Source organism: Christiangramia sediminicola (assembly GCF_031344135.1).
In the GTDB taxonomy this organism is placed as follows: domain Bacteria; phylum Bacteroidota; class Bacteroidia; order Flavobacteriales; family Flavobacteriaceae; genus Christiangramia; species Christiangramia sediminicola.
The window spans coordinates 346,029-576,714 of record NZ_JAVJIU010000003.1 but is presented as its reverse complement, the minus strand read 5'-3'; the positions used below and the strand labels follow the sequence as shown (position 1 = coordinate 576,714).

Genomic DNA, 230,686 nt, shown 5'->3' with positions numbered 1-230,686 from the left:
TGCTTCCTGGCCTCAAAGTGAGTTTTATCATGATCACGAATTATATATTCCAAAACAGTTTCCTCAACTTCACCTTTAATACTGCTTAAGTGAAAGAATCCCTGTCTATCTTCAGTATGCTCCGGAGTTTCCATTCTGGGTAGAGAATTAATAAAATCCTGGGCGATATACATGCTGTTGATCATCTTGTCTTTTGCATAACCCGGATGAACACTTTTTCCGAAGACTTTTACAACCGCACTGGCTGCATTAAAGTTTTCGTACTCCAGTTCACCTATCTGGCTACCATCCATAGTATAAGCCCATTCAGCTCCAAATTTTGCAACATCAAACTTGTGAGCACCACGGCCTATTTCTTCATCTGGAGTAAAACAGATCCTGATCTTTCCATGAGGAATTTCCGGATTGTCAACCAGGTATTCCATAGCTGTCATGATCTCAGTGATTCCTGCCTTATCATCTGCTCCTAAAAGAGTCGTACCATCGGTAGTAATAATCGTCTGACCTTTATATTGCTGAAGATCTTCAAAATAATCGGGAGAGAGAATGATATCTTTTTCAGAATTCAGCACGATATCTTTACCATCATAGTTTTCAATGATCTGCGGATTAACGTTAGTGCCTGAAAAATCTGGGGTGGTATCAAAATGTGAAACGAATCCTATAACGGGAACCTGGTGAGGCACATTCGCTGGTAGTGTGGCCATTACGTATGCATTCTCATCTATGCTTACATCCTGAAGGCCTATTTCCTTAAGTTCTTCTACTAATTTCCTGGCAAGATCCCATTGCTTCTCTGTACTTGGGGTGGAGCTGCTATTCGGGTCACTTTGTGTATCGATCTTTACATAACTGATGAACCTATCAATTATATGTTGTTTATTGGTCATGGGGTTAGGTTTGAGCCAAAAATACATATATACAATGCTGCTTCAAAACCTTTTAAGTTTTCATATAGTTTTTTCCATATTCATTCTATTTTTGCAGAAACCTCACAACAATGTATAAATCGCTTATTAGACCTACGCTCTTCAAATTTGATCCTGAAGAGATTCATTATTTTACTTTTAATTTTTTAAGAAAGTTTTGTAAGATACCGGGTGCGACTTCCTACCTGAGATCAAAATTTCAAGTAGAAGATCCAAGATTAGAGCGAGAGGTTTTCGGGCTGAAATTTAAGAATCCTGTAGGACTTGCTGCAGGTTTTGACAAGGATGCGAAATTGTATAATGAATTATCTTCTCTCGGTTTCGGTTTTATTGAGGTTGGAACAGTTACGCCAAAGCCTCAACCCGGAAATGACAAAAAGCGATTATTCAGGTTAAAGGAAGATTCTGCCATCATCAATAGAATGGGTTTTAATAACCATGGAGTAGAGGAGATGGTAGAGCGATTAAAGAAAAATACGAATGTACTTATAGGCGGAAACATTGGGAAGAATAAAGTGACGCCAAATGAAAAAGCGAAAGATGATTACCTGATCAGTTTCGAGGCTTTATTTGATCACGTAAATTATTTCGTGGTAAATGTAAGTTCACCCAATACTCCAAACCTTCGGGAACTTCAGGATAAAGAACCATTAAAGGATCTTTTGAATACACTTCAGAAGAAGAATGAACAGAAACCAGATCCTAAACCGATATTATTAAAAATTGCTCCAGATCTTACTGACGATCAATTAATGGATATCATCGAGATCGTTCAGGAAACGAAGATCGCCGGTGTTATTGCCACAAATACTACTATTAGCAGGGAAGGTTTAAAGTCTAAAAACAAAAATGAAATGGGCGGACTTAGCGGAAAGCCGCTTACTAAAAGGTCAACAGAGGTTATTAGGTTCCTGTCAGAAAAGAGTGGGAAAGCATTTCCTATTATTGGTGTTGGAGGAATTCATACTGCTGAAGACGCGATCGAAAAACTGGAAGCCGGTGCAAGTCTTGTTCAGCTTTATACTGGTTTTATATATGAAGGTCCGGCCTTGATAAAAGCCATCAATAAAAAAATATTAGAGAAAGGTCTTTAATATGCTGGACCAGATCATTCCATTTTTAACCGCTTCAATCCTGCTTTCATTTTCACCAGGGCCAGATATAGTGTATGTTCTGGTAAGGTCGATGGCATACGGTTATAAACAGGGAATTATTACGGCGCTAGGCCTGGTTAGCGGAATTTTGATTCATACGAGTCTTGTAGCTTTTGGAGTTTCAGCCATTATCCAACAGTCTGAAAACATTTTTCTTTTTATAAAGATCCTGGGTGCATTATACCTTTTGTACCTCGCCTACCAGGTTTATAAAAGCGATCCTGAAATTGCTTTTTCTTCGGAAGGTATTCAGAATAAAAGCATGTTCAGTTTATTCAAACAGGGTTTTATAATGAATGTGCTGAATCCAAAAGTTGGAATCTTCTTTCTGGCTTTTTTTCCGGGATTTCTTTGGGAGCCTTCAGGAAATATACTGATGCAATTCTATATTCTTGGCGCATTTTTCATGCTTCAGGCATTGATCATTTTTAGCGGAGTTGCAGTATTGGCAGATAAAATCTCTGTTTATATAAAGTCTCATCCAAAATCTGGTGTCTTTTTAAAATGGATGCAAGTGGTGATTTTTATTCTTATCGCGATTCTGATTCTGCTGTAATCGGTTAAGGATTCGATAGTCAATTTTATGAAATTGCCTGTTGAAATTTAATATTATCAATAAAACTATATTCTTTTTCAATTTTCACTAAAATGCTATCTTTGGGCGTATGGGTAAAGTGAAGCTTATTGAATGTCCCAGGGATGCGATGCAGGGAATCCGGGAATTTATTCCAACGGAAAAAAAAGTACAGTATATTCAATCTCTACTACGTTGCGGATTTGATACTATAGATTTTGGGAGTTTTGTTTCTCCAAAGGCTATTCCTCAAATGAAGGATACTGCTGAAGTGCTTTCAAAACTTGACCTTTCAAAAACTTCAAGTAAGCTTCTCGCCATTGTTGCAAATACTCGCGGGGCTTTAGATGCTTCGAAACATGAGCAGATAGATTACCTGGGTTATCCATTTTCGATCTCAGAGAACTTCCAGATGCGTAATACTCATAAGACCATTGCCGAATCTGTTGAAGTTTTACAGGAGATTCTGAATATAGCAGATGCTTCAGGGAAAGAAGTAGTTGCATATTTAAGTATGGGATTTGGTAATCCTTACGGAGATCCATGGAATGTAGAAATTGTAGGGGAGTGGACCGAAAAACTTTCAGCCATGGGAGTAAAGATCCTTTCATTGTCTGATACCGTTGGAACATCCACACCAGAAATCATAGATTATTTATTTTCAAACCTGATTCCCAAATATCCGAATATCGAATTTGGAGCACACCTTCATACTACGCCTTCTAAATGGCATGAAAAAGTGGATGCTGCCTACAAAGCAGGTTGTTATAGATTTGATGGCGCCATCCAGGGATTTGGCGGTTGCCCTATGGCAAAAGACGAGCTAACAGGTAATATGCCTTCAGAAAAAATGCTTTCCTATTTTAACGCTTCCAAGGCCGATACGAATATTAAAATGACCAGTTTTGAATCTTCATATAATGAAGCTTCAAAGATCTTCAACGCCTATCATTAATAGAATTTATTGTTTTAATACTCGCTATTAAAAAAGTTTATTTAAAATTAATCTAAATAAACTTGTGGTAGCGAGAACGGGTTTTTATATTTGCCGCCGAATATTATTTTAAACCAGTCTAAATAAAGCAATATGAAGAAGCTGTTATTTTCAGCAGTAATCGCAGGTCTAACTTTGGTTTCCTGTTCATCAGATGATTCACTAGGTCCGGAGGGAGAAAACAATAATGAAATTCCTGAAACATATAATTTTGAAAGAGACGGTATGTCTACAGTTGACTATAACGGTCAAACTACCAGACTTCAAATGACAGCGGAAATTCTTTCGAACTTCAATGACTTTGACAACGCCTCTGAAGAACTTCTACTTAATATGTTTGCCAATGAGAACTCTCCATTTGTCAATGCAAGTTTAAATGAATCTTCTAAAAGTGTAAAGTCTAAAGTTGCGGCCTCTTCACTTTATTTCTCTACTAATACCGTTGAAAGTGCCGAGATTAAAAATGATTTTGAATCATTTATTATCGGGCAAATGACTACGGTTAAAGAAAATAAAGACCAGTTGGCAGAAGCAGGTATTGCAGGTCAGATTGCCGATGGAGAAAGAGTAAGATATGTAAATGAAAAAGGACTGGAATACAACCAGGCCTTTGCAAAAGGATTGATCGGAGCTCTATTACTTGACCAGATCGCTAATAATTATCTTTCTCAGGCAGTTCTTGATGAAGGTGATAACCGAGCTAATAACGATGCAGGGATCACTGAAGAAGGAAAGTCTTATACTACTATGGAACATAAATGGGATGAAGCGTATGGCTATCTTTATGGTGATCCATCTATCCCAACGGCTGATCCTAACTCAGTATTAAATGAAAGTGATGATCATCTATTATTCAGTTACCTTGGACAGGTAGATGAAGATGAAGACTTCACCGGTATTGCTGAAGAAACTTTCCAGGCTTTTAAGGCAGGTAGAGCGGCGATAGTTGCTGGTGATTATGTTGAGAGAGATGAGCAAGTTGCTATTATTCGTGAAAATCTTTCAACAGTTATCGCGGTAAGAGCCGTTCATTATTTAATGGGTGGGAAGGATGCTATTGAAGCAGGTAATTATGGTAAAGCTTTTCATGAATTATCTGAGGCTTACGGATTTGTGTATAGTCTTAGATTTACCAATAATCCTGTAATAAACGAACCTTATTTGCTAGCTGAAGATCAGGCAAGAATCGAAGAGCAGTTATTAGCTGGCCAGGGATTTTGGGATGTTTCTCCCTTAACTTTATATTCAATTTCAGGCGAGATCGATAGCAGATTTGAATTTTCTAGAGAAGAAGCAGCAGAATAAAAATAATTAGCCGGAGAATGAATTCAATTTCATCTCCGGTTTTTAAAATTTTACAATATGAAGATTACAAGAATTTTAATTATAGCCTGCCTTGTTTTGGCAGCCTGTTCAACTGAAGAGGATGGAAGTGGAACTACCGGTGGAGGTAATTCTGAAGAGAATTTTGATCGTGGAGCAATGTTAGTTAACTGGGCAGACAATATCATTCTGCCTTCATATGAAAACTTCAATTCTGAAACTCAGAAACTTGAAGAGCTTACGCAGGCTTTCGTGCAGAATCCAGGGGATTCTGAAATGACATCCCTAAAAGCACAGTTTAGATCTACCTATGTGGCATTCCAGACAGTTTCTATGTTTGATATAGGGCAGGCTGAACAATTGAATTTTAGAAGTTTTCTTAACACGTATCCTTTAGATGCAGATGCGGTAGATTCTAAAATCGCTTCAGGAACTTATGACCTCGCACTTCCATCAAGTTATGATGAACAGGGATTTCCAGCTATGGATTACCTGCTGTATGGTTTGGGTTCATCTAAAGAAGAGAATTTAGCTAAATATGCTTCAGGAGAAAATGCTGAAGATTATAAAGCTTACCTCCTGGATGTAGCAGAACGAATCAATTCACTAACTGCGGAAGTTACCGCTTCATGGAAAGGAGATTATAGAAATACATTTGTTGAGAATACAGGTTCCTCAAGCAATGGTTCTGTAGATCGTCTTTCAAATAAATATGTGATGTATTTTGAGAAATTTCTACGTTCCGGGAAAATAGGTTTTCCTTCAGGTGCTATCACAGGAACTCCTTCTCCAATCAATGTTGAAGCATATTATGCAGAAGATCTTTCTAAAGAATTATACCTTCAGGCCTTGAGAAGCAGCGAAGACTTTTTTACAGGTGCGCATTTTGGAAATACAAATTCGGGAAAAAGCTATAAGGCATATCTTGAAGCTCTGGATAGAGGAGATCTTGCAAATGATATTTTAGCACAATTTGATGCTATAAGTTCTGTATCAACAAACCTTGACGCAAGTCTTAGAGATCAGGTTGAAACAAATAATACACTAATGCTAGAAGCACACGATGAACTTCAAAAAGAGGTGGTATTATTAAAACTTGATATGCTTCAGGCACTTTCTATAAGTGTTGATTATGTAGATTCAGACGGTGATTAGTCTGTGTTGAATGAATTTTTCGATCTCAAAATATCTTAATTCTTATACCGAGGCGGCACCTTTAGCTGTTTTTAGGATCTGTTTTGGAATTATGATGTTTGCCAGTATCGTCCGCTTCTGGATGAACGGCTGGATCGAAAAACTATATATAGCTCCAGATTTTCATTTTAGTTATTACGGATTTGAATGGGTGAAACCGCTTGGCGATTTCACCTATTTGCTTTTTATAATATGTGGTGTTGCGGCACTTTTTGTCGCTGCAGGCTATAAGTATCGTATTGCTATTATTACTTTTTTTCTAAGCTTTACTTATATAGAATTGATGGATAAGACCACGTACCTTAACCACTATTACTTTATAAGTATTCTAAGCTTTCTATTGATCTTTCTTCCTGCGAATGCTTATTTTTCCCTGGACGCCTGGAAGGACCCACAAAAAGCTTTTCAAAAGATACCACGCTGGTGCATAGATTCCATCAAACTTCTCCTTGGAATTGTTTATTTCTATGCTGGGCTGGCAAAACTGAATTCAGACTGGTTGTTGAAAGCAATGCCTTTAAAGATCTGGCTACCATCAAAATATGATCTCCCATTATTAGGTGATCTTATGCAGCAGGATTGGCTGCATTATGCATTTAGCTGGAGTGGAATGTTGTATGATCTTTTAATTCCATTCTTTCTCTTGTATAAAAGAACACGTCTGGTTGCATTTCTTGCAGTTATTGTATTTCATGTAATGACAAGGGTTTTATTTCCAATCGGGATGTTTCCTTATATCATGATCGTGAGTGCACTCATATTTTTTAGTCCGGCTGTTCATCATAAGATACTCAGTAAATTATCTTCCATTCTTAAAATAACTAAATCGAGATTTGATAATAACAGGTTATTGTTCCGAAAACCAGCGGAAAGAAAATTCGTGACCAGCGTGGTTGTAGTATTTTTCGTTATTCAGTTATTATTTCCATGGAGATATTTATTCTATCCTGGAGAACTTTTCTGGACCGAAGAGGGTTTTCGGTTTTCCTGGAGAGTAATGCTTATGGAAAAAGCAGGTTATGCCGAATTTAAAGTGGTAGATGCTGAAACCGGAAAACGTTTTTATGTAGATAATTCAGATTTTCTTACTCCTTTTCAGGAAAAACAAATGTCTTTTCAACCTGACTTTATTCTGGAATACGCACATTTTCTAGCTGAACATTTTAGGAAAGATGGTCATGAGAATATAGAGATCTATGTAGATAGTTATGTAGGCTTAAATGGCAGAAAAAGTGCTCCTTACATTAACCCCGAAGTTAATTTGCTTAATTTCGCGGACTCTTTTGAACACAAAACATTTATTTTACCCTTCGAAGATGAAATTAAAGGTCTTTAGTATATTTTTCTTTTTCTCTCTTTATATGAATGCTCAATACTCATTGAGTGGTAATATTACTTCTACTGAAACTGGTGAGCCTGTTGCTAATGCTGAGGTATGGAATAAAACTACCGGGAAACTTACCATTGCAGATGAAAATGGATATTATGAAGTTGAAAATTTGAAAGAAGGCTCTTATGTTTTTGCGGTTTTCAGTTATGAATTCGAGATCGTTGAAAGAGAGATCTCCATTCAGCAAAATACAACTTCAAACTTTAAATTATCTCCTCTTGCTGAAAGCTTGAACGAAGTGATGATCACCAATCAGCGTGAGCAATTATTCGCTTTGAGAAAATTGCGAAAGGTTGAGGGAACTGCAATCTACGCCGGTAAAAAAAGTGAAGTAGTACTGCTGGATAAAGTTTCCGGAAATCTTGCGGCTAATAATGCCAGGCAGATCTATAGTCAGGTGGTAGGCCTTAATATTTACGATAATGGAGATGCAGGATTGCAATTAAATATTGGTGGTCGCGGACTTGACCCCAACAGAACACAGAATTTCAATACCAGGCAAAATGGTTATGATATTTCAGCAGATGTTCTGGGATATCCTGAAAGCTATTACACGCCGCCGCCGGAAGCACTTAGAGAAATTCAGGTAGTTCGTGGTGCAGCTTCTTTGCAATATGGAACTCAGTTTGGGGGACTTATTAATTTCAGATTTAAAGAGCCGGTAAAGGATAAAGAAATTGAATTGGTTTCAAGGCAGACTCTAGGATCTTACGATTTGTTCACGAGTTTTAATAGTTTAAGTGGGACGGTTGGTAAATTCAGCTACTACACGTATTACAATTATAAAGGCGGAAAAGGATTCAGGCCAAATTCAGAATACGACTCGCATAATGCTTTTGCTCATCTAGGCTGGCAATTCAGTGACAGGACCAATATCAGTTTTGAATATACCTATCTGGATTATTTAGCGCAGCAGCCGGGCGGTTTAACTGATAGCCAATTTTACGAAGATCCTGAATTTAGTAATCGCGCCAGGAACTGGTTTGATGTGAACTGGAATTTATATGCCTTAAAATTTGAACATAAGTTCTCAGACAAAACAGATTTCAGTCTGAATGTTTTCGGTTTAAATGCATCCAGGAAAGCATTAGGCTTCAGGCAGAATAGAGTTGCTTTGCTAGATGATCCTGAAGAGCCAAGAGAATTACTGGTTGATGATTTTTCAAATTGGGGAACTGAAGCCAGATTTCTAACGCGATATAATTTATTTAATGAGGAATCTGTTTTGCTGCTAGGAAGTAAATATTACAAAGCATCTAATCAGCAGGAGCAGGGTGTAGGTAGTGCAGCTGCAGGTCCCGATTTTAGTTTTGCAGGAGATCAATTTGAAAATTACGAGAGGCAATCTAAATTTAATTTTCCTAACCGAAATCTTGCCTTCTTTGGTGAAAACATTTTTAATATCACCAATAATTTTTCTGTGACGCCGGGATTCAGATTTGAATATATCATTACCGAAGCTGACGGGTATTACAAAAATATCATCAAAGATAATGCTCAGAATACTTTATTGAATGAGACCATTCAGGATGATCAGAAGTTTGAAAGGAGCTTTCTTTTACTTGGAGTAGGAAGCAGTTATAATCTGAATGCCTCGAACGAATTATACGCGAACTTTTCGCAGAATTACCGATCGGTAACTTTCAATGATATCCGGGTGGTGAATCCAAGTTTTCAGGTAGATCCAGATATTAATGATGAGGAAGGTTTTACTTCAGATTTTGGAGTGAGAGGACGATTAAAAGATTTTCTATCCTATGATGCCAGTATTTTTGCCTTGAGGTATAATGACAGAATTGGAGAAACTTTGAGGGATGAAGAGCGTGTAAATGCTGCAGGTGAATTAGAAAAAACCGGTAGGCTTGTTCGATTTAGAAGTAATATTGGTGATGCTTTAATTTATGGTCTAGAAACATTTGCTGAATGGAATTTGAGAAATACCTTTTTTCCTTCAGCACAAGATCATAAACTAAACTTTTTTGTGAACACAGCTTTCACAAAATCAGAATATATTAATTCTGAAGAAGTAAATGTTAAAGGCAAAGAAGTCGAGTTTATCCCAGCGGTGAATCTTAAGACAGGCCTGAATTTTGGTTACAAGAACTTCCTCGCAGGATTGCAGTATACTTATTTAAGTAAGCAGTATACCGATGCTACGAATGCGCCTCAATTGAAAAATGAAAATAACCGCGGAATAGAAGGAGCTGTTCCGGCTTATGGAATATTAGATTTTTCAGCATCTTACAGTCTTGGAAAATTCAGGCTGGAAGCGGGAATCAATAACTTGCTTGATAATTCATATTTTACTAGAAGAGCAACAGGTTATCCCGGTCCAGGGATCATTCCGGCACAGCCAATAACCTGGTATACTACCTTACAGGTTAAATTATAGATCTAAGCCGAAGCCTGCGGAGCCCAATGATTGCACAACATTCCTGGTGCCGCCTTTTGCGGATTCGCACAGGTTGGAGAATGATATCTGCTGCAATTCAGGCAGTTCGGCTCATTTTTAATAGCAGCTTTCATTTTAAAGCTGTCGCAGGTATGCTGGTAGCCTACGTTGGTTTCATGCTTAGTGCAGAAATCATTTTTGAATCGGTCGCAATTCACACAGCTGTTTCCTAATCTAATACTCATAATGTCAATTTATAGATTCAATTAAATTTACGACCGAAGGATTTAAGAAACAATATAAATTATTAAATATCAGGCTTCTATTTCTATAAGTGCCTTTTGGAGAGAGAGGAATTTATAATATTCGCTTTGGCATTTTTTGTTCATCTTCTCTTAACACATAATTGCCTCGTTTTCTCACATATTAGCCTTACATTTGCATGCAATTAAATCCTTAATTGCAATGACAGCACACGACTCAAAGATTCTAGGCGACGGATTAACTTATGACGATGTACTTTTAGTACCGGCATATTCTGAAGTTCTCCCTAGAGAAGTAAGTATACAGACAAAATTTACCCGAAATATTTCAATAAATGTTCCTATCGTTTCCGCAGCGATGGATACAGTAACCGAATCTCGTATGGCTATTGCCATGGCGCGTGAAGGAGGAATTGGTGTTCTTCATAAGAATATGAGTATAGAACAGCAAGCCTTGAAAGTTAGAAAAGTAAAGCGTGCTGAGAGCGGGATGATCATAGATCCTGTAACCTTACCAATTTCTGCGAGAGTGCGCGATGCTAAAGAATCTATGAAAGAGCACAGCATTGGTGGAATTCCAATTGTTGATGAGGCAGGGAAATTATTAGGAATTGTAACGAACAGGGATCTTAGGTTCGAGAAAAATCTAAATCGTCCTATCGCTGAAGTGATGACTTCAGAAAATCTTGTGACTGTAGCGGAAGGAACTTCCCTTGATGATGCTGAGGATATACTTCAAGAAAATAAGATCGAAAAACTCCCGGTAGTTAATGATAACGATAAACTGGTTGGATTGATCACTTTTAGGGATATTACTAAACTTACTCAGAAGCCAATGGCCAACAAGGATGGTTATGGTAGATTAAGAGTGGCAGCTGCAGTTGGTGTTACCGGAGATGCGGTAGATCGTGCTGAAGCTTTAGTAAATGCCGGTGTAGATGCAATAATTATTGATACAGCGCATGGACATACCAAAGGAGTGGTGCATGTTTTAAAAGAAGTAAAGAAAAAATTCCCTGATTTAGAGGTGGTAGTAGGGAATATAGCAACTGGAGATGCCGCTAAATATCTTGTTGAAGCTGGAGCTGATGCGGTTAAGGTAGGAATAGGACCTGGTTCTATTTGTACTACGCGTGTAGTTGCCGGAGTTGGATTCCCTCAATTCTCAGCAGTGCTGGAAGTTGCAGCAGCCATTAAAGGTTCTGGTGTACCGGTAATTGCAGATGGTGGAATTAGATATACAGGGGATATTCCGAAAGCTATAGCTGCTGGAGCAGACTGTGTAATGTTAGGATCTCTGCTTGCAGGAACTAAAGAATCTCCGGGTGAAACCATCATTTACGAAGGAAGAAAATTCAAATCTTATCGAGGGATGGGTTCTGTTGAAGCCATGGAAAAAGGTTCAAAAGACAGGTATTTTCAGGATGTAGAAGATGATATCAAAAAACTAGTTCCGGAAGGTATCGTTGGTCGTGTGCCTTATAAAGGAGATCTGGAAGAAAGTATTCATCAATTCATTGGAGGGCTTAAAGCCGGGATGGGTTATTGCGGAGCCAAAGATGTTGAAACGCTAAAAGAGACCGGGAAATTTGTGAGAATCACCGCTGCAGGTGTACATGAAAGTCACCCACATGATGTTACAATCACCAAGGAATCTCCTAACTACAGTAGATAAATTGATATTTATAAATAAAAAAAAAGCCCTGAATTTTCAGGGCTTTTTTTATAGTTTCTGGTAGAACTTAGTTTTCAACTGTATTCTCTGCAGCTGGCTTTGGTTCTTTAGGTTCAATTCCTAATTTGTCCATTACTCTTAAAGTAATATCATCTTCAGCTCTTGAAAAAGCCAATCCGGTAGCTCCTGCGTGAAAGATCTGAGTAAATCCTTCTTCAGCGATCACAGTTTTCATTGCCTCATCGATCTTTTCGTATAAAGGACCTGTAAGTTCATTTCGCTTCATCTGCATCATTACTGAAGCTTTCTGGCGGAAACCTTTTATGTCGTTTTCAAGTTCGATGATCTTGGCTTCTTTTTCTTTTCTTGTTTCTTCTTCAAGACCTTCATTAGTTTCCTGGTAATCTTTTACCAGTGTTTCATACTCCTGGATATTCTCTTTAAGGTCGCCTTGAAGTTCGGTATTATATGCCTCCAGGTTCTTAGTCACTTCCGTGTTCTGTGGCATCTGGGAAAGAATATACTCGGCGTCGATGGTCCCGATCTTGGTTTGTGCATTTGATGTAAATGCGATAAATAGTAATAAAATTCCTAAAAATATTCGTTTCATTTTGTCTTATTTTTTCGCAAATATAACAGCCTGAGTAAAATATAACTAGATTTTAATTTAAAAATGGAATTATTCGTTCTTAACGCTCTTTTCATCTTCCACAAAAGCCTTGAAATCTTCCATGTATTTCCATGATTGTTTCTTAAAGGCGCCAGGCATGAACCAGCCAAACAATTTCATAAATCCGCTAAAACGAAATTCATTTTCTGTGATCCATAAAGTATCATTTTCCAGGGTGTTGCTAAACCTGTTGACCTGATAATTATATACACCCTTAGCTTCATAAGTAGCGCTGAATTCATTTGGGAGATTATTTTTTATGATCGTTTCGGTCATTTCAATTTCTCTTTTTCCGATTTTAAATTTCAAGAGATTCTGAGATCCTTCGGCTCCAAGTTCACCATTGATCGGTTTCATAAAAATAAAACCTCGCTGCCAGTGTTCTATATTATCGGGATTAGAAAACTTGGCAATAACCTCTTTTCGTGGCCTTTTAATAGTGATTTCCTGCTGATATTTCATAAGTAACTGGTTTGATGCTTACTAAAGATAGGATAGAATTAAATATTTGAAAAATTTATAATTTAAAATGCCGTTTTTCGTTATGGCTTTAGCTTGCAGAACCTTAACTAATTCTTATTTTTGCGCGAATGAAGACTTTAGAAGTTGAACTAGGCTCTTCCGGCATTCAAATGGAGAGATGCTAAAAAAATTGATTTTGAAGAAATATTTTCCTGGAATTGTTTTTGGTCTTTTAGCGCTACTGGTAACAGGTTGTGGTTACTTTGAACAATCTGATGATCGTAAGGTTATTGTAAGGGTTAATGATTCATACCTTTATGAAGAGGATATTGCTGCCTTGATCAATGAAGACACTTCGCCCGAAGATAGTTCTATCATTGTTTCAAGTTATATTACCCGCTGGGCTACTCAGCAACTTTTGATAGACCGCGCTGAATTGAATTTACCTGAAGCGCAGCAAAACGATTTTAACGGGTTGGTAGATAATTACAGGAATGAGCTATATACAAATGCTTATACCGAAGCGGTAGTTTCCAGGGATCTGGATACTTCTTTGAACAAATCTGAAGTGGAAGAATATTACGAGCAGAACAAGGAAAATTTTATTCTAAACGAAGATCTTGTAAAGTTGCGCTATATCAACCTGGCTAAGAACAGCAATAATTTGGATGAGCTTGAAACGAAATTCAGAAGGTTCAATGAAAAGGATCAACAGGAACTTATTGATATGGCGCTTCAGTTTAAAAATTATTCATTGAATGATTCAGTTTGGGTGAAGACCAAATCGGTTTATAATAAAATTGGCCCGCTTTCTGCGGACGATAGGTCAAGCTTGCTTAAGAAATCAAATTTTATGGAATTGCAGGATTCACTAAATGTGTATCTTGTATACGTAAATGACGTTCTAAGCCGAAATGAGCAGGCTCCTCTTGAATACGCTTCGGCAACCATTCGCGAGATTTTGCTGAACAAGCGAAAGCAAGCGTTAATTAAGGAATTAGAAAAAGATATTACAAAAGATGCAATTAAGAATAATGAATTTGAAATCTACAATTAAATCTGTTTTAGCTGCAGGATGTATTTTAATGTCCACGTACGCCGGAGCACAGGAAGTGATCGTAACAGACAGTACTTCCATTCAGCCAGATGCCGAGTTGAAAAAGGAAACGGTGACCAAGCAAGGTTCCCAGAGAATGAAAGTAGATGGCATTGCCGCGGTAATTGGTGAATATATCATCCTGGACAGTGATGTAGATCTTATGTATAAAGATATGCAGAGCCAGGGAATGACCACTGCAGATGTTACCGATTGCCAGCTTGCAGGTTCTTTAATGGAAGATAAATTATATGCTCACCATGCGATCCAGGATAGTATCATTATTCCAGATTCCCAGATCAACGGCATCGTAGATCAGCAAATCCAGGGGCTTTCTCAACAGGCAGGTTCTATGGAAAAAGTGCTTGAGTTCTATAAAAAAGAAAGTGAAGCTGAATTGAGAGATGAGATCTTTCAGTTAACAAAGCAAAGACAGTTGGCTCAAAGAATGCGTCAAAAGATCATTGAAGAGATCGAAGTAACTCCGGAAGAAGTTAGACAATATTATGTTGGAATGGAAGAGAAGCCAATGTTTGGAACAGAGGTAGAGCTTTCTCAGATCGTGATTGAGCCTGAAATTCCTGAATCTGAAAAGCAAAAGGTTATTGATAGGTTAAATGAATTCAAAGCTGATATTGAGGAGAACGGGGCAAGTTTTGCAACCAAAGCCGTTCTCTACTCTCAGGATCCAGGTAACGCATCAGATGGAGGTAGAATAACGTTATCTAGAAAGGATGCATTCGTAAAGGAATTTAAAGATGTGGCTTTCAGTCTTCAGGAGGGCGAAATTAGTGATCCTTTTGAAACAGAATTTGGGTATCATATCATTCAGGTAGATAAAATTAGAGGTCAGACGGTTGAATTAAGACACATTATTCTTATACCTGACGTTACCAATGCTTCCGTAGAAGAAGCTAAAAAGGAAATCGATACCATCAGAAGTAAAATCGTTTCAGGGAAACTTGATTTTGCTGAAGCTGCTAAGGCTGCTTCCGATGAGGAGGAAACTAAGAATGACGGTGGTAAATTGATCAACCCGAGAACAGGTGATACAAGATTCGAATTAACTAAAATCGATCCTGAACTATTCAAGCAGGTGGAAAGTCTGGAAGAAGGTGAAGTATCTTTGGTACAGACTCAAAAAGACAGGACTGGAAGACCTCAGTTTAAGATCATGAAAGTGACTAAGAAGATTGAAGAGCACGAAGCTGATTATGCTACAGATTATCTTAAGATCAAAGAGCTTGCACTAAGAGATAAGCAACTTGAAGCTATTGATGAGTGGCAAAAAGAAAAGATCAACGACACCTATATTAAAGTGAACGGAAAATACCGTGAATGTGATTTTAATGGTGACTGGGTGAAAAATTAAATTGATATATGTCTGACGTTGCACTGGTAGAAAAATTAGTAGATAAACACAGGGATCTTAAAAAAGAGATCTCGAAAGTGATCGTAGGTCAGGATGAGGTGGTGAACCAGATCCTGATCTCTATTTTTTCCGGTGGTCACTCATTATTAATTGGAGTTCCGGGTTTGGCAAAAACACTAATGGTTAATACCATTGCCCAGGCGCTTGGATTGGATTTTAAACGTATCCAGTTTACTCCAGATCTCATGCCTAGTGACATTCTTGGGTCTGAGATCCTTGATGAGAACAGAAAGTTCAAATTTATAAAAGGGCCAATTTTCACCAATATACTTTTGGCCGACGAAATTAACAGGACTCCTCCTAAAACTCAAGCAGCTCTTTTAGAGGCTATGCAGGAAAGAGCGGTAACGGTCGCAGGACATCACTATAAATTAGATCTGCCTTACTTCGTACTGGCAACTCAAAACCCGATAGAGCAGGAGGGAACCTATCCGCTTCCTGAAGCGCAATTAGACCGTTTTATGTTTGCGATCAATCTGGATTATCCAAGTTTTCAGGAAGAAGTTGATGTGGTAAAATCTACTACTTCAGATGAACCGAAGCAGGTAAATGCCTTATTTTCTGCTCAGGAGATATCTGAAATTCAGCACGTGATTAGAAGAATCCCTGTGCCTGATAATGTTGTAGAATATGCCGTTAGATTGGTAGGAAAGACCAGGCCTTTAAATGGAGCGCCAGATCTTATCAAGAATTATGTAGATTGGGGTGCTGGTCCAAGAGCATCACAGAATCTAATTATGGCGGCTAAAACTCATGCCGCCGTAAACGGTAAGTTTTCTCCCGATATTGAAGATGTTCAGGCCGTTGCCTTCGGAATTCTTCGACACAGGATCATTAAGAACTATAAAGCAGAGGCTGAAGGCATTACCGAAGAGGAGATTATTCGTAAACTCTTCTAAATTTTATAATTTCTTTAGCTAATTCATAATCAGTCTAAAAAGCTAATCTCCTCCATTATCTGCTTCAATTTTGATAAATTCTCAATTTATCATCAAAATATTGGTTTTTATTGAATTTTTAGCGGTTAAAATTATAATTTCAGAAATTATTTATACTAAATTCTGACTATCGCTTCTAATTTTCAAAATCCCTTGAAAATCCCTATTTTTGCAAGACTTTTTTAGAACATAAATTAAACAGAATATGGCATACGATATTGATATGATTAAGAAGGTGTATAGCCAAATGGCTGAACGTGTGAATACAGCACGTGAAGTTGTAGGTAAACCTTTGACACTTTCAGAAAAGATCCTTTATTCTCACTTATGGGATGGTAAGGCCAACGAAGCTTACACCAGAGGGAAGGATTATGTTGAATTTTCACCAGATAGAATTGCCTGTCAGGATGCGACGGCACAAATGGCATTGTTGCAATTTATGCAGGCTGGGAAGAAGCAGGTAGCAGTTCCAACTACGGTACACTGTGACCACCTTATCCAGGCGAAAATGGGAGCGGCGATAGATTTACAGTCAGCTAACAAGAGTAGTAGTGAGGTTTTTGATTTTCTGGAATCAGTATCAAATAAATATGGAATTGGATTCTGGAAGCCGGGTGCAGGTATTATTCACCAGGTTGTTCTTGAAAACTACGCTTTCCCAGGTGGAATGATGATTGGTACCGATTCTCACACAGTGAACGCTGGTGGATTAGGAATGGTAGCGATTGGTGTTGGTGGAGCAGATGCTGTTGATGTGATGGCAGGGATGCCATGGGAGCTTAAATTCCCGAAACTTATTGGAGTTAAATTAACCGGAAAACTTTCTGGTTGGACTTCTTCTAAGGATGTAATTCTTAAAGTAGCCGGTATCCTAACTGTAAAAGGTGGGACAGGCGCTATAATCGAATATTTTGGTGAAGGTGCACGTAATCTTTCATGTACAGGTAAAGGAACTATCTGTAATATGGGGGCTGAAGTTGGTGCAACTACTTCAACTTTTGGTTATGACGACTCTATGGAGCGTTATTTAAGAGCTACAAATCGTGCAGATGTTGCCGATGCAGCAAATGAAGTACGTGAGCACTTAACTGGTGATGATGAGGTTTATGCAAATCCAGAGCAATATTTTGATGAATTGATCGAGATCAATTTAGATGAATTGAAGCCTCACCTAAATGGACCGTTCACTCCAGATCTTGCTACTCCAATTTCTGAAATGGGAGCAAAAGCTAAGGAGCATGACTGGCCAATTAATGTAGATTGGGGTCTTATAGGTTCATGTACGAACTCTTCTTATGAAGATCTTACCAGAGCAGCTTCTATCGCTAAACAAGCCGTAGATAAAAAAGTAAAAGCAAAATCTGATTTCGGTATCAACCCGGGATCTGAACAAATTAGATTTACTGCTGAAAGAGACGGATTGCTTCAGATCTTTGAAGATCTTGATGCAACGATCTTTACGAATGCCTGTGGACCATGTATTGGTCAGTGGGATCGTTCAGATAGAAAAGGTGAAGAAAAGAACACTATCGTTCACTCTTTTAACCGAAACTTCTCTAAGCGTGCCGATGGTAACCCGAATACACATGCATTCGTAGGTTCTCCGGAAATGGTTGCAGCAATTGCAATTTCAGGACGTCTTGATTTTGATCCAACTCGTGATAAGCTTATGAACGAGGATGGTGAAGAAGTAATGTTGGACGAACCACAAGGGATTGAATTGCCAACTAAAGGATTTGCAGTAGAAGATGCAGGATATGTTGCTCCAAAAGAAGATGGAAGCAGTGTTGAGGTAAAAGTAGCCGAAGATTCTGAAAGACTTCAGTTATTAACTCCTTTTGAGCCATGGGATGGTAAGAATCTTACCGGAGCTAAGCTTTTGATCAAAGCCTGGGGTAAATGTACAACAGACCATATTTCTATGGCAGGACCATGGTTACGTTACAGAGGTCACCTTGATAATATTTCTAATAACTGTTTGATTGGAGCTATTAATGCTTACAATAAAAAATCAAATTTTGTTAAGAATCAACTTACAGGTGAGTACGATGGTGTACCGGCAGTTCAGAGAGAATACAAGAAAGAAGGAATTCCAACAGTAGTTGTGGGAGATCATAACTATGGTGAAGGTTCTTCCAGAGAGCACGCAGCAATGGAACCAAGACATTTAGGTGTAAAGGTTGTATTGGTGAAGTCTTTCGCTCGTATTCACGAAACGAATCTTAAGAAACAAGGGATGTTAGGTCTTACTTTCGCGAATGAAAGCGATTATGATCTAATCCAGGAAGATGATACTTTCAACTTTGTAGATCTTGAGAACTTTGCTCCAGATACGCCATTAACAATCGAGATCGTTCATGCAGATGGTAGCAGGGATACCATTAAGGCTAATCATACTTACAATGCTCCTCAGATCGAGTGGTATAAGCATGGTTCTGCGCTTAACCTTATCAAGAAGCAAAACGCGGCTTAATTAAAGCTGAAATTATAAAAAGAAAACTCCCTTTTCAGGGAGTTTTTTTATGTCTTAACTTTGCAGAAATTTTGTCTCCAGAATTATGAAGCTATTCAAAAATCAGTGGTCTAATATTATAATTATCGTGATCGTTCTGGCAATGGTAATTCCGCAAACCAGAAAGCCTATCCAGATCTTTGTAAATAAGCTCATCTCTTTTGCACCTTCAGTAAATGATGAAGATGATCGTAAGAAAATAGCTGATTATAACTGGGTGTTGGAAAATGTACGAGGAAAACGAACGGAATTTTCAGAATTTGAAGGAGAGGTTGTTATTGTAAATTTCTGGGCCACCTGGTGCCCACCCTGTATTGCAGAAATGCCTAGCTTTCAGGAACTATATGAAGATTATGGAAATAAAGCGACTTTTCTTTTTGTTTCAGGAGAACAGCATGAAACTGTTGATGGTTATATGAAAAGAAAACGTTTTACGCTGCCTTCCTATAAAATGCTGACCAAAGCTCCAGAGCCGATGGATGGACGAACCCTGCCAACAACTTATGTGATCTCAAAAGATGGAAGTATCGTGGTAGATAAAGTAGGTTCTGCCGATTGGAATAGTGATAGCTTCAGGCAGACACTGGATAAGTTGATCGCAGAATAGATCAGATCTTTTTGAAAAAGGATTTCAGGAATTGAGGATGATAAAGTGACATCATAATCTTTAATTCTTCAGAAAAACTTGTTTCTTCATCCAGAAACCTGAAAATATCCTGAATGGAATTCTTCGTATAGAATTTCGTGAAAAGGGATTCTCCAAGATCATTACGTTTTTCTAATACATCTAGAAAAATAGCATCGTACCGCTGAAATTTTTTATTCATGAGATTGGCTGAAGGTCTTAATCCACTTTTGATATTATCGATTAGTTGCTCCACCTTAGTTTCAGTATTTTTAAATGAATAACCAGAAGATGCTTTCACCCAGCCACCAGCAGTGCCAATTCTGGTAAGATAATCTGTATTGAATTTATGGAATGGATAATCGGTCATTGGAATTACTCCTTTTTCTGACTCTATAATTTCGTAATTTTTAATATTTAATATATCACGGATGTATTCTTCCAGCTTATTATCGTAAACCGCTTCTTCAGTAAGATAAGGAGTGAAAAAAGTGAATTCTACCAGCGCTTCGTTTTTGGAGGTAGGAAGAATGTAGGTAAAGCAAGTGCTTTCTTTATATTTAATCCGGTAATCCATCATTGTAAAGACTTCAGGATCAAAATGGGCATTTTCGGTTTTGATCTTAATTCCTTTGAAATGTTGATAGATGACCGCGCATTTTTCATCGTTTTCAAATTCCGACGGAGGTCTGCTATCAAAAAAATGAGTAGCCGTGTACTTCGCATTTTCACCGAGGGCAGTTCTTGTTACCTGGTCAATTCGTGTGATCTTATCCTGAATAAAAAATATATCGTCTGAAGATTCCAGCTCGGCTTTTACATGATCGTAAAAATCAAGGGAATTCAGCATTTTATAAGAGTATGGTTTTAAATCCAGATCTTCGGAAACTTCGGAAGAAATAAATTTTCCTCTTTTCCATTCCCTGGAGATTAAATGATCCCAGTTGCCGCGGCCTTCTTCCCAGAAACACCAGGTCTTATCATTTTCAGATTTATCTGAAGGTTCAATAATCGCGATCTTCTTACCCTTAAAAAATAGATCTCTATTTATTCTTAAGGCAAGTTGAAGTCCGGCCAGACCACCACCAACAATGACGTAGTAATAATCTGGAGTTATCATTTTGTAGGGAATTTGATTATTTCTTGAAGTATTTAAAAGGTACGAAAAGCATTCCGAAGCATTCACCATCATCCTTTCCCAGATGTTTGTGATGCATTTTGTGTGCTCTTCTTATTCCTTTGGCGTATTTATTATTTGCATTTCTAAACAACTTAAAACGCTGATGGATGAAAATATCATGCACGGTAAAGTAAGTGATCCCATAAGCAAGAATCCCCAGACCAATTGGTAAACCAATCCATACATCTTCATATCTCCAAAGCAGGAAACACCCAATACTTACCAGTGCATAAAAAACGAAGAAAAGGTCGTTTCGTTCCCACCAGCTGCTATGATCTTTTCTATGGTGATCTTTGTGCAACTTCCAAAGAAAACCATGCATTACATATTTGTGTGTAAACCAGGCCATCCCTTCCATCATCATGAAGGTTCCCAGAAATACCACAATCCATAAAATAACATTCATCACTCTATTCTTTTAAATAAGATTCAATCTGTATGAAATATAAGACTTACAAAGAAGTCCGGCTTTTTCATAATTCGGAACCCTGACTCTTCGCTTTCTAATTTCCAGCGAAGGTATTCTCTTCAATTTTTGTAACAGCTTTCTATAATAAATATATGCTGTATAAACTCCAAATTTAGCTTCTACAGGTAAATGGGCAATACCTTTAAGGCCTTTATGAAAATCATCTTCAATCTCTTTGATGATCTGCTCTTTATTCACCTCATTCAATTCTGAAAGATCTACGTTTGGAAAATAACTTCTACTCAGATCTTCATAATCTGCTTTTAGATCACGCAAGAAATTCACTTTTTGAAAAGCAGAACCAAGACTCATCGCAGATTCCTTTAGTTCATCATATTTTTTCTGATCTCCTTTTACAAAAACTTTCAGACACATAAGACCAACAACATCGGCACTTCCGTAAATATACTGTTTGTATTCTTCCATGGTTAGATATTCAGACTTATGAAGGTCTAATCGCATGCTATCCATAAATGAATCATACAATTCTTTATCTATAGAATATTTATGTACTGTTTCCTGAAATGAATTCAGAATAGGATTCAAAGAAATTTTGGAATCTATTGCCTTGTATAGATCGCCTTCGAAATCCTGAAAAAGTTTTTCTTTATCGTAATCGTGGAATGTATCAACGATCTCGTCTGCAAACCGAACGAAACCATAAATGTTGTAAATATCCTGCCTTATAGAAGGGGCAAGCATTTTAGTAGCCAGGGAAAAGGATGTGCTGTAAGAATTGGTTACGGTCTTACTGCACTCTCTGGAAACTAGGTCAAAGATAGCTTTCATATTAATTTTTTTCATATTTCTCAATCAGTCCCGCAGCAAGCTTCCCTGAAATTAGGGAAGGTGGTACACCCGGACCTGGAACGGTTAATTGTCCCGTAAAATAGAGTTGGTCAACTTTTTTACTTCTTAATTTAGGTCTTAAAAATGCCGTCTGGAAAAGCGTATTAGCCATTCCATATGCGTTACCTTTGTAGGAATTATAGGCTTCTTTAAAATCTTTCACGCAGAAGGATTCTTTAAATATAATATTTGTTTTTAATTCCTGACCGGTAAGTTTTTCAAAACGGTCTAGGATAATATTAAAATAATGTTCTCTTAGCTCCTCGGTATCCTCAAGATCTGGTGCCAGTGGAATCAAAAAAATTCCAGCTTCCTTACCTTCTGGAGCACAGGTATTATCTGTTATTGAAGGGAAACTTGCATAGAATAATGGATTTTCCGGCCATTTTGGATCATCATAAATATTCTTAGCATGCTCTTCAAAACTTGAATCGAAAAAGAGGGTGTGGTGTGAAACATTTTTGATCTTTTTATCAAATCCAACATAGAAGAGGAGCGAAGAAGGGGCGAAGGTCTTATTTTTCCAGTATTTCTCTGAGTATTGTCTAAGTTCAGGTTTTAAAAGTTGTTCCGAATGATGATAATCGGCTCCTGAAAGCACAATATCTGCATCATAAGTATTTCCATTAATCGAAATTCCTTTAGCCTTTCCTTTTTCAGTAACGATCTTATCTACTGCTGAATTAAGGTGGAATTTAACACCTAATGATTCCGCCAGATCCCTAATACCTTCAATTACTTTATACATGCCACCAACCGGATGCCAGGTTCCAAGACCAAAATCGGCATAATTCATAAAGCTGTAAAAGGCTGGTGTATCGCTTGGTTTTGCGCCCAGGAATAAAACCGGGAATTCCAGGATCTGTCTTAATTTATTATTAGAGAATTCACTTCTTACATCACTGCTAATATTTGTAAAAAATCTACCCAGCCGTTTCGCTGTTTCAGGAGTTATTAATTCCATAGGCGATACACCTGGTCTATATACAAGATCTTTAATAGCAATATCATAATTATCCTTAGCCTTCGATATGAACTTTCTTAGACTTTTGGAACTACCTGCTTCTTCCTGTTCAAAACTGTCATAGATCTCCTCTAATGAGCCTGGAATAGTTACAGATTCATCTTTACCAAAGTAGACCTGATATGCAGGATCTAATTTTTCCAGAGCATAGTAATCTGATGGTTTTTTTCCGAAGTCTGAAAAGAATCTTTCAAAGACATCTGGCATCCAGTACCAGGTTGGCCCGATATCAAATGTAAAACCATCTTTTTTTAATTGCCGCGCTCTCCCTCCAACGCTGCTATTTTTTTCAAAAACTTCTACCTGGTATCCTGACTTTGCCAGATAACATGACGCAGCAAGAGCAGAGAAACCAGATCCTATTATAATTATTTTTTGGGGCATTGGGGCGGCTTATAGTTGATTGATGAATTCAGAAATTGAATGTTGTACTTTAATATTGGCTGATAATTTATCTTTATTTATCTCTTTGGTTCTCTGTCCGAATAAATGAAATTCATGATTTTTTTCCTGACATACTTTTTCCTGAAAATCTTCAATGAATTCCTGAATATCGGTATTTACAGGGGATATGGTAAGATAACTTACGAAAATAAGGTTGTCATGGATTTTCATCAGGTAATCCATATTATCTAAAGGTAAACTTGGACCCAAATAAATTGCATTCTTTCCAGCGTTCAATAATTCATAATTTAAGTAAAGAATTCCTACATCATGAATCTCATTGTCTGGCAGAAAGAGAACATATAGTTTTTCATCCTGGTTATTGAGAACTTCAGATTTTAATTCAGCAATATTAATATAGATCTTTTGTTTGATCAGCTCTACAATGTAGTGTTCGTGTATGGGTTTTATAGTGTCAGTTTGCCAAAGCATACCTATTTCCTCTAATAGAGGCAGAAATACATCATGGAAAACCTCGCTGAAATCTTTTTTCTCTCTAAGCTTATTATAGGTTCGCTGGAATAACCGATCATCAAAATTCATCATGGCGAGCTTAAATGAATTCCTAGCCCTGTTTTCTTCGCTGGAGGAAGCAGAAATTCTTTTCACCAGGTTAGTGATCTCGGTCTCCTCCATTTTTGAAATTCGAGAAATCTTATAGCCATGACTATTTAAAAATGCGATGTTTAATAGCTTCTGAAGATTGTCTCCGTTATAAGTTCTAATATTGGTATCAGTTCGTTCTGGCGTGAGAATATCATATCTTTTTTCCCAGATTCTAATGGTGTGAGCCTTAATACCACTAAGGTGTTCCAGATCTTTAATACTGAAATTTTGCTTTATATGTTCCATGATTAATTATAGGAGTTAAACAAATCTAAACAATTATAGATCTTAACCTAATTATTGAAATGTTAAATTGTTTAATGTAATGGTTAAATAATTAAACAAATTAAGTTTGGAACAAAAAAATCTCCTTGCATTGGAGAGTAAATTAACTTGAAAAATATAATACTTTGAGAAAGTAGTACCCGGAGCGGGACTTGAACCCGCACGCCCTAAGGACACATGGCCCTCAACCATGCCTGTCTACCAATTCCAGCACCCGGGTGAGTCATGGATTAGAGCTCCATAAGCTGGTAATAAAAAACCGGAATAAATCCGGTGTAGAACTTAGTAGTGATCTGGCTGGGGCTCGAACCCAGGACCCTCTCCTTAAAAGGGAGATGCTCTACCAACTGAGCTACCAGATCTAGAACAAAATCAATTTTTGAACTTGTTTAGTGATCTGGCTGGGGCTCGAACCCAGGACCCTCTCCTTAAAAGGGAGATGCTCTACCAACTGAGCTACCAGATCAATAAAAAGCATCCGTCGTTTTGCGAATGCGGGTGCAAATATACATTCATTAATTTATATTTCAAGCCTAAATTGGTATAATTTTATCATAGTTTTGCCTTTATCTCATTTTAAGCAGATTACACAATGAAAATATTTCTACTGGGATATATGGGTTCCGGAAAATCTTATATAGGAAAGCGATTAGCAGAAAGAATTGAGCAAGATTTTATAGATTTTGATGAAGAAATCGAAAAAAGAGAAAATTCTAAAATTTCTGAAATTTTTGAAAAAAAAGGAGAGATCTATTTTCGAAAACTGGAACGAAAGGTTCTGGAAGAAATGACTTCATCTCCAGAAAATCTAGTTATTTCTTTAGGTGGCGGTACTCCGTGCTATGGCAATAATATGGATCTTATCAAAAATGCTAAGGATTCGACTTCTGTGTATTTAAAGCTAAATATCGAGAATTTAACGAACAGGCTGGAACAGGAAAAATCACACAGACCAATGATCTCTCACCTTGAGGATCGTGAAAAACTGGAAGAATTCATACGAAAGCATCTTTTTGAACGCGGCTTCTATTACAACCAAAGTGAATATATCCTTGATTGCAATACGAAATCGGCAGATGAAATAATTACCGAGATACAGGAAAAATTAGGATAGTTCTACTCGCTCTTTATTTTTCTCAAAAATAACTTTTACAGTTTCACTAAGGGAAGTAGATAATGAAATCCCTTTAAAATCAGCTTTTACGGGATATTTCTTATGATTCCGGTCTACGAGAACAGCGGTTTTGAATTGTTTTAATGGGACTTCAAGAAAATGTCTAACTCCATAGATCAATGTGGTTCCAGAATTTAATACATCATCTACGAGGATGATAGATTTATCCTGGTAATCCTCGGCCGAAAGTGAGGTTTCAATAGGACCAAGCGGATTTTTTTTATCGATCTCGACCTTACAAATCGTGGTTTTTAAAGGTGAAATATCATTTAGTTCCTTTACCAGCTTTTCAGCAAGAACGTAACCATTCTTCGCAATACCAGCTATAATGATCTCGGTTTCGTCAACATTACTTTCATAAATCTGATAAGCAATTCGGCGTATCTTATGCTTGATTTGCTGCTGGTCTAAAATTGGGTGATGATCTTTCATCTTTTATTTTTTGCTGAATTTAAAAAACAATTCATTACCCTGTCTGGGTTTTATGGAATTGTAACAAGCCTCTAAAATATCAATTTTGAAGTACGGGCTAAAATACTTTAAATATTCTTCTTTGCTTCCGCCAAATGGAGGTCCATCCGGTTTCAATTCGAAGTTGAAAAGAACTCCACATAGCTTTCCTGGATCATGAAGTAGTTCTGAAGTTTTTTTTGCGTATTCCGGTCTTAATTCAACTGGTAAGGCACAGAAAAATGTTTGCTCCAGGATGAGATCAAACTTTTCAGTAATGTCAAAAAAGTCTCCCTGGATTATATTTTCATCGGGGAATTCTGGAAGTCTTTTTTTAAGGTTTTTGATTGGTTCCTGAGCAATATCACAGATCCAGATATTTTTAAAACCTTCTTTGAAAAGATATTCAGCCTCGTATGAATTCCCTGCTCCGGGAATGAGAATTTTTAAGTCTTTATTTTCTAATTGATCTATATACTCCTTGATAGGGGTAGAGATGTGGCCAATATCCCAGCCAGTATTACCTTCTTTGTATCTAGATGACCAGAAATCTTTATTCATCCTTCTTTTCAGGTTTATCGGTTACATCATCACTGGCATTCTCAAACCAGTCATCAATATCACGTCTGTCTTTTTTGGTGGGTCTTCCGGTACCTTTTTTACGATAATAATCCTTTGAATATTTCAGCAGGTCTAGTTTTTCAAATGCCTCCTTTGGAGTTATATCATGAACATAGAGATTTACCAGTTTTGCACCAACGCGACTTTTGGGAAGATCAAGGATCTCTATCTCGTAATTGATCTGGTTCTTTCGCACTCTCAATTTATCGCCCGGAAATACATCTTTTGAAGGTTTCAGGATTTCCTCTTCAAGCCTCACTTTTCCTTGCTTACATGCATTCGTTGCAATACTTCGGGTCTTAAAATATCTAATACACCATAAAAACTTATCAACTCTCATAATTTGACCTCCAATTCAGCGTTCAATATTGAGCAAAAATACAAGATTATTGTATCTTGCGGCTCCAAAATAGAATTCTGATGAGAATAAACAAACTTTTACTGATTTGCCTTACGGCTTTTCTTGTTTTTTCATGTGATAAGGATGATGACGATATCCTTCCTGTAACTTTAAGAGATAGGGGAGAACAGGCTATCGAGGATGATCAGGACCTTGTGGAATATCTTTCCACACACTTTTATAATTACGAAGAATTTGAGAATCCATCTGAAGACTTCGATTACGTTATTAGATTTGATACAATCGCAGGTGATAATGCAGACAAAACTCCGATTATAGATTCAGATGGACTTATAACGAAAACTGTAAATTCTGAAGGTGTAGATCAACAACTTTATGTTCTTAAGGTTCGCGAAGGAGTAGGTGCGAAACCAACTTTCGCCGATTCCACTTTTGTAACTTATTCTGGAGAGCTATTAAATGGGAATAATTTTGATAGCAGACTTAAAACTCCAACCTGGTTAAATTTGTCTCCTTATTTTTCCAGAAGTCAGGGAGGTGTAGCGCCTGGTGTGATTAAAGGATATCAAGCTGCACTTCTAGAATTTGGTGGGGCGAGTGGTTATTCGGTAAATTCAGACAATACAATCAACTGGAATAATGATTATGGTATTGGAGCAGTTTTTGTTCCTTCAGGGCTTGGTTATTTCAACCAGGCTAGACCAGGTATACCTTCTTATTCCCCAATCCTGTTTCAGTTTAGTTTGTATATAGCTAGAGAGGCAGATCATGATAATGATGGGGTTCCATCTTATATGGAAGACCTTGACGGAGATAAAGATGTTTTAAATGACGATTCAGATGAAAACGGTTTGCCAAATGTTTCAGATCCAGATGACGATGGTGACGGAACACCAACCAGAGATGAGATCATTATAAATGAAGATGGAACTATTAGTTTTCCAGATGCGAATGATAATGGAATACCAGATTATTTAGATCCAGATACATTTCAATAGTTTTAGAACTATTCAATAAATTAAAAAAGCCGGCAATTACGCCGGCTTTTTTATTAATATTTCTTGTTGATTATTTTCCACCTACCGATTGAAGATCTTCAATACAGGCATCATCAAGGTTAGGAACTCCGCTACCGTCAATTAAATTAATCACTCCGCTTCCAAATTCAATTGACGCTCTCATAAGACAACCTTCAGTTACACAGTGGCCTTCATTATCTGGATCCTCATGATTTGAAACTGGTGTAGTTCCAAGATCAACGAGTCCGAATAAATGGCCAAATTCGTGATTTAAAGTTGCTGCTTCTATCGTAGCTCTATTAGGAGCTCCCGGTCTGCTGGCAAATTCTCTTATAGTTTTTTCGTAGATCACCATAGATGTATTTCTATAGGCAGAACCAAGTACAAACTTCTCATTAGTGTCTTTTTCGTTACTACCATCAGCAAAATAGATGTAAACAGCGATTTCATCTCCCACGTTATAAGCTGTACGCTCATCTTTCTCAATTTCTACGATCTCTTCAACAGCAAATGGAGCCTTTCCAGATGAGTTTACAGATCTAATATTAATTTGAATACCGTCTGGCTTATAAATTCTTGATTCCAGGAAACTTTGAAATTTTGCTATTCCTTCATCTGTTGGTTTGTTTCCCTCAACGTATACCATCTCTATATTTAAAGAGGTAAAAGTCATATCGCTTAACAGATCTGAGGCTGATGTACCAAGACTTTTAAGGTTGGCAGTACGGTCTATAGAACCGCCTCCACCTGAATTTGGATCATCCTTCGTACAGGATGCTATAAGCGTAACAGAAAAAATAAAAACTAATAATCTCTTCAATTTAATCATGATGAATTTTGTGGATTGTGGCAAAAATAGGAAAAATAGTGGTTGTGAGTTGTTTAAGCTTTGTTAGAAAACCTAAAGACCTAATTATTATGACTGTAAAGTTAGTTTCGCCAGGTAATCATGATTTTCACCCTTTTCAATGATCTCAAATTGAAAACCATTTTGTTCTGCCGATATTTTTAACCTTTCAGGATCTATATATAACCAGTCAAATTCGTCTGATTCTAATCCTTTATAACTAATTCTAAATTGAAGTTCACCATAATAATTATCATCTGGGATATCTTCATCATCGAAAAGATAAATGAGATCTGAAGAATCCATAAGAACTTGTCCATTCTCTTTTAGCAGAGTCCTGCAATGCGTAAAAAAAGCATCGAGGTTTTCCAGTTTACCTATAATACCACTCCCATTCATCAGCAAAAGAATAGTATCATATTCTTCATTCTTAATCTGGAAAAAATCTTTCGTTTCTGCGTTAGAAACTCCTCGCATCTTTGCAATTTCAATGGCACCTTCAGAAGTATCAATAGCATGAATTTCCAAATCCCGATTTTTCTGAAGTTCCAGGGCATGGCTTCCGGCACCGCAACCAACATCAAGAACTTTTCCGGAGCTTGATTTTATGGCTGTTCTTTCTATCAAGGGCATTTCTTCCAGACTTCTGAAAAGGTAATCAACAGGAATTATATCATCATCAAAATCTGGTGAATGAACAGAAATATCTGTATTATCATTTTCGTTGTAATAAGCTTTAATCGCCGTGCCGAATATATCCTTACTTTTGTCCAATGGAAGAAATTCTTAAGAGTTTACCTGAAAAGGCCAAAGATAAGAAGAAGGAGAATAGAAAGTTCTTTTCCAAGCTAAAGAAAAGACCGCCAAAAGACCTTGATTCATTAATGGTGGAATTGCATGAGGATGAATTCTCCAGAACCGATTGTTTAACCTGTGCCAATTGCTGCAAAACCACAGGACCTCTTTTTACCCAAAAAGATATTGAACGGATCGCCAAGCATTTCAGAATGAAACCAGGTGAATTTATAGATCAGTATTTAAGAATGGATGAGGAGAACGATTATGTTCTGCAGCAGGTTCCCTGTCCGTTTTTAGGAGCAGATAATTATTGTTCTGTTTATGATAAAAGGCCAAAAGCCTGCAGAGAATATCCACATACAGATCGAAAGGATTTTCATAAGATTTCTACTATAACTATCCGAAATACCGCTGTATGTCCCGCCGCTTTTAATATTGTGGAAGAGATGAAACGACGGATAAAACATTAATATTTACCGTGATCTGAAATATAATATAGCGTAGCTCCAAGAAGTGGAGCCAGAAACATTCCTGTGATCCATAAAATTTTGGCGGTCGGACTCATATCACTTTTGTAGGCATGAATAGCCATTAACACGGTAAACGTAAGTACGAGTAATTTGAAAAGAGTAAGAAAGAATTCCTGCATTAGTTTTTATTGGTAAATCAAATATTTGCTTCTTATTGTTTTAAATTTTTCCAGATCTGAGGCCCATGTAGCTTTTATTTCCTTTTCGCTCATACCTTTTTCAATCTTTTCCTGAAGTTTTTTCGTACCCGCCAAATTGGTGAAAAAAGGAATGAAGAACTCGGATTTATCAGAAGTATTCTGATAGGCTTTTATTAGCCATTCTAAATTAAGTTGATCAAGGGTATCTGAATTTGTCAAATTTTCCCCATAACATATTTTCCCGGAATGCTTTGGATATTTAGCACCATCCATAGGTTCTGGTGTGTAAGAATAGCTATAATATTCCTTATTTAAAAAAGGTGATCCAAATACCTGAAACTGATCATTAGTTCCCCGGCCTGCATTAACATTAGTCCCTTCAAAGAAGCACAGGCTTGGATACAGATTTATAGATCGGTCATTAGGCAAATTCGGAGAAGGTTTTATTGGTAAAGAATACGATCTATTATGATTGTAATTAGACATTACAATTATTTTTAACTCACATTGAATCCCATTTTTTAACCATTTCTCTCCATTGATCATTTTTGCATATTCACCAATTGTCATTCCGTGAACCACGGGCACTGGATGCATACCCACGAAACTTTGATTTTCCAGTTCGAGGATGGGTCCGTCAATGTAATATCCGTTAGGATTTGGTCTGTCCAGGATCAATAATGGGATATTATTTTCTGCACAGGCTTCCATTATATAATGCAGCGACGAAATATAAGTATAGAATCTAGCGCCTACATCCTGAATATCAAACACCATTATATCTATGTTTTTCAATGATTCTGCAGACGGCTTTTTCTGATCACCATAAAGTGAAATTACGGGTAATCCGGTTTTTGTGTCAAGTCCATTCTTAACAACTTCTCCAGCATCAGCAGTACCGCGAAAACCATGTTCCGGAGCAAAAACCTTCTTAATATTTATCTCGAGCTGCAGTAAAGAATCAACAAGATGTGTAAACTTTCTATTTTCAGTTTTAATCACTGAAGTCTGATTCCCTACGATTCCAACTTTTTTATTTTTCAGTAAGGGCAGGTATTTTTCAGTAAGATTGGCTCCGGTAATGATTTCTCCAATTTCGGGCTGTTCCTGTTTTTCTACCGCAACCTCTTCAGTTTGAATTTCAGATTGCTTATTGGTGTTTCCGCAGGAAAGAATTCCAATAAGAAAGAATAAAAATGTACTTTTGAGCAATCTCTTAATCATAGGATATTGAATTTCGAGTATTTCGTTGTAAAGCGCTTAATCAGCACTAAAAAATATAAAAGTAGCATATCTGCACCTATAATAAAAATAGCGATCACGGCGATCGCCATTGGTGTTATTATGATGCTTGTTTCTTTTGCAACCGGTCTGGGTTTGCAGGAAAAGATTCGTGATAAGATCGCTGCTTTCAACGGACACATTAATATATCCAGTTACGACAATAATAGCTCCAAGGTTTCCCTGATTCCGGTGTCCAAAGACCAGGATTTTTATCCTGAATTTATTTCGGTTGAAGGGATCAAACACGTTCAGGCGGTTGCCACTAAATTTGCCGTTATTAGAACTGAAGATGATTTCGAAGGAATTATAGTAAAAGGAGTTGGTGATGATTATAACTGGGAATATTTCGCTGAATTTTTGATAGATGGAAAACTTCCTGATTTCTCTAGTGATTTAAACGACCAGATCCTTATTTCTCAATATCTCGCCAATCGCCTGCAATTAAAGGTTGGAGATCGTGTGCCAACCTACTTTTTGCGTGAAGACAGCGAACGGCCTATTGCCCGGGGATTTGAAATCACCGGTATTTATGAATCCGGTTTTCAGGAATTTGATGAGTTATATCTGGTTGCCGATTTAAGACACATTCAACGAATCAATAAATGGGAAGATGACCAGGTTGGAAATTTTGAGGTATTCGTAGAAAATTTTGATGAGCTTGACCAAAAAGGGAATGAGGTTTATGAGAACACAGGATCTTTTCTTGACACTCAAACTATAAGTCAGAAATACTATTCCATTTTCGAATGGCTTTCGCTATTCGATTTTAATATTGCTTTAATTATCGGGATCATGATCCTTGTTTCAGGTATCAATATGATCACCGCTTTGTTGGTTCTTATATTGGAACGAACACAAATGATTGGTATTTTAAAAGGTCTTGGTGCTGCCGATTGGAGCATACGTAAGATCTTTTTATATAATGCTGGTTACCTAATTATCCTAGGGCTTTTCTGGGGAAATTTGATTGGTATCGGCATTCTCGCGCTTCAAAAATACTTCAAATTAATACCACTCGATCCACGGACGTATTATGTAACCGAAGTCCCTATCTACCTCAATTGGGACTTTATTCTAGCCGTAAATGTTGGCACATTGATCCTATGTATGATGATGTTATTGATTCCATCTGTGATCATTTCAAAAATATCTCCAGTAAAAGCGATTAAGTTCGAGTAAATTTTCCAACCAGAATATAAGCAACTCCATTCCTTGGTTTAAGGCTTCAGGATTTTTTACCTTTGCAGTCTTAAAATTTGAAAATGGAATACGCTGAAAATATATTAGGTACGATTGGAAATACTCCTTTGGTGAAGATGAATAAGATCGTTGAGGAGATCGATGCGCTCGTACTGGCAAAATATGAAACCTTTAATCCTGGTAATTCTGTGAAAGATAGAATGGCCGTGAAGATGGTGGAAGATGCTGAAAATAAAGGTCTTTTAAAACCGGGAGGAACTATTATTGAAGGAACTTCAGGAAATACAGGGATGGGCCTTGCTCTTGTGGCAATTGTAAAAGGTTACAAGATGATCTGTGTACTCAGCGACAAGCAGAGTAAAGAAAAAATGGATATTTTAAGGGCTGTTGGCAGTGAAGTGATTGTATGTCCTACCGATGTGGAACCTGAAGATCCACGTTCTTATTATTCTACTTCAAAAAGACTTGCTGAAGAAACCCCGAATTCATGGTATGTGAACCAGTACGATAATCTTGCTAATCGCCAGGCACATTACGAAACCACAGGACCTGAGATCTGGAAACAAACCGATGGGAAAGTTACCCATTTTGTAGTGGGAGTAGGAACTGGAGGAACGATCTCTGGCGTTGGAAAATATTTAAAGGAGCAGAATCCGAATATTAAAGTTTGGGGAATTGATACGTATGGTTCAGTCTTCAAAAAATATCACGAGACTGGAATTTTCGACGAAAAAGAGATCTATCCATACGTAACTGAAGGAATTGGCGAAGATATCCTGCCAAAAAATGTAGATTTTGATGTCATAGATGGATTCACAAAAGTGACCGACAAGGATGCGGCTGTTTATACACAAAAACTTTCTAAGGAAGAAGGATTCTTTTTAGGCAATAGTGCGGGAGCTGCTGCAAAGGGCTTACTTCAGCTAAAGGAACATTTCAAAAAAGATGATGTGGTAGTAGTGTTATTCCATGACCACGGAAGCAGGTATGTTGGAAAAATGTACAATGATGACTGGATGAGGAAGATGGGTTATATTGAGTAAATACCCTAATTGATCTGGTCCTTATAGTTTAATTAAATTCAAATTATATGGTAAAGAACTATTGGTTATTCACCAGCTTATTTTTTTTAATGACGTTTTGTGTAAATGCACAAAACGAGAAAAAGGAATCTTCAGACCTGGAGGTTTCTTTAAAACTTATTAATCCTACCCGTGAGATCAATGATGGCGAGACCCGCGTTCAGGTTAAAGGAGGTGAACCACCTTACGATTACAAATGGAGTAAGCAAAGTGTTGCTCTGGATTCAAATAAGGCAAAAGGCCTAATAGAAGGCCTCGATTACTCTGTTACAGTTACAGATTCTAAAGGAGCATCAGTTAAAAAGGATTTCAATATTACGGCGAAATCCATCACCGAAATCTTTAATAGTAAAGTTCAGCCTGCGGTAGATTTCTTAGGAGGAATTCTTTTCTGGGATCCTTTTGCAGCCGTAGGTATTTACGACCCGGTAGTTTATACAGAGCAAAAAGAAATTCCTGTTCCTAGCTGGGATGCTACTACCAAGGATATATATAGTCTTAAAAAATGGCTGGTAAAGGAAGGAGCTTCGGTTAAAGAAGGTGATAAAATAGCCATTGTTCAAACAGATAAAGGTGAAGAAACCGAGGTTTTTTCAGATGCCTCCGGAAAAGTAACTTACCTGGTTCCGGAAGGAGGAGAGATTTTTAATCCCAACGATAAAGAAGATGTTATTGAGCAAAATGCTCATATGATTGCAAAGGTTAAATATGATGATCCTCAACCTTTACATCATCCAAATGGGGAGGTTAGGGAAAATTCAATTCCATTTATTGTAATATGGTTAATACTGGGGAGTATCTTCTTTACTCTTCGGTTAGGATTTGTAAATATTCGTGGTTTCAAACATTCATTAGAGCTTGCAAAGGGAAAATTTGATAATCCTGATGCTCCCGGAACCATTACGCACTTCCAGGCAATGGCCACGGCTGTTTCTGCAACTGTTGGCCTGGGTAATATTGCCGGAGTTGCAGTTGCGATTTCCCTGGGAGGAGCAGGCGCAACCTTCTGGATGTTCACTGCTGGATTCTTCGCGATGTCTCTTAAGTTTACAGAATGTACGCTAGGGGTTAAGTATCGTAAGATCCATGAAGACGGACGAATTTTCGGTGGACCAATGAACTACCTTCGTTATGGTCTTGAGAAAAGGAATATGAAAGGCCTGGGTAAATTTCTTGCCGGCTTATTTGCGGTTTTAGGAATCGGGGCTTCTTTTGGAGGAGGAAATATGATACAGTCTAACCAGGCTTTTAAAATTGTATCTGAACAGCTTCCGTTTTTACAGGGTTATGGTTTCTGGTTTGGTATTGGTTTCGCACTTCTTGTTGGAGTGGTTATTCTTGGAGGTATCAATAGTATAGCCAGAGTGACAAGTAAGGTGGTGCCAGTTATGGCGATTATTTATATACTTGGTTGTGCAGTGGTTATTGGAGTAAATTTTGAAAATATTGGGGGCGCTTTTTCTGCAATTTTCAATGGTGCTTTATCTGCCAGTGCCATGAAAGGTGGATTTATCGGTGTCCTTATCATTGGTTTGCAAAGGGCTGCCTTCTCAAGTGAAGCCGGAGTTGGTTCTGCCGCGATCGCCCATAGTGCAACCAAAACTGAAAATCCAATCGCAGATGGATTTACCTCCCTGGTTGAGCCGTTTATTGATACTATGGTGGTTTGTACGATGACTGCATTGGTATTAATATTCACTGGGATGCATGAAGTTGAAGGTGGTATGCAAGGAGTAGAACTAACAGCAGATGCCTTTGGAAGTGTGATCTCCTGGTTTCCTGCTATACTCGCATTAGCCGTATTTCTATTTGCATTTTCCACGATGGTCTCCTGGTCGTACTATGGAATGAGATCCTGGACCTACCTGTTTGGACAAAGCAAAAAGTCTGAGATCATTTACAAGGTATTGTTTCTACTATTTGTAGTTGTAGGTGCCTCGGTAAGCCTTGGTGCTGTTTTAAGTTTTTCAGATATGATGATCCTGGCAATGTCTTTCCCTAATATTATAGGGCTTTATATAATGTCTTCTGAAGTAAGGGGAGATATGAAAACTTACTGGAGCAAATTGAAGAACGGGGAACTGTTTATTAATCCAAAATTCAGAAAAGAAGAAGCTTAGATAATAAATATAAATCAAAATAAGAGAGCTCTGCCATTGTTTGGTGGAGCTTTTTTATGCTAAGAAAAGGCTAAACTCAAAGCTTTTATTTCAGAATAACTTCAAATATTCTATTTTCAGGGCTCAAATGATAATTATGAAAAAAATCTACTTTCTCTTTTTAAGCTTAATTCTATTCTCCTGTAGTTCAACTTTAGACGTTCAGGACAATCAGGAACCGGAAGATCCTAAATTTTCTTATCTCGCATTAGGTGATTCCTACACTATTGGTGAAAGTGTCATGGAGACAGAACGCTGGCCGGTTCAACTTGCTGAACAATTACGTGAAAGAGGTTATAAGATGGCAGCTCCAAAGATCATTGCCAAAACGGGATGGACCACGGAAGATCTTTTAAGAGGTATGGAAAGCGAATTGAATATTCAGAGAGATTTTGATATTGTCTCCATTCTTATTGGAGTGAATAATCAATATCAGGGAAAGCCGATAACTGAATATGAAGATGACCTTAGAACTATCTTCAATAAAGCGGTGAATCATTCTAAAACCATGGAAAAAGGAGTTTTTGCAGTAAGCATTCCAGATTATGGATACACTCCGTTTGGCTCTGCAAACCAGGAAAGGATTAGTGCAGAGATCGATAGATTTAACGAGGTTTTCAAAAGGGTAGCAGATGAATTCAATGTTCCTTTTTATAATATTACTCCAATCTCCAGAGACGCGAAAAACAATCCTGATCTGGTAGCGAGTGATGGCCTGCATCCTAGTGGTTTAATGTATCAATACTGGGTAGACCAGATCGTGAATCAGGTGGCCGAAAAATTACCATAATTTATTTTTTATCGTCTAATTTTCAATTGGTTAAATTGATACATTAGATGAGTGAAAGAAGAATTTTTATATCATCTCTGGAAGTTTCAGAAATTTGAATCGGAGTTAATTTTAACCACCGGAAATGAACCTTTAAAAATCCTGAATCCAGGATCGCAGAATGATCTGTCGGGTCCAGATTTCTTCAATGCTAAAATTCAAATAGGCGATCAATTATGGGCTGGAAATGTGGAAATGCATTTGAAGTCTTCGGACTGGTATTTTCATAATCACGAAACAGATTCTTCTTATGATAATGTAATTCTCCACGTAGTTTGGGAACATGATGTTGAAGTGTATCGAAAGGATAATTCTGAAATTCCCTGCCTTGAACTAAAAAATAGGGTGCCGGAGGAATTGTTGAACCAGTATAAAAATCTACTCGAAAAAGATCATTTAAAGATAAATTGTGAGAATGATTTTGCTCTATTTTCAACTTTCCAGGTAGATCATTGGCTTGAAAGATTATATTTTGAAAGACTTGAGAGAAAATCTGATGAGATATTTCAGTTACTAAAGAAAACCGGGAATAATTGGGATGCGGTTCTTTTTATCATGCTGGCTAAAAGCTTTGGCTCAAAGATAAATGCTGAGTCGTTTGCCAACATGGCAACGAATATCGATTTTAAAATAATTCAGAAATTATCTCATGATCAATTTGCTCTCGAAGCTTTGCTTTTAGGGCAAGCAGGATTAATAAAGGCTACTGATAAATATGGAGCTGAACTGCAAACAGCATATGACTTCTTACGACATAAATATTCACTTGAAAAAAGTTTCATTGATCAACCTAGATTCTTCAGATTACGTCCTGATAATTTCCCTACGATAAGATTAGCTCAGTTAGCTGCTCTATTTTCTACACGAAAACAATTGTTTTCAGATCTTATGCAGGCTTCTTATCTGGAAGAAATAAGAGAAATTTTAGTAGTGAATATGTCAGATTACTGGAAGACTCATTATAATTTCAGTAAAAGTCATAAAGCAAGACCAAAGTGTCTAAGCAAATCATTTATAGATCTGCTGGTAATCAATTGTATAGTTCCCATTAAGCATTGCTATTATAAATTTATCGGTGAAGATAATGAGGAGGAGATCTTCCAGCTTATAAGTTCTGTTAGGCCTGAAAAGAATTCGATAGTAAATTTGTTTGAAGAACTTAAGCCCGAAATAGCTTCAAACGCAATGGATTCACAAGCCTTATTGCAGTTGAAAAATGAATATTGTAATTTGAATAAATGTTTACAATGTGAATTGGGAGCATCTTTATTGAGGAAGTCTCCCAAATACATTTAAATTTGCTGCATGACTACGCTTGTTTCTAACATTAGGTATCACCTGGAAAAGCATGGATTTTATGTTTCCACCCGTCTTGCTGATAAGCTGGGGATGCGTGCAAAGAATGTAAGGCTATTCTTCATTTATGCTTCATTCTTTACGATGGGAGCAGGTTTTGTAGTATATCTTACGCTGGCTTTCTGGCTGAAATTAAAAGACCTTATTTATACTAAGAGAACATCGGTATTCGATCTATGAGAAAACTGCTGGATTCAAGAATAAAACTGGCTGTTGCCTTAATTATCCTGGTCTTTTTCACCGGTGTGGTTGGTTTCCGTTTCCTTTATGATTATACCTGGGTAGATGCTTTGTATATGACCATCATTACGGTGAGTACTGTGGGATATGGTGAAGTTCAGCCTATGGGACCTTATGGAAAGCTCTTTACTTCAGTATTTATTATTTCGGGACTTTTTATATTTGGTTTCGGACTTTCTACGATCACAGAACACATTTTGAATAAAAATAATATTGGTAATCTAAAGCGGAATAAAATGAGAAAAAGAATTGATTCCTTGAAGGATCATGTCATCGTTTGCGGTTATGGTCAGAATGGAAAAATGGCTGTTCAGAAACTGGTAGATTACCGAAAGAACTTTGTGATCATAGACGAGAATGAAGAAGTATTTCAGGGAATCGAAAATGATGATAATCTCAATTATATTGTTGGGAACGCTACGGAAGATGAGATCCTGGAATCTGCCGGAGTAGATAAAGCTTCTACATTGATCTGTGCTTTGCCGAGAGATGCTGATAATTTGTTCATAGTTCTTTCTGCAAGACAATTGAAGAAGGATCTGAAGATCATTAGCAGGGCAACCGAAGAAAATAGCTACAAAAAGTTAAAATTAGCTGGCGCAGATAATGTGATTATGCCAGATAGAATTGGGGGTAGTCATATGGCTTCTCTAGTGGTCGTACCAGACCTCGTTGAGTTCCTCGATAATTTGTCAGTTTCTGGAGAGCAGGACAGTATAAATGTAGAGCAAATTTCCTTTTCAAAGATATGCTCAGATGGGATTGAAAAAACGATCGCAGAGACCGATATTCGTAAGAAAACGGGTTGTTCAATAATTGGATATAAATCACCTTCAGGAGCTTACGTGGTAAATCCTGAACCTTCCCTGAAATTGGAGAAGGAATCAAAACTTATAATGATTGGAAGACCGGAGCAAATTGAAAGCCTAAAAAAGTATTATTCCGTCTGAAAATTTCTGCTATAAACCCGGTCTGAGGATTTATATTTTTTTTAACAAGAAATTCACAATTTAACGGGTAAAAGTTTGAAATAGACTAATTTTTTAGCATATTCACCCGCTGAAAATTTAACTTCAAATAAATAACAGAAATTCTATATGAGAAAGTACTTACTTTCAATGTTCTTTTTATTTTCAATTTTTGGATTGTCTGCACAAGAACTAGACGTTAAGGCCAAAGTCGGTAATCCTTCAAAAGTGATTAATAATGGGTTCATCGAACTGGATGTAACGGGAGGAACACCTCCTTACCAATACAAATGGTCTAACCAGGCAACTAGCCTAGAATCCAACAGAACAGAAGGTCTAACAGAAGGAATTCCATACAGCGTTGTTGTTACAGATAGCGAAGGGAATTCGGTAGAAAAAGAGTTTCAGGTAGACGCCGAAGCGATCACTGAGCACTTTAACGGGACATTCGCTCCTATAGTTGAAAGCATGGGTAATGTTCTATTCTGGGATCCATTTTCAGCAATAGGAATTTACGATCCAGTAGTTTACGCAGATCTTAAGAGAGTGGAAGCTCCGGAATGGGATCCACAGGAAACATCAAAGTTCATTTTAAAAGATTGGAAAGTAGCAGAAGGAGATCACGTGAATACGGGAGATCCAATTGCAACTGTTTCAAAGAACGGTCAGGATATCACGGCATATGCGAATGCTGATGGTAACTTAAAACACTTTCTTGATGAAGGAGAAGTTATTTATAACTCAGAAAATAAGCAACATGTAATTGAGCAGGGAGCGCAATATTTTGCGAGCATCACTTATGATGAGCCAATCGCTCTTTTACATCCAAACGGAGATCCTCAACAAAAGAATATTCCATTTATCGTAGTGTGGCTTGTGTTAGGAGCATTATTCTTTACTATCCGTTTAGGATTTATCAATATTAGAGGTTTCAAGCATTCTCTTGAACTTGCAAAAGGTAAGTATGATGATCCAAATGCACCAGGTCAGGTAACTCACTTCCAGGCGCTGGCTACAGCAGTTTCAGGAACAGTTGGTCTTGGTAACATTGCCGGGGTTGCAGTAGCGATCTCTCTAGGTGGTGCCGGAGCAACCATGTGGATGATCCTTGCTGGTCTTCTAGGGATGTCTTCTAAATTCGTGGAATGTACACTTGGTGTAAAATATAGATTTATAAATTCTGAAGGTCGTGTATTCGGTGGTCCAATGAACTACCTTAGATATGGTCTTGAAAAAAGAAATAAAAGAGGTCTAGGTAAATTCCTTGCAGCCTTTTTCGCTATCCTGGCGATTGGTGCTTCCTTTGGTGGAGGTAACATGTTTCAGGCTAACCAATCTTTCTCTATTCTAGCTGGAGAGTTCCCAATGCTTGCCGGAAATGGTTTCTGGTTTGGAATTGTGGTGGCTGTTCTAGTTGGTATCGTGATTATTGGTGGAATTAGCAGTATTGCGAAAGTAACCGGAAAGATCGTTCCTATCATGGCAGCGGTTTATGTTCTTGGGGCTCTTATCGTAATTGGTGTGAATATCGAAAATATTGGACCTGCATTTTCAGCGATCTGGGATGGAGCGTTTAGTCCTAGTGCACTTAAAGGTGGAGTTATTGGAGTATTGATTGTTGGATTCCAGCGTGCCGCCTTCTCTAATGAGGCCGGTGTTGGATCTGCTGCAATTGCTCACTCTGCGGCTAAAACTAATCACCCGCCATCTGAAGGATTTGTTGCGCTTCTTGAGCCTTTCATCGATACCGTAGTAGTTTGTACTCTTACTGCATTGGTATTGATCTTTACAGGTATGCACGAAGTTGAAGGTGTTGGTGGTGTTGAACTTACATCTACTGCTTTTGGTAGTGTAATCTCATGGTTCCCATATGTACTTGCAACAGCAGTATTCTTATTCGCATTCTCAACTATGATCTCCTGGTCATACTACGGAATGAGAGCATGGACTTACCTATTTGGTAAGAGCAAGAAGAATGAGATAATCTACAAATGCTTGTTCCTTGTATTCGTAGTAGTGGGAGCATCTGTAAGTTTAGGCGCTGTACTGGACTTTTCAGATATGATGATTCTCGCGATGTCTTTCCCTAACATTATTGGGTTGTACTTTATGATCGGAGAAGTTAGTGATGACCTGAAAGAATACACACACAGGCTTAAAGCAGGTGAATTATTTCACAAACCTGAAAAAGGTAAAAAAGCTGAAGCGGCCTCTTAGGTCACTCTAAATAATGAAATTTTTAAAATCCCATTTTGCGCTTTCCCGAAGTCAGCAAAATGGGATTTTTATTTTATTGCTTCTCATCATTATTCTTCAGTTGTTCATTTTTATAGATTTCACTCCGGAATCTGATTCTGAAAAGATCGATGAGACCGAAATCAATAATTTCAGAAAGCAACTGGATTCGATCAATCAGCTTGCTGAGGTTAGAAAGGATACTATCTATCCTTTCAATCCAAACTACCTTACCGATTTTAAAGCTTACCAGATTGGAATGTCCACATCTGAAATTGACCGTCTTATCGTATATCGCAAGTCTGGCAAATGGATCAATTCCATCGAAGATTTTAAATCTGTCACAAAAGTTCATGATAGCCTTCTGAAAAAGATATCTCCATCTTTCAGATTTCCTGAATGGACTCAGAAAACTAAAAATAAACCTACAGAATTTAAAAAATCAGCTGAAACCGGTTTTATCATATCAGATCTGAATGCGGCTAATTCAGAAGATCTAAAAAAGGTGAATGGTGTAGGGGATGTGCTTTCTGAACGGATCGTGAAATATAGAAATAGTATTGGTGGTTTCAGATCATCCATTCAATTGAAGGATGTTTATGGGCTATCTCCAGAAGTTATTGAAAGAATTGATGAGCAATTCAAGATCATTTCAAAGCCTACAACCTCTTTATTGAATATCAATGACATCAGTGAACAACAGCTTTCAGAAATTCCTTATTTTAACGCAAGAATTGCGAAGGAGATCATTAGTTACCGAAAGCTTCATGAGGGTATTTCGTCTTTTGAAGAATTATCAAAAATCAACCTATTTCCTTACGATAAAATCGATAGAATTAAATTATATTTGGCCGTAGAGTAATTTTTGCGAAAAAATCAACTCGAAATTCATAATAAGATAATCAAGAAATGCCATTTCAGTTTCATGAAAATGGCTAAATACAATATAACATGAGCAGATATTTTACAGAAGAACATGAATTGTTCAGGAAAAGTTTTCAGGAATTTTTGCAGAAAGAGGTTGTGCCGCATATTGATAAATGGGAGGAGACTGGTACTATAGAGCGTTTTATCTGGAAGAAGTTTGGTGAAATGGGATATTTTGGCTTGAACCAGCCAGAGGAATATGGAGGAATGGGAGTGGATCTTTTCTATACAGTGATCTTTCTGGAAGAGCTTCAGAAGATAAATTCAGGGGGATTTGCCGCAGCAATGTGGGCTCATGCTTACCTGGCCATGACTCACTTAAAAGTTGAGGCAAGTCATGATTTAAAAGAAAAATATCTTACCCCAGCGATTGACGGTGATAAGATAGGCTGTCTTTGTATTTCTGAACCCTTTGGAGGTTCAGATGTTGCTGGGATGAAAACAACAGCAATTAAGAAAGGAGATAAGTTCATTATTAATGGCTCCAAAACTTTTATCACCAATGGTGTTTATGCCGACTTTTATGTAGTTGCAGCTAAGACCGATCCTGAAAAAGGAAATAAGGGAATGAGCATGTTTCTGGTTGATAAAGATTTTAAAGGGATCTCTGCAACGAAATTGAATAAATTGGGTTGGAGAGCGTCAGATACTGCAGAGCTTGCGTTTGATAATGTAGAAGTACCAGAAGAATATCTATTAGGTGAAGAAGGTAAAGGCTTTAATTACATAATGCAGCATTTCGCCATGGAAAGATTGATCATGGGTATCAATGCTCATGCAAGATCTGAATTCGCCCTGGAATATGTGATGGGTTATATGAGCGAAAGAGAGGCATTCGGTAAAACTCTCGATAGATTTCAGGCGCTAAGACATTCGCTTGCTGAAATGGTGAGTGAAGTGGAAGTGATCAAGGAATTCAACTATGCTACCTCGCAGAGACTAAATGATGGAGAGTATGTGGTAAAAGAAGCTAGTATGTCCAAACTTCTTGCTACTAAGATCGCCGATGATGTCATGTACAAATGTCTTCAGATGCTTGGAGGTTATGGTTATATGGAAGATTATCCTATGGCCAGAATGTTTAGAGATAGTAGGTTAGGGCCAATTGGTGGTGGAACTTCTGAAATCTTAAAAGAGATCATCGCCAAAATGGTGATCGATAAGAAAGAATATAAGCCTGCAGCTAAGTAAATAGCTGTAGTAATTTATAATTTGAAGCCTCGGAGAAATTCGAGGCTTTATTTTTTCAAACTATTATAGAAAGTGGTCCTGATCTTTGGTCCGTTAATATAGGCTTCTGAAGCAGCCTCATCTGTAATGAATTCACTGGTAAGATTTTCGTCATTGATGATCTCTTTTTCAGATTTTCCTTCTTCGATCGCTTTCATAACATTTGACCTGATCCCTTCCAGCATTTTCGCATATTGTTGATAGTCATCATATGTAGCAAGGTTTCCGTGACCAGGAATAATTTTAGTGTTCTTATTTATAATCGAAAGGCCTGTTTTAGCAGCCGCGATATCTCCGTCAACGCTTCCGCCATTATTAAGATCTATAAATGGAAAGCTACCGTTAAAAAATGTATCTCCGGTGTGTAGAACATTACTTTGAGGCAGGTAGATAAGAGCATCACCGTTTGTATGTGCATTATCAACATGAATCACCATGATATCGTTGCCGTTGATGTGTAAGTTTAAATTTTCGGAAAAAGTAACAACGGGCAAACCACTTACTCGGCTGGTGTCAGACTTCAATTTTTTTCTAACGTTCTCATGCGCAAGTATCATCGCCCCATGTTCCTGGAAATTTTCATTCCCACCAGTATGATCACCGTGATGATGTGTATTCACAAGATACTTGACTGGCTTATTACTAAGGTTACTTATTGCATTCATGATCTTTTCGCTTAATCCGGCAAACTGATCATCTATCATAAATACTCCGTCTTCGCCTGTTAGAATACCTATATTGCCACCTGCTCCTTTCAACATTGATACGCTATCACTAACCGGAACAATTTCAATTTCAACCTCACTAAAATCCTGGAATGCAAAAAGTGAAGTAGTTGAAAATAGCAGCAATATGATGGCGGTAATTGAATTTTTCATGTGTTGTAGATTTTTGCTTCAAGTTACACAAAATTAGAGCTGTAAGTCAAAATTTAATAATTTAGTAAATAAATAATAAAAAGATTGGGTGTTATTAGAAATGCATTATCTTTGCAGCCGATTCCAAAAGAAGGGAGGTGATGACACTATGTTAATTATACCAGTTAAAGACGGAGAAAATATAGATAGAGCTCTTAAGCGTTTTAAGCGTAAGTTCGACAAAACAGGAACTATGCGTCAGCTAAGAGATCGTCAGCATTTTACAAAACCTTCTGTAGAGCGTAGAGCTCAAATTCAGAAAGCTGAATATATCCAGCACCTGAGAGACGCAGAAGATATCTAGTAAATTGTTACATATCTTATAAAGAAAACCACCGATTTGTTCGGTGGTTTTAAATTTATATCCGTGAAAATTAAATACTTGTTAACACGAAAACGTTTTCGTCTATGTGATTCTTTTTTTAAGCTTCGAAATATTTCAATTTTTCATAATTTGAACGAAACCCCTTAATATTTAATTATGAAAAAACTTAACCTTTGCGCTGTTCTAGCGATTTCTATGCTTTTCTTCAATTCCTGTCAACAGGAAGAAATTAATTCTGAAGATATTCGGCCGCAAAAAAAATCAAATCAAAATTCAAAATCTGCTAATCCAACTAAGGCCCAGGTAGGGAGCAAGGTGATGATGCAAGCTTTTTACTGGGATGTGCCCGCTGGCGGAACTTGGTGGGAAACAATCGAAGACAAGATCCCGGCATGGAGTAATTCTGGGATCGATGCTATCTGGATTCCACCTGCTTCAAAGGCTCAGAATGGACCTTTCTCTATGGGTTATGATCCCTTTGATTATTATGACTTCGGAAACTATAATCAGATGGGTTCTACGGAAACAAGGTTTGGTTCAAAAAGCGAATTGCAGTCCATGATCTCTACTGCACATAATAATAATATTAGTGTTATAGCTGACATTGTAATCAATCATAATAGTGGTGGAGCTCTGGAAACCAATCCATATTCTGGAACTTCAACCTATACAGATTATGACCCGGCTTCTGGTCTCTTTTTGAGATCGGCGACGGATTTTCACCCAAATGATTATCATAGTAGTGATTCTGGAGCTTTTGGAGGATTTGCTGATCTATGTCACGATAAAAGCTATGTTCAGGACTGGCTATGGAATAAATCTAATTCCGTAGCAAAGTACTACAAGAATAACATGGGATTTGATGGTTGGAGATTTGATTATGTAAAAGGATTCTCTCCATGGGTAGTAGATAGTTGGACAAATGCTGTTGGTGGGTTTGCCGTAGGTGAATACTGGGATGGCAATGCTGCAACCCTAGAATGGTGGGTGAATGAATCTGGAGCATCAGCTTTCGATTTTGCTTGTTATTATAGAATGAAAGATGCTTTTGAAGGAAATGATCTAACAAAACTTCAGGGTGATATGCTTTGGAAACGTAAGCCGATGAAAGCTGTGACCTTTGTAACAAATCATGATACCGATGAGATATATAGCGGTAAAATGTTAGCATACGCTTATATCATGACACATGAAGGTTATCCAACTGTTTTCTATCAAGATTATGAAGAATGGTTAGATAAGGATAAAATGAATAATCTAATTTGGATACATAATAATAAGGCAGGTGGATCTACAAATATCCTGCACGCAGATCAGGATGAATATGTTGCCAGAAGAAATGGAGCGCCAGGTCTTATTGTTTATTTAAATGATAGCAATAACAGATTGGAGAGATGGGTGTCAACGAACTGGTATAACCAGACTATTAAAGATTATACTGGGAATTCTAACTGGCAACCAACAACTCAGGGAGATGGTTGGGTTAAAATAGAGGTGCCTGCTAATTCCTATTCCATCTGGTCTACCTTATAGATTTGATTTTAAATTTTATCGAACTGTTGATAGATTTAAGTTTAGTAACTTTGTCTATCAACAGTTTTTTTATGCCCTTTTCTGCCTTCTTGGACTATTTGCAACTTGAGAAAAAATACTCGGTTCATACCACTACCGCTTACGAGGCAGACCTTAAAGTTTTTCAGGAATTTATAAGTTCTACTTTTAATCAGGAAACGATAGCCAATGTCAATTATCAGCAGGTGAGGAGCTGGATCGTTGAACTGTCTGAATCCGGAATCGCGAATAGAACCATCAATAGAAAAATTTCTTCATTAAAAGCTTATTACCGTTTCTTATTGAAAACAGAGCAAATCGAGTATTCGCCTCTTACCAAACATAAAGCCTTAAAGACGCCTAAGAAGATTCAAATTCCATTTTCGGAGCAGGAGATAGTGAATGTTCTTGAACGAATAGATGATTCCAATTTCGAAGGTTTAAGGGATAGGTTTATTGTTGAGTTGTTTTATTCTACCGGAATACGAAGAATCGAATTGATTAATATAAAGACGACAGATCTTGACCTTGATGGGGGAGTTTTGAAGGTTTTAGGGAAAAGAAATAAGGAGCGATATATCCCTTTGATTTCCTCAGTAAAGGAAACGGCTAAGAAATACCTGAAAGAACGAGATGCAAATGGTTTATTTAGTGTTTCAGATCAACTTTTTTTGACTTCACGAGGAGATAAAATCTATGAAAGTTTTGTTTATAGAATTATAAATAATTATTTTAGTGAGGTGTCTGGCAAATTAAAGAAGAGTCCGCATATTTTGCGACATTCGTTTGCCACTCATTTATTGAACCAGGGCGCTAATCTAAATGCGGTAAAAGAATTATTGGGTCACTCCAGTTTGGCAGCGACTCAAGTCTACACTCACAACAGCATTGCAGAATTGAGCAAAATACACAAGAACGCTCATCCCCGGAACAATAAGAATTAACTTAACCTTATTTGTTTAATTAAATTCTACTGGATATGAAAATGAATCTGCAGTCTGTGAACTTCAATGCCGATCAAAAATTAATTGACTTCACTCAGAAAAAACTTGACAAACTGGATACCTATTTCGATAAGATTATTCATGCTGACGTCTATTTCAAAGTTCAGAATACAAGTGGGAAGGAAAATAAGATCACAGAAATTCTACTTAGTGTTCCTGGTGATGATATTATGGTCAAGAAGACCTGCAATAAGTTTGAAGCCTGTGTAGATGAATGTGTTAGTTCATTGCAAAGACAGCTCATCAAGAAGAAGGAAAAAATGAGTGCTCATGTTTAGCTAATTTTTTTCAAAATTATTTTTTGATAAAGGAATAATTTATATACATTTGCAGTCCGTTAGAAATAGCGGACTTTTTTATGCTGAAAAAGCAGCGTAAAATGCCGATGTAGCTCAGCTGGCTAGAGCAGCTGATTTGTAATCAGCAGGTCGTGGGTTCGAGTCCCTCCATCGGCTCTTGAAATACTGGAATTACCGAAGTTTCGAAGAAATTTTAAAATGTAAATCATTAGGATTTAAAAGCTTATAATTTTTCTTTAGAAATTTTAAAAAAATGCTTTGGATGGTGCTTCAAATTTGCTTTAATTTGCAGCCGTTTTAAAAACCATCAGAAGCTTAGCTGTTTCAGCTACGGTTCTATGAAATAGTGGTAAAATTGGGGAGATACTCAAGCGGCCAACGAGGGCAGACTGTAAATCTGCTGACTACGTCTTCGCAGGTTCGAATCCTGCTCTCCCCACAAAGATTTTAAATTAAGTTGATGTCAAAAACTTGCTTTTGTGAATCAATAAATTTAAAATGTGTGTTCGGGGCCACCCGAACGAATCATCGAGCAAAGCGAGATAATTCAAAGATTTTGATCTGAAATGGTAATGCGGGAGTAGCTCAGTTGGTAGAGCGTCAGCCTTCCAAGCTGAATGTCGCCGGTTCGAACCCGGTCTCCCGCTCTAAATTAATTGAATCAGGATATCCCCCGGTTATCAAAATAGATTAGAAATTAAAGGTTTTCGTGCCTTTCGATTTCTTTTTCTGTTCTGTAAAATATCCAAAATGGGTTATATCGGCAATGTTACCTCAATCCTGATCTTATCCATAAACCCCTTGTAGGTTTATGGTTATTGCTGTTTAAAACAGTCAATTGTCTGGCCGACGTAGCTCAGGGGTAGAGCGTTTCCTTGGTAAGGAAGAGGTCACGGGTTCAATTCCCGTCGTTGGCTCTAGTTTTGTATAAAATTGAACACTAATATATAACTAAGATTAAATAAGTATTAATTATGGCAAAGGAAACTTATGATCGTTCCAAACCGCACCTAAATATTGGTACAATTGGACACGTAGATCACGGAAAAACTACTTTAACAGCAGCAATTACTAAGGTAATGGCTGATGCTGGATATTCTGAAGCAAGAGCATTTGATCAAATTGACAACGCTCCTGAAGAAAAAGACAGAGGTATTACAATTAACTCTTCTCACGTTGAGTATTCAACAGAAAAGCGTCACTATGCACACGTTGACTGTCCAGGTCACGCCGATTATGTAAAGAACATGGTAACTGGTGCTGCTCAGATGGACGGTGCTATTCTTGTTGTTGCTGCGACTGATGGTCCTATGCCTCAAACTCGTGAGCACATCCTTCTTGGACGTCAGGTTGGTATTCCAAGAATCGTTGTATTCTTAAACAAAGTTGACCTTGTTGATGATGAGGAGCTTCTTGAGCTAGTTGAAATGGAAGTAAGAGATCTTCTTTCTTTCTACGAGTATGATGGTGATAACGGTCCTGTAATTTCAGGTTCTGCACTTGGAGCTTTAGAAGGAGATGAGAAATGGTCTAAGACTGTTCTTGATCTTATGGAAGCAGTAGATAGTTGGATTGAACTTCCTCAGCGTGATGTTGATAAGCCTTTCTTGATGCCTATCGAAGACGTATTCTCTATTACTGGTCGTGGTACTGTTGCAACTGGACGTATCGAAACTGGTGTTGCTAACACTGGAGATCCAGTAGAGATTATCGGTATGGGAGCTGGAAAACTTACTTCTACTATTACTGGAGTTGAGATGTTCCGTAAAATCCTTGATAGAGGTGAAGCTGGTGATAACGTTGGTATCCTTCTAAGAGGTATTGAAAAGACTCAGATCTCTAGAGGTATGGTAATTACTAAGCCTGGATCTGTAACTCCTCACGCTAAATTTAAAGCAGAGGTTTATATCCTTAAGAAAGAAGAAGGTGGACGTCACACTCCATTTCATAACAATTACCGTCCTCAGTTTTACGTACGTACAACTGACGTAACAGGAACAATTAACCTTCCTGATGGTGTAGAAATGGTAATGCCTGGTGATAACCTTACTATTACAGTAGAGCTTATCCAGCCAATTGCAATGAATGTTGGTCTACGTTTCGCTATCCGTGAAGGTGGTAGAACTGTAGGTGCTGGTCAGGTAACTGAAATTCTAGACTAAGAATTATCTTAATATAAAAAGGTATCCCGTGACAAGCGGGATACCTTCACTTATATTTACGGGTTTAGCTCAGTTGGTAGAGCACTGGTCTCCAAAACCAGGTGTCGGGAGTTCGAGCCTCTCAACCCGTGCAAATATCTTTTTATAAAATGGCAGGAATTGTTAATTACATATCAGAATCATATAACGAGTTAAAAAACCACGTTACCTGGACAAGCTGGTCTGAAGCTCAAAGGCTAACAGTGATTGTTGCGGCATTCTCGATTATTTTTTCATTAGCGATTTGGGGTATTGATACGCTTTTTAGTGGAGCTATTGAGCAGTACTTCGAATGGGTTAAATCATAATTAAGATAGCTATGGCAGAAGCAAAAGAGAAAAAGTGGTATGTGGTTCGTGCCGTAAGCGGACAGGAAAATAAAGTAAAGGACTACATAGAGAAAGAGATTTCTCATTTAGGACTTGAAGATTCTGTAGATCAGGTTCTTGTTCCTACTGAAAAAGTAATTCAGATACGTAACGGAAAAAAAGTCAACAAAGAACGAGTTTACTTTCCAGGTTATGTAATGATTCAGGCTAATATTGGAGGAGAAATTCCTCACATTATAAAAGGGATTAATGGAGTTATTGGATTTCTAGGTGAAACTAAAGGAGGAGATCCTGTGCCACTTAGAAAGTCTGAAGTGAACAGAATGCTAGGGAAGGTTGATGAACTTTCTGTTAAAGCAGATAATGTGGCAATTCCATTTACGATAGGAGAGACTATTAAAGTTATTGACGGACCGTTCAATGGATTTAATGGTACTGTAGAAAAGATTAATGAAGAAAAGCGTAAGCTGGAAGTAATGGTAAAGATTTTCGGAAGAAAGACACCATTAGAGCTAAGCTACATGCAAGTAGAAAAAGTATAAAAATAACTGTTACATATTTTTTGATTGTTTTTTAAGCTTCCACTCAACAAACGATCATTTAAAAATTTGAAAAATGGCAAAAGAAGTAAGTAAAGTTGTAAAACTACAAGTTCGCGGAGGTGCTGCTAACCCATCACCACCAGTTGGACCTGCTTTAGGTGCTGCCGGAGTTAACATCATGGAATTCTGTAAGCAATTCAATGGTCGTACTCAGGATAAGCAAGGAAAGGTACTTCCAGTTGCAATTACTGTATATTCAGACAAGTCTTTTGATTTTGTAATCAAGACTCCACCTGCAGCAGTACAATTGATGGAAGCGGCTAAGACTAAAAAAGGTTCTGGTGAGCCGAACAGAAAAAAAGTAGCTAGTGTTTCTTGGGATCAGGTTAAAGCGATTGCAGAAGACAAGATGCAGGATCTTAATGCATTTACTGTAGAGTCTGCAATGAAAATGGTTGCCGGAACAGCTCGTTCGATGGGAATAACTGTAAAAGGTGATGCACCGTTTTAATCCAAAAAGAAATTAAGAAATGGCAAAATTAACTAAAAAGCAAAAAGAAGCTCAGTCTAAGATTGAGAACGGCAAAACTTATACAGTTGCCGAAGCTTCAGCTTTGATAAAAGAAGTTACCAACGCAAATTTTGATGCTTCTGTGGATTTAGCGGTTCGTTTGAACGTAGATCCTAGAAAAGCAAATCAAATGGTAAGAGGAGTTGTAACACTTCCTCATGGAACTGGTAAAGACGTTAAAGTTTTGGCTCTTGTTACTCCAGATAAGGAAGAAGAAGCTAAAGAAGCCGGTGCCGATTACGTTGGATTAGATGAATACCTTGATAAAATCAAAGGCGGATGGACAGATGTTGATGTGATCATCACTATGCCTAGCGTTATGGGTAAACTTGGACCACTAGGACGTGTTCTAGGACCAAGAGGTTTAATGCCTAACCCTAAAACCGGTACAGTAACTATGGATATCGCTAAAGCGGTTTCTGATGTGAAAGCTGGTAAAATTGACTTTAAGGTAGATAAGCACGGAATTGTGCACGCTGGAGTTGGAAAAGCATCTTTCGATGCTGAGAAAATTGCAGGTAACGCAAGAGAATTATTAACTACGCTGGTAAAATTGAAGCCTCAGGCAGCAAAAGGTGTTTACATTAAGAGTATTTACATGTCAAGCACAATGAGCCCGAGTGTAGCAATAGATACTAAAAGGTTTACTGAGCAATAATTTAAGATTATGACAAGAGAAGAAAAATCAAAAGTTATAGAAGATTTAACTGCCCAGTTAGCCGATACTCAAACTATCTATCTAGCTGATATTTCTGGCCTTGACGCTGGAAGCACTTCTAACTTACGTAGAGCTTGTTTTAAAGCAAACGTAAAGTTATCGGTAGTTAAAAATACATTGCTTGCAAAAGCTATGGAAGCAGCTGAAAAAGATTTCGGTGAACTTCCAACAGTTTTAAAAGGCAATACCTCAATCATGCTTTCTGAAACCGGAAATGCTCCGGCGAAAGTAATTAAGGAATTTAGAAAGAAATCTGAGAAACCTCTACTTAAAGGAGCTTTTGTAGAAGAAGCTATTTATGTAGGTGATGACTATCTTGAAACGCTTGTTAACATCAAGTCTAAAGAAGAAGTTATCGGGGATATCGTTGGATTACTTCAATCTCCTGCTAAGAATGTTGTTTCTGCACTTAAATCAGGTGGCGGAAAACTTGCAGGAATCCTTAAAACCCTTTCAGAAAAAGAGGGATAATATAGTACGCACTTTTTAACAATTATAAATTAAAGAACTTTTTAAAAACGATAGAAAATGGCAGATTTAAAAGATTTCGCAGAACAATTAGTTAATCTTACTGTAAAAGAAGTAAACGAATTAGCTGATATTTTAAAAGAAGAATATGGTATAGAACCTGCTGCTGCTGCAGTAGCTGTTGCTGGCGGTGCTGCTGGTGGTGGTGAAGAAGCTGAAGAGCAAACTGAATTCGACGTAATTCTTACTGCTCCAGGTGGATCTAAGTTAGCTGTAGTTAAACTTGTAAAAGAACTTACAGGACTAGGTCTTAAAGATGCTAAAGAATTAGTTGATGGTGCTCCAAAACCAGTAAAAGAAGGAGTAGCAAAAGACGAAGCAGAAGCTCTTAAAAAGCAATTAGAAGAAGCAGGAGCTGAGGTTGAGCTTAAATAAGCTTAACACAAGCAATATTATTTAGGTTTAGACCTCAGGAATTACTCCTGGAGGTCTAAACCATTTTGCGTATATAGAACCGAACGTTTAAAAAGCGCAGTTTTTTTTATATAAATTATAATCCCGTCCATTGATGTTAGCAAAGCAAACTGAAAGATTGAGTTTCTCTTCTGTTAAGAATAAGCCTGCTTATCCGGACTTTCTGGATCTGCAGATTAAGTCTTTTCAGGACTTCTTTCAATTAGAGACAAAATCAGAAGAGCGGGGAAATGAAGGTCTTTACAACACCTTCCTAGAAAACTTCCCCATTACGGACACCCGTAATCAATTTGTACTAGAATTCTTAGATTATTTTGTGGACCCACCGAGATACTCCATCCAGGAATGTATCGAACGTGGATTGACCTACAGTGTACCTCTTAAGGCTAGACTTAAGTTATACTGTACCGACCCTGAACACGAAGATTTTGAAACCATCGTACAGGACGTATACTTGGGAACTATCCCTTATATGACACCTAGCGGAACTTTCTGCATCAACGGTGCCGAGCGAGTAGTAGTTTCTCAGCTACACCGTTCACCTGGGGTTTTCTTTGGACAGTCTTTCCATGCAAATGGAACAAAATTATATTCTGCCCGTGTAATTCCTTTCAAAGGATCATGGATTGAATTTGCTACCGATATTAACAGCGTAATGTACGCTTATATCGATCGTAAGAAAAAATTACCTGTTACTACTCTTTTCCGTGCTATCGGTTTTGAGCGTGATAAGGATATCCTGGAGATCTTTGACCTTGCTGAAGAGGTTAAAGTTTCTAAGACAGGACTAAAAAAGTACCTAGGTCGTAAACTTGCGGCAAGAGTGCTTAATACATGGTATGAAGATTTCGTAGATGAAGATACTGGAGAAGTTGTTTCTATCGAGCGTAACGAGATCGTTCTAGACCGTGATACTGAACTTGAAAAAGATCATATAGAAGAGATCCTTGAAACGGGAAGTAAAACTATCCTTCTTCATAAGGAAGATAACCAGACCGGTGACTACGCGATCATTCATAATACACTTCAAAAAGATCCTACCAACTCTGAAAAAGAAGCGGTAGAACATATTTACCGTCAGCTTCGTAATGCTGAACCGCCAGATGAGGAAACAGCTCGTGGAATTATAGACAAGCTTTTCTTCTCAGATCAGCGTTACAGCCTTGGAGAAGTTGGTAGATATAGAATGAACAAAAAACTTGGTCTTGATGTAGAGATGGATAAGCAAGTGCTTACCAAGCTTGATATCATTACCATTGTTAAATATTTAATTGAGCTTATTAACTCTAAAGCTGAGATCGATGATATTGATCACTTATCTAACCGTCGTGTTAGAACTGTAGGTGAGCAGTTGTCTCAGCAATTCGGTGTTGGTCTTGCACGTATGGCAAGAACAATCCGTGAGAGAATGAACGTTCGTGATAACGAAGTGTTTACTCCTATCGACTTGATCAACGCGAAGACATTATCTTCTGTGATCAATTCTTTCTTTGGAACAAACCAGTTATCTCAGTTCATGGACCAGACCAACCCTCTTGCAGAGATTACGCATAAGCGTAGACTTTCAGCATTAGGACCAGGTGGTTTATCAAGAGAAAGAGCAGGTTTCGAGGTACGTGATGTTCACTATACTCACTACGGAAGACTTTGTCCTATTGAAACTCCTGAAGGTCCGAACATTGGTCTTATTTCTTCACTTTCTGTTTATGCTAAAGTAAACGGAATGGGATTCATCGAGACTCCATACCGTAGCGTTTCTGAAGGGAAAATAAACATTTCTGAAGAGCCTATTTACTTAAGTGCTGAAGAGGAAGAAGGTAAGAAAATCGCTCAGGCGAACATTCCATTAAAAGACGATGGAACTATAGATACAGATCGTGTTATTGCACGTATGGAAGGTGACTTCCCGGTAGTTGATCCTAAAGAGGTTCATTATACCGACGTTGCTCCGAACCAGATCTCATCTATTTCGGCTTCATTAATTCCTTTCCTGGAACATGATGATGCCAACCGTGCACTGATGGGATCAAACATGATGCGTCAGGCAGTACCACTTTTAAGAACAGATTCTCCTATCGTTGGAACTGGTCTTGAAAGACAGGTAGCTACAGATTCTAGAGTATTGATCAATGCTGAAGGAGAAGGTGAAGTAGAATATGTAGATGCTAATAAGATCATCATTAAGTATGATCGTACAGATGAGGAAAGAATGGTAAGTTTTGATGATGATTCAAAATCTTATGACCTTATCAAATTCCGTAAAACTAACCAGGGAACCTGTATCAACCTGAAGCCAATCGTTAGTGTTGGTGACAGAGTTACTAAAGGACAGGTACTTTGCCAGGGTTATGCTACTGAAGCTGGGGAACTTGCTTTAGGTAGAAACATGAAGGTTGCCTTCATGCCTTGGAAAGGTTACAACTTTGAGGATGCGATCGTGATTTCAGAAAAAGTGGTAAGAGATGATATTTTCACCTCTATCCATATAGATGAATACTCTCTTGAAGTTAGAGATACAAAACTAGGTAACGAAGAATTGACTAATGATATTCCAAACGTTTCAGAAGAGGCTACTAAAGACCTTGATGAGCACGGAATGATTAGAGTTGGTGCTGAAGTAAAACCTGGTGATATTCTTATCGGTAAGATCACTCCTAAAGGAGAAAGTGATCCAACTCCGGAAGAAAAACTTCTACGTGCGATCTTTGGTGACAAAGCTGGTGATGTGAAAGATGCTTCTCTAAAAGCTTCTCCATCATTAAGTGGTGTGGTTATCAATAAGAAGTTGTTCGCTAGAGCAATTAAAGATAAGCGTAAGAGAGCTCAGGATAAAGAAGATGTTGCAGCATTAGAGAAGAAGTACGATGCTAAATTCGCTAATCTTAAGTCTGAACTTGTTGAGAAACTTTTCGCTATCATTGGTGGAAAAACTGCTCAGGGAGTACAGAACGATCTTGGTGAGGAAGTAATGCCAAAAGGTAAGAAGTACACGCTTAAGATGTTAAACGCTGTAGATGATTATACTCACTTAACTAGTGGTACATGGACTACAGATGATCACCTTAACGAACTTGTTGCAGATCTAATACATAATTATAAAATCAAGGAAAACGATCTTCAGGGTAATCTAAGAAGAGAGAAATTCACCATTTCTGTTGGAGATGAACTTCCATCAGGAATTCTTAAACTGGCTAAAGTTTACATCGCTAAGAAACGTAAACTGAAAGTAGGGGATAAGATGGCAGGACGTCACGGTAACAAAGGTATTGTTGCAAGAATCGTTCGTCAGGAGGATATGCCATTCCTTGAAGACGGAACTCCGGTTGATATCGTGTTGAACCCACTTGGGGTACCATCACGTATGAACATCGGTCAGATCTACGAAACTGTGCTAGGTTGGGCTGGACAAAAGAATGGTAAGAAATATGCCACTCCTATTTTTGACGGTGCAACTATCGATGAGATCAATGATCTTACAGATAAAGCAGGTATTCCAAGATACGGTCATACATATCTTTATGACGGTGGAACAGGACAGAGATTTGACCAACGTGCAACTGTTGGTGTGATCTACATGCTGAAACTTGGTCACATGATCGATGATAAGATGCACGCACGTTCTATTGGACCATACTCACTTATTACTCAGCAGCCGCTTGGTGGTAAGGCACAATTTGGTGGTCAGAGATTTGGAGAGATGGAGGTTTGGGCTCTTGAAGCTTACGGAGCATCTAGTACTCTAAGGGAAATCTTAACTGTGAAGTCAGATGACGTGATCGGTAGAGCTAAGACCTATGAGGCTATTGTTAAAGGTGAGCCAATGCCAGAACCTGGATTACCAGAATCTTTCAACGTACTTATGCACGAATTGAAAGGTCTAGGATTGGATATAAAACTTGAAGAATAACATTCTGTTGATCGGGGCTGTGAATGCAGCCCCAATTAAACGGAATATTCACAATAATTAGCAGCATTTATTATGGCTAGAAATAATGATAAAAATACAGTACAGAGGTTCAACCAGATCTCTATAGGTTTAGCTTCTCCAGAGTCTATCCTCGCGGAATCTCGTGGTGAAGTTCTTAAGCCTGAAACGATCAATTACCGTACGCACAAACCAGAGCGTGACGGATTGTTCTGTGAGCGTATTTTTGGTCCTGTAAAGGATTATGAGTGTGCCTGCGGAAAATATAAGAGAATTCGATACAAAGGGATCGTTTGTGACCGTTGTGGTGTAGAAGTTACTGAGAAGAAGGTACGTAGAGACCGTGTTGGTCACATCAACCTTGTTGTTCCTGTGGCTCATATCTGGTATTTCCGTTCTTTGCCTAACAAAATTGGTTATTTGCTAGGTCTTCCTTCTAAGAAACTTGACATGATCATCTACTATGAAAGATATGTAGTGATCCAGCCAGGTAACGCGAAGGATGAAGAAGGGAACCCATTAAAGAAAATGGATTTCTTAACTGAAGAAGAGTATCTGAACATCTTAGATGAACTTCCTCAGGAAAATCAATATTTAGAAGACAGTGACCCAAATAAGTTTATCGCTAAGATGGGCGCTGAGTGTCTTATCGAAATTCTTAAGAGAATAGATCTTGATGATCTTTCTTACGAATTAAGACATAAGGCAAATAACGAAACTTCAAAACAACGTAAAACCGAAGCTCTTAAGAGACTTCAGGTTGTAGAAGCTCTTCGTGATGCAAACAAAAATCGTGAAAACAACCCAGAGTGGATGATCATGAAGGTAGTACCGGTTATTCCACCGGAACTTAGACCTCTTGTGCCTCTTGATGGTGGTCGTTTCGCGACTTCAGATTTGAACGATCTTTACCGTCGTGTTATTATTCGTAACAACCGTCTGAAGAGATTAATGGAGATCAAAGCTCCTGAAGTGATCTTACGTAATGAAAAACGTATGCTTCAGGAATCTGTAGATTCATTATTCGATAATACAAGAAAATCATCAGCAGTAAAAACTGATTCGAACCGTCCGCTTAAATCACTTTCAGATTCATTGAAAGGTAAGCAGGGTCGTTTCCGTCAGAATTTACTTGGTAAACGTGTGGATTATTCAGCACGTTCGGTAATCGTTGTGGGACCAGAACTTAAGATGTTCGAATGTGGTCTTCCAAAAAACATGGCAGCTGAACTTTACAAGCCTTTTATCATCAGAAAACTGATAGAAAGAGGTATTGTAAAAACAGTGAAGTCTGCTAAGAAGATTATCGATAAGAAAGAACCTGTAGTTTGGGATATACTGGAGAATGTGCTTAAAGGACATCCGGTATTATTGAACCGTGCTCCTACGCTTCACCGTCTGGGTATCCAGGCTTTCCAGCCTAAACTAATTGAAGGTAAGGCAATTCAGCTTCACCCACTTGCGTGTACTGCATTCAACGCCGATTTCGATGGTGACCAGATGGCAGTTCACTTACCGCTTGGGCCAGAGGCTATTCTAGAGGCACAGTTACTAATGCTTGCTTCTCATAACATTTTGAACCCTGCGAACGGTTCTCCAATTACAGTACCATCTCAGGATATGGTTCTTGGTCTTTACTATATGACCAAGCACAAGAAATCTACTCCTGAAGAGAAAGTAGAAGGAGAAGGACTTACTTTTTATTCTGCGGAAGAGCTTGTAATAGCTTACAACCAGAAGAGAGTAGACCTTAACGCAGGAATCAAGATTAGAACTAAAGATTACAACGAAGAAGGTGAATTGGTTTATATGATCAAGGATACCACAGTTGGTAGAGTTTTATTTAATGAAGCAGTGCCAGAAAAGGCAGGTTACATTAACGAAGTTCTTACTAAGAAATCACTTCGTGAGATCATTGGTAAAATTCTTAAAATTACCAGTGTACCAGAAACTTCTGAATTCCTTGACAGTATTAAGGAACTTGGTTACGGATTCGCATTCCGTGGTGGACTTTCTTTCAGCTTGGGTGATATTATTATCCCTGAAGAAAAACAAACCATGATTGATGAAGCTAACGAGCAGGTTGAAGGTATTATTGGTAACTATAACATGGGTCTTATTACCAATAACGAACGTTATAACCAGGTAATTGACATCTGGACTTCAACTAACGCAGGTCTAACTGAATTGGCTATGAAGCGAATTCGCGAAGACAAGCAAGGATTCAACTCGGTATATATGATGCTTGATTCTGGTGCGCGTGGTTCGAAAGAGCAGATTCGTCAGCTTACCGGTATGCGTGGTCTTATGGCTAAGCCGAAAAAATCTAACTCTGGTGGAGGTGAAATTATCGAAAACCCGATTCTTTCTAACTTTAAGGAAGGTCTTTCGATTCTTGAATACTTTATCTCTACTCACGGTGCTCGTAAAGGTCTTGCCGATACTGCACTTAAAACTGCCGATGCTGGTTACCTAACCCGTCGTCTGGTAGATGTTTCCCAGGATGTTATTGTAAATGAAGATGACTGTGGAACATTAAGAGGAGTAGAAGTTAAGCCACTTAAGAAAAACGAAGAAATCGTAGAATCATTAGGAGAAAGAATCCTTGGACGTATTTCCCTTAATGATGTTGTAAATCCATCAACAGATGAACTTCTTGTTGGTGCGAACGAAGAAATAACTGAAGAAATAGTTGAGAAGATCGAAGCTGCGCCTATCGAGAGTGTTGAAGTACGTTCACCACTTACTTGTGAAGCGAAGAAAGGTATCTGTATCAAGTGTTACGGTAGAAACCTTGCAACTAACAAGATCGTTCAAACTGGTGAAGCTGTTGGTGTTGTTGCTGCACAGTCTATTGGTGAACCAGGTACACAGCTTACATTACGTACGTTCCACGTGGGTGGTATTGCTGGAAACATTTCTGAAGACAATAAACTTGAAGCTAAGTTTGACGGTATCGCTGAGATCGAAGATCTTAAAGTTGTTAAAGGTGAAGCCCCTGATGGCGGAACTGCAGACATCGTGATCTCACGTACTGCTGAACTTAAGATAAAAGATAAGAAAACAGGAGTTGTATTAAGTAACAACAACATTCCTTACGGTGCTCAGATCAATATCAATGATGGAGCAACTGTAAAGAAAGGAGACGTGATCTGTACTTGGGATCCATATAACGGTGTAATTATTTCTGAATTTGCCGGTAAGATCAAGTACGAAAATGTTGAACAAGGTGTTACTTATCAGGTTGAGATCGATGAGCAGACAGGATTCCAGGAAAAAGTAATTTCTGAATCTCGTAACAAGAAATTGATCCCGACACTTCATATTCTTGGTAAGAAAGACGAAGTAATTCGTTCTTATAACCTTCCGGTTGGTGCTCACCTTATGGTAGACAACGAAGAGAAGATCGGAGTTGGTAAGATTCTGGTTAAGATTCCACGTAAATCTTCTAAAGCAGGGGATATTACGGGTGGTCTTCCAAGGGTAACCGAGCTTTTCGAAGCACGTAACCCATCTAACCCTGCGGTTGTATCTGAGATTGATGGTGTTGTTTCTTTTGGTAAGATCAAAAGAGGTAACCGTGAGATCATCGTTGAGTCTAAACTAGGAGAGGTTAAGAAGTATCTAGTGAAACTTTCTAACCAGATCCTTGTTCAGGAGAATGACTACGTAAGAGCTGGTATGCCACTTTCTGATGGTTCTATCACTCCGGAGGATATCCTGAATATCAAAGGACCAAACGCTGTACAGCAGTATCTTGTGAACGAAGTTCAGGAGGTATATAGATTACAGGGTGTGAAGATTAACGATAAGCACTTCGAGGTTGTTGTAAGACAGATGATGCGTAAAGTAAGAATCGTTGATCCGGGGGATACTATCTTCTTAGAGAATCAACTTGTTCATAAAGATGATTTCATCGATGAGAACAACAAGTTATTCGGAATGAAAGTGATCGAAGACGCAGGTGATTCTGAAAAGCTGAAAGCTGGACAGATCATTACTCCAAGAGATCTTAGAGACGAAAACTCCATTCTTAGAAGAGAAGATAAGAATCTTGCAACAGCAAGAGACGTGATCACAGCAACTGCTAATCCTGTACTTCAGGGTATTACGAGAGCTTCACTTCAGACTAAGTCATTCATCTCTGCTGCTTCCTTCCAGGAAACAACTAAGGTGTTGAACGAAGCTGCGGTAAGTGGTAAGATCGATGAACTAGAAGGATTGAAGGAAAATGTAATTGTAGGACATAGAATTCCTGCAGGTACAGGTATGAGAAAGTACGATAGCATTATCGTTGGTTCTAAAGAAGAATTCGACGAAATGCTTGAGAAAAAACAGGAAGTTAACTATAACTAATTCCTGATATTATTTCGAAAAAAGGCTCGCTATTGCGGGCCTTTTTTTATTTATGACGATATTTGAGCTATGAAGGATTACTTTAAAGAATTACTGGAATATTCACATTATTACAACCTGGAGATCATTAAAAAGATAAATGATGGGGATCTGCACTTTATGATACCAGATAGAGCCATACAGCTTTTATCTCATACATTGAACGCACAAAAGATCTGGAACAACAGGATAGAAGGTAAGGAAGACCAGGTACAGGTTTGGAAAAATCTGGAAATTGATGAATTAGAATCTATTGAGAATGGTAATTTCAGAGAAAGCCTTACCATTCTTAAAAATGAAGATTTAGACAGAATAGTTCAATTTAGAAATTCAAAAGGGGAGAGCTACCAGAATTCAGTAAAAGACATCATTTTTCACGTGATAAATCATTCAACTTATCATCGCGGACAGATCGCAACTGAATTCAGAAAACAGGGAATAGACCCGATAGTATCTGACTTTGTATATTATAAGCTGAATAAGTAGGCCAGAACATTAAAATATTAATCGAATAAAAATTAAATCATGGAAGACGATAAAAAGAATAAAAACCAGAAAGGAAAGATCAATATAGAATTAGATGAAGCTGTGGCTGAAGGAACCTATTCCAATCTTGCTATTATAAATCATTCGGTTTCAGAATTTGTGGTTGATTTTGTAAATATCATGCCAGGAAGACCTAAGAGTAAAGTGAAGTCAAGAATCATTCTTACACCACAACACGCAAAACGATTATTGAAAGCCCTCGGAGATAATATCAATAAATTTGAGCAGGCGCATGGCGAGATTAGAGATTATGATAAAGCGCCATTACCATTGAATTTTGGTCCAACCGGGCAGGCGTAAATTTGGTTCAAACTTATATCCTTCAATTATTTTTATCAGTTTTATTTCTATTTTTTCGATTGAAAAAATTCAGATATTTAAATAAAAATTTTAAATGAAAGTTGATATTTATAATTGGAGGATAATATGTCACGAGATCAGAAATTAAAGATCTTACAGGCAGGTCTCATCGCTTTTATTTCAGTGACTACTGGTTTTAGTAACCTGAATAATCATTTTCAAATAGGATTATCAAATATTGTTCTGGGTTTAATTTTACTCGGATTTATAATGATATCTCTTAAAAAGCCTGGACTTAATCTTCATCTCGTGCTATTGGCATTTGAGGTTCTAAGTTTGGCCTCTGTAGCATATTTGTATTATGAAAATGGTTACAAATACCTGCAATATCTTTTTGCCCTAGCTTCTTTAGGCTGTGTAATTGCAATTATCCTTAAAATTAGAAAGCAGCGAAATATTAGACAGAATAATTTTTGAAATAGATCTTAGCAGCTTTCATTACCCTTGGCGCAAGAATAAGGGTGGATATCATTGTTGGAATTGCCATTAAAGCGAAGAATCCATCAATTAGATTCAGTATAAAACTCAAGGATGTGGTAGCACCAATGATTATACTAAGTATGTATACGTAGTTGTAATATTTCTTATTGTGTGCTCCTAGTAAAAATGACAGGCATTTGGTGCCGTAGTATGAATAAGAGAAAAGCGAAGAAATACTAAAAGCCAGAATGCACAATAATAACAAATAATTTCCAACATAAGGAATCGCCTGATCAAATGCTGCAGCGGTAAGGCTAACTCCATTCACATCTTCAGTCTGCCAGACACCTGTAACTAAAATTGCCATTGCAGTGAGCGTACAGACCACCAAAGTATCTATTGCAGGTCCTAACATAGCGATAAGTCCTTCACGAATAGGTTCAGAAGTCTTACTTGCTCCGTGAGCCATTGTTGCAGTTCCTATACCAGCTTCATTGGAAAAAGCCCCTCTACGAATACCTAATAATATTAAACCTCCCAGGACACCTCCCAGAAGTGGTTCGCCCTTATAATTGTCAGCAGCGAAAGCATCGGTAAATATCATTCCGAAATATTGAAAAACCACATCGTAATTCACGAATAGAATTACCAAAACTGATACAAAATATAAAGCTACCATTGCTGGTACTAGCTTTGAAACTGTTTTACTGATTCTGTCAAGTCCGCCAATAATTACAACAGTTGTAATTAAAGTTAAGGCAATACCGATGATCAGACTACTGGTAAAACCAGTTTCAATATTGTTAGGTTCCAGCAGAATATAATTAATCGCTTGTGTTAACTGGTTTACATTAAAAACCGGTAATGCACCTACTAATCCCGCTATGGCAAAAAAAGTAGCTAAAGGTTTCCATTTCTTACCCAAACCTTCTACGATAAAATACATGACGCCACCTTGAATATTTCCTTCGGTATCCCTTCCTCTATACATCACGGCAAGGCTATTTGTGAAGAATTTCGTAGCCATACCAACTATAGCACTTATCCATAACCAAAAAATTGCACCCGGACCACCAACTGCTATAGCAACTGCCACTCCGGCAATATTTCCCATCCCAACCGTTGAAGATAATGCTGTTGACAATGCCTGAAAATGGTTAATATCTCCTGGATCATCCGGATTATTATACTTACCGCGTAAGACTTCAATAGAATGCCCTAGATATCTAAATGGTAAAAATCTTGAATATATAAGTAGAAAGATCCCACCTCCAATTAGAAGTACAACAAGTGGAATTCCCCATACTGCGGAAGCAAAATCTGCAATGAATTGATCGATTTGGGACATAAAATTACTTTGTCACCGAAAATAGTAAATTTTACGGGTGTATCTATCGAATAAAATAGGGCATTTCACCTTTTTCTAAGAAAACAGTAACGCTGAACTTGGTTCAGCCTTTGTGAAATGACCCTGAAACGAGTTCGGGGTGATGTATTTTTAAAATTCTGAAGTGTAGTGGAATTTAATCGATGGATATTTTTGCTGGGTCATTTGCAATGAAAATTGAGAATCAGCAAGAAAAACTAACTGTCCAGATTTGTCTTTCGCCAGGAATTTCGATTTTAATCTTTTGAAATCCTTAAATTCTTCGCTCTTTTCATCTTCAGCCTCTACCCAGGTTGCTTTATGCACATTTAAATTCTCATAAGTACATTTAGCCCCGTATTCATGTTCCAAACGATACTGGATCACTTCAAATTGGAGAGCCCCAACAGTACCAATGATCTTTCGACCGTTCATGTCTAGAGTAAATAACTGTGCAACTCCTTCATCCATCAACTGGTCGATTCCTTTTTCCAGCTGCTTGGATTTCATTGGATCTGCATTATTGATATATCTGAAATGTTCTGGTGAGAAACTCGGTATCCCTTTATACATAAGGTTTTCGCCTTCGGTAAGTGTATCTCCAATTTTGAAATTTCCAGTATCATGAAGACCAACAATATCTCCCGGGTAAGAAACATCCACAATCTCTTTCTTTTCAGCAAAAAATGCATTTGGAGAAGAGAATTTCATGTTCTTGTTATTTCGAACGTGAAGGTAATTCTTGTTTCTTTCAAATTTTCCGGACACAATCTTAATAAAGGCTAGCCTGTCACGGTGTTTAGGATCCATATTCGCATGGATCTTGAATACAAACCCGGTAAATTCTTTTTCATCTGGTTTTACAAGTCGGGTGTCGCTTTCCTTTGGTCGCGGTGGTGGAGCGATCTTGATAAAGCAATCAAGCAATTCCCTAACACCAAAGTTGTTCAAGGCAGAACCGAAAAACACCGGTTGAAGTTTTCCTTCAAGATATTCTTCTCTTTCAAATTCTGGATAAACTCCTTGTGCGAGTTCTAATTCTTCTCTCAATGTATCAGCTGCAGCATCACCAATTAGTTCATCAAGTTCTTCAGACTTAAGATCACTAATTTTCACAGTTTCCTCGATATCTTTTCTAGGATCTCCAGTAAAAAGGTTTACGTTCTTTTCCCAGATGTTGTAAATACCTTTAAAATCATAACCCATTCCAATAGGAAAACTTAAAGGAGTTACAGTAAGATTCAATTTCTGCTCAATTTCATCAAGTAGTTCAAAAGCATCTTTACCTTCACGGTCAAGCTTATTGATGAAAACGATCATCGGGATGTTACGCATTCTACAAACTTCAACAAGTTTTTCCGTTTGCTCCTCTACACCCTTTGCAACATCAATGACAACAATAACGCTATCTACAGCAGTAAGAGTTCTAAAGGTGTCTTCTGCAAAATCCTTGTGACCAGGAGTATCAAGAATGTTGATCTTGATATCCCTATATTCAAAAGCAAGTACAGAAGTTGCAACAGAGATTCCTCTCTGGCGCTCTATTTCCATAAAGTCACTGGTAGCACCTTTCTTAATCTTGTTAGATTTAACCGCTCCCGCTTCCTGAATCGCACCACCAAAAAGAAGTAGTTTTTCAGTAAGCGTTGTTTTACCGGCATCGGGGTGAGAAATGATACCAAATGTTCTTCTCTTATTAATCTCTTTCTGATAATGCTTCATACCTGCTGATCTTGAAGCGGCAAAAATACTATTATTTTCACGAAATTCTATAAGCAATTCAGGCTTTGAAGATTATTTATAAGCCCGAGGGATAAGAAAAAAAGAGATAGGATGTCCCCAGCATCCTATCTGCTTTTTTCATAGCAATAATCCCCAGATTATTACTCGAAAATATATACGTAATTACTCTGGTGCTGGTTTTCTACATATAGATAAAACATTATATGATTGATTTTTCAGGCTTTTTATACGATCTTTAGAAAAATTCCCTCTATAAGGTCATGGTTTTAACCCCACAAAACCTGAGATTTTTGCTAATTCTTTTTGCTGTTAATTTTCTTTTCAGCAAGAATCTATATTCACAAAATTCTTCTGAAGTTCTGGCCAAAGGTTCCTATGCCGTAAATATGGGTATCACTCCTCAAACACATGCGAATGCACTCAAACCTTACGGATTCATTTATGAATTACTAACCAGATATCCAGTAGAGGTAAAATGGGTAATCAGCCCTGATAAGCAAAAAGACGGTATAGATTTTTCACTTGGTGAAGAGGATTTTAGATCTGGATCTTTTGTGATTCCTGTTTCCTACATCAGCGAGGATGTGAAAAATACAATACAGAGCTGGGAAGATAGGGGTGTTATTGGGAGTTTTTTGGAAGAAGATTTGAATCTACCGGTTTTTACAAATATTTCTGTAGCACCAAAATGGACTCTGGACAAACAGAATGGAAGTATTGCCCTGGCTTATTTTAAGGCTGCCGGAATTCCAGGAGATGCTCATGGCGGTTATAGTTCCAAAAACTGGAAATTGCCTACAGAGTTGGGAGTTTGCGATGACATATTCGTTATGCCACATGCTGAACCAAAATTTGAAACACATAAGAATCTTTATTACTGGAATACAAAATTTAAGGGCGCGATCTGGGCAGGATGCCATGCGGGAAGCGAGTTAGAAAACTTATATGGGAATATTAATGGAGAGGATGAAAAAGAGGAAATCATTCAGCTTAATTTTCTTTCGGCTGGAGCTGCAGGGGCCAGAACAACTGGCTTGATCCCATTCTATGAACATAGATTCGCCACTCCGCCTTATACTCATCAATTACCGGCAGATCCTATTTCTCAGTACCTGGGTAAAAGTGATAAAGCCTTGATTAACGGTTCTGAAAGAATTCTATATCCAAAACGGGCAAACGTATGGCGTAAGGGAACCAAACAAATTATTATCGATCCGTCTGCTCCTGATGTTCCATCGCTATCTAATGGTCCCGGTTGCGTGATTATTTATGGAAACGGTTTTGATGATCGGAAAAACGGATTGGTGATGTACCAGGTTTCACATGATTTTTCGGGAAATAAGCCAGAAAATATTGCGGCCATGCGTGCATTTTTTAATTGGAGCTTTTATGCTGCTGAGGTGAAAAGAAAAGAGAATATTATTCAATTTCAGAATACGGAAGGAGATAAGATCTTTGCCGCCAGAGTAGGGGATGATCTAGCCAAAATGCTGAATCTTGATCCGATACTTTTTGATCTTGACAAAGCTGAAATTAAACCGAAGGCTGCAAAACAATTGGATGAGATCGCAGCATATATGATCGCATATCCTGAATTGCTGATAGATATCAGATCGCATACAGATAGCAGGGCAGATGATAACTATAATCTAAAACTATCCCAGAGCAGAGTAAAAGTGACAATTGATTACCTGGTAAATATGGGTGTGGAAGATAGCAGGATTTCTGGCAGAGGCTATGGTGAAACAGAACTTGTGAATAAATGTCGTAATGGCATTCTTTGTACGGAAACTGCACATGAAATGAATCGAAGATCTGAATTCATACTTTCCATCAACTGCGATATTTATACCGGTAAGCTGAAACTTTAGGAATTGCTTAATCACCTTCTTTGTGATAGAAATTCCCGTTTTTGTACATTTGAGCTTCAAATAAAAAAATGGCAGAAGAAAAAGTAATCTTAGTTAACGAAAAGGATGAACAAATTGGTCTTATGGAAAAGATCGAAGCTCATGAAAAGGCATTGCTACACAGGGCTTTTTCAGTATTCGTTTTCAATGAGAACAATGAGTTGATGATACAACAAAGAGCTCTTTCCAAATATCATTCTCCTGGGTTATGGACTAATACCTGTTGCAGTCATCAGCGGGAAGGAGAATCTAATATTGCCGCCGGAAAGCGACGCTTACAGGAAGAAATGGGATTTTCTACAGAGTTGAAAGACACTATTTCCTTCATTTATAAAGCACCATTCGATAATGGATTGACCGAGCATGAATTTGATCATATTTTGGTTGGGAATTTTGAAGGTAAGCCAGATTTGAATCCTGATGAGGTTGCGGCCTGGAAATGGGTTTCTTTAGAAGATCTTCAGGCAGATATGAAGAAAAATCCTCATATTTATACTGAATGGTTTAAGATCATTTTCGATAAATATTACGCACATATTCAGCAATGAGAATAACGGTACATAGAAAAGCCCATTTTAATGCAGCACATCGTCTGTTCAGAAAAGACTGGGATGATGATCGCAATTTTAAGGTCTTTGGTAAATGCAGTAACCCGAACTATCATGGTCATAATTATGAGCTGGTAGTTTCAGTGACTGGAGAGCCAGATGCTGAAACAGGCTTTGTAATGGACCTTAAAATTTTAAAGGAGCTTATTTTGAATGAAGTGGAAGAGCCTTTTGATCATAAGAATCTGAACATCGAAGTTCCTGACTTTAAGGATTTGATCCCAACTGCTGAGAATATCGCCGTAGTCATCTGGAATAAGCTGAGAAGTAAAATTCAAAAAGATCATGATCTTGAAGTGACTCTTTATGAAACTCCACGAAACTTTGTAACCTATAAAGGAGAATAATATGGAAATTGGAGAAAAGGTGCCGCAGCTAGAATTGAAAGATCAGAACAATGATATTTTTCGATTTTCAGACCTTATTGGCAAAGAAGCCTTCGTGGTTTATTTTTATCCTAAAGATTTTACGCCAGGTTGCACTAAGGAGGCATGCAGTTTTCGTGACAGCTATGAAGATTTTAAGGAGCTTGGTGCAGAAGTGATCGGGATTAGTGCAGATTCTTCCAAATCTCATTCAAAATTCATCAATAAATACAATTTGCCTTATGTTTTTCTTTCAGATGAAGATAAGCAAGCAAGAAAAGCATTTGGCGTAAAACCTAACTTACTTGGTTTATTACCAGGCAGAGAAACCTTCGTTTTTAGCAAGGATGGAAAGCTCCTGCATAAGTTCAATAGTATGAACGCTGGAAGGCATATGCCAGAGGCTTTAACCGTATTGAAAAAAAATCAGAATTAATTTTCATCAATTCTATTTCCATTTCGAAAAATAGTTTAAATTCGCAGCCGAAATTTATTGATAATGGCGAGTAAAAGATTGCTTAAGAAAGATGTGAATTATGTAATGGGAGACATCATTGATGCTGCCTATATTCACCAAATGGCTAACCCAAAGGAAGACCCGGCGAAATCTGAGGCGATCGTAGATGAGGCTATTAAAGATTACGATGAATTGATCACTAAGATCAATCGTCGTGATGTAGAGAACAAACAAAAGCATTTTAAGGAAGTTCAGGCAGATCTTGAGAAAAAAGCGAAAGCTTTGATCGAAAAACTGAACGCTCTTTAATAAGTTGCCGATGTAGCTCAGCTGGCTAGAGCAGCTGATTTGTAATCAGCAGGTCGTGGGTTCGAGTCCCTCCATCGGCTCTAAAAAAACTCCTCTTTTTAAGAGGAGTTTTTTGCTTTATATAAGATCGCTTAATGCGAAACTTCTAGTTGTAAGGATTCAGAATTTGATTTTTGCACTTCCTTAAACTTTTCTTCATCCTCTCGCACATCCTTATTCCAGAAGGGAATCATTTTGTCTAATTTCGCTTTTACCTCTTGTTTTTTCAGTTTTTCAGGAAATGCAAGTTCTATAACTTCAAGCATTATATGTACGGCGGTAGAAGCTCCTGGCGAAGCTCCTAAAAGCGCGGTAATTTTTCCATCGTTGCTATGAACAACATCGGTCCCGAATTCCAAAACTCCTCCTTCCTTTTCATCCTTTTTAATGATCTGAACCCGTTGCCCGGCAACTTTTAATTCCCAGTCTTCAGCTCTCGCATCTTTAATAAATACCTTCAAATCATTTATTCTATCCTGGTGATCCATTCTAACCTGGTTAATAAGATAACTGGTAAGCGGCAGGTTATGCCAGAAAACTCCCCACATAGATGGCAGGTTATCAAACTTCAAAGATTTAGGCAGATCCAGAATGGATCCCTGTTTTAAAAATTTTGTACTGAAACCTGCAAAAGGCCCAAATAACAATTCTTTTTTACCATTTATAAACCGCGCATCCATATGAGGTACAGACATGGGAGGTGCATCTACTCCAGCTTTACTGTATACTTTCGCGTGATGCTTTTCAATGATCTCACGGTTCTTGCAGAAAAGCCACTGCCCGCTTACCGGGAACCCGCCATAGCCATCCTTTTCTTTGATCTCAACTTTCTGAAGTAAGGGTAAAGCTCCTCCACCAGCACCTATGAAAATATGCTCGGCATCATAATAGGTTTTTTCTCCTGTTATTCTGTCTTCTACTTCTGCTGACCATTCTTCCGGACCGTCCGGATCAATATCCAGAACTTCTTTATTTCGTAATACCGGAACATTAAATTGTTCCTCCAGGATCTTGAAATATTGTTCGGTGAGCGAACCGAAATTAACTCCGGTACCAAGCTCCATTCTTGTAGCCGCCATAATTTCTGAAGGACTTCTGTGTTCCATAATGAGCGGAAACCATTTTTCCAATTGTTCAAAATCATCAGAAAACTTCATATTTTCGAACATGGACTGAGACTTCATAGCCTCAAATCTTTTCTTTAAAAATTTTACATCATCTTCTCCTCGAACCCAGGCATGATGAGGTATCGAATGAATAAAACTTTTAGGATCTCTAATTAATTTTTGATCTACGAGATATGACCAGAATTGCTTGGATCTTTCAAATTGCTGAAAAATCTCAATAGCTTTTGAAATGTCTACATTTCCATCTTCATCTTGTGGAGTGTAGTTCAATTCACAAAATGCTGAGTGTCCCGTACCAGCATTATTCCATGCTTTGGTGCTTTCTTCTGCAACTTTATCAAGCCTTTCTAGTATTAAAATTTTGGTAGTCGGGTCTGAGAGCTTAAGAATTAGAGCAAGAGTAGCACTCATTATTCCTCCGCCAACACAAATGAGATCGTAATCTCTATTGGTACTTATCATATTTTCGGGTTTGCTCTAATTTAGGTAATCCAGAACCTAAATTCACCCAATAAAATATTAAGAACTTGTTATAAAAGAAAAAAGGAGCTTAGGGGCTCCTCTTTTAATAGTTCGTGTGCAGGAAAAATTATGAATTCTCTACTTCTGACTGAGCTTCTACTTTTTCTTCCAGCTTTTCTTCTTTGCGTCTTTCTTTCAGGAACTTTTTTAATTCAGATCCGTATTTAGATTTTTTCACCTTAGGTGCTAAAGAATTGTATATAGTATCCAAATATTTAATGTTAGCGTCAAAAACTTCTGATAGCGCTAAGTAAGGAGCTATTTCGTGTTCTTTATTATTAATAGCGAAATTCACTGTGTATAGATATTTTCTTTTTAGAAGTTTATCATACTTCTGATCTATATCCATTAGTTTTTCTTCATCCTGAGCTTTTTCAGCCTCAAAACTAGCTTTGATAAGTTCAAGGTTCTGATCATTGAACCTGTCAATCATTTTTCGGTATTCCATTAATTTTTCCTGGTTCACAGACCCAACTACTTCTGCGCTCGTTTCAAATTTCTCCAGTTTTGTATTAATAGTTACCTGTCCCTGATCTGCGAAAAAATCGATACGGTCATCATATCTATTATTGTCAACTTTTTCAAGATATAAATACATGATCTGTGGACTTTCAATATAAGTTTCCATACTGAACATTGGATCGCCATTTACCATGACAGAGTCTACATTCACTAATATCGTATCTTCAATTTTCTGAAGATATAAAGTTCCTTTTTTGAGACCTTTAATTTCACCGGTTACAGTAAGATTGCTTTCTTTTTCGGAACAGGAGATGATACTGATCAGGATGGCTAAAAGAAGAGCTAATTTTTTCATTTTTTGTATTCAGATTTTAAGGAGCGCAAATATCTTATAATTTTCTGTTTATTACTAACTGCCGGCGGCTATTTGCATTAAAATTGTACACAATATCGCACCGTAAGTCCCCACTACATAACCAAACACTGCAAGAAGTACGCCTACCGTTGCCAAAGATGGGTGAAATGCAGCTGCAACTACCGGAGCAGATGCTGCTCCACCTACATTGGCCTGACTTCCTACTGCTAGAAAGAAGTATGGTGCTTTGATCACTTTTGCCGTTACAATTAGAACGATCACGTGAATAAGGATCCAAACAAGACCAATAGCTATTAATCCTGGATTATCAAGAATCATGGTAAGATCCATTTTCATACCAATGGTTGCGACAAGTATATAAATAAAGATGCTACCGATCTTACTCGCACCGGCACCTTCATATTTTTTGAATTGAGTAAATGATAATAATATTCCAATTGCGGTGGCGATAGTAATCATCCAGAAGAACTGAGATGAAAATGATGATAATGCACTTTTGGAGTCATTAAACACATCAAAGGTAGCAAGAAGGTATTCAGAAATGTTATCTGCACCCCAATGGGCTATACCAACTGCTCCAAAAGCGAGTGCCAGCATGATCATAAAATCTGATAATTCAGGAACACGGGTCACACTCTTGGCGTAATCACTCACTTTGACTTTTAAATCTTCAATGGCTGAATTATCTGCTTTTAACCAGTTATCAATACGGTCATTTTTACCGATTCCCATCAGGATTATAGCCATCCACAAATTGGCAACAACGATATCTACCAATACCATTCCTCCATACAAATCTGGATTGTATTCATAAATTTCAAGCATGGCCGCCTGGTTGGCACCTCCACCAATCCAGCTTCCTGCAATGGTAGAAAGTCCTCTCCAGATAGCATCTGGACCAACGCCGCCAACGGTTTCAGGAGAAATCGCCGAAACTATAAGAATTGCGATTGGCCCTCCAAGCACGATACCAATAGTACCCGCAAAGAACATGATCAATGCTTTTGGCCCCAGGTTGAATACAGCTTTTAAATCTATACTTAGAGTCATTAGAACCAACGCTGCCGGTAATAAATATCTACTTGCTACAAAATACAATTGGGATGTCTCATCATCTATCCAGCCTAAAGAATTGAAAATGGCAGGGATGAGGTAGCACATTAAAAGTGCCGGTACAACTTTGTAGAATTTGCTCCAGAAACCTTCTTTTTTCGAAGAGGTGTAAAATACGAATCCAAGAGCAATCATTAGTAAACCAAAGACAATAGCGTCATTAGTGAACACAGTAGTAGTTTCCATATAGTTTTGAATAGGTTGGCCGGCAAAATACAATTTTTATTGTATCTGGCTGTAGGAGATTTTCAACTTATATTTTCAGTAATTCGTTGATGCTTTTCGCGACACCATCTTCCTTTCCCGGAGTAGTTACCATATGTGCTACTTCAAGAACATCTGGCTTTGCATTTCCAACTGCGATACCCATTCCAACGCCTTTAATCATTTCTACATCATTATAATTATCACCAAAAGCCATGCTTTGAGACAAGGGGAGTTGAAAATGATTGTCCAGAAGATGTTGTACAGCCGTTAGTTTTGAAATTTTCTTTGGCGCAATTTCCAGGTAAGTTGGTTTTGAACGATAGAGGTGAAGATCATCAGAAAAATTATCTGTCAGGAAATTTTTGACTGCGTCTATTTTTTCTTGTTCTCCCATGGCCATGATCTTGTGAGCCCCTTTATTTTCAGCCTTCCATTTTTCAAGGATGGTTTTATTGTCTTTCAATTCAGGTTGAACTTTGGTATTGTTGATCTCTCTCTGAGTCCAGAAGTCATCCCTTGGCGCATACCACTCGTCATTGTGAAAAAGACTTAAGTGTACATCATGATCTAAATTGAAGTTGTGCAGGTCCGAAAGTATATTTAATGGAATTTCTGTTGAACTGACTGGTTTTCCATCCACAATGATCAATCCGCCGTTATAGCTGATTAGCGGAAGATGTTCAATATTCATTTTTTGCTGAAGATGTCTCATAGCAGCAGGCATTCTCGAGGAAATCAGAATAAATGGAATATTAGCTCTGGATAATTTTTTTATAGTGTTGATTGTATATTCTGAAAGGTCTCTTTCGGCATTCAGTAAGGTTCCATCTATATCGGAGAAAATAATCTTAAACATTAATCTTCCTGTTTTTTGGGTTTTGGGTTTCTTTTAGCTTCTTTCAAGACTTTGTTAAGCATCCACTCAATCTGTCCATTAGTACTTCTGAATTCGTCAGAAGCCCATTTCTCGATAGCTTTCAGCATATCTTCATCAACTCTTAATGCAAAGGCTTTCTTTTTGCCCATAATTTACTCAAGTTCTTTGATAAAACTGGTGATCGTTGGAATCAATTCAGGATGTAATGGCCTGTTAGGTTCGTTATATGATTTTGTATTCACCAATCTATCTTTACTTTCTACTTTTCTGAAAATATGATTCATATTTTCAAGAAGAACCATTCTGGAATCTTTATTTGCTGCGTGCAATAATTCAGCTTCCATCGGTTCAGTTTGTATATCAAACGTTCCATTTATGATAAGAATAGGGACTTCGATTTTTTTGATCTCTTCTGCAGGATCATACTGAATCCAACTTTTGATAAATGGCTGCACGTAAGGCGCGAATATGCTAGCCAGCATTGGATTGTCATTTTCTGTACTGCCGTTTTCTCTCAATTCATCAAACTTCACTCTCGTACTTTGACCAAATTCCGGCGCCATTTTTGAAAACTGGTCCACGATAATATCATCTATTGGTCTTCCTGGTCCTGCAAGTGAAATAAAGCCATCTACATCATCATTTATAGCGAGAATACCTATCAATGATCCCTGGCTATGGCCTGCTATAACTATATTTTCAAATTCATCTTTTTCCTTAAAGTGTGCTAAGATATTTTCAACATCTCCAACCAGGTCTGAAAATTTCAGTTCCTCGAGTTTCATCTCAAGTTTCTGCATTTTAAATATTCGCTTATCAAATCTGAAAGAAGCAATACCATTTTCAGCAAGCTCTCGAGCCATCTTTTTCATACCATCATTATTCATCATGGCCTGATTTCCGTTTCTGTCTGTTGGTCCGGAGCCCTGAATGAAAATGATGAGACTTTCTGCTTCTTCATTGGCAGGTTTTGTTAAAGTGCCTTCTGTAAGTTCATTGATCTCTAATTCTTCTTCGATAAATTTCTCATCTTGCGCAAAACCTAACTGTATAAAAAGCAGGAGAGTGGCCAGGAAAATTTTCTTCATGATCTAATATTTTGTTTGATTCGGAATTATATTCCAGTTTAAAAATTTTAATGATTTAATGTTCCGGCGTTTACCACAGGAGATGCATCTTTATCTCCACAAAGAACCACCATTAGATTACTAACCATTGCAGCTCTTCTTTCACCATCGAGTTCCACCAGTTCTTTTCTACTCAACTCATGCAAAGCCATTTCTACCATACTTACAGCTCCTTCAACAATTTTATGTCTGGCCGCCACTATAGCCGTTGCCTGTTGTCTTTTTAACATGGCGCTGGCAATCTCATTCGCGTAGGCCAGGTAGCCGATTCTAGCTTCAAGAACCTCAATTCCAGCAATGTTAAGCCGTTCTTCCAGTTCTTTTTCTAAAGCATCACTAACTTCATTCATGCTGGAGCGTAAGGTAATATCCTCGTCTAGGCCTTCATCTGCAAAGTTATCATAAGGATAAAGGCTGGCAAGCTTTCTTACAGCTGCATCTGTTTGTACAACAACAAAATTCTCGAAGTTATCTACATCAAATGAAGCTTTGAAAGTATCCATCACTCTCCATACCAAAATTGTGCTGATCATTACCGGATTACCTAGTTTGTCATTCACTTTTAATCTTTCACTATCAAAGTTCCTTGCCCTTAATGAGATCTTTTTCTTAGTGTAAAATGGATTCACCCAAAAAAGTCCGTTCCGTTTCACCGTGCCTTTATAATCTCCAAATAATAGAAGAACTCTTGATTCATTAGGGTTTACAAGGATTAGTCCCGGTAGGATTAATAAAGCGATAAATAATGTGATCGCCCAGATTGGATTTCCTGTAGTCATAAAACCTATGATGCTCCCGATTAAAAATACGAGGAAGACGATTAGCATTAAGTAGCCGTTAAAAGCCTTTATTGATTTTTCCTGTGTCATGATTGAAATATTAAGTGATATTAAAATGATATCATAAATATATTATATTAAAATTTAATCTTCTGTATTCTTAACATTAATTTTTTATGAGCTTGTTTATATTTGCTCGAAATATCTAGAAGAATGAAAAAATTATTATTGTCCCTGCTAACTCTGATTGTTGCGAGTGTAAGTTTTGCAAATGATTCAGATTGGGGTAAAACCGGTCATCGAGCTACCGCCGAGATCGCAGAAAGCCATTTAAATAAAAAGGCAAAGCAAGCAATTGATGAATTGTTGAATGGTCATGGGCTTGCGTTTGTCGCAAATTATGCCGATGATATTAAAAGTGATCCTGAATATAGAAAATTCGGGCCATGGCATTATGTGAATATTGCACCTGATGCAGAAGAATACAAATTAGAAGAGGCGAGTGAAAGTGGAGATCTAGTGCAGGCTATAAGAAAGTGTGTTGAAGTGTTGAAAAGCAAAGACTCTTCAAGAGAAGATAAACAATTCTATCTTAAAATGCTTGTTCATTTTGTTGGAGACTTGCATCAGCCTTTTCATACTGGTCATTCCGAAGATAAAGGTGGTAATGACATTCAGGTAAGATGGTTTAATGACGGTTCAAATATTCATAGAGTATGGGATAGTGAAATGATCAACTTTTACCAAATGAGCTATACTGAACTGGCTATTAATACTAAAGACCTTAATAAATCTCAGCTAAAGGATATTAGAAAAGGTGAATTGCTGGATTGGGTTTACGAGTCTAGAGCGATGGCCGAGGATCTATATGCAGGTGTTGAAAACGGTGAAAAATTAGGATATACATATATGTATGAGCATATGCCAACCGTATTAGACCAATTGCAGAAAGGTGGAATTCGCCTGGCCAAAATTCTGAATGATATCTATTCTTAATAGATATTTCTAAAAGTTAGATTGACTCTGGGAGAATCGACTTTTTTGGACTTTGGTAACTGATGTTTCCAGAATTCCTGGGTTGTTCCCTTCATAATTAAAAGGCTGCCATGTTGCAGCCTTATTTTTTGTCTTGCCGTTTGAATTTTCTTGTGTTTTAAATGGAAAACCCTTTCAGCTCCAAGGCTTATAGATGCAATTATGGGATTTATTCCTAATTCTTTTTCATCATCCGCATGCCATCCCATACTATCACTTCCATCTCTATATAAATTGGCGAGACAAACATTAAATTCTGTATTTAAAGGAGAAGACTGACATTTTTCCTTGATTTCCTTAAGTTCTTCAGGAAATGGAATTGGGTGCATTTCCAGGCCTGAATATTTATAGCTTTTTCCAACCTCTCCAAATAATACGGTCAACCTTGGTTGAAGAATTTCTTTTCCAAACATTTTTATTTTGTCCTGTCTCCAGACTTCAGCATTCATTAAGAAATTAAATGCCTTATCTGCCTGTGAGAGGCTTAGAAAATCGGGATAGTATTCCAGATTACCATCCGGGATTTCAAAATCCACTTTTTTCATTTCTTAAAATTGTAGATAGAACCATGCCCACCATATCAGTAAAAATTGTAAGGGTAGTCTTACAATCAAAATCCATGTGGGAATTCCAGCTCCGGCTTTTTTTGAAGATAACATATAGAAATGCACTAACAGGAACACTAGAAGCATAATTATGATTCCATATATGGAGAAATCCTTTGTAGATGGGAAGCACAGGCCAATTCCCAATGCTATTTCTGCCAGTCCGCTTAAGTACACCAGTAATTTATGGGCTGGTAAATATCTTGGCATAATACGCATATACATTTTAGGTTTTATAAAATGGAAAATACCTGCAATAATGTACATAGAAGACATTAAATATAAATGCCAGGGATAGATCATAGTCATCAATTTTTTTTCAATATAAGTTAATTATAGCTTTGCATAAATTGAAACAGGCATAAATATGTTTTGAAATAAAAGTTGTGTAAGTACTTTAAATAGAGTAATTTCAGCGCCCGAAATCTAACTTATAACCTAACCGTTACTTTTGATAAAAAACTATTCAGTCTTTTTTCTGGTTCTTTTTTTATGCTGGAACGTTAGTTCTGCGCAAACTCCCCATTCTAGCGGTCACGATTCGATGGAAGAAATTCTAATGGAGATTGAATCACATATCTCTAAGTATCGTTATGAGTTGGCTATTGAAGATTCCCGTAATCTTTTAGATAAGGCAAAAGATGAGAGTGACGATTACTATACGGCCCAGGCTTACAACAACTTAGGTCACGTTTATTTAGATCAAAATGATAGTGCACGTGCTCGAAAAAATTATACACTTGGTCTGGAATACGCTCAAAAGGTAAATAACGATACGCTCCTCATGAGCTCCTATAATAATCTGGGAAATATTTATTCTGAAATTCCTGAAACGACTAACAAGGGGATCGATTATTATAATAAGGTAATTTCACTGGCCAATAAAATGGGTGATTCTACAGAGCTTATCATTCCGAAGATCAATATTGGCTGGACACATTTGGATAATGGAAGATATAATAAAGCTTATCCTTATTTGAAAGAATCTCTGGATATACTGGATTCTTTAGGTTCTCCTAATGCCGCGCGTAGTATCTATATTTACACGCAATTATATATGCTTCATGGTAGGTATTATGCTCACAATAAACAATATGACACGGCTTCCTATTTTTTCGACAAATCTATTGAATTAGCAATCAAAGATACGCTGGTTATTCAGGCTGCTGAATCCTATAGTGCTTATGCAGAAATGCTAAGCCAGAAAGGAGATTATGAGGCAGCATATAACGCCCAGGTAAAATATAACGAATATAACTCCCAGGTTTTTGAGGCTGAAAAGCTGAAGCAAATGGAGATCGCCAATGCGCGTTTTAAAAATAAGGAATATCGAGAATATCTTGATATCGCTGAACGAGAACAGAAATATCAGGATGATATCATTGAAAAATCTAAGGAGAAAGTTGCTATCATGGTTGTTTCTTCTGTGGTCCTTGTGGCAATTCTGGTCTTTTTATATAAAATAAACAGAGACAGGCGTAATCTTATTAGTGAACTAAAAAATAAGAACAAGCAGTATAAAGAGGCTAAAGTGGAGGCAGAAAATCTCTCTCTTCTTAAAACACGTTTTTTTAGTACCGTGAGTCACGAGATACGTACTCCATTATATGGTGTAATTGGATTAACTTCCTTATTACTTGAAGAGAAAAGTCTTGGTAAACATAAATCGGATCTGAAATCATTGAAGTTTTCAGCAGATTACCTGCTTGCACTTATTAATGACGTACTTCAGATGAACAAAATGGAGTCCAACGAGGTGAAACTGGAAAGCGTTTCCTTCAATTTACGTGATCAGGTGAATAGTATTTTGAATAGTTTCGAGTTTACACGCGTTCAAAATAAGAATCAACTTCACCTGGATTTTGATGAGAATATTCCGGCATATTTAATGGGTGATTCCATCAGGCTTTCACAGATCTTAATGAACCTGGTTGGTAACGCGATGAAATTTACAGAACGTGGGAATATATATTTCACGGTGAAACAATTGGAAGGAGATCACGATACTTCTAAGATCTATTTTGAAGTTCGTGATGATGGTCCTGGAATTCCGGAAAGTAAAAAGAAGGTGATTTTTGAGGAATTCTCTCAGCTGGATAATTCCAACTATAATTACCAGGGAACCGGTCTTGGTTTGCCAATTGTAAAAAGACTTTTGAAGTTATTTGACTCTAAGATCAAATTAGCAAGTAAAGAAGGTGAAGGCTCCACTTTTAGTTTCTCCATTCTTTTTGATATAGATACAGCCAAGACAGAAAATATCGAGGTGATCGAAGACTCTGTTATTACGAATTATTCAGATCAAAAAAGTATCCTTATCGTTGATGATAACCGAATCAACCAGGTTGTAACGCGACGAATTCTGGAGAAAAAGGATTTTATCTGCGAAGTTGCCGGTGATGGTGTAACAGCAATCGAGCATGTGAAGAATGGTAATTTCGATCTGGTTTTAATGGACGTAAACATGCCTGGAATTTCAGGTCTTGAGGCTTCCAAAAGAATCAGGGAATTCAATAAAGAGATTCCAATTCTGGCGCTAACAGCTGTTGAGGTTGAAGAGATCCGTGAAGAGATCCACTCAGCAGGAATGACCGGAATTATCATAAAGCCATACGATGTTCAGAAATTCTACCAGATCATCTACAAGAATCTAAGTATTCAACGAACTCCCGAAGAGGTTTAATTATCTTTTTATTATTTCTGAATTTTTGGGTGCCTGGAAGAATTCATCTTCTGGTGAGAAGAACTTTATATTTGTAATTGTAGCTTCTCCTAATTTATCTCCAAAACCATTCTCAGCATTCCAGTTATGGAAGCTCCACTTTGTGGCCATATCTACATCGTTAAAACTTTTAAAATCTGAATAAACGATAGCATGTGGGTTTTCTTCTGCTTTCTCCTGTTCAGCAGTAAAAGTTACTATGTATGCAGCTGCTTTCAGTCTGCTTGTTTCAGGTTCTTTATAGATCACATACCAGTCATCTGGAGAATCACCAACGTTTGATCTAAAACTCAATCTTGAAGTTTGATATTCTATACTATCAAGTTTTTTGATCCCCAGATCTTCCCAAACTGTTCCTGGATCTGTAAGTTTAAAAGGCATAGCGAAGAAATACTGCCATGTAAAAATATCAAATCTAGCCCCGTCTTTTTTGGCGCTTTGTGGTGAAATATATACCTGATCTCCGTCATAGATAAGGGAAGTGCCATCCTTTTTATCTACTCTAACTTTTGAAGAATTAGTGGTCATGCTTACCTTGCCTTCCAGCCTGGTATTTCCTCCGAATTTAAGATTTATATCAAATGAAACAGCTTCCTGCATCATGAACGCAGCTTTATTATGAGCTTCTTCTATATTTTCAGAAAAGCTGAGGGCTTTTGGAGGCGTAGCTCCATTGCCAATTCCGTTGTCTGGTTCTACGGGAATTCTCTCTTCAGAAGTGTTTTCCTTACAGCTTAAAATACTCAGGATAACCAATAGGAAAGTCAGTTTTTTCATTGCAGGGATTTTTTTTAAAAGTACAAAAGAAAATATAGTTCCATAAAAAAACCGCTTCCCTATGGAAAGCGGCTTATTTCAATTATGAAAAAAACTAATTTATTTCACCATTTCAAAACTTCTCTTGATGAAGCTGGTAAGCTCTTCTCCCTTTAGAAGGTTTTGAGATAGTCTAGCAAGGTCTAAAGATTGTTTGATTAGACGTTGCTGTTTTTTCTCAGTTTTCGTGTTAAGAATTGTATTGATAAGCTCGTGGTTGGTATTTACAACGAGATTATACATCTCAGGCATATTTCCCATTCCAAACATTCCACCGCCACCGGTTTGCTGCATTTCTTTCATTCTACGCATGAATTCCGGTTGAGTAATGATTAATGGAGCGGCATTACTGTCCATCGCTTCCATCTGGATCGTATATTTTTCAGAAGGGATCACTTTCTCAAAATCTGTTTTCAGTTTCTCTTTTTCCTCATCTGAAAGTTTTGAAATTTTCTCGTCATTTTTCTTTATAAGATTATCTACGTGATCTGAATCTACTCTTACGAAAGAGATCTTTTCTTTAGAAGTCTCAAGTTTCTGAAGTAAATGAGAAACGATAGGGGAGTCAAGTAGTAAAACTTTATAACCTTTGTCTTTAGCTGCTTCAATATAGCTATGCTGTTCGTTTTCATTAGAAGCATAAAGCACAACCATATTACCATCCTTATCGGTTTGGTTTTCTTTTATATTTTCTTCTAATTCTTCAAAAGTATAATAGTCACCTTCAGTTGTAGGATAAAGAGCGAATTTCTCAGCTTTTTCAAAGAATTTATCTTCTGAAAGCATTCCATATTCAATAACGATCTTAATATCGTTCCATTTCTTCTCGAAATCTTCGCGGTTATTATTAAATAGGCTTTTCAATTTATCTGCTACCTTTCTTGTGATGTAGCTAGAAATTTTCTTTACTGCTCCATCAGCCTGTAAATATGATCTGGAAACATTCAACGGAATGTCTGGAGAATCTATCACTCCTCGAAGCATTGTAAGGAATTCCGGTACAATGCCTTCTACATTATCAGTTACAAAAACCTGATTTTGGTAAAGTTGAATTTTATCCTTCTGAATGTTCATATCTGAAGTCATTCTAGGGAAATACAGAATTCCGGTAAGGTTGAATGGGTAATCTACATTCAGGTGAATATGAAATAGAGGTTCTTCAAATTGCATTGGATACAATTCTCTGTAGAACTCATTATAATCTTTCTCCTCCAGATCTGTAGGCTGTTTTGTCCACGCTGGATTCGGATTGTTAATGATATTATCTACAGTCTCCGTCTCTGGCTTTGCATCTTCTTTAGCGTCTTCAGGCAGCGGTAAAGTTTCTTCCTTAGTTCCGAATTTGATCGGGATAGGCATAAACTTATTATACTTCACCAATAATTCCTGAATTCTGTTCTCTTCAAGAAATTCTTTATCCTCGTCATTTATATGAAGAATGATCTCAGTACCATGCTCTTTTTTATCGGCATCTTCCAGAGTGAATTCGGTTGTTCCTTCACAGATCCAGTGTGCTGCTGGTTCATCTTTATGGGATTTTGTAATGATCTCCACTTTGTTCGCTACCATAAAAGCCGAATAGAAACCAAGTCCAAAATGACCAATAATGCCGCTGTCTTTAGCAGAGTCTTTATACTTATTTAAAAATTCTTCAGCTCCAGAGAATGCTACTTCATTGATGTATTTTTCAACCTCTTCCTTGGTCATCCCAATTCCCTGGTCAATTACATGAAGCGTATTATTTTCCTTATTAACCTTAACTTCAATTACAGGATTTCCATAATGTACATTTGCCTCTCCAAGGCTGCTAAGGTGTTTAAGTTTTAAAGTTGCATCGGTTGCATTTGATATAAGCTCCCTCAAAAAGATTTCATGATCACTGTATAAAAACTTCTTGATGAGCGGAAAAATGTTTTCAACAGATACATTTATTTTTCCGGTTGCCATATGTGTAATTTTTTATTTTGATTCATCAACTTTTATTCAAAAAAAATACCATTCCCATTTCGCTGTCAAACTGGCACGATGTAATTATTTCTGATGGCATACGTCTAAACTGCCTGTAGAATGGTAAGGATAATATTTAACAAAGTTTTGTTTAAAGTTTTATATTAAAAATTAAACAAAGTTGTATTTTTGAATTGAAAGTAAAAATTATGGCAAAGACGACAGGAAATAGTAAGGTAAAGAAAAAACCGAATGCAGATAAGATCATAGCTATTTATATGGACTATGTTCTGGAAAATGAAAAGACTCCTAAAAGTGTCTATAAGTTTGCAAAAGACAACGAAATGACCGAGCAGGATTTCTATCAATATTTTGGAAGTTTTGACGGTCTGCGTAAAACTATCTGGGATAAGTTCTTTGAAAATAGCCTGCAGGTAATGCAAAAGTCTAAAGAGTATGCGGGTTTTTCAAATAGAGAAAAGTTGCTAACCTTTTTCTATACTTTTTTCGAGGTGTTAACAGCAAATAGAAGTTATGTGCTTTACACGCTAAAGGAACATGAAATGCCGATCAAAAATCTGGAACAACTAAAGACATTGCGTAAACGAATGAAGAATTACGCAAAAGATCTTATTCAGGAAGGAAATAAGGATAAGAATTTAAAATTATTCAAACAGAACGAAATGGTATTTTCAGAAGGTGTTTGGGTTCAATTTTTATTCTTGCTAAAATTCTGGATGGATGACAACTCTGCAGCCTTTGAAAGTACAGATGTTGCAATAGAGAAATCGGTTAACACAGTATTTGACCTATTTGACAATACTCCATTGGAAAGAGTAGTAGATTTCGGAAAGTTTTTGTGGAAAGAAAGAATGGCGTAGGCCGGGAGGAAGAGATAGATGAAAACCATAGATAACATACCTACTGGAAAGATTGGAAGAACTGGAAAACTGGTACAAACCGGTGTGAAGATTGGCGGTAACTACCTTAAGTATTATAGTAAAAAAGCCTTTAATTCAGAACTAACCCGTGACGAACTGGATGAAGATAATGCCAGTGATATTTATGACGGTTTAAAAAGCCTTAAAGGGAGTGCATTAAAGGTTGCACAGATGCTTTCAATGGAAAAGAATCTACTACCTGGTGCTTATGTGGAGAAATTCAGTCTGGCCCAGTTTAGCGTTCCACCGCTTTCTGCACCCTTAGTTAGAAAGACATTTAAGAAATATCATGGGGAATACCCAGAAGATCTATATGATACGTTTGCAACCCAATCGGTAAATGCCGCCAGCATCGGACAGGTGCATAAGGCTACAAAAGATGGGAAAAAACTTGCTGTGAAAATCCAATATCCGGGGGTTGCAGACAGTATCAGTTCAGATCTTGCGATGGTAAAGCCGATTGCATTGAGAATGTTCAATATGCAGGCTAAAGACTCAGAAAAGTACTTTAAGGAAGTTGAAGGAAAATTACTGGAAGAAACAGATTATATCCTTGAAGTGAAACAGAGTAAAGAAATTTCAAAGGCTTGTTCTCATATACCAAATCTTAGATTTCCCGAATACTACGAAGATCTTTCCAGCGAACGTATTATTACAATGGATTGGATGGATGGTATTCATCTAAGTGAGTTTGCAAAAATAAATGAAGATCAGGAACTGGCTGATAAAATTGGTCAGGCATTATGGGATTTCTACATGTTTCAAATACATAGTCTTAAACAAGTTCATGCAGACCCACATCCAGGGAATTTTTTAGTAGATAAGGATAACAACCTTATTGCTATTGACTTTGGATGCATTAAGCAAATTCCACAGGATTTTTATGATCCATATTTTTCTCTGGTGAATAGAGAAAATTTAAATGATCAGGAATTTTTCTATGAGAAATTACTGGAACTTGAAATTCTAACGAAGAAAGATTCTGAAAAGGAAAAGGATTTCTTTTCAGAAATGTTTCACGAAATGTTTACGATGTTTTCTACGCCTTTCCAGTCTGAGAAATTTGATTTCACAGATGAGGACTTCTGGAAGCATTTAACTGAACTAAGTGAAAAATATTCAAAGGACCCTGAACTGCGAAGAATGAATGGTAATAGAGGAAGCAGACACTTTCTGTATATGAGTAGGACCTTTTTTGGCCTTTATAATCTATTACATGATCTTAAAGCAAATGTTGAAATTAATAAGTTTAGAGTGTATCTCTAACAGTTGATTTATTGGTTAGGTTGTTAGGAAGCGTAATTGATCACTATCGGTTGCGCTTCCTTGTTTAAATTAAAAAGCCCGGCGAAAATGCCGGGCTTTTTAATTCCTTGACATATGGCTTAATTTCCTGAAGTTTCTTCATTCATGTTCGCCTCATCTTCATTTTCGTTTTCCTCGGTCTTCCTATTTTTTACATATTTCTCCAGCCATTGATCCTGTTCCCATAATACGTGCAGTACAGATTCCTTAGCGCTATATCCATGACTTTCCTTTGGAAGCATTACCAGTCTGGCAGTTGCTCCAAGTCCTTTTAAAGCATTGAAATATCTCTCGCTTTGCATAGGATAGGTTCCTGAATTATTATCAGCCTCACCATGAATAAGTAGGAGAGGAGTTTTCATTTTATCGGTATGCATAAATGGCGACATAGTGTTATAAACATCTGGTGCTTCCCAGTAACTTCTCTCTTCACTCTGGAATCCAAAGGGAGTTAGGGTTCTATTATAAGCACCACTTCTGGCAATTCCTGCAGCAAATAAATCTGAGTGAGAAAGAAGGTTCGCAGTCATAAACGCTCCGTAACTATGACCGCCTACTGCAACTCTATCACGATCTACAAAGCCCATTTCATCTACCGCATCGATGGCTGCTTTCGCATTTGCCACCAATTGCTTTCTAAAGGTATCGTTTGGTTCTTCATCACCTTCACCAACAATTGGGAAGGAAGCATCGTCAAGAACTACATAACCACGATTCACCCAATAGATTGGGGAACCATAATAAGGATATGTGAAGTCATTTGCATTTGAAGTGTTCTGTGAAGCCGAATTTTTATCCTTAAATTCTCTTGGATATGCCCACATGAACATAGGTAGTTCTTCTGGGTTTTCCTTGTCATATCCTGCAGGAAGATATAAGGTAGCATTGAGTTCAAGTCCGTCATCGCGTTTGTAGGTGATCACTTCTTTACTTACTTCTTCAAGGCTTTTAAACGGATTTTCGAATGCTGTGATCTGTGTAAGGTCGTCATCAGAATTTATGTCCCTGATATAGTAATTTGGGTATTCAGTAGAAGCTTCAATACTAACCAGTATCTTACCGTTTTCTATATCCAGAGCCTCAACAAGACTTTCCTTTCTATCGGTGAATTTAGATTGGTATAATCTCTCAGTTTCACCATTTTCAAGATCTATTTTGTCTACAAATGGGAACTGACCTTCTTCAGTATAGCCTCTTCCTAAAAGAAATGCTTCTTCACCGTCAAGTTTTAACACGCTTCTTCCATAATCATTTTTAGTAGTTACAAAATTTCCAGGTTCGCTATATACATCCTGATAATTTCTGTCAAAAATGATTTCCGGTTTTTCCGAAGCATCTGAAGGATTAAATACATAGGTTTTAGTATTCCTGTCATTCCACCAGTAGTCCATGGCAATGGCCATTTTCTTATTTCCCCAAATAATTCCGCTACCACGATTTTTAACTTTTAGCAAGGATTTACCTTCTCCTTTGAATGGAGCGTCAAGTTGAAAAAATTCATCTCGATAATCTACTTCATTTTCAGGATCGCCACCATCAAGCGCTGTGACATAGACCAAAGTTGCAGGTTTATCGCTTCTCCACTGGAAATTACGTTTACCCTCACGTTCAGCCATAAAACCTTTAGGAAGATCTTCGATCAACGGTACATCATTGATCATATTCACTAATTTTCCATTAGCGTCGTAAATGTTAGTTTCTGAAGGAAATCTGTAATAAGGTACCAGGTAAGAAAATGGTTTTTTAATATTCTCTACCATAACATATTTTCCATCTGGAGAAAATGAAATATCGCTGTACATTTTTGCAGACATCCATTTTGAAGATGTTCCGTCCAAATTAACCTTTACTAATTCTGATCTTGCCAGTTGCTCAAAATTATATTCATCATTCGGATTCTTTAAAAGATCCTGGTAGGTTCTGTTCTGAGCTTCTTTTCCATCACTTACAGAAACTGTTGGTCCTGTTGGTACTGAAGTTTCAGTATCAATCAATTCTTTCCTGTCTGTTGGTAACATGGTTACCAGCAAAGCAGAATTATCGCGGAACCAGTTTACAGTGCTACGCATATTCGCATTAAGCCTGGCCTCTGTCAGTTTTTTTGCCGTTGCTTCTTTAATATCTAATACCCATAATTCCACGCCTTTATTTGTTGTATGAGTAAAGGCGATCATGGATTCGTCTGGAGACCAGTTGAAATTGGTTAATCTCGGCGCTTCAGGTAAACCTTTTACATTCATAGGTTCGTCGCCTTCAACCGACTTCACCTTCATATCGTTGTAATACCTGGCGCGGCTGTTAATATTGGTCACAGGATTGATTCTTAGACCTCCAAGTCGCAATTCCTCTTCACTTAATTCAGCAATACTTTTAAACTGATCCCTGTAGAGGAAGATCATCATTTCAGCATCGCTATCCAGAATGGTGGCAGGTGCAAGTGGAACGTCAATAAGATCAAGGATCTCTTTCGGGGGCTTTTGGTATTCTAAATTTTCCTGAGCAATGGCTCCGGAAACAAATAGAAGCATCGCCGAAAGGCACATAAAAATTCGGTTCATAGATTAAATTTTAGTTGAAATTTTAATGGAGGCAAGGATAGAATGAATGTTAATGTTTCTTATATTGCGCGTCCGTTTTTTTACAATTTGCTTAAATTTAATAAGAATAATTTTTAAAATCATAAAAAACCGTCCATGTATCAAACAAAAATTGCAGGATTAGGAAAATATGTTCCGGAAAATGTTGTGACAAACGACGATCTATCTAAAATGATGGATACAAATGATGAATGGATAACCGAGCGTACAGGAATTAAGGAGCGCAGACATATTAAAAAAGGCGATGGCAATACTACCGCCACCATGGGTGTGAAAGCCGCAAAGATCGCTATTGAGCGTGCAGGGATTTCTAAAGATGATATAGATCTTATCGTTTTCGCCACATTAAGTCCAGATTACTATTTTCCTGGATGTGGTGTACAGGTACAGGAAATGCTTGAAATTGATACCTGTCCTGCGCTGGATGTTCGAAACCAATGTAGCGGATTTGTGTACGCGATCTCAGTTGCAGATCAATTCATCAAGACCGGGATGTATAAGAACGTACTGGTAATTGGTAGTGAAAACCATAGTGGAGGTCTTGATTTTACTACCAGAGGTCGTTCAGTTTCGGTAATCTTTGGTGATGGTGCAGGAGCTGCGATACTTACCAGAAGTGATCATAATGGACAGGGAATCCTATCAACACATTTACATTCTGAAGGGAAACATGCTTTAGAACTTTCCTTAAAAGGACCGAGCACCAATCACTGGGTTCCTGAAATTATAGCTGAAAATCCTCAAGGAGATGATATTCCTTATTATCCATATATGAATGGTCAGTTCGTATTCAAAAATGCTATCCAGCGCTTTTCTGAAGTTATCAATGAAGGATTGAAAGAAAACGGTCTTGAAATATCTGATATAGATATGCTGATCCCGCATCAGGCGAACCTTAGAATATCTCAATTTGTTCAGCAAAAGTTCAAACTTTCAAATGATCAGGTTTATAATAATATCCAGAGATACGGAAATACTACGGCTGCGTCTATTCCTATTGCTTTAACTGAAGCCTGGGAAGAAGGTAAAGTGAAAGATGAAGATATTGTAGTACTGGCTGCCTTTGGTAGTGGATTTACCTGGGGTAGTGCTATAATAAAATGGTAAAATAGAAAAGGCCGGTATAACCGGCCTTTTTTTATACTCCTTTAAAATATTTGTAAAGATCATAAATTCCGAAAGCGATAAAACCTACCGCGATAATAACACCAAAGGTTTCGGGATCTTCAATTTGTGATTTCTGATATAATCTGAAACTTCCATATAACAGGAAAATAATTCCTAAGACAAGATTCCAAATGTTTCTTTGCGGTCTAGATTCTCCAGAATTCAATTCCTGATCACTCATCTGTAAAATCTTTAGAGAAGGTTGTTTTGGCGATTTTCACAGCCTCTTCAAAATCTTTTTGAAATACAAATAGAAGTACCTGTCCTGGTGTTGCGCCAAAACCTGCTCTTATACTCGATTCAAAATCATTTCTAACTCTGGAATGAATTCCCGATTTTTCAAACAACTCCTGAAGATATTGAACATTGGTATCAGGACCCGTATAGACTCTTTTATAGCTCTCGTCGTCGCTCATAGTGTAAAGTTTATCAAACTAAATTACAAATAAGCGCCAGTCTATGGTAACTTTTTTGTCTGAAATTAACTTATGCGTTGTAGAATTTACTGTTCCAGATCTCAGTACTGAAATTTTTACCCATTTTAAATCCGTAAAAAATAGATAATCCGGCGAACCATTTAAAAATGAAGAAAAAAACCATAAAGAATTGCGTGGTAGACTGCTGAGGTGAAAATAAACCATCAGGGACGAGCAATGCGGTTAAGAAACTTGTCGCTAAAAGTAGAAGTACAAAGTTCTCCAGAGTTTTGAAAGGCCACATGATCATTTTTCTGAAAGGATGAAGATCGTTACCCCATTTATGGATAAGATAATAATATTGATTTCCTATAGGCGCAAATAGAAGTGGATCATCTGCATTCTCCAGTTTAAAAAGTTTTGATGGAGCAATAATTTTAAAGCCTTTTAACTCTGTCTGGTGTATTCTTTCCAGTTTTTTGATCTCCATAAGAGCCTCGTAAGGAATTTCGGCTTTGAAAAATCTGGAATCCAGAAATCTCAGACGGTAATTCACACAAATATGATAAATGTCATCAATGTGGAAGACGCGTCCAGTTTCCAATTCGTCAGGATCAAAATTGTTTTGCATTACCGACCCGCCGTTACATAGTTCAGTTTTTATGAAATCGTCTTTTTTATCAGTTTCCGAAAAAATGGAAAACACTTTTTCCATGATCTCATCTTCAGAGATCTTTTTATTACGCGATTTTAGTAATTGTTGTTTGATATCGGTGCGGGGAATTCTCAACTTCATTTTCTTTTTCTTTAGCGTCACTAAATTAGATAATTAGCTTTGAAATAGCAATTTGTTTGATGTCAAAAACTGACTGTTTCCTGAATTATTTTAGCTCTTACAATTGTTAATTCTATACTAAAAAGTGGTTTATGGAAAACTGTATGCACTCCATACACGTATTTTTCTATATAAATAATCAAACTTTAAATTATGAAAAATCTTAGATTTTTAACTGTATTAAGCATGTTCCTATTAGTTGGAACGGTAGCAATTGGTCAAAATGGAAAAGCTGAAACCAAAATGGTTGGTGGAGCTGAAATGTATCCTACGAAAAACATCGTGGAGAACGCGGTAAACTCTAAAGACCATACAACTCTTGTTGCTGCGGTTAAAGCTGCTGAACTTGTAGATATTCTTAAAAGCGATGGACCATTTACAGTTTTTGCACCTACCAATACTGCATTTGAAGCTCTTTCTGCAGGAACAGTTGAAACTTTACTGAAAGCAGAAAATCAGAAGAAATTACAGGCAGTTCTTACTTATCACGTACTTGCTGGTGATTACAAAGCTGCCGATATCGTTGCTGCTATTAAAAAAGGGAATGGGAAGGCAACATTTACAACGGTGAATGGAGCAAATCTTTCAGCTATGTTAGACGGAGATATGGTGAAGCTTAAAGATGCTGCTGGAAATGTAGCTACTGTGAGCATTGCAGATGTTAATCAATCTAACGGAGTAATCCACGTGATCGATACTGTGTTACTTCCTTCTAAGTAGTAACAATTGTGAATGAATATTTAGAAAAAGCGGCTAAAAGCCGCTTTTTCCGTTAAATAAAAGTCAAATACCCGTTTTGCTTTTTGTAGTTGGACGCGATGCGGTTATTTTGAGGAAAACAGAAATTTTGAATGCTATGAAATTTTTAAAAGTAAATCTATTAATAGTTGTTACCATAATAATGGCGTCTTGCGGTTCCAGCGGACCAACGGTAAAAGATGATGTAAAGAAACTTAAATCTTATGATTCTTATGCTTATCTACCAAACAAGGATACGATCATTAGCAGGGATTATGATAATGATGCTATTAATTCAACCATTATTGAAACCATAAATGCGAATATGCGCGAGAATGGTTTCAGACTTGATAAATTACAACCAGACGTTCTTGTGTATGTTCACCCGATGTTTGATGAGCAGGTAGCTGTAAATGCTAACCCTGTTTATACTAATTATCCCTATTATCGTCCGGGATTATATGTAGGTCCATACTACAGAGATTTTATGTACGATAATTATTTTACGATCCAGCGAATTAACGGGCCAAGAGTAAAGCAGGTGCCTTATAGAGAAAGAACTATCGTGATCGATTTTATTGACAGGAGAACTAACGAGATCCTATGGAGAGGTACAACCGATGAAACTATTGCAACTAGAAGAATAGAAAGGGAAACCAGAGAATATGTTGATGAAATCTTTAAAGCACTTTACTAAAGTTCATTGTACTAACATCAACAAAAAAGCCGGGTGAATTTCGCCCGGCTTTTTTTATTTATCTAAGTTCAGCCTTGAGCTCTTTTTCGAACCTGTACTGAAGTTTACTCATCATTTTATCTACCTGCTTATCGGTAAGAGTTCTATTCTCATCCTGGAATACAAAACTCACAGCATAACTCTTTTTGCCTTCTGGAAGATTCTTGCCTTCGTATACATCAAAAAGATTTACATCAGTAAGCATTTTCTTTTCAGTTTGTCTGGCGATCTGTTCGATCTCATCATAGGTAACAGCATTGTCTAAAAGTAGCGCAAAGTCTCTACGAACGCTTGGGTATTTTGGAATTGAAGTAAAACTCTTCGTCTGTTGTTTCGCCATTTCAATTACTTCATCCCAGTTAAAATCTGCATAGATCACTTCCTGGTCTATATCGAATTTTTTCAGAATTGATTTTTTCACGACTCCAAATTCAACCAGCTTAGCTTTCTTGCCGCTTAACTGAAGACCTTCGGAGAAAATATCACTTTTTACAGCCTTGCTCTTAAGGTTTTTAATTCCCAGTTTTTCGAAAATGGAATTGATCGCGCCTTTCAAATAGAAGAAATTACCCTTTCCGGCAACACTATTCCAGCTTTCTGAAGTTCTTTCTCCTGAAATGAATAAAGAAAGATGTTTGTTCTCTTCTCTTCCGCTTACGTAGGAATGATATGTCTTACCAAATTCGAAGATCTTGATATTGTGTCTTCTTCGGTTAATGTTGTAGCTAATGGCTTCCAGACCTGAAAACAGCATACTCTGTCTAAGCACAGAAAGATCCTGACTTAACGGATTCAGCATTTCAACCTGATATTCGTCTTTCAGCTCTTCGCTTAATTTATTGTAATTCGCTGTAGTTAGTGAATTTGCCATGGTTTCATAGAATCCCTGACCAATTAACTGACCTGCAATTAAATTCTGAATTTTATAATCTTCAAATTTTGAAGAGTTTGCTACAGAAAGACTAAGCTTGTCTCCAAATTTGATATTGTTATAACCGTAAACTCGAAGGATCTCTTCAATTACATCAGATTCACGTTGAACGTCAACCCTATAAGACGGAATGGTAAGTCCCATTCCAGTTTCAGTTACATTGTTAACCCTGATCTCTAAAGAAGCAAGGATAGATTTGATTGTTTCCTCTTCAAGGTTTTCACCTATAAGTTTATTTACTTTTTCAAAAGTTAGGAATACCTGGAAATCTTCAATTTTTTTGAAATAAAGATCATCGATGTCGCTTGTGATCTCACCTCCGGCAATCTCCTTGATAAGAAGAGCAGCACGTTTTAAGGCAAATTCTACTGAATTGATATCTATACCTCTTTCAAATCTAAAAGAAGCATCGGTGTTTATAGCATGTCTTTTTGCCGTCTTTCTAACGCTCACCGGGTTGAAGTAAGCGCTCTCTAAAAATACCTGAGTGGTACCTTCAGTAACTCCACTGCCAATTCCACCAAATACACCGGCGATGCATAAAGGTTTTTCAGCATCACAGATCATAAGATCTTCTTCATGCAATTCTCTCTCTATATCATCCAGCGTAGTGAATTTTGTGCCTGATTTTAATGTTTTTACGTTAATCTCGTTTCCGGCGATCTTCCCTGCATCAAATGCATGAAGTGGTTGACCTAATTCGTGCATTACGTAATTAGTAGCATCTACCACGTTATTCTTAGGAGTGAGGCCAATAGCTTTTAGCCTATTTTGTAACCATTTTGGAGACTCTCCAACTTTAAGATCTGATAAAGTAACACCGCAATATCTTGGTGCTAAATTAGAATCATCAACTTTGATCTGAATTTTAAGACTTCTACTGTCTACATGAAAACTGCTAACGGAAGGAGTAATAAGTTCCAAATGTTTACCCATTTGCTGGTAACCTGCTTTTAAATCTCTGGCAACTCCCCAATGGCTCATCGCATCAGCTCTGTTTGGAGTTAAACCGATCTCAAAAACTTCATCATTTTCAACTTCAAAAATATCAGCTACCTTAGTTCCCGGAACAAGCTCATTATCCATCACCATGATACCCTCATGACTCTGTCCCAGACCCAATTCTTTTTCAGAACAGATCATCCCATAACTTACTTCTCCACGAATTTTGCCTTTCTTGATCTCCCAGGATTCTCCCTTTTCGTCATATAATAATGTTCCAATTGTCGCAACCGGAACTTTCTGGCCGGCACCAATATTTGGAGCGCCGCAAACGATCTGAACCTCTTCACCATTTCCAATATTGATTTTGGTAAGTTGTAACCTGTCGGCATTCGGGTGAGGATCGCAGCTTAATACGTGGCCTACAACCACACCTTCAAGCCCGCCTTTTACGCTCTGGAAATTAGAAATTCCTTCTACTTCCAGACCAAGGTCGGTTAATAATTCTCCTGTTTTCTCAGCTTCTTCAGGTAGTTTGATGAACTGTTTCAGCCAGTTATATGAAATCTTCATGGATAATCTTTTTCAGGCAGCAAAGATAGTATTACGAATGGTTTTGTCATAATCTGAAAAATAATTTTGTTATCTGTTTTTTACATAAAAAAAGAGGTGCGAACACCTCTTTAAATTTTGAATGGTTAATAATATTTCAACCTTTCTTTTTTAGATTCATAGTTCGAACTTTTTCCCAACCAGAATCGTTGGAGTTGTAAGTGATCCATTCTACTTCATTAGATTTTTTCTTAATGTCATGTTTTACTTCAACTTCTTCATCGTTTTCATCGGTATATTTCTCAATCATTTCATAATGATCTGGTGAGATCTCCTTCAGTTGCATTTTAGAGCTATAGATACCATTTGGCTGATTTCTTCTCATGTAAGCCACGTCAAACTCATCTTTAACAGGATCATAAACCATCACTCTTTTGCAACATGGCTTATTATTTTCCATATCGTGATCTACGATCATAATAGAACCGCTGTTATCAAATGATATATTGTTAGTGCTTTTTGCGCTATTTACCTCTTCACCTTTTTGAAAAACCTTTGTTTCGTTATCCCAGTTTCCAACAAGAAAATTCATTTGTTTATCCTTATTGTCAAGAATGGCAAGTTTTGCTTTTCCGGCTTCTATGATCAGATCATTTTGTACATGATCTTTTTTATTAGCGATGGCGAGAGATTTTTCAATATTTTTTCTTGCTTCATCCTTACGATCCATTTCCAGAAGCAAATCTGAATATGAATCGTATGGATTTGCCTCATCCGGATACTCCTTGATCTGAGCTTTTAGTAGAACCTCAGCACCTTTAAGATCTTCCTCGTCTTGCATGAGACGATAAGCCAGAACGTTCAAAGGTTCTGCCATTCCCTCGTAATCTTTGTTTGAATTGTTCTTTTCATAAACCTTTAAAACTTCCTGAACTCCTTTTTCTTTATAGGTGTCATAAAGTTTAGAACCCATGTCGTTTTCAGATCCGTTTTGAGCGACTATTGATGTTGTAAAACATACAAATAGAAAGCTTACAAGCATTTTGAATTTAGTGATTGCACTCATAATTTTAGAATTTATAGATTGTTATTGAATTGATCCAGATCAATCTTTGAGGCAATGTGTAGGAGTGAAAATTTGAAGCTAATCTGAAGGATCTGTAGGATGATCCTTTTCCGGGGGAAGTGGTTTAAAGATAATTAATTTGCGGTTATAATTCTGATAATCAGCCTTTAAAATAATTTAAAATTTGAAAGAGGAAGAAACCTTGGTTATCTTCCTCTTTACTGGTTGGAATTTAATTCTTCTTTTTCATTTCATTTACCGCTACCATATTTTCCTTATTCTCGTCTCCCATCTCATGAATTTCCCATTTTAGCTCACCGTTACTTTTGGTAAATACATGTTTAGACTTTTTCATTTCACCATTTTCTTCTGAAGTTTCAATCACGACTGTCTTATTACTGGTATTCTCTTTTATTTTAAAAGTTGAAGTATGAAAACCGTTTAACTGATTGTTATCTACCCTTACAATATCGTATTCATCATCAATGGCATCATAGGTTATTAATTGAGTTCCCTCGAACTGATCTTCCTCATTAAAGAATCTGGTAATAATAACAGAGTTGAATTTGCTAGGTTCAAAGCTTACATCATCTGTGAACCGTAGTGTTTTTTCTCCATCTTTAACTCCGTAACTTTTTACTTCCCAATTCCCGGCAAGAAAATTCAAGCCTTTGTGTTTGTCTTCTAGTCTTGCCAGTTTAGATTTAGAAGCGATCATTAAATTTTTGCTAGCCTCTTTATCTTTCCAGTTATCCATCATACTGATGGCTTTTTTTAGATGTTTTTTTGCTTCTTCCTTATCTCCTTTTTTCATCATTGCATCGGCATAGGAATCATATGGATTTGGTTGCTCAGGGTATTCATCTATTTGAGCCAGGAAAACCTTTTGTGCGGCATCCACATCCTTTTCCTGATTTAGTAACCTGTAACCAAGTTGATTCAATGGTTCCTGCAAACCTTCATATTCCTTGTTTGGGTTTGATTTATTATAGGCTACGATCGCAGCCTCAATTCCTTCGTCCTGATATACCTTAAACAGTTTATCAACCGATTCTGAGGAGGCGTTCTGTGCTACCGCTCCCGAGATAAAACAAACAAGCATAAAGCTTATTATCCATTTTAAATTAATTTCAGATCTCATAATTTTTGGTTTTTAATGGTTATAACTTGTATAAAAAATTATTGTTCAAAACCTGCAATAGGATCTGGGGAATTCAAAACAATTTGGGGAATAATAAACTAACCTTAGGGCCTTTTGGGATAGCCAGGTTTAAATATTGCGTAAGATCTTTTTTCGGATTTTTAAAGATACATAAATTATTCAATGGTCTGTAAATCAGTCAATAAAAAAAGGGCCGAAGCCCTTTTTAAATTTTTTGTTTCGTAATATTAATCACAAGATTGGGTTAGATTAGGTGTATTATTATTCTTTTTTGAAACATCATTCACTTTAAAGTCTGTCCATACATTACTATTTTGACTATTTCCACTGCAATTCTTTTCTAAAGTAACTGTCCATTCATAATTAGTACAGCTAACTAAATCCATTGTTTTTTGCATAGTTTGACCAGATGCATACCATCCATCAATTTCTTCCAAACCGGAAATAGCTGTAGATTGAGCAAAGGTGAAAACAACAGCAGCATCCATCATATCTTCCGCTGGAGTATAATAGAAAGTATAGGAGTTGTCACCGTGATCTGTATAGGAGAAGCTCTCCTCACAATCTGAACAATCTTCTACAACAATCTCTTCTTCAATCCAGGCGCCGGTAGTTTTATATCTTACCTGATAGGTTTGAGCCATATCAAATGTGTGATCAAAACATGCCTGAGTATTCTCCTGAGCATGTAACAATTCTTCGTAATATTCTTCTTCTACCTCTTCAGTAGCCGGATCATCACCTTCAACTAGTAATTCAAATTTTACCAGGCTTGTTTTTGTTTCACCATTACCTTTATAATCTTGTGGGAAATTAACACAGAATTCAGCAGAATCACCTGCACATAAAGCTCCATAACTAAGACTTGCAGGAACTTCATCCTCTAGAGCAGGTTTCGCATCAGCAATAACAAATTCTTCATTTGAATCTAAAGATTCCACGCTACAGCCAGCAAAGGCGATCGCGAACATAAATAAGTAAATTATTTTTTTCATAATTAGTTAGTATTTAGAAAATTAGGAAGATGAATTTACTCAAATGGGGGATATCCCGTTATTTTTGTATCAACTTTTCGATGTAAGAATAGAAATAAACGTTGTAGGACTTATATTACTGAAAAACAGTTACTTGTTAGCTAATATAATTCCAGATAGTTTTATTTTTTACCAACCTGGAATAGGCATTTTTAACCATGATATTTTCCTCCCTGGAGAGATTCGGATCCTCTTTGAGAAGTTTGGAAGCATAGTATCTGGCCGATTTCAATATTGAATTATCCTTGACTATATCAGCGATCTTTAAATTAAGAACTCCACTTTGTTGAGTTCCCATGAGATCACCGGGGCCGCGAAGTTTAAGATCTACTTCAGCGATCTCAAAGCCATCATTGGTTGAGGTCATGGTTTCCAGTCGCGTTTTGCTGTCGTTAGATAATTTATGCCCGGTCATAAGTATACAGAAACTTTGTTCGGCTCCCCGACCAACTCTGCCTCGCAGCTGATGTAGCTGTGATAATCCAAATCTTTCTGCACTTTCAATGATCATTACACTGGCATTTGGAACGTTCACACCAACCTCAATAACCGTTGTTGCTACCATGATTTGGGTTTCAGCCCTAACGAACCTGTCCATTTCATAATCTTTATCTGCAGGCTTCATTTGACCGTGGACAATCGATATCTGGAATTCCGGAAATTCACGGGCTATACTTTCGTAACCGTCCATCAGGTCTTTGTAATCCATTTTTTCAGACTCCTGAATAAGCGGATATACCACATAAACCTGTCTTCCCTTTTGAATTTCTTCTTTGATAAACCTGAAAACTTTCAATCGGTTACTGTCAAATCTATGAACGGTTTTTACCGGCTTTCGTCCTGGAGGCAATTCGTCTATCACTGAAATATCAAGATCTCCATAAAGACTCATCGCAAGCGTACGCGGAATAGGAGTCGCGGTCATCACCAGAATATGCGGAGGGATATGATTTTTCTTCCACAACTTCGCGCGTTGAGCAACGCCAAATCGATGTTGCTCATCAATTACTGCGAGTCCGAGATTGTGAAATTTTACTTTATCTTCAAGTAAAGCGTGAGTTCCAATTAAAATATCTATTTCGCCATTTTCCAGCTTTTCATGAATTTCTCTTCTCTTGGCGGTTTTAGTAGATCCCGTTAGAAGATAAATTTCCACTTCAAGATCTTTACAAAGATCTATGAGACCGTTGTAATGTTGTATAGATAATATTTCAGTAGGGGCCATGAGGCAAGTCTGGAATCCATTATCCAGGGCAATGAGCATGGACATTAAAGCGACGATGGTTTTTCCTGAACCCACGTCCCCCTGAAGTAACCGGTTCATCTGAGCACCGCTACCCATATCTGCCCGTATTTCCTTGATCACCCTCTTCTGAGCTCCGGTAAGATCAAAGGGTAAATGCTCCTGGTAGAAATCATTAAAATAATTTCCTATCTGGTCAAAATTAAAGCCTTTTATCTTTTGCTTGTGCAGCATGTTCTTTCGAAGCAATTGCAGCTGAATAAAGAATAACTCTTCAAATTTTAGCCGAAACTGGGCTTTAGCCAGTAACTCCTGGTTTTTCGGGAAGTGAATATTAAAGAGCGCTTCGGCTTTCGAAATCAGTTTTAACTCGTTAATCAAATCCTGGTTCAGACTTTCAGAAAATTTTAATCCTGTTTGCTGCAAGACTTCCTGCATCAGCTTCATGATCACCCTGTTGGTAATTCCTTTTTTTACCAGTAATTCCGTGGAAGGATACACCGGTTGCATAGCTGTTCGCAGATTCTTTTTATAATCTGCTACCAGTTCCATTTCCGGGTGAGGCATACTGAAGCTTCCATTATACCAATTCGTTTTTCCGAAAATGACGTAAGGAGTATTCAGTTTTAAATTTTCCCGAATCCATTTATGTCCGCGAAACCAGATGAGTTCCATTTTACCGGTATCATCTATGAATTCTGCTACCAGCCTTTTTCCTCGTTTTTGCTCAACCGTTTTTAGGTGCACAATTTTACCCACTATCTGCACTTCTGAAGAATTTCTCTGCAGTTGATTGATCTTGTAAAATCCAGTCTTGTCTATGTAGCGATTAGGAAAGAAATTAATTAGATCTCTGTAATACTGAATATTGAGTTCTTTTTTCAAGGTTTCAGCCCTGTTGGGACCAACTCCTTTTAAATACTCAATAGGGGTTTGCAGAAGATTCTGGATCATAAAAACGAAGATATTAAAACAGTTTGATTTTTGAAGCGCCACTCCCGTTAGAAGACGTTTAAACCTTATTTTTTATGTATTGAAGGGCCATTTTCGTATTTTGCAGGTGTTATTCTTCAATCATACATGCGAAATATACTTGCTCTCCTGCTTACTTTCTGTTCAATTGTCTTAACGGCTCAGGAAACTGGAGTTTCTAAAACCGAAACTTTTGATTTTAATAAACTTGAAGCGATGGTAAAAATTTCACCGGAATCTGGTGAGGTAAGAGGTGATGTAAATTTCAGTTTTGAAGTTCTGGCTCAGGAGGATACTTTATTCATAGATGGAAAAAAAATGCAATTCACCGATGTATGGCTGGATGAAAATCCTGTTAATTTTTATTCGGATGAAAATGGTATTTATGTAATAGAAGAATTTCTACCTTCAAAAGAGCGAAAATTAACTTTCCGTTATTCTGCTCAGCCAACTTCAGGAATGTATTTCATTAATTGGGATTTGCCGGAAGCTGAAAACTCAAAGAAACAGGTCTGGACTCAGGGACAGGGTAAATACACATCTAATTGGTTGCCTAGTATCGATAACATGACTGAGAAGCTGGAATTTGATATTAGCTATGAATTTCCAAAAGGATACCAATTAATTGCCAATGGAGTATTGCTGAATTCAGAATTAGCCATTGACAGTATCCAGAGATGGAGCTATGATATGAAAAACCCAATGAGTAGCTATCTCGTTGGTTTTGCAGCCGGGAAATTTGATTCTAAAATTTTGCAATCTTCATCGGGAGATGAGATTCAACTTCATTACAGGCCAGAGGATTCTCTTTTTGCAGATGCAACCTACAGGTATAGCGTAGAAATGTTCGATTTCCTTGAAAATGAGATCGGAGTTCCTTATCCATGGCAGAATTATAAACAGATTCCTGTTCTTGATTTCCTATATGGAGGTATGGAGAACACTGGGACGACAATCTTTTCGGCATCTTTTCTAACAGATTCCATCGGTTTTAAAGACCGGAATTACGTAAACGTAAATGCGCATGAGCTGGCTCATCAATGGTTTGGCGACTTGGTAACTGAAAAAGAAGGAAAGCATCACTGGCTGCACGAAGGCTTTGCAACTTATTACGCCTTATTAGTAGAAAAAGAGATCTTTGGAGAAGATTATTATTACTGGAAATTATATGAAACGGCTGAAACACTGAAGAAATTAAGCGATTCTGGCAAAGGCCAGGCTTTGTTAAATTCTAAAGCAAGTTCAACCACATTTTACCAGAAAGGAGCCTGGGCATTACATATTTTAAGAGAAAGGGTAGGAGATGAGGCCTTTAAAGATGGCGTGAAGAATTATCTGGAACTTTATAAATTTCAGAATGTAGAGACTGATAATTTTATAGCGGAAATTGAAGCTGCTTCGGGAATGGACCTTTCCCAATTCGTAAAAGACTGGCTTCAGCAATCTGCTTTTAAGGCAAATCAGTCTCTGGAATCATTAAAGCGTTCTGAGTTTATTGTCAATTATTTGAATATTGCTGCTTTGCGTGAAACTCCATTAGACCAGAAAATAGAGTTTCTGGAAAGTGCTTTAAAATTTCCGGTTAATGATTATATAGGTCAGGAGGCTGTAAATCAATTAGCAGGAATTCAATCGCCTGAAACAAATAGACTTTACAAACTAGCTTTCGACACTAATAATATTTTCGTGAGACAGGCAATCGCCAGTAGCATGGAAGATATTCCTGAAAGTTTAAAAAGTGATTTTGAATCTCTGCTGGATGATGAGTCGTATTTGACCAAGGAAGCAGCGTTATTCAAACTTTGGGAGCAATTTCCTGATGAGAGAGAGAAATACCTGCAAAAGATGAAAGGTGTGGATGGCTTCTATAATAAGAATGTAGAAATGCTTTGGCTTACCCTTAACCTGGTTACACCAGAATTTGACCCAGAACTTACCCAGGATCACTACGAAAAACTTGCAGGATATACTTATCCCTCAGAACCTTTTCAAATAAGGGAAAATGCTTTTAGTTACTTATTTCAGTTGGGAGCATTTAATGAGAAAAGCCTCGAAAGTTTAATTAAGGGTACTCAACATCATGCATATAGGTTCAGAGATTATTGCAGACAATTGCTTACTGAACTGCTTGACAACTATGAGTATAGGTTGAAGCTGGAAGAGGTTTCAGCAGAAATGGCTGAAAAAGAGACTGCTTATCTAAGATCAAAAATCAACGGGTAATATGCGCGCGCTTGTAATTTCAGGAGGAGGCAGTAAGGGTGCATTTGCGGGTGGAGTAGCCCAGTATCTTACCGAAGAGCTTAAGAAAGATTACGACATGTTCATTGGGACTTCTACGGGAAGTTTGCTTATCGCACATATGGCTTTAGGGAAAGCGGAGAAAGTAAAAAAGGTTTTTACATCAGTAAATCAATCCAGCATCTTTAGTAATAGACCATTCCTTATCAAAAAGAAACATGGGTACGAGAACATCACTATCAATCATTTTAATGTTTTGCTCAATTTTCTAAAGGGTAAGAAAACATTTGGGGAAAGTCTGAATCTCAAAAAACTTCTAAAGGAAACCTTTACCAAGGAAGAATTTGAAGAGTTAAAAGCGGGCCCAAAAGATATCGTAGTTACAGTATCAAACCTTTCCCTGAATGAGGTTGAATATAAGTCCATTAAAGATTATGAATATGAGGATTTTATAGAATGGATCTGGATCTCCTGTAATTATACCCCTTTTATGAGCCTGGTTAAAAAAAATGGATGTGAATATGCAGACGGCGGCCTTGGTTCCATGGTTCCAATTGAAGAAGCCATCAAGAGAGGAGCCACTGAAGTTGACGCCATTATTTTACAGACCGAAGTGACCTATTTTAACAGGATGCCTTCAAAGAATGTGTTTTCTCTTATCACTAATTTGTTCGCTTTTATGTTAGATCGCATCGAAACGCAGAATATCAGGATTGGTAAATTTTCAGCAGCTAATAAGGATGCAGTGCTTAATTTTTATTATACCCCAAGTATTTTGACCACTAATTCTCTTATTTTTGATGAAGAGAAGATGAAGGCCTGGTGGGAAAGCGGCTATGAATTCGCAAAACATAGAAATAAAGAGTTGAACCAAATTGAACCTTAATGCGAGCATTAGTAATATCTGGAGGAGGAAGCAAAGGCGCTTTTGCCGGCGGAGTTGCTCAATATCTTATCCAGGAGAAAAAACGTAATTACGATCTTTACCTGGGAACATCTACCGGAAGTCTTCTTATTCCTCATCTTGCTGCAGGCAATATTCAGAAGGTCTACGACATTTATACCAATGTAAATCAACGGAAGATTTTCAGCATTAATCCGTTTATCGTTAAGAAAAAGGACGGTAGGGAATATGTGACTATTAATTACCTGAATACCATTTGGCAGTTCATTCGCCAGCGTAGAACCTTTGGAGAAAGTAAAGCTCTGAGAAGAAATATCAGGAGAAATTTTTCGCACCAGGATTTTACCGAATTGAAGAATAAGGTGAAAGATGTTGTAGTGACCGTTTCAAATCTTTCCAAGAACAGGGTAGAGTACAAATCAATTCATGAATTTGAATATGATGACTTTTGCGACTGGATCTGGATTAGTTGTAATTACATTCCATTTATGAGTCTCGCGCAAAAAGATGGATTTGAGTATGCCGATGGAGGTCTGGGATGCGTGGTGCCTATTAGAGAAGCTATTAAAAGGGGCGCTACAGAAGTTGACGCGATCATCCTTGAAGCTGAAAATATGGAATACAATAAGATCCTTGGAAAAAATCCATTTTCTCTGATGGTAAATCTTTTCGGGTTTTTACTGGATCAGGTGGAATATCATGACATTGTGGAAGGTAAACTTGCTGCGATGAACAAAAAGGTTAAGCTGAACATCTATTATACACCTACAAAACTTACAGAAAACTCTTTAGTTTTTAATAAGAAAGCCATGACCGAATGGTGGCAGCAAGGTTATGAATATGCCGAGAAAAAGGAAATGGAGAAAAAGGCGGCTAAATCTTCCTGGTTTAAGCTAGGTTTTTAACCTCTTTCTTGATGTAAGAAAGGGCTGCATCTGTGGGAGGCTGTTTGTCCATAAGCGACTTTAAAATTACTTCTCTTAGCTGGTCTGAAGTACTTACATCTTCCGTAGCGACTGCTTTTCTAATCATCGTAATTGTAGCATTTTTGGCTGTTTTGATATAGTCCCAGCATTCATTGGTAACATAGATCTGTTGTGCAAGGTTATGTTCAAATTCCTGCTCTATATTCGCAATAAGTAAAGTGGCATAAGATTCAGCATCTTCTGAAGTTGGCTGCACTCTGAACAATATTTTTCCCGGTGACACTCTTTCCAGCAAAAGCGCCAGTCTTTCATAAGCCTGTAACCTGATAGGTAAAGCTGTTTTTTGCTTTTCTCGCAGCAATAAAAATCGTCTTCTATTTTCTTCATTCTTGGAATAGGAATTAAAAAAATAGAATGAGATCAGTCCAACGATAATCGCAGGTAGAAGAGCGTAGAGTAGATCAAGAATATCAGATTCGTTCATCGGGAAATAATGTTTAGTCTATTGCTTTTTCTGTTTTCTGTAGATGTTCCAGATTCAGGTTTCCGCCTAAATGCGCACACTCTACAAGTTCTTTTACAGAGCCGAAATTTACTTCATCTTTATGGTAAGAAAAAGTAGTGGCCAGAGTTTTTGCCAGATTCTTGTCGCTGAGGTTGATGTCTACATCGTCTGTGGTGAACTGGCATGGATGTTCATATCCGCAGGCGTGGCTAATCTGCAATAGTTCTTTTCTAAATTTCACGAAATAGAAATTAGTCCGCATGGCTTTATCATTAACGTTTATCCCAGACTGAAGCCATTTGTTCTGCGTGGCAACTCCAGTTGGACAGGTGTTGGTATGGCAACTTTGTGCCTGGATACAGCCAATGCTCATCATTGCTTCCCGGGCAACGTTGATGCAATCTGCACCTAAAGCGAAAGCCATGGCAGCCTTTGCCGGAAAACCAAGTTTTCCTGAGGCTACAAATACAATTCTGTCTGTCAATTCATATTTTTGAAAGATTTTATAGACATCAGTAAATGCATAGATCCAGGGTAGCGAAACATGATCTGCAAAACTTGGAGGCGCAGCGCCGGTACCGCCTTCACCGCCGTCAATACTTATAAAATCAGGGCCATGATCTTTTTCCTGCATGATCTTAGCCAGTTTTTTCCAATCCTTCAACTGTCCTACTGCCGATTTAATTCCAACAGGAAGCCCGGTAGCTGCAGCGATCTTCTCTACGAACTCAACCATTTCTTCTACAGAATTAAATGCAGAATGATAAGCCGGTGAGATCACATCCTTATCCATTGGTACACCTCGAATTTCAGAGATTTCTTTGGATATCTTAGCGGCAGGAAGAACACCTCCTTTTCCAGGTTTAGCTCCCTGAGATAATTTTAATTCGATTGCTCGAACCTGAGGATTTTCCTTAACCAGTTGAACCATTTTTTCCATGGAGAAGTTTCCATCTTCATCACGTACGCCGAAATATCCTGTACCGATCTGGAATACCACGTCAGCTCCTTTTTTATGATATGAAGAAAGTCCGCCTTCACCCGTATTATGGTAGGCTCCTGAAAGTTTACAGCCTTCGTTCAGAGATTCAATAGCTTTTGCTGAAAGTGATCCATAGCTCATCGCGGAGACATTGATTATGGAAGCAGGTCTGAAAGGCCTTTTTCTCTTATTCCAACCACCCATAACCTTTGCACAGGGGATCAAGCCTGAATTTTTCTGATTAGGGTGATCCTCCGGAAGCTTCAATGGCAGAAGCGCATTATTGATAAAAATATAATGTGTGGAGAAAATATCCTGATCGGTTCCAAAACCTTCGTAATTGTTCACATTTTTAGCTGAAGCATAGATCCAGCCACGTTCCCGCCGATTAAATGGTAATTCTTCCCTGTTATTGGCGACGATATATTGCCTTAATTCGGGCCCTATACCTTCGAGAAAATAACGCAAATGGCCAACTACTGGAAAATTATGCTTTATAGTATGTTTCCTGTTGAAGAAAACATCAGAAATTCCAATTAATAACAATACGAACAACAGCCAGCCCCACCACGGGATCTGCCCGATGAACTCCAAAACTTCACTCATTATTTCTGATTTAGATAGTCTAGCGTTAACTGTGTCATAGTCTCTACTCCAAGCAACAAACCGCTTTCGTCGATAAAGAAATCGGGGGTGTGGTGTCTCGTAGGTTCAGCGCCCTCTGGCATCCCTCCTAGAAAAAAATAGAATCCCGGAACTTTCTCCTGAAAGAAAGAGAAATCCTCTCCACCGGTTGTGGCTTTCATTAAATTCACATTTTCTTCTCCGGCTACAGCTTTCAGGCTTGGAAGCATTTGCTGTGTTAACTCCGGATCATTAAAGGTGATCGCTGTATTATTCTGAATTTCGATTGTGGCTTCACCGCCGTATGCGGCTGCGATTGCAGGCACCATTTCTCTCATTCTCGAAAGGATCAGTTTTTTGTTATTAGGGTCTAAAGTTCTTACTGTACCTATCATTTCAGCAGTTTCAGGAATAATATTAAAACGTACTCCGCTCGTGATCTTCCCAACCGTAATAACAGCAGCCGATTCAGTTAATTCAGCATTTCTACTAATGATGGTTTGTAAGCCATCAATAATCTTGGCTGAGATCAAAATAGGATCAACACCACTCCATGGAGCAGAACCATGAGCCTGTTTACCTTTTACGTTGATCACAAATCTTTCAACCGCTGCCATAGTTCCTTCAGGCTTATATTTGATCGTACCTACAGGTGTTGCCGCGTTGATGTGAAGACCGAAAATCGCATCTACATCCGGATTTTGAAGAACTCCCTCTTTGATCATCAAGGCTGCGCCTCCTTCTTCACCTGGTGGAGGACCTTCCTCGGCAGGTTGAAATATGAATTTCACCGTTCCATTGATCTTATCCTTATTTTCTGAAAGTATTTCAGCAACTCCCATTAAGATAGCAGTATGAGTATCATGTCCGCAGGCATGCATTACACCGGTTTTTGCTCCTAGAAATTCTGTTTTCACTTCAGATTTGAATGGAAGGTCATTATTCTCGGTTACCGGTAAGGCATCAATATCGGCTCTTAATGCGATCGTTTTTCCAAGGTTATTACCTTTGAGAATACCTACCACACCAGTTTTTCCAACACCAGTTTTGGTTTCGATTCCCAGAGAATTTAAATGTTTGGCTATTTTTTCAGCGGTTTTGAATTCCCTGTTAGAAAGTTCAGGGGTTTGATGAAAATCTCTACGCCATTCTATTACCTTATCTTCAATATTGTCAAAAGCTTCAGTAGGAATATTATTCTGTGCCTGTGCAAAACAGGAAATAAATATTCCGGCGAAAATCAAATAATTTCTCATAGTTTTTTAAAATTTTATTAGCTGGTAACCATCATTCTGAAGCTGCACCAGGGCGGTCATTGCAGACAAAGAATATTTCACTTCATCCATTGCTTTCTCTCTGGTCACTTTGTAAAATGCAGCACTCTGTCCGCATAGAATTATTTCAACTCCATTATTGGCTAGTTCTTTAATTAAACCTGAATTAGGATTAGAAGTTTCTTCAGTATAAGTATCCTGATAATATTCATCTTTTAAAACATCCTTAACTGCTTTTCCGTGAATCACCAAAGCGACTTTCATATTTCGAGGATTAACTCCCGCTTTTTCGTGCATATTCAGAAATCTTGCTGCTGTTTCTATCAAGGCATTTGGTTCTGAAGCTTTAAATGGTCTGTCAACATCAAAAACAACTTTCAGAACAGAGGTAGTATCGGTTTTGAATTCTGGAGATTTTACGTCGAAAGTTTTACCGTAACTGGTAATTACATTTCCTGGCTCAGCTTCCTGAGAATTAACCTGACAGGTAAGCATGATAAGGAAAGCGAAAATCATTTTTTTCATAGATACTTCGGGAATCTTTTGATTTAGGATTTTAAAGATATTAAATTATAATCCTTTGAACTTAGCATTAATCTTAATTGTTTAAAAAACGCCTGCCGTCAGGTTTCCTTTTTTGACCATTTTGGTTACCTTTCAGCTTTTAAAAAACGGAGAAAATTTGGAAGCTTATTTAGCTGAATTGAATGATGCACAGAGGGCTCCGGTGCTGCAAAAAGATGGGCCCATGATCGTAATTGCCGGAGCAGGCTCTGGTAAAACTCGTGTGCTTACCTACAGGATCGCTTATCTTATGAATCAGGGTGTCGATGCTTTTAATATTCTTTCGCTAACCTTTACCAATAAGGCCGCGAGAGAGATGAAGCAACGTATCTCTAAGATCGTTGGAAGCAGTGAAGCAAAGAACCTCTGGATGGGAACATTTCACTCGGTTTTTGCCAAGATCTTAAGATTTGAAGCAGACAAACTTGGTTATCCCTCTAACTTCACCATTTACGATACCCAGGACTCTCACAGTGTCATAAGGGCCATCATAAAGGAAATGAGGCTGGATAAAGATGTCTATAAATACAAACAGGTATATAATCGAATTTCCTCCTATAAGAACAGTCTTATAACTGTAAAGGCTTATTTTCAGAATGGGGAACTTCAGGAGGCTGATGCCATGTCTAAAAAACCTCGTTTAGGTGAGATCTATAAAGCTTATGTAGATAGATGTTTCAAGGCCGGGGCGATGGATTTTGACGATCTTCTGCTAAAGACCAATGAACTTTTAAACCGTTTTCCAGAAGTATTACATAAATATCAAAGTAGATTTAAATACATCCTGGTGGATGAGTATCAGGATACGAACCACTCACAGTATCTTATCGTAAGAGCATTATCAGATAAGTTTCAGAATATATGTGTTGTTGGGGATGATGCACAAAGTATCTATGCATTTAGAGGGGCGAACATTAACAACATTTTAAATTTCCAGAAAGATTATGATAATGTCCAGATGTATCGCCTGGAGCAGAATTACAGGTCTTCCAAGAATATTGTAAATGCTGCAAACTCAATAATCGACAAAAATAAAACCAAGCTGGATAAGATCGTTTGGACAGCGAATGATGACGGACCAAAGATCATTGTGAACAGGTTGCTTACCGATGGTGAAGAGGGAAGATATGTGGCCAGTTCTATTTTTGAGAATAAGATGCAGAACCAGATGGATAATGGAGATTTTGCGATCTTATATAGAACCAATGCTCAGAGTAGGGCAATGGAAGATGCTTTAAGGAAAAAAGACATTCCTTACAGAATCTACGGAGGTCTTTCATTTTATCAGCGTAAGGAGATCAAGGACGTTCTTTCTTATTTAAGACTTATCCTGAATCCTAAAGATGAGGAAGCTCTAAAAAGAGTCATAAATTATCCTTCTCGCGGGATCGGGCAAACTACCATGGATAGGCTTGCCATCGCAGCAAATCAACACAACCGATCTATTTTTGAAGTTATTCAGAACCTCGATAAATTAGATCTGAAGATCAATCGAGGAACCCAGACAAAACTGGAGAATTTCGTTAATATGATCCGTAGTTTCGGGATCATGAACGAAACCAGTGACGCTTTCCAAATCGCTGAAACTGTTACCAAAAAAACTGGATTAGTTCAGGAATTAAAAAAGGATGGAACTCCGGAAGGTATCGCGAGAATTGAAAATATTGAAGAACTTTTAAACGGTATTCGTGATTTTGTGGAAGGTCAGAAAGAACTGGCTGATGCAACCGGATCACTTTCAGAATTCCTGGAAGATGTTGCCCTGGCCACAGATCTGGATAAGGATACCGGTGATGAAGACAGGGTGGCTCTAATGACCATTCACCTGGCCAAAGGTCTGGAATTCCCATATGTATATATCGTGGGAATGGAAGAAGATCTTTTCCCATCAGCGATGAGTATGAATACCAGGAGCGAACTTGAAGAAGAACGTAGATTGTTCTATGTGGCGCTTACGCGTGCAGAAAAGCAGGCATATCTAACCTATACGCTATCCAGGTATCGATGGGGAAAATTAGTAGATGCGGAACCAAGTAGATTTATTGAGGAAATAGATGATCAGTATCTTGATCTTATGGTACCTCAGGATGATTATAAATACAAACCATTAATAGATACCGATATATTCGGGGATGAGGTGGATAAAAGTAAACTTAGGCAGAATAAGCCAAAAAGTGGAACTCCACCGCCCGCTCATAAACCTTCAGAAGAGCAATTACGTAAACTGAGAAAATTAAAACCAGCGGCGACAGAACCTACAAAAGCCAGGAATAATTTAGACCTTTCAGAAGGAACCGAAGTTGAGCACATGCGTTTTGGAAAAGGTAAAGTTCTGAAGTTAGAAGGAGCAGGGCAGGATAAAAAAGCCGAGATAGATTTTGATCAGGGTGGCATTAAAAAATTATTGCTTCGTTTCGCTAAGCTGAAAATACTTTCATAGTCAGATATTTGCAAGAATGTATTTTTTACATATATTAGCTCAGAGAAAAAATTAGAGCCCTACCTTTAATATAACTCAAGAACCAAACAAAAACACAGTTTTTTAGAGATCCTTATTAAGGATCTCTTTTTTTGTCCCAAATCTAAATGCTGCCAAAAATTCCCAATTGTTAAAAATCCTGTAAATTCAATGGCTTCAACGTATTTCTGGATGAAAATATGACTTATATTTTTTATCTTGAAGAGAAAAAAGATGATACGAGAAGGAAGTACAGTAAAATGGAAATGGGGAAACGGAACTGCTAAAGGAAAAGTGATTTCCAGTTACACGAAAAAGGTTACCAAACAAATTGATGGAAGTGATATTACCAGGGAAGGTGAAGAAGGTAATAAGGCATTATATATTGAACAGGAAGATGGAGCAAAAGTCCTGAAACTTGAAAGTGAGGTTGAGAATGTAAAATAGGTCTTGCTGAAAATTCAGAAAGATTATTATCAATAAGAGTTAAATATTCGATTATGGCTGAATTACTGCGCATTTACGACGAGAACCCGGCTCCAAAACACATTAAAAAAGTAGTTGACACCTTAAGAAACGGAGGTCTCATCATTTATCCTACCGATACTATTTATGGATTGGGTTGTGATATTACCAATGTTTCTGCATTAGAAAAGATCGCACAGATAAAAAAGGTGAAACTGGAAAAAGCTAATTTCTCTTTTGTTTGTGAAGACTTAAGCAATCTTTCAGATTATGTGAAGCAAATTGATACGGCGACTTTCAAGATTCTTAAAAGAACCTTGCCGGGGCCTTATACTTTTATTCTTCCAGGCGGGAATAATCTTCCAAATGTTTTTAAAAAGAAGAAAACTGTAGGGATCAGGATCCCAGATAATAATATTTGTAAAGCGATTGTGAGCGGTCTCGGAAATCCTATTGTATCTACTTCCATTCGTGATGACGACGAGGTATTGGAATACGGTACAGATCCTGAGCTTATTAAGGAGAAATGGGATAATCTGGTTGATATTGTCATCGATGGCGGTTATGGAGATAACATTCCTTCAACGGTAATAGACCTCACCACTCCCGAACCTGAAGTTATTCGAGAAGGCAAGGGGACTATTGATATAATGTAAAAGGATTCTGAAAATTTCATTATTCCCCGTTAATTACGTACTAAAGTTATACTCATATTTTCTAATGACCTGTAACATTCATACTTTAAATAAAAAATGAATGTTATGAGTTATATTGAAACTTCCAGTAAGGAAAAAGGAAAGAATATTAATCTATTTTATGAAGATTACGGTGAAGGAAAGCCTGTGATTTTAATTCACGGTTGGCCTTTAAGTCATCGTATGTGGGAATATCAGGTCAACGAGATCGTAGAAGCCGGTTTTAGATGTATTGCTTATGACCGAAGAGGTTTTGGAGATAGCGACAAACCCTGGACAAACTATGATTACGATAGTTTAGCACAGGATCTTAATGACATTATTACCAATCTCGGGCTTTCTGAAGTTACCATTGTTGGTTTTTCTATGGGTGGTGGAGAAGTGGCCAGATATATTGGTAAATATGGAACGGCTAATCTATCAAAAGCTGCACTGATTTCTGCAGTACCCCCTTTAATGCTCAAGACAGACGATAACCCGGAAGGTCTGGAGCAGGAAGTTTTTGATGGATTTAAAAAGGAGATCAGAAAAGATCGACCGGCGTTCTTGCAAGGATTTGGTAAGCAATTTGTCAATTTTGAAAAGGTTGGAGACAGGATTAGTCAGGAAATGGCAGATTATTATTGGTCTATAGCCTGTAAAGCCTCTCCAAATGCAACTTTGGAGTGTATAGATTCCTTCGGACAGACAGATTTTAGAGAAGACTTGAAGAAATTCGATATTCCTACTCTGGTTGTGCATGGTGATGCAGATCAAATTGTACCCATTGAAATTTCAGGAAAGAAAAGTGCGGATATCATTGCAAATAGCGATTATCACGTGATCGAAGAAGCACCACATGGATTAATACTAACCCATACTGCTGAATTCAATAAGATTCTACTCGACTTTTTAAAGTCATAGATTCATATAAATAATAATAGAAGCCCTCTTTTTGAGGGCTTTTTTTTATTTGATGATATCGTAGTAATCTTCCAAAAAGGCATAATGAACTTGAGATGGCTCCAGAATAGCACCTTTTTTATGAGCGGTATCTGCCAGTTCGTAACCTAACTGTGCAGCAAGTAACCTTTGAGTTGGAGTGCCATGATGATCCATGCTTTCAGTTAAACAGTCGCCAACATTGAAGGAGAGTTTAAAATATTCTTCTATTCTTTTCCAGTTAAATGTCGCTCCTCTTTTATGGGTTAAGTAATAAGCAGCAGCATAATCAGCTTCTAGTTCTGAATATCTTGAGAATTCAGCTGGACCTGCCAGCTGATCTGAAAAATCCCAGCTTTCTGCATATTCAAATTGTGCCTGGTGCCACCACTCATGAGATAAAATCGCGGTAAAGGCCAGGTCTCCATCAATTCCAGTTTCGATGATACTTTGCAATAGTCCGTCTCCGATAACCAGTAAGCCACTGGATCTTGTAAAACCATCAAAGGCGAAGTATGGGTTTTCAGGAAAATTAGATGAAGTTTCATTCAGCTCCAACAATAGGTCAGCTTTTTGATAAGCTTCGGTTCGATTTCTAACCGTCCTGTCAAAACTTTCTATCATATCTGCCAGGATCTCACGATCATTCAATAAAGATGTATGTTGACCATTCAGGTAAATATCACGGTCTATATTCCAAAATTTTTCTAATTCCCGAATTCTTTTTGCGGCCAACTGGTTGTATTCGCCATTCTCTCCATAATAATTGTCGCCCATGTAAAAGGTGACATATTTTCTATTGAGTTCCAGGTAATAGTTAAGCAGGTCGAAATCGAAAACCGGGTCGTTCATAATGCTTTCAAAATAGCCTGATAGAACGATTCCGAAGTCAGTGGTTTCACAAGGCTCAGCAACCAACGCTTCATTCTGAAATCGTTCACTTAAAGAAAATGTGACTGGCTCAGGTTTTGAGAAATATTCGTTCGCTTGTTTGTTTTTGGTCTTTTGTTCCGCAGGAAATTGGTGATTTTGATTTTCAGGCATGGCTTCTTCCCTGGAGCAGGATTGCAATACAAAGGAAAATAGTAGCATACCACAACACCAGATGTATACATCTGTCTTCTTCATAGCATCAAAAATTAGGTGGTTGGTATGCTAAAATTAATATAAAATACTGATTATTAGAATTTTAAGTGTTAAAAATAAAAAAGCCCCGCTAATTGCGAGGCTTTTCTGATAATATAAAATCGATTGCTTATTCTTCGCCAGAAGTAGCTTTTTCCATTCCTTCTTCGATCATACTGTAGAACTGATCTAGCTTAGGAAGAACAACGATTCTTGTTCTTCTGTTCTTAGCACGTCCTTCAGCAGTTTCGTTAGAAGCAACAGGGATGTAATAACTTCTACCTGCAGCAGTCATACGAGCTGGTTCCACTCCAAATTCGTCTTGAAGTACTCTTACTACAGAAGTAGCTCTTTTCACACTTAGATCCCAGTTATCTTCGAACATTGAAGTGCTAATTGGCTTGTTGTCTGTATGACCTTCAACCATAAATTCGATATTTGGTTTGTTTTTTACAACAGTAGCAACTTTACCTAGAACTTCTTTAGCACGTGAAGTAATGTTATAACGACCACTATCAAATAATAATTTATCTGAAATAGAAACGTAAACAACACCTTTTTCTACATTAATTTCAATATCCTCATCGCTAAGATCTCCTAGAGCTCCTTTTAAACTTGTTACAAGAGCAAGAGTTACAGAATCCTTTTTGTTCATAGCATCCTGCATAGAACGGATCGCAAGATCTTTTTCTTTGATGCTCTCTAGAGAACGTTCCATATTTTCAGCCTCTTTCTTAGAAAGTGTAGCAAGATCTCCCACATTATTCAATAGGGCTGCGTTGGTATTATTTAGATTGGAAATTTGACCGTTTAGACGCTCTTTCTCATCAAGACAAGAATTCAATTTTACTGTTGCAGTATTTAATTGATCTTGTGTTTCTCTTTGCTTGGCTTCCAGTTCGTTGTATTTTTTCTGTGAAACACAAGAAGATAGCAGAATGGCAGCTGTTGCCGACAAAAGCATGATTTTTCTCATAACTCGTTTCTTAAATTTTAAATTGTTAGATGAGCCAAAAATATCAAAAAAAATATAAGGTGGAAAGCTATTTTAACATTTCCTTCTTTAATTATTTTTAAAGCTCACTGAACTTGTTTTTTTTCTGAATAAAATGTGCATAGACAACGGAAGAAATTAAATAGTATTTCCTGAAAATGAATTCTTTCGGTCTTTTTTTTCTCATTCTTCCGAAGTGCCTGTAGAAGCTGGCATGTGCTTTTAAAATAGCAAAAAAGTGATTGAATTTTCCATCAAAAATGAACTTGAATGCAGCAATTCCATCCAATATCATTCTGATAAAAAGGATGTAAAAAAGCTTAGCCGGTTCTACATTTTTCAGAAGTAAAAAAAGTCCGTTTCTAAAATTGAAATAGGTTTTTTTAGGATTTAGATGCTCTAAAGTTGCACCGCCAACATGAAATACCCTTGAAGCACTCACATATTTTATTTTATAACCTTTATTTAAAAGTCGCCAGCAAAGATCAATTTCCTCCTGGTGCGCAAAAAAGTCTTCATCTAACCCACCAACTTCTGCAAAGGCATTTTTTCTAATTGCCAGGCAAGCTCCACTTGCCCAGAAGATATATTCATCCTCATTATACTGTCCATGATCTTCTTCCAATTCCTGGAAAATTCGACCTCTACAAAACGGGTATCCATATTTATCAATATATCCGCCGGCTGCACCAGCGTATTCAAAATGATCTTTCTTTTTATAATCAAGGATCTTTGGTTGAATGGCAGCTGTTTCAGGCTCCTTCGAAAAAGTTTCGGCAATAGGTTTTAACCAGTTCTCTGTAACTTCAACATCACTGTTTAATAAGATGTGGATGTCTTCAGGTACATTTTTCAGCGCTAGATTATATCCGCCGGCATAACCAGCATTCACTTTATTGTCTATAATGGTGACTTCAGGAAATTCAGTTTCAAGAAATTTTAAAGAACCATCGCTCGAATCATTATCTGCGACATAGATTTTGGCTTCTTTAGAATGCTGAATTACCGATGGAAGAAATTGCTTTAGGAGTTCCTTACCGTTCCAGTTTAATATGACTACCGCTATTTTCATGCTCTGGAATATTCAGGAATATCTTTCAGGAAAAGATAGTTTTCATTTTCATAATCCATTTTACAAAAATAATGTTCTAGCCCATTGGTAACCATAAGGTAATTTGCCTTTAGCGTCAGGTTATATCTCGCGATCTGGTCAAAAGTATCCTGATTGATCTTTATTTTAGGTGCCTTACATTCCACAATTAGCTGAATATTTCCGTCGGGCTCAAAAACCACAATATCATATCTTTTGGTCAATCCGGCGATCTTTAATTGCTTCTCCACATTGATAAGACTTAGCGGATAATTTTTTTCAATTTGCAAAAAGCGAACGCAATTCTGGCGTACCCATTCTTCCGGGGTAAGGATCACGAATTTTTTCCTGAGATCATCAAAAACAGCTATTTTATTTTGATTATTTTTGAACCGAAATGAATATTGAGGGAAATTCAATTTTTGCATGTTTCAAAAGTAATAAACAATATTACAGGCTTGCAATTTACTTTTTTAGAATTCTTTCAGCATAAACCGCCGCAAAATTCCGCATGGACGAAGCCAAACAGATTGTAAACGATATTCAGAAAGGAAATATTAAGCCAATTTATTTCCTCATGGGCGAAGAGCCTTATTACATAGACAGAATCTCAGATTTTATTGAAGAAAATGTTTTATCTGAAGAAGAGCGTGGCTTTAACCAAATGCTTATCTACGGAAGAGATACCAGTATAGATGATATTGTGAGCAATGCCAAGCGTTACCCGATGATGGCTGAAAGGCAGGTGGTGATCGTCAAGGAAGCCCAGGATCTTTCCAGATCCATTGAAAAACTAGTTGATTATGCCGAAAACCCTCAGCCAACCACGGTTTTGGTTGTATGCTATAAATACAAGAAAATAGATAAGCGTAAAAAGCTTTATAAGGCGGTTAATAAATCTGGAGTTCTGTTTGAAGGCAAAAGATTATATGAAAACCAGGTGGGAAGCTGGATCACTGGAAATTTAAAAAGCAGAGGTTATTCAATTTCTCCAAAAGCTTCTCAAATGCTTGTAGAATTCCTGGGAACCGATCTTGGGAAAATAGACAACGAACTGGATAAATTAAGCCTGATCTGTCCGCAGGGAACTACGATAAGCCCGGAAATAATTGAGGAGAATATCGGGATTAGTAAGGATTTCAACAATTTCGAGCTTCGTAAGGCGATTGGGGAAAAAGATTCATTGAAGGCACATAGAATTATTAATTATTTCTCTCAAAATCCAAAAGACAACCCGATGGTTGTTACCATTTCGCTCTTGTTCTCTTATTTTTCACAGATACTGCAATATCATGGCTTGAATGATAAGTCAAAAGGAGTTGTTGCTAAACAATTGAAAATAAGCCCATATTTTGTTAGTGATTACGCTGTGGCTGCCAGAAATTATCCGATGAAAAAGGTGAGCCAGGCTATCAGTCTGCTTCAGGAAACAGATGTAAAAAGTAAAGGAGTAGGGGCGACTAATGTTTCTCAGGGCGACCTTTTAAAGGAACTTCTAGTAAAAATAATGAATTAAGAATGAGTAGAATTTCATCATGGATAAACGCCGCTAGGCTAAGAACCCTACCTCTTTCAATATCCGGAATTCTAGTTGGAAGCAGTATTGCCGCTTTTGAAGGTTATTTTGATATTGCCATCTTTAGCCTGGCTTTAGGAACTACACTCGGACTTCAAATTTTATCCAATTTCGCCAATGATTATGGTGACGGGGTAAAAGGTACAGATAACGAAGATAGAATAGGGCCGGCAAGAGCGATTCAGAGTGGATTGATCACTCATAAGGATATGAAATTGGCCATGGTGATCACCGCATCAGCTACATTATTGCTGGCGGTGCTTTTGATCTATGCCTCTTTCGGAAGTGAGAAATTACTATCGGCCTTAGTATTCTTTCTTTTAGGTGTTGGAGCGATTATCGCAGCCATTAAGTATACCGTTGGAAATACGGCCTATGGTTATAAAGGCTTTGGCGATATTTTCGTCTTCGTGTTTTTCGGACTTGTCTCGGTATACGGATCTTATTACCTGTACAGCCATGATCACGAATTAATCAGCATATTTCCAGCAATTGCTATTGGTTTTTTAAGTGTGGCTGTGCTTAATTTAAACAATCTTCGTGATCGTATTTCAGATGAAAAAGCAGGGAAAATAACTCTGATCGTAAAAATGGGTGATAAAAAAGGAAAGGATTATCATTATTTCTTAATTCTTGGAGCCTTATTCTTTTTACTGGTTTATTCAGTAATCAATTCTTCTGAATTGAACGATCTTATTTATTTATTCGCTTTCATTCCGTTATTTCTTCATCTAAAAAGAGTGGTTACCAATAAAGATTCAAGAAAACTGGATCCTGAATTAAAAGTAGTCGCACTTTCTACATTTGCCATTTCCCTGTTATTTGCATTGGGCCTCATCTGGTAAGTTTCCGATTAAGTTTAACAAAATTATATATTCACGCTTTCAGAGATTTTTGCGTGAATCCTTATTTTTATTGAAAACCGAAAAATAAGATTATGGAAATTACCTTTTACGGTCAGAATACACTGGCACTGAAAATTGGAGAAATCAATGTTCTTGTAGATCCTTTTATTACAGGAAACGATCTTTCAAAAGATAAAGTAGATATAAAAGATCTCAAAGCAGATTATATTTTGCTTACTCATGCTCACCAGGATCATATTCTGGATGCTGAAGCAATAGCCAAGAATACCGGCGCAGTGATCGTAAGCAATTTTGAGATTGCAAATCATTATGAAGAGAAAGGTTTTGAGGTGCATCCTATGAATCACGGCGGAAGCTGGGACTTTGAATTTGGGAAAGTTAAGTACGTTAATGCTATCCATACCAGTTCATTTCCAGACGGAAGTTATGGAGGACAGCCTGGAGGCTTTGTGATTGAAGGTGAACATAAGAATATTTATATTGCCGGAGATACGGCCTTGACAATGGATATGAAATTAATTCCGTTACATACCAAACTAGACATAGCTGTACTTCCAATCGGTGACAATTTTACAATGGGCGTGGATGATGCCATTATCGCCAGTGATTTTATTGAATGCGATAAAATTATAGGTTGTCATTATGATACCTTTGGTTATATTGAAATTGATCATGAAGAAGCTAAAAAGAAATTTTACGAGAAAGGGAAAGATCTAATGTTACTGGACATTGGAGAATCTATAGAACTATAAATGACGGCATCTTACAAAAAGTATATTTTAAATTTTAAACGCCCTAGCGGAACATCGCGGGGCGTTCTTACTGAAAAAGAAACCTGGTTTCTAAAAATTTCTGAGGGTGATAATTTCGGAATAGGAGAATGCGGAATTTTGAGAAGTCTTAGTTATGATGATCGCCCCGATTATGAAGAGAAACTAAAATGGGTTTGCAATAATATCAATATCGGTAAAGAAATGCTCTGGGAAGAACTCAGAGAATTTCCAAGTATTCAATTTGGTGTGGAAATGGCCTTCAAAAGTCTTGAAGCTGAAGATCCCTTTGAATTATTCCCTTCAGATTTTACCACGGGGAAAGATGCGATCCCAATAAACGGACTTATCTGGATGGGAGATAAAAGCTTCATGAAAGAGCAGATTTCAGAAAGGATCGAAGCTGGTTTTAATTGCATTAAACTGAAGATTGGAGCTATCGATTTTGAAACGGAGGTCGATCTTATTCGTTCGATCCGGGACAACTTTTCAGAAGATGAAATTGAATTAAGAGTTGATGCTAATGGTGCATTTAGTACAGAAGAAGCACTAAGCAAACTTGAAATACTTTCCAGGTTTAAACTTCACAGCATAGAACAGCCAATAAAGCAGGGTCAGATTGAATCCATGGCAGAACTATGTAAAAAAACACCCTTGCCAATTGCACTGGATGAAGAGCTAATTGGGGTTACTTCTGTAACAGATAAGGAAGAACTCATACAAACAATAAAGCCTCAATATGCTATTTATAAGCCTAGTTTAATTGGAGGTTTTAAAGGAACTGAGGAGTGGATAGAGGTTTGCGTTGCAAATAATGTAGATTGGTGGATCACCAGTGCGCTGGAAAGTAATATTGGATTAAACGCTATCTCCCAATTCACCTACACCTTAGATTCCAATTTACCGCAAGGACTTGGGACTGGAAGTTTATATACCAATAATATTGAAAGTCCTCTGGAAGTCGAAAATGGAAAGATATGTTACAACCCTACAAAGAAGTGGGAAATAAATTATTGATATAAAATGTTTATAGCTCAAGCTTTCAAATTTAAACACGACCTCTGGAGATATATTATTGGCGTGATCATAGTTATTGCAGGTGTGTTTATTGGTCAGATCCCGCTAACTGTTGCGCTTTTCATGGAAATAGGGGTTGAAGAAGCAGTGACGCTTACAGAAGGTCAGATGATGACTGCACTAGATTCCAATTACTTTTTGTTCCTCATGCTTTTGTCTTTTGCAGTAGCTCTTGTTTTTCTATTTGTTGCTGTAAAGAATGTGCATAAGCAAACATTGGTATCTCTAACTACTTCACGGGAAAAAATAGATTGGGGAAGATTCTGGTTTGCCTTTGGACTGGTAAGTATTTTTATAGTACTTACCACGATAGGAGATTATTACTCAAACCCGCAGGATTATCAATGGAATTTTGACCTGATACCATTTCTCATTTTATTTGTAATTGCAGTTGTCATGGTGCCTTTACAAACCAGTTTTGAAGAGTATTTCTTCCGGGCTTATTTAATGCAGGGGATTGGAGTTTTAAGCCGAAATCGCTGGTTACCATTGATCATTACTTCAGTCGTTTTTGGGGGGTTACACTTTTTCAATCCTGAAGTAACCAAACTGGGAAATATTATCATGATCTATTATATAGGAACTGGTTTCATGCTGGGAATTATGGCATTGATGGATGAAGGGATAGAGCTGTCTCTTGGATTTCATGCCGCCAATAACCTTTTAACAGCATTACTGGTTACTGCAGACTGGACTGCTTTTCAAACCAATTCTATCTTCAAGGACATTTCAGAACCATCTGCAGGATGGGATGTACTTATTCCTGTTTTGATAATTTATCCGTTATTCTTATTTATAATGGCGAAAAAATATAAATGGACAGACTGGAAAGGGAAATTATTCGGAAAGGTAGAAAAACCTGAGCCTGTTCATAATGATGATTTTATCTATTAGGTTGATTTTAAATAGGTAACACGCAACCAATCTGGTTTTTCTGTATCTTATTTAAAACTAACCATATCATGAGGAAAATTCTGCTCCTGTTTTTTTTAAGTCTTATACTTCAGTCTTGCTTGTATAGAAATAATGAGGGACGTTGGACTACAGATCCTGCTGAAAGTGCTTTTGAACCCGTTACGGTAGATAGAGAAACATTTGAAAGTACGATCGCTATTAGTGGACCCAGAGAAATAGAGAGAGCAGGGAAGATTTATGTGAACGGTGATATGGTTTATATCAACGAAGTGAATATAGGATTTCATGTTCTGGATAACCGTGATCCCGAGAACCCTGAAAATATTTCCTTTATAGAAATTCCTTTAGCCACAGATCTCGCCATAAGAAATAATACCATCTATGTACATCATGCAGTAGACCTGGTTGCGATGCATTACAATTTAGGTTCTATTGAAATCGTTCATCGCGAACGGAATGTTTTTCCAAGGCTGAATTCTCCAGACGGATTTCTCGCCGAAGATTTTGACCTGGAAGAAGATCAAATAATAATCGGTTATCAAACCAGAAATTAAGAGATATGAAAAAGTTAGCTGTTCTTTTGTTTTTTGGATTTTTGATGTCTTGTAGTACAGATAATGCTACGGGTCCCAATGGCGATGCTAAAGGCGACGGAACTGGTGGTTCCCTGGCAAGATTTACCCTGGCTGGAGATTATCTATATACGGTAGACGATCAGTCTTTAAGAATTTTTGATATTAGTAATCGTGATAAGCCCGAATTCGTCAATGAAAAATATATAGGTTTTGATATCGAGACACTTTATAGTCTTGGAGAAAATCTTTTTGTTGGTAGCAGGCTGGGAATGTTTATCTATGATATTTCAGATCCTGAATTTCCTTTACAACTTTCGGAGGTGCAACATGTGAGAAGTTGCGATCCTGTGGTTTCTGACGGTTCTTATGCCTATGTAACTTTGCATACGAATGTTACCTGTGAAGGAATCGTGAATCAGCTGGAAATTTATGATGTAGAAAACCCGATGGATCCAACATTGCTGAATACCATTCAAATGGATCGGCCTATTGGTTTAGGACTCTACGGTGATAATTTATTAGTGACAGATGAAGGTGTGGTTCGTATTTTCGATGTGACAATTCCTGCCGTGCCAGATTTGATTGGCGGAATTCCAGTAGATGGATTCGATTTAATTATCAAACAAGATCATCTTTACGTTATAGGTCCGGAAGCCCTTTACCAGTACCGCTTAAACTCCGAGAATGTTGAAGATTTCGAAAACCTGAGTAAATTCACTTTCTAAGTTTTCAACACATTTCAGTTCTATCTTAGCACCTGATATCCTAAATGTTTCAGAAGTTATTTAAGAATTTCATTGCAATTTGTTAACTTTCAGTATTAAGTTATTTATCAACTTAGTTTGAAGTATGACAGGCAAATACAAAATACCTGAAACTCATCCTGATTTTAGGCTTAATAAGCAGCATTTTAATAATGCTGAGCTTAGACATATCGCTTACAGTTATATTAAAGAAGGAGAGCCATTTGAACAGCAAATCGGTAGTTTTTTATTGGATTGGCTAAAACCGGTTTCTTATATAGAAGTTAGTACATCAGGTTCTACAGGAACCCCGAAAAAAATAAGGTTAGAAAAGCAGCATATGATAAATTCTGCCCTGGCCACATCTAAATTTTTTAAACTTCCGGCTCATACTACGGCATTAATGTGTTTGCCTGCAGAATATATTGCAGGTAAAATGATGCTTGTTCGAGCTATGTTTTTGGGCTGGCATTTAGATACCGTCCCACCTTCATCCAATCCTTTAGACCAGGTCTTTAAAGTTTATGACTTTTCTGCCATGACGCCTTTTCAGTTAGATAATTCTATTGCACGCTTACATCTGGTAAAGAAGATGATCATTGGTGGTGGCGTGGTTTCAACGAGGATTGCAAAAATGCTGACTGATGTAGATTCCAAGATTTATGAGACTTACGGGATGACCGAAACCTGCAGTCATATTGCTGCCAGGAGATTGAATCCGACCAAGAAGAGAAAATCTGCAAGGTCTTTCAAGTTATTACCCAATGTGAGTATTTCGCAAGATGATCGTGGTTGTCTTATCATAAAAGCACCAAATATTTTGGATGAAGAGATTGTCACTAATGATGTTGTTGAGATCATTACTTATAAAAAGTTTATCTGGAAAGGTAGATTTGATAACGTCATCAATTCTGGAGGTATAAAATTATATCCCGAAGAAATTGAAAGAAAACTGAATAAAGTTCTGGATCACAGGTTTTTTGTGACTTCTATGCCAGATGATTCCTTGGGAGAAAAGTTAGTTCTTTTCGTAGAAGATGATTTTTCGGAAGAAACCCTGGATGACCTGCAAAAATCTCTTGGTGGACTAAAATCTCTTGACAAATACGAGAAACCTAAAAAGATCTATTTGATCGAAAAATTTGAAGAAACTCCTAACGGAAAAATTCACCGTGAAAATACACTAAAAAGTAAGGTGAGTTAAACCCCAGATACATGAAAAAAATATTAATGCTTTTGGTGCTAATATCTACCACTATAGCCCAAAGCCAGATACTTGCCGAACGCGAACGCTCAAAAGTAATAGATCAGATTTTAGCTGAAAGATTTAATCAGGTTCTTCCCGAATTGATGGATAGAACCGAAATTGATATGTGGATAGTCATCGCGCGGGAGTATAACGAAGATCCGGTGCTAAGAACTATGCTGCCTTCTACCTGGCTAAACGCCCGAAGAAGGACAATTTTAGTTTTTAATCGCAGCAATGCTGAAGATACGATAGAAAAATTAGCCATCGCGAGGTATAATATAGGCGATAATATAGAGTCTGCATGGAATAAGGAAGAGCAGCCCGATCAATGGAAAGCCTTGATAGATATAATCAAGGAGAGAGATCCGGAAAGCATTGGATTGAACATTTCAGAAAATTTTGGAATAGCCGATGGACTTGTCAAAACAGATTATGATGAATTCATGCAAGTTCTGCCGGAAGATTTTCAGGATAGGATTGTTTCGGCGGAAGACCTTGCCGTGGGATGGATAGAGACCAGGACATTAAGGGAAATGGTGATCTATAGTTCACTGGTAGAAACCACTCATTCAATAATCGAGGAAGCATTCAGTAAGAACGTGATCGAGCCGGGTATTACCACTACAGATGATGTAGTTTGGTGGATGAGACAGAAAGTTACAGAACTTGGACTTGAAACATGGTTTCATCCAACTGTAGATATCCAGCGTACCAATGAAGAGCTGATAGATCATATTACTGCGTTTTCAGACGAGAATGGAAGCGATGTGATCTTACATGGAGATCTTTTGCATTGCGATTTCGGAATAACTTATTTAAGGTTAAATACAGATTGCCAGCAAATGGCTTACGTTCTAAAGGCTGAAGAGACCAAGGCTCCTGATTTTCTGGTGGAGGCTTTTCAAAAGGGAAATCAATTGCAGGATATCCTGACCTCTAATTTTGAAACTTCTCAAACCGGAAATGAGATATTAAGTAAAAGTCTGGCGGAAGCAAAAGATCAGGGTTTGAAAGCATCCATATATACTCATCCGTTAGGATTATACGGTCACTCTGCGGGACCAACTATAGGGATGTGGGATCAACAAGGTGGTGTACCGGGAACGGGCGATTATCCGCTATATGAAAATACGGTTTATGCCATCGAGCTAAATACAGAAGTTGAGCTGGACGAATGGGGTAAAAGTATCAGGATCATGCTGGAAGAGGCAGGTTTCTGGGGAGAGGACGGGTTTAGATATGTAAATCAAAGACAAAGAGATCTTATGCTCATCCCTTCGGAAAAAGCTAGCAATTAAAATTTACAGGCCTAATATCCCATTTTCATCATATAATCTGCGGAATGTTTTCCGGAGCCATAGAAAATGAAAAAAATGGTAAATGCAGATACTACAAGTGCTAGAATAAGATTTGATGCTTGCATAACTCCGAAGAAATTTATCAGAATCGCGCCAATTAGAATTGGTATTTGTACGATCAGCGCCCAGCGAGTTAATAATCCGAAGGCGATCAAAATTCCTCCTACCAGATGAACTGATGCAACATAATGAACAACAAGCATCGTTCCGGCAAATCCTTTTAAGGGATCTATCAGTTCGACAAGAGTTTCAGTCTGAGAGATGAAGTTAACGCCTTTGATAAAGAAAAAGACACCAAGGGCAACCCTTAGTAGATCCAGCCAATAATATGTATGTGCATTGGCCCATTTATTAAGTGATTTTATACTTAACATAATGGAAAAAATTTACATTAATTTACGAAAAATCAATGTAACTACCTGTTTAAATGCTGATTATTAGAATCTTATGTTTTTTTTTGTTTAATAATTGAATATAAGAGCCTGATATGGTTTTAATGTAAGCTTAGAATTTTTCCTCTGAACCTCTGAATAATTATTAATCAATAATTCAGGTTTTGAGAATTTTTCCGGAAGCTCGATCGAAGTGTTTTCCGTAGAGAAATTCAGGAGAATTAACATTTTTTGATCATCCAGCTCACGTGTATATGCATAGACATTCTTGTTATCAGGTAATATTAATTGATAATCTCCATAAACCAGAACCGGATTCTCCATTCTTAATTTTACAATTTCCCTAAAATAGTTCAGGCAGCTGTTGGGATCATTATTTTGCGTTTGAACATTGATTTCTTCGAAATTTTCATTTATCGGTAGCCAGGGAGTACCTGTCGTAAATCCTGCATTATCAGAATTGTCCCACTGCATTGGTGTTCGACCATTATCACGTGAAAGAAATTTTAATTCAGCCATGTATTGATCGATATCACCACCCTCATTAATGGTCTTTTCATAACCATTTTTAGCGACGATGTCTTGGTACTGGCTTATTGAATCAAAGCCAATATTGGTCATTCCCAGTTCATCCCCATAATATACGTAAGGCGTGCCCCTCATTGTAAGAATAAAAGTATTGAGCATTTTGGAAGAAGCCGCACGAAATTCAGGACTGTCAATACCAAATTTGGAAACCATTCTGGGAACATCATGGTTTGCAAGGAAGATAGATAACCAGCCTTCTTTGGCAAAAGCGCTATCCCATTTTGTATAGACTTCTTTAAATTCAGATAATTTATAGCCTTCAAGGCTGTTCCCAACGTCCATTCCCTTAAAATGATAGGCCATCTGCAATTCATTCCTGTCGGCATCTACTAAGGAGTGTGCATCTTCAAAATTGCTTCCGGCACCTTCAGAAACTGCGAATACATCGTACTTGCTTAAAACTTCCTGGTTCAATTCTTTAAGGTACTTATGAAGATTGGGTCCCATTCCGTAGTATTTTATCACGTCCTTTTCGTAGCCTTCAGGGAGAGGAGGGAAGGTGGTGTCTTTAGATACAAATTGAAAGGCGTCTAACCGGAATCCATCCACACCTTTTTCTGCCCAGAATTTCATTATATCGTAAACTTCCTGTCTTACTTTTGGATTCTCCCAATTAAGATCTGGTTGTTTTTTTGAGAAATAATGCAGGTAGTAGGCATTGGTGATCGAATCGTATTTCCATGCTTCCCCCTTAGGGTCGAACAAACTGTAGCGGTAATTAGGTTCTCCTTTTTCCGCAGGCCACCAGTGATAATAATCGCGATAAGGATTGTCCCTGGATTTTCTTGATTCCTGAAACCATTCATGTTCATCACTACTATGGTTCACCACCACGTCCATGACAAATTTGATATCCCTTTTATGCATTTCGCTGAGCATAAGATCAAATTCCTCCATGGTTCCGAATTCATCCATGATAGCGCGGTAATCACTAATGTCATAACCGTTATCTGCATTCGGAGAACTGTAAATGGGATTCAGCCAAACCATATTCACCCCAAGACTGTCAATATAGTCCAGTTTCTGAATAATACCTTTTAAATCACCAACACCGTCTCCATTAGTATCCTTAAAACTTCTGGGGTATATCTGGTAGATCACTGCTTCCTTCCACCATTCTTTTTGAATGTTAGAAACTTCAGGTTCTTCGGCTTCCTCTTTTTTGTCGTCATTACAAGAGGCAAAAAGGAAAAATATAGCAAGGCAGAATATTAAATTTTTCATAGTGACCACTATCATATTGGTTTGCAATATGTAATGTAGAAAAATTTAATTGAAGCCAAAGATTATTTTATAATCTCGCTCTCGATATAGAATTCCAAATCATTCACTTCGAGTTCATCCAGCTCCTCTCCGGTTTCATAAGACTGCCATTCTGAAGTAGCATTGAATCTTATTTCTTCCTCATCGATGATCACATCAACAGGCATTTTGAAATTTACGACATCTGCCTTCCAGCGATATCTAATAAAGTCATCACCTTGTTGCAACTGAAGCACTGGAAGTGGTGCATGTCTTAAATATTGATCGAAAACAGGTTGAAGATCTATTTCTGTCGCATTATTGAAAAAATCTTCGGTATCTGCTGAGGTAATTGTCTGATGTCTAAAAGTCTTTGTGTAATCCCTGAAAGTATCCCACCATAATTCATCATTATCATAAATACTTCGAATCATATTCAGCAGATTGGCACCTTTGTAATACATATCTCCAGATCCTTCGGCATTTACTCCATACTCTCCTATGATCGTTGCGGTATTGGAAATATTCTGTCTTATTCCTCTAATATATTTTAAGGCATCTTCTTTTCCCCATTCACATTCAATAAAAATAGATTCGGTATAACTGGTAAATCCTTCATGAATCCACATGTCTGCAATATCTTTGGAAGTGATACTGTTGCCGTACCATTCGTGGCCAGATTCGTGGATGATGATAAAATCCCATTTTAGGCCAATTCCTGTACCAGAAAGATCATTTCCAAGGTAACCTTTCAGATATTTATTTCCGTAAGCCACAGCGCTCTGATGTTCCATTCCTAAATATGGAGTTTCGACAAGTTTATACCCATCCTCCTCAAAAGGATAAGGTCCCATTTTATCATAAAAACAGGCCATCATTGGTTTTACTTCTTCAAACTGTTTTTTAGCCTTTTCTAAATTGTATGGTAGTACATAGTAATCCAGATCAAGATCCTGGAATTTATCTGAAAAATGCTCGTAGTTCCCAATATTGATCATAATGTTATAATTATTGATCGGGCTTACTACTTTCCAGCTCCATTCGGTATATCCGTTTCCAAGGTTCTTTTCACCGAGAAATCTACCGTTTGAAACATTCATCAATCCATTAGGAACTGCAATGTCAAGCTGAGCTTCTTCAGGCTCATCGCTTTGATGATCCTTGTTTGGATACCATAAACTTGCACCTGTTCCCTGAACTGCAACACCAATCCACGGATTTCCATCCTTATCCTGTGACCAGACAAAACCTCCATCCCAGGGCGCATTTTCAGCTACTTTAGGTTTTCCATGATAATAGAATTCGATAGAATCTGATGTGCCTTTTGATAGCGCTTTCTCAAAATTGATAAAAACGGCGTTGTACTTTCGCTCATATTTCAAGTCAATTCCGTTGTGCATTATAGAATCGATCTGCATATTTTCAAAAAAATCCAGTTGCATTACCGGCATATTCTCTTTAACTGAAAAACTAATAAGGTTGGAACCTGTTATTGATTTTGTTTCAGGATCTACCTTTAATTTCAAATGATATTTCTGAACATCGTAATTCGTTCTTTCCGGTCTTAGAGAGCCTCTTAAAGTATCGGCTTCAGTATAATTGGAGTGATTATCTCCAACTACCTGTGCATAATTAATGGAACAGGTTAAAATCAGGAGAATGCAGATGATCTTATTCTGGGTGTACCACATATAATATTGCATTTGGATCTTCTTCAAGTTTTTTATTCAGGGAAGTTGTAAGTTCATTGAAACTTTTCAGGTTTGTTCCCTTACAAACCCCATAAGAATAATGATATTTTAATAATTCGAGATCTTTTTCGGTTAATACCCTATATGAGTTGCAGTTGGATAATATGCTTTCACAATCGAGTTTTTTACTGGAACCAAAATACCCGAGGGATTTAAAAAAGTGATATTTCAATAAATTTTCTTTAAGCAGATTATTTTTGACAACAGCTGTATTAATTTTTAAACTTCCTTTAGTGATCTGGCTTATTCCATTCCAGTGAATATAATAACCACTTTTGTTTCCAATTCTAGGTTCATAATCAATGTTATGATCCTCATTTAAATAATAAACCAGGTAATTGCTCTTCTCTTTAATAAAATTTCTGCTGATATTTAGGGAATCAACCTCATTTGACAATTTTTTAGCAAATCCCATCAAATATTTGGTATCTGCTTCTGGAACACTTTCGTCAAAATAGATTCGAATATCTTCTTTCCAATATTTCATGAATCTGGAAGAATCAACCTTTTTATCAGTATGGTAAGCAACATTCATATAGGTTTCGAGGAAATCTTCATCTTTTTGCTCATATCGCACCTTTTTTAAATTCTCCCCAGCGAATGGATCAAAACTCATAGGTACCTCCACCATTGTATCGCCGTTAATTACTTTAACTCTGGATGAATCAGAAACTTCCTTAAAGTGTTCAATATAGGCTTGCTTCGGAATAAATTTTCTTGAATACGTATTTTGGATTGTATCCTGAGCGATGCCTTGTAAGCTGAGCATCAGGATGAGTCCAATTATCAGGTTTTTAATCATATCAGGTTTGGATTACTCCCATGTTAAAATCTTTTTCGATCGGGGCGTGGTTTGCAGCTTCAATTCCCATAGAGATCCATTTTCTAGTGTCTAAAGGATCTATTATTGCATCTGTCCAGATTCTTGCTGCGGCATAATAAGCAGAAGTTTGCTCATCGTATTTTGCCTTAAGCTTCTCAAAAACTTCTTTTTCCTTTTCTTCATCAACTTTTTCGCCCTTTTTCTCCATAGAAGCAGTTTCTATCTGAGCTAAAACTTTTGCAGCCTGAGTACCACCCATCACGGCAAGTTCAGCACTTGGCCAGGCAGCAATCAGCCTTGGATCATACGCTTTTCCGCACATGGCATAATTTCCAGCTCCGTAGGAATTCCCGATAACGATAGTAAATTTTGGAACGACAGAATTACTTACCGCATTCACCATTTTAGCACCATCCTTAATGATACCTCCATGTTCACTTTTACTTCCCACCATAAATCCGGTAACATCCTGTAGAAATACCAACGGGATTTTTTTCTGATTACAATTTGCAATGAAACGAGTGGCTTTGTCAGCCGAATCTGAATAGATCACACCGCCAAACTGCATTTCACCTTTTTTGGTCTTTACGATCTTACGCTGGTTGGCCACGATTCCAACTGCCCAGCCATCGATACGGGCATAGCCGGTAATAATCGTTTGGCCATAACCTTCTTTATATTCTTCAAATTCAGAATTATCTACTAATCTTTCAATGATCTTATGCATGTCATATTGATCACTTCTTTTCTTTGGTAGGATTCCGTAGATCTCTTCTGGATTTTCCTTTGGCTTCACAGGCTTTTTGTAGTTGTATCCGGCTTTGTCAAAATCACCGATTTTATCCATAATGTTCTGGATCTTGGTTAAGGCATCCTCATCATCTTTAGCCTTATAATCTGTAACTCCACTAATTTCAGAATGTGTAGTGGCACCTCCAAGAGTTTCATTATCTATAGATTCTCCAATCGCAGCCTTTACCAGGTAACTTCCCGCAAGGAAAATACTTCCTGTTTTTTCTACGATAAGAGCTTCATCGCTCATGATTGGAAGATAAGCTCCACCGGCGACACAACTACCCATAACGGCAGCGATCTGCGTGATGCCCATACTGCTCATTACCGCGTTATTCCTGAAAATTCTTCCAAAATGTTCTTTATCTGGAAAGATCTCATCCTGCATTGGCAGATAAACTCCGGCGCTATCTACAAGGTATATAATAGGTAGTCTATTTTCTATGGCAATCTCCTGAGCTCTCAGGTTTTTCTTTCCTGTGATTGGAAACCATGCTCCGGCTTTTACTGTTGCATCATTGGCAACTACGATACACTGCTTTCCTGAAACATGACCAATTTTTACCACAACACTTCCACTAGGACATCCGCCATGTTCTTCATACATTCCTTCCCCTGCAAAGGCACCAATCTCGATCGCTTTCTCATTATCATCTAAAAGAAAGTCAATTCGCTCTCTGGCAGTCATTTTTCCTTTGGAGTGATGTTTTTCAATTCTCTTTTCACCACCACCTAATTTTACTTTCGCAAGCTTCTGTCTTAGAGTTGAAACCAAAAGCTTATTATGATCTTCATTCTTATTGAAGTTGATATCCATTATTTTGAACTTTTTACAATAATTCGACTGTTTTAATGTGATTAATTTTAAATTAATCTGATTTCTGAAGAAATTTTGTGAATTTTAATTCAGAAATGGCTTTTGGCTAAAATACAAAATCGCATCAATTTTTAGGTTTAAAAGAATCATTAAAAATTAGACGATATTTGTATAAAACAGAACAGATGGCAATGAATAAAAATACCATTTTTGGATGGGCGTCATTTTTAACCTTCCTGGTTGGTACCGCACTGGTACTTTTAGGAGTTTTAAAATATAGGGATTACGCGATCGGTTTTTCCGTAACCGGTATCGGTTTTTTCTTTATTTCGTGGGTATTTAATGCCTTGAAGGGTAGAGTTTAAAATTCTGATATGAAAACGGGGAAAACAGAAAGAGATCAATTGGTGAAACATTTAGAAGGCGGACTGGCGTATGCGTCAATCGAAAGTTTTCTTGATGCGATACCTTTTGATAAGGTTGGCGTGAGGCCTAAAGGTTTGCCTTATTCTTTTTATGAGGTTTTTTATCATATGTTTTTTGCGCAGAAGGATATTCTGAATTACGCTGTTGCAGATGATTATCAGCCACATAACTGGCCCGATGATTACTGGCCGGAAAACCCTTTTCCGGAAAGTGAGGAAGACTGGGAAGATTTGAAAGCAGACTTTTTTGAAGACAGAAGGCTTCTCAAAGAACTTATTCTAAACGAGGAGAAGAATCTTAGTGAACCAGTTCAAAATTCTAAAGAACATAGTCTATTCAGGGAGATTTTGCTGGTCATTGAGCATTCAGCCTATCACACAGGTCAATTACTCATAATTCAAAGATTATTGGGTATTTATGATAATTGATTTCTGTGAAAAATTCAGGATATTTGCATCCTTGTAGAATTATAAAATCTAAAATTTCGAAAATATATGTCAGATGATAATAAAGTGATCTTTTCAATGTCTGGAGTAACCAAGACCTTTCCGAAGGCGAATACTCCAGTGTTGAAAAATATCTATCTAAGTTTCTTTTATGGGGCTAAGATCGGGATCCTTGGTTTAAACGGTTCTGGTAAATCTACTTTGCTGAACATCATTGCTGGTAGAGATCAGAATTTCCAGGGAGATGTTGTTTTTTCTCCAAATTATAGTGTGGGAATGCTGGAGCAGGAACCTGAGCTTGATGAAGATAAAACTGTTCTTGAGGTAGTTAAGGAAGGTGTGGCTGAAACTGTTGCCGTTCTTGATGAATATAATAAGATCAACGATATGTTTGGTCTTCCGGAAGTTTATGAAGATGCAGATAAGATGCAAAAGCTTATGGATAAGCAGGCTGAACTTCAGGATAAAATAGACGCGAACAATGCGTGGGAATTAGATACCAAGCTGGAAATTGCGATGGATGCTCTTAGAACTCCAGAACCTGATAAGAAAATTTCAGTTCTTTCTGGAGGTGAGCGTAGAAGGGTAGCGCTTTGTAGATTATTGCTTCAGGAGCCGGATGTATTGCTTCTGGATGAGCCTACCAACCACCTTGATGCTGAATCTGTGCATTGGTTAGAGCATCATTTACAACAATATAAGGGAACTGTGATCGCTGTAACTCACGACCGTTATTTCCTGGATAATGTTGCCGGTTGGATACTTGAACTTGACAGGGGAGAAGGAATTCCATGGAAAGGGAACTATTCTTCCTGGTTAGATCAAAAATCTAAAAGACTGGCTCAGGAACAAAAGCAGGCGAGTAAACGTCAGAAAACTCTGGAGCGCGAGCTTGAATGGTCTCGTATGAGCCCTAAGGGAAGACAGACGAAACAGAAAGCGAGGCTAAAGAATTATGATAAGCTTTTGAGCCAGGATCAAAAGCAAATGGATGAAAAGCTGGAAATCTATATTCCAAATGGACCACGTCTTGGTACTAATGTGATCGAAGCTGAAGGAGTAAGCAAGGCTTTTGGAGATAAATTACTTTATGAAGACCTTAAATTCAACCTGCCTCAGGCTGGAATTGTTGGAATTATTGGTCCGAATGGTGCTGGTAAAACTACGATCTTTAAAATGATCATGGGTGAAGAAGAGCCAGATAAGGGTAGTTTTAAAGTTGGGGAGACGGCAAAGATCGCTTACGTAGATCAGAGTCATGCTAATATAGATCCTGAAAAAACGATCTGGCAAAACTTTAGTGATGAGCAGGAACTTATCATGATGGGTGGTCGCCAGGTGAATTCAAGAGCTTACTTGAGTCGATTCAATTTCAGCGGAAGTGAGCAGAATAAAAAAGTGAATATGCTTTCTGGTGGAGAAAGAAACCGACTGCATTTAGCCATGACCTTGAAAGAAGAAGGTAACGTTTTACTTCTGGATGAGCCTACCAATGATCTTGACGTAAATACGTTAAGAGCACTGGAAGAAGGTCTGGATAACTTTGCCGGTTGTGCCGTGGTTATTTCTCACGACCGTTGGTTCCTTGATAGAATTTGTACACATATCCTTGCATTTGAAGGAGACTCTCAGGTATATTTCTTTGAAGGTAGCTTCTCAGACTATGAAGAAAATAAGAAGAAGCGTTTAGGTGGTGATGTTATGCCGAAACGTATCAAATACAAAAAACTAGTTCGATAATTTCGAACTGAATATTAAACAAAAAAGGAGCGAAATTCGCTCCTTTTTTTATTTCTTCTTTGGCATTGGGCCTCGTAAATGTATGATGAGACCATCCAGAAAATTTCTAAGAAACTGGTCGCCGCATTCCATGTATTTTTCATGATCTTCTCTTCTGAAGATCGCTCCAAGTTCACTTTTGGATACTGTAAAATCTGCAAGTTCACAGATCTTCACGATATCATCGTTGGTTAGTTTATGAGCTACACGTAATTTTTTGAAAATGTCGTTATTGGTTAAAGCCATTGTTAATTTTGATATTTTAATTTAAAGGTATTGGCGAGCTTTTTCACTCGCTCAATATCTACCTGATTTTCTATTGATTCTTCGGCATCTTTAATAAGATTTGCTGCTTCCTTATCCAGGACCTCGCAATAAGAAGATTTCTGAGTTTGTTGTTTTTTCAAATAGTGAAACATCAGCAATAATTTCTGAACGATCACTACATCATGCTTACAATAAGTCCTAATGGAAGCCATTATATTATAAATGAGATCATCGAAATCTACCGTATTCAGTTTAATATAAATCTGGTCATCTCTTTTGATCTTGCTGGTATCTTTTTTCCGCATTCTGATGCCCATTAATTCCGTTAGATAATCAATCCCATTAATCGCCGTTCCGGGATCATTAATTCCCGGTGACATTGCTTTTACGATGATTTCAGTAATCTGTTTAAAAGCCAAGGTGTAGTTATCTGATACCAGTTCTTCTCGAGCAAAATTAAAATTGGATAGAACTTTTTTCACGGTATCCTCGTCAAGTTCTTTCTTAGATTTGAACAAGGGTATTCCGTTCAAGACAAAGATTCCTTTGATCGGAAGAATGTGTAATTGCGTGTCTTCTTCTTCGCAAATATCTATAAGGTTGGTAAAAGATATATTTTGTAGATATCCGCTATTTTCTGAATGATATTCATACCAATCTTCTGTATCAGGAAAATCATCCATTTCATTTTCTTCCTTATCTATAAGCACGGTAAGTCTTTCCCTGGCGGTTTCAAAAATTCTCTGCAAAATATTGCTGATCTGAATGCTCTGTGAAATATTATGAATAAAATAAATAAAGGCATAGATGCAAACCACTGTTTCAATAATTCCCAGGAGTACTGAAAATCCAGGAATCTGATATTTATCCCCAGTTGGCTGAATACTGAAAAGAACGAAAATACAGTAGAGTATCGTAAACAGGTAAATTCCAAGGATCACCTGATGCCTGCGATCACTAATTAAACCTGGTAAAAGTCTTGGGGAATAGTTACTGGAGGCCTGGCTAAGAAGTAGCATTACCATCGAAAAGCTGAATACAACAACCGAGATGAGTCCTGATATAAGCGAGCTTAAGATCGTCATCGCCGTATCTCCATTATCAACAACCAGTATTGGAGCATGTTCGATCAAATATTTTGAAACTCCCTTGTTTTCAAGGAACAACATGATCATGGCGAACAGAAATCCGAAAAAAGCTAGTAGCGTAGGATAGAAGGCTATCTTACTTTCAACTACATTAAAAAAGGAAATAGTTCGATTGAAAAGCTGTTTCATCAGGCGTGTGATTCAGTTTTTAAAGTTAAGCAATCTCGGGAGAGTCAGGAGATTTTAATATTTATTTATTAAACAAGACAAAAAGACAGTAATAATACCAGTAAAACCGACAAAAAGTCTTGTTTTTCTACTTGGTCTTGGAATTGCTACAGGTTAAATGAAGTTTAATACAACATATAATTTATAAAATATAAAGCTATGAGTTTAATTAAAAGAACAGATTCAGGATGGTTGCCAACAGTTTTTGATGATATGTTCAGAACAGATTGGTTAGGTGGAACTACAAATGTGAACAGCATCGGAACCAGTATTCCAGCTGTGAATATTAAGGAAACTGAAGACAGTTTTAGTGTAGAAGTTGCTGCACCTGGAAAGGCAAAAGAAGATTTCAATATTGAATTAGATAATGATGTATTGACTATTTCTTCAGAAAACAAAAAAGAAAATGAAACTACAGATAAGGAAGGTAGATTTACTCGTAAAGAGTTTAGCTATAGCACTTTTAAGCGTGCCTTTAGTTTGCCAGATTCTGTAGATAACTCAAAAATTTCTGCTGCCTATAATAATGGCGTTTTGGAAATAGCGCTTCCTAAGCGTGAAGAAGCAAAGGTTCAGGCGAAAAGGTTAATAGATATTTCGTAATACTGAATTAGTTTGGTTAGTTAGTTAAAGGAGAAAAGGCGTCCAATTATGGGCGCTTTTTTTATTTATCAATTAATATCCATCTATTACCTGCGCTTTGAATAGTAAATATTTCTTGAGGTTTAATGCTTAAAACCTTCGAATTTGTTCTTACATCAAATAGATCATCGTTGCCTTGAAAAATCAAATTCTTTTCTGAATTCGCTGGCCAGTTGATGAGTCGAATGATCCTTCCCTTATTGGACGCAGAAGCAGGAATCACAATTCCTGAAACCTGATTATTTATTCTTAAGGTTCCCACTTCATCTGTAATTACAAAATCTCCTGTAGCACTTGTAGTAGAAGAATAATTCTGAAATCCTGGATTTCCCCAGGTTGCCTGTCCAGTAGAATTCAGGATCATAGTCTGGCCTTCCAGGCCTCTTGCTATAGGTAAAACATAGTCTGAGTCTGCAGAATTCCCGATTCCAACTCTCCCGGCGAAATAACCGGCAAAAACATTACTGTTCTGATCGCCAAGGGCAATACTATATATGCCGTAAATATTACCTACACCCTGTATGCTGCCAATTTCATTATAGATGCCGTAATTATTACTTTTCGCACCGAAAGTTCTTCCAATCCTGTTATAGATCCCGTAGATATCATTGGTGCCCGTATTCTGATATGTTTCATTGAAAATCCCGTAATGTATTCCTGTTCCAACACCACCAACATTTGTTTTAATACCATATTTGTTCCCATTCGTGGCACTTCGGTTATCACTTACGATACCGTAGGTTGTAAGGTTATCTGTAGCTGAATTTGCATTATCCACTTCAAGACCTTTTTTCAAGCTTAGGTCTTTGCCAGAAGCGATAGCGATTTGTAATCTCGAAGAAATCTGATCGGTACCAATACCTACGCTATTATCTCTAAATACTTGATCTGAAATGTTATTCGGACTTTGAGTAGTGCCTGACTTATAAAAATTTCCTGAACCGGATTCACCTCCTAAGGATTTCCATTTGGATTCATTCGCATTCCAGAAATAAAAGCCAGAGTTAAAACCTGTAACGCTTTTGTTTAAAAATACCAGTATTCCATGCTGTGCATCGGTCGGATTCTCTACTGGGAATTTTTCAATTCTTGGAATTAGAATTCCGTCTATATTGGCCGGGTTGTCTTTATCTGTTGCGATAATGTCAAGTTGAGCCTTAGGTTCTGAGGTACCAATACCAACTTGGGAGTGGCCAATGATTGTAAAAAAGCTAAATATTAGCGCATAAAAAGTTTTCATAGACAAACAGTTTTGTTTGCCACTTGAGTATTGTTAAATGCTTTAGGATGAGATAAATATATGCTAAATAAGTATAGCTTAATTTTTTAATTTAAGCTTTTTCACTAATTTTTTCTTGAAGGATTTTTATTTCATCTCGTAATCTCGCAGCCTGCATAAAATCAAGTTCTTTTGCTGCTGTTTCCATAGCCTTTCTTTTCTCTCTAACCTGTTTTTCCATTTGCGGTTTAGTCAAATATTCAGCTTCTTCTTCGGCGGCCTTAAGATCAGGTCTGGTTTCGTGTTCATAGATATCCAGCTTTTCTTTAATAAGAGCAGAATTGAACTTTTTCACCAGTTTGGTTGGAGTAATATTATGCTCCTTGTTATAATCCATTTGTTTCTGCCTTCTATATTCCGTTTGATCAATAGTTTTTTGCATACTATCAGTGATCTTGTCGGCATACAATATGGCTTTACCGTCTACGTGTCTCGCCGCCCTACCAATTGTCTGGGTTAGCGAACGATTGCTTCTTAAGAAACCTTCTTTATCTGCATCAATGATGGCAACAAGCGAAACTTCTGGAAGATCGAGTCCTTCACGTAATAGGTTAACACCAACGAGTACATCAAAAAGCCCTTTACGAAGATCCTGCATGATCTCTACACGTTCCAATGTATCAATATCTGAATGAATGTAACGACAACGAATATTTATGCGAGTAAGATACTTAGTAAGTTCTTCGGCCATACGTTTTGTAAGTGTGGTGACCAGAATTCTTTCATCTTTATCTACTCTTAACTGAATTTCTTCAATTAGGTCATCGATCTGGTTAAGACTTGGTCGAACTTCTACTATCGGGTCTAATAATCCAGTTGGCCTAATGACCTGTTCTACATAAACACCTTCACTTTTCTGAAGTTCGTAATCTGCCGGGGTTGCACTAACGTAGATCACCTGATTTTGAAGTGCCTCGAATTCTTCAAATTTCAGAGGTCTGTTGTCCATCGCTGCCGGAAGTCTGAATCCATAATCAACTAAATTTTCCTTTCTGGAACGGTCTCCACCGAACATCGCGTGAACCTGCGGAATCGTAACATGACTTTCATCAACAACCATTAAATAATCTTCCGGAAAATAGTCCAGAAGGCAGAAGGGACGAGTACCCGGAAGTCTGCCATCGAGATACCTTGAGTAGTTTTCAATTCCTGAACAATACCCTAATTCGCGGATCATTTCCAGATCAAAGTTGGTTCTTTCGTCCAGTCTTTTGGCCTCAAGAGTCTTTCCAATATCCCTGAAATAATCTACCTGTTTTACCAGATCATCCTGAATTTCGTGAATCGCTCCTTTTAAAACATCCGGAGAAGTCACGAACATATTCGCAGGATAAATATTCAGTCGGTCATATTTTTCAATAATATCGTTCGTTCCCGGATCAAATGCTTCGATCTCTTCGATTTCATCTCCAAAAAAGTGAACTCTGAAAGCATTATCGGCATAACTAGGAAAAATATCTACCGTATCTCCTTTAATTCTGAAATTACCATGACTGAATTCGGCTTCAGTTCTGGAATAAAGACTTTGAACCAGCCTATGTAAAAATTTCGTTCTTGAAATTTCCATATCCCTTTCAATGGAAACCACATTTTTCCTGAATTCAACCGGGTTACCAATACCGTATAAACAAGAAACCGACGCGATCACAATTACATCACGTCTTCCGCTCAATAAGGATGAAGTGGTACTTAGACGAAGTTTTTCGATCTCTTCGTTGATCGAAAGATCTTTTTCTATATAAGTTCCTGAAGAAGGGATAAAAGCTTCTGGCTGGTAATAATCGTAATAACTCACAAAATACTCTACGGCATTTTCAGGAAAGAATTCCTTGAATTCAGAATACAATTGAGCAGCAAGGGTTTTATTGTGGGCGAGTACAAGAGTTGGTTTCTCAACTTTTTCGATCACATTTGCCACTGTAAAGGTTTTACCAGATCCGGTTACCCCAAGTAAGGTTTGATATTGCTCGTTTTTATTGATTCCGGTTACCAGTTGATCTATTGCATTTGGTTGATCTCCGGTAGGTTTGTATTCTGATTCTATCTTGAATTTCATTCGGCAGGTTTTCTTTTTCTCAGCCTCACGAAATTAAGCAATTATAAAACCTTATTCAAGATTTTAGGAATCATCTAACAAGTGAGAAGTGACCGTTGAATTCCTGGCCATTTTTCAATAGTACTCTAAACCAGTAATCTTCAGCAGGCATTGGTTTTCCATTAAAAATTCCGTCCCAGCCTTTTTCAGAACCGCTCATTCTAATCATTAATTTTCCGTAGCGATCATAGATATGGATAAGATTATCACCTGCGACATCCTGAGACATTCCGTTTATCTGCCAGAAGTCATTAATACCGTCCTGGTTTGGTGTAAAAAAATTATCATACCCCAGAATAGCGATTTCAGTACTTATGATTGCGCATTGGTTGAGGTCCCTGATGTACAATGTTTGAAAGCCGGATTCTACATTGTCGAAAGTTGTGCTTCTTTGGTAAGGCCCGTCGATGTTGCCTATAGAAAATTCATAATTCGCAGAGTTTTCAATATTTAGATCTATCGTATTGGAATTGGAATTCACCTGTGGCTGAACCAGAGAATATGATTCCAATTCAGGCGGGTAATTGAGAATAAGATCAATTTCAGAAAGATTATAACAATCTGGATTCCCAACCTCGGAAACTCTGGCGTAAAGTGTTTCGAGTCCTTCAGAATTATAAGTAGAAGTGACCGGATTTAAATTTTGCTTTGCATCTTCTGCTGAACTAAAATAACCTATCTCATAACCTGACTGGTTCAGATTTCCAATAATTTGAGGATTTATATCTGTAAGTACGTAATCCTCATCGCCAGTTCTGTCCAGGTCGCAAGATTCAATTTCAACATTTGGTGATACTATAGGTCCATCGTTAATAACCAGGTCAAATTCGGTGATCTTAGCACAACCGGTAAGATCGTTTTCTACTCGTGCATAAATTGTTTTTCGTGGTACATCGCTTGTATAATTTGATGTAACAGGCATCAAATTATCAGAAGCATCTGCAAGACTGGCATGATAGGATAGCGAAGTATTATTCTGAGTCGCTATGTTATTATTTTGAGAGAGGTCAAAATCTGCAATTCCATTTGCATTGCAAGTTTCCAGATCGTTTGGTTCATTAATTTCAGGTCCGTCAGGAAATGGAGAGCCGTCTACTGTAGCAGTTCCAGTCCATTCTAATTTGAAGGAACTTTCACCGGCAAACCTATCAATAACAACTAAATAAGTTTCACCGGCTTTTACTTCAATAGATCTAACATAGCTGTCACCATCAGGGCCAGGACCTTCACTGGTTTCAGGCTCCTCATCACGCATCCCGGTATAATTATTTCCCTGATTCGCTGCCTGAGGATTTGTAGTTGAGCATCTGATAGGAGGGCCCAAATTACTACAATTGGTGGTTGGTCCGAAAACCCAAAAGTCATAATCTATAACAATATCTCTGCTTGCGGGGATCAGGTCAAAACCTAAAGTTCCGCTTTTAATAAGTTCAACTTCCAGCCAGATGCTATTATTTTCGTATCCGCTACAGGCCAAACCTCTAATTTCCTGTGTGCCGGCACCTTCTGCATTGGTCGCAATTATTCCATCACCACAAATCTTTATGGCGCCGGAACAGTCATTTACAGAAGACTGTGAATAGATCCCCGAGGTAAAAAGAAGTAGAAATGAAACTAAATAATTATGTAACCTATTATCTTTCAATATTCATTATTTGTTGGACCTGATCAATGAAAAATGTCCTTTAAAGACCCGGCCATTCTGCAAAGTTACTTCAAACCAGTAATCATTAGAGGGCATTGGGTTACCATTAAAATTACCATCCCAACCCTGTCCCGGGGATAATTGCTTTAATAATTTTCCATAACGGTCAAATATAAATATACTCTGAATAGCAAATTCAGGGGATTTAATTGAAAATGGTCTCCAGACATCATTTAGACCATCGTTATTTGGAGTAAAGAATGCAGGGAATCCAAATACAAATATTTCCTGTGAGATCACCTCGCAGGCATTTTCATTTTTTACATAAACGGTATGTGGGCCAGGAGTAACATCTGTAAATATAGGACTGGTTTGAAAGGGGCCAGATTCAGAGTCCAGGGAATAAAAACCATCACCATTAGGTTCGGCAATGATTTCAACCTGTCCGCTGGCCAGTTCTGCATTAATATTAATATCTAATATCTCCGGAGATAATTGTTCCGAAACTGTATATTCAATTTCTCTGCTACAGCCTAATTCTTTATCAGATACGGTTAAAAAATAGGTTCCTCCTTGTTGCACGGTAATGCTTTCTCCCGTTTCTCCAGTATTCCATGTAAAATCATATCTGGAGGAATTTATTCCAAGATCTTCACCAATCTGAACTGGAAATTGTGAAGAGCAGGCTTGCAGACTGAATGCTTCCTGGAGATCTGGAACTGAACCGATCTTAAGCTCTACGGAGCCGGAACCATAACATATATTATCGCTTTCGGCCCTGATGTATAAAACTCGAGGGTCTGAAAGATAAGTTGCAGGTAAAGGATTTAAGCCAAGTGCTGCATCTGCCTCTCTTTCATGGAAGGTCAGGCTTATATTTGAAGGTAAGCCATAATCGTTCACGATATTTGTTTTAATAAGATCCAGGTTGAATTCAGCATCTCCGTTTCCAAGATCACATCCGCTTACAGGATCGGGATAAATATCTGTTCCATCTTTTGTTTTCAGGCTAACTTCAGAAATGCTATAACACAGCGATCCAAATGAGGTTACTTTTGCGATCACTTTTTGATCACGAACCGTATTGCTGAACACATTATCTAGAGAATTACTGTTTTTTACATCATTTTCTGCAGCCGTTCTTGACTCGTAGAAAAATACCTGTGTTGCAGTATTTCCTTTTGTAATAGGATCTTTTGCCAATTGCAAATTGAATTCGGCCAGACCATCAGAGCCATCATTATCATAGATATCACATTGCACTAACTCGTAAGTGGCAAGCACATCCGGATTTTCTGCAATATCCACCTGTTTACAAATTGGTTCCTGAATGATCCCGTTAATATATCCATTTACAGTGACTGTATAAGATCCTGGGTTTGTATAGGTATGACTAACTTCTAGCCCAGTTCCTGTGGAGCCATCACCAAAATCCCATTCAGCCGAATCAAAATTGGCATCTTCAGAAATGGAGAAATCTGTCTGATCTCCAAGGCAAAGATTTTCAAATTCAAAATCATTTTTAAGTAAAGACTGAATGAACTGGGGAAGACCTAATGTTACTAAAGTTCCTTGAGGAAGCTTAATAGCATCCTGAACATAGTTTGCAGCATTACCTGTAAGTTCAGGTTTATTGATTACAGACACGGCATTATGGCCTTCTGCCAGGAAGGGATAACCAGATCTGTAAATCTTTCCGTTAATCGCCAGTTGCAGTGCGCCAGCTGTAAATGAACTGGTATGTATAAGCATTTTGGTTCCTGATACATTCGCAGAATTAGGGTTGAACTGGTATAATTCTGATTTATCAAGTACGCCGTTAGGTTTATAGAAGTTATTTGTGATGTAAAGTTTTTCAGATCTGGCGGAAAACTCCACGCCATATGGATAGGCAGTATCCAAAACAAGCCTTTCATTAGAAACCGTACCATCATCGTCGTTGAAATCATAGAGAAACGCCTTTCCATTTGTTTTATTGGTGTCTCGCGGTCCGTTTCCAAGGATGGTAGAAGCATGGGCGATCGCTAGAAGGTTTCCGTCAGGGGAGATCTTCATCTGACCGATTGCCGTTTTATTTGCTCCATCATCACGAGTAGTAGGTGGAATATTAGTAGGAACAGTGGAAATTACAGGATCTGTTACCAATCCATTTTCGGTTACTTTAAAAGAATAGAACTTGTTGGTGAAATGCGTAACAACCCAATAAGATTCACAATCCCCGGCAATGATCGCGGCAATTTTTTCTGAACTTTTAAACTCACTTTCCTCTGCGCTTCCGGGGTTAAAAGTTTGCAATGGAAGGTTTTTCTGGCCGTTCACAATATCACCAAAGCCAGAATTTAGTGACATATCAATAATATTGTAATGAACACCTTCTATGGGATCATTCTTCGGAATTGTATAATCGGGTTTATCTACAGTAAAGAGGTAATAAATGCCGGGATTTTTAGGTTTGGGAACGATGATCGCAGATTGTGTACTGGAAACATTTCCCTTTAGATTAGAACCATTTGGCATCACATTATGCTGACGGTCTAATACTTCAGTCCCATCAGTATAAAATAAAAGGTTTCCATTCTGGTCAGAAATTGTCGCAACACCTTCAATAGTGGTGATTTTACCATTAGTGAGCGGTTGCACCTGACCATCTTTAAATGATAATCCAGCATTCAAACCAAAGTACCAGTTTGCCCCTTCTCCCTGACTAAACAGGAATATCGGAAATAAACTTAGGATGATGAATGCTTTAAATCTCATGATGAGCGTAAAGCTAATTAATTTCGCTATAAATCCCGTTTTCTAAGCAATAGAAGCGACGAATAAACAAAAATAAGGGTCCAAATAAGGACTATGACGATTTGATACCAGTGAATTCCGTAATCTTTGGTTAATTCACCTCCAATCTGGGTGGCGGCAGTTTGCACGGCATTCAGTCTTGAAATCGGTTCAACCACAAGGTTACTCATAGATTCCAATGGAAAGAACTGCATGATCTGAGTGGCAATGTCAGTTCCTTTGAAAACTTTAAAATTGAGTATTGCATATAGAATTCCTTCGAATATCGCCCAGACTACTAAAAAGCCTAAGGCAAAAGCTGAACGTTTTACCAGGATTCCCAGGAACATACAGAACGCGAAGAAACCGGTTAGTTTTACGAAGTAAGCCAGCAAATACTCCATATCTGAAAAAACTATCGACAGTTCAGTGAAATCTGAAAATGAATAGCCTAAAATTAGAGTAACTATAAAAAGGAAAACCGTGGAAATTCCTGAAAATACCAAGACAGTTAAGAATTTAGAAAGTATGAATTCTTTTTTGCTCAAACCATCTATGAGGTTTTGCTTGATAGTTCTGTTACTGTATTCGTTGGACATCATGGAAACGATCACAATGGCCAGGAATAATTTTAAAAATGAAGCAATATAGCTATTGAAGTGCCAGATATAAGGGAAGTTAAAAATTCCCTGGTCTGCAACCCTGAATTCGATATTTCCAATATTAAATTCTATAGATGCAATAAGAGCTATAAATGTGATGAGGATAAAATATGTGATGATTAATATCCTTGCAGATCGGCTATAGCGTAATTTGTTGTATTCTATTTCGAGTAAACGTAGCATTAGTTCTCAGTAGTTTGGTTGGTTAATTGAAGGAATTGTTCTTCCAGGCTTTCTCTACGCTTTATGAGGTAAGAAAGTGAAAGTCCCTGTTCAAATAAATAACGGTTAATCTCATCTGCATCCATTGGATCATCGAGGAAAGCAGTAAGAATTCCATCTTTATCTGTGATCTTCCCGATCTTTGGATGATCTTTCAGTAATTCTTCCAGTCTGGTCATATCGCCAGCCTTCAATTCAAAAAAGCCATGACTATTAATGATCTCATCAACCGGTCCGCTGTATAATTTCACGCCTTTTCTAATGATAACCACGTGAGAACAAACCTTTTCAACTTCGTCCAAAAGGTGAGAAGCTAAAAGTATGGTGGTTCCTCCTGCCGCAATTTTTCTAATGATCTCTCTGATCTGATGAATTCCCTGAGGATCTAATCCATTAGTCGGTTCATCAAGAATTAGAATTTCAGGATCGTTCAATAGGGCAGAAGCAATGGCAAGACGTTGTTTCATACCGAGAGAAAATGTCTTGAACTTGCTGTCTTTTCTATCAAGCAAACCTACGATCTCCAGTTTCTCATGAATCTTATCTCTGCTGGTTCCTTTGATGGTACATACGAGTCCGAGATTTTGCTCGGCCGTCATATAAGGATAGAAATTAGGATGCTCAATGATCGCACCCACTTTTTTCAGAGCTTCATGGGTTGAGGAACTTCCGTTAAACCATTGAAAATCACCGGAAGTTTTATTTACCACGTTCAAAACCATCCCGAGGGTAGTAGATTTACCACTACCATTGGGGCCTAGAATTCCGTAGACATTTCCTTTTTCAATGCTAAAACTTAGATTATCAACTGCAGTGATCCTGCCGAATCTCTTTGTGAGGTTATTTAAACTTAAAATTGTTTCCAAGATTGATGAAGTGTTTAAAATACGACGCCTAAAATAGGATTTTGTTACAGGTTTCCCTATAATAAGCTTAATTTTGAGAAAAACGAGGAAAAATTATGGATGAAAAACTGATGTCAAAAAAGAAGCCGGCATTTCCAATTAATGAGCGCTTCAACAGATATCTTGCTAAGTATAACCGGAATACCAAAATCCCCGTTTTTTATGATGACCTGCTAAGATTTTCAGGATCTATAGTGGTATATGATCAGCATGATGAAGATACTTTCTGGGTGCGTTGTTATTATCCCGATTACGAAAGAGAAGAAATTGATAACAGTCTAAAAAAGGTATATACCATTCTGCATTCTGATGGTAGTGATGATTCCCTGGAATACCTGAATGTGGATGCAATTGACTATTGTACTTTTGGTAATTCAAAACCTTTCAGAATAAAAGTGAGAAATATTCTGAATGATAGTTTCACTTATTTTTATGTAAAGAAAGCGGATGCTTCGCGATTATACGGACTCGAATTTGAACATTTACTTTCTCCACATCGTATTAATTTTTTGGTTTATAGAGATACTTTAATTGAAGAGCATATCGCAGGGATTCCCGGCGATGTTTTTATTGAAGATCATCTGCCAAAATGTGACCTGAGAGCACAAACTCAGATCGCCAAGCAATTCGTGAAATTCAACGAGCGGTGTACAGTGAGACTTTTGGGCGATATGCGGTCTTATAATTACGTGGTGATTCCAACACACGATTTTGACCATGTGGAATACCAGATAAGGGCGATAGATTTTGATCAGCAATGTTTTGAAGGAAATCTGAAGGTTTACAGGCCGCAATTCTTCAAAGAGAATTTTAAAATGGTTCAGCTGGTTTCTGAAAAACTCGAAAATTCATCCATTGAACAATATCGTAAAGAAGAGCGATCGTTATTGGCCAAAAGGATGATCAATACTCAGAGTCGTTATAAAGAATTGATAAGATGCATGATCAATGATCACGTTTCTACCAAAGACAATGTGAAGGAGCTCAGGAACGATCTTTATGCATTCTCTAAGGATATGAAATTTAAAAGGGCAAGTACTATGGGTCAGATCCTAAGAACAGCTTTAGACTTCGTAAAACGTAATTATGATAATGTGAATATGCAGCGTTTACTGGAATAACAATTAAGACGAATAAAAAAGGGAAGTATAGAATTATACTTCCCTCTTTTATTGAGCTGAACTCATTTATTTTTTCTCTTCCTTGTTGAAATAAACCAGATAGTAATACATCTGCTTTTCTTCATCCCAACCTTTTTCAACGAATTTCTCAGCAGAATCTGCATTCACAAAATCCATCTTTATCTGGATATTCGTATCTAAAGTGATCACATTTTTGATCTTTTTACGCGCATCGGTCACCGCTTTATTTGCGATAGGGAAGTTCGTAAGATCTTCAACCTTATATTTTGGTGCTTTTTCAACTTTATAATTCTGAAATTCCGGGATCAGAGCCGGATTGTCAATTACAGAATTGATATAATTACTTTCTTCAAAATCATCATTTTTCGCAAAATAATCCATACTTCTGTTCATGAACATTACTTCCTGCTTTTTATCCTCAGCAGGCAAAACAACGTCTTTTGCGAAGTTTTTTGCAAAATTAAGGTAATTCTTAGTGAAGTAGTTCTCATCTGCCAGCACATCTACTCCCAGGAAGTTCTCCAACCAGTATTTTGTGTCATAGCGGTTAGAATCTACTGAAAGGATTTTGTAACCTTCATCACGATTCTTATTAAAAATGATAGCTCCTTTATCAAGTTTTTGAAGATTTACTCCTTGTTGAACAATCATCTCAAGATTGCTCTGTTTCTGTTCAAACTGAAGAAAATCATGCTTTAATTCAGACTTAAAGATTCCAATTGCCGAAACCTTTTCGTTATCCATCTGCATTCCTTCAAAATAAACCACGTAAACTTCTCCACTTTTAATGTGCGGATGGGTTGACTGCTCATATAGCAATGTGGCTATCTTTTTTGAATATTCATGCGTGTTGAATGGATCATCAAAGACCTGGTTCGCCAGATTATAAAGTTCGTTGAATTCGATATCGGTTTCATGATGAAAACGATAGTAAGTTTCTTCTTTCTCGCGGAAAGGTTTCAAAAAATATTCCTTGATCAATGGTTTTATTTCATCATTCAAATGAAAGGTAGAAGCTGAAACAAAAATGTTCTCACCACGATTCTTATTCCCAACACGGTGAATAGAAAGTGATTCAATTTGAGCATTAAAAAGATTGATCATTTATATCTGAAATTTTGCCTAAATAAAGTTGAAAAATGTGAATTCTGAAAGTAGTTTTTCAGAAGAAATAGAAGATCCTGAAAATTTAATTCCAGTTCTCATCGAATGAAAGGTCATCATAATCATCGGTATCGTAACCATCATCATAATCACCATTCAGCATACCGTCATCCTCACCTTTGAATTCCTTTTCCGGAGCACTTTCCGGGATTTGACCATGAACAAACATAAGATTAGGATAATCCCTACCTTCTTCTATCTCGGCGATCTGTCCTAATTCTACAAAGAATGTCCACATTTTCAGAAAATCATAAACGTAAATAAGCTTGGTTTGTTTTTCTGAAAGAATGCTATCCAGTGAAGTTTCATTCATCAATTTAATAGAGGTATCATGCCCGCTCATATCAAACTGGTGGATCTCTTCGCCTTGATTCCACTCTTCATCACTAATATAGAATGAAGCCATTTCTGAACCGTCAAAACCAAAAGACTGTACAATAGTATTATGCAAGTCTTCCAGGGTGCTTTCCTGCAGCATTTCTATATCTCTGAATACATCTTCATCAGCATCGAGAATTACTCGGAATCTATAAACCATATCTAAAAAATTTGGAGGTCAAAGTTACAATTTTTTAATCTTCTCTGGAGCATAAATGCTTTCCATTAACAGGTAAAACTGGAATCCGAATAGGAGGGAAGCGATCACCAGATGTAATGGCTGAGATAGAATCGGAAAATCAAAATTATACATGGCTACACCAGTAGCAACTTCCAGTAATATCAACCCGATAACAATATTGATCTTGTTAAGATTCAGGTTCAGGTTTTTATTTTTCCACCAGAGAAAAGCGTTAATAGCAAATACTAAAATAGAAAATGAGCGATGTATATAAAACGTTGTATTTGGATCTGACAGCCATATGTCCTTGGCGTCATATCCAAGACTGCGAATCTGCTCGTCTACGAATTGCCTTACCTGGGTTCCCATAACCACTTGAATAAGCGTAAGGATAACGGCAAGAATGAGCAAATTCTGAAATGGTTTTGTTTTGAACTGATCAAGTTCTTTTTCAGAAGAGATTTTCAGTAAATAGATCAAAACAGCAACGATCACCAGGGCCATGACCATATGAATCGTGATCTTAGCTGGAGCCAATACTGAATATACAACGGTTGCACCAAGCCATGCCTGGAATCCCATCAAAAAAACTGAAAGCCAAGACAGCAATGTGATGCGCTTTTTGATCTGGTATTTACCGATAGATAAAAATGCCATGATTAAAACTGCAAATCCTGCAAGCGCTCCTGCGAGGCGGTTGAGGTATTCTACCCAGGTGTGCGTAGGATTAAATATTGCATAATCATGTTTCTCGTAATTCTCCCAGTTCGATTCAGTATATGATTCTCCGGAAGTAAAATCCCGGGCAGCTACTTTCAGACTCTCGTCAACGATAATTACCTGCCCCTTCTCGTAATTCCGGTTAGATTGGAATTCAAGTTCAGATTTTTCGGTAGGAGGTATGTAGTATCCAAAACATTTTGGCCAGTCAGGGCATCCCATTCCGGAACCGGTCATTCTCACCACAGCTCCTGCGATGATCACCAGGTAAACTAGAATGAGCGAAATTTTTACAAATTTTCTGTACATCTTAGGTATTGGCCTTCTTAAGACCCAGTTTTTCTCCTTTTTTCAGCATAAAATCTCGTGCCGGCTCATATTCATTAGGAATATCACCTTCAAGTATCGCCTCTTTGATGGCGTCTTTGATCATACCGACTTCGCGGCTAGGTTTAATACCAAAGGTTTGCATGATCTCTTCTCCGCTAACCGGAGGTTGAAAATTACGAACATGATCGCGCTCTTCAACTTCCTGAATTTTCTGGCGAACCAATTTGAAATTATTGTGATACTTTTTGAAACGCTTCGGATTTTTGGTAGTAATATCTGCTTCGCAAAGCGTCATAAGATCTTCGATATTATCACCGGCATCAAAGATCAATCTTCTTACGGCAGAGTCTGTTACGCTATCGTCAGCAATGGCGATAGGTCTTGAACTCATCAATACCATTTTCTGAACGAATTTCATTTTTTCGTTTAGAGGTAATCTAAGTCGTTTAAAAAGTTTGTAGACCATTTTTGCGCCAACGAATTCATGTCCGTGGAAGGTCCATCCGATTTTCCTGTGAAATTTCTTAGTAGGTGCTTTTCCAATATCATGAAGTAAAGCGGCCCATCTTAACCAAAGATCGTCGGTATTTTCAGAAATATTATCTACCACTTCCAGCGTATGCCAGAAGTTATCTTTATGTTTTTGTCCTTCTACTTCATCAATTCCCTGTAGAGCAGTCAATTCCGGAAGGATCTTTTTCAGAAGCCCAGTTTTAAATAATAAAGCGAGTCCTTTTGAAGGCTTTTCGCTTAACATGATCTTATTCAGTTCATCAACGATACGTTCTTTGGAAATGATCTTAATTCGGCTATTATTCGCCTTGATGGCTTTAAGTGATTCAGCCTCGATCATAAAATTGAGTTGTGAAGCGAATCTAATGGCTCTATACATTCTTAAAGGATCATCAGAATAGGTAATATCTGGGTCTAATGGTGTTCTAATGATCTTTTTATCCAGATCTTCAAAACCATTGAAAGGATCTAAAAGATCTCCAAATCCGTCCTTATTCAGCTTTAAAGCAAGCGCGTTGATAGTAAAATCTCTTCTATTCTGGTCATCTTCCAGGGTTCCATCTTCAACAATAGGTTTTCTACTATCCTGGCGGTAGCTTTCCTTTCTTGCTCCCACGAATTCGATCTCCATATCTCCGGAACGAAGCATTGCTGTTCCGAAATTCTTGAAAACCTGAACTTTTGGTTTATTTGGCAGTTTTTCTGAAACTTTTCTGGCAAGTTCAATTCCGCTACCAACAGCTACAATATCAATATCTGTAGGCTCTCCACGCTGAAGGATATGATCACGAACAAATCCGCCAATTACATAAGAATCAACAGAAAGATCTTCTGAAGCTTCTGAAATTACCTTGAAAATATGATGATGTAAAGCTTTACTGTAATTGTGGTATTTCGGCATCTGTTATTTGCGTATCACTTTCACCTGGCCATTGTTGCTCAGCTTGATAATTGCCGATGGGCGAGGTGATTTTTTTGAACGCTGCAAATTTACTACATAGTCCACACCTTTTAAAATTTGTGGAGTAATTTGATCGAAGGATTGTGGCGTAGGTTGTCCGCTTACATTAGCAGAAGTAGAAACCAGAGGTCTCTTCATTTTCTTGATTAGCTCTGAACAGAAAGTATCTCTAACTACTCTAATTCCTAAAGAGTCATCATCACTTACCAGGTTTTCTGCAATCCTGATTGGCTTATCGTAGATCACCGTGGTAGGTTTTTTGGCGTATTTCAGAATGTCGTAGGCAGTTTCTGGAACATCTTCAACATACTGCTCTAACATCTTAAAATTTGAAACAAGGCAAATAAGTGCTTTAGACTCTTCTCTTTTCTTAAGTTTATATACCCGATCTACAGCTTCAGCATTGGTCGCATCACAACCTATTCCCCAAACCGTATCTGTTGGGTAAAGAATAATTCCTCCTTTTTTAATAATCTCAAGGCAATTTCTAACTTCCTGATCAATTCTTTCCATAAAGCACTTTTTTATATTCAGCCAAGGTCTGCTCAGCCATTTTACTGGTGGTAAAGTTTTTTATAAGTTTTTGATGAGATAATTCTGCGAATTTTTCCATCAAATCTTTATCCTGCGACAAAGCTATCAATTTATCTGCTAATCTTTGCGGTTGGAAAGGATTGCTTAACATGCCGTTTACGTTATCTTCAATTATTTCTGGAATCCCGCCAACGTTTGTACTTATCACAGACACTTTAAAATAAAAACTTTCGTAGATAAATTGTGGGATACCTTCACTCTGAGAGCTTAAAAGTGATATATCGAATTGAGGAATAAAACCTGAGGCATCTGGAGTAAAACCAAGAAAACTTATTTGTTGCTCCAATTTTTTTTCTTTTATAAATTCCAGATAAGCAGGTGTACGGTTTGTGTAATTACCAATCTGGATAAAATGAAACCTCTTGTCATTTCTTTTATTTACGATCTCATCTATCATTTCAAGCCAATTTTGTAGATTTTTCGCTCTAATATGGTTTGCGATCATCCCGACAACAATTTTTTCTTTGGGTATTTTTAGATTTTCTCGAAGATTGATTTCATGATTTATAGTTTTTCGCATTCTGGTTCCATGATAAATCGTAACCAATCGCGACTTATTTTCTATGCTTTCAGCGGTAATTTGCCTGGTTCTTTCAGAAACACATAGTATTTTTTTGATTTGCGGATGATTGTACTTATACAAAGTTTGTGGCCTGTCTTTTATAGGAAAAGAAGTTTTCTTGCTTAATACAAAGGGAGGGAGTTTCGACAATTTTGTGGCCATTACAGCCATGGTTAATGCCGTGGAATCATGAATATGTATGATGTCAATTTCATGTTTTTTACAGACTTTAAGAATTTCGGAAACATAACGTAGATCCAGCTTGATCAGCATAGGAGCAGTCTTTACCAATAGGTCGGTTTTGTTTAGCTTTTTGTGCAAGCCACCGTTTTTTACACAGAGGATTACGTTTTTAATAGAATTTTCGATCAGGTTTAATTCTAAGCAGAGATTTTCAAGGTGATTTTCACCACCACCCCAATTTTTGGCTGCCGAAAGATGAAGTATGTTTAAAGACTTTTTCACTTAAATATTTGACGAGAATTTTTTTGAAAAATTATGGGTAAAATTAGTAGAATAGTTTAGAAATGGTAACTATTATTGATCACTTCCTGCTTTTCTAATTTCTGTCTTCTATAAAAACTATCTTTGTTGCTTTTAAAAGAAATAATTTAGATTATGAATATTCTACATGTCTCCGGGGCGAGAAGTTGGGGTGGTAATGAGCAGCAATTAATGTATCTTATTGATGAGCTGCCAAAGTATGGAGTGAATCAATTTTTTTATTGCTATAATGATTCTCCGCTTTTTGAAAAATTACAGAATAAGCCGGTAGAGATTATAAATTCAGAATATTTGAAGCCTTTTTCATCTAGGTATAGAAAATTTCTCGCTAAGATCGTTAAAGACAAAAAAATAGATATTATTCATTTACATACTAGCGATGCGGTTACCGGTTATGTTCTTGCAGATATAATATATAAATTGAATACTCCAACTATTTACGCTCGTAAATCCATACGCAGAAGAGACAGCTATTTAAGCCAGTTGAAGTATAATTATAAAAATATTCATAAGATTACCTGTATCTCAGAATATGTTCGTTATCATTTCAGTAAAATCCTGACTGAAAAGAATCGTAATAAGCTCGTTATCGTAAGAAATGGAGTGAATTTAAGCGAAAAAGATATCAAAGCCCCCTACGAATTAAGGGAGAAAATGAATATTCCAGATTCAAAACTTCTCGTAGGTAACATTGCGAACCATACCAAAGCTAAAGATCTGGCTACATTGGTAAGAAGTATCCATCATTTGGTTTACAAATTAAAAATGACCGATTTTCATCTAGTTCAAATAGGAGAATTCACTAAAAGAACTGAAGAGCATAGAAAATTGGTTAATGATTTAAATGTGAATTCTTACATCACATTTATGGGATTTACTGAAAAAGCGTCAAGATTTTTACCTCAGTTTGATGTTTTTATGATGACATCTGAAAGAGAAGGAGGTCCTTCTTCAGTTATTGAATCTCTGTACTATAAGACTCCGGTAATTTCTACCAAGGTGGGAATTGTTGATGAAATAATCGAAAACGGTAAAAACGGATTTTCTTCTGAAGTCAGTGATTATGAAACTTTGGCCAAATCAATTCTTAAGATGAATGAAAATCCGGAGTTGAGGGAAATTTTCGCTGAAAAATCTCATAAAGTTTTCATGGAAAACTTTACTGCAGAGCGACTTGGAAAGGATACTTTTGAAGTTTATAAAAGTTTGATGTAATCGATTATATGGGTAGATAGGTATGAAATATAAATTCTCTGATAAGGGTCAATTAATTGAAGAAGAATTAAAATATTCGATAATGAATTTCGAATCAAAGGGTGTAGCTTTGGGTTCTGGAATCAGAAATAGTTTGAGAATATTTGATATTAGCGGATATTCAATAAATATCAAATCATTCAAGAAACCAAATCTTATAAACAAGATAGTCTACAAATTTTTCAGAAAATCAAAAGCGGAAAGGTCTTATAGAAATGCGCTAACCTTACTCAAAAAAAACATCGGAACTCCAATGCCTTTAGCATATGCTGAAGAGGCGGGAGCTATTTTTGGAAGGAGTTTCTACGCTAGCGAAAACATAATTCCAGATTTGACATTTCGTGATTTGGTTACGAATCCAGATTATCCAGATCATGAAAAAATTCTGCGAGCCTTTACCAGGTTTACATATGAACTACATGAAAAGCAAGTCCAATTCCTGGATCATTCACCAGGAAATACTTTGATCAGAAAAAAAGGTGAGGAGTATGAGTTTTTTCTGGTGGATCTAAATCGAATGAATTTTAAAGATCTGAATTTTGAAGAGCGAATGATCAATTTCTCGAGATTGACTCCAAAGAAAGAAATGGTGGAAATTATGGCTGATGAATACGCAGCTTTAATAAATAAGCCTACAAACGAGGTTTTCGAAAAAATGTGGTTTTATACCAATCAGTTTCAAGAAAAATTTAAAAGAAAGAAAGAGTTAAAGAAGAAGCTTAAATTCTGGAAAAACTAAGGTTTCGGGATAAACGGAGCTTTTCTGTGTGACTTCAGGCTAAAATATCCCAGTTGCTTTCTAATCTTATATCGTCTGATCAAATTCAAAGGTTTTTTTCTTAAATGTGATTTGTCACGATGAAGAAAATCAATACAAGCCTCGATTACTCGCGAACTCGATTTACCATCCATATAAGGATGGGAGTATGCTGCAAATTCCTCAATTTCTTTCATAAGTCTATCAGGCTTGGTCAAGGCCAGGTCCAGTGATTTTTCAATATCTTCGATCTCCTGCACATCTATTAAATATGGTCCAGGCATATTATTTCGAAAAGTAACAACAGGTTTTCTTTGCACCAGGAATTCGATGATCGCTGAAGTTGTATCAGAAAACATGATATCTGCTTTTTTAAATAACGGAATCAGGTCTGTAGTATCGTAAAATTTGAAATGTTCATTTTCTAGACTTCTGAACTTGTCATTGGTTTCCTTTCTTAATTTCGGGTGTAGCACAGCCATGAAATCATATTTTCCGGTATTGGAAAGTCTTTCAATCTCCTTTACAACTTCATCTTTTAAGGCCAGGCTATATTGTTTTGTGAAGGTTGAAGAAATTAAAATTTTGGGCTTCTCGTTTACTGTAGTTTCCAAGGGAAATAAAGGATCAACTTTAGACCAGCCAGTTTCGATGACCTCAAAGGTTCTGAACTTTTCCTGTCTTTCCTTAAAAGGAATAGTGCTTGAAGGTCCTTGTGTGCAATAAAGATCGAAAAAACCCCGGATGGTAAATTGATCTGTTCCTTTACGTTTATTGGCTGGAAAACCATGAAATACCTGAACTTTCAATCCAGAAATAAAATCAGGAACCGAATCGGTGATCGTGAGAACAATATGTGGTTCATAAGCGACAGCATCTTCAATGCTTTCAATTAATTCGCCATTTTCAGGAAAGTATTTTTTTGGAGGTTCCATTCCAGAAAACCATTTTACCTGGTAACCACGTTTTTTGATCTCTTCCTGCAATGGAAGACCTATGGGTAAGGCATAATTATGATTGATATAAATTAAAAACCTGTAATCCATTAAGAATGCTGATTTAGAAAGTGCTGTAACTTAGGTATGATAAGTGAGGGCTGTAAAATTTGATATAATTCATCATTGATCTTCGCTAGTTCCTTAAAGGTTTTATTCTGAAAGATCTCCGGTTTATAGTCTTTTAAATGTACAGAAATATTCTTTTTCCCATCTTCATACATATTCCAGTTTTCCTTGTTCAAAGGTGGAGAGAAGATAGCAAATGTTGGAATATTGATGGCTTTAGCCATATTTACGGCGCCACCCTCATTGCCAATTAAACCATCACAGTGATAGGTGAGTGCCAGAAACTCTCTAATGCTATTGCCATAGATTTCTAGATGAATTCTATTTCTTGTTTCTGGCTCGCAATACTCGAGTAACTTTTCAATAATAGATCTTTGAGAAGGTATATAATTAAGTAAAAGATTTGCGCCGGTATTTTTTACGATCTCATCCAGAATTTCCGCCAGATAAGGTAATGGATATGTTTTAGCTGTTGAACTTCCTAAGGCACTTATCATGTAAAGTCTTTTGGAAAGATCAATCCCATCTTTGAGTAAGCGATTTTTAGCTTCTTCTATTTCTTCATCTAATAAATAGATCTTAGGCTTAATTTCATTTGGGAAACTGGAAGAAAGAGGAGATAATAATCTTAATCTTTTCTCTATTGCTGCACCTCCTACTGTTTTAGCTTTTATTTCCCTGCTGAAAACGTGCGTGCTTAATAATTTAGTGTAAGTTTTATCGTAAGATATTCTGTATTCAGCTCCGGAAAGTCCCGTGGTTAGAGCGGTTCTCAAATTCGAATATACATCGATGACCGCGTAATATTTATTCTTTTTAGTAGCTTTTATAAGCCTTTTCAGACTTTCGCCTTTTTCTGAAAATATAAACTTATCAATAAAAGGGTTGTTCTCAACTACCGGGTAAGTATGTTTATAGATCATGTAATGCAGTTCGGCATCCGGAAATTCTTTCCTTAGTGCCTCAAAGAGGATTGAGGATGTAAGAACATCCCCAATCATTTTCATCTGTATTACAAGTATCTTCAAGACCTGATATTATTAAACGGCTACGTTGTACTCACGTAAAGCATCGTTCAATGAAGTTTTTTTATTGGTACTTTCTTTTCTTTTTCCAATAATTAAGGCACATGGTACCTGGAAATCTCCTGCAGGAAATTTCTTGGTATAGCTTCCTGGAATTACAACAGATCTAGCCGGTACATAACCCTTGAATTCTTTTGGTTCATCTCCGGTTACGTCAATGATTTTTGTTGAGCCCGTTAAAACAACATTTGCTCCAAGCACAGCCTCTTTTTCAATTCTGATACCTTCTACAACGATACTTCTTGAACCAAGAAAAGCATTATCTTCAACTATTACCGGCGCGGCTTGCAATGGCTCCAGAACGCCTCCAATACCGACACCACCGCTAAGGTGTACATTTTTGCCAATTTGAGCACAACTTCCAACAGTAGCCCAGGTATCAACCATGGTTCCTTCATCTACATAAGCCCCAATATTCACATAACTTGGCATCATGATCACTCCGGAAGAAATATAGGCTCCATGTCTCGCGACCGCATTCGGTACTACACGAATTCCTTTTTCCTTATAACCTTTTTTTAATGGGATCTTATCGTGATATTCAAAAATACCGGCCTCCAGGGTTTCCATTTTCTGAATAGGGAAATAAAGTACTACTGCCTTTTTTACCCATTCATTTACCTGCCAGCCATCATTGGTTGGTTCGGCAACACGTAGCTCTCCTTTGTCTAGAAGGTCAACTACTTTTCTAATTGCATCAGTGGTTTCAGTATCCTTTAAGAGGTCTCTGTTATTCCAGGCCTCTTCGATTTTTGCTTTTAACTGGTCCATATTCTAATTTTTTTCAAATATAACAGCTATACGGCAATATTTATGGACAAACCAATATAAACCTTACCTTTGCGTAAATTTTTGAAATGGCCAGAATATTAGCCCTGGATTACGGAACAAAAAGAACCGGTGTAGCAGTTACCGATGAGCTGAAAATGATCGCTTCCGGCCTAACTACCGTACAAACTCCTGAGCTTATTAAATTTCTGGAAGACTATTTCAAGAACGAAAAAGTGGAACGCGTTTTGGTTGGAGAACCAAAGAGAATGGATGACACACCTTCTCAAAGTGAAGTTCATATTCAGGAATTTTTAAAGGAATTTTCAAAGAAATTTCCCGAGATGCCGCTGGAAAGAGTCGATGAGCGTTTTACCAGTAAAATGGCGATGCAGAGTATGATAGATAGCGGACTCAAAAAGAAGAAACGAAGAGATAAAGCATTGGTAGACGAGATCAGCGCAACGATTATCCTTCAAACCTGGCTTTACGAATAAGCTGAATTTTAAAAATATAAAGGCGCATTTTTTCTGTGGCCGAAAACAATAGAGAATGATATTACCAATTGTAGCATACGGAGATCCGGTTTTAAAAAAGAAAGCCAAAGATATTGATAAGGATTATCCCAAACTAGAGGAATTGATCAACAATATGTGGGATACCATGTATAACGCTTACGGCGTTGGGCTGGCTGCTCCACAGATAGGTTTGCCAATTAGAATATTCATGATAGACCCGGCTCCTTTTGCTGAAGATGAAGAACTGGACGAGGCGGAACAGGAGGCATTGAAGGATATGAGAAAGGTATTCATCAACCCACAGATTGTCGAAGAAACCGGAGAAGAATGGGCTTTTAGTGAAGGCTGTTTGAGTATTCCGGAAGTTCGCGAAGATGTTTTTAGGCAACCGGACATCACTATTGAATATTATGATGAGAACTGGGAAAAGCATACTGAGAAATACTCCGGACTTGCTGCCAGAGTAATTCAGCATGAATACGATCATATCGAAGGAATTTTATTCACCGATAAGCTTTCCAGCCTGAAAAAGAGACTTATAAAAAGTAAACTGACAAATATTTCAAAAGGTAAGATCAACGTAGATTATAAAATGCGTTTTCCGAATGCAAAAAAAGCCCGCTAAAGGCTTTGATAATTGATTATGGGAATTGATATTTGCCAACCTAATTAAAAAAATACTATGGGATTAGATAAAATTCTTGCCATTTCTGGAAAACCAGGTTTATATGAGCTTACGGCTCAAACCAGAGGAGGCTTTGTTGCGAAATCTATGCTGGACGGAAAGAAGATCGCTGTAAATATGCGTCACAATGTGAGTATTTTGAGCGAGATCGCGATTTATACTTACACTGAAGAAATTCCGTTAGGTGAGGTTTTTCAGAAGATCAAAGAAAAAGAAAATGGTGGACAAGCAATAAACCACAAATCTTCTAAGAAAGAACTGGAAGCTTATTTTTCAGAAGTTCTTCCAGACTATGATGAGGATAGAGTTTATGCCAGCGATATGAAGAAGATCTTCCAATGGTATAATATTCTGATCGATAACGGTTTTACTGATTTTTCAAAAGAAGAAAAAACAGAAGATAAAAAAGATAAAAAGGACGAGGAAGAATAGAATTTCAAATCCTACCGAATAATTTAAAGGCTGAAATTTTGAGATTTCAGCCTTTTTTATTTTAAAATTTTAAACCGAAAATGAAGGCACCATCTCTTTTTCCTCCAAAATCGGAAACTACATAATCCAGTCTCAAAAATCTATATTTCCCGAAGCCAAGATTGTCTATACCTACAGAATATTCAGAATAAGGACTTCTGCCATCTGTAGTTAATCTATGCGCTCCAAGGATGAGGTTGAAATTCAATTTATTGATAAGCGGTAGTTTTCCTAAAAGCCAGCCTTCAAAGTCATGTTCCGCGTGAAATTCGGCATAATTCTGATTGGTGCTGAAATTATAATAAGGCATTAAATTGAACTTGCCTACATAGCTTCCAAAGCCTATCCTGGTCTGGTTCGCATTAAAATGCTGATAGTCTACAAGGCTTATATCATCGGCGTTAGAAAACAGTCCGCCGTTAATTAAGTACTGAAATTCACCTTTGTTGCCTAAATTCAAATTCTGCCTTATCTGCGCTTTGAACTGATCAAAATTATACTGGTTTTCGCTGGCGCCAAATCCCTTTTCCCAGCTTAATTTCAGTTTCGGATATTTAGATTCGTACACATTATATCTGCCGTTAGGATAGCTCATGTATTTCTGCCCGAAAGTAATATCGGTATAAATGTTACTACGTACTAAAGAATGCTCTTCAAAAGGCAGGCTACCAAAATTTTCAGGTTCTAAAGGGTTATTAGAAGTATAGGTTTTATCTTCCCTGTCTATAAAAACATGATCTGTTTGATTGATCAATGGTTTTCTATTCTCCCAGCCTATTTCACCAAAAAGTCTGATTCCGGGAAAAATATCCTGGCCATAACCCACATTCGCAAAACTCTTCTCATAAAGTTTCATGTAATTCCTTTCGAAAAATATAGTGCTGATGCTGTTTAGAAGTGGAGAAATTGGTTCCTGTTCGTTAATCTGTTCCGAAGCTATACCACCCGAAATACGAAGAAATGGCCGGTTAAAATTATTGAATTTCTTTTCAAAACCTCCGTTTAAACGCAGTCTTTCCTCACTTAGGCCATAATCGATATCTGAATAGATTCTCCAGTAATTTTCCTGGTCTTCACCGGTGCGCTGTGTGTAAGTTAGGTTAACATCTGTATTCCAACCCTGAACCGTATTAAAGCCTATACCGGAAATTGGAGCGCTAAATCCAAAATTTCTGTGTTTCCATGAATTCTGATGGGTGTATCCAAAAAGAATATCGGTAATTCCGAATTTATTTCTCACCGCGTCAACAGAATCCTTGTATTTTTTAGTGCTTCTAACTTCCTGAATACTGTCTTTCCTTACATAATCATTGATCTCTTCACCGGTAAGAGGAATAGGTCTTTGCTTTTTCCAATAAAGCGAATCCTTTTTATTTGCCTGTTCCTGAAAACTTAGAATTTCTCTTCCAAAGCTATTTTTGTCAAATTCTGGATTGAAATTATAATTGCTGTAAACCGCGGTAAATCTTCCATCGCCACCAAAACCGAATAGTTTAAAGCTGAAATCTATACTTTGCGAGATCTGAATATAAAGTTCATTCTCTTTTGAGTATTTGTAATTTTGACGGAAAACAAGTTCTTCGATGGGAGCGACCTGTATGGCTTGCCCTGTCGCGGTTAATTCCACTCCATAGATCTGCCAGAGATCTTCCACTATATAAATATATCCTGAAAATATCCGGTCACCCGAACGTTTTGGAGTGACCTGGATCTTATTGATCATGTTGCCCTGATTATCGAAAAAAGTCCCCTCTAGTATGTAGCGGTAATAATTAAAAGCATACTCAGCAATAGGAGATACCATTTCACTGTTGATCTCCAGCGTATTTTCATAAAATGAAAAATAGGCCTCCTGCGCAGAATTTAAACTGAATCCGTTATCATCGCCACTCACTTTGGAAGCAATGATCTTTTCCTTAAAATCGTCTGGTTTCTGAAATGCAATTTCAGAAATGGTTTCGCTGAGGTACACGATCCCGCTGCGGGTAGAATCTAGTCCACCGCCAAGATCACCCACGTCCTGGCCTAAAATTTTCTCCGGCGCATTTTTAATTCGCCATAATCCGCGGGAATAGAAATCGGCGGTAAAAGACTCCAGTCTTTCAGCGTTCAACTCCCTGTTATCTATAGCGTTTCGAATAATTCTGTTAGCCGGGTTATCACCGCTCTGCACGGTAACTTCATCCAGGCTGGTGCTTTCAGCTTTTAAAACCACGTTAATGGTTATTGGAAATGCATCAGCAATGATCTCTTTTTTAAGCGTTTTATAACCAAGGAATTGATAAACAAGCGTGTATTTACCTTCTTCTGTGATCTTCAGTTCATAAATACCTTCTTCGTTTGTGGTGGTGCCTTTAGACCCGCTTTCTGTGTAGATGTTCACATATGGCAAGGCTTTACCGTTTTCATCTTTTACTTCTCCGGTAATTTGAGAAGACATCTGGGAAACTGCCATAAATAGCAGGATGCCAAGTAGCTTTTTCAGCATTGGTTAAATTTTGGATTATAAATAGAACGGAAATATCTGGAATTTATTTGTATTCCTTTTGAATTCGATCTAAACGGCGCTTACTTTCACGATCCTTAATGGTTTCGCGCTTGTCATAAAGTTTCTTACCCTTAGCAAGGCTAATCTGTAATTTGGCGAGACCACGGTCATTAATAAATAATCTAAGCGGAATAATGGTCAATCCTGAGTTGGTAACCTCTTTTTCCAGTTTTCTAAGTTCTCTGCGTTGCAAAAGTAATTTACGTTCGCTCCTGGGATTATGATTAAAATGCGTGGCGTGTGAATATTCTTCAACATGCATATTTATCACAAAAAGCTCGTGGTTATTGAACTCACAAAAGCTTTCGGCGATGTTTGCCTTTCCTTCACGTATGGCTTTAATTTCTGTTCCGGCAAGTTTGATACCGGCGGTATACTTGTCCAGAAATTCATAATTGAACTTTGCCTTACGGTTTTTAATGTTGATAGAATTCTTCATATAGCCACAAAAATACAAGCTTTCAGCTAATTTCTTCCTAAAGCAATTTTAAAATTATCGGTTACTGCTTCCTGAACAAAAATTTTTAATTTTGCGGCTTTCAAATCATCTCTTATGAAATACATTTCCTGTTTACTTCTTGTTCTCTTTTTAGTTTCATGTTCTGAGGATAAAAAGAAGCTTACCGCAGAAGAGATCGTTAATAACGCGATTAGAAATGCAGGCGGCGAAAGATATAATAATGCCGAGATCGATTTTGTTTTTCGAAACATCGAATATAGGAGCATTAGAGAAGGAGGGAAGTTTCAGCTGGAGCGCCAGATGACCGATTCTTTAGGGAATGATACGCACGATATTTTGAATAATAACGGCTTCGAGCGTAAAGTCAATGATAGCCTTGTGGAACTTCAAGATTCCCTTAAAGTGGCTTATAGCAACTCTATTAATTCGGTTCATTATTTTGTTCAGTTACCTTTTGGGCTGAATGCTCCGGCGGCGAATAAAAGGCTACTAGGAAAAGATAGTATTGCTGGTCGTGAATATTATGAAGTGAAAGTAACCTTTGCTGAAGATGGCGGTGGAACAGATCATGAAGACGAATACCTGTACTGGATAGATACCCAGAATTTTGAAGTTGATTACCTCGCTTATAATTTTGAGGTGAATGACGGCGGCATACGATTCAGGAAAGCTTTTAATCACCGAATTATCGAAGGGATTCGCTTTGTAGATTATGAAAACTACAAATATGATGTTCTATCAACGCCTCTCGAAGAATTAGATAGTCTCTATGAAAAACGTGAGTTGGAATTACTTTCGCTAATAGAAACTAAAGATGTAAAGGTTAAATCGGGATCTTAATTTATATAGATCACCTGGCTTATTTTTGATCCATCTTCCAGGATCTGAACAATAAAAAGTGCTCCGTTCTCCGAATCATCAATATTTTCATATTTCTTTTCTCCAAGAATAGCATTCGCGAATTGTGGTGTTGTATTGCTATGTCCAACCACTAAAACTGTTTTGCCTGAAGTTGCTTTTTTAAATTCAGCATCAAATAGTTTATTTGCGTCGTAATTCTGAATTTCCAGAGATTTCATATCTGCAGCAGGTTTGGCTGTCTGCATAGTTCTGTTGTAAGTAGTGCTGTAAACCGCATCAAGATCGATGTCTTTTAAGGCCTGCGCCCAGTTTTCAGCTCTTTTTAAACCTTCATCTGTAAGATTAGGATCATGATTTTCTGAATCACTTCGATCTTTTTCAGCATGGCGTATTAAGTAATATGTAGTTATCGTGTCCTTTTGCGGTTCTGGAACTATTTGTTCCGGGTTGGTACTGAAGCTCAGGATCAATGAAAGGAATAGAGTGATGATATTAGCCATATTCATGAATTTTTAATGCTGTTTATCTGACGTTTGCTTAGCTCGTTTGTTACAGAAGTTATTCTTTAATATCAATTTCCATTAAAATGAACTGATTGATCTGGTTGGCAAAACTGTTGAAGTTGTTATCTGAAACCAACAAAAGGGACCGCTTTCCGTTTTGTAGTTCTGGGCCAAAACACATTCCCTCAATATTATCAATGATCTCGTTGGTTAATTTATCTTCTACTGAATCAAAATTAAAGACCAGTTTTTTTTGGGCTGTTTTATATTTCTCTCCTTTTAACTGATTCAGCTTAATTGTATTGCTAGCGATAGATGCATCTACATCAAAAATCTTGACTGTATTTCCATGAGAACCATAACCAGCAGAATATGATCTTTCAAGGATCAGGAATTTATTTTCGGCATATTCAAGGATCTCTGTCACTCCATTAACAGCAAAATAATTGATTGGCAATTTCGCTATGCCGTCAAGTTTGTATGCAAATTCCTTTGTTGGTTCTCCTGTATTCTTATCGTAATGAGTAACACGAACATGAGTTCTTGATGGAAATATCTTAGGTTTGGAAGAATCTTTTTCTAAAGGTGATTCTGTAGCTACCCAATATCCTTGCTGATCATAACTTTCTGAGATGCCCTCGAAAACTCCATTATTTCTTGGCCTTTGCTCACCATTTGCCTTAAAATGATCTGGAATTTTAAAAGCTTCGGTGATTTCTCCGATTTCTGAAATTCTGTAGACGCCGGGATCTTTTCCGTCGTCTATAATCCCTTCACTGGTAATTACAAATTCATTCCGCTTTTCATCAAATCTCAAAGCTTCAAGATCAAAGACTTCGTTAGAAAATTTATCGGTTTTTTTAAGAGTTATGAGCTGATCGATAGAGATGTCTTTAATTTTATGATTTTCAATATTGATATCAGCGATATATATTCGTGGGTTAGAAGCCTGGTCGCTAACCATGTAATATTTGCCATTTTTAAAATCTATTCCAGATAAACCGCCAACTACAGTATTATCCAATTTCGTATTTGGTTCTAGTACATATTCATCAAGAAAGTGAAGTTCAACCGAGTCATTTTCAATATTTCGGGTGACTGCACAACTAGATAGAAGAAATAGAAGGCAAAGGATGATTATTCTATTCATGAAGATTGGGTTGAATTCAAAAATAACAAATGTTTAAGACAAAAATGGCATTTTCTTAGGAGCCCTAAGAGTGATGTTTAGATACCTTTATTCTATTAACACCTAAAACCAATATGTTATGAATGAAGATCAGATCGAAGGAAAATGGAAACAAATTCGTGGTGAGTTTAAACAGAAGTATGGTAAACTTACCGATGACGATGTAACCTATTCCGAAGGGAAGTTTGACGAAATGTTAGGTCGAATGCAGGAGAAGACCGGTAGGTCTAAAGAAGAATTGAAAAAGGAAATCGATAGATGGTGATGATTGATGAATTAATGTTTGAAAAAGGCGGTAGAGAAATCTACCGCCTTTTTGTTAGAAACTAAAATTTAAATTATTCATTATTCGCAAGTTGTTCCTGGTTTCTGAAAACGAGCTCGTCATTGAATTCATCCAGGAGAATAATACTTTCTGTATGAATTTTTCCAGCAAGTATTTCTTTAGAAAGTTTATTTAAAACTTCTCTTTGAACCACTCTCTTTACAGGTCTCGCTCCAAACTGAGGATCAAATCCTTTAGCTGCAAGATATTTGATCGCTTCTTCGGTCGCATCCAGAACAATGTGCTGTTTAGCAAGCATTTTCTTCACACCTTTTAGTTGCAAGCCAACTATCTGCTTGATATCTTTTTGAGTAAGCGGGCTGAACATCACGATATCGTCTATTCTGTTGATGAATTCCGGTCTTACGCTTTGTTTTAATAATCCCAAAACCTCAACTTTCGCCGCTTCCATAGCGGTATCAAGATCTTTTACATTTTCAAATTTTTCCTGGATAATATGGCTTCCCATATTTGAGGTCATGATAATGATCGTATTCTTGAAATCTGCGACACGTCCTTTGTTATCGGTCAGTCTACCTTCATCAAGTACCTGAAGCAAAATGTTGAACGTGTCCGGATGTGCCTTTTCGATCTCATCAAGAAGTACAACCGAATATGGTTTTCTTCGTACAGCTTCGGTTAATTGACCTCCTTCATCATAACCTACATATCCCGGAGGTGCTCCAACCAATCTGCTTACCGAATGTCTTTCCTGGTATTCACTCATGTCAATTCGGGTCATAGCCGACTCGTCATCGAATAAATATTCGGCAAGTGCTTTTGCCAGCTCTGTTTTACCAACACCGGTTGTTCCCAGAAATAAGAAAGAACCAATTGGCCTGTTCTGGTCCTGAAGTCCGGCACGGCTTCTTCTTACAGCATCACTAACAGCAACTATCGCTTCATCCTGGCCAACCACACGTTTATGAAGATCTTCTTCTAATCTTAATAGTTTTTCACGATCGCTTTGCAGCATTTTAGTAACAGGAATCCCTGTCCATTTTGCTACTACTTCAGCAATATCTTCATTGGTGACTTCTTCCTGGATCAGAGATTTTTCATTCTGATTTTCGGCAACTTTTTCCTGAAGTTTCTCCAGTCTTTCCTGAGCTTCCTTAATTTTTCCGTAACGGATCTCTGCTACCTTTCCATAGTCACCTTCACGTTCGGCTCTTTCAGCTTCCAGTTTATATTCTTCAATTTCAGATTTTGCAGTCTGAATATTGTCAACCACATCCTTTTCACTCATCCACCTTGCATGAAGATCGTTTCGCTCTTCCTTTAAATTGGCAAGATCAGAGCGTAAAGATTTTAGTTTTGCTTCGTCTTTTTCACGTTTTATTGCTTCAATTTCGATTTCCAGTTGCATGATCTTACGATCCAGTACATCCAGTTCTTCCGGTTTGGAGTTGATCTCCATTCTCAATTTCGAAGCAGCTTCGTCCATAAGATCGATCGCTTTATCTGGAAGAAATCTGTTTGTAATATATCTCTGAGAAAGTTCAACTGCAGCAATGATAGCTTCATCTTTGATCCTTACCTTATGGTGAGTTTCATATTTCTCTTTAATCCCACGAAGAATGGAGATCGCACTTTCGGTATCGGGTTCTTCAACGATCACTTTCTGGAAACGGCGTTCCAGAGCTTTATCCTTTTCAAAATACTTCTGGTACTCATCAAGAGTGGTGGCCCCAATAGCTCTTAATTCTCCTCGCGCCAGGGCAGGCTTGAGAATATTCGCGGCATCCATAGCGCCCTGGCCACCACCTGCTCCAACAAGTGTGTGAATCTCATCAATGAAAAGAACAATACTTCCATCGCTAGAAGTTACTTCTTTGATAACGGCTTTTAATCTTTCTTCAAATTCGCCCTTGTATTTTGCACCGGCGATAAGGGCTCCCATATCAAGTGAATAGATTCGCTTGTCCTTTAGGTTTTCGGGAACATCACCATCTACTATCCTGTGTGCAAGACCTTCTGCAATAGCAGTTTTCCCGGTTCCTGGTTCACCGACCAGCATTGGGTTGTTCTTGGTTCTACGAGAAAGGATCTGAAGAATTCTTCTTATCTCTTCATCACGTCCAATTACCGGATCCAGTTTACCGCTTTCGGCTAGCTGGTTCAGGTTTCTCGCATACTTATCAAGGGAATTGTAAGTTTCTTCAGCACTCTGAGAAGTCACTTTATCTCCCTGGCGCAATTCTGCAATGGCTGCTCTTAGTCCTTTTTCAGTTGCTCCCTGATCTTTTAAAATCTGGGCAACTTTACTCGAAGATTTAAAGATCGCCAAGATCAAATGTTCAATAGATACATATTCATCTTCCATTTTTTTAGCAATGGAAGAAGCTTCGTTCACTGTTTTACCGGCTTCTCTGGAAAGAATTATATCGCCTCCGCTAACTTTTGGAAAACTTTCCAGGCTTTTGTCGAGAATCTGAGTAAAGAGGTTTACGTTAATGTTCAGTTTTTTCAGCAGGAATGGAGTTACATTTTCATCTACCATTGAGATAGCTTTAAAAATGTGTTCGTTCTCGATCTGCTGATGGCCCATCTCCTGTGCAAGCTGTTGAGCCTGCTGGATCGCCTCTTGTGATTTTATAGTAAAATTTTGAAAATTCATTTTTAATATTTTTAACCAAGATATTCAAATACTGTACCCTACTGAAATTGAGTAAATTAACTGAAATTTTGACAGTTAATTAATAATTTTTAAATTGAAAACCTCAAAGAGGTGAAGAACATAGTGATGAACAATTGATTTATTATTCTCTATATTAAGTCCTTATAAATTTAAAATTTGTAATTCAATAATAATGCTAAATAGAGGTTAAATGACTTTTTGGCAATATTCTTTATTATAGAAGTCTAATTGAATAAAAAATCTGATAGGGAGTTTTTGTCAGCTATATAAGGTGTGACATTATTCCCTTTTTTTAGGCTTTGAATATTTGATTTCTAAATTCTGAAATTCACTGAAGCGTTCTTGAAATCCAATGTACTGAGCATATATATTATCCAGTAATCTTTCTTTCGTACTGTCAAGATTGTATTTTGATAGAATACTGTTAACTTTTTTCATTCTCGCCTTTTTTTTCTTCCATGTATTTTTTTGAGAAAAGCCACGCCAGAAATGACTTGAAATAGCTTGTTTAATAACACTCAAATCATCATCCGAATTAATTCTTTTTTCCCAATTTTTATCAATTATTATCAGTTTGGAGTATTCTTTAATTAATTCAGCAAATAGATTATCTAAATTATCAACCTTTAATAAATCATTCAGTTGGAAGATATTAATGCTATTTAATTTTCGAGTTCGTAAAAATTTCAACTCTATTCTTAGAATTGAGTTGACTAAATTAGACTGTCTTCCCTTATCATAAATTTTGAGTTCTACTTGAGATGTTTTGAAGGTTTTTAGTCTTCCTCTACCACCATAATTTTTATTCCGATCTGGATCTTCGTAGCGATGAAGAAATATTTGATCCCTAATTATTTCTGATGGGTCTGTATCGGTAAGTAAGTTAAATCCAACTTCTAATTGAATTACATTATTATTTTCTCTTAGAAAATACTCTTCTTCTAAAGCAGGTATTAATTCTTCTAGATCAGAATAGAGCAGATGATTGTAATTTTGTTCGTTGTAATTATGTATTATATTATAAAACTTATGAAGGCTCCCTTTTAAATATCCATGATTTTGAGTAATTTTTATCTCTAAATTATCTTTTTTATAAACTTTTGGATACTCAATAACTTGATCTTTCGAGCTACTGTAAACTGCCTGATATGAAAATTTATTTTCTTCAATTAATTGCTCGAATTGAGCTTTGTTATGAATTTTTACTTTAAAAAAGTCTATCATATCTTTTGTTTGACTAAAGACCGAGGGTTCTTTAAATATGCGGATTTGAGGTTAAATTATAAATATTTTTTTGAAATTTTTATTCTATAGGTTATTACTTAATCGAGTTATTTAGTTATTCTAATTCTTTTCCTCAAATAGATACTAACCCATCCAGACAAAAGACCACACTTAGAAGAAAAAATGGATATACCCCCCTCCGAAGTTCAACCAATCTTTTGCTGATATATTTGAGAAATATGAGCTAATTCAAATTTTTCATTTTTTACAGCTTTATCCTCAATAATCTTCAAGTCATTCTTTATTTTATTCATATAAATTTTGCCAGAGGGAGTAGTATGGGAATAGAAAGTTTCCTTTATTATATTGAAGGACTTGTGGTAATTGTTAAGTCTGTACTGTTCATCTTCAAGTTCTTTAGTTTTTTCTGATCCATAGGCTATTATCTTCCTAAGTTTCCATCCAATCGAAACCACCCTTTTAAAACTTTCTTCTAGATCTTTATCTAGAGTTTCAAACAACTTCATAGCAATTTAATTATTCAACTTATCCTGTATCTCTTTAAATTTTTCCATTTGTCCCAATCTTGCATATAGATTCCCGATAGTTTTAAGAACATCTTCATTATTGCTAGGATTTAATTCATAAGCCTTTTCTAAATATTTCAGAACTTCTCGGTAAAGCTGTTTTCTATCTTTATCTAATTCATTATACCTTTCATTATCTTCTTTAGATAATCCTAATGAATTCATCTCATTAATAATGGCTTTTTCTTCATCTAATAATGAAACCGCTAAATAATAGTTGGCTGGATAATTATTAGGGTCTTCAATAAGAGCTTTCCTAAATTCTTTAATAGCCTGACTAAAATTTCCTTCATTGAAATATTTTCCTCCCTTATCTGTATATTTTTTTGAATTGTTGGAAGGTAAACCTCGATTGTTACTTGTAACTTCTCTTTTTACAGGGATGGTTTCAAAGGTCTTTTTAAGTGCTTTTATGTATGTATTAATAATCGCATTTGTATTTGAAGTGGTTGATAAATCTACTTTGACTCCATCGGGTATTAGTTGGTCAATAAGATTTTCTGAGTATTTTCTAAAGAAATTTACTGCCTTTTCTTTGTTTTCTGAGCCACTATATTTTTGATTAAGAAGCTTGGCTATTTCGTTCAAAGATTTTTGTAGATAGGCTTCGTTGGAATTATACCTTTTTTGTTTTTGTTTTAGTGCGTTATTAATTAGTTCATAATCTGGTTGATAATATTCAATATTTTCATATTTATTACCTCTTCGGTTTTGAGAACTATTAATTTTAGTGTATTCCCACTGTTCTAGGTAATCATTATATTTCTTAAAACCAATAAGATCTCCATTGTCATTGTAGTATTCATACCTTTCAAGATAATCATTGTATTTTTCAGTACGATCTTGAGCATTGGTAAATGAAACTGTTAGAGCTAATAAAATGATGGAAAGGAATGTTTTCATATTTCTATTTTATTATCAATATGAATGGTAGTAGGGTAGATTCAATTGAATATTGAACAATAGGACATATTTAAGAAAATTATTTAAGGTTTGAAATTAACTACTCAAAAATAAATGTTCACTAATGCATTTATTGAACATTTCTTGTTTTTATAGGTCATATGAAGTAATATTTTTTGAATAACGTTCAAAAAGTGTTATATATGCATAAAAATGAACATTTATGCAGGGTAGTACTTATATTGATTTTGATAAAGCTAACAGTAAAGGTTTAAAATTAATAAGATCATCTGAGAATGCTTCTTTTGGTTTGTTGATTATCGTAGGTATAAATTTAGGCTTAAGAATTAGTGATCTCTTAAAATTGACTTACAAGCATTTAAGATCCGATGAGTTGGAAATTATTGAGCAGAAAACTAAAAAAAGAAGAAAGCTAATAATTAATGATAATATTAAAAATGCGTTGAAATATTTTGAGGAATATAATGATGAGTTTTACGCTTTTAGAAGTCAGAAGAACACGGTTTACTCTATTCAGCATGTTAATCGCTTAATGAAGAAGCATTTTAAAGGTTCCAACATTAGCTCCCATAGTCTTAGAAAAACATTTGGTAGAAGAGTCTGGAACAATAATAACCAGAGTGAAAAAGCTCTAATGTATTTATCTGAATTGTTTGGACATCATTCAATTAGTACAACTCGAAAATATCTAGGGATTAGACAGGAGGAATTAAATAATATTTATATCAACCTCTAGTAATAAGATTTCCTAAGCTAATACGTGAAATTATCTATTGCTTTTTCTAAAAATAATTTAGCCTCTTCTGGGGGTATATTATTAGTAGAGCACTCAACTAATATTTGTGAGCATAATATAACAAACTTATCACCTTTACTAATCTCTCTTTCAATCTTTTCAAACCTTTTTATATAATTATTTGTCTTAGAAAAGGCTGTTTTAATTATTTCTTCAGATCCTTTACAGTTTGGTGCTTCATTTTTTTTACAGACAAGGATAGCATCAATATTTATAGGATTTCCTGATGCAGTTTTAGGAGTAGCAACTCCCATTTCAGCTTTGATCGGATGAGCTGCGACAATTTCAAAATTAGAATTATAAAGTGCAGAATATATAGATAGCCACCCTTTATAATTTGAATGGTGAAAACTAAAACATAATAAACCACTTGCTTTTAGGACTCTAAACCCCTCTTTAAATATTTGCTCTATTTTATAAGAAAATGAATCTGCATCCCTATCCTGTACTTCTCCTTTATCAGAAGAATCTTTTTTATTGAAATAATTATAGTTGCTGCTAAGTCCTTTTCTTAACCAGGAATAGAAGAAATCACTTAATTCACTGTAGTGGACAAAATCAAAGTAAGGAGGATCAGTTATAATACTATCAATGCTATTATCAGGTATAGGTAATTGGCTGCTGTTACCATTTAATATTAGAAAATCCTTTTCACTCAACTCTGCAAAATTTTCCGCTTGACTAAGCCTTAATTTTCTGCTGCAAACAACCTTCTCAGAGATTATTTTACCATCTTTTTTAGTAAGTTTTATTTCAAAGGGTGTTTCTAAATATTCTTTTGCTTTAAGTAATTTGCTTTTATATAATTTGGAGAAAGAACCACTACTTTTTGAAGTACCCCAAATATTATTTTCCAAAGGTGTTTTTTCTGGATTAAGAATGTGATTAGAAAACATATGTCTAACAGCTCCAGTACCCTCTCCTTTAAAGGAACAGAAAAGATTATTAAATTCTAGAGTGCTACTAAAGAGTGTTATAAATTGTTCTTTAATTCGTTGATCTGGTATTTCTAAAATTCTCCTGTAAAGAATTCCTAAACCTAAAAGTTGTCTTTTGTTAAAAAAATCTGACCATCTAGAATAATTAAATCTTCTAGCTTGATTTGTATTATAACCTTCCCTGACTATTTGATCTGGTATTATTAAGTTGTCCTTTTCTCTTTCAAAATCTTCACAGGCAGTTTTGTATAAATCAAAGTCAAATTTACTGGGTTTTAAATAGACCTTCTCACCATCCTTATTCACTGCTAATATCGCATATAGTTTATGATCTGGGGGATTTGTATTTTGATTAACGAGATTTAAAATTTTATGAGATTTACCCTGAGAATCCAAAACCAAGCTACCTTTAACATTTCCAACTTGAGGATCAAATTTATTTTTGCAAGATGGGCAAACTTCATTAGCGGAGTTATATAAACAGGTAAACACTTCTCCGCAATTCGGGCAAACAACCTTTGACTCAGGTTTTCTTTTAGGGTAAGCGTTTTTGCTAAAAATATAATTTTTAAACAGAGGTATATTTTCGCCATCGGGGGTTGTTACTACTTTTACCCAAAAATAATATAATACATCTGCCTTAGTGCTTTCTTTAGGAATTTCAGTTTTATAGTATGATTTTAATTTTGCTGAAACATCTTTCTCCAGCTTTTTAAATTCCTTATCAAGTTCTTCTTTTGTAGCCCAAGTAAGTCCTTGTTTAACCATATATGAGCTAACAGGATTTATATCGCATCCAATAGCTTTGTAGCCTAATTTAACAGATTCACCTAAGGTTGTTCCAGACCCCATAAATGGGTCAAGTATAATCTTATTACTCGGTTCAAACTTTTTGTAAAATCCATTATAATTAGATTCATTAGCTCCTATAGTAATAGCTCTAAAAACAGAACCTAATCTTTTAGCCCACCATTTATGGATATGATATATTGGTCTATTTATTTCCTTTCTATAACTTTCTCGCTCTGCAATTTGATCAATTAATTCAAAGGGAAAGTCTTTTTCAATTATATTCACTAATCTCTCATTTTAACTAATGGCCCTTCATCTTCTTTTACCCTATATGCTTTAAATTCATGAATTCTTCCAGCATTAGGATTTGGAATTTTATGAGATATTAATTCATTTGTTTCTAAATCGAATTCGTAACTTTTAATTAGTTTATCACATTCTGTTCTTTTCAGATCACCTACTTGTCTAAGTCTATTATCTAAGGCTAAATCCTTTGGAGTAATCAAAGTTATTTGTCCTTCTGTTCCTTCAGTTAAAGCATAAGGAGTGGGGCATACATACATTTTTCTGTCCCTAATCATTATATCTCCATAACTTCCGAATTGTTTTACACTTTTGTTTTTATGTACGTAATCATGGTCTGCATTTAGAAAATCCCCATGACAAATAATTAAATCCATAACAGGATATTTTTTAGGGTCTAGTGGAGTTTTATCATATCTACCGAAAACATAATAAACTTCACGACCATTATGAAAACCTGTGGGAACTTGGCTGTTACTATCATAGTTTTTTATTCTGCCAGGTGTTTGCAAACCTTTTAGTTCAAATCCTACAGTTTCCCTTACCATTTTAAAATCAGGGTAAGTATTTCTGCCAGGTTCATCAAATGGTCTATTAAGAGTCAATAATCTGCTTTTAAACCAATTTTGAAAATGATATTCTTTGTCTTTAGTTGATTCTCTGGTAATTGGTATTCCCGTTCTAATAGCTTTATAGCATAGAGAGAAAACATCGGTAATAATTTCCATTTCAGAAGTAGTTTTATATAACAGCAAAGTAAAGAATTACTTTTTACTTCTATATAGAAATACTTGTTGTATATGGGATCTGAAAAAATTTAGTTATAAATCTAAAGATTGAGTGAAAATCTGTACTACATCCTTACTTTTTTCTGAAGAGATTTGTTTTCTGTAATTCTCAGTTACAGCTAGAGATTTATGCCCCAATTCAATTGAAATATCATGAAAATTAGCTCCTGCTTCAAATAGTCTTTGAGCGAAGACATGCCTAGCCTGATGATTGCTCAAAGGATTTTTTATATTTAATTCTTTTCTCATTTCATTTAAGAAATAATTATTTTTTGTAGCTCTTTTACGAGTTTCACGAATTAGGTTGTTTCCTTTTAAACCACGTAGGAAGGGATATACTCTTTCTGTACTGTAATCGGTTTTAATTGATTTAATTGATGAGGCTAAATATTTATATACATCCTGTTGGACTTGTGGTAGCAATTGTTCCATAGTTTCTATTTTGGCATCTAAATCCTTTTTAACTTTTACCTTAGCACTGTGTTTTTCCGAATCCTCCTGAAATTTGATATAAGCATTTTGAGAATAATTATTAAGAAGGTCTACGGATATGAATCCATCAGGATCTATCTGGCTACTTTCTTGCCTCCAAGCTCTAAGGTCATTAGAAGCTTTCTCAGCTCGTTTTTTATAATAGTGGTAAGTATTTAAGTCAAACTGATTATAGTTTCTTAGAAATGGCACAAGAGACTCTAAAGCCTTAAGAGTTAACTTAGTTTCCTTAATGTTGCCAGTTTTTTTCATTTTAAAACGAATATTCATTCTTTCATGAATTTCCGTAAAGTTATTCCAGGTAAGGTGAAGGAAATCGGATATTCTCATACCTGCTGCGAACATCATAAATTTAAAAGAATGTTGCGTGAGATTTCGATTTTCATCCTCAAAAGTATGGCCTAAAAATTTTTTAAGTTCAGTATCATTTATGACTTGATATCTTGTTTTAGGAATTCTTTTAGTGACATTTTTAAATGGATCACCCTCTACCTCAATAACCTTTTCATCAACTGCCTCCTTTATAAAATATTTAATGACCACAAAATATTCACGTGCTGTTCCTGCTGCATGATGCTCTTGCATATAATTATAAAAAGATCGTGTAAAATCTCTATTGATATCCTGGAATTTTTTGAATTCCCTTCTAAATTCTTTGAGTTTATTTAATGCATTTGTTTTGCTTCTTCTAGTATTGTAAGAGTAGATGCTGTTTATCCTTTTTTCAGAATAATCAATCAGTTTGTCAATTTTACAACCGTAGACTTTTTCGGTTTGAGCCTTCAATAAAGCTTCTTTAATTTTTTGGTTTATTTTTTCAAAAGATGGTTCACCACTAAGTACAATTTCTTTTTTATCGCTCCAGTTTTTAAAATCAATTGTAGCTAAAGTTTTGTAGGTTGCTTTCCTATTCGTAATAGTTTGAAGCTTAATTTTACCTTTGCTAGGGTTTTTATCATATTTATGGCAAACTAATTTATGTGAAGTACTCATAAAAGAAGATTTACCTCTAAGATAATGAATTTTTTGATCTAGTGAAGAACAAATTGTTGCTATGTTGCATTTGTGAAGAACATGATAAATGTTAACACGCTATAATACAGTAGCTTATAAAAATAAATTATTTTATAGTAAAATTATTAAAGTTCATCTATGCTGTTTTTTGGAATTCATATGGCAATAGATATACCATTCGGAATAAATGTCAAAATGACGTATATTATTAAAATATAAGCGACAAAAAGACAGTTTAGTTGAATAGTATTAAAATTTCGTCCGATTTTTTCGTCTATTAAATTTACTTAGATTTACTTTTGCGAAAAAGAGGATTATGGGATTATTTGATAAAATTTTCAATTCTGATAAGAAAGAGGAAGACGCACAGAAAGCTGCAACGCCTTGGATAGACTTGAATTCGATGGAGCAATTAGATGAAATTGAAAAGATCTCAGAAGAGAAAACAGTTGCCATCTTAAAACACTCCACTAGATGCGGAGTAAGCAGAATGGTATTGAGAATGTTTGAATCTGATTATGATCTTGACGAGAATGAACCTGTAGTTCTTTTTTTTCTTGATCTAATAAGTCACCGCAATATTTCAAATGAGATAGCAAATAGATTCAAGGTGCATCATGAGAGTCCGCAGCTTATTGTATTAAAAAATAGGGAAGTGGTTCATCATTCTTCACATCAGTCAATTTCAGCTGATAAACTGAAGGAATTGGTATAATTGAAATTATAGATGCATCCTGAAACGAGTTCAGGTTGATAAGAAAATAATTGAAAATATGGCAAGCTGAATTTATTTCAGCTACTAATAAAAAAAGCCCCGCAAAATGCGAGGCTTTTTTTATGGTTCTTCGAACTTATTTTTTCTTTGGTTGATATACCGGAAGTAATTTTGACCTTACTTCACCAAAACCAATTCTGGAATTACCATTTTGGCAAAATCCTCTCATGATCACCGTATCATTATCTTCAATGAATTTACGTTCAGATCCGTCTCTTAGTTTTAGAGGCTTGCTACCACTCCAGGTAAGCTCCAGCATAGATCCAAATGAATCTTCAGAAGATCCGGAGATGGTTCCCGATGCCATCATATCTCCTGAATTAACCGGACAACCATTCACCGTGTGGTGAGCAAGTTGCTGACTCATGTTCCAGTAAAGATATTTGAAGTTTGATTTTGAAAGCGAATTCTCCTCACCACCTTCTGGCTGAAGGAAAACTTCCAGGTTGATATCAAAACTCTTATCTCCGGAATACTTCAAATAAGGAAGCAATTCTTTTTCAGGTTTCGGGCTGGCTGTTCTAAATGGCTCTAATGCATCCATAGTCACTATCCATGGAGAAATAGATGATGCAAAGTTCTTAGCAAGGAATGGCCCTAGTGGCACATATTCCCATTTCTGAATATCACGCGCACTCCAGTCGTTGAAAAGCACCATTCCGAAAATGTAATCTTCAGCCTCATCTACCGGAATTGGCTCCCCAAGATGGTTGGCATCAGTAGTAATGAAGGCCATTTCCAGTTCAAAATCAACTCTTTGAGATGGTCCAAAAACCGGAGCATCAGAATCAGCTGGTTTTGTTTGTCCTTGTGGACGGTGAACTGGAATTTCCGAAGGGATGATAGAAGAACTTCTACCGTGATAACCTACCGGAATGTGCAGCCAGTTTGGTAACAATGCATTATCTGGATCTCTAAACATGGTTCCGATGTTGGTCGCATGTTCTTTAGAAGAATAGAAATCTGTATAATCTCCTACCTGTACAGGCATTTGCATTTCGATCTCATCAAGCGTAAAAAGCACCGTATTTCTATGGTCCTGATTATCTTTCAGTTTCGTATTATTAGCATCGAAAATATCAGCAATTCGGTTTCTTACCAATCGCCAGGTCTTCTTGCCATCAGATATAAAATCGTTTAAAGTATCCTGTAAAAATATATCGTCAGTTAATGGGATCCCTTCGAAATAGCCCAATTGATGTAGGGCTCCAAGGTCTATCGCGTAATCGCCAATTCTGGTACCAATGGTGATCACATCATCACGGGTAAGAAATACTCCAAAAGGAATATTCTGAATAGGGAAATCGGTATCGCCAGGAATATCCAACCAGGTTTTTCTATTTGGATCGTTAGCGGTAATTGACATAAAAAGTGTTGGTTTTTTGTTAAAATCTAGTTGACTCAAATATATTATTTTCCTGTAATTAACCGAATGTATTTGTTACTTTTACCGAATATTTAACGTAAAAAATTGTGATGCAACGAGACACCCAAGTATTTGATTTAATAGCCGAAGAAAAAGAGCGCCAGTTAAATGGTTTGGAACTTATTGCGAGTGAAAATTTTGTAAGTGATGCAGTGCTTGAAGCTGCTGGATCTGTACTTACAAATAAGTATGCTGAAGGTTACCCCGGAAAGAGATATTATGGAGGATGTGAGGTGGTAGACCAGGTTGAACAGCTTGCTATAGACCGTCTAAAAGAATTATTCAATGCTGAATATGCCAACGTGCAACCACACTCTGGTTCACAGGCTAATACCGCAGTCTTTCATGCCTGTATGAAACCGGGAGATAAATTCCTTGGTTTCGATCTTTCTCATGGAGGACATCTTACACATGGTTCCCCGGTAAATTTCTCAGGAAAACTTTATAATCCTGTATTTTACGGAGTAGACAAAGAAACTGGACTTATAGATTACGATGCAGTTGCTCAAATTGCTGAAAAGGAAAAACCAAAGATGATCATTGCTGGAGCTTCTGCTTATTCCAGAGAGATCGATTATAAGAAATTCAGAGAGATTGCAGATAGCGTTGGAGCTATACTGGTAGCAGATATGGCGCATCCAGCAGGATTAATTGCGAAAGGATTAATTAGTGATCCATTACCGCATTGTCATATCGTGACTTCTACAACTCACAAAACTCTTCGTGGACCAAGAGGCGGAATCATCCTTATGGGGAAAGATTTCGATAATCCTTTTGGAGAAAAACTGAAGAACGGAAACCTGAAAAAAATGTCTACAATGTTGAATTCAGGAATTTTCCCAGGGAACCAGGGTGGACCATTAGAGCACATTATTGCAGCTAAAGCGATCGCTTTCGGAGAAGCTCTAACTGATGAGTTTTTGCATTACATGGTTCAGGTAAAAAAGAATGCGAAAGTTCTAGCACAGGCATTTGTAGATAAAGGTTACGGAGTTATTTCTGGCGGAACTGATAATCACATGATGCTTATCGATCTTCGAAATAAGGATGTAAGCGGAAAAGATGCTGAAGAAGCTCTTGGAAAAGCTGATATCACCGTGAATAAGAATATGGTTCCTTTCGATGATAAGTCTCCTTTTGTGACTTCAGGAATCAGAATTGGTACACCGGCAGTTACCACACGTGGGCTGAAGGAGGATGACATGAAAAAAATCGTAAATCTTATCGATCGAGTAATTACCAATATTGATAATGATTCTGAACTTGAAAAAGTTAAAGATGAAGTGAACGCAATGATGCAGGATCTTCCTCTTTTCCAGATGTAATTTCAATTTTATAAAACAAAAAAAGCCATTCGCGAGAATGGCTTTTTTTGTTTTAAATCTAATGGAGAAAAACCTTTTTCAGTTCTTCTGAAATCTTAACCGGTTTTTTGTTTTCCGCATCCAGCAGACACCATGTGGTTTTGGCTTCTGCAAGTAATTTACCAGTATCAGCATTTTTTATGATCACATGTCTTATGGAAGTTACATGCGTAGTTTCACCCACATAAGTTTGCAGGGAAATATTATCGCCAAGAAAAGCTTCTTTTTTATAATCGATCTCATGCCTTACAACCACCCAGATCACTTCTAATTTTTGTTCGTCTGAAGCCCGGACCTCCCAATGTTCTTCAGCTACATCCTGAACCCATTTTAAATATTCCACGTTATTGACGTGTTTTTGCTTATCGAGATTCTTCTCTTCGACAACCAGTTTCTTCTCGTAAATCTCTGGGTTAATTTCCATTATTTCTCTACGATTTTTACTTCAAAGATCTTATCCCAGTTCTTACCAGTCACATACAATTTATTGGTATTTGGGTTGTAAGCGATACCATTTAAAACATCCAGTTTATTATGCTGAGTAACCTGATCTCTAAGACCAGAAAAATTAATAAGACCTTCTATAGCTCCATTTTCGGGATTGATAATGGCTACACCATCTTTCTGGTAAGTATTTGCGTAGATCTTGCCTTTAACCCATTCTAATTCATTCAGTTTTGTTGAAATTGATTTATGATGAGTTGGCTGAATGTAACTTTGTTCGGTTAAATTTTCAGGATCCAAAATCCAAATCTTTTCAGTTCCATCACTTTTAAAAATCTTTTCACCATTGTTGCATAATCCCCAGCCTTCTTTACTTTGATCGTAACCAAAAGTTCCTGTTTTTTCAAATGTGTCAAGGTCGTAGATGAAACCTTCATCTTCCTGCCAGGTTAGCTGGTAAAGCTTATCATTTAAAATAGTTAAGCCTTCAGCAAAATACTGGTCGTCTAATTTTATCTCTTTTAAAACTTCTCCAGTTTCAAGATCAACTTTTCTAAGTTTCGAGCTACCATATTGCCCGATGCTTTCATAAAGAGTGTCTCCGTGAAATTCCAGTCCCTGGGTGTATGATGTAATATCATGAGGATAGGAATTCACAATTTCAAAAGTATATACTGTAGGTGCTTCCGCATTAAGGATCTTCACATTCTTTGAAAGCGTATCTGTAGTTTCATCTGTGTAAATGATTGCTTTTATGTCTTGATTTCCTAAAAGTACATCCTGAAGTTTGAGATCCAGTTCGCCATTCTTAGAACTATTCAGATATTGATCTCCTAGGTAATAAGAAACTGAATCAATGCTTTTATTTTTACTATTTACGATTGAGGCTTTCAGCGACTCATTCAGATTAAAACTTGATTTATTTTCGTCGATATTTAAAGAAAAATCAGATTTTTTATTTCCATTATTGCTACCGCATGAAAAAAATAAAAAGTTTAAAATAAAGAGTAACAGTAAGTTAAATTTGTTCATGGTGAAATAGGCTTGAAATCACAGCTAAATTAACCAATTCACATTAAAAAAAGCTTGCCAAAAGATACAAAGATTGTATATTTGCACCGGCAAGTCCCACACAACCAGCTCCTGCTGAATCCCCCAGGGCGGGAACGCAGCAAGGGTAAGCGGTCGTAGCGGTGTGATGTGGGTCGCTTGCCATTTTTTGTTTCTACTAATTCCTAAATTTATTGCATATTTGTGCGATATGAAACAAGGGGAATCTTCAAAAAAAGTGGTGCTAATCACCGGCGCTTCTTCCGGAATCGGAAAGTCCATCGCGACCTATCTCAGCAAACAAAATTTTAAAGTTTACGGTACAAGCAGAAATCCTCAGAAAAACTCTGTTGATGGCTTTAATTTGGTTCCATTAGATGTAACTAATGAAGAAACTATAAAGACAGCTATCCAGGAAGTTTATCAGAAGGAAGGAAGATTGGATATTCTTATAAATAATGCGGGTGTCGGGATCACTGGGCCTATTGAAGAAACTCCGGAAAGTGAGATCAAGAAAGCCTTTGAGACTAATTATTTTGGTCCGCTAAATATGATCAAGCATACGCTTCCTATCATGAGAAACCAAAATGGCGGTCTCATTATTAATGTAACATCAATCGCCGGTTACATGGGATTGCCTTATCGCGGAATTTATTCAGCTACCAAAAGCGCACTGGAAATTACTGCGGAAGCCTATAGAATGGAAGTGAAACAATTCGGGATTAAAATGACCAATGTTGCGCCCGGAGATTTTGCGACCAATATCGCCTCAGGAAGATATCATGCACCAGTAACTGCTGGTTCGCCATACGAAGAAGTTTACGGGAATACTCTTAAATTGATGAATGAGCATGTTGATGCAGGTCAGGATCCGGAAATGATGGCGAAAGAGATATTGAAGATCATAAAAACCGAAGAACCAAAAGTTCATTATAAAGTAGGAGAGAGGCTTCAGAAAATTTCAGTAAAACTGAAAAGTCTTTTGCCAGATAAACTCTACGAGAAAATGCTGATGAAGCATTATAAATTGTAATTTTATTACCATCTGAGAACGTATTTCATTAATATTCAAAATAACACACAACTATGAAATTTTTTATCGATACCGCTAATCTTGATCAGATCAAAGAAGCTCAGGAGCTTGGCGTATTAGACGGGGTGACTACAAATCCGTCGCTAATGGCGAAGGAAGGGATCACCGGGAAAGACAATATTTTCAAACATTATAAGAAGATCTGTGACCTTGTTGAGGGTGATGTAAGTGCAGAAGTGATCTCTACAGATTTTGAAGGAATGGTTAGGGAAGGTGAAGAGCTTGCCGAACTTCATGAACAAATAGTTGTGAAGATCCCAATGATCAAAGAAGGAGTGAAGGCTCTTAAATATTTTAGCGATAAAGGAATTAGAACTAACTGTACCTTGGTATTTTCTGCCGGACAGGCATTGTTAGCCGCAAAAGCCGGAGCTACCTATGTATCTCCATTTATCGGAAGGCTGGACGATATCTCTACTGATGGATTAAATCTTATTGCTGAAATAAGACTTATCTATGATAATTACGGTTTTGAAACAGAAATCCTTGCGGCATCTGTGAGACACACTATGCACGTACTGGAATGTGCTAAAATTGGTGCAGATGTTATGACGGGGCCATTATCTTCTATCGAAGGACTTCTGAAACATCCTCTTACAGATATAGGATTAGAGAAATTTCTTGCAGATTACAAGAAGGGAAATCAGTAAGATTTATAAGAGTTAAAAAATAAAGGCTGCCAGAAATGGTGGCCTTTTTTTAATTGTTGATAAATTCCAGAAGGTCATTTTCAAAATCAGGACTACCAAGTTGAATATCTCCACGAACAATATTTCCGGAGCTATCTATAAAGAGAATTTTGTTCAGGTATTTTCTGTAGATCTTTTTGCTGACAGTTCGCTTAGAAAGCTGATATTCCTTGTCCTTGTTATATCCAAAAGTTTCAATAGTCCTTAACCATTCCTCCTTTTCATTCTGATCTATATTTAGCCCAATGAACTCAACTTCAGGATATTTTGTTCTTAAACCCTGAATAATGCTGTGTTGCCACCTGTGGTGAGCAGGAGCGTAAATGGACCACACAAAAGTAACTACGGGTTTTTCTTGAAAATCCTTAAAAGTAGTTATTTCTCCGTTGGTATTATTGTAGACAAAATCTGCGATAGAATTACCTATAAAGTAGCTTCTCTGAATTTCAGCGAGGTTTTTAGCAGACTGAAGGTTACTGTAATCTATTCTTCCTAAAAGGTTCATAACTGAATCCAGACGATTTTGATTTTCAGACATAGTAATGGCCTGTGCCGCTAACCTATCCAGGAATTCATTTTTAAGTGATTCAATTTCTGAAAGTGAATCTATAAGAATAACTCGTCTTTCGATATTTTTAAAACTATTGAGATCAAAACATTTCTTATGATCTTTGTGTTTTTCTGTACAAGCCTCAATAGATTTTGATCTTAAGTAATCATCTATAAGATTGGTATAGACGTAATAATCCTGAAGTTCCTCGTTATTGAAATCTATTTCCTCACGATACTTATTGAAATCTTCGGGAATTTTTTCCGCAAAGCTGTTATAGTACTTTCTGATCAAAAATGTATAACGTTCTCTAAGGTCGTAATATTCATAGTTAATACTAGCCATCGCGATTTCGAGAAATTCATCTGAAAATTCGCTTTTCTCCTGAAGTCTGTCCAGAGTTTTTAACCTGTCTTCTTTAATCGAATCGGTCATTTTTGCAAATTCTGATGGCTCTATCTTATAATAGGTAAGGATGAGATCGTTATTATTCTGATTTTTCAAAAACATGTCTAGCAGGAAATTGCTTTTATCAGCTCCTTCACCACTAAAATTCAGTGATTCATCAAAAGACATCGTATTTAACCAAATTAGAATACTGTCTCCTGGTTCGGTATATAAAATCTGGCTTTCTGGTGGATGTTTAAAAGTATAAATACCACCTTCAAGATTTTCGTAATCTTTTCCGAATTGATTTTTCTCGTCAAGATATAAGGTGTCTATCGTTTCATTTTCACGAGAAATAACGACGTAATCCGTCTCCGGATTGTTAATCTGGCCGCCTATATAAATGGTATCTGAATCGCGGGAGTTGTCTTCACAACCCGTGACCAGCAGAACACAGCATAGACTTAAGTAAAAAAAATACTTCATTTGCAGTATTGGGCCACAGGGCATATCGGTTTGCCCCATTTTTTAACAAATATAGAAGCTGGCCTACGCGAGGCATGTTAAGTGTGAGTTAAAACAAATATTTAAAACGTTAATCTTTCTTAGTAATGTTGAATATAACTACTTTTGCAAAAAATTAATTAAATCAGTTTATGCTTTCAGTATCAAACCTTTCTGTACAGTTTGGAAAACGTGTTTTGTTCGATGAGGTTAATACAACCTTTACTCAGGGAAACTGTTATGGAATTATTGGTGCCAACGGTGCCGGGAAATCAACTTTCTTAAAAATCCTTTCAGGAAAATCTGAACCTACATCGGGACATGTTCATTTAGAACCGGGTAAACGTATGTCTGTACTGGAACAGGATCACAACCTTTATGATGAGTATCCTGTGCTGGAAACGGTGATGAGAGGTAATAAGCCGCTTTTCAAAGTGAAAACTGAAATGGATGCATTATATGCAGATTATTCTGATGAAAATGCAGATAGGATAGGGGAATTGCAGGTTCAATTCGAGGAAATGGACGGATGGAATGCTGAAAGTAATGCGGCCTCCATGCTGTCTAACTTAGGTATCAAAACCGATCTTCATTATTCACAGATGAAAGATCTTGATGGTAAGCAAAAAGTACGAGTACTTCTGGCCCAGGCTTTATTTGGAAGCCCGGATGTATTGATCATGGATGAGCCTACTAACGACCTGGATTATGAAACAATCAGCTGGTTAGAAAATTTCCTGGCTAATTACGATAATACGGTGATCGTTGTATCTCACGATCGTCACTTCTTAGATTCTGTTTGTACACATATTTCTGATATTGATTTTGGGAAGATCAACCATTTTAGTGGTAACTATACTTTCTGGTATGAATCTTCTCAGTTAGCGGCGAGACAAAGAGCTCAGCAGAATAAAAAGGCTGAAGAAAAGAAAAAGGAACTTCAGGAATTTATTCAGCGATTTAGCGCCAACGTAGCTAAAAGTAAGCAGGCAACTTCAAGAAAAAAGATGATCGATAAGCTTAATATCGATGAGATTAAACCTTCAAGCAGAAGATATCCGGCGATAATTTTTGAAAGAGAGCGTGAAGCCGGAGATCAGATCCTGAATGTTGAGAAATTGGAAGCAAACATCGAAGGCGAGACTTTATTCAAAAATATAGACATCAACCTTGCAAAAGGAGATAAAGTAGTGGTTTTCTCAAAAGATTCCAGAGCTACAACTGCTTTCTACGAGATCATTAACGGGAAACAGGATGCTGTGAATGGGAAATACCAATGGGGTGTTACTACATCACAATCGTATTTGCCTGCAGACAACTCTGAATTTTTTGAAAATGACCTGACTCTTGTAGACTGGTTACGTCAATGGGCTACTACTGAAGAAGAGAGAGAAGAGGTTTATATTCGTGGATTCCTTGGAAAAATGCTATTTAGTGGAGAGGAAGCTTTAAAAACCTGTAGAGTTCTATCTGGAGGTGAAAAGGTTCGTTGTATGTTGAGTAGAATGATGATGATTAGAGCTAATGTTCTTATGCTGGATGAACCAACCAACCACCTTGACCTGGAATCTATTACTGCTTTCAATAATTCACTGAAAAATTTCAAGGGAACTGTATTGTTCACCACTCATGACCACGAATTTGCTCAAACCGTTGCAAATCGTGTGATCGAACTAACGCCTAAAGGAGTTATAGATCGTTACTTAAGTTTTGACGAGTACATGAGCGATAAAAACATAAAAGAACAAAGAGAGAAAATGTATGCTGTAGAGGCATAATTTAAATTTTATAGAATTAAAAACCCCGGCAAAGTGCCGGGGTTTTTTTATGGCTAATTCATAAAATCCTAGAAAACTCCGCCTCCTCCAGATTCATCGTTATCACGATTTTTACGTTTTATGGCTCTGTTCTTTCCACCACCAAATCGGTAGGAGAATCCTAAGTAAACAGTTTGTGTTTCTCCTTTAAACCTTCCTCTTTGCTCAAACGGTCTACCATCTTCCACTCTGAATTCCTGAGTATCAAAAACATCGTTGAAATTTAAACTAAGAGTTGCTTTATTATCTTCCAGGAAAGAGTACCTCGCTCCTAGATTCATAAAATACATAGGTTTAACATCTAATTGCAGATCCTGACTACTGCTTCGGTAGAATCCGAAAAGTGAAAAGGTAAGCGCTTCCGTAGCTTTAAAGTTATGGTTGGTTCTAAAAGTAAAAGCTTTGTTATCTACTTCAATAAATTCAGTTCCAACGGCTCCTCTTAAATTTTGTGCATAAAGGTCCAGTCCTGTATTTGTGCTCCACCATTCTGTAAACTTATAATTTGCTGAAAATTCAGCTCCGTAAGAATCGTTAGAATCATAATTGGTGAAAGTAAGCAGGATAGATCCGGGATCATTTTCTTGCGTGGTGAATACCTGGCTTATTTCATCTTCCGTTCTTCTATAGAATATTCCACTGGTAATACTGCCTTTTTTACCAAGATTTCTGGTGTAATTTAATTCAACAGAATTTGTGAATTGAGGATCCAACTCCGGATTTCCGGTTACGGTCAATCTTGGTGAGGCAACTTCCCTGATTGGATTTACCTGCCCAAATCCTGGCCGGTCTACTCTTCTGCTGAAGCTTAACTGGTAGGAATTCTTTTCTCCAGGGGTGTAGCTGATAAATCCTGATGGGTATACTGAAAAGTATTCATCTTCGTAAACCAGTTCACCGTTGTAAACTGCATCTACGTTGAATTGCTCGAGTCTTGCTCCTAATTGATAAGACCATTTTTCAAAATTCTGCCCGAAAGTACTGTAAAAACTATATATATCACGATCATATTGGTATTCGCTGTCAAAGAAATCAGGGTTTGTGGTTACGTAATCATTGTCTGTATCCAGAAGTCGGACTTCTGCACCTAATTCTAATTTCGAGACCTCACTTAGCGGATTCACATAATCAATGTTCCCGGTAAAATTATTTCGGTCCTGGTTCACTATTTCCTGGTATGGTGTAAAATCGAGTTCAGTATTTGCAAAATCTATTGTTGAATTTTCTTCCTCTTCAAACTTATTATAATCCAGCTCAAATTGAATATCGTGACCTTCTTTTTCAAAATCATGGTCATAAAGAAGGTTATAGGCAGCGTTCATGTTATCCATGTTCATATTTAATCGCTGGGTAATATTCATGGAAGGATCGTTAAGGTCTCTTACAGAAATAAATCCATCAGGGCCACCATCGTATAAACTCTGGTTGGTATAAAAGGATAGAGTATTCTTGTCGTTCAAATAATAATCTACTCCAATTTTATATAAATAAGATTCTCTTTCATTATCAACTTTGAATTCCTGCTCGATATCCTGTTCCGGTAGGAAGATCGTTCCACCATTTTCTCTAGGACCAAAATTAGTTCCCAGGTTCGTGTAGAAATTGAACTTTCCTGTTCTATAGTTCATATCAACAGTACCATTGAATCTTGTGTTTTCTCCAACGGTAACTCCAGTATTTAAGTTTCCGTTAAAACCCTGATTCGCATTCTTGTGCAGCACGATGTTGATGATTCCACTCATACCTTCAGGATTGTATTTAGCGGAAGGATTTGTGATAAGTTCAATACTTTTAATAGATGTTGAAGGAATCTGTTTTAGCAATTGAGCCGGGTCCATATTGGTTGGTTTCCCATCAATAAGGATTCTAACATTAGAATTTCCTCTAAGCGAAATATTCCCATCCTGATCTACATTTACTGAAGGTATATTCACCATGATTTCAGAAGCACTGGCTCCTGTAGTCATAAGATCCTTCCCAACATTAATAACCTTTCGGTCTACCCGTTGTTCTATGGTAGTCCTTTCTGCGACTACGACGGTTTCATCGAGCATGGCCACGTCTGGTTCGAGATTTATCTGCCCAATTTGAATATCTGTGTTATTCCTATCAATATGGATATCCTTGTTATAAGTTTTATATCCAATAAATTGTACTTTGAATACGTAATCACCGGCTTTGATATTTTCAATAAGAAAAGTACCGTCAACACTGGAGGTAATTCCAGTTACGAGATTTCCCTGCATATCGTTAACGATGATCGTTGCGTAGGGAATAGGTTCGTTTAATTCCTTGTCCATTACAGAGCCGGAAATTTTTCCAACAGGATCTGTAAATGCCATGCTTATGGCTGAAGTAAAGAGTAAAACTGCGAAAAATAAATGTTTCATTTTTTGATTGATTTGATGATTTATGTTAAACAAGTTACTTTGTATTGCATATTAGATGAGCGCAATACTCCGTAGTTTGATGATCTTGTACTAATATGACGACTGAAAAATATAATTGTTACAGGTTTTCTTTAAAAGAACCTGCATTTCATTCAAGAAATGCAGGTTTTAGCAAAATCACCTTTATTAACACTAACCATCAAAATTAATAAGATGACCCTGCAAGGCCCGGACCTCATTCTAAAGACTTGCTCAACTTATATTTGTTACACTGAATTTTGATTAACTTTGATTTATGGAGAAAAAAACACTCGTTCTGGGAGCCTCATTGAATAAAAACAGATATTCCAATCTTGCTATCAATAGACTAGTCAAGCATTCGCAACCTACAGTGGCTATTGGTTTAAGGGAAGGAACAGTTGATGGAGTAGAAATAAAAACTGAAAAATATCCGTTTGAAGATATTGATACAGTCACTTTATATTTAAATGCTAAAAGACAGAAAGATTATTACGATTATCTCCTTTCATTGAAACCAAATAGGGTGATCTTTAATCCTGGAACCGAAAATCCGGAATTATATGATCTTCTGCGAAAGAATAATATTGCATTTGAAAATGCCTGTACTTTAGTGATGCTTTCTTCTCACCAGTACTAATCCCAGAAAAGTAAGCAGACCATTCAGTATTAAAATAAAGAAACCAAATTCAAATCCGAACCATTTAAGGCTATTAAGGCTAATAATATAGGATAGCACAGGTGCGGCAATAGCAATAATAGGTACCAGTTTATCTTTCACTTTCCAACTGGTAAAGAGACCAAAAGCATAAAGGCCTAATAATGGTCCATAGGTGTAACCTGCAAATTGGAATAATTTATTGATCACGCTTTTGTCTGCGATCGCATATTTGAATACGAGCATAACCAGGATAAGTAATATCGATATCGCCACGTGTATTTGTTTCCTGATCCTTACCTGTTTTTTTTCATCGTATTTCTTTTCGATATCCAAAATATCGATACTAAATGAAGTGGTAAGAGAGGTAAGCGCACTATCGGCACTGGAATAAGCTGCCGCGATCAAACCTAGAATAAAGAAGATGGCAACGGCTAAGCCAAGATTTCCACTGGTTGCTATGGCAGGAAATAGCTCGTCACGAACCTCCGTTACTCCATTTACATCTGCATAATCTGTTAGAAGAACTCCAAGCGCAAGGAATAGAAAATTTACAAAAACAAGCACAATGGTGAACCAGAACATATTTTTCTGGGCGTCTTTCAAACTACGGCAGGTAAGATTTTTCTGCATCATATCCTGGTCCAGGCCTGTCATAACAATAGCTATAAAAGCTCCTGAAAGAAATTGCTTTACAAAATGATCTTTACTTTTCCAGTCGTCAAAAAAGAAGATCTGTGAGTGTTCGCTATCAGCAAGGTATCCGAATAAGTTACTTAGATTAAAACCAAGATCTTCAGAAATGAAATATATTGTTATTCCTAATGCGAGGAGCATAAAGAAGGTTTGTAAAGTATCGGTCCAGATGATGGTTTTAATTCCGCTTTTAAACGTGTAGAGCCATATCAGCAGAATAGTAATTGTTACCGTTGCATAATAAGGAACGCCCATAGCATCAAAAACAATAAGCTGAAGAACATTAGCAACAAGGAAAAGCCTGAAACTTGCTCCAACTACCCGTGATAAAAGGAAAAACGAGGCACCAGTTTTATAGGATGCGTTTCCAAATCTACTTTCCAGGTAGGTATAAATAGAAGTCAGGTTCAATTTATAATATAGCGGAAGTAGAACCTGCCCGATCACTGCATAACCTATCGTGTAACCTAAAACAACTTGGAAATAGCTGAAGGAATCACTATCTACCGTTCCTGGAATAGATATAAAGGTGATCCCGCTCAAAGAAGCGCCAATCATCCCAAAAGCTACAAGATACCATGGCGCCTGTTTATTTGCCTTGAAAAATTCAGCATTACTGCCGCCACGTCCGGTGAAATATGAAATCAAAATGAGAACTGCGAAATAAGCAGCTATAAGGATGAGGACTTGGTATGGTTGCATAAATAGTGATTCTGCGGAGCAATTTACAAATTAAGCTTTAAGTAATTTCATCCGCCGAAAAAATCATAAATTCGCGTATGGATTTTTCTTCAAAGTTACTGGAGCAGGCCGTAGATGAAATGTCACAATTGCCTGGAATAGGAAAGCGAACTGCTTTGAGGCTCGTATTGCATTTACTAAAACAGCCTGAAGAGCAAACCGAAAACCTTGCGAAGGCTCTTCAGGGTTTAAGAAAGAATATCAAACTTTGTAATAATTGCTATAATATTAGTGATACTGAACTTTGTGAGATCTGCGCAAATACATCTAGAGTTTCGGAAATTGTATGTGTGGTAGAAGATATACGTGATGTAATGGCGATTGAAAATACCGGGCAGTATCGAGGACATTATCATGTTCTGGGTGGCAAGATCAGTCCGATGGATGGAATCGGACCCTCGCAGCTCACTATAAAACCTTTGATCGAAAAGGTTAAAGCAGGAAAGATCGAAGAGATCATATTTGCATTAAGTAGTACCCTGGAAGGGGATACCACTAATTTCTACATTTTTAAACAGCTTGAAGGCAACGGAATAAAAACTTCAACGATCGCCAGGGGAATATCTGTGGGGGATGAATTGGAGTATGCTGATGAGGTTACTCTTGGTAGAAGCATTACTAATAGAATTCCTTTCGAGAATTCCATGAAAGGGTAGCTGGCACTGCTATTTCAGATAAGAAAAGCTTTAAAAATTCCTGAAACTTTTTCAATTCCGTACTTGAAATCGTAATTTTAGCAGATAATTTTATGGGTTGTTCCGCTATAAAAAATTCAGTAAAAATCAATTTTATTGATTTTTTAATATTTAACAAGCGGTATTTTGATTAAATTCGCAACTCAAATAACAAAAATCACATCTGATTTAAAGATATGGCAAAATTTGAATTGAAATTACCTAAAATGGGTGAAAGTGTTGCGGAAGCAACTATAACTAGCTGGCTTAAAGAGGTTGGAGATACGATAGAGATGGACGAGCCGGTTCTTGAAATAGCTACAGATAAAGTAGATAGTGAGGTGCCAAGTGAAGTTGACGGTAAGCTTATTGAAAAACTTTTTGAAGCAGATGATGTTGTAAAAGTTGGCCAAACCATTGCAATTATAGAAACCGACGGTGAAGTAGAAGGTGGTAGTGAAGATGAAGATTTAAATGAAGAACCGGCAGAGGCTGCTCAGGTTGAAGAAACTGTTCAGGTAGCTCAGGATACTGCTTCAGCAGGAAATACAGATGATAATTATTCAGATTCATCAAGATTCTATTCTCCTTTGGTAAAGAATATTGCTAAAGAAGAAGGAATTTCAGTTTCAGAATTAGATCAGATTGAAGGCACTGGAAAAGAAGGTCGTGTTACTAAGAATGATATTTTAAATTATGTAGAAAATAGAGGATCACAACCTCAAAAATCTTCAGCATCTTCTGGAAAATCTTCAGACACTCAAAAAATGGCTGATAATGTTCCATCGCAACCTGAACCAATTGTGTCAGGAGAAGATGAGATCATTGAAATGAGCCGAATGGGTAAAATGATTGCTCACCACATGGTGGATAGTGTTCAGAAATCTGCGCATGTTCAAAGTTTTATTGAAGTTGATGTAACAAATATCTGGAACTGGAGAAACAAGCATAAAGCCGAATTCCAGAAGAAAGAAGGTGAAAAACTAACGTTTACCCCGATTTTTATGGAAGCTGTGGCTAAAGCCATTCGTGATTTTCCAATGATCAATATTTCGGTTAACGAAGATGCGACCAAGGTGATAAAGAAAAAGAATATCAATCTAGGTATGGCGGCAGCGCTGCCAGACGGTAATCTTATCGTGCCGGTTATTAAAAATGCAGACAGGTTAAATCTTGTGGGGATGGCCAAGGCAGTGAACGATCTTGCTAACCGTGCAAGACAAAATAAATTAAAACCAGACGATATTCAAGGCGGTACTTATACTGTAACCAATGTTGGAACTTTTGGTAGCATTATGGGAACTCCAATTATCAATCAGCCACAGGTAGGAATTCTTGCTTTGGGAGCAATTAGAAAGATGCCTGCAGTGATCGAGACACCAGATGGAGATTTTATTGGAATTCGTTATAAGATGATCCTTTCTCATAGTTATGACCATAGAGTTGTAAACGGAGCATTAGGTGGGCAGTTTGTACAGCGAGTTGCGCAATACCTTCAGGATTTTGATAAGGATAGAGAAATATAAATCATGAAAATGGATTAAGATACATAAAGCCACGTTTTGCGTGGCTTTTTCTATTTTTAACTTTCATTTCCATTCTGAATTCTTAAGTTTATTATCAAACCGAAATATCAAATTATACTAACTTTGCCGAAATTTTAAAATATGGATCTTAAGCTTACCAAGCCTATTTGTTTTTTTGACCTAGAGACTACCGGGACGAATATTTCTAAGGATAGAATCGTTGAAATCGCCATTCTAAAAGTATATCCAAACGGTAATAAAGAAAGTCATACCTGGCTGGTAAACCCGGAAAGGGAGATCCCCGCAGAGGTGATCGCAATCCATGGAATAACAAATGAAAAAGTAGCTAACGAACCAACATTCAAACAACTTGCTACCAAAATTCATGATCTTATCAAAGGTTGTGATCTTGGAGGTTATAACTCTAACCGTTTTGATATTCCGTTGCTTGTTGAAGAATTATTGCGAGCCGATATAGATTTTGAAATGAAGAATGTAGTAGCGGTAGACGTGCAGACGATTTTTCATAAAAAAGAACAGCGAACATTATCTGCAGCTTATCAATTTTACTGCGGAAAGGAACTTGAAGGAGCTCACGGTGCCGAAGCGGATACAGAAGCAACTTATGAAGTTCTGAAATCTCAGCTGGATAAGTATGAAGATCTTGAAAACGATATGAAGTGGCTGGCAGATTTTAGTTCCAGAAGAAAATTTGCCGATTTCGCCGGATTCATCAGCTTTGATAAAAAAGGAAAGGAAGTATTCTCATTCGGAAAATATAAAGGAAAGCACGTGGAGCAGGTTCTTGAAGATGAACCTGGTTATTTTGGTTGGATTCAGAATGCAGATTTTCCATTATACACCAAAAAAGTACTTACCGCAATCAAGCTTAGAAAGCTGAATAATAAACTTTCGTAGCTTGAAAAAGATCAGTGTCCTTCTATTTTTATCAATATTACTGTGCAGTATCAATATTTCTGCCCAGGTTATTACGGTACGAGGCAAGATCACTAATAAAAAAACTGAAGAGCCTTTACCATATGCGAATATCATTTTCGAGAACTATGGGATGGGAGCTTCTACAAATCAAAATGGTGAATTTGGATTTTCAATTCCAGATTCGTTACGAAATGAAAATATCGTAGTTTCCTACGTAGGTTTTGAAAAAGAAAAGTTTTCTATTTCGCAGGTTCTTAGAGATGGAAAAATAAAACTTACGCCTAAAGATGAAAATCTGGATGAGGTAAGGATATCTCAGATCCTCGAAAAGAAAAGATATGTTTACCGCCCTGAGAACCTATATGAATCAATGGGGATCGGGAACATGAATGCAGCACTCTATCCTTCTACGATTGCACGTTATTATCCAAAACCAGAAAAATTTGAAGGAGATAGTTTCTTCGACTATATCCAGGTTTATTTTTATAATGTTAGAGAGCAGAACCATCTAGCACCTAAATTTAGATTACACATTTATAAAGTTCAGGAAAATGGTATGCCAGGTGAAGATATTCTGGATAATATGGTCTTGGAAAAATCTCCCTTCGAAACAAATATGAAGGTTGAGCTCCTTGATAAAAAGATCAGGGTTCCTGAAGAAGGTTTCTTCGTTGGTCTGGAACATATATTCATTAAAACAAATGAATATAAGGAAGTGAAAGATTACTATATGAATGATACTCTGGTCGCCAAGGATTATGAAAATAAACGCTATGCGCCGGTTTACAGAGGAGTTTTTACAGATAAGTCTGATGATTTGAAAGTCTATTATTATGAGCCGGGAGGTTGGGTAGATATTTCAGCCTGGGACATAAAGGGAGATGTTTCTGAGAAAAGTTATGTAGCGCCGGTTTTCAAGATCAGGCTTACTAATTAATTAATATTTATTAGCTATGAAAATTATTTGTGTAGGCCGTAATTATACCGATCATATAGCTGAATTACAGAATGAAAAGCCGGAAGATCCTGTAATCTTTCAAAAACCGGACACTTCTATTCTTTTGAAGAAGCAACCTTTCTTTATCCCAGATTTTTCTAATGATGTGCATTATGAAGTCGAGGTTCTGGTTAAGATCAAAAGGATAGGAAAGCATATTCAGGAGAAGTTCGCCCATAAATATTACGATGAAATTGGTCTGGGAATAGACTTTACAGCAAGGGATCTTCAGCAAAAACTTAAAGAAAAAGGCTTACCATGGGAAAAGGCAAAAGCCTTTGACGGGGCAGCGGTTGTAAGTAATAAGTGGTTGGATAAGAATGAATTGGGTAATGTTGATGATCTTGATTTCAAACTTATGAAAAATGATGAGATCGTACAGCAAGCGAATACCTCACACATGCTATGGAAAATTGATGAATTAATTGCTTATATTTCGAAGTATTTCACCCTAAAGATCGGTGATATCATATTTACAGGAACTCCCGCCGGAGTAGGGAAAGTATCTCCCGAAGACAGGTTAACCGGATTTCTTGAAGAGAATAAAATGTTTTCGATCAAAGTAAAATAACCAACTGAATGAACAGCTATAATCTTGATGAAGTAAAAGAAATGGCAGGCGGGGATGAGGAATTCATGCTCGTGGTAGTGCAAACTTTTCTTGAAGAAATTCCGCCAGATGTGGCATCTATGAGTGAAGCTATTGGAAACGACAATCCATCACTTGCATATCAGTACGCGCATAAGATGAAGCCAAATCTTCAGCTTTTCGGACTGAATTTAATGGATCAGATAAAGATCATAGAAGCCTGGTCTAAACAGGGTGAGCGCAAGGATGAGGTTCCTGGTGCTGCTGAAACCATTTCAAAGAAGGTTGATGTAGCGGTGATCGCTCTTAAACGAGATTTTGAGTTAGAATGAAAGCTGAAATAATCACAATCGGGGATGAAATTCTCATCGGTCAGATTGTTGATACCAATTCAGCATATATCTCCAAAGAACTTAATAAAATAGGTGTAAGCGTTCACCAGATAACTTCCATTCAGGATGAACGTGAACATATTCTTCAGTCGCTTAAAGAAGCTTCTGAAAGGGTAGATATTATAATTGTAACCGGTGGTCTTGGGCCAACGAAAGATGATATCACTAAAAAATGCCTGTGTGAATTCTTCAATGATGAACTGGTTCGCAATGAAAAGGTTCTAAAACATATAGAGTATTTATTCGATAAATACATCGATACACCAATTTCAGATCTGAACAGGGATCAGGCTCTGCTTCCTTCAAAGGCCATCGCCTTGCATAACGAATTTGGTACGGCAGCAGGAATGTGGTTTCAGGAAAATGGAAAAGTATTTGTTTCTATGCCCGGCGTACCTTATGAAATGCGTGGGCTAATGGAAAGAGAGATCTTGCCTAGACTTATAAAAAACTATTCCAGGCCTATAATTTTACATAAAACGGTAATTACATTAGGACTTGGAGAAAGTGCTATTGCCGAGAAGATCGAATCATGGGAAGATAACCTTCCTAAGGAGATCAAGCTGGCCTACCTTCCAAACCTGGGTAGGGTAAGGTTGAGGTTAACTGCTAAAGGAGAAAATGAGGAAGCGTTGAAAAATTTAATAGACGCTGAGATCTTAAAATTGCACCAGATCATTGGTGATATAATTTACGGTTATGAGGATGATGATCCCGTAGAAGTTGTAATTAGTAAAATGCTTGTTGAAAAAAACTGGACGCTTTCTACCGCAGAAAGCTGTACGGGTGGGAGGCTGGCCTCTAAATTTACCAGGGCGCCGGGATCTTCAGCAAGTTTTAAAGGAAGTGTGGTAAGTTATTCCACAGAAGCTAAGTCTGAGATTTTAAACGTTCCCAAAGACCTTATAGAAAAGCATTCTGTAGTTAGCGCTAAAGTTGCTAAAGCTATGGCATTAGGGGCTCAGCAAAGATTTCATACAGATTTTGCGATATCTACCACAGGTAACGCCGGGCCTACCAAAGGAGACAGTGATGCAGAATTGGGTACCGTTTTTATTGGTGTAGCTACGCCTGCAGGAGTAGAGGCTTATCAGTTTAATTTTGGGAATCATCGCGAAAAAGTGATTGGGAAATCAGTGAACAAAGCGATGGAATTACTTCAGGAAAATATCATAAAATTGAGAGGGGATATTTGATAATCAGGTTCTTGCTTGTAAAATATCTGAATTTAGGTGCAAATACTCTTGATTTATATGAATTAAAAATCTTATTTTTGCAGCCGCGAAAGCCCTGAGACAGGAGCTGAACGATAAATTGAGGAAAATATTTTAGGGCTAAAATATTTTTTTTGAATTAGTTGCCTGTTAGGTAAAAAAATCGTTAATTTGCAGCCTGTTTTGAAATAACGAGAAAAGTATAGAGCAATGTCAAGAGTTTGTGAACTTACCGGGAAAAGAGCAATGGTTGGGAATAATGTTTCTCACGCCATGAATAAGACTAAACGTAAATTTAACGCCAACCTAGTTAAAAAGCGTTTCTTTCTTCCTGAAGAAGACAGATGGGTAACACTTAAAGTGTGTACGTCTGCATTAAAAGATATCAATAAAAAAGGCATTACTGCCGTAATTAAGGAAGCTAAAGCAAAAGGATTTCTTCAGAAATAATCCTTAGCGGCACCTAAAAATATTTCACAATGGCAAAGAAAGGTAACAGAGTTCAGGTAATCCTAGAATGTACAGAGCATAAGACATCTGGTCAACCAGGTACTTCAAGATATATTACTACAAAAAATAAAAAGAATACACCGGATAGAATCGAGTTGAAGAAATTCAACCCAATTCTAAAGAAAATGACGGTTCATAAAGAAATTAAATAATTGAGTCATGGCAAAGAAATCAGTAGCATCTATTCAAACAGGATCTAAAAGATTAACCAAAGCGATAAAAATGGTTAAATCTGAGAAAACCGGTGCCTACACTTTTGTAGAACAAATCATGGCTCCGGAAGACGTAAACGACTTTTTGAAAAAGTAAGAATCGTTCACAAACGATTTTAAATAATCTTTAAAAGCCGTCCTGGATTTAATCTGGACGGCTTTTTCTTTTTATGTATATTTATTGCCGTTTTAGAAGGTTCTTAAGCCTTCGTTTATATTAAACCAGCCAGAATAAAATGAGCTTATTTAAAAAGATATTTTCTAAAGAGAAAAAAGAGAACCTGGACAAGGGACTTGAAAAATCTAAATCCAGTTTTCTGGATAAGATGAGTAAGGCGGTAGCCGGAAAATCAAAGGTTGATGATGAAGTTTTAGATGATCTTGAAGATGTTTTAGTCAGTAGCGATGTTGGTGTTGCTACTACGATCAAAGTGATCAATAGAATTGAAGAGAGAGTCGCCAGAGATAAATATCTTGGAACCGACGAATTGAATAAGATACTTCGCGAAGAGATTGCTGCGTTACTTTCAGAAACCAATACAGGTGAAGCTTCAGAAATTCATATTCCTGAAAATAAAAAACCATATGTGATCATGGTGGTTGGAGTTAATGGAGTGGGGAAGACCACAACGATTGGTAAGCTTGCACATCAATTCAAAAGTAAAGGAAAAAAAGTGGTTCTTGGGGCTGCAGATACATTTAGAGCTGCGGCAATAGATCAACTTCAAATCTGGGCAGATAGAACCGATGTGCCTATCATCAAACAAAAGATGGGAAGTGATCCTGCTTCGGTAGCTTTTGATACAGTTCAAAGCGCGGTAAAAATGGATGCCGATGTGGTTCTTATCGATACTGCAGGTAGACTTCACAATAAGGTAAACCTGATGAAAGAACTTACCAAGGTTAAACGAGTTATGCAAAAAACCATTCCGGATGCTCCTCATGAGGTTCTATTGGTTCTTGATGGTTCTACCGGTCAGAACGCTTTTGAGCAGGCTAAACAGTTTACTGCGGCTACAGAAGTGACTTCCCTCGCCGTAACGAAACTTGACGGTACTGCTAAAGGTGGTGTAGTGATCGGTATTAGTGACCAATTTAAAATCCCTGTGAAATACATTGGTGTAGGAGAAGGAATTGAGGATCTGCAGGTATTTAATAAATACGAATTTGTAGACTCATTTTTTAAATAATACCATGAAAAAAATTTTACTTCTTCTTGTTGCTGTTGCGTGCTTCAGCTGTAAAAATGATAAATCTGAAAAGACTTCTGAAACTGCTCAAAGTCAGGCTGATTCAACCAACGTTGAAGAGATCGAATACAGGCAGGTAGATTCTAAACTGATTGATAATGATAGCTTATGGCAACCATTTGAGGCAGATCTTTCAGAATTTTCTACAGAAGTCTATGAAGAAGTAAAAGCACTGGTTTTTGAAAAATCAATTCCTGAAATTCAACAGGCGATAGATGATGAAAAGCTTACTTATGAAGAGCTAGCGATGTTCTATCTTACGAGAATTCGTGAATACGACAGGGAGAATGATTTTTCCTTAAATTCAGTCATTTCTTTAAATCCAAATCTTGTAAAGGAAGCCAGGGAGAAAGATGAGCAAATGAATAAAGCTGCGAATCATCATCCAATATTTGGGATTCCGGTACTTCTAAAAGATAATATTAATACTGATGGCATTCCCACAACTGCCGGATCTTATGCGCTGCAGAATAATCAGACTGAAGATGCTTTTATTGTAAAACAGCTAAAAGAGAACGGAGCATTAATTCTCGGAAAGGCAAATCTTAGTGAATGGGCTAATTTCTTTTGCGAAGGCTGTCCTAACGGATTTTCAACCGTTGGTGGGCAGACTTTGAATCCATATGGTAGAAAAATTCATGATACAGGTGGTTCAAGTTCAGGAAGTGGTGTAGCGGTTGCAGCGAATTTCGCACCTGTGGCAGTTGGATCTGAAACTTCTGGTTCTATTCTATCACCTTCTAGCTCAAATTCAGTAGTGGGGTTGAAGCCAACCATTGGTGTTTTAAGCAGAGGTGGAATTGTGCCAATTTCAAGTACACTGGATACACCAGGGCCTATGACGAAATCGGTTATCGATAATGCGATTCTGCTGGATGCGATGGCTGGTGTTGATAATGCAGATCCTGCTTCAACTTCAGCGGGTAAGCAGGATGTCGTTTACTATTCAGATGTTGAAAATGCTAAAATTGAAGGAAAGCGATTTGGTGCTATCAAATCATTAATGGAAGATTCGCTTTACGTTAGGGCCATCAATGATCTTAAAAAAGCCGGTGCAGAAATTGTAGAATTTGAGGCAGAAGAGATCGATCTTCCAAATTTCTTAAGATTACTAAACCTTGATATGAAAAAGGACTTGCCTGCATATTTAAAAAATTATGGAGGGGATGTGGCATATAAGAACGTTCAGGACGTGATCGATTATAATGCTGAAGATTCACTGAACAGAGCACCTTATGGTCAGGCGTTATTTTTAGGAATTGTAAATGATTCAGCAACCGATAAGGAATTTGCAGCGATAAAAGATACTTTAAAGACCAACGGAACAAGATTTTTTGATAAACCGATGAAAGAGCATAATCTGGATGCGGTTTTATCGATCAATAATTATCATGCAGGTTATGCTGCCGTGGCGAAATATCCTGCAATAACAATCCCGATGGGATACACAAAGGAAAGTCGGCCAATGGGACTAACTATGATTGGTAAACCTTTTACTGAAGGGCAATTGCTGAAATTTGCCTATGCTTTTGAAAAGGCAACGAAAAGAAGAAAAACCCCGGAAAACTACGATGAGTAATAATTCTCAAAGATACCTTGTCCTAATCTCAAAGATCATTTTCTTTTACAGTATTTTCTACGTGGTCATGAAGATCATCGCCATATTTGATGATGCAAGGGTGATTCCAAATCTTATTTTATCTCTTCCTTACCTCGTGTTTGCTGTTGTTGGCGGATTTATGGTAAAAAGAAATTCTTACCATTGGGCTTACGTTATTGCTGGAGTGATTCTTATAAGTATTGTGAGATATTATGAAAGGGAATGGATGATTAACCTACACGAGTATTTCTCTTAATAGCTTCAATGTAAAGACTTTCAGGTATATCTAATTTTAGATTGTATCTTTGCACCCGCTTTGATGATTTCTAAAGAAATGATCACGGCTAAAAAGCAAACGGTTTATGAGGACGAAGTCACTTAAAAAGAACAGGATCAACGTGGTAACCCTTGGTTGTAGTAAGAATGTTTACGACTCAGAGGTTTTGATGGGGCAGTTAAAGGCAAATGATAAGGACGTTGTACATGAAGAAGACGGGAATATCGTAGTGATCAACACCTGCGGATTTATTGATAATGCAAAAGAGCAGTCGGTAAATACCATTCTTGAATTCGTTGAGAAGAAGCAGCAGGGAGATGTAGATAAGGTATTCGTGACGGGTTGCTTAAGTGAACGTTATAAACCTGATCTTCAGAAGGAAATTCCTGATGTAGATCAATATTTTGGAACTACCGAGCTGCCCGGATTGCTATCTGCTCTGGAAGCCGATTATAAGCATGAGCTAATTGGAGAACGCTTAACAACTACTCCAAAGAATTATGCTTATTTAAAGATCGCTGAAGGTTGCGATAGGCCATGTTCGTTTTGTGCAATTCCGCTTATGCGTGGAGGGCACAAATCCACACCAATTGAAAACCTGGTAAAAGAAGCTGAAAAACTTGCTGCTAACGGAGTTAAAGAATTGATCCTTATCGCCCAGGATCTTACATATTACGGTCTGGACCTTTATAAAAAGCGTAATCTGGCTGAATTGCTTGAAAATCTTGTAATGGTAGAAGGTATCGAATGGATAAGGTTGCATTATGCATTTCCAACAGGATTCCCAATGGATGTACTTGAGGTGATGAAGCGAGAGCCAAAGGTTTGTAACTATTTAGATATTCCGCTGCAGCACATTTCAGATGATCTTCTGAAATCTATGCGACGTGGAACCACTCATGAAAAGACTACGAAACTTCTGAAGGAATTTAGAAAAACAGTTCCGGAAATGGCGATCAGAACAACTCTTATCGTGGGTTATCCAGGAGAAACTGAGGAGCATTATCAGGAATTAAAAGAATGGGTGAAGGAAATGCGTTTTGAGCGTCTTGGTTGTTTCACTTATTCCCACGAGGAAAATACTCATGCTTATAATCTTGAAGACGACGTGCCTCAGGAGGTGAAGCAGGATCGTGCGAATGAAATAATGGAAATTCAGTCTCAGATCTCATGGGAACTGAATCAGCAGAAAATTGGAGAAGTTTTCAAAGTAGTAATAGATCGTAAAGAAGGAAACTACTTTATAGGTAGAACCGAATTTGATTCTCCAGATGTTGATAACGAGGTGTTGATCGATGCAACTTCAGTTTACCTGAAAACAGGTGATTATTACGAAGTAAGGATCACAGATGCTGCCGATTTTGACCTTTATGGAGAGCCACTAAATGTGACTGCTGAAAAGCCTAGGCGTAAAGAGATCAAGGTTAGAACTGAATAGTTTACTCCTTATTCCTTTTTCGATAATCTATATAAACATAGATCCCGTAAATAAGAATTCCGGCACCACCAATCCAGTAAAGACCGTTTTTCAATTTATCGATATCCTGCGCAAAATAAGCGATGGCAAAAGATAAAGGCACAATTCCTGTAAGTGTAGCTAAGATGAATTTTCTATAGGTCATGCTCAACATTCCGGCAACGATACTTATAGCATCATTAGATAGAAATGGAGATATTCTGAATATAGCAATGGTCCAGAAACCATAATCTGAAACCCAGTATTCCACCTTCTTATTTTTAGATTTACCCATGAGCTTTTCAAGATGATCTTCGCCGAGCCATTTCCCCAGGTAGAAAGCGATGCTCGAGGCGCAGAAAACTCCGGCTATAGATATCAAGGCTCCGCCCCAGAATCCGTAAGCAAGCACAGCTACGATCATTGGGAGCCATGATGGGAATACTACCAGGAATATTTGCAAGACCATAACGACAATGATCGCTATAGGTCCCCAGAAGCCAAAACTTTTAAAATGATTGTGAATTTCATTTTCATCTTTACTCCATAGGATTTGCCAGGTTTCATTGATGAATTCCTGGAATGGAGGATATAAAAAGTATAAAAGAATCAAGCCGGCTACAATACTTCCGGTGACAATGTAGGACAGTTTTTTAGTCAATTTGTGGTCTTTCTGGTTGGAATTTCTTGAGCAGAAGATATAAAAAAGGCGGAAATGTAAATTCCCGCCCAGACTTAAATCTTTTATAAAGTTTTAATTTTCAGATTGCTCATTCAAAAGAACTGGCGTGCCAAAACCTAGATCTTCCAGTTTTCCCATTTGAGTTTCAGCATCACCAACAATCAGGTAAAACATTTTTTCAGGATCAATATATTTTTTTGCCAGGTCCTGAACATCGAGTACGCTCATATTTTCTACCAGGCTCTCCCTTTGCTTGATATAATCATAATCATAGCCAAAATCACTAATTTCTCTAAGCATGTTTAATTTAGCACCCAGGGTTTCAAAACGTCTCGCATTACTTTTGATCATATAACTTTTAGTCACATCAAGATCTTCCTGATTAAATGTCTGAGGATATTCCATTAGAATATCACGAACCAGTTCAGCTGCTTCATAAGTAATATTAGATCTCACTCCGCTAGAAATCATAAATGGTCCTACATAAGACTGGTCAGCGAATCTAGATCTAATTCCGTAGGTATAACCTTTTCCTTCTCTAAGTTCCTGAGTAAGCCTTGAAGCGAATCCGCCACCGCCTAGTCTGTAATTCATTACCTCTGCAGGATAAAATTCTTCATTTTTAGCTGAAAGGGCAGGAGCGCCAAATGCAAGCACAGATTGTTTTGCACCCGGAACATCATAGAAATATACACCGGATTTTTCAGGTAGTTGAAATTCAGGGACCTCTGGAAAACTTACATTTTTCGGTGCCCAGTTTGCTGAGATCGCCTTAATGGAATTTACAGCTTCATCTTTTGATACTGCACCAACTGCCATAAAAGTAGCAGCTAAGGGTGATAGATTTTCTTCGTAATAGTTTTTAAGATCTCCAATGCTCAAATTTTCAACGGTCTCTGGTGTGCCCAGTTCATTAAATGATAGAATACTCTTCTCGCCATATATTAGCTTTTTAAACTCATTTTGAGCTATAGCATTTGGATCACCTTTTTCTTCCTGAAGCCTGCTTAAAGTTTGTTGCTTAATCAATTCAAATTCTTTTTCATCCCATCTTGGTTCCAGTAGTATTTCCTGAACAAGATCTATGGTTTCCTTAAAATTCTTAGCTAAAGTATTTCCGGAAATTGTGATCTTTTCCTCACTTGAATTTACGTAGATAGAGGCACCCAGAAGTTCGATCGCTTCCTCCAGTTCTGCAGGAGTTTTTTTGGCCGTTCCTTTTGTCATCATATTAGCAAGCATATTTGAAACACCTGCTTTTGCCGGACTTTCCAATAACTGTCCACCTTTCATTTCTAGACTGAATTGAACAACTGGAACCTCCGTATTTGTAATTCCTATGATTTGCATTCCTGAAGGCATTCTTGAATCCCAGATTTCCGGGATAATTAATTCAGGTTTGCCCTGATAAGGCGGTTCCATACTTCTATCAAATGATGATGGTGTTTGCTCATACGAAACTTCCGTGCTGACGTCAAAATCCTCCTCAGCTCCTTCAACGATCTTTTCTTCTACAACTTCAGCTTTTTCTGAATTCTCTAGTGCCAGTTCTATCTGTGCTTTTGGAACAAAACTGGTCGCGATGAAATTCTTATCCTTTATATATTTATTGAAAACACGTAGCACATCTTCTTTAGATACGGCAAGTAATTTATCGATCTCTTTATTGATGAAATTAGGATCTTTAGCGAAGATCTCATACTGCGCTAGTTGAAAGCCTTTACCCAAGACGCTAGAAATTGAGTTGTAAAAATCAGTTTCCAGTCCGGCCTTGATCCTTTTCAGATCTTTTTCAGGAATTCCATTTTTTTCAAAATCCTGAAATGATTCTTCAATAGCCATTTTTACTGAATCCAGGTCTTTACCGTCATAAGCTCTCACCTGTAACATCAATTGCCCAGCCAGCTCAGAAGTGTAATTGAACATATTCACACTACCGGTGAGCTTTTTTTCTTCTACCAGCTTCTTATAAAGTGGAGCGTTTTTTCCTTCAGATAAATAATTTGAAAGTATCTCTAGGGCGAAAGAATCTTCATGATATGAATAAACCGAAGGCCAGGTTAAGGTTAGTTCCGGAAGCTTAGCAAAATTATCCTCGTGGTAAAGTCGCTTCGATTCCGATAAGGTGACCAGTTGTTTCTTTAATTCCTCAACTTCAGGCCCTCTTTCTATTTCATCAAAATACTTATGAACCCATTCTTTCGCCTGATCTTTATCAAAATCTCCTGAAATCGTAAGAATCACATTATTCGGGACATACCATCTGTTGTAAAAATCCTTGACGTCCTGAAGTGTAGCATTTTGAAGATCCTCGAGGCTTCCAATCACCTGCCAGTTGTAAGGATGGTCTTCGGGATAAAGGTTTTTGTCTACCACATAAAAAGTATGTCCGTAAGGTCTATTATCCACGCCCTGGCGTTTTTCATTTTTAACTACCTGTTTTTCTTTTGCCAGAACAGGCTCAGTTACCGTATTTATAAAAAATCCAAGTTTATCAGCTTCTGCCCAGATCATTTTTTCCAGTGCATCGTTCGGAACAGTTTGAAAATAGTTGGTTCTATCTCTACTAGTAGAGCCATTCGCTCCTGAGCCTCCAATTCTCGCACTCAGTTTATCCAAACCACCCTTCCCCAGGTTTTCAGATTCGAGGAAAAGTAAATGTTCAAATAGATGAGCAAAGCCCGTTCTCCCTTCTTTTTCTCTGGCAGAACCAACGTGTGCAGTTAAGGCAACCGCCACCACAGGATCAGATTTGTCCTGATGAAGTATCACCTTTAAACCGTTTTCAAGGTTGAAAGTTTCAAAGTCTACTGAAAAGTTTTCTGATTTTTCCTGAGCAAAGGCTGAGTTAAAGCCGCATAGAAAAAGGAGCAAAAATATAGATTGGATAAATTTCATAGTATTTCTAATTAATAGTCGTAACCAGTATTATTTGTAAAGAAGATAGCATTCGCAAAAAATAGTTTTCCGTTTTCCCAGAAAGCTCGGAATAATGGGTTGTCAACCATATAGATCACACTACCGTTCCCCATGGGTACCTCCCCGAAAACGAGTGAATTCTTTAGATTCTTTTTGGCTTCACTTCCGGCAAATCCTGAAACTACCTTAGGTTCCAGAATATATGAAATATTAAAACCGTCGGCGAGCAACGAATAGCTGTCATTACTTAATTTCAGCGTAAAATATTTATCGCCATAGCCAAAAGCCAGAGGGTGTGTGTTATCTAGTTTTGTTTCGATTATACTGCCGGTAATCATGTTCTTGATGCTTTCGCGTTCACGATCTGCATATGGAATGAGTCTGGAATTTGTATTGGTTGAATCTTTTTCAGTTTTCTTGTTTTCTGATATTCCGAAACTTTCTTTCTCGCTAAAATTTCCAACAGCATTTCCAATAGCGATCAATTTACCTCCAGATTTTATCCATTTTGAAATCTTATCAATATTCTCTTCTTTCAAAAAGTCGCTGTACCAGCCTTCAGGAATGATAAGAACATCAAAATCATTCAGGTTGACCCTATTAAAATAATCGGTATTCAATGGTGTAACTGGATAATTAAGATCCTGCTCAAAGAAATACCAGATCTCTCCAAAATTAAGGGAAGAAACCTCGTTGCCTTTAAGAACCGCTACTTTCTGGTTGTTAATGATCTTAATGGAAGCTGAACCAAAATCTGGTCCTGAGCCGGCAAAACTAGTTTCTGCATTATGCATTTCCCGCTGATGCTGGTTGGCGATCTCGATCACTTTCTGATCAAATTCATTATTTTTCAGATTATCGCTTCTAGTGATTATTATACTTCCCGGAGCAAATTTCTTGGAATCACTTTCAAATGAAACTTCACTGAATCTTACCTTAATATCATTTTTAATAAGGTCTGCCAGGAATTGAGCATCCTGTAAACTATTCCATTTGGTGATATATCCTGGAGTTTCAGAATTTACTGAATTCTGAATTTCATCTTCCTGTTTAATTTCTGAACCTGATATTTTTTTTGTGCTGGCCACTGCATCTAAACCGTAAGCATAAGGTAAACTCCATGCAGTAATGTCGTATGTTAACGAGTCCATCAACTTAGTCTTTGGCTCAAATAAGACCTTCACCATTTTACCTTTAGGCTGATCTGTTGAGACGATTAAGGTTTCGTTATTAGCCTCTAAAGAACCATTGGAATTAGAGTTGAAATTGTGTCCGTTAATCTTTCCGGAATTAGCGTAAGAATATGAAATCGCATGCCTGTCTAATAATTCCTTCAATGAATTCAACTTATCTGTACTTCCTTTAAGGGCATAACTTTGATAGTCAAACCCTTCGGATTTGAAATAGCTTTTGAATTCTTTATTTAATTCAGATGCGTTTTTGGAGGCAACTTCAATGGTAGATAAGCCCGTGATATAATGATGCTCGAGGCGATCCTTCAATGTGAGTGTATAACCTTCATCTGTTTTAATACCTAATCCTGCTCTTCCATGGCCAGCCTGCTCGTAGGTCATACCAATTGCTCCCATATAAGTAGGATAGGTATCACCATAACTTGGATAGAGCAGATCGAACCTTTCTCCAGTGAAATATAACCAGCCTTCCTTGTCAAAATATTTCGCGTGATTTTTCCCGATCCTGGTCTGGAAATCCCTCTGGAATGGAGAGATAACTTCATGAAATGGTTCAGCCGCCGGCGCAAAATAATATGGGTCATTAATTCCCTGTTCATGAAAATCAACATGAATATGCGGCATCCATTGATTATAGACCTTAAGTCTTTCCTGAGTTTCTATTTGAGTAGCCCATGCCCAGTCTCGGTTCAAATCGAATAGATAGTGGTTTGGTCTACCACCCGGCCAGGGTTCGTGATGTTCAGCAGCCTGTTGTGAGATGTTATATGGCTCAGATTTCACCTGGTTATACCAATTGGCATAACGATCCCGTCCATCTGGATTAACGCACGGATCTATGATAACAATAGTATTTTTAAGCCAGTCTTTTTTTTCAGTGATAAGCTTATAGAGTGTTTTCATTGAGGCTTCGGTACTGGAAGCTTCATTTCCGTGAACATTATAGCTTAACCAAACAATTGCTTTTTCTGATGTAGCATTTCCATTTTCTATTCCGGTGGAATTTAAATGAGCTTTTCTGATATCTTCTAGATTAGAGATATTCTCTTCTGAAGAGATCACAGCATAAGTCAGAGGTCTGCGCTCATTTGTTTTTCCGTAAGTGTGGTACTCAACTAAAGCAGAATTCTCAGCAATATGATTGAAATAATTAACTACATCTGCATGTCTTGAAAATTGAGAGCCGAGCTCATAACCAAGGAATTCGGCAGGAGTTTTTAATTCCTGCGAATTCATATGGTTTATAAATAATACTAAGCCTAGTAATAAGGAGAGTTTCTTCAAAATTCTGGATTTAAAAATTGAAAGTATCCAAAATTAAGTAAAAAACTATTGTGTTTTAATTCCAAACTTCCTCTCGAAGCCATTTTGCTGCATTCTTCACCGGAGGAGTGTATTCACAAGGATTATAGTGAGTAAGTTCCGGAACAACTTCAAGGGTTACGTCTGTACCTGCACTTCTTGTGGCTTCCACCCATTCTTCGGTTTGCTCTACAGGGAAGAGTTCGTCTTCTTCACCATGAATTACATAAAGAGGTACGTCGATAAGTCGGGGGTCACCAACGGTGTTATACGTATTGTAAGAACTAGCGATTGGGATGGCAGCACTAAATAATCCAGGAGTAGTTTCAGCATATTTCCAGGCGCCATTACCTCCGTTGCTGTAACCGGTAACTACAACTTTGGAATCATCTACATTCTGAAATTTATTTACGAGGTATAATAGTCCAAGAATCATATCCTGATTGAATGGGTCATCCCATAGATCTATACCTCCATTCGGACTTAAAATTATCGGGTCAATTTCAGCGAAACCTTCTTCAGCATAACAATCTGTGTATTTATGTGCATTTTGATCTCCTCCTGAAGCTCCATGTAGTGTTAAAACCAGTGGTCTTGGAGAATTAGCCTCACTTTCCGGAATTATGATCCTGAAATTCCAAGGATTTCCACCTCTGTTATCAATGCTAACATCATTGGTGCCGGCGCTAAGGTTTAAAGCCTGGTAATCTGCCTCAATGTCTTCAAGAGTTCTATCTGGTTCAGGATTTTCATCATCGTCTGATGAGCAACTCGTTAATACGACAGTAAATAATAAGATGAATAAAGGAGTAAGTAATTTAAATTTTTTCATGATGAATTTTTAATGATTACTCTAATGTAATAATTTTCATAGAATGTTAATCTTATTCCAAAGATTATATAGGGAGGGCGATAGAATTTAGTTTCCTCTTCAAAAGGTTTTATCTTTACGGTAATTATTAAGAGAATTAATGGCTACAGACCAAATTACTTACTCCGAAACCAATTACTTTTCCAAACTTATGCTGGATTATCTTTCTGAAAAGGAAGAATTGAAGCAGCTCTATAATCGATTTCCAACACTGGATAATTTTGAGGATCAGATCATAGATAAAAAAAGTAATTACGATCACAGCATTAGAGAAGATCTTGCACAGGTTTTAAACGACCAATATTCCAGTTTAGAAACTTCAGAAAGAACGAAGGATAACATAGAGAAATTAAAGTCTAAAGATGCATTTACGATAGTTACCGGGCATCAGTTAAATCTGTTCACCGGGCCTTTATATTTCTTATATAAGATCATTTCTACGATCAATTTAACTGAAAAGCTCAAGGAGAAATTTCCGGAAAAAGATTTCGTACCTGTTTACTGGATGGCTACTGAAGACCATGACTTTGAGGAGATCAATTTCTTCAATTTGAACGGCAAGAAATTCAAATGGAACAATGCTGATGTGAGAGCCGGTAGCACAGCCGTTGGCGGACTTTCAACAGAAGGATTGGATGAAGTTTTTAAATTATTCTCAGCAGAAATTGGTGGCGGTGATAGTGCAGAATATCTAAAGGAGTTATTCAAAAATGGATATCTGGAGCATGATAATCTTACAGATGCAACTCGCTATATCGCTAATGAATTATTCGGAAAATATGGTCTGGTGATCGTTGCTGCAGGGGATGCGAGATTAAAAAAGCATTTTATCCCTTATGTGAAAAATGAATTACTGGAGCAGGTCTCAAATAAAAAAGCTTCAGAAAGCGCTGAAAAATTAAATGCTCTAGGCTATAATGTCCAGGTGAATCCAAGAGATATCAATCTTTTTTATCTCACCAGCGATTTGCGTGAGCGTATTATTGAAAGAGATGGGAATTATTATGTACATGAGACGGAAATATCCTGGACGAAGGAAGAGATTTTAAAGGAGCTATATGAGCATCCGGAAAGGTTTAGTCCCAATGTTATGATGAGGCCTTTATATCAGGAAGTGATCCTGCCAAATCTTTGTTATATAGGTGGAGGTGGAGAAATGGCTTACTGGTTGGAGCTTAAAGAGTTTTTCGAAGCAGAAAATGTCACTTTTCCAGTATTGCTATTGCGAAATTCAGCTCTGTTGCAAACCGAGAAGCAGAACGCTAAACGAGAAAGACTTAATATTTCTCTTCAGGAATTATTTCTGAAACAACATGAACTTATTAATAGAAAGGTTCGTAAGATTTCGAATATCGATATAGATTTTTCTCCCCAGAAAGAACATTTGGTGAAGCAATTTCAGCAAATGTACAGCCTGGCAGAGAAAACAGATGAATCTTTCCTGGGAGCTGTGAAGGCACAGGAAGTGAAGCAGTTGAAAGGTCTTGAAAACCTTGAAAAGCGACTTTTGAAAGCTCAAAAACGTAAGCTGAAGGATGAGGTGGAAAGAATCGCTAGCCTGCAAAATGAATTATTTCCTAATCGTAGCCTTCAGGAAAGACAGACCAATTTTTCAGAATTCTATACTGAATACGGTGAAGAATTAATAGATATGCTCAAGGAAAACCTAGATCCTTTAGACGCTAATTTTAAAATATTGACTTTTGGAAAATAACAGAATGCATACTATAGATATGGACCTGGTTGAAATGACCCTGGATGTCATGAAGTATACCATAGACCGTATCTCTAATGTTACTCCGGAACTTGGTTCACCAAAAAAAGAAGAAGATCTTTTAAGAATAGTTGGTGAAACGATAACTCCTGAAGGTATTGGTGGTGAAAATGCATTTCAGTTGTTCAGGGATGTGCTGGTAAAAGCGACGGTCCCCATTGATCATCCTCGTCATTTAGCATTCGTACCGGCCGCACCAACCAGGGCTGCGATCATGTTTGACCTTGTGACATCAGCCTCGAGTATCCACGGAGCTTACTGGATGGAAGGAGCCGGTGGAATTTTTTGTGAAAACCAGGCTATGAAATGGTTGGTTTCGCTAACCAAATTACCTGAAGGTGCGTTCGGTGTATTTACAAGTGGTGGTACTGCGGCAAACCTTTCGGCACTGGTAACAGCTCGTGAAGAGTGGAGGGAGCAAAAACCCGATCACGCCAAGGAAAAAGCGCTGTTATTAACTTCTACAGGAGCACATAGTTCAATAAAATCCATGGCAAAAGTGATGGATGCTGATGTGCATCTTATTGATTCCGGAGAAGAATTCCTTGCTGGCGATGAACTCAGGAAAGCTATTGAAAATCTTAATGAAAAGGATAGAAACAGGCTTTTCGCGGTCGTGGCTACAGGGGGAACTACGAATGCGGGAATAATTGATGATCTTAAGGGTATTTCAGAGGTTTGTGAAACAGAGAATGTCTGGTTGCATGTAGATTGTGCTTATGGTGGCGGTGCGCTCGCAGCGAACTCTGTAAGACATTTATTTAACGGGATCGAAAAAGCAGATAGTATTACCATAGACCCGCATAAATGGCTATTTTCTCCATACGATTGCGGAGCGGTTATTTATAAAGATTTAGAACTGGCTAAAAAAGCTCATTCTCAAAAAGGAGCTTATTTGGAAATTTTCAAAGATGAAGGCGCTCAGGGATTTAATCCGGCAGATTACCAGATCCAGCTAACCAGAAGACTTAGAGGAATGCCGCTCTGGTTTTCCCTGGCTATGCACGGAACGAATAAGTATAAAGAAGCTATAGAAAGAGGAATCGAACTGGCGAAGATCGCCGCGGATAAGATCGAAAAAAATGAGAATTTAGAGCTGGTTAGACCGGCAAGCCTTTCCGTAGTTTTATTTAAAAGAAAAGGATGGAGCGCCGAAGATTATAGGGACTGGACGTATCGAAACCATAATTCAGGATTTGCCTTAGTAACTCCGTCTATCTGGAAAGAAGAAAGCGTTGTTCGTTTCTGTTTTATTAATCCTGATACTACTGAAAAAGATATTGAAGAGATCTTGAAAACACTGGATTAATTAATCTATTTCAAATTCCAGCCTCATTGTAATTGAAGCCGTCTTATTCTTATCGGCAGTATTATACGCTCCGCTCCAGCTGTAATCTTCACCGCTATTCTGTCCGGTAATTTGGAATACGCCCATATTGGCATTTTTTAAATCTCCCAGTGTTTCTCCGCTGTTCGCAGCGATTTTTTCAGCTCTTAACCTCGCATCTTCTGTAGCCTTAGAGATCATCTCGATCTTAAGATCGGCGATCTTCGTATAATAATATCGTGGTGGAGACGAATTGAATTGAACTCCTTTATTTAATAATTCGGTGATCTCTCTTGAAACACTTTCAATAAGCTCAACATCATTAGATTCGATCTTTATGGGTTGTATTAATTCATAGCCTTTGAAGATACTGCCGGTGTAATTTCCATTTTGATATTGATTCTCTCTTTGTTCTTGTGTTTGAACGGAATTGAAAACGATATTTTCCTGTTTAATACCTTTTTCGATAAGGTATTTTCTAACGATCTCTTTATCGCTATTAAGTTGATTATAAGCTTGCTCAAGATTAGGGTTCATTCTGCTGAATCTGCCTTCCCAAACAATAAGGTCTGATATAAAATTCTCGCTCCCTGAACCGGTTACCGAAATAACTCCGTCTGGGTTGGCTCTGGATACATATGAATTTCCTAGAAAATATGCTGCAATAATGATGGCGATGGAAAATATGATCGCGCTGATGTACTTCATAAAGAGAATTTTATAATTCTTTAAATATAATTGAAAATCTATTTGGAATAGATTGAAAATTTTTAAAGCTTTCTTAGATCAAAAAGATCCTCAAATTATTGAGGATCTTTGTGGTAGGGCAAAATAAGGTATTCCAAATTTTTAAACCAGTATATAAGTAAGAGATAAAATCACGATTATAATAATCCCATATTGAATCACATTTTCTCTGGTTCTGGCCGGATTTGAGAGCCAGGCAGATTTTGCAAACCTATCTTCATTTTTATTTCGTTATAGTCACATGGCTAATTTGATTGGGACTTCATAAAATTAGTCTATATAGATCCAAAAGAAATTACAATGGATGCGAAACTTATATTAAAAATTTAGCTCAAATCTTAAAATTGAAGATATTTTTAGTAATAATGAAATAATTTATTTAAAACTCTGTTTTTTTTATAATGAGAATTGAAAGTAATTCGGAAACTACAATTATAGAATGAATTAAATTTAATAGGCTCATATCATTTTATTTTTGGCTCATTTTCCTATTTTTGCGCATGCAAAACAACGTACTCATCCTAGACTTTGGCTCGCAGTACACACAGCTTATCGCGCGAAGAGTTAGAGAGCTGAATATCTACTGCGAAATTTATCCCTACCACAAGATCCCCGAGGATTTATCAGGTTTTAAATCAGTAATACTTTCAGGAAGTCCATTCTCAGTGAGAGCTGAAGATGCACCACATCCAGATCTTTCTAAAATAAGAGGGAAATTACCGGTTTTAGCTGTTTGCTATGGTGCACAATACCTGGCACATTTTTCAGGTGGTAAAGTAGAGCCATCAAATACCAGAGAATATGGTAGAGCGAATCTTTCCGTGATCAAGGATGCAGAAGCATTATTTGAAAATATTAAAGAGAATTCACAGGTTTGGATGAGTCACAGTGATTCTATTATTGAACTGCCAGAAAACGGAGTTCGATTAGCGAGCACGCCAGACGTATTGAATGCTGCTTACAGAATTGAAGGGGAAGAAACTTATGCGATCCAGTTTCACCCTGAAGTTTATCATTCTACCGATGGTAAACAGTTGCTTGAAAACTTCCTGGTGAAGATTTCAGGAACTGAGCAGAGCTGGACGCCGGGAGCCTTTGTAGATCTAACGGTTTCAGAACTTCAGGAGAAGATAGGTGATGATAAGGTTGTATTAGGATTGAGTGGTGGAGTAGATTCTACCGTTGCGGCGGTACTTTTGCATAAAGCCATTGGTAAGAATCTTTATTGCATATTTGTAAATAACGGATTGTTGAGAAAGAATGAATTTGAAAGTGTTCTCGATCAATACAAACATATGGGGCTTAACGTAAAAGGAGTGGATGCTTCGGCACGTTTCTTGGATGCGCTTAAAGGGCTAAGTGATCCGGAAGAAAAGCGTAAGGCCATTGGAAATACTTTTATTGAAGTTTTTGATGATGAAGCCCATGAAATAAAGGATGTTGTTTACCTGGCACAGGGGACTATCTATCCTGATGTTATTGAATCAGTTTCAGTGAACGGTCCTTCAGTAACTATCAAATCTCATCATAATGTTGGAGGACTTCCAGATTTTATGAAGCTCAAGGTAGTAGAACCTTTAAGAATGCTTTTTAAAGATGAGGTGAGAAGAGTAGGAAAGGAGCTGGGAATTGATAAAGCTTTACTTGGGAGACACCCATTCCCGGGACCAGGTTTGGCCATTAGAATTCTTGGTGATATTACTGCGGAAAAAGTTAGAATTCTTCAGGAAGTAGATCATATCTTTATTCAGGGTCTAAGAGACTGGATGTTGTATGATAAAGTTTGGCAGGCGGGAGCGATCCTGCTTCCAATTCAGTCTGTGGGCGTGATGGGAGATGAAAGAACTTATGAGCAGGTTGTTGCTTTGCGTGCTGTAGAATCTACAGATGGAATGACTGCAGATTGGGTAAATTTACCTTATGAGTTCCTGCAAAAAACATCTAATACAATAATTAACCGGGTAAAAGGCGTTAATAGAGTGGTGTATGATATTAGCTCAAAACCACCTGCAACTATAGAGTGGGAATAAAAACGACCATTTCAACCAAAATCGACTAAAATGAAGTACCTATTTGTAATATGTTTTCTTTTTCAAATTTATTCGACTTCCGCAAATGCGCAGTCCTATAAATATCACACTGTAAAAAAGGGAGAGACCGTTTTTAGTATTTCTCAAAGCTATAGTATCGATGAGGAAGATATTTACAAATACAACCCGAATGCACGGGAAGGTATTGGAGTAAATGAAAAACTGGTTATTCCGGTAAGTGAAGGGAATACCAATGAAAGTACATCTTCTAGCTCAACGCAATTTGTAGAGCATACTGTTAAAAAGAAAGAAACTCTATATAGTCTTTCCAAGCAGTATAATGTTAGTATAGATGACTTAAAAAGATATAACAAACAGCTTTACGCAAAGGAATTACAAATGGGAGAGACCATTAGAATTCCTTCAGGAAGTACATCCAATTCAACCAGTGTGGTGGAGCAGAATACTCCAGTACAGCGTCCTGCCGTTAATAATGATTCACCGGCAAAGCAAATTACCAGTACCAGAGAGCATATTGTTTTACCTAAGGAAACGAAATACGGAATCGCCAGAAAGTATGGGATGACCGTTAAGGAACTTGAAGGATTGAATCCCAGAGTAGAAGTTTTGCAACCGGGTATGATGATTCGTGTTGGAACAAATGTTCTGGACGATGAGCCTGTAATTATTACAGATGAAAGGTTCAGATTCTACGAAGTAAAACCTCAGGAAACATTATATAGCTTATCTGAACGTTTTGGCGTTAGTCAGGATTCTTTAAAACAACTTAATCCTGCACTAAAAGAAGGTTTAAAATTCGGGATGGTGCTTAAAGTTCCGAAGAAAAATAGCGACGGGGAAGAAATAGACGATGAAGCTTACACGGGTAGAGGTGAAAATGCAGATACCAAAATGGATCTTAGCCGATCTATAGATAATCGCAGTACTAAGGAGATCGTTCTTATGTTGCCTTATCATTTGAATAAGATCGATGCAGATTCATTACCTACTTACAGAAATACGATTCTAAATGAAAGAGTAGTTAGAATTTCCCTGGATTTTTATAGTGGAGTTCTAATGGCTGTAGATAAGGCCAAATCTATGGGTATCTCTACTAATTTAAAGGTTTATGATACAGATAGAAATACAGGAAATGTAACCAGCATCATCGCTTCAAATAACTTTGATAATGTAGATGCTGTAATTGGTCCGCTGCTACAGGAAACTACTGAAGTTGCTGCACAGAGATTAGAAAGCAAAAATGTTCCTGTGATCAATCCGCTATCTAATAGAACGATGCGTGGCTACCGAAATCTTTTCCAGTCTAATCCTGGAGATGAATTAACCAAGAAGGCAATGTTCGATTACCTTTCCAGAAATGCAGCTGGTAAGAATGTGATTATCATTGCCGACGGAAAATCATTCCAGGTCAAAAATGAATTGAACGGAGTTTTACCTTCGGCAAGAAATATCAACCCAAGTAACAATTTTGTTTCTGAAGGAAAACTGGCTGAAATGATGACGGCAGGTGAAAACTGGGTAATTCTGGAATCAGAAAATATCAATTTGGTAAGCAGTACTACTTCAGCGCTGAACAGACTGGCAAGAAATCATGATATTACGTTGCTTACTACGAATAAGAATAATGCTTACGAGAGCGATATCATTTCTAATAATCACCTTGGAAAATTAAAATTCCGTTATCCTTCCGTAGATAAGGAATACGATAGCGAAATTTCCGAAGCTTTTATTGAAGATTACGAGGAAAGATTTAAAATCGAGCCTAACAAGTATGCCTTAAGAGGATATGATCTTACATTAGATGTTCTTTTAAGACTGGCTTCTGCTGAAGATCTATATGAATCGTTTGAAAAGTATCCTGGATACACGGAATATTACGAAAGCAAATTTCATTATATGCCGAATGCGGAAGGTGGATTCACCAATGACGCTATCTATATTCTTCAGTTAAATGAGGATCTAACCATTACCGAAGCTGATGACATCAAAAGTTAAATATTTAGGCAGCCTTAGAACTGAATCTGAACATTTGCAGAGTGGTTCAAAAATGATCACAGATGCACCTGTAGATAATCATGGAAAAGGTGAAGCATTTTCTCCGACAGATACGGTAGCAAATGCACTGGCAACATGTATGCTTACGGTTATGGGAATTAAAGCAGAAAGCTTGGGTCTTGATATGGATGGAGCTACTGCTGAGGTTACAAAAACCATGGCTTCTGATCCTAGAAGGATTTCACAGATAGATGTGTCTATAAGTTTTCCTAAAACCTATGATGAGAAAAATACTAAAATACTTGAAAATACTGGCAAGACCTGCCCTGTGCTACAAAGCTTGCATCCAGATATCATAAAGAACATTTCTTTTCAATATTCATGAAAAGCAAAGGCCTTATAATTTTATTTTTTTCATTTGTTTCAGCCTTTGGTCAGGAGGAACAACCTAAGATAAAATGGCATGAAAACCGACAATTAAGCTGGGAAGATTTTAAGGCTGAACCCGACAATAGCATTGCCTATTCTGCAAATACCAATTCAGGTATAGGTTATAGCTGGAATTATAGCACTGCTTCTGGAATACCTGAGTTTCAGCATGAAGTTTACACGAATTTCTATCCTAATTTATCCTGGGTGAAAGATATTCAGAATGAAGAATATCTGCTGGCTCATGAGCAGTTACATTTTGATATTTCTGAATTACATGCCAGGAAACTTAGGAAGATCCTGGAATCTTATGAGATAGGACGTAATATTCGCCAGGATCTGAAAAGACTTTACAATGTTGTAGAATCAGATCGAGTGGCCATGCAGAACAGGTTTGATAAAGAAACCGCTCACAGTGAGAATAAAACTGCTGAATTAAAATGGAGGCATTTCGTAGCTGAAGAATTATTTAAACTTCAGGATTACGCTCTCTAAAGCTGGGCAATTTCTTTTTTTACTTCTTCAAATTCTGAAATGATCTCTTCAACGATTTCTGCCGCAGGTTTTATTTCGTGAATTAAACCAGAGATCTGACCAATTTCCAGTTCACCTTCTTCAAGGTCTCCTTCAAACATCCCTTTTTTGGCTCGCGCTCGTCCTAAAAGTTCAATAAGTTCTTCCTTGCTCGGCGATTTGGAGTACAAACTTTGAACATCCTCATAGAATTTGTTTTTAAGAAGCCTCACCGGAGCAAGTTCTTTTAAAGTAAGCACAGTATCACCTTCTTTGGCATTAACCACCATATCCTTGAAATTCTTGTGAGAAGAAGCTTCAGGGCTTGCGACAAATCTACTTCCAATTTGAACAGCATCTGCGCCCAGAACCATCGCGGCCAGCATGCCCCTTCCGGTGGCAATTCCTCCTGCAGCGATCAATGGAATTGAGATCTTTTCCTTAACCATGGGGATAAGCGTGAAAGTAGTGGTCTCGTCTCTACCATTATGTCCACCTGCTTCAAAACCTTCGGCAACGACCGCGTCAACGCCAGCCTCTTCAGATTTTAAAGCGAATTTAAGACTGCTTACCACATGAACTACTTTTATTCCGTGTTCCTGTAAATGCTTGGTCCAGGTCTTTGGATTACCTGCAGATGTAAATACGATTTCCACTCCTTCTTCGATAATGATCTCTATGATCTTATCGATCTCAGGATAAAGCATAGGGACATTTACAGCAAAAGGTTTATTCGTTGCTTTTTTACATTTTTGAATATGCTCTCTGAGGATCTCGGGGTACATAGAACCGGAACCTATAATTCCAAGTCCGCCGGCATTAGATACCGCACTGGCAAGTTTCCATCCGCTGGCCCAGATCATTCCTGCCTGGATTAAAGGATATTCAATATTAAAAAGCTTAGTGATTCTATTAGTAATGGTAGGCATTATTTTTTAATGATAAGAAAGGATTCGCGAGTATTATTCTGTTCAAACATAGCAATATAAATTCCTCTTGAAAAACCTGAAAGATCAATTTCTTCCTGAACATTTTTCTTTTGTAGAACTATTTGGCCTATGGTATCGAATAATGTAATATCGTAAGTACCTTGTGTAGGGTTATTGAATCTTAACAGGTTGTAAACAGGGTTTTGATAAATTAAAAGTTCGTCAATATTTAATTTTTCCTCATCAACATCCTCTTCTAAATCAGTAAGCGCATCCAGTGCTTTTTTAAAATTTGGGATTCCATAACCAAGTTTAAAATCCGGATTTTCAAACTGACTGGCGGAAGCTTTTAACAGATCCATAACTTCTAAATTAGTAAGACTAGGATCTGCCTGCCAGAAGCTTGCTATAGAACCTGCAAGTATTGGCGATGCAAATGAAGTTCCCGATCCCTGCACCAGATTATCAAACTGGTCTATCGATATGATATCCAATCCCTGTGCAGCAAGATCTGGTTTTATCCTTCCATCTGCCGAAGGACCAATGGAGCTAAAAAAGGCATAATTTCTATTTTTGTCTACAGCACCAATGCTTAGAACATTAGCATCAGAGGGTGCACCAATATTTTTAAAATAAGATTCATCACCGCGATTTCCTGCGGAAACTACCACCAGTAATCCTTTTTCTGTGGCTATGTTCGCCCCTCTGGATATAAAAGCCGTTTCCCCGTCCATGTCTTCCGGAGCGTAACTATATTTACTATCATCAAATAGTGTATAGCCTAATGAAGTGTTGATGACGTCTACTCCTAAACTATCAGCTCTTTCAGCAGCTTCTACCCAGTAAGTTTCCTCAACAGGAGTTTCTGTAGGTGCAATCTCTGTTCGGAACAAATAATAGGATGACTTTGGAGCAGTACCAACATATTTGCCATCTATATATGCAGTCATTGTTGATAGAACTAAAGTTCCATGATTGCTTAAGGCAGGATTACTGAAATCACTAGATCTGTTCGGAAAATCATATCCGCCTAAAAGGCGCCCATCGCTTCTTAGCTGACTAAAAGCAGCCAGGCTATTCACGTTTGGAAAGCCTGCATCTATAACGGCGACGGTTATACCTTGTCCCGTTAGATCATTTTCATGCAGGTAATTAGTATTCAGCATCAGAGTTTGATTAGATGCAAGACCGTACTCATAATCTACCAGGTTCTCAAGTTTATTTCTGCTTTGCTTCTGCTCAAGCATTGAGCGATCATTATTATGCTCTCCGGCAAATTCAATTGCGGAAACAAAATCAAGGGTTTCCAGTTTTGAAATATTTTCTGCTGAGCCCAGAACATGAACACAGTTTAGCCATTTAGATTTTGCCTTTACTGTAATTCCATCCTGTGATTTTATCGTGGAAATATATTCTTCATTCACCGGAACATCCCTTTCATCAATTGGAGTATTCCGTAATTGTTTACGCTGAATAGCTTTCTGACTTAAAATCGAAGAAGGATTGTCAAGCGCTGCCTCAACATTTGCTTTATCTTTAAAATATACCCATGCATGTTCCTCCTGAGAATAAGAGATACAGGTTATAAAAAGGAATAAGAAAAGCAGTCTTTTCATGAGTGGAGCTCTGAAATTTCAATTTACGAAATAACTCCCGAACCTAATAATTCTTCATTCTTATACCAGGCTACGAATTGTCCTTCTGTAATAGAGGCTTGTGGTTCGTCAAAGATCACGTACATTCCATTTTCGGTTTGATGAAGGGTAGCGTCTTGCAATGGCTGGCGATACCTTATTCGAGCTTTTAGTCGTAACTCTTCATCGTTTTCTATAGCCAGATCCTTTCGTACCCAGTGTACTTCGTCCTGAGCTATAAATAAACCCTGGCGATAAATACCGGGATGATCTTTTCCCTGTCCGGTGTAAATCACATTTTCTTCAACGTCGGTATCTATTACAAATAACGGTTCTGGAGTTCCACCAACAGCCAGACCTTTACGCTGACCTTTAGTAAAATAGTGAGCACCCTGGTGTTTACCAACGATCTTACCATCATTTTGCTGATAGCTGAACTTTTTGGAAAGATGCCTTAGCTGATCAATTTTAGAATGAAAGCTAGGCTCTTCTTCCACAAAATTGTAATTTTCAGCAGGAACTTCTACAATTACGCCTTCTTTCGGTTTTAATTTTTGCTGAAGGAAATCTGGAAGTCTTACTTTGCCAATAAAGCAAAGTCCCTGAGAATCTTTCTTTTCTGCAGTGACAAGATTTTGTTCTGCAGCGATCTTTCTCACTTCAGACTTCTGTAATTCGCCAATAGGGAAGAGCGTTTTAGAAAGTTGCTCCTGAGTTAACTGGCAAAGAAAATAAGACTGATCTTTGTTGTTGTCTTTTCCGGATAATAATTGATAAACTGTTTCTCCGTCTTTTTCAAACTGTCCTTTTCGGCAATAATGACCTGTAGCGACATAATCTGCACCCAGGGATAATGCGATCTTCATGAAAACATCAAATTTGATCTCTCTGTTACAAAGTACATCAGGATTTGGAGTCCGACCTTTTTCATATTCATTGAACATGTAATCTACGATACGTTCTTTGTATTGTTCGCTAAGATCTACCGTTTGAAACGGTATACCCAATTTATCGGCTACCATCATAGCATCATTACTATCATCAAGCCACGGACATTCATCAGAAATGGTCACGGAATCATCATGCCAGTTCTTCATAAACAGCCCGATCACTTCATAACCCTGTTCCTTTAACAGATAGGCTGAAACACTTGAATCTACTCCTCCAGATAAACCGACAACAACTTTTTTCATTATTCAATATTTATTCTTCTTCAATGATCGCTTAAAGAGTCGGATAAGCGCGCACAAAATTACGAAATAAAAAAAGGTGGCGAAAGCCACCTTTAAATTCGTATATAATACTTCTAATTTCTTTCGAACGTAAGACTGGAAGCAGGAAAATCATTTGGAATAAATGTAAACCTGGAACCGTTAAAATTCACTGTTCCCTGTAAATCTCCCAGGCCAGGAACCTCAATCGTATATTGATTGGCCGTAGAATTACTCCAGTTACCAGTATCATCATTTGATACACATTCACCCTCAACATTAGAGTAGAAGGTAGAAGATGCAGTGTTATCTGAATTGAAAGTAATCGTAGACTGACCTGTACAATCATTAACCGTGTACCCTGGGATATTATTTGCTTCTACAAGTAACCAGGTTCCCACAATATTACCATCTGAATTTGAATCGTCATCACTGCATGCAGTGAATAGGGCAATTGACATAAATAGAATTAAAAACTTTTTCATAAGTAAATTTTTTAGTTAATCAAATATATTCATTTATTCATAATCCTCTTCGGACTCTAGTTTGCCTTCTGAGAAAAATTTCCAGTGACCAGATTTCTTTCCATTTGTATAAAAACCTTCACGTATTTTGGTTCCATCAGCATTATAATAAACGGCTTTACCACTTAGTTCACCATTCTTATAATTCAATTCTTTGGTAACCTGCCCATTTCCTGCATATATGCAACTGGCTCCATCTTTAAGTCCGTTTACGTAATGAGTTTTTTCTGCAAGCTCACCGTTTTTATAGAATGTTTCCTGTAAACCATTCAGTTTATCATTTTTATACATCTCGGTCATCATGATGCTATCAGATTTCTGGTGGTAATACAACCATTCTCCCTCCCTCTTTTTATCAAGCATCATGCCTTCGCTGATGGATTTTCCCTGTTGAGTGAAATAAGTTACGTGGACTGAATCATTTTCCTTATTAAAATCCATGATTGCAGTAGGATGGTCATAAAATCCTTTTTTATAAAATTTAAAGATTCCGGTTTCTTTTCCATGCTGAAAAGTACCCTCAAATTTAGGTTTATCTGTACCCTCAAAATTCACTTTCCAGGGGCCATTTCGGCGGCCCTGATCATCAAATTTATTCTCTTGAGAAGTGCAAATAACTGAAAATAAGCACATTAATGTTAAAAAAACAGTCTGTTTAAACATAATTAACAATTATTAAACAAAAATAATTTGACTTTGGTTTTATCTTTAATAAAAATCAAAAACTAATAAGTAATTAAAACTTCGAATTATGGATTTTATTTTTAAAAATGCCAAGTTAACATTTCTAGCGTTTCTCGTGGCTTTTTCTTTAGGAGCTTGTAGTGAAGATGACCTTTTTAACCCTGGTGGTGAGATGGAGACCATAACACCGGATCCACAGCCTGAACCGGAGCCAGAGCCAGAACCGACTGACGACGGTGAACAAAGTAATACAATTGTAGATTTTGTAACTGGGAATGATGATTATTCTTCTTTAGGAGCAGCACTGGAAGCTGCAGGTTTGGTAGAAACCCTGGACGGTGATACTGAATATACCGTATTTGCCCCAAATAACGCTGCTTTTGACGCATTTCTGGAAACTTATGGTTTCGAATCATTAGATGACGTGCCAGTAGATTTACTAACTCTTGTTCTAATGAATCATGTTCAAACTGGAATTGTAATGTCTGCAGATCTAACTACAGGATACATAGACAGTATGGCGGAAGCTGGGCCAGATGGCGAAAATGTAAGTTTGTATGTTAATACTTCAGAAGGAGTTACACTAAATGGAATGAGTACAGTTACTTCCGCAGATAATGAAGTGGATAATGGAGTAATACATGCCGTTGATGCTGTAATTGGTTTACCAGATGTTACCACATTTGCTGCTGCCGATCCTACGTTTTCTATTCTTGCTGAAGCTCTTACCATGGAAGAACTTGTAGCAACCTTACAATCTACAGAGTCACCTGCACCATTCACCATTTTTGCCCCAACAGATGATGCCTTTGCAGCTCTTTTAGAAGAATTGGAGATAACAGGTCTTGGAGACCTGGATTCTGAAACCCTGGCCGCAGTATTGCAATACCACGTGATTACTGAAAGTAATGTGACATCTGATGAATTATCTGATGGAATGATGGTAACTACGTTACAGGGAGAAGATGTAAGCGTTGGTGTTGGTGAGAATGTTACGATAACCGATGTTAATGAAAGAATGGCTACGGTAACAGCTCCTAATGTCCAGGCAACCAACGGAGTTATTCATGTTATTGATATGGTATTATTACCAACCCTGGAATAATTAGATGTATTTATAATTGATGAATTAAAAAGCCCGGTGAGAACCGGGCTTTTTTAATATTACTTCTTTTGTTTTTTCTGCTGTTCTTCAGCTTGTTCCATCATTTCCTGGAACTTTCTTGTAAACTTATTCTGCTTTTTAGGCTTTTTCTTATTCTCCTGGATCTTCGCGTGAATTTTATCCTCATCGATGATCGCATATTTGATCACTAACATGATCCCGATAGTAATAAGGTTGGATGTGAAATAATACAATGACAGTCCACTCGCATAGTTGTTGAAGAAGATCAACATTACAAGAGGAGATAAATACATTAAGAATTTCATGTTCGGCATTCCCGGCTGCTGATTAGCCTGCATATTCTGCCCCGTGGTCATCATCATATAAATGAAGATGGCAATTGAAGCTAAAATTGGGAATAAACTAACGTGATCTCCGTAAAACCAAATATGGAATGGTAGTTCAGCGACAACATCATAACTCGAAAGGTCATCTGCCCAAAGGAAGCTTTTCTGTCTTAATTGAAAAGCACTCGGGAAGAACTGGAACAAAGCATAAAATACTGGTATTTGCATCAGCGCGGGTAAACATCCACTCATAGGGCTGGCTCCCGCCTTGCTATAAAGCTTCATGGTTTCCTGCTGCTTCTTCATCGCGTTATCCTTATACTTCTCATTAAGTTCGTTGATCTCCGGTCTAAGGATCTTCATCTTCGCCTGAGACAGGTAAGACTTATAAGTAACCGGCGATAATACAATTCTAACTACAATGGTCATTGCGATAATAGCCAGACCGTAGCTTGGAAGTACGCCAGCTAAAAATGCAAAGAAAGGAATGAAAAGATATTTGTTGATCCATCCGAAGATTCCCCAACCTAATGGAATAATCTCGTCAAGATTACGATCATAGTCATTCAGTATTTTATAATCTGAAGGTCCGTAATACCAGTTCATACTATAATTAAGTTCACCAGCCTTTAATTCTAATGGAATGGTTGAAGCAAAGGTCTTTGTGAAAACGGTATCAACCTCTTCGTCATCAACAAGATTTTCTACTTCGAAATTACTTGTTTTAAAAGGATTGTCTGTTAGTAAGATAGAAGTAAAGAAATGCTGTCTGTAAGCGATATACGAAATATCTTCTTCTTCCTCATCACCACTTGAAACACTTCCATCATCACCACCATCATATTCATAGATAAGATCGGTATAACGGTTTTCGTAAGAGATACTTTTGGCATGTCGGTAACCTTTCAATTTCCAATCCAGGGTAGGAGTTGCTGAAGAATTCAAAACACCCGTCAATCCCTGAGAACGAATGCTGAAATCCAGCATATATTCTCCCGGTCGCATAGCGTATCTGTACTCCAGATACTCATCTTCAGAAACCTTTAATTTCATAGATAGGATCTGGTTTCCATTACTTTCGGTTAATTCGGGTTCAAAGAAAAGATTTTCAGTATTTAAAGTTCTACCATCGGTAGTATTAAAGCTCATATTTAATGAAGCATTCCCATCCTTAATAAGGTGCACGGGAATAGAATCAAAAGTTTTGAAGTTCTTAAGGCGGGCTTCTGCAATATAACCACCTTTATTTGAAATTTTCAGTTCAAGAACATCATTGGAAATTGTAGTTTTTCCTCCCTGAGCTGAACTTAGAGTTTCTGAATATCCAAAGGCTCCTAAACGTCGTTGAGCATCTGCAAGTGCTGTAGAATCATTAACCTGTCTGGTTTCCGGTTCTTCGGCAATGTTTTGTTCATTATCTGAGGCCTGTTCAACCTTCTCGGTCGTTGCTGGATCTTCCGCAGCAGTTTCATCAGGAGTGTTGTTGTAGAGCATCCATAAAAGAATACCTCCAATAAGTATAAATCCAATTATAGATTGAACGTCTATTTTCTTTTCTTCCATTATTTAATTTTGCTTGTTCTTCCTCTGGTCAAAAAAACGACCAATTTCTATTTCTGTGCCATCTTGGCATTTTTCTGTTTTACGGAATGTTCGTGTGCAGCTTTTACAAAAGAAACAAATAGCGGATGTGGATTGGCCACGGTGCTTTTATATTCCGGGTGGTATTGAACACCAACAAACCATGGATGATCTTTAAGTTCTATGATCTCAACAAGTCCGGTTTCCGGATTTATACCGGTACTCAACATACCAGCATTTTCCAATTGTTCTTTGTATTTGTTATTGTATTCGTAACGATGGCGATGACGTTCCTTAATCATATCTTCACCATATACCTTATGAATTATAGAATCTTTAGTAAGCTCACAATCCCAAGCTCCAAGTCTCATTGTTCCTCCTTTATGGGTAACCTCTTTCTGGGCCTCCATTAGATCTATCACGGGATGCTTTGTTTCAGCATCCATTTCAGTTGAATTTGCACCTTTTAATTGCAGTACATTTCTAGCGAATTCTATTACCGCCATTTGCATTCCAAGGCAAATTCCAAGAAATGGGAGGTCGTTTTCACGCGCATATCTAACCGCGTCAATCTTTCCTTCAATTCCTCTTTCACCAAATCCGGGAGCAACTAATACTCCGTCAAGATGGCTTATTTTATTATGAATCGTACTGTCATTAATGAACTCTGAATGAATGTATTCAACATTAACATATACTTCATTCTCGGCTCCGGCATGTATGAAGGCTTCCAGGATAGATTTATAAGAATCCTGAAGCTCGACATATTTTCCGATCAATCCGATATGAACTTCAGCCTTCGGATTTTTATGTCTTTGTAGGAATTGGTTCCAGCCGTCAAGATTTGGAGTGCTGTCATCTGGTAAAGATAGCTTTTTAAGCGTAACTGTATCGAGACCTTCCTTCAGCATCATATTAGGAACATCATAGATGGTTGGTGCATCAATACTTTGAATTACCGCTTCCTGTCTAACGTTACAGAATATGGCTAATTTCCTACGAATATCATCTGAAAGTTCATGCTCTGTACGGCAAACAAGAATATCTGCCTTGATACCACTTTCCATTAAAGTTTTTACGCTATGCTGAGTTGGCTTGGTTTTAAGTTCTCCTGCTGCCGAAAGATATGGCACGAGAGTAAGATGAATTACAAGCGCATTATCGTCGCCTAATTCCCATTTTAACTGCCTAACTGCTTCGATATATGGCAATGATTCAATATCACCAACGGTACCACCAATTTCAGTAATTACGATATCGTAATCTCCATTCTTACCAAGAATCTGGATTCTTTCCTTGATCTCATTGGTAATATGAGGAACTACCTGAACAGTTTTTCCAAGGAATTCACCACGGCGTTCTTTTTCGATCACGCTTTGATAAATTCTTCCGGTAGTTACATTATTCGCCTGTGAGGTATTTACGTTTAAAAAACGTTCATAATGACCAAGATCAAGATCGGTCTCAGCGCCATCTTCAGTTACATAACATTCTCCGTGCTCGTATGGATTTAGGGTTCCGGGATCTACATTGATGTAAGGATCCAGTTTCTGAATAGTTGTTTTAAATCCCCGTGCCTGCAACAATTTTGCTAAAGAAGCTGCTATAATCCCTTTTCCAAGGGAAGAAGATACACCTCCTGTAACAAATATATACTTGGTATCGGCCATTTTAATCTAGTTTGTTGTGTTGTTTTATTCAGGGCGCTAAATTACAAAGAAGAATAGAAAAAGCCACTAAATTGGAAAGCTATTATTAAGACCTTTTTAACAGGCGTAGAATGCTGAAATTACGGTCTCGGATACCTTTTTCTTATCTGGCGAAGTAAGCCCTCAAGGCTGTTGATCTTTAATTCGAAAACCTGTTGCATTTGGTCTCCGAGTTTTCCCGGTGGAAAACCTTTTTGTCTGAACCAAACATAGTATGGCTCAGGAATATCAGAGAGGTAATAATCTTTATACTTGCCAAAATGCATCTTTGCATAGGCAAGCTCTAGGAGTTTCTGTGGATTTGGCTCCAAGTTTAAGAAGCTTTAAGGTAATCTGAAAGTTCAGAAAATTTCTTTTTGTTCATGGGTTTTACCATGTATTTAATAACATTTGGGTATTCCCTTGCTTTTTCCTGATCAATTTTACTGGTACTTGATGTAAGAATGATGATGCGATGAACAAGATTTTTGTTCTTCATTGCATCCAGAAAATCCCAGCCATTCATCACCGGCATATTGAGATCAAGAAAAATAAGCGCATCTTCATCTTCAGCTACCGAATGAAATGCTTCGGTTGGATCTGTAAAATCTTTTACAAAACCTTGAAAACCCTCAAGCTCTAATAATTTCTTAGTGATGAAATTAGATATAGGCTGATCGTCTACTAAATAGATCTTTTTCATATTTCTGTGGCCTTTAACTCCAATAATTCATTTGAAGCCATGTCTACAACTTCTTTTAAGATATCATCCATTTCCTCTACTGTCGTTTCAAGTTTTGGAAGAAGTTCTTCTCTACAGTCTTTATCTTCCATCAATCCAAAAAGCTGAACAATTCCCTGGATTCTGGATAAAGGTTCTCTAATGTTATGCGAATTCAATGCAAGTACATGGAGAAGCTTTTCATTTTTCTGAACAATCTCACTTGTCCTTTCCTTAATGGTCTGTTTTTGATTTTCTACGATACTTTCAATTTCCTTATTCTTAGACTTAATAGTGTCATAAGCTTCGGAAAGATTTCTATTCTGTATCGCCAGCTGTCTTTTCAGGTAAATTTCACTGAATTTTGACTGAATACAATCAACCACTAATTTCAGGATCTCTACATCGCCGACTGAAAATACTTTTTCCTGATCGGCGAGCAAAGATACTAATACTTTTCTTTCATACTTATCAAAACACCAGCCCCAGAGCGCCGGGTCGTATAAGGTGTTGATATCCACTTTGTCACGGATCAATTTATCCGGAATTTCATGGGTGATAATTGGAATCCCTTTCTTAAGTAACTCTGCCTCGTATGGAAGTATCTGGCTTTCTTCACGAAGATCGAACCAGACATTATTTCCGAATAATTCAAAAAAGAACAGTTTATCCCCCTGATGAATGGTCATCCTGATAATTCTGAAATTCAGAAGATATTTCAGGTGAGTTTTACAAACATCAGCAACCTCTTCAAGATCTGCACAGCGATTTACATCATTGGCAAATTTTGAATAAGCCTCATAGGTAATCCTATAAAGTTGGGAAGTATTTTGGGTAATACCGCTCATTTAGAAAACGAAGTATGCTTCTTATTGTGGAGTTTCCAGAAGCTCGTTATCTATCTTGATCCCGGATACATCAGCAATGGTATTTAACATGTTCACAAGATCTGCCTGTGCCATCAATTCCTGAATTTCCTTCGGCGTAAAACCAGCTTGTTCAAGCTTATCAAAATCTTCGTCAGATATCTGTGAATGGTTCAAAGCAGCTTTTGTCACCACCTGAATTGCCGTTTTATAACTAACGGGCATAGAAGGTGAATTAAAACTTTGAGTCGCTCTGAAACCTTCATCATCAGATATCATTGAACTCATGCTATCGGCAAAAATACCATGCGCATGTGAGCAATAATTACATCCACGTTCTTTTGATACATTATAGATGATAAGTTGTTTTAATACATTAGGAACCTGTCCTTCCATTAGAGTATTCTTTAATTTACTCCAGTTCCCTTTTAGAAGAAGTTCGTTATCGCCCTGGCATTTAAACCAGTTAAGAACGAATGGAAGTTGTAAGGTCTTTTTAGTGTCGTCGTAAATATCCTGCACTTGAGGCGAAGCCTGCTCGTAGGATACCATTTTAAACCTGGATTGGGTTTCGGGTAGTGTTTGGTCCATAGAGATTTTGTAGGGTAATATTAGATTTTCGGATTAAAAATGTAAAGATTACAGTAAATTTTAGCAATTCATCGAAATTCAGACTTTTTTAACGTTTTCATAAATAATTCCTGTTAAAATTAAACAACCTGTAAGATGAAGATTACATCATTACCTCGTTAAATATTTGGTAATCTTTAGCCCTTCTCTCATGGTATTTTTAGATTTAGCTTTCCAAAAAATATAATTACGAAATATGGCGATATTCGGTTCTATTATTAAGAGTCTTATTGATCTTAAAGAGAGTTTTACTACAGAAGGGGAGGCAGAGAAAAATCAGGAAGAAGTTTTAAAAGAGCTGTTACGAAAAGCTAAGGACACGGCTTTTGGCAAGCATTATAATTTTGAAGAAATTTTAGAATCTGATAACATTCAGCAGGAATTTACAAGAAGGGTTCCTTATTTCGATTATAACAAGATAGATAAAGAGTGGTGGCATAAATATCATGATGGAGAGGAAAATGTGACCTGGCCAGGAAGACCACCTTATTTCGCATTAAGTTCCGGGACTACTGGTAAAAGCAGTAAGAGGATTCCGGTTACCGATGAAATGCTGGAATCTATTCGCAATGCCGGAATAAAGCAGGTGAGTGCTTTGAGTAATTTCGATCTTCCGCCAGACTTTTTTGAGAAAGATATCATGATGCTGGGAAGTTCTACAGATCTTCAGAAAGAAGGTGATCACGAAGAAGGAGAGATCAGCGGAATTAGCGCCAGCAATATTCCATTCTGGTTTAAGGGATATTACAAGCCCGGTGAAGAAATTTCAAAAATCGATGAATGGGATGATCGTGTTCAGAAAAT

At 37.3% G+C, this 230,686-nt stretch carries 213 protein-coding genes, 9 tRNA genes and 1 other RNA gene (2 of these 223 only partly in view); 118 read left to right on the top strand and 105 right to left on the bottom strand.

What is annotated here, in order from left to right:
• Positions 1-890: the 5' portion of a peptidase T gene (gene pepT / locus RE431_RS09960; protein ID WP_309561828.1), read on the bottom strand. The gene continues 352 nt to the left of window position 1, outside the view; only the first 890 of its 1,242 coding nucleotides appear in the window; it begins with the start codon at positions 888-890; the stop codon falls past the left edge of the window.
• Between the two features lie 110 nt (positions 891-1,000).
• Here pepT and RE431_RS09955 point away from each other — a divergent pair, with 110 nt between their 5' ends.
• The 7 genes from RE431_RS09955 to RE431_RS09925 all read left to right on the top strand — a co-directional run bounded on the left by RE431_RS09955 (position 1,001) and on the right by RE431_RS09925 (position 9,950).
• Positions 1,001-2,023 carry a quinone-dependent dihydroorotate dehydrogenase gene (locus RE431_RS09955; protein WP_309561827.1) on the top strand — a complete coding sequence of 341 codons (1,023 nt, stop codon included), beginning with the start codon at positions 1,001-1,003 and terminating at the stop codon, positions 2,021-2,023.
• 1 nt (position 2,024) lies between these two features.
• Positions 2,025-2,639 carry a LysE family translocator gene (locus RE431_RS09950; RefSeq protein ID WP_309561826.1) on the top strand — a complete coding sequence of 205 codons (615 nt, stop codon included), beginning with the start codon at positions 2,025-2,027 and terminating at the stop codon, positions 2,637-2,639.
• Positions 2,640-2,748: 109 nt separating this feature from the next.
• Positions 2,749-3,612: a hydroxymethylglutaryl-CoA lyase gene (locus RE431_RS09945; protein ID WP_309561825.1), complete on the top strand. Its 864-nt coding sequence runs from the start codon at positions 2,749-2,751 to the stop codon at positions 3,610-3,612.
• 132 nt (positions 3,613-3,744) lie between these two features.
• Positions 3,745-4,956 (top strand): DUF4856 domain-containing protein, encoded by a 1,212-nt coding sequence (locus RE431_RS09940; protein ID WP_309561824.1) that lies wholly within the window; start codon positions 3,745-3,747, stop codon positions 4,954-4,956.
• Between the two features lie 57 nt (positions 4,957-5,013).
• Positions 5,014-6,129, top strand: coding sequence for an imelysin family protein (locus RE431_RS09935; RefSeq protein ID WP_309561823.1), 1,116 nt, complete (start codon positions 5,014-5,016; stop codon positions 6,127-6,129).
• A 10-nt stretch (positions 6,130-6,139) separates the two neighbouring features.
• A complete protein-coding gene (locus RE431_RS09930) occupies positions 6,140-7,504 on the top strand; it encodes an HTTM domain-containing protein (protein ID WP_309561822.1) in 1,365 nt (454 codons plus the stop codon).
• Positions 7,485-9,950 carry a TonB-dependent receptor gene (locus RE431_RS09925; protein WP_309561821.1) on the top strand — a complete coding sequence of 822 codons (2,466 nt, stop codon included), beginning with the start codon at positions 7,485-7,487 and terminating at the stop codon, positions 9,948-9,950. Before RE431_RS09930 ends, RE431_RS09925 begins: the two co-directional genes overlap by 20 nt.
• Before the next feature lie 2 nt (positions 9,951-9,952).
• On the opposite strand, the gene RE431_RS09920 is transcribed toward RE431_RS09925, so the two are convergent.
• Complete coding sequence (locus RE431_RS09920; protein WP_309561820.1) at positions 9,953-10,195, bottom strand: hypothetical protein; 243 nt, start codon at positions 10,193-10,195, stop codon at positions 9,953-9,955.
• Positions 10,196-10,415: 220 nt separating this feature from the next.
• Here RE431_RS09920 and guaB point away from each other — a divergent pair, with 220 nt between their 5' ends.
• Positions 10,416-11,888, top strand: coding sequence for an IMP dehydrogenase (gene guaB / locus RE431_RS09915; RefSeq protein ID WP_309561819.1), 1,473 nt, complete (start codon positions 10,416-10,418; stop codon positions 11,886-11,888).
• Positions 11,889-11,955: 67 nt separating this feature from the next.
• Here the strand turns inward: guaB and RE431_RS09910 are convergent, their stop codons facing one another.
• Both RE431_RS09910 and RE431_RS09905 read right to left on the bottom strand, forming a co-directional pair.
• Positions 11,956-12,498, bottom strand: coding sequence for an OmpH/Skp family outer membrane protein (locus RE431_RS09910; RefSeq protein ID WP_309561818.1), 543 nt, complete (start codon positions 12,496-12,498; stop codon positions 11,956-11,958).
• A 69-nt stretch (positions 12,499-12,567) separates the two neighbouring features.
• On the bottom strand, positions 12,568-13,020 hold the full coding sequence (locus RE431_RS09905) for an SRPBCC family protein (protein ID WP_309561817.1): 453 nt from the start codon (positions 13,018-13,020) through the stop codon (positions 12,568-12,570).
• Between the two features lie 196 nt (positions 13,021-13,216).
• Between RE431_RS09905 and RE431_RS09900 the strand changes: the two genes are divergently transcribed.
• The 5 genes from RE431_RS09900 (at position 13,217) to RE431_RS09880 (ending at position 19,605) form a co-directional block, all read left to right on the top strand.
• Positions 13,217-14,077 carry a peptidyl-prolyl cis-trans isomerase gene (locus RE431_RS09900; protein WP_309561816.1) on the top strand — a complete coding sequence of 287 codons (861 nt, stop codon included), beginning with the start codon at positions 13,217-13,219 and terminating at the stop codon, positions 14,075-14,077.
• Positions 14,040-15,488 (top strand): peptidylprolyl isomerase, encoded by a 1,449-nt coding sequence (locus RE431_RS09895; protein WP_408914512.1) that lies wholly within the window; start codon positions 14,040-14,042, stop codon positions 15,486-15,488. The genes RE431_RS09900 and RE431_RS09895 overlap by 38 nt, the downstream gene beginning before the upstream one ends.
• 8 nt (positions 15,489-15,496) lie before the next feature.
• Complete coding sequence (locus RE431_RS09890; RefSeq protein WP_309561814.1) at positions 15,497-16,447, top strand: AAA family ATPase; 951 nt, start codon at positions 15,497-15,499, stop codon at positions 16,445-16,447.
• Between the two features lie 244 nt (positions 16,448-16,691).
• Complete coding sequence (locus RE431_RS09885; protein WP_309561813.1) at positions 16,692-18,959, top strand: aconitate hydratase; 2,268 nt, start codon at positions 16,692-16,694, stop codon at positions 18,957-18,959.
• A gap of 85 nt (positions 18,960-19,044) precedes the next feature.
• Positions 19,045-19,605 (top strand): TlpA family protein disulfide reductase, encoded by a 561-nt coding sequence (locus RE431_RS09880; protein ID WP_309561812.1) that lies wholly within the window; start codon positions 19,045-19,047, stop codon positions 19,603-19,605.
• 1 nt (position 19,606) lies between these two features.
• On the opposite strand, the gene RE431_RS09875 is transcribed toward RE431_RS09880, so the two are convergent.
• The 8 genes from RE431_RS09875 to RE431_RS09840 form a co-directional block, all read right to left on the bottom strand.
• On the bottom strand, positions 19,607-20,743 hold the full coding sequence (locus RE431_RS09875; protein ID WP_309561811.1) for a lycopene cyclase family protein: 1,137 nt from the start codon (positions 20,741-20,743) through the stop codon (positions 19,607-19,609).
• Between the two features lie 16 nt (positions 20,744-20,759).
• Positions 20,760-21,209, bottom strand: coding sequence for a sterol desaturase family protein (locus RE431_RS09870; protein WP_309561810.1), 450 nt, complete (start codon positions 21,207-21,209; stop codon positions 20,760-20,762).
• Between the two features lie 12 nt (positions 21,210-21,221).
• Positions 21,222-22,061, bottom strand: a complete 840-nt coding sequence (locus tag RE431_RS09865; protein WP_309561809.1) for a phytoene/squalene synthase family protein — start codon at positions 22,059-22,061, stop codon at positions 21,222-21,224.
• A 1-nt stretch (position 22,062) separates the two neighbouring features.
• A complete protein-coding gene (locus RE431_RS09860) occupies positions 22,063-23,529 on the bottom strand; it encodes a phytoene desaturase family protein (protein WP_309561808.1) in 1,467 nt (488 codons plus the stop codon).
• A gap of 9 nt (positions 23,530-23,538) precedes the next feature.
• The gene (locus tag RE431_RS09855; protein WP_309561807.1) at positions 23,539-24,441 is read right to left on the bottom strand and encodes a MerR family transcriptional regulator; all 903 of its coding nucleotides are present in this window, start codon (positions 24,439-24,441) and stop codon (positions 23,539-23,541) included.
• Between the two features lie 176 nt (positions 24,442-24,617).
• Positions 24,618-24,700: transfer RNA gene (locus tag RE431_RS09850), tRNA-Leu, on the bottom strand.
• A gap of 69 nt (positions 24,701-24,769) precedes the next feature.
• A tRNA-Lys gene (locus RE431_RS09845) sits at positions 24,770-24,842 on the bottom strand.
• A gap of 31 nt (positions 24,843-24,873) precedes the next feature.
• Positions 24,874-24,946 (bottom strand) — tRNA-Lys (locus RE431_RS09840).
• Between the two features lie 126 nt (positions 24,947-25,072).
• Between RE431_RS09840 and RE431_RS09835 the strand changes: the two genes are divergently transcribed.
• Positions 25,073-25,594: a shikimate kinase gene (locus tag RE431_RS09835; RefSeq protein WP_309561806.1), complete on the top strand. Its 522-nt coding sequence runs from the start codon at positions 25,073-25,075 to the stop codon at positions 25,592-25,594.
• Here the strand turns inward: RE431_RS09835 and RE431_RS09830 are convergent.
• Genes RE431_RS09830 through RE431_RS09820 form a run of 3 tightly spaced genes read right to left on the bottom strand, consistent with a single transcriptional unit; the run spans position 25,586 to position 27,065 of the window.
• Positions 25,586-26,086 carry a phosphoribosyltransferase family protein gene (locus RE431_RS09830; RefSeq protein ID WP_309561805.1) on the bottom strand — a complete coding sequence of 167 codons (501 nt, stop codon included), beginning with the start codon at positions 26,084-26,086 and terminating at the stop codon, positions 25,586-25,588. The two genes, RE431_RS09835 and RE431_RS09830, sit on opposite strands and share 9 nt — an antisense overlap.
• A gap of 3 nt (positions 26,087-26,089) precedes the next feature.
• A complete protein-coding gene (locus tag RE431_RS09825) occupies positions 26,090-26,665 on the bottom strand; it encodes a class I SAM-dependent methyltransferase (protein WP_309561804.1) in 576 nt (191 codons plus the stop codon).
• The gene (locus RE431_RS09820; RefSeq protein ID WP_309561803.1) at positions 26,658-27,065 is read right to left on the bottom strand and encodes an RNA-binding S4 domain-containing protein; all 408 of its coding nucleotides are present in this window, start codon (positions 27,063-27,065) and stop codon (positions 26,658-26,660) included. Before RE431_RS09820 ends, RE431_RS09825 begins: the two co-directional genes overlap by 8 nt.
• A gap of 80 nt (positions 27,066-27,145) precedes the next feature.
• Between RE431_RS09820 and RE431_RS09815 the strand changes: the two genes are divergently transcribed.
• Entirely contained in the window at positions 27,146-28,084 is a 939-nt protein-coding gene (locus RE431_RS09815; RefSeq protein ID WP_309561802.1) for an FKBP-type peptidyl-prolyl cis-trans isomerase, read from the top strand.
• Positions 28,085-28,154: 70 nt separating this feature from the next.
• On the opposite strand, the gene RE431_RS09810 is transcribed toward RE431_RS09815, so the two are convergent.
• Positions 28,155-28,934 (bottom strand): hypothetical protein, encoded by a 780-nt coding sequence (locus RE431_RS09810; RefSeq protein ID WP_309561801.1) that lies wholly within the window; start codon positions 28,932-28,934, stop codon positions 28,155-28,157.
• Between the two features lie 87 nt (positions 28,935-29,021).
• Complete coding sequence (locus tag RE431_RS09805) at positions 29,022-29,726, bottom strand: class I SAM-dependent methyltransferase (RefSeq protein ID WP_309561800.1); 705 nt, start codon at positions 29,724-29,726, stop codon at positions 29,022-29,024.
• Here RE431_RS09805 and RE431_RS09800 point away from each other — a divergent pair.
• Complete coding sequence (locus RE431_RS09800; RefSeq protein WP_309561799.1) at positions 29,726-30,220, top strand: YkgJ family cysteine cluster protein; 495 nt, start codon at positions 29,726-29,728, stop codon at positions 30,218-30,220. The genes RE431_RS09805 and RE431_RS09800 overlap by 1 nt on opposite strands.
• On the opposite strand, the gene RE431_RS09795 is transcribed toward RE431_RS09800, so the two are convergent.
• Together RE431_RS09795 and RE431_RS09790 are read right to left on the bottom strand one after the other, a co-directional pair.
• Positions 30,217-30,399 carry a PLD nuclease N-terminal domain-containing protein gene (locus RE431_RS09795; RefSeq protein ID WP_309561798.1) on the bottom strand — a complete coding sequence of 61 codons (183 nt, stop codon included), beginning with the start codon at positions 30,397-30,399 and terminating at the stop codon, positions 30,217-30,219. The two genes, RE431_RS09800 and RE431_RS09795, sit on opposite strands and share 4 nt — an antisense overlap.
• Positions 30,400-30,405: 6 nt before the next feature.
• The gene (locus RE431_RS09790) at positions 30,406-31,644 is read right to left on the bottom strand and encodes an exo-beta-N-acetylmuramidase NamZ family protein (protein WP_309561797.1); all 1,239 of its coding nucleotides are present in this window, start codon (positions 31,642-31,644) and stop codon (positions 30,406-30,408) included.
• 6 nt (positions 31,645-31,650) lie between these two features.
• Here RE431_RS09790 and RE431_RS09785 point away from each other — a divergent pair, with 6 nt between their 5' ends.
• The 10 genes from RE431_RS09785 (at position 31,651) to RE431_RS09740 (ending at position 43,891) form a co-directional block, all read left to right on the top strand.
• On the top strand, positions 31,651-32,883 hold the full coding sequence (locus RE431_RS09785) for an ABC transporter permease (protein ID WP_309561796.1): 1,233 nt from the start codon (positions 31,651-31,653) through the stop codon (positions 32,881-32,883).
• An 83-nt stretch (positions 32,884-32,966) separates the two neighbouring features.
• Positions 32,967-33,947 carry a PLP-dependent cysteine synthase family protein gene (locus RE431_RS09780; protein ID WP_309561795.1) on the top strand — a complete coding sequence of 327 codons (981 nt, stop codon included), beginning with the start codon at positions 32,967-32,969 and terminating at the stop codon, positions 33,945-33,947.
• 47 nt (positions 33,948-33,994) lie between these two features.
• Positions 33,995-36,106, top strand: coding sequence for an amino acid carrier protein (locus RE431_RS09775; RefSeq protein ID WP_309561794.1), 2,112 nt, complete (start codon positions 33,995-33,997; stop codon positions 36,104-36,106).
• A 136-nt stretch (positions 36,107-36,242) separates the two neighbouring features.
• Positions 36,243-36,935, top strand: a complete 693-nt coding sequence (locus tag RE431_RS09770) for an SGNH/GDSL hydrolase family protein (RefSeq protein WP_309561793.1) — start codon at positions 36,243-36,245, stop codon at positions 36,933-36,935.
• Positions 36,936-36,986: 51 nt separating this feature from the next.
• Positions 36,987-38,270 (top strand): DUF2851 family protein, encoded by a 1,284-nt coding sequence (locus RE431_RS09765; RefSeq protein WP_309561792.1) that lies wholly within the window; start codon positions 36,987-36,989, stop codon positions 38,268-38,270.
• A 9-nt stretch (positions 38,271-38,279) separates the two neighbouring features.
• Positions 38,280-38,510: a PspC domain-containing protein gene (locus RE431_RS09760; RefSeq protein ID WP_309561791.1), complete on the top strand. Its 231-nt coding sequence runs from the start codon at positions 38,280-38,282 to the stop codon at positions 38,508-38,510.
• On the top strand, positions 38,507-39,520 hold the full coding sequence (locus RE431_RS09755; protein ID WP_309561790.1) for a potassium channel family protein: 1,014 nt from the start codon (positions 38,507-38,509) through the stop codon (positions 39,518-39,520). The genes RE431_RS09760 and RE431_RS09755 overlap by 4 nt, the downstream gene beginning before the upstream one ends.
• A 147-nt stretch (positions 39,521-39,667) precedes the next feature.
• Positions 39,668-41,755 (top strand): amino acid carrier protein, encoded by a 2,088-nt coding sequence (locus RE431_RS09750; protein WP_309561789.1) that lies wholly within the window; start codon positions 39,668-39,670, stop codon positions 41,753-41,755.
• Between the two features lie 13 nt (positions 41,756-41,768).
• Positions 41,769-42,635, top strand: coding sequence for a ComEA family DNA-binding protein (locus RE431_RS09745; RefSeq protein WP_309561788.1), 867 nt, complete (start codon positions 41,769-41,771; stop codon positions 42,633-42,635).
• Between the two features lie 89 nt (positions 42,636-42,724).
• Complete coding sequence (locus RE431_RS09740) at positions 42,725-43,891, top strand: acyl-CoA dehydrogenase family protein (protein ID WP_309561787.1); 1,167 nt, start codon at positions 42,725-42,727, stop codon at positions 43,889-43,891.
• A 47-nt stretch (positions 43,892-43,938) separates the two neighbouring features.
• Here RE431_RS09740 and RE431_RS09735 read toward each other — a convergent pair whose 3' ends face one another.
• Positions 43,939-44,808, bottom strand: a complete 870-nt coding sequence (locus RE431_RS09735; RefSeq protein WP_309561786.1) for an MBL fold metallo-hydrolase — start codon at positions 44,806-44,808, stop codon at positions 43,939-43,941.
• Between the two features lie 148 nt (positions 44,809-44,956).
• Here RE431_RS09735 and rpsU point away from each other — a divergent pair, with 148 nt between their 5' ends.
• The 21 genes from rpsU (at position 44,957) to RE431_RS09630 (ending at position 62,972) form a co-directional block, all read left to right on the top strand.
• Complete coding sequence (rpsU, locus tag RE431_RS09730) at positions 44,957-45,151, top strand: 30S ribosomal protein S21 (protein ID WP_026933820.1); 195 nt, start codon at positions 44,957-44,959, stop codon at positions 45,149-45,151.
• A gap of 177 nt (positions 45,152-45,328) precedes the next feature.
• A complete protein-coding gene (locus RE431_RS09725) occupies positions 45,329-46,705 on the top strand; it encodes an alpha-amylase (protein ID WP_309561785.1) in 1,377 nt (458 codons plus the stop codon).
• Between the two features lie 71 nt (positions 46,706-46,776).
• Complete coding sequence (locus RE431_RS09720; RefSeq protein ID WP_309561784.1) at positions 46,777-47,667, top strand: tyrosine-type recombinase/integrase; 891 nt, start codon at positions 46,777-46,779, stop codon at positions 47,665-47,667.
• A 35-nt stretch (positions 47,668-47,702) separates the two neighbouring features.
• Positions 47,703-48,005: a ribosome hibernation-promoting factor, HPF/YfiA family gene (gene hpf, locus RE431_RS09715; protein ID WP_309561783.1), complete on the top strand. Its 303-nt coding sequence runs from the start codon at positions 47,703-47,705 to the stop codon at positions 48,003-48,005.
• 103 nt (positions 48,006-48,108) lie between these two features.
• Positions 48,109-48,182 (top strand) — tRNA-Thr (locus RE431_RS09710).
• A 201-nt stretch (positions 48,183-48,383) separates the two neighbouring features.
• A tRNA-Tyr gene (locus tag RE431_RS09705) sits at positions 48,384-48,465 on the top strand.
• A gap of 135 nt (positions 48,466-48,600) precedes the next feature.
• Positions 48,601-48,673 (top strand) — tRNA-Gly (locus tag RE431_RS09700).
• A gap of 198 nt (positions 48,674-48,871) precedes the next feature.
• A tRNA-Thr gene (locus RE431_RS09695) sits at positions 48,872-48,943 on the top strand.
• Between the two features lie 57 nt (positions 48,944-49,000).
• A complete protein-coding gene (gene tuf, locus RE431_RS09690; protein WP_309561782.1) occupies positions 49,001-50,188 on the top strand; it encodes an elongation factor Tu in 1,188 nt (395 codons plus the stop codon).
• Between the two features lie 58 nt (positions 50,189-50,246).
• Positions 50,247-50,319: transfer RNA gene (locus RE431_RS09685), tRNA-Trp, on the top strand.
• 18 nt (positions 50,320-50,337) lie between these two features.
• The gene (gene secE, locus RE431_RS09680) at positions 50,338-50,535 is read left to right on the top strand and encodes a preprotein translocase subunit SecE (RefSeq protein WP_309561781.1); all 198 of its coding nucleotides are present in this window, start codon (positions 50,338-50,340) and stop codon (positions 50,533-50,535) included.
• 11 nt (positions 50,536-50,546) lie between these two features.
• The gene (gene nusG / locus RE431_RS09675; protein ID WP_309561780.1) at positions 50,547-51,098 is read left to right on the top strand and encodes a transcription termination/antitermination protein NusG; all 552 of its coding nucleotides are present in this window, start codon (positions 50,547-50,549) and stop codon (positions 51,096-51,098) included.
• A gap of 73 nt (positions 51,099-51,171) precedes the next feature.
• The gene (gene rplK, locus RE431_RS09670) at positions 51,172-51,609 is read left to right on the top strand and encodes a 50S ribosomal protein L11 (protein ID WP_156273616.1); all 438 of its coding nucleotides are present in this window, start codon (positions 51,172-51,174) and stop codon (positions 51,607-51,609) included.
• Positions 51,610-51,628: 19 nt separating this feature from the next.
• A complete protein-coding gene (gene rplA / locus RE431_RS09665; RefSeq protein ID WP_309561779.1) occupies positions 51,629-52,327 on the top strand; it encodes a 50S ribosomal protein L1 in 699 nt (232 codons plus the stop codon).
• A 9-nt stretch (positions 52,328-52,336) separates the two neighbouring features.
• On the top strand, positions 52,337-52,858 hold the full coding sequence (gene rplJ / locus RE431_RS09660) for a 50S ribosomal protein L10 (protein WP_309561778.1): 522 nt from the start codon (positions 52,337-52,339) through the stop codon (positions 52,856-52,858).
• Positions 52,859-52,915: 57 nt separating this feature from the next.
• On the top strand, positions 52,916-53,290 hold the full coding sequence (gene rplL / locus RE431_RS09655) for a 50S ribosomal protein L7/L12 (protein ID WP_309561777.1): 375 nt from the start codon (positions 52,916-52,918) through the stop codon (positions 53,288-53,290).
• Positions 53,291-53,423: 133 nt separating this feature from the next.
• Positions 53,424-57,236 carry a DNA-directed RNA polymerase subunit beta gene (rpoB, locus tag RE431_RS09650; protein ID WP_309561776.1) on the top strand — a complete coding sequence of 1,271 codons (3,813 nt, stop codon included), beginning with the start codon at positions 53,424-53,426 and terminating at the stop codon, positions 57,234-57,236.
• Between the two features lie 72 nt (positions 57,237-57,308).
• A complete protein-coding gene (rpoC, locus tag RE431_RS09645) occupies positions 57,309-61,610 on the top strand; it encodes a DNA-directed RNA polymerase subunit beta' (protein WP_309561775.1) in 4,302 nt (1,433 codons plus the stop codon).
• A 69-nt stretch (positions 61,611-61,679) separates the two neighbouring features.
• Positions 61,680-62,135 (top strand): DinB family protein, encoded by a 456-nt coding sequence (locus RE431_RS09640; RefSeq protein ID WP_309561774.1) that lies wholly within the window; start codon positions 61,680-61,682, stop codon positions 62,133-62,135.
• Positions 62,136-62,174: 39 nt separating this feature from the next.
• A complete protein-coding gene (locus RE431_RS09635) occupies positions 62,175-62,495 on the top strand; it encodes a DUF3467 domain-containing protein (RefSeq protein ID WP_156273601.1) in 321 nt (106 codons plus the stop codon).
• Positions 62,496-62,621: 126 nt separating this feature from the next.
• Complete coding sequence (locus tag RE431_RS09630; RefSeq protein WP_309561773.1) at positions 62,622-62,972, top strand: hypothetical protein; 351 nt, start codon at positions 62,622-62,624, stop codon at positions 62,970-62,972.
• On the opposite strand, the gene RE431_RS09625 is transcribed toward RE431_RS09630, so the two are convergent.
• Together RE431_RS09625 and RE431_RS09620 are read right to left on the bottom strand one after the other, a co-directional pair.
• Entirely contained in the window at positions 62,953-64,323 is a 1,371-nt protein-coding gene (locus RE431_RS09625) for an alanine/glycine:cation symporter family protein (RefSeq protein WP_309561772.1), read from the bottom strand. The two genes, RE431_RS09630 and RE431_RS09625, sit on opposite strands and share 20 nt — an antisense overlap.
• A 150-nt stretch (positions 64,324-64,473) precedes the next feature.
• A complete protein-coding gene (locus RE431_RS09620) occupies positions 64,474-66,063 on the bottom strand; it encodes a peptide chain release factor 3 (protein WP_309561771.1) in 1,590 nt (529 codons plus the stop codon).
• Positions 66,064-66,374: 311 nt separating this feature from the next.
• Between RE431_RS09620 and RE431_RS09615 the strand changes: the two genes are divergently transcribed.
• From RE431_RS09615 to RE431_RS09590, 6 genes are all read left to right on the top strand, one after another.
• Positions 66,375-67,955 (top strand): OmpA family protein, encoded by a 1,581-nt coding sequence (locus tag RE431_RS09615; RefSeq protein ID WP_309561770.1) that lies wholly within the window; start codon positions 66,375-66,377, stop codon positions 67,953-67,955.
• Between the two features lie 68 nt (positions 67,956-68,023).
• On the top strand, positions 68,024-68,542 hold the full coding sequence (gene idi / locus RE431_RS09610; RefSeq protein ID WP_309561769.1) for an isopentenyl-diphosphate Delta-isomerase: 519 nt from the start codon (positions 68,024-68,026) through the stop codon (positions 68,540-68,542).
• Entirely contained in the window at positions 68,539-68,949 is a 411-nt protein-coding gene (locus RE431_RS09605; RefSeq protein ID WP_309561768.1) for a 6-pyruvoyl trahydropterin synthase family protein, read from the top strand. Before idi ends, RE431_RS09605 begins: the two co-directional genes overlap by 4 nt.
• Before the next feature lies 1 nt (position 68,950).
• Positions 68,951-69,403: a peroxiredoxin gene (locus tag RE431_RS09600; RefSeq protein ID WP_309561767.1), complete on the top strand. Its 453-nt coding sequence runs from the start codon at positions 68,951-68,953 to the stop codon at positions 69,401-69,403.
• Positions 69,404-69,466: 63 nt separating this feature from the next.
• A complete protein-coding gene (locus RE431_RS09595) occupies positions 69,467-69,733 on the top strand; it encodes a hypothetical protein (protein ID WP_309561766.1) in 267 nt (88 codons plus the stop codon).
• Between the two features lie 6 nt (positions 69,734-69,739).
• A tRNA-Thr gene (locus tag RE431_RS09590) sits at positions 69,740-69,813 on the top strand.
• Positions 69,814-69,864: 51 nt separating this feature from the next.
• Here the strand turns inward: RE431_RS09590 and mqo are convergent.
• The 7 genes from mqo to RE431_RS09555 all read right to left on the bottom strand — a co-directional run bounded on the left by mqo (position 69,865) and on the right by RE431_RS09555 (position 76,452).
• Positions 69,865-71,361 carry a malate dehydrogenase (quinone) gene (gene mqo / locus RE431_RS09585; protein ID WP_309561765.1) on the bottom strand — a complete coding sequence of 499 codons (1,497 nt, stop codon included), beginning with the start codon at positions 71,359-71,361 and terminating at the stop codon, positions 69,865-69,867.
• Positions 71,362-71,488: 127 nt separating this feature from the next.
• Positions 71,489-72,238, bottom strand: a complete 750-nt coding sequence (locus RE431_RS09580; protein WP_309561764.1) for a DUF4369 domain-containing protein — start codon at positions 72,236-72,238, stop codon at positions 71,489-71,491.
• A gap of 54 nt (positions 72,239-72,292) precedes the next feature.
• Positions 72,293-73,558 (bottom strand): DUF819 family protein, encoded by a 1,266-nt coding sequence (locus RE431_RS09575; protein ID WP_309561763.1) that lies wholly within the window; start codon positions 73,556-73,558, stop codon positions 72,293-72,295.
• Between the two features lie 67 nt (positions 73,559-73,625).
• Entirely contained in the window at positions 73,626-74,435 is an 810-nt protein-coding gene (locus tag RE431_RS09570; RefSeq protein ID WP_309561762.1) for an HAD family hydrolase, read from the bottom strand.
• Positions 74,435-74,605 carry a type II toxin-antitoxin system antitoxin gene (locus tag RE431_RS09565; RefSeq protein WP_309561761.1) on the bottom strand — a complete coding sequence of 57 codons (171 nt, stop codon included), beginning with the start codon at positions 74,603-74,605 and terminating at the stop codon, positions 74,435-74,437. Before RE431_RS09565 ends, RE431_RS09570 begins: the two co-directional genes overlap by 1 nt.
• A 3-nt stretch (positions 74,606-74,608) precedes the next feature.
• The gene (locus RE431_RS09560) at positions 74,609-75,544 is read right to left on the bottom strand and encodes an alpha/beta hydrolase family protein (RefSeq protein WP_309561760.1); all 936 of its coding nucleotides are present in this window, start codon (positions 75,542-75,544) and stop codon (positions 74,609-74,611) included.
• A 47-nt stretch (positions 75,545-75,591) separates the two neighbouring features.
• A complete protein-coding gene (locus RE431_RS09555; protein WP_309561759.1) occupies positions 75,592-76,452 on the bottom strand; it encodes an SPFH domain-containing protein in 861 nt (286 codons plus the stop codon).
• A 123-nt stretch (positions 76,453-76,575) separates the two neighbouring features.
• Between RE431_RS09555 and RE431_RS09550 the strand changes: the two genes are divergently transcribed.
• Positions 76,576-77,358: a S1/P1 nuclease gene (locus tag RE431_RS09550; protein WP_309561758.1), complete on the top strand. Its 783-nt coding sequence runs from the start codon at positions 76,576-76,578 to the stop codon at positions 77,356-77,358.
• Here the strand turns inward: RE431_RS09550 and RE431_RS09545 are convergent.
• Together RE431_RS09545 and RE431_RS09540 are read right to left on the bottom strand one after the other, a co-directional pair.
• Positions 77,355-77,942 carry an alpha-ketoglutarate-dependent dioxygenase AlkB family protein gene (locus RE431_RS09545; protein ID WP_309561757.1) on the bottom strand — a complete coding sequence of 196 codons (588 nt, stop codon included), beginning with the start codon at positions 77,940-77,942 and terminating at the stop codon, positions 77,355-77,357. The genes RE431_RS09550 and RE431_RS09545 overlap by 4 nt on opposite strands.
• A 3-nt stretch (positions 77,943-77,945) precedes the next feature.
• Entirely contained in the window at positions 77,946-78,305 is a 360-nt protein-coding gene (locus RE431_RS09540) for a DoxX family protein (protein WP_309561948.1), read from the bottom strand.
• A 148-nt stretch (positions 78,306-78,453) separates the two neighbouring features.
• Between RE431_RS09540 and RE431_RS09535 the strand changes: the two genes are divergently transcribed.
• The gene (locus tag RE431_RS09535) at positions 78,454-80,685 is read left to right on the top strand and encodes a tetratricopeptide repeat-containing hybrid sensor histidine kinase/response regulator (protein WP_309561756.1); all 2,232 of its coding nucleotides are present in this window, start codon (positions 78,454-78,456) and stop codon (positions 80,683-80,685) included.
• On the opposite strand, the gene RE431_RS09530 is transcribed toward RE431_RS09535, so the two are convergent.
• Positions 80,686-81,501, bottom strand: a complete 816-nt coding sequence (locus RE431_RS09530) for a hypothetical protein (RefSeq protein ID WP_309561755.1) — start codon at positions 81,499-81,501, stop codon at positions 80,686-80,688.
• A 99-nt stretch (positions 81,502-81,600) separates the two neighbouring features.
• Positions 81,601-83,487, bottom strand: coding sequence for a molecular chaperone HtpG (gene htpG, locus RE431_RS09525; protein WP_309561754.1), 1,887 nt, complete (start codon positions 83,485-83,487; stop codon positions 81,601-81,603).
• Between the two features lie 209 nt (positions 83,488-83,696).
• Here htpG and RE431_RS09520 point away from each other — a divergent pair, with 209 nt between their 5' ends.
• Both RE431_RS09520 and RE431_RS09515 read left to right on the top strand, forming a co-directional pair.
• Positions 83,697-84,368, top strand: a complete 672-nt coding sequence (locus RE431_RS09520) for a TetR/AcrR family transcriptional regulator (protein ID WP_309561753.1) — start codon at positions 83,697-83,699, stop codon at positions 84,366-84,368.
• A gap of 18 nt (positions 84,369-84,386) precedes the next feature.
• Positions 84,387-85,694, top strand: coding sequence for an ABC1 kinase family protein (locus RE431_RS09515; protein ID WP_309561752.1), 1,308 nt, complete (start codon positions 84,387-84,389; stop codon positions 85,692-85,694).
• Positions 85,695-85,813: 119 nt separating this feature from the next.
• Here the strand turns inward: RE431_RS09515 and RE431_RS09510 are convergent, their stop codons facing one another.
• Positions 85,814-88,291, bottom strand: coding sequence for a S9 family peptidase (locus RE431_RS09510; protein ID WP_309561751.1), 2,478 nt, complete (start codon positions 88,289-88,291; stop codon positions 85,814-85,816).
• A gap of 135 nt (positions 88,292-88,426) precedes the next feature.
• Here RE431_RS09510 and RE431_RS09505 point away from each other — a divergent pair, with 135 nt between their 5' ends.
• Positions 88,427-89,437, top strand: a complete 1,011-nt coding sequence (locus RE431_RS09505) for a 3-oxoacyl-ACP synthase III family protein (RefSeq protein ID WP_309561750.1) — start codon at positions 88,427-88,429, stop codon at positions 89,435-89,437.
• A 31-nt stretch (positions 89,438-89,468) separates the two neighbouring features.
• On the opposite strand, the gene RE431_RS09500 is transcribed toward RE431_RS09505, so the two are convergent.
• The 3 genes from RE431_RS09500 to RE431_RS09490 form a co-directional block, all read right to left on the bottom strand.
• Positions 89,469-89,678: a hypothetical protein gene (locus RE431_RS09500; protein ID WP_309561749.1), complete on the bottom strand. Its 210-nt coding sequence runs from the start codon at positions 89,676-89,678 to the stop codon at positions 89,469-89,471.
• Positions 89,671-89,913, bottom strand: coding sequence for a putative signal transducing protein (locus RE431_RS09495; protein ID WP_309561748.1), 243 nt, complete (start codon positions 89,911-89,913; stop codon positions 89,671-89,673). The genes RE431_RS09500 and RE431_RS09495 overlap by 8 nt, the downstream gene beginning before the upstream one ends.
• Before the next feature lie 70 nt (positions 89,914-89,983).
• Positions 89,984-90,709: a hypothetical protein gene (locus tag RE431_RS09490; protein ID WP_309561747.1), complete on the bottom strand. Its 726-nt coding sequence runs from the start codon at positions 90,707-90,709 to the stop codon at positions 89,984-89,986.
• A 192-nt stretch (positions 90,710-90,901) separates the two neighbouring features.
• Here RE431_RS09490 and RE431_RS09485 point away from each other — a divergent pair, with 192 nt between their 5' ends.
• Positions 90,902-91,468: a fasciclin domain-containing protein gene (locus RE431_RS09485; protein WP_309561746.1), complete on the top strand. Its 567-nt coding sequence runs from the start codon at positions 90,902-90,904 to the stop codon at positions 91,466-91,468.
• 136 nt (positions 91,469-91,604) lie between these two features.
• Positions 91,605-92,183: a DUF4136 domain-containing protein gene (locus RE431_RS09480; protein WP_309561745.1), complete on the top strand. Its 579-nt coding sequence runs from the start codon at positions 91,605-91,607 to the stop codon at positions 92,181-92,183.
• A gap of 58 nt (positions 92,184-92,241) precedes the next feature.
• Here RE431_RS09480 and pheT read toward each other — a convergent pair whose 3' ends face one another.
• From pheT to recG, 5 genes are all read right to left on the bottom strand, one after another.
• Positions 92,242-94,668, bottom strand: coding sequence for a phenylalanine--tRNA ligase subunit beta (gene pheT, locus RE431_RS09475; RefSeq protein WP_309561744.1), 2,427 nt, complete (start codon positions 94,666-94,668; stop codon positions 92,242-92,244).
• A 136-nt stretch (positions 94,669-94,804) separates the two neighbouring features.
• Positions 94,805-95,713, bottom strand: a complete 909-nt coding sequence (locus tag RE431_RS09470; protein ID WP_309561743.1) for a tetratricopeptide repeat protein — start codon at positions 95,711-95,713, stop codon at positions 94,805-94,807.
• Positions 95,714-95,945: 232 nt separating this feature from the next.
• Complete coding sequence (locus RE431_RS09465; RefSeq protein WP_309561742.1) at positions 95,946-96,854, bottom strand: tetratricopeptide repeat protein; 909 nt, start codon at positions 96,852-96,854, stop codon at positions 95,946-95,948.
• Positions 96,855-97,102: 248 nt separating this feature from the next.
• Positions 97,103-97,870, bottom strand: coding sequence for a hypothetical protein (locus RE431_RS09460; RefSeq protein WP_309561741.1), 768 nt, complete (start codon positions 97,868-97,870; stop codon positions 97,103-97,105).
• Positions 97,871-98,006: 136 nt separating this feature from the next.
• Positions 98,007-100,106, bottom strand: a complete 2,100-nt coding sequence (gene recG, locus RE431_RS09455) for an ATP-dependent DNA helicase RecG (RefSeq protein WP_309561740.1) — start codon at positions 100,104-100,106, stop codon at positions 98,007-98,009.
• A 126-nt stretch (positions 100,107-100,232) separates the two neighbouring features.
• On the opposite strand from recG, the gene RE431_RS09450 reads away from it, so the two are divergent.
• The 3 genes from RE431_RS09450 to RE431_RS09440 are packed head-to-tail and all read left to right on the top strand — an operon-like array spanning position 100,233 to position 104,174.
• On the top strand, positions 100,233-102,347 hold the full coding sequence (locus RE431_RS09450) for a M1 family metallopeptidase (RefSeq protein WP_309561739.1): 2,115 nt from the start codon (positions 100,233-100,235) through the stop codon (positions 102,345-102,347).
• 1 nt (position 102,348) lies between these two features.
• Complete coding sequence (locus RE431_RS09445; RefSeq protein WP_309561738.1) at positions 102,349-103,251, top strand: patatin-like phospholipase family protein; 903 nt, start codon at positions 102,349-102,351, stop codon at positions 103,249-103,251.
• The gene (locus tag RE431_RS09440) at positions 103,251-104,174 is read left to right on the top strand and encodes a patatin-like phospholipase family protein (protein ID WP_309561737.1); all 924 of its coding nucleotides are present in this window, start codon (positions 103,251-103,253) and stop codon (positions 104,172-104,174) included. Before RE431_RS09445 ends, RE431_RS09440 begins: the two co-directional genes overlap by 1 nt.
• On the opposite strand, the gene RE431_RS09435 is transcribed toward RE431_RS09440, so the two are convergent.
• Genes RE431_RS09435 through RE431_RS09420 form a run of 4 tightly spaced genes read right to left on the bottom strand, consistent with a single transcriptional unit; the run spans position 104,158 to position 108,105 of the window.
• Positions 104,158-104,679 carry a DUF7935 family protein gene (locus RE431_RS09435; RefSeq protein WP_309561736.1) on the bottom strand — a complete coding sequence of 174 codons (522 nt, stop codon included), beginning with the start codon at positions 104,677-104,679 and terminating at the stop codon, positions 104,158-104,160. The genes RE431_RS09440 and RE431_RS09435 overlap by 17 nt on opposite strands.
• Before the next feature lie 13 nt (positions 104,680-104,692).
• A complete protein-coding gene (locus RE431_RS09430) occupies positions 104,693-106,288 on the bottom strand; it encodes an FMN-binding glutamate synthase family protein (protein WP_309561735.1) in 1,596 nt (531 codons plus the stop codon).
• Positions 106,288-107,562 carry an amidohydrolase gene (locus RE431_RS09425; RefSeq protein ID WP_309561734.1) on the bottom strand — a complete coding sequence of 425 codons (1,275 nt, stop codon included), beginning with the start codon at positions 107,560-107,562 and terminating at the stop codon, positions 106,288-106,290. Before RE431_RS09425 ends, RE431_RS09430 begins: the two co-directional genes overlap by 1 nt.
• 6 nt (positions 107,563-107,568) lie before the next feature.
• Positions 107,569-108,105, bottom strand: a complete 537-nt coding sequence (locus RE431_RS09420; RefSeq protein WP_309561733.1) for a DsrE family protein — start codon at positions 108,103-108,105, stop codon at positions 107,569-107,571.
• Positions 108,106-108,262: 157 nt separating this feature from the next.
• Here RE431_RS09420 and RE431_RS09415 point away from each other — a divergent pair, with 157 nt between their 5' ends.
• The 4 genes from RE431_RS09415 (at position 108,263) to RE431_RS09400 (ending at position 112,665) form a co-directional block, all read left to right on the top strand.
• Entirely contained in the window at positions 108,263-110,584 is a 2,322-nt protein-coding gene (locus RE431_RS09415; RefSeq protein WP_309561732.1) for an ATP-dependent helicase, read from the top strand.
• Positions 110,585-110,836: 252 nt separating this feature from the next.
• Complete coding sequence (locus tag RE431_RS09410; RefSeq protein WP_309561731.1) at positions 110,837-111,049, top strand: hypervirulence associated TUDOR domain-containing protein; 213 nt, start codon at positions 110,837-110,839, stop codon at positions 111,047-111,049.
• Positions 111,050-111,102: 53 nt separating this feature from the next.
• Positions 111,103-111,723: an L-threonylcarbamoyladenylate synthase gene (locus tag RE431_RS09405; protein WP_309561730.1), complete on the top strand. Its 621-nt coding sequence runs from the start codon at positions 111,103-111,105 to the stop codon at positions 111,721-111,723.
• A 105-nt stretch (positions 111,724-111,828) separates the two neighbouring features.
• Complete coding sequence (locus tag RE431_RS09400; protein ID WP_309561729.1) at positions 111,829-112,665, top strand: alpha/beta fold hydrolase; 837 nt, start codon at positions 111,829-111,831, stop codon at positions 112,663-112,665.
• Positions 112,666-112,710: 45 nt separating this feature from the next.
• On the opposite strand, the gene RE431_RS09395 is transcribed toward RE431_RS09400, so the two are convergent.
• The 4 genes from RE431_RS09395 to RE431_RS09380 all read right to left on the bottom strand — a co-directional run bounded on the left by RE431_RS09395 (position 112,711) and on the right by RE431_RS09380 (position 116,320).
• On the bottom strand, positions 112,711-113,811 hold the full coding sequence (locus RE431_RS09395) for a neutral zinc metallopeptidase (RefSeq protein ID WP_309561728.1): 1,101 nt from the start codon (positions 113,809-113,811) through the stop codon (positions 112,711-112,713).
• 127 nt (positions 113,812-113,938) lie between these two features.
• A complete protein-coding gene (locus RE431_RS09390; RefSeq protein ID WP_309561727.1) occupies positions 113,939-114,784 on the bottom strand; it encodes an OmpA/MotB family protein in 846 nt (281 codons plus the stop codon).
• A gap of 97 nt (positions 114,785-114,881) precedes the next feature.
• Positions 114,882-115,874 (bottom strand): glycosyltransferase, encoded by a 993-nt coding sequence (locus RE431_RS09385; protein ID WP_309561726.1) that lies wholly within the window; start codon positions 115,872-115,874, stop codon positions 114,882-114,884.
• Entirely contained in the window at positions 115,871-116,320 is a 450-nt protein-coding gene (locus tag RE431_RS09380) for a type I restriction enzyme HsdR N-terminal domain-containing protein (RefSeq protein WP_309561725.1), read from the bottom strand. The genes RE431_RS09385 and RE431_RS09380 overlap by 4 nt, the downstream gene beginning before the upstream one ends.
• Positions 116,321-116,403: 83 nt before the next feature.
• Between RE431_RS09380 and holA the strand changes: the two genes are divergently transcribed.
• The 9 genes from holA (at position 116,404) to RE431_RS09335 (ending at position 124,961) form a co-directional block, all read left to right on the top strand.
• A complete protein-coding gene (holA, locus tag RE431_RS09375; protein ID WP_309561724.1) occupies positions 116,404-117,408 on the top strand; it encodes a DNA polymerase III subunit delta in 1,005 nt (334 codons plus the stop codon).
• A gap of 2 nt (positions 117,409-117,410) precedes the next feature.
• The gene (menA, locus tag RE431_RS09370) at positions 117,411-118,313 is read left to right on the top strand and encodes a 1,4-dihydroxy-2-naphthoate octaprenyltransferase (RefSeq protein WP_309561723.1); all 903 of its coding nucleotides are present in this window, start codon (positions 117,411-117,413) and stop codon (positions 118,311-118,313) included.
• Positions 118,314-118,405: 92 nt separating this feature from the next.
• The gene (locus tag RE431_RS09365) at positions 118,406-119,086 is read left to right on the top strand and encodes a metal-dependent hydrolase (RefSeq protein WP_309561722.1); all 681 of its coding nucleotides are present in this window, start codon (positions 118,406-118,408) and stop codon (positions 119,084-119,086) included.
• Positions 119,087-120,121, top strand: a complete 1,035-nt coding sequence (locus RE431_RS09360) for an o-succinylbenzoate synthase (RefSeq protein WP_309561721.1) — start codon at positions 119,087-119,089, stop codon at positions 120,119-120,121.
• A gap of 6 nt (positions 120,122-120,127) precedes the next feature.
• A complete protein-coding gene (locus RE431_RS09355) occupies positions 120,128-121,075 on the top strand; it encodes a CPBP family intramembrane glutamic endopeptidase (RefSeq protein ID WP_309561720.1) in 948 nt (315 codons plus the stop codon).
• Positions 121,076-121,143: 68 nt separating this feature from the next.
• Positions 121,144-121,650: an LVIVD repeat-containing protein gene (locus tag RE431_RS09350; protein ID WP_309561719.1), complete on the top strand. Its 507-nt coding sequence runs from the start codon at positions 121,144-121,146 to the stop codon at positions 121,648-121,650.
• 5 nt (positions 121,651-121,655) lie between these two features.
• Positions 121,656-122,396, top strand: a complete 741-nt coding sequence (locus RE431_RS09345) for an LVIVD repeat-containing protein (RefSeq protein ID WP_309561718.1) — start codon at positions 121,656-121,658, stop codon at positions 122,394-122,396.
• Positions 122,397-122,520: 124 nt separating this feature from the next.
• Positions 122,521-123,618: an AMP-binding protein gene (locus tag RE431_RS09340; protein ID WP_309561717.1), complete on the top strand. Its 1,098-nt coding sequence runs from the start codon at positions 122,521-122,523 to the stop codon at positions 123,616-123,618.
• Between the two features lie 11 nt (positions 123,619-123,629).
• Positions 123,630-124,961, top strand: coding sequence for a M24 family metallopeptidase (locus RE431_RS09335; protein WP_309561716.1), 1,332 nt, complete (start codon positions 123,630-123,632; stop codon positions 124,959-124,961).
• 11 nt (positions 124,962-124,972) lie between these two features.
• Here the strand turns inward: RE431_RS09335 and RE431_RS09330 are convergent, their stop codons facing one another.
• From RE431_RS09330 to RE431_RS09310, 5 genes are all read right to left on the bottom strand, one after another.
• Positions 124,973-125,395, bottom strand: coding sequence for a DoxX family protein (locus tag RE431_RS09330; protein ID WP_309561715.1), 423 nt, complete (start codon positions 125,393-125,395; stop codon positions 124,973-124,975).
• Between the two features lie 87 nt (positions 125,396-125,482).
• Entirely contained in the window at positions 125,483-127,225 is a 1,743-nt protein-coding gene (locus tag RE431_RS09325) for a glycoside hydrolase family 13 protein (RefSeq protein WP_309561714.1), read from the bottom strand.
• 62 nt (positions 127,226-127,287) lie between these two features.
• Positions 127,288-128,934 (bottom strand): M1 family metallopeptidase, encoded by a 1,647-nt coding sequence (locus tag RE431_RS09320; RefSeq protein WP_309561947.1) that lies wholly within the window; start codon positions 128,932-128,934, stop codon positions 127,288-127,290.
• Positions 128,915-129,796 carry a hypothetical protein gene (locus RE431_RS09315; RefSeq protein ID WP_309561713.1) on the bottom strand — a complete coding sequence of 294 codons (882 nt, stop codon included), beginning with the start codon at positions 129,794-129,796 and terminating at the stop codon, positions 128,915-128,917. The genes RE431_RS09320 and RE431_RS09315 overlap by 20 nt, the downstream gene beginning before the upstream one ends.
• 1 nt (position 129,797) lies before the next feature.
• Positions 129,798-131,426 (bottom strand): acyl-CoA carboxylase subunit beta, encoded by a 1,629-nt coding sequence (locus tag RE431_RS09310; protein ID WP_309561712.1) that lies wholly within the window; start codon positions 131,424-131,426, stop codon positions 129,798-129,800.
• A gap of 185 nt (positions 131,427-131,611) precedes the next feature.
• On the opposite strand from RE431_RS09310, the gene RE431_RS09305 reads away from it, so the two are divergent.
• From RE431_RS09305 to ettA, 3 genes are all read left to right on the top strand, one after another.
• Positions 131,612-131,791 carry a CAL67264 family membrane protein gene (locus tag RE431_RS09305; RefSeq protein ID WP_309561711.1) on the top strand — a complete coding sequence of 60 codons (180 nt, stop codon included), beginning with the start codon at positions 131,612-131,614 and terminating at the stop codon, positions 131,789-131,791.
• Positions 131,792-131,800: 9 nt separating this feature from the next.
• Positions 131,801-132,280 carry a DinB family protein gene (locus tag RE431_RS09300; RefSeq protein ID WP_309561710.1) on the top strand — a complete coding sequence of 160 codons (480 nt, stop codon included), beginning with the start codon at positions 131,801-131,803 and terminating at the stop codon, positions 132,278-132,280.
• A 66-nt stretch (positions 132,281-132,346) separates the two neighbouring features.
• Entirely contained in the window at positions 132,347-134,038 is a 1,692-nt protein-coding gene (gene ettA / locus RE431_RS09295; RefSeq protein ID WP_309561709.1) for an energy-dependent translational throttle protein EttA, read from the top strand.
• Positions 134,039-134,086: 48 nt separating this feature from the next.
• On the opposite strand, the gene RE431_RS09290 is transcribed toward ettA, so the two are convergent.
• Together RE431_RS09290 and RE431_RS09285 are read right to left on the bottom strand one after the other, a co-directional pair.
• The gene (locus RE431_RS09290) at positions 134,087-134,323 is read right to left on the bottom strand and encodes a DUF1456 family protein (RefSeq protein WP_309561708.1); all 237 of its coding nucleotides are present in this window, start codon (positions 134,321-134,323) and stop codon (positions 134,087-134,089) included.
• A 2-nt stretch (positions 134,324-134,325) separates the two neighbouring features.
• Positions 134,326-135,621, bottom strand: a complete 1,296-nt coding sequence (locus RE431_RS09285) for a DUF2254 domain-containing protein (RefSeq protein ID WP_309561707.1) — start codon at positions 135,619-135,621, stop codon at positions 134,326-134,328.
• Positions 135,622-135,819: 198 nt separating this feature from the next.
• Between RE431_RS09285 and RE431_RS09280 the strand changes: the two genes are divergently transcribed.
• The gene (locus RE431_RS09280; RefSeq protein ID WP_309561706.1) at positions 135,820-136,263 is read left to right on the top strand and encodes an Hsp20/alpha crystallin family protein; all 444 of its coding nucleotides are present in this window, start codon (positions 135,820-135,822) and stop codon (positions 136,261-136,263) included.
• Between the two features lie 61 nt (positions 136,264-136,324).
• Here RE431_RS09280 and RE431_RS09275 read toward each other — a convergent pair whose 3' ends face one another.
• The 6 genes from RE431_RS09275 to RE431_RS09250 all read right to left on the bottom strand — a co-directional run bounded on the left by RE431_RS09275 (position 136,325) and on the right by RE431_RS09250 (position 145,846).
• Positions 136,325-137,542, bottom strand: a complete 1,218-nt coding sequence (locus RE431_RS09275) for a hypothetical protein (RefSeq protein ID WP_309561705.1) — start codon at positions 137,540-137,542, stop codon at positions 136,325-136,327.
• A gap of 91 nt (positions 137,543-137,633) precedes the next feature.
• Positions 137,634-139,637, bottom strand: coding sequence for an excinuclease ABC subunit UvrB (uvrB, locus tag RE431_RS09270; RefSeq protein WP_309561704.1), 2,004 nt, complete (start codon positions 139,635-139,637; stop codon positions 137,634-137,636).
• A 70-nt stretch (positions 139,638-139,707) separates the two neighbouring features.
• Entirely contained in the window at positions 139,708-141,321 is a 1,614-nt protein-coding gene (locus RE431_RS09265) for a T9SS type B sorting domain-containing protein (protein ID WP_309561703.1), read from the bottom strand.
• Positions 141,322-141,327: 6 nt separating this feature from the next.
• Positions 141,328-144,078 carry a T9SS type B sorting domain-containing protein gene (locus RE431_RS09260; protein WP_309561702.1) on the bottom strand — a complete coding sequence of 917 codons (2,751 nt, stop codon included), beginning with the start codon at positions 144,076-144,078 and terminating at the stop codon, positions 141,328-141,330.
• Positions 144,079-144,104: 26 nt separating this feature from the next.
• Entirely contained in the window at positions 144,105-144,941 is an 837-nt protein-coding gene (locus RE431_RS09255; RefSeq protein ID WP_309561701.1) for an ABC transporter permease, read from the bottom strand.
• Positions 144,941-145,846 carry an ABC transporter ATP-binding protein gene (locus tag RE431_RS09250; protein WP_309561700.1) on the bottom strand — a complete coding sequence of 302 codons (906 nt, stop codon included), beginning with the start codon at positions 145,844-145,846 and terminating at the stop codon, positions 144,941-144,943. Before RE431_RS09250 ends, RE431_RS09255 begins: the two co-directional genes overlap by 1 nt.
• Positions 145,847-145,941: 95 nt before the next feature.
• Between RE431_RS09250 and RE431_RS09245 the strand changes: the two genes are divergently transcribed.
• Positions 145,942-147,006, top strand: coding sequence for a hypothetical protein (locus RE431_RS09245; protein ID WP_309561699.1), 1,065 nt, complete (start codon positions 145,942-145,944; stop codon positions 147,004-147,006).
• Positions 147,007-147,072: 66 nt separating this feature from the next.
• On the opposite strand, the gene RE431_RS09240 is transcribed toward RE431_RS09245, so the two are convergent.
• The 6 genes from RE431_RS09240 to RE431_RS09215 all read right to left on the bottom strand — a co-directional run bounded on the left by RE431_RS09240 (position 147,073) and on the right by RE431_RS09215 (position 152,895).
• A complete protein-coding gene (locus tag RE431_RS09240) occupies positions 147,073-148,131 on the bottom strand; it encodes a nucleoid-associated protein (protein ID WP_309561698.1) in 1,059 nt (352 codons plus the stop codon).
• Positions 148,132-148,216: 85 nt separating this feature from the next.
• Entirely contained in the window at positions 148,217-148,729 is a 513-nt protein-coding gene (locus RE431_RS09235; RefSeq protein ID WP_309561697.1) for an IS1096 element passenger TnpR family protein, read from the bottom strand.
• Between the two features lie 24 nt (positions 148,730-148,753).
• Entirely contained in the window at positions 148,754-149,779 is a 1,026-nt protein-coding gene (locus tag RE431_RS09230; protein WP_309561696.1) for a COX15/CtaA family protein, read from the bottom strand.
• 1 nt (position 149,780) lies between these two features.
• Positions 149,781-151,214 (bottom strand): CCA tRNA nucleotidyltransferase, encoded by a 1,434-nt coding sequence (locus RE431_RS09225; RefSeq protein WP_309561695.1) that lies wholly within the window; start codon positions 151,212-151,214, stop codon positions 149,781-149,783.
• Between the two features lie 3 nt (positions 151,215-151,217).
• Positions 151,218-151,787, bottom strand: coding sequence for an L-threonylcarbamoyladenylate synthase (locus RE431_RS09220; protein WP_309561694.1), 570 nt, complete (start codon positions 151,785-151,787; stop codon positions 151,218-151,220).
• Positions 151,774-152,895 carry a glycosyltransferase family 4 protein gene (locus RE431_RS09215; protein WP_309561693.1) on the bottom strand — a complete coding sequence of 374 codons (1,122 nt, stop codon included), beginning with the start codon at positions 152,893-152,895 and terminating at the stop codon, positions 151,774-151,776. Before RE431_RS09215 ends, RE431_RS09220 begins: the two co-directional genes overlap by 14 nt.
• A gap of 153 nt (positions 152,896-153,048) precedes the next feature.
• On the opposite strand from RE431_RS09215, the gene RE431_RS09210 reads away from it, so the two are divergent.
• Together RE431_RS09210 and RE431_RS09205 are read left to right on the top strand one after the other, a co-directional pair.
• Positions 153,049-154,149 (top strand): glycosyltransferase family 4 protein, encoded by a 1,101-nt coding sequence (locus tag RE431_RS09210; protein WP_309561692.1) that lies wholly within the window; start codon positions 153,049-153,051, stop codon positions 154,147-154,149.
• Positions 154,150-154,231: 82 nt separating this feature from the next.
• On the top strand, positions 154,232-154,927 hold the full coding sequence (locus RE431_RS09205) for a lipopolysaccharide kinase InaA family protein (RefSeq protein WP_309561691.1): 696 nt from the start codon (positions 154,232-154,234) through the stop codon (positions 154,925-154,927).
• Here the strand turns inward: RE431_RS09205 and RE431_RS09200 are convergent.
• Genes RE431_RS09200 through RE431_RS09190 form a run of 3 tightly spaced genes read right to left on the bottom strand, consistent with a single transcriptional unit; the run spans position 154,924 to position 157,865 of the window.
• The gene (locus RE431_RS09200; RefSeq protein WP_309561690.1) at positions 154,924-155,991 is read right to left on the bottom strand and encodes a UDP-N-acetylglucosamine 2-epimerase; all 1,068 of its coding nucleotides are present in this window, start codon (positions 155,989-155,991) and stop codon (positions 154,924-154,926) included. The two genes, RE431_RS09205 and RE431_RS09200, sit on opposite strands and share 4 nt — an antisense overlap.
• On the bottom strand, positions 155,991-157,037 hold the full coding sequence (locus RE431_RS09195) for a glycosyltransferase family 9 protein (RefSeq protein ID WP_309561689.1): 1,047 nt from the start codon (positions 157,035-157,037) through the stop codon (positions 155,991-155,993). The genes RE431_RS09200 and RE431_RS09195 overlap by 1 nt, the downstream gene beginning before the upstream one ends.
• A gap of 12 nt (positions 157,038-157,049) precedes the next feature.
• Positions 157,050-157,865: a 2,3,4,5-tetrahydropyridine-2,6-dicarboxylate N-succinyltransferase gene (locus RE431_RS09190; protein WP_309561688.1), complete on the bottom strand. Its 816-nt coding sequence runs from the start codon at positions 157,863-157,865 to the stop codon at positions 157,050-157,052.
• A gap of 86 nt (positions 157,866-157,951) precedes the next feature.
• Here RE431_RS09190 and ruvX point away from each other — a divergent pair, with 86 nt between their 5' ends.
• The 3 genes from ruvX to RE431_RS09175 are packed head-to-tail and all read left to right on the top strand — an operon-like array spanning position 157,952 to position 159,497.
• Positions 157,952-158,359 (top strand): Holliday junction resolvase RuvX, encoded by a 408-nt coding sequence (ruvX, locus tag RE431_RS09185; RefSeq protein ID WP_309561687.1) that lies wholly within the window; start codon positions 157,952-157,954, stop codon positions 158,357-158,359.
• Positions 158,360-158,414: 55 nt separating this feature from the next.
• On the top strand, positions 158,415-159,005 hold the full coding sequence (gene def / locus RE431_RS09180; RefSeq protein ID WP_309561686.1) for a peptide deformylase: 591 nt from the start codon (positions 158,415-158,417) through the stop codon (positions 159,003-159,005).
• A 57-nt stretch (positions 159,006-159,062) separates the two neighbouring features.
• The gene (locus tag RE431_RS09175) at positions 159,063-159,497 is read left to right on the top strand and encodes a DUF5606 family protein (protein WP_309561685.1); all 435 of its coding nucleotides are present in this window, start codon (positions 159,063-159,065) and stop codon (positions 159,495-159,497) included.
• 61 nt (positions 159,498-159,558) lie between these two features.
• Here RE431_RS09175 and RE431_RS09170 read toward each other — a convergent pair whose 3' ends face one another.
• Together RE431_RS09170 and smpB are read right to left on the bottom strand one after the other, a co-directional pair.
• Positions 159,559-162,024 (bottom strand): DUF5686 and carboxypeptidase regulatory-like domain-containing protein, encoded by a 2,466-nt coding sequence (locus RE431_RS09170; protein WP_309561684.1) that lies wholly within the window; start codon positions 162,022-162,024, stop codon positions 159,559-159,561.
• Between the two features lie 43 nt (positions 162,025-162,067).
• On the bottom strand, positions 162,068-162,523 hold the full coding sequence (gene smpB / locus RE431_RS09165; RefSeq protein WP_309561683.1) for an SsrA-binding protein SmpB: 456 nt from the start codon (positions 162,521-162,523) through the stop codon (positions 162,068-162,070).
• A 114-nt stretch (positions 162,524-162,637) separates the two neighbouring features.
• Between smpB and RE431_RS09160 the strand changes: the two genes are divergently transcribed.
• Entirely contained in the window at positions 162,638-163,384 is a 747-nt protein-coding gene (locus RE431_RS09160) for a DUF6503 family protein (RefSeq protein WP_309561682.1), read from the top strand.
• Here the strand turns inward: RE431_RS09160 and RE431_RS09155 are convergent.
• Both RE431_RS09155 and RE431_RS09150 read right to left on the bottom strand, forming a co-directional pair.
• On the bottom strand, positions 163,381-163,905 hold the full coding sequence (locus RE431_RS09155) for a SixA phosphatase family protein (protein ID WP_309561681.1): 525 nt from the start codon (positions 163,903-163,905) through the stop codon (positions 163,381-163,383). The two genes, RE431_RS09160 and RE431_RS09155, sit on opposite strands and share 4 nt — an antisense overlap.
• 58 nt (positions 163,906-163,963) lie before the next feature.
• Complete coding sequence (locus RE431_RS09150; RefSeq protein ID WP_309561680.1) at positions 163,964-165,058, bottom strand: esterase-like activity of phytase family protein; 1,095 nt, start codon at positions 165,056-165,058, stop codon at positions 163,964-163,966.
• Positions 165,059-165,176: 118 nt separating this feature from the next.
• Between RE431_RS09150 and RE431_RS09145 the strand changes: the two genes are divergently transcribed.
• Complete coding sequence (locus RE431_RS09145) at positions 165,177-165,362, top strand: CsbD family protein (protein ID WP_309561679.1); 186 nt, start codon at positions 165,177-165,179, stop codon at positions 165,360-165,362.
• A 73-nt stretch (positions 165,363-165,435) separates the two neighbouring features.
• Here RE431_RS09145 and clpB read toward each other — a convergent pair whose 3' ends face one another.
• The 4 genes from clpB to RE431_RS09125 all read right to left on the bottom strand — a co-directional run bounded on the left by clpB (position 165,436) and on the right by RE431_RS09125 (position 170,777).
• Entirely contained in the window at positions 165,436-168,042 is a 2,607-nt protein-coding gene (gene clpB / locus RE431_RS09140) for an ATP-dependent chaperone ClpB (protein WP_309561678.1), read from the bottom strand.
• Between the two features lie 300 nt (positions 168,043-168,342).
• On the bottom strand, positions 168,343-169,287 hold the full coding sequence (locus RE431_RS09135; RefSeq protein ID WP_309561677.1) for a hypothetical protein: 945 nt from the start codon (positions 169,285-169,287) through the stop codon (positions 168,343-168,345).
• 206 nt (positions 169,288-169,493) lie between these two features.
• Positions 169,494-169,814 carry a hypothetical protein gene (locus tag RE431_RS09130; RefSeq protein WP_309561676.1) on the bottom strand — a complete coding sequence of 107 codons (321 nt, stop codon included), beginning with the start codon at positions 169,812-169,814 and terminating at the stop codon, positions 169,494-169,496.
• A gap of 6 nt (positions 169,815-169,820) precedes the next feature.
• Positions 169,821-170,777, bottom strand: coding sequence for a tetratricopeptide repeat protein (locus tag RE431_RS09125; RefSeq protein WP_309561675.1), 957 nt, complete (start codon positions 170,775-170,777; stop codon positions 169,821-169,823).
• A 223-nt stretch (positions 170,778-171,000) separates the two neighbouring features.
• On the opposite strand from RE431_RS09125, the gene RE431_RS09120 reads away from it, so the two are divergent.
• The gene (locus RE431_RS09120) at positions 171,001-171,534 is read left to right on the top strand and encodes a tyrosine-type recombinase/integrase (protein ID WP_309561674.1); all 534 of its coding nucleotides are present in this window, start codon (positions 171,001-171,003) and stop codon (positions 171,532-171,534) included.
• Between the two features lie 17 nt (positions 171,535-171,551).
• Here RE431_RS09120 and RE431_RS09115 read toward each other — a convergent pair whose 3' ends face one another.
• The 3 genes from RE431_RS09115 to RE431_RS09105 all read right to left on the bottom strand — a co-directional run bounded on the left by RE431_RS09115 (position 171,552) and on the right by RE431_RS09105 (position 175,900).
• A complete protein-coding gene (locus RE431_RS09115; RefSeq protein ID WP_309561673.1) occupies positions 171,552-173,609 on the bottom strand; it encodes a DNA methyltransferase in 2,058 nt (685 codons plus the stop codon).
• Complete coding sequence (locus RE431_RS09110) at positions 173,609-174,355, bottom strand: hypothetical protein (RefSeq protein ID WP_309561672.1); 747 nt, start codon at positions 174,353-174,355, stop codon at positions 173,609-173,611. Before RE431_RS09110 ends, RE431_RS09115 begins: the two co-directional genes overlap by 1 nt.
• Positions 174,356-174,448: 93 nt before the next feature.
• Positions 174,449-175,900, bottom strand: coding sequence for a tyrosine-type recombinase/integrase (locus tag RE431_RS09105; protein WP_309561671.1), 1,452 nt, complete (start codon positions 175,898-175,900; stop codon positions 174,449-174,451).
• Positions 175,901-176,237: 337 nt separating this feature from the next.
• Here RE431_RS09105 and ytxJ point away from each other — a divergent pair, with 337 nt between their 5' ends.
• Positions 176,238-176,636, top strand: a complete 399-nt coding sequence (gene ytxJ / locus RE431_RS09100) for a bacillithiol system redox-active protein YtxJ (RefSeq protein WP_309561670.1) — start codon at positions 176,238-176,240, stop codon at positions 176,634-176,636.
• A 136-nt stretch (positions 176,637-176,772) separates the two neighbouring features.
• Here ytxJ and fahA read toward each other — a convergent pair whose 3' ends face one another.
• A complete protein-coding gene (fahA, locus tag RE431_RS09095; RefSeq protein ID WP_309561669.1) occupies positions 176,773-178,062 on the bottom strand; it encodes a fumarylacetoacetase in 1,290 nt (429 codons plus the stop codon).
• 110 nt (positions 178,063-178,172) lie between these two features.
• Between fahA and glyA the strand changes: the two genes are divergently transcribed.
• Positions 178,173-179,447, top strand: coding sequence for a serine hydroxymethyltransferase (gene glyA, locus RE431_RS09090; protein WP_309561668.1), 1,275 nt, complete (start codon positions 178,173-178,175; stop codon positions 179,445-179,447).
• A 58-nt stretch (positions 179,448-179,505) separates the two neighbouring features.
• On the opposite strand, the gene RE431_RS09085 is transcribed toward glyA, so the two are convergent.
• On the bottom strand, positions 179,506-179,910 hold the full coding sequence (locus RE431_RS09085) for an acyl-CoA thioesterase (protein ID WP_309561667.1): 405 nt from the start codon (positions 179,908-179,910) through the stop codon (positions 179,506-179,508).
• Positions 179,910-180,962 carry a glutaminyl-peptide cyclotransferase gene (locus RE431_RS09080; RefSeq protein ID WP_309561666.1) on the bottom strand — a complete coding sequence of 351 codons (1,053 nt, stop codon included), beginning with the start codon at positions 180,960-180,962 and terminating at the stop codon, positions 179,910-179,912. Before RE431_RS09080 ends, RE431_RS09085 begins: the two co-directional genes overlap by 1 nt.
• Positions 180,963-181,049: 87 nt before the next feature.
• Between RE431_RS09080 and ffs the strand changes: the two genes are divergently transcribed.
• The 3 genes from ffs (at position 181,050) to fsa (ending at position 182,723) form a co-directional block, all read left to right on the top strand.
• Positions 181,050-181,148: signal recognition particle sRNA small type (gene ffs / locus RE431_RS09075), an RNA gene on the top strand.
• A 43-nt stretch (positions 181,149-181,191) separates the two neighbouring features.
• The gene (locus RE431_RS09070) at positions 181,192-182,013 is read left to right on the top strand and encodes an SDR family oxidoreductase (RefSeq protein WP_309561665.1); all 822 of its coding nucleotides are present in this window, start codon (positions 181,192-181,194) and stop codon (positions 182,011-182,013) included.
• A gap of 53 nt (positions 182,014-182,066) precedes the next feature.
• Positions 182,067-182,723, top strand: coding sequence for a fructose-6-phosphate aldolase (gene fsa, locus RE431_RS09065; RefSeq protein ID WP_309561664.1), 657 nt, complete (start codon positions 182,067-182,069; stop codon positions 182,721-182,723).
• Positions 182,724-182,772: 49 nt separating this feature from the next.
• Here fsa and RE431_RS09060 read toward each other — a convergent pair whose 3' ends face one another.
• Entirely contained in the window at positions 182,773-184,185 is a 1,413-nt protein-coding gene (locus RE431_RS09060) for a TlpA family protein disulfide reductase (RefSeq protein ID WP_309561663.1), read from the bottom strand.
• A gap of 170 nt (positions 184,186-184,355) precedes the next feature.
• Between RE431_RS09060 and RE431_RS09055 the strand changes: the two genes are divergently transcribed.
• A complete protein-coding gene (locus RE431_RS09055) occupies positions 184,356-185,981 on the top strand; it encodes an ABC-F family ATP-binding cassette domain-containing protein (RefSeq protein ID WP_309561662.1) in 1,626 nt (541 codons plus the stop codon).
• A 68-nt stretch (positions 185,982-186,049) separates the two neighbouring features.
• Here RE431_RS09055 and RE431_RS09050 read toward each other — a convergent pair whose 3' ends face one another.
• Positions 186,050-188,410 carry a TonB-dependent receptor gene (locus RE431_RS09050; protein WP_309561661.1) on the bottom strand — a complete coding sequence of 787 codons (2,361 nt, stop codon included), beginning with the start codon at positions 188,408-188,410 and terminating at the stop codon, positions 186,050-186,052.
• Between the two features lie 295 nt (positions 188,411-188,705).
• Between RE431_RS09050 and RE431_RS09045 the strand changes: the two genes are divergently transcribed.
• The gene (locus RE431_RS09045; RefSeq protein ID WP_309561660.1) at positions 188,706-189,068 is read left to right on the top strand and encodes a CoA-binding protein; all 363 of its coding nucleotides are present in this window, start codon (positions 188,706-188,708) and stop codon (positions 189,066-189,068) included.
• On the opposite strand, the gene RE431_RS09040 is transcribed toward RE431_RS09045, so the two are convergent.
• Positions 189,039-190,484, bottom strand: a complete 1,446-nt coding sequence (locus RE431_RS09040; protein ID WP_309561659.1) for a sodium:solute symporter — start codon at positions 190,482-190,484, stop codon at positions 189,039-189,041. The genes RE431_RS09045 and RE431_RS09040 overlap by 30 nt on opposite strands.
• Before the next feature lie 77 nt (positions 190,485-190,561).
• Here RE431_RS09040 and recR point away from each other — a divergent pair, with 77 nt between their 5' ends.
• The 14 genes from recR to rimO all read left to right on the top strand — a co-directional run bounded on the left by recR (position 190,562) and on the right by rimO (position 202,141).
• The gene (gene recR, locus RE431_RS09035; protein WP_309561658.1) at positions 190,562-191,179 is read left to right on the top strand and encodes a recombination mediator RecR; all 618 of its coding nucleotides are present in this window, start codon (positions 190,562-190,564) and stop codon (positions 191,177-191,179) included.
• A 215-nt stretch (positions 191,180-191,394) separates the two neighbouring features.
• Positions 191,395-192,723, top strand: a complete 1,329-nt coding sequence (locus RE431_RS09030; protein ID WP_309561657.1) for a dihydrolipoamide acetyltransferase family protein — start codon at positions 191,395-191,397, stop codon at positions 192,721-192,723.
• A 141-nt stretch (positions 192,724-192,864) separates the two neighbouring features.
• Positions 192,865-193,641 carry an exonuclease domain-containing protein gene (locus RE431_RS09025; protein WP_309561656.1) on the top strand — a complete coding sequence of 259 codons (777 nt, stop codon included), beginning with the start codon at positions 192,865-192,867 and terminating at the stop codon, positions 193,639-193,641.
• Position 193,642: 1 nt separating this feature from the next.
• Positions 193,643-194,599, top strand: coding sequence for a carboxypeptidase-like regulatory domain-containing protein (locus RE431_RS09020; RefSeq protein WP_309561655.1), 957 nt, complete (start codon positions 193,643-193,645; stop codon positions 194,597-194,599).
• Between the two features lie 16 nt (positions 194,600-194,615).
• The gene (locus tag RE431_RS09015) at positions 194,616-195,230 is read left to right on the top strand and encodes a fumarylacetoacetate hydrolase family protein (RefSeq protein ID WP_309561654.1); all 615 of its coding nucleotides are present in this window, start codon (positions 194,616-194,618) and stop codon (positions 195,228-195,230) included.
• Positions 195,231-195,238: 8 nt separating this feature from the next.
• Entirely contained in the window at positions 195,239-195,580 is a 342-nt protein-coding gene (locus RE431_RS09010; protein ID WP_309561653.1) for an Hpt domain-containing protein, read from the top strand.
• Positions 195,577-196,836 (top strand): competence/damage-inducible protein A, encoded by a 1,260-nt coding sequence (locus tag RE431_RS09005; RefSeq protein WP_309561652.1) that lies wholly within the window; start codon positions 195,577-195,579, stop codon positions 196,834-196,836. Before RE431_RS09010 ends, RE431_RS09005 begins: the two co-directional genes overlap by 4 nt.
• A 228-nt stretch (positions 196,837-197,064) precedes the next feature.
• On the top strand, positions 197,065-197,304 hold the full coding sequence (gene rpmB / locus RE431_RS09000; protein WP_309561651.1) for a 50S ribosomal protein L28: 240 nt from the start codon (positions 197,065-197,067) through the stop codon (positions 197,302-197,304).
• Between the two features lie 29 nt (positions 197,305-197,333).
• Positions 197,334-197,516, top strand: a complete 183-nt coding sequence (gene rpmG / locus RE431_RS08995) for a 50S ribosomal protein L33 (protein WP_011710111.1) — start codon at positions 197,334-197,336, stop codon at positions 197,514-197,516.
• 7 nt (positions 197,517-197,523) lie between these two features.
• Complete coding sequence (locus tag RE431_RS08990) at positions 197,524-197,673, top strand: DUF4295 domain-containing protein (protein WP_084509775.1); 150 nt, start codon at positions 197,524-197,526, stop codon at positions 197,671-197,673.
• Between the two features lie 139 nt (positions 197,674-197,812).
• Positions 197,813-198,766 (top strand): signal recognition particle-docking protein FtsY, encoded by a 954-nt coding sequence (gene ftsY, locus RE431_RS08985; protein ID WP_309561650.1) that lies wholly within the window; start codon positions 197,813-197,815, stop codon positions 198,764-198,766.
• A 4-nt stretch (positions 198,767-198,770) separates the two neighbouring features.
• Positions 198,771-200,405 (top strand): amidase family protein, encoded by a 1,635-nt coding sequence (locus tag RE431_RS08980; RefSeq protein WP_309561649.1) that lies wholly within the window; start codon positions 198,771-198,773, stop codon positions 200,403-200,405.
• On the top strand, positions 200,398-200,682 hold the full coding sequence (locus tag RE431_RS08975) for a hypothetical protein (protein WP_309561648.1): 285 nt from the start codon (positions 200,398-200,400) through the stop codon (positions 200,680-200,682). The genes RE431_RS08980 and RE431_RS08975 overlap by 8 nt, the downstream gene beginning before the upstream one ends.
• A 106-nt stretch (positions 200,683-200,788) precedes the next feature.
• Positions 200,789-202,141, top strand: coding sequence for a 30S ribosomal protein S12 methylthiotransferase RimO (gene rimO / locus RE431_RS08970; RefSeq protein WP_309561647.1), 1,353 nt, complete (start codon positions 200,789-200,791; stop codon positions 202,139-202,141).
• Between the two features lies 1 nt (position 202,142).
• Here rimO and RE431_RS08965 read toward each other — a convergent pair whose 3' ends face one another.
• The 4 genes from RE431_RS08965 to RE431_RS08950 all read right to left on the bottom strand — a co-directional run bounded on the left by RE431_RS08965 (position 202,143) and on the right by RE431_RS08950 (position 209,087).
• Positions 202,143-202,820 carry a TVP38/TMEM64 family protein gene (locus tag RE431_RS08965; protein WP_309561646.1) on the bottom strand — a complete coding sequence of 226 codons (678 nt, stop codon included), beginning with the start codon at positions 202,818-202,820 and terminating at the stop codon, positions 202,143-202,145.
• Positions 202,821-202,913: 93 nt separating this feature from the next.
• Positions 202,914-205,739, bottom strand: coding sequence for a M16 family metallopeptidase (locus tag RE431_RS08960; protein ID WP_309561645.1), 2,826 nt, complete (start codon positions 205,737-205,739; stop codon positions 202,914-202,916).
• An 11-nt stretch (positions 205,740-205,750) separates the two neighbouring features.
• Positions 205,751-208,189 (bottom strand): M14 family zinc carboxypeptidase, encoded by a 2,439-nt coding sequence (locus tag RE431_RS08955; RefSeq protein WP_309561946.1) that lies wholly within the window; start codon positions 208,187-208,189, stop codon positions 205,751-205,753.
• A 103-nt stretch (positions 208,190-208,292) separates the two neighbouring features.
• Positions 208,293-209,087 (bottom strand): carboxylesterase family protein, encoded by a 795-nt coding sequence (locus RE431_RS08950; protein WP_309561644.1) that lies wholly within the window; start codon positions 209,085-209,087, stop codon positions 208,293-208,295.
• A gap of 139 nt (positions 209,088-209,226) precedes the next feature.
• Between RE431_RS08950 and bshC the strand changes: the two genes are divergently transcribed.
• Positions 209,227-210,840 carry a bacillithiol biosynthesis cysteine-adding enzyme BshC gene (gene bshC / locus RE431_RS08945; protein WP_309561643.1) on the top strand — a complete coding sequence of 538 codons (1,614 nt, stop codon included), beginning with the start codon at positions 209,227-209,229 and terminating at the stop codon, positions 210,838-210,840.
• Between the two features lie 4 nt (positions 210,841-210,844).
• On the top strand, positions 210,845-212,209 hold the full coding sequence (locus RE431_RS08940; RefSeq protein ID WP_309561945.1) for a pyridoxal phosphate-dependent decarboxylase family protein: 1,365 nt from the start codon (positions 210,845-210,847) through the stop codon (positions 212,207-212,209).
• Here the strand turns inward: RE431_RS08940 and RE431_RS08935 are convergent, their stop codons facing one another.
• Positions 212,210-212,935 (bottom strand): SIMPL domain-containing protein, encoded by a 726-nt coding sequence (locus RE431_RS08935; protein ID WP_309561642.1) that lies wholly within the window; start codon positions 212,933-212,935, stop codon positions 212,210-212,212.
• A 539-nt stretch (positions 212,936-213,474) separates the two neighbouring features.
• Between RE431_RS08935 and guaA the strand changes: the two genes are divergently transcribed.
• Genes guaA through RE431_RS08915 form a run of 4 tightly spaced genes read left to right on the top strand, consistent with a single transcriptional unit; the run spans position 213,475 to position 217,944 of the window.
• Positions 213,475-215,004, top strand: coding sequence for a glutamine-hydrolyzing GMP synthase (guaA, locus tag RE431_RS08930; RefSeq protein ID WP_309561641.1), 1,530 nt, complete (start codon positions 213,475-213,477; stop codon positions 215,002-215,004).
• Between the two features lie 30 nt (positions 215,005-215,034).
• Complete coding sequence (locus RE431_RS08925) at positions 215,035-217,020, top strand: LysM peptidoglycan-binding domain-containing protein (RefSeq protein WP_309561640.1); 1,986 nt, start codon at positions 215,035-215,037, stop codon at positions 217,018-217,020.
• Positions 217,004-217,405: an OsmC family protein gene (locus RE431_RS08920; protein ID WP_309561639.1), complete on the top strand. Its 402-nt coding sequence runs from the start codon at positions 217,004-217,006 to the stop codon at positions 217,403-217,405. The genes RE431_RS08925 and RE431_RS08920 overlap by 17 nt, the downstream gene beginning before the upstream one ends.
• Positions 217,402-217,944: a DUF922 domain-containing protein gene (locus tag RE431_RS08915; RefSeq protein WP_309561638.1), complete on the top strand. Its 543-nt coding sequence runs from the start codon at positions 217,402-217,404 to the stop codon at positions 217,942-217,944. Before RE431_RS08920 ends, RE431_RS08915 begins: the two co-directional genes overlap by 4 nt.
• Here the strand turns inward: RE431_RS08915 and RE431_RS08910 are convergent.
• From RE431_RS08910 to RE431_RS08890, 5 genes are all read right to left on the bottom strand, one after another.
• Positions 217,941-218,891, bottom strand: a complete 951-nt coding sequence (locus RE431_RS08910) for an NAD(P)H-dependent flavin oxidoreductase (protein WP_309561637.1) — start codon at positions 218,889-218,891, stop codon at positions 217,941-217,943. The two genes, RE431_RS08915 and RE431_RS08910, sit on opposite strands and share 4 nt — an antisense overlap.
• Positions 218,891-220,507 carry a S8 family serine peptidase gene (locus RE431_RS08905; protein ID WP_309561636.1) on the bottom strand — a complete coding sequence of 539 codons (1,617 nt, stop codon included), beginning with the start codon at positions 220,505-220,507 and terminating at the stop codon, positions 218,891-218,893. The genes RE431_RS08910 and RE431_RS08905 overlap by 1 nt, the downstream gene beginning before the upstream one ends.
• Before the next feature lie 23 nt (positions 220,508-220,530).
• Positions 220,531-221,718: a tRNA 2-thiouridine(34) synthase MnmA gene (gene mnmA / locus RE431_RS08900; RefSeq protein ID WP_309561635.1), complete on the bottom strand. Its 1,188-nt coding sequence runs from the start codon at positions 221,716-221,718 to the stop codon at positions 220,531-220,533.
• Positions 221,719-221,831: 113 nt separating this feature from the next.
• Positions 221,832-222,221 (bottom strand): lipocalin-like domain-containing protein, encoded by a 390-nt coding sequence (locus RE431_RS08895; RefSeq protein ID WP_309561634.1) that lies wholly within the window; start codon positions 222,219-222,221, stop codon positions 221,832-221,834.
• A gap of 33 nt (positions 222,222-222,254) precedes the next feature.
• Complete coding sequence (locus RE431_RS08890) at positions 222,255-222,923, bottom strand: toxin-antitoxin system YwqK family antitoxin (protein WP_309561633.1); 669 nt, start codon at positions 222,921-222,923, stop codon at positions 222,255-222,257.
• An 88-nt stretch (positions 222,924-223,011) separates the two neighbouring features.
• Between RE431_RS08890 and RE431_RS08885 the strand changes: the two genes are divergently transcribed.
• Positions 223,012-224,049, top strand: a complete 1,038-nt coding sequence (locus tag RE431_RS08885) for a fasciclin domain-containing protein (RefSeq protein ID WP_309561632.1) — start codon at positions 223,012-223,014, stop codon at positions 224,047-224,049.
• 59 nt (positions 224,050-224,108) lie between these two features.
• On the opposite strand, the gene yidC is transcribed toward RE431_RS08885, so the two are convergent.
• From yidC to RE431_RS08855, 6 genes are all read right to left on the bottom strand, one after another.
• Positions 224,109-225,959: a membrane protein insertase YidC gene (gene yidC, locus RE431_RS08880; protein ID WP_309561631.1), complete on the bottom strand. Its 1,851-nt coding sequence runs from the start codon at positions 225,957-225,959 to the stop codon at positions 224,109-224,111.
• 47 nt (positions 225,960-226,006) lie between these two features.
• Positions 226,007-227,647, bottom strand: coding sequence for a CTP synthase (locus RE431_RS08875; protein WP_309561630.1), 1,641 nt, complete (start codon positions 227,645-227,647; stop codon positions 226,007-226,009).
• 119 nt (positions 227,648-227,766) lie between these two features.
• Positions 227,767-227,997, bottom strand: a complete 231-nt coding sequence (locus RE431_RS08870; RefSeq protein WP_309561629.1) for a DUF3820 family protein — start codon at positions 227,995-227,997, stop codon at positions 227,767-227,769.
• 2 nt (positions 227,998-227,999) lie between these two features.
• Positions 228,000-228,368, bottom strand: coding sequence for a response regulator (locus tag RE431_RS08865; protein ID WP_309561628.1), 369 nt, complete (start codon positions 228,366-228,368; stop codon positions 228,000-228,002).
• Positions 228,365-229,234, bottom strand: coding sequence for a histidine kinase (locus tag RE431_RS08860; RefSeq protein WP_309561627.1), 870 nt, complete (start codon positions 229,232-229,234; stop codon positions 228,365-228,367). Before RE431_RS08860 ends, RE431_RS08865 begins: the two co-directional genes overlap by 4 nt.
• Positions 229,235-229,255: 21 nt before the next feature.
• Entirely contained in the window at positions 229,256-229,843 is a 588-nt protein-coding gene (locus RE431_RS08855; RefSeq protein ID WP_309561626.1) for a carboxymuconolactone decarboxylase family protein, read from the bottom strand.
• A gap of 235 nt (positions 229,844-230,078) precedes the next feature.
• On the opposite strand from RE431_RS08855, the gene RE431_RS08850 reads away from it, so the two are divergent.
• A protein-coding gene (locus RE431_RS08850; protein WP_309561625.1) for a GH3 family acyl-acid amido synthetase crosses the window boundary here: on the top strand, positions 230,079-230,686 show its 5' end (the start). The gene runs 931 nt beyond the window's last position; only the first 608 of its 1,539 coding nucleotides appear in the window; the start codon lies at positions 230,079-230,081; its stop codon lies beyond the right edge, outside the window.

Excerpts from the sequence above, each read along its gene's own strand:
- RE431_RS09810 (WP_309561801.1), bottom strand. The coding sequence starts at position 28,934 with ATGATTAAATTGAAGAGATTATTAGTTTTTATTTTTTCTGTTACGCTT.
- RE431_RS09855 (WP_309561807.1), bottom strand. The coding sequence starts at position 24,441 with ATGGAACATATAAAGCAAAATTTCAGTATTAAAGATCTGGAACACCTT.
- RE431_RS09545 (WP_309561757.1), bottom strand. The coding sequence starts at position 77,942 with ATGAAAAAAGTGGATTTTGAAATCCCGGATGGTAATCTGGAATACTAT.
- hpf (WP_309561783.1), top strand. The coding sequence starts at position 47,703 with ATGAAAATGAATCTGCAGTCTGTGAACTTCAATGCCGATCAAAAATTA.
- RE431_RS09955 (WP_309561827.1), top strand. The coding sequence starts at position 1,001 with ATGTATAAATCGCTTATTAGACCTACGCTCTTCAAATTTGATCCTGAA.
- RE431_RS09400 (WP_309561729.1), top strand. The coding sequence starts at position 111,829 with ATGAGTTATATTGAAACTTCCAGTAAGGAAAAAGGAAAGAATATTAAT.
- tuf (WP_309561782.1), top strand. The coding sequence starts at position 49,001 with ATGGCAAAGGAAACTTATGATCGTTCCAAACCGCACCTAAATATTGGT.
- uvrB (WP_309561704.1), bottom strand. The coding sequence starts at position 139,637 with ATGAAATTCAAGATAGAATCAGAATACAAACCTACCGGAGATCAACCA.
- RE431_RS09860 (WP_309561808.1), bottom strand. The coding sequence starts at position 23,529 with ATGCCCCAAAAAATAATTATAATAGGATCTGGTTTCTCTGCTCTTGCT.
- RE431_RS09470 (WP_309561743.1), bottom strand. The coding sequence starts at position 95,713 with ATGAGTGCAATCACTAAATTCAAAATGCTTGTAAGCTTTCTATTTGTA.
- secE (WP_309561781.1), top strand. The coding sequence starts at position 50,338 with ATGGCAGGAATTGTTAATTACATATCAGAATCATATAACGAGTTAAAA.
- RE431_RS09325 (WP_309561714.1), bottom strand. The coding sequence starts at position 127,225 with ATGAAAAATTTAATATTCTGCCTTGCTATATTTTTCCTTTTTGCCTCT.
- mqo (WP_309561765.1), bottom strand. The coding sequence starts at position 71,361 with ATGATAAGTACCAATAGAGATTACGATCTCATTTGTGTTGGCGGAGGA.
- RE431_RS08940 (WP_309561945.1), top strand. The coding sequence starts at position 210,845 with ATGCATACTATAGATATGGACCTGGTTGAAATGACCCTGGATGTCATG.
- RE431_RS09410 (WP_309561731.1), top strand. The coding sequence starts at position 110,837 with ATGATACGAGAAGGAAGTACAGTAAAATGGAAATGGGGAAACGGAACT.
- RE431_RS08875 (WP_309561630.1), bottom strand. The coding sequence starts at position 227,647 with ATGGCCGATACCAAGTATATATTTGTTACAGGAGGTGTATCTTCTTCC.
- RE431_RS09625 (WP_309561772.1), bottom strand. The coding sequence starts at position 64,323 with ATGTCCCAAATCGATCAATTCATTGCAGATTTTGCTTCCGCAGTATGG.
- RE431_RS09505 (WP_309561750.1), top strand. The coding sequence starts at position 88,427 with ATGTATCAAACAAAAATTGCAGGATTAGGAAAATATGTTCCGGAAAAT.
- fsa (WP_309561664.1), top strand. The coding sequence starts at position 182,067 with ATGAAATTTTTTATCGATACCGCTAATCTTGATCAGATCAAAGAAGCT.
- RE431_RS09935 (WP_309561823.1), top strand. The coding sequence starts at position 5,014 with ATGAAGATTACAAGAATTTTAATTATAGCCTGCCTTGTTTTGGCAGCC.
- RE431_RS09745 (WP_309561788.1), top strand. The coding sequence starts at position 41,769 with ATGAAATTTTTAAAATCCCATTTTGCGCTTTCCCGAAGTCAGCAAAAT.
- rpmB (WP_309561651.1), top strand. The coding sequence starts at position 197,065 with ATGTCAAGAGTTTGTGAACTTACCGGGAAAAGAGCAATGGTTGGGAAT.
- RE431_RS09600 (WP_309561767.1), top strand. The coding sequence starts at position 68,951 with ATGGAAATTGGAGAAAAGGTGCCGCAGCTAGAATTGAAAGATCAGAAC.
- RE431_RS09280 (WP_309561706.1), top strand. The coding sequence starts at position 135,820 with ATGAGTTTAATTAAAAGAACAGATTCAGGATGGTTGCCAACAGTTTTT.
- RE431_RS09275 (WP_309561705.1), bottom strand. The coding sequence starts at position 137,542 with ATGAAAACTTTTTATGCGCTAATATTTAGCTTTTTTACAATCATTGGC.
- RE431_RS09520 (WP_309561753.1), top strand. The coding sequence starts at position 83,697 with ATGGCAAAGACGACAGGAAATAGTAAGGTAAAGAAAAAACCGAATGCA.
- RE431_RS09485 (WP_309561746.1), top strand. The coding sequence starts at position 90,902 with ATGAAAAATCTTAGATTTTTAACTGTATTAAGCATGTTCCTATTAGTT.
- RE431_RS09430 (WP_309561735.1), bottom strand. The coding sequence starts at position 106,288 with ATGAGTGAAGTTTTGGAGTTCATCGGGCAGATCCCGTGGTGGGGCTGG.
- RE431_RS09085 (WP_309561667.1), bottom strand. The coding sequence starts at position 179,910 with ATGGAAATTAACCCAGAGATTTACGAGAAGAAACTGGTTGTCGAAGAG.
- RE431_RS09425 (WP_309561734.1), bottom strand. The coding sequence starts at position 107,562 with ATGAGAAATTATTTGATTTTCGCCGGAATATTTATTTCCTGTTTTGCA.
- RE431_RS09895 (WP_408914512.1), top strand. The coding sequence starts at position 14,040 with ATGCAATTAAGAATAATGAATTTGAAATCTACAATTAAATCTGTTTTA.
- RE431_RS09595 (WP_309561766.1), top strand. The coding sequence starts at position 69,467 with ATGGCGAGTAAAAGATTGCTTAAGAAAGATGTGAATTATGTAATGGGA.
- rpoC (WP_309561775.1), top strand. The coding sequence starts at position 57,309 with ATGGCTAGAAATAATGATAAAAATACAGTACAGAGGTTCAACCAGATC.
- RE431_RS08990 (WP_084509775.1), top strand. The coding sequence starts at position 197,524 with ATGGCAAAGAAATCAGTAGCATCTATTCAAACAGGATCTAAAAGATTA.
- RE431_RS09910 (WP_309561818.1), bottom strand. The coding sequence starts at position 12,498 with ATGAAACGAATATTTTTAGGAATTTTATTACTATTTATCGCATTTACA.
- RE431_RS09770 (WP_309561793.1), top strand. The coding sequence starts at position 36,243 with ATGAAAAAAATCTACTTTCTCTTTTTAAGCTTAATTCTATTCTCCTGT.
- RE431_RS09235 (WP_309561697.1), bottom strand. The coding sequence starts at position 148,729 with ATGGTTTATAGATTCCGAGTAATTCTCGATGCTGATGAAGATGTATTC.
- RE431_RS09060 (WP_309561663.1), bottom strand. The coding sequence starts at position 184,185 with ATGAAGTATTTTTTTTACTTAAGTCTATGCTGTGTTCTGCTGGTCACG.
- recG (WP_309561740.1), bottom strand. The coding sequence starts at position 100,106 with ATGATCCAGAATCTTCTGCAAACCCCTATTGAGTATTTAAAAGGAGTT.
- RE431_RS09245 (WP_309561699.1), top strand. The coding sequence starts at position 145,942 with ATGGATGAAAAACTGATGTCAAAAAAGAAGCCGGCATTTCCAATTAAT.
- RE431_RS09160 (WP_309561682.1), top strand. The coding sequence starts at position 162,638 with ATGAAATACATTTCCTGTTTACTTCTTGTTCTCTTTTTAGTTTCATGT.
- bshC (WP_309561643.1), top strand. The coding sequence starts at position 209,227 with ATGGCTACAGACCAAATTACTTACTCCGAAACCAATTACTTTTCCAAA.
- RE431_RS09110 (WP_309561672.1), bottom strand. The coding sequence starts at position 174,355 with ATGGAAATTATTACCGATGTTTTCTCTCTATGCTATAAAGCTATTAGA.
- RE431_RS09870 (WP_309561810.1), bottom strand. The coding sequence starts at position 21,209 with ATGAATGTTATTTTATGGATTGTGGTATTTCTGGGAACCTTCATGATG.
- RE431_RS09210 (WP_309561692.1), top strand. The coding sequence starts at position 153,049 with ATGAATATTCTACATGTCTCCGGGGCGAGAAGTTGGGGTGGTAATGAG.
- RE431_RS09930 (WP_309561822.1), top strand. The coding sequence starts at position 6,140 with ATGAATTTTTCGATCTCAAAATATCTTAATTCTTATACCGAGGCGGCA.
- RE431_RS09565 (WP_309561761.1), bottom strand. The coding sequence starts at position 74,605 with ATGGGCAAAAAGAAAGCCTTTGCATTAAGAGTTGATGAAGATATGCTG.
- RE431_RS09740 (WP_309561787.1), top strand. The coding sequence starts at position 42,725 with ATGAGCAGATATTTTACAGAAGAACATGAATTGTTCAGGAAAAGTTTT.
- RE431_RS08920 (WP_309561639.1), top strand. The coding sequence starts at position 217,004 with ATGACATCAAAAGTTAAATATTTAGGCAGCCTTAGAACTGAATCTGAA.
- RE431_RS08975 (WP_309561648.1), top strand. The coding sequence starts at position 200,398 with ATGAGTAATAATTCTCAAAGATACCTTGTCCTAATCTCAAAGATCATT.
- RE431_RS09145 (WP_309561679.1), top strand. The coding sequence starts at position 165,177 with ATGAATGAAGATCAGATCGAAGGAAAATGGAAACAAATTCGTGGTGAG.
- RE431_RS09570 (WP_309561762.1), bottom strand. The coding sequence starts at position 74,435 with ATGTTTAAGATTATTTTCTCCGATATAGATGGAACCTTACTGAATGCC.
- idi (WP_309561769.1), top strand. The coding sequence starts at position 68,024 with ATGGCAGAAGAAAAAGTAATCTTAGTTAACGAAAAGGATGAACAAATT.
- RE431_RS09335 (WP_309561716.1), top strand. The coding sequence starts at position 123,630 with ATGAAAAAAATATTAATGCTTTTGGTGCTAATATCTACCACTATAGCC.
- rpsU (WP_026933820.1), top strand. The coding sequence starts at position 44,957 with ATGTTAATTATACCAGTTAAAGACGGAGAAAATATAGATAGAGCTCTT.
- RE431_RS09920 (WP_309561820.1), bottom strand. The coding sequence starts at position 10,195 with ATGAGTATTAGATTAGGAAACAGCTGTGTGAATTGCGACCGATTCAAA.
- RE431_RS09940 (WP_309561824.1), top strand. The coding sequence starts at position 3,745 with ATGAAGAAGCTGTTATTTTCAGCAGTAATCGCAGGTCTAACTTTGGTT.
- rimO (WP_309561647.1), top strand. The coding sequence starts at position 200,789 with ATGAGGACGAAGTCACTTAAAAAGAACAGGATCAACGTGGTAACCCTT.
- RE431_RS09575 (WP_309561763.1), bottom strand. The coding sequence starts at position 73,558 with ATGGAAACTACTACTGTGTTCACTAATGACGCTATTGTCTTTGGTTTA.
- RE431_RS09255 (WP_309561701.1), bottom strand. The coding sequence starts at position 144,941 with ATGCTACGTTTACTCGAAATAGAATACAACAAATTACGCTATAGCCGA.
- RE431_RS09450 (WP_309561739.1), top strand. The coding sequence starts at position 100,233 with ATGCGAAATATACTTGCTCTCCTGCTTACTTTCTGTTCAATTGTCTTA.
- RE431_RS09635 (WP_156273601.1), top strand. The coding sequence starts at position 62,175 with ATGGAAGACGATAAAAAGAATAAAAACCAGAAAGGAAAGATCAATATA.
- RE431_RS09365 (WP_309561722.1), top strand. The coding sequence starts at position 118,406 with ATGGAAATTACCTTTTACGGTCAGAATACACTGGCACTGAAAATTGGA.
- RE431_RS09025 (WP_309561656.1), top strand. The coding sequence starts at position 192,865 with ATGGATCTTAAGCTTACCAAGCCTATTTGTTTTTTTGACCTAGAGACT.
- RE431_RS08905 (WP_309561636.1), bottom strand. The coding sequence starts at position 220,507 with ATGAAAAGACTGCTTTTCTTATTCCTTTTTATAACCTGTATCTCTTAT.
- RE431_RS08950 (WP_309561644.1), bottom strand. The coding sequence starts at position 209,087 with ATGAAAAAATTTAAATTACTTACTCCTTTATTCATCTTATTATTTACT.
- RE431_RS09435 (WP_309561736.1), bottom strand. The coding sequence starts at position 104,679 with ATGAACGAATCTGATATTCTTGATCTACTCTACGCTCTTCTACCTGCG.
- RE431_RS08890 (WP_309561633.1), bottom strand. The coding sequence starts at position 222,923 with ATGTTTAAACAGACTGTTTTTTTAACATTAATGTGCTTATTTTCAGTT.
- RE431_RS09780 (WP_309561795.1), top strand. The coding sequence starts at position 32,967 with ATGGAATACGCTGAAAATATATTAGGTACGATTGGAAATACTCCTTTG.
- RE431_RS09890 (WP_309561814.1), top strand. The coding sequence starts at position 15,497 with ATGTCTGACGTTGCACTGGTAGAAAAATTAGTAGATAAACACAGGGAT.
- RE431_RS09480 (WP_309561745.1), top strand. The coding sequence starts at position 91,605 with ATGAAATTTTTAAAAGTAAATCTATTAATAGTTGTTACCATAATAATG.
- RE431_RS08955 (WP_309561946.1), bottom strand. The coding sequence starts at position 208,189 with ATGAATTCGCAGGAATTAAAAACTCCTGCCGAATTCCTTGGTTATGAG.
- def (WP_309561686.1), top strand. The coding sequence starts at position 158,415 with ATGATATTACCAATTGTAGCATACGGAGATCCGGTTTTAAAAAAGAAA.
- RE431_RS09405 (WP_309561730.1), top strand. The coding sequence starts at position 111,103 with ATGGCTGAATTACTGCGCATTTACGACGAGAACCCGGCTCCAAAACAC.
- mnmA (WP_309561635.1), bottom strand. The coding sequence starts at position 221,718 with ATGAAAAAAGTTGTTGTCGGTTTATCTGGAGGAGTAGATTCAAGTGTT.
- RE431_RS09580 (WP_309561764.1), bottom strand. The coding sequence starts at position 72,238 with ATGAAAAAATTAGCTCTTCTTTTAGCCATCCTGATCAGTATCATCTCC.
- rplJ (WP_309561778.1), top strand. The coding sequence starts at position 52,337 with ATGACAAGAGAAGAAAAATCAAAAGTTATAGAAGATTTAACTGCCCAG.
- RE431_RS09205 (WP_309561691.1), top strand. The coding sequence starts at position 154,232 with ATGAATTTCGAATCAAAGGGTGTAGCTTTGGGTTCTGGAATCAGAAAT.
- recR (WP_309561658.1), top strand. The coding sequence starts at position 190,562 with ATGGATTTTTCTTCAAAGTTACTGGAGCAGGCCGTAGATGAAATGTCA.
- RE431_RS09105 (WP_309561671.1), bottom strand. The coding sequence starts at position 175,900 with ATGAGTACTTCACATAAATTAGTTTGCCATAAATATGATAAAAACCCT.
- RE431_RS09720 (WP_309561784.1), top strand. The coding sequence starts at position 46,777 with ATGCCCTTTTCTGCCTTCTTGGACTATTTGCAACTTGAGAAAAAATAC.
- rpoB (WP_309561776.1), top strand. The coding sequence starts at position 53,424 with ATGTTAGCAAAGCAAACTGAAAGATTGAGTTTCTCTTCTGTTAAGAAT.
- RE431_RS09290 (WP_309561708.1), bottom strand. The coding sequence starts at position 134,323 with ATGGCTTTAACCAATAACGACATTTTCAAAAAATTACGTGTAGCTCAT.
- RE431_RS09460 (WP_309561741.1), bottom strand. The coding sequence starts at position 97,870 with ATGAAAAAAATAATTTACTTATTTATGTTCGCGATCGCCTTTGCTGGC.
- RE431_RS08910 (WP_309561637.1), bottom strand. The coding sequence starts at position 218,891 with ATGCCTACCATTACTAATAGAATCACTAAGCTTTTTAATATTGAATAT.
- RE431_RS09155 (WP_309561681.1), bottom strand. The coding sequence starts at position 163,905 with ATGGCTAATATCATCACTCTATTCCTTTCATTGATCCTGAGCTTCAGT.
- fahA (WP_309561669.1), bottom strand. The coding sequence starts at position 178,062 with ATGTCAATTACCGCTAACGATCCAAATAGAAAAACCTGGTTGGATATT.
- RE431_RS09150 (WP_309561680.1), bottom strand. The coding sequence starts at position 165,058 with ATGAATAGAATAATCATCCTTTGCCTTCTATTTCTTCTATCTAGTTGT.
- RE431_RS09390 (WP_309561727.1), bottom strand. The coding sequence starts at position 114,784 with ATGAGAAAAATCATGCTTTTGTCGGCAACAGCTGCCATTCTGCTATCT.
- RE431_RS09905 (WP_309561817.1), bottom strand. The coding sequence starts at position 13,020 with ATGAAATATCAGCAGGAAATCACTATTAAAAGGCCACGAAAAGAGGTT.
- RE431_RS09760 (WP_309561791.1), top strand. The coding sequence starts at position 38,280 with ATGACTACGCTTGTTTCTAACATTAGGTATCACCTGGAAAAGCATGGA.
- guaB (WP_309561819.1), top strand. The coding sequence starts at position 10,416 with ATGACAGCACACGACTCAAAGATTCTAGGCGACGGATTAACTTATGAC.
- RE431_RS09820 (WP_309561803.1), bottom strand. The coding sequence starts at position 27,065 with ATGAGAGTTGATAAGTTTTTATGGTGTATTAGATATTTTAAGACCCGA.
- RE431_RS09340 (WP_309561717.1), top strand. The coding sequence starts at position 122,521 with ATGACAGGCAAATACAAAATACCTGAAACTCATCCTGATTTTAGGCTT.
- RE431_RS09260 (WP_309561702.1), bottom strand. The coding sequence starts at position 144,078 with ATGAGATTTAAAGCATTCATCATCCTAAGTTTATTTCCGATATTCCTG.
- RE431_RS09285 (WP_309561707.1), bottom strand. The coding sequence starts at position 135,621 with ATGAAACAGCTTTTCAATCGAACTATTTCCTTTTTTAATGTAGTTGAA.
- RE431_RS08860 (WP_309561627.1), bottom strand. The coding sequence starts at position 229,234 with ATGAGCGGTATTACCCAAAATACTTCCCAACTTTATAGGATTACCTAT.
- RE431_RS09080 (WP_309561666.1), bottom strand. The coding sequence starts at position 180,962 with ATGAACAAATTTAACTTACTGTTACTCTTTATTTTAAACTTTTTATTT.
- RE431_RS09170 (WP_309561684.1), bottom strand. The coding sequence starts at position 162,024 with ATGCTGAAAAAGCTACTTGGCATCCTGCTATTTATGGCAGTTTCCCAG.
- RE431_RS09640 (WP_309561774.1), top strand. The coding sequence starts at position 61,680 with ATGAAGGATTACTTTAAAGAATTACTGGAATATTCACATTATTACAAC.
- RE431_RS09355 (WP_309561720.1), top strand. The coding sequence starts at position 120,128 with ATGTTTATAGCTCAAGCTTTCAAATTTAAACACGACCTCTGGAGATAT.
- RE431_RS09125 (WP_309561675.1), bottom strand. The coding sequence starts at position 170,777 with ATGAAAACATTCCTTTCCATCATTTTATTAGCTCTAACAGTTTCATTT.
- RE431_RS09015 (WP_309561654.1), top strand. The coding sequence starts at position 194,616 with ATGAAAATTATTTGTGTAGGCCGTAATTATACCGATCATATAGCTGAA.
- yidC (WP_309561631.1), bottom strand. The coding sequence starts at position 225,959 with ATGGAAGAAAAGAAAATAGACGTTCAATCTATAATTGGATTTATACTT.
- RE431_RS09815 (WP_309561802.1), top strand. The coding sequence starts at position 27,146 with ATGAGAATAAACAAACTTTTACTGATTTGCCTTACGGCTTTTCTTGTT.
- RE431_RS09550 (WP_309561758.1), top strand. The coding sequence starts at position 76,576 with ATGAAAAAATTATTATTGTCCCTGCTAACTCTGATTGTTGCGAGTGTA.
- RE431_RS09445 (WP_309561738.1), top strand. The coding sequence starts at position 102,349 with ATGCGCGCGCTTGTAATTTCAGGAGGAGGCAGTAAGGGTGCATTTGCG.
- RE431_RS09175 (WP_309561685.1), top strand. The coding sequence starts at position 159,063 with ATGGGATTAGATAAAATTCTTGCCATTTCTGGAAAACCAGGTTTATAT.
- RE431_RS09030 (WP_309561657.1), top strand. The coding sequence starts at position 191,395 with ATGGCAAAATTTGAATTGAAATTACCTAAAATGGGTGAAAGTGTTGCG.
- RE431_RS09130 (WP_309561676.1), bottom strand. The coding sequence starts at position 169,814 with ATGAAGTTGTTTGAAACTCTAGATAAAGATCTAGAAGAAAGTTTTAAA.
- RE431_RS08895 (WP_309561634.1), bottom strand. The coding sequence starts at position 222,221 with ATGAAAAAGTTTTTAATTCTATTTATGTCAATTGCCCTATTCACTGCA.
- ytxJ (WP_309561670.1), top strand. The coding sequence starts at position 176,238 with ATGGGATTATTTGATAAAATTTTCAATTCTGATAAGAAAGAGGAAGAC.
- ruvX (WP_309561687.1), top strand. The coding sequence starts at position 157,952 with ATGGCCAGAATATTAGCCCTGGATTACGGAACAAAAAGAACCGGTGTA.
- RE431_RS09350 (WP_309561719.1), top strand. The coding sequence starts at position 121,144 with ATGAGGAAAATTCTGCTCCTGTTTTTTTTAAGTCTTATACTTCAGTCT.
- RE431_RS09495 (WP_309561748.1), bottom strand. The coding sequence starts at position 89,913 with ATGAGCGACGACGAGAGCTATAAAAGAGTCTATACGGGTCCTGATACC.
- rplA (WP_309561779.1), top strand. The coding sequence starts at position 51,629 with ATGGCAAAATTAACTAAAAAGCAAAAAGAAGCTCAGTCTAAGATTGAG.
- RE431_RS09120 (WP_309561674.1), top strand. The coding sequence starts at position 171,001 with ATGCAGGGTAGTACTTATATTGATTTTGATAAAGCTAACAGTAAAGGT.
- glyA (WP_309561668.1), top strand. The coding sequence starts at position 178,173 with ATGCAACGAGACACCCAAGTATTTGATTTAATAGCCGAAGAAAAAGAG.
- RE431_RS09790 (WP_309561797.1), bottom strand. The coding sequence starts at position 31,644 with ATGATTAAGAGATTGCTCAAAAGTACATTTTTATTCTTTCTTATTGGA.
- RE431_RS09885 (WP_309561813.1), top strand. The coding sequence starts at position 16,692 with ATGGCATACGATATTGATATGATTAAGAAGGTGTATAGCCAAATGGCT.
- htpG (WP_309561754.1), bottom strand. The coding sequence starts at position 83,487 with ATGGCAACCGGAAAAATAAATGTATCTGTTGAAAACATTTTTCCGCTC.
- RE431_RS09380 (WP_309561725.1), bottom strand. The coding sequence starts at position 116,320 with ATGCAAAAATTGAATTTCCCTCAATATTCATTTCGGTTCAAAAATAAT.
- RE431_RS09500 (WP_309561749.1), bottom strand. The coding sequence starts at position 89,678 with ATGAGTGATCAGGAATTGAATTCTGGAGAATCTAGACCGCAAAGAAAC.
- RE431_RS08885 (WP_309561632.1), top strand. The coding sequence starts at position 223,012 with ATGGATTTTATTTTTAAAAATGCCAAGTTAACATTTCTAGCGTTTCTC.
- RE431_RS09490 (WP_309561747.1), bottom strand. The coding sequence starts at position 90,709 with ATGAAGTTGAGAATTCCCCGCACCGATATCAAACAACAATTACTAAAA.
- RE431_RS09440 (WP_309561737.1), top strand. The coding sequence starts at position 103,251 with ATGCGAGCATTAGTAATATCTGGAGGAGGAAGCAAAGGCGCTTTTGCC.
- RE431_RS09750 (WP_309561789.1), top strand. The coding sequence starts at position 39,668 with ATGAGAAAGTACTTACTTTCAATGTTCTTTTTATTTTCAATTTTTGGA.
- RE431_RS09555 (WP_309561759.1), bottom strand. The coding sequence starts at position 76,452 with ATGACACAGGAAAAATCAATAAAGGCTTTTAACGGCTACTTAATGCTA.
- RE431_RS09510 (WP_309561751.1), bottom strand. The coding sequence starts at position 88,291 with ATGAACCGAATTTTTATGTGCCTTTCGGCGATGCTTCTATTTGTTTCC.
- RE431_RS09835 (WP_309561806.1), top strand. The coding sequence starts at position 25,073 with ATGAAAATATTTCTACTGGGATATATGGGTTCCGGAAAATCTTATATA.
- RE431_RS08855 (WP_309561626.1), bottom strand. The coding sequence starts at position 229,843 with ATGGACCAAACACTACCCGAAACCCAATCCAGGTTTAAAATGGTATCC.
- guaA (WP_309561641.1), top strand. The coding sequence starts at position 213,475 with ATGCAAAACAACGTACTCATCCTAGACTTTGGCTCGCAGTACACACAG.
- RE431_RS09230 (WP_309561696.1), bottom strand. The coding sequence starts at position 149,779 with ATGTACAGAAAATTTGTAAAAATTTCGCTCATTCTAGTTTACCTGGTG.
- RE431_RS09825 (WP_309561804.1), bottom strand. The coding sequence starts at position 26,665 with ATGAATAAAGATTTCTGGTCATCTAGATACAAAGAAGGTAATACTGGC.
- RE431_RS09300 (WP_309561710.1), top strand. The coding sequence starts at position 131,801 with ATGAAAACGGGGAAAACAGAAAGAGATCAATTGGTGAAACATTTAGAA.
- RE431_RS09950 (WP_309561826.1), top strand. The coding sequence starts at position 2,025 with ATGCTGGACCAGATCATTCCATTTTTAACCGCTTCAATCCTGCTTTCA.
- RE431_RS09225 (WP_309561695.1), bottom strand. The coding sequence starts at position 151,214 with ATGCCGAAATACCACAATTACAGTAAAGCTTTACATCATCATATTTTC.
- rplL (WP_309561777.1), top strand. The coding sequence starts at position 52,916 with ATGGCAGATTTAAAAGATTTCGCAGAACAATTAGTTAATCTTACTGTA.
- RE431_RS09755 (WP_309561790.1), top strand. The coding sequence starts at position 38,507 with ATGAGAAAACTGCTGGATTCAAGAATAAAACTGGCTGTTGCCTTAATT.
- RE431_RS08960 (WP_309561645.1), bottom strand. The coding sequence starts at position 205,739 with ATGAAATTTATCCAATCTATATTTTTGCTCCTTTTTCTATGCGGCTTT.
- RE431_RS09865 (WP_309561809.1), bottom strand. The coding sequence starts at position 22,061 with ATGAAAGCTATCTTTGACCTAGTTTCCAGAGAGTGCAGTAAGACCGTA.
- RE431_RS09345 (WP_309561718.1), top strand. The coding sequence starts at position 121,656 with ATGAAAAAGTTAGCTGTTCTTTTGTTTTTTGGATTTTTGATGTCTTGT.
- RE431_RS09395 (WP_309561728.1), bottom strand. The coding sequence starts at position 113,811 with ATGAAGAAGACAGATGTATACATCTGGTGTTGTGGTATGCTACTATTT.
- RE431_RS09630 (WP_309561773.1), top strand. The coding sequence starts at position 62,622 with ATGTCACGAGATCAGAAATTAAAGATCTTACAGGCAGGTCTCATCGCT.
- RE431_RS09540 (WP_309561948.1), bottom strand. The coding sequence starts at position 78,305 with ATGATCTATCCCTGGCATTTATATTTAATGTCTTCTATGTACATTATT.
- RE431_RS08980 (WP_309561649.1), top strand. The coding sequence starts at position 198,771 with ATGAAAAAAATTTTACTTCTTCTTGTTGCTGTTGCGTGCTTCAGCTGT.
- RE431_RS09795 (WP_309561798.1), bottom strand. The coding sequence starts at position 30,399 with ATGCAGGAATTCTTTCTTACTCTTTTCAAATTACTCGTACTTACGTTT.
- RE431_RS09385 (WP_309561726.1), bottom strand. The coding sequence starts at position 115,874 with ATGAAAATAGCGGTAGTCATATTAAACTGGAACGGTAAGGAACTCCTA.
- RE431_RS09800 (WP_309561799.1), top strand. The coding sequence starts at position 29,726 with ATGGAAGAAATTCTTAAGAGTTTACCTGAAAAGGCCAAAGATAAGAAG.
- RE431_RS09320 (WP_309561947.1), bottom strand. The coding sequence starts at position 128,934 with ATGTGGTACACCCAGAATAAGATCATCTGCATTCTCCTGATTTTAACC.
- RE431_RS09010 (WP_309561653.1), top strand. The coding sequence starts at position 195,239 with ATGAACAGCTATAATCTTGATGAAGTAAAAGAAATGGCAGGCGGGGAT.
- RE431_RS08865 (WP_309561628.1), bottom strand. The coding sequence starts at position 228,368 with ATGAAAAAGATCTATTTAGTAGACGATCAGCCTATATCTAATTTCATC.
- RE431_RS09315 (WP_309561713.1), bottom strand. The coding sequence starts at position 129,796 with ATGATTAAAAACCTGATAATTGGACTCATCCTGATGCTCAGCTTACAA.
- RE431_RS09775 (WP_309561794.1), top strand. The coding sequence starts at position 33,995 with ATGGTAAAGAACTATTGGTTATTCACCAGCTTATTTTTTTTAATGACG.
- RE431_RS08935 (WP_309561642.1), bottom strand. The coding sequence starts at position 212,935 with ATGAAGTACATCAGCGCGATCATATTTTCCATCGCCATCATTATTGCA.
- holA (WP_309561724.1), top strand. The coding sequence starts at position 116,404 with ATGGACGAAGCCAAACAGATTGTAAACGATATTCAGAAAGGAAATATT.
- RE431_RS09310 (WP_309561712.1), bottom strand. The coding sequence starts at position 131,426 with ATGGATATCAACTTCAATAAGAATGAAGATCATAATAAGCTTTTGGTT.
- RE431_RS09330 (WP_309561715.1), bottom strand. The coding sequence starts at position 125,395 with ATGTTAAGTATAAAATCACTTAATAAATGGGCCAATGCACATACATAT.
- RE431_RS09735 (WP_309561786.1), bottom strand. The coding sequence starts at position 44,808 with ATGAAAAATTCAATTACCGCCATCATATTGCTGCTATTTTCAACTACT.
- RE431_RS09620 (WP_309561771.1), bottom strand. The coding sequence starts at position 66,063 with ATGAAGCATTATCAGAAAGAGATTAATAAGAGAAGAACATTTGGTATC.
- RE431_RS09055 (WP_309561662.1), top strand. The coding sequence starts at position 184,356 with ATGCTTTCAGTATCAAACCTTTCTGTACAGTTTGGAAAACGTGTTTTG.
- RE431_RS09945 (WP_309561825.1), top strand. The coding sequence starts at position 2,749 with ATGGGTAAAGTGAAGCTTATTGAATGTCCCAGGGATGCGATGCAGGGA.
- RE431_RS09200 (WP_309561690.1), bottom strand. The coding sequence starts at position 155,991 with ATGGATTACAGGTTTTTAATTTATATCAATCATAATTATGCCTTACCC.
- menA (WP_309561723.1), top strand. The coding sequence starts at position 117,411 with ATGAGTAGAATTTCATCATGGATAAACGCCGCTAGGCTAAGAACCCTA.
- RE431_RS09530 (WP_309561755.1), bottom strand. The coding sequence starts at position 81,501 with ATGAAAAAACTGACTTTCCTATTGGTTATCCTGAGTATTTTAAGCTGT.
- RE431_RS09605 (WP_309561768.1), top strand. The coding sequence starts at position 68,539 with ATGAGAATAACGGTACATAGAAAAGCCCATTTTAATGCAGCACATCGT.
- RE431_RS09050 (WP_309561661.1), bottom strand. The coding sequence starts at position 188,410 with ATGAAACATTTATTTTTCGCAGTTTTACTCTTTACTTCAGCCATAAGC.
- pheT (WP_309561744.1), bottom strand. The coding sequence starts at position 94,668 with ATGAAGATTTCATATAACTGGCTGAAACAGTTCATCAAACTACCTGAA.
- clpB (WP_309561678.1), bottom strand. The coding sequence starts at position 168,042 with ATGAATTTTCAAAATTTTACTATAAAATCACAAGAGGCGATCCAGCAG.
- RE431_RS09880 (WP_309561812.1), top strand. The coding sequence starts at position 19,045 with ATGAAGCTATTCAAAAATCAGTGGTCTAATATTATAATTATCGTGATC.
- RE431_RS09465 (WP_309561742.1), bottom strand. The coding sequence starts at position 96,854 with ATGAGATCTGAAATTAATTTAAAATGGATAATAAGCTTTATGCTTGTT.
- rpmG (WP_011710111.1), top strand. The coding sequence starts at position 197,334 with ATGGCAAAGAAAGGTAACAGAGTTCAGGTAATCCTAGAATGTACAGAG.
- RE431_RS09135 (WP_309561677.1), bottom strand. The coding sequence starts at position 169,287 with ATGATAGACTTTTTTAAAGTAAAAATTCATAACAAAGCTCAATTCGAG.
- RE431_RS09240 (WP_309561698.1), bottom strand. The coding sequence starts at position 148,131 with ATGATCAATCTTTTTAATGCTCAAATTGAATCACTTTCTATTCACCGT.
- RE431_RS09040 (WP_309561659.1), bottom strand. The coding sequence starts at position 190,484 with ATGCAACCATACCAAGTCCTCATCCTTATAGCTGCTTATTTCGCAGTT.
- RE431_RS09830 (WP_309561805.1), bottom strand. The coding sequence starts at position 26,086 with ATGAAAGATCATCACCCAATTTTAGACCAGCAGCAAATCAAGCATAAG.
- ftsY (WP_309561650.1), top strand. The coding sequence starts at position 197,813 with ATGAGCTTATTTAAAAAGATATTTTCTAAAGAGAAAAAAGAGAACCTG.
- RE431_RS09420 (WP_309561733.1), bottom strand. The coding sequence starts at position 108,105 with ATGAAAAAAATGATTTTCGCTTTCCTTATCATGCTTACCTGTCAGGTT.
- RE431_RS09725 (WP_309561785.1), top strand. The coding sequence starts at position 45,329 with ATGAAAAAACTTAACCTTTGCGCTGTTCTAGCGATTTCTATGCTTTTC.
- nusG (WP_309561780.1), top strand. The coding sequence starts at position 50,547 with ATGGCAGAAGCAAAAGAGAAAAAGTGGTATGTGGTTCGTGCCGTAAGC.
- RE431_RS09190 (WP_309561688.1), bottom strand. The coding sequence starts at position 157,865 with ATGGACCAGTTAAAAGCAAAAATCGAAGAGGCCTGGAATAACAGAGAC.
- RE431_RS09070 (WP_309561665.1), top strand. The coding sequence starts at position 181,192 with ATGAAACAAGGGGAATCTTCAAAAAAAGTGGTGCTAATCACCGGCGCT.
- RE431_RS09360 (WP_309561721.1), top strand. The coding sequence starts at position 119,087 with ATGACGGCATCTTACAAAAAGTATATTTTAAATTTTAAACGCCCTAGC.
- smpB (WP_309561683.1), bottom strand. The coding sequence starts at position 162,523 with ATGAAGAATTCTATCAACATTAAAAACCGTAAGGCAAAGTTCAATTAT.
- RE431_RS09515 (WP_309561752.1), top strand. The coding sequence starts at position 84,387 with ATGAAAACCATAGATAACATACCTACTGGAAAGATTGGAAGAACTGGA.
- RE431_RS09045 (WP_309561660.1), top strand. The coding sequence starts at position 188,706 with ATGGAGAAAAAAACACTCGTTCTGGGAGCCTCATTGAATAAAAACAGA.
- ettA (WP_309561709.1), top strand. The coding sequence starts at position 132,347 with ATGTCAGATGATAATAAAGTGATCTTTTCAATGTCTGGAGTAACCAAG.
- RE431_RS09560 (WP_309561760.1), bottom strand. The coding sequence starts at position 75,544 with ATGAAGAAAATTTTCCTGGCCACTCTCCTGCTTTTTATACAGTTAGGT.
- RE431_RS09875 (WP_309561811.1), bottom strand. The coding sequence starts at position 20,743 with ATGATAACTCCAGATTATTACTACGTCATTGTTGGTGGTGGTCTGGCC.
- RE431_RS09220 (WP_309561694.1), bottom strand. The coding sequence starts at position 151,787 with ATGGAAAGAATTGATCAGGAAGTTAGAAATTGCCTTGAGATTATTAAA.
- RE431_RS08925 (WP_309561640.1), top strand. The coding sequence starts at position 215,035 with ATGAAGTACCTATTTGTAATATGTTTTCTTTTTCAAATTTATTCGACT.
- RE431_RS09305 (WP_309561711.1), top strand. The coding sequence starts at position 131,612 with ATGGCAATGAATAAAAATACCATTTTTGGATGGGCGTCATTTTTAACC.
- RE431_RS08915 (WP_309561638.1), top strand. The coding sequence starts at position 217,402 with ATGAAAAGCAAAGGCCTTATAATTTTATTTTTTTCATTTGTTTCAGCC.
- RE431_RS09925 (WP_309561821.1), top strand. The coding sequence starts at position 7,485 with ATGAAATTAAAGGTCTTTAGTATATTTTTCTTTTTCTCTCTTTATATG.
- rplK (WP_156273616.1), top strand. The coding sequence starts at position 51,172 with ATGGCAAAAGAAGTAAGTAAAGTTGTAAAACTACAAGTTCGCGGAGGT.
- RE431_RS09005 (WP_309561652.1), top strand. The coding sequence starts at position 195,577 with ATGAAAGCTGAAATAATCACAATCGGGGATGAAATTCTCATCGGTCAG.